This is a genomic window from Thiocapsa imhoffii, assembly GCF_016583985.1.
Classification (GTDB): Bacteria; Pseudomonadota; Gammaproteobacteria; order Chromatiales; family Chromatiaceae; genus Thiocapsa; species Thiocapsa imhoffii.
In genome coordinates this window covers 1-178,312 of sequence record NZ_NRSD01000007.1, presented here as the reverse complement: position 1 = coordinate 178,312, position 178,312 = coordinate 1, and the positions used below count along the sequence as shown (strand labels likewise).

The following is a 178,312-nucleotide window of genomic DNA, read 5'->3' as shown; positions in this document are numbered from 1 at the left end:
TCCTGTCCTCCCGGCCCCGTCACCGTCAACTGCACACTGTAGGTCCCAGGCGCCTGATAGGTGTGCTCCGGATTCACCGCACCACTGCTCCCACCATCCCCAAAACTCCACTGCCGCGTACTGATCGCCCCACTCGAACCATCCGTAAACCGTACCCGCAACGGCGCCGTCCCACTACTCACATCCACACTGAAACCCGCTACCGGCGGTGGCACGGGCTCCAGGACACGGATCTGCGTCGTCTGAGAATCACTCCCGCCCGGGCCACGAACCTCGAGCACCGCGGTGTATTGACCCGGTTGTTGATAGGTGTGTTGGGGGGAGGGCTGATCACTCGTTGCCCCATCTCCAAACCGCCAGAACCATGAATCGATGTCACCTTCGCTGCGGTCCGAGAAGATGACTCGCAGTGGTGCCTCGCCTTCATTCACGCTGGTCTGAAACAAAGCCTTTGGTGGATCGATGACCGGATCACCACCCGCACCCGGAACAACCCCATTTACCTCTTCGGAAAACCCGCTGTTAAGGGAACCGGCATAGGCCTGCAGCGCGAAGAAATATCGCGTTCCCGGGCTCAGATTCGTGACGGTGGCATTGGTTTGCACACCGACGTCGCGCACCTCCTGGTAAGAACGCGAAGACGTGCCATAGAAGACACGATACCCAGAAGCTCCTTCGACGCCGTTCCACGTGAGGGTCGCAGTCCCGGCAACGCTGGAGCTGACCACCCCGAACATCGCCAACAAGGCCACGCCCAGCATGATCGTCATCAATCGGACTCGTTGATTTTTCAGGGTCAATCGATCGGCGAACATGTGGACACCTATTGGGTCAAAGGAGCCGGATAAAGAGAAATCTGTCTGGCGGACTCTTCAGGGTTGTGAATGTCTCAACCATTGATGCGCGTCTCGTCGCTCGAGTTGGTTCCGTCGCATCGAATGGCGGCTGCACCCGGGCTGACGTCCTCACGACCGACTGTCGTACTCAGGTCAGCGGCCCATGATTGCTCGCCTTCACAGGCGTTCGAGTGAGGCCCAAGCCTGGAGCTCAAGTGAGGCACCAAGGAATCAGCCCGGTACATAAGCGACTTTTGCGCCATGATCCTTGGTGCGGGCCGGGCTGGACGGATCCCCTCTGCTGAACCGGCCGTACTGGCAATTTCGTCTCTGATTGGCGACGTTTTTTTCAATGCCGTAACCTAACCCTCTGCTTGAATTGTTTATTGGCTGTCTTCAATCAACGACAGAATCCATGAATCGATCTCACAATGCCTTCGCACAATACGTCCGGCAGTCAGTGCAATGACGTGACCTACATGGCGCATCCGTCTAAAGACGTCATTCGCTTCGGTAGTTGTACGGAATGTAGGTGGGCTGCTCGCAGGGAACCGTGAACAGCTTCCCAGTTCGGTCAGGCAGTCAGACGCAGCCGCTTGACTTGGCGAACTGTTTCTCAAAACAGCTCACCCTAAGCCGACCAGCTGTCACTTCAGATGTGGATTGCCATGCGTGAGGAAGAGGGAGAAAGCAGGACGATTCCAAGCCACGGCGGCCTGCAGCATCGGATGCAGGGCGATGTCGTGAACAGACCATCCGGATGGATCCAACCCTGGCAGGCTGGAGGCGCGAAAGAGGTTGCCTCGATGCGACAACATCTCCATCGAGAGCTGCTGGAGCGGGAGACACAAGCCGGTTCCATAGGCCTTGAGCAGCGCCTCCTTACGGGTCCAGAGCCGTAGGAAAGCCGCACTCTGCTCCGCGGAGGCGAGACCCATGAGGACTCGACGTTCGTCCTGCGAGCACTGAGTCGCGGCCAAGGACAGGACATCGGGCATCGTCTTCTTGACCTCGATATCGACCCCCAGAGCCCCATCTCGCGCAAGACCAATGAAGAGGTGCTGCTCGCTGTGGGAAACATTGAAGGAGGGACCAGCGGCGAGGAACGGCTTGCCAGCGGGGCTGTATTTCAGAGGGAGCTGCGCGGGATGACAACCAGCGATGTCGGATAACAACCCACGCAGCGCGGCGCGCCCAAGAATGAAGCGCCGTCGATGGAGGTCATGACGGAAGCGGTTGGCTCGCTCGACTTCGTCCGCGACGAGATCATCAAGGAGCCTGTCGCAGTCATCGCGGCTTGGCTGATCCATGTCGAGATGATAGAGGTCAACAATCCCAGGTTCGGGATCGCGTGCCATCCAAAACATGCTCTTAAGATTCTCTGTCTCGGCCCGCGCAAGCTCAGTGCCTCGTCAGGGTCCAGCCATCGACACCACGAGGTCGAGCAAATCAGTGCGGTGCAGTCTAGGCCATCGCTTCGGAACGGTGGTGTGACGTTGCTTCGATCTGTTCAAGCCAGCGCAGCAGATTTGTCGCCAGCGCGTGACGGTCCTCGGCCAACGCAAAGGTGTGCGTGGCCGCGGGGAAGTAAAGCAGCTCCACGCTCCCTTTCAGCCCAAGCCCTGGATACACATCGTAAAGTTGATTGCGATAATTGTAGAGTTCGGCCCAACCGCCCGTGAAGGCAAAACAGAGCGCAACGCCATCATCGCGCACCTCCCTCAAACAATCCTCGATCTCATCTCGGTTCTGTAACCCGATGTTGTAGAGCTCGGGCTCTTCGACGACCTGAACCGGATCGCGCGCCCCCCCGAGCAGGGTGAGGACGGGATCGAATGCCACACGAATCATGCGATGGCGCAGCGTAACCAAGCGAGTCCAGAAATCCGAAGACCCTAACCGATTGGCTATTTTGACAAGACGCCATTTCAAGGTCCGAAACACGGTGGGATCGATCATGGCCAGACCCACGACGCGCCGCGCCTCGACACGTGCGGCCCGCAGACCGTTATCCGCGCCGGAGCAGAGCCCAACGATGACAAACTGGCGCGCACCCACCAACGACTCCAACGCGTCGAGGGTCTCGGTCACGTCCTGCAGAACACCCTGTTTCAACGGCAGGGTATCCTGGCGGTTTGGACTATCACCGACACCAGCAAAGTCGAAGCGGAAGGTCCCGAAGCCCTGGTGCGCGAATTGTCGGGCCAGGAAGGCGTTGAGGTTATTAGGACCACTCTTGCGCACGACCCCGGCGTTCAAGACCACAACACACGGTGAGTCCGCGCGCAAATGCTCGGGGCTGTAGGTGAAGACACCCGTCAAGGGGGTACTGCGGCCATAGTTCAGGACACGCTCGCGAACGGTCCGGGAGGCTCCGGTTGAGCGCGGTGGGTGCTCTAGATCGAAGTCGTGAGCCATGTCTTGATTACTCTCGTCGCCTGAGCCGGGATTGGCGCCACACCGACTTCGCTATCCGCCTTCCAAGGAAGCGCATCCTCGACAATCTCGGATCTGCATGGCAAGGCACTTGACGCGAGCCAGGCTCCTAGTTGCTCAAACTCAGGGTTGTGCGGGGAGGCAATCAGGTCAACACGGCATTGAACACCCTGGATCGCGGCGGGAAGACTCAGCAGTTTGATCTGTTCGAAGTTCGCCTCCGCGATCACCAGCCCACCAACATCACAATAGCCCGTCCGCCATGGCGTCGCCGACTCCATCAACTCCGCATGATAGGCACAGCCGTCCATCACGGGTTCCCAGGCAATCACACTCACCACGTCGGAGCGTGCGCGCGCCACTTCCAGGGCAAAGAGGGCGCCGAGACGGATGCCGACCAAATGGACGGAGGTCACTCCACTCAACACCTTGAGTTCATTGATCGCGTAATCGATGTCGGCGGGATGACCGGAGAGCAACATCTCGTCGGAGTCCCCAGCCGAATCACCGGTTGCTCGATAGTCAAACCGCAAGGAATGGATCCGCTCACGCGCCAGGCTATCACCGAGCAATCGAAACGCCCACTGGGTCGCAATGGCTTCATGTGGAAGTGGGTTGCAGAACACCACCCCACGCCCCGCATGCCCCTCCGCAACGGCAGGATGATAGACCCCATAGAGCTCGTGTCCCGAGGCGCCGAAGAAGAGCGGCAGCGTCATGCCGCCTGCTCCAGCGCTGGAGCCTTCTTGGGTGCACGGGCCGCGACGCGTCGCAGTGATTGGAAAAAGAGCAGCCGTGGCTCGACCCGCCACCCGAGACGGGCCTCCATCCGCTGGATCACCCGGATGGCTTGCAGCGACGTGCCTCCAAGTTCAGCAAAACTATCATGCGCGCCAATCCGCTGAACCCCCAAGATTTCCGACCAAATCTCGGCCAAGACGCGCTCAGGACCTGGACTGGGCAATTCAAAGCCGGCGGCATGATGATCGGCAAAGGGGTCATCCAAGAGCTCGGCGATCAAGACTCCATCCACGCGTCGCGGCATGACGCCGACATCCACGATGGCGATGGGTGACGGCAACTCGACCAATGTCTCGTGCAACACGGCACGCAACTCCGTCGTCGTCCGTTCCGCGCCAAGGTCCTGTTGCACCCAGATCAGCCATCGTGCCTTCCCGGTCTGCGCACGTCGACGCTCGACATGATAGTCGCGGATGCCAGGTAACTCGGACAAGGCGGTCTCGATCCGTGCGAGACGGTCGGACTCCTTGAGTGGCTCCAGCCAGTCGCTGAGACGGATGCGCTGCTCCTCGATCCAACGCCCACGCGCATTCAAGTTCTCCCACTCCCCGATCGCACCGGGCGCGAGCGACCACACGACCAGGGCGCCATCGATCCCCGGGGGGCAATCACGATCCAGGCGGTCACGAACCCGAACCACCAAGCCCGGCACAGGCTCCAGCACCAGTGCATCGCCCGCCGGCGCGAGGCTACCGGCAAGCACCGGGGTGCGGGTCGATTCCCGCTCCAGCACCGGCAGAACAGACTGAAACGACTGGGCCAATCGATGCAGGACCGGCATGCTCGCCTGGGCTGGATAGGTGACCAGTGTCGTCTCGCCCAGTCGCGCGGATTCCAGGTCAAGCACACATAAGGCGGTGGCCATTGGGACCGAGGTGAGCAAGACACGCGGGCGCTCCCTGCACACCTCCTGATACAGATCCCGTTCATCACCGAGCGCCACATCCGGCGCTCGGATGAGCCGGGCACCAACCGGTCGCGCGGCCTGCTCCCAGTGTGGGCACTCGGTGATGCGTTCAGCATCCGCGAACAGGATGACATCGTCGTCCTTGAGCGACAGTCTCTTGATCAAGGCCGTGATCGCGTCCAGTACCGAGATTACCTGACCACTCCGGTCCGCGTCTTGTCCGTGTGGCCAGGCATCGGACTGATCGAGCGAGATCCGCGTCACAGGCTCTTGCGGACGCGCTAGCCCTTGTTCCAGAAGGTGTAGAAAACGGCGCACCAGCCTCGCGATCGACTCCTCCTCGAAAAGATCGGCCCGATAATCGATCCCCGCGGTTAGGGTGTCGTTCGCCTCGTCGATCCAGAAGCTCAGATCACCGTGAATCGCATTGGAGTTGCGAGACGGTCCCGGGAGCACCTCCAGAGGCCCCCACGCGCGGGGCTGTTGCTCCGCGCTGCGATAGATGTAATTGAGTTGGAACAGACTGCTCTGGCCAAGGTCGACATCCAACGCCTCGATCACAGCCTCCACAGCACAGTGTTGATAGGCCAAGGCATCGAGGGTGCGCTCCTTCACCATCCCGACCAGGGCGGTAAAGGACAGATCCTCATTGACCTGAAACGGGAGGAAGATGTGATTGGTAAAGGTTCCAATCATGCGCTCGAGTCGCGCATCGTTGCGTTCCTGCACGGCGGCGGTGATGACGACGGTCTCGCGATCGGCATAGCGCGAGAGCAGCAGCACATAGGCGGAGAGCAGCAGCATGAAGGGCGTAACGCCCGACGTCTTGCAGAAGGTGGAGACCGCCGCGGCAAGCGCGGCGGGGAAGGTAAAATGGAACCGTGCGCCCAGGGGTGTGGCCGAGCGTTCTGGCACGCGGTCGACCGGCAATGGGAGTGGCGCCAGGCTGGTCCCGGCCAACTGATCTTTCCAGTAGCGCAGGGCCGCCAGCATGGCCGGAGCCTGATGGCGCTCGCGCTGCCACCAGGCATAATCCTCGAAACGGATGGGGATCTCGGGTAGGGTTACGGAGGTTCCCGCGACGCTGTTCTGATAGAGGGTGCCCAGTTCCTCGATCAAAATCTCGAAACTTGGAGCATCCCAGATGATGGAGTGCGTCACGATGTAAAGGAGCGCGCGCTGTGCATCGAGTTCGAGCAGATAGGCGCGGACCAGCGTCTCCGCGGCCAGGTCGAATGGCACCCTAGCGAGTGCCTCCATGCGCACCTGGGCCACGGCCTCGACATGCTCCGGCGATTCATCCGACAGATCGATCCGCTCGAGCGTGAGGACACCGCATTCGGCGGTATCAAGCCGCACCGCACCCTCATCACCCGGCACAAAACGCGCGCGCATCAAACCATGACGATCGCACAGTGCCCGCAGTGCCTGTTCGAGGGCGCTCACATGACGCGGACCGCGCAGCCACCAGGCCTCGCTCAGCGCATAGTGAAGGGTTTCGGGATGGAGTTGACTGACCGTCCAAATCCGCTCCTGGCTCAACGAGACCGACCCGGCCGCCGCGGGGAGCGGAGCCTGTGGCAGAGCGAGGGATGATTCCGCATCTGCGATCTCGCGCAAAGCGGCCAGGATGTCCGCCTTATGGGCACGAATGCTCGCCGCCATCTCCTCGGTCATCACACCGGCGGGGGCGTTGACAACGAGTCGTTCGCCCTCGGCCCTGAGCCTGACCCCCTGTTCCAGAAGCGAGCTCAGAATCCCCGCGACACTCAAAAGGCCATCTCCTCTCGGTCGATGCCGTCACCTTCATCCGACGACGCATCACGCAATGCAAGCAAGGTCGCCACATGCCCCGCAAGCGATTCGAGGCGAGCATTCTCGAATAAGCGGCGCAGGGGAAGTTGGATGCCCAACTCATCGCGCAGCCTCGCCACCACCCGTGTCGCCAGGATCGAGTGCCCACCCAGCGCAAAGAAATCGTCGCCGACGCCCACCTCATCGACACCCAGGACCCCCTTCCAGATCGACGCGACCGCCCGCTCGGCCTCGGTGCGCGGTGCCACGATGGTCCGCCGCTCCGACAGCGTCGGCGCCGGCAAGGCCTGACGATCCGCCTTGCGATTCGGTGTCAAGGGGATGTGCTCAAGTCGCATCAGATGTTGCGGCAGCATGTAAGCGGGCAGCCGCGCGCCAAGTGCCTCACGCAAGGGCCCGAGCGGAATCTCCTCCTCTGCATCGGAGACATAGTAGGCGACCAAACGCGTGTCCCCGGGAGCGGGTTCATACACGCGCGCCACGGCCTCGCGCACGCCGGGATACGCCAACAACGCCGATTCGAGCTCACCGAGTTCGATGCGAAAGCCTCGGACCTTGACCTGCGTGTCCGAGCGACCGAGATAGTCCATGACACCATCCCGACGCCAGCGCGCGAGGTCGCCCGTTCGGTACAGCCGCTCGCCGGCACGGAAAGGCGACGCGACAAAACGTTCCTGCGTCAGCTCCGGTCGCTCGTGATAACCGGCCGCGACCCCCTGCCCCCCGATGTAGAGTTCGCCCGCGACCCCCACCGGAGCTATCCGCATGGCGTCGTTCAGGACATACAGCTGAGTGTTATGGATGGGGGTACCGATCGGCGTCATGGGCTCCGCGACCGTCACCGCATGCACCGCGGACCAGATCGTGGTCTCGGTGGGTCCGTACATGTTGAAGACCCGACTGGCGCGCTCGATCAGCCGCTGCGCCAACTCGCCTGGCAGGGCCTCGCCACCACACAAGGCCACGAAGGGGCGGCTGGGGTTCCAGTCCGACTCGATCAGCATCCGCCAGGTCGCAGGGGTTGCCTGCATCATGGTCGCACCCGACGTCTCCAGGAGTTCACACAGGGCTTGACCGTCACGGGTCTGCTCCTGGCTCGCAATCTGTGTGCAGGCGCCGGTCGTCAGCGGAAGGAACAGCTCCAACACCGAAATATCGAACGAGAGCGTGGTGACGGCAACGAGGAGATCGCCCGCCGCGATTCCGGGGCGGATCGCCATCGATCTCAGAAAGTTGACGACGTTGCGATGCAGCACCCGCACGCCCTTCGGCTTGCCGGTGGAGCCAGAGGTGTAGATCAGATAGGCCAGATCGTCGGGCAAGGAGCAGGACTGCATGACCGGCTCGGTGCCAGCGGAGTCCTGATCCAGTGCGTCGAGTCGCACGATTGCCACGTCGGTTAGCGCCAAGTCCTCCGCCACGGCCCGGCTCGAGATCACGTGTGCGAGGCGCGCGTCGAGGACCATGTCACGCAGCCGTTCCCGCGGAAAATCGGGATCGAGCGGGACATAAGCCGCCCCGAGCCGCCAGACCGCCAAGGCCGCAATAACCAAATCGAGATCCCGCTCGAGCGCGATCCCGACCAATGCGCCACGACCCACGCCCTGGGATCGCAGGACGCCCGCAAGGTGTGCAACACGTTCGTCCAAGCCCTGATAGCTGAGGCGCTCGGATAACCCGATCAGGGCGACAGCATCCGGCGTCCGTTCAGACTGAGCGGCAATCAATGCGTCCGTCCCCAGGTCGATGGCAAACTCGCCATCGGTCTGATTCCAGGTCTCCAGTAGGCGTTCGCGCCAGTCGTCCGGCACCAGCGGCAAGCGTCCGATGCATTCCTGGGAGTCGCTGACGACCCCTCGGAGCAGGCACTCGAACTCACGCAACCGGTCCTGGATGCTGACTTCATCGAAGAGATCCGCGTTGTATTGGCATTCGAGTCGAATCCCTTCCGGCACCTTGGTCAGGTTCAGGAACCATTCGAAATTCTCGAACTGGCGCGGGTTATTGAAGACCCGCACCACTAACCCGGTGAACCCCTGGGTGACGATGCCAGTTGGATCCAAGTTGAATTGAACGGGCACCAGTGGGATGCGACTGGGATCGCGTGGAATGGGCAGCGCCTGCAGCAGGCTGCCGAAGGTGTAGAGCTGATGCTCGACCGCATCCAGCACCTTGGCACGGACGACGCCCACCAGGGCCTCGAAGCTCATGGTGGGATCGACGGCGACGCGGATCGGTAACAGATTCACGCAATGACCGATCAATCCCTGCAGTCCCGAGGCATTCTGGCCGGCCGCGGGCATGCCGGTCACCAGGTCGGTCGCGCCGGTGATGCGATGCAAATAGGCCATCCAGGCCGCGAAGAGGGTCACCACCAGGCTCGCGCGACAGCGGCGTGCCGCGTGATTCAAGTCCGCGGTCAAGGCCTCATCGAAGAGATGATCGACGCGCCCGGCGCGGAAGGTCCGAAAGGCCGGTCGTGGTTTGTCGAGTGGCAGTTCGAAGGCCGGCAAGGTCCCGGAGAACTGCTCGATCCAGTAATCCGCATCCGCTTTCGGATCCTGCTGATCAAGGAAGGCCACATAATCAGAGAAGCGCGGCGGGCTTGGCAACGGTGTGTTGTTGATTCCGCACAACTCATCGTAAAGCACGCCGAGTTCACCGATCGCCACGGCACTGGACCAGCCATCGAACACGATGTGGTGGGCCGTCACGACCAAGACGTGGTGACCGGGTTCGAGACGCACCAGGTCGAATCGGAACAGTGGGCCATGCTCCAGATCGAACGGCTTGATGACGGCCTGTGCGCAAAATGCACGCAATGCGTCATCGGGGTCCGCCGACGCGGATAGATCGTGGCGAGTCACGGCGGGTCTAACCACTTCGAGGAGACACAGCAGATCACCGTCCGGGGTGAAGGTGGTCCGCATCGCCTCGTGGCGATGGACTAAGCGCTCGATCGCCAGCGCCAGGGCATCTAGGTCCAACTCGCCGCGCAGATGGATCGACACCGACTCGTTGAAGGCGCAGGAGGCATCCTCGCCAAGCTGTGTCGCCGCCCAGATCTCTTTCTGGGCTTCGGTGACCTTCAAGGTCTTCGCCAATGCCCCATCCGCAAAGGGGTCATAGTCGACCGGTGTGGCCTTCATAACAGGTACTCGATTCGAAAATTGAGTGTGGGGCTTCCCTGCCGCCCGACTCACGAAATTTGCACGTAGGCTCCTGGCCGATCGGGATCAGGCGCATACCAAGCCGGGTTGCCCCGGGGGTCCTTCCCGAGGCGTGCACCGGGAACCGGCGGGGCCAGAGACATGGTCGGGGACCCCGCATTCGCCCCGGACTGGCTGCGTGCCGAACGGGCATGCAACATCCCGTCGGCGATCATCCGCTCGACACTGAGGCGAAAACGCTCCACCAACTGATCGATCTCATCCGGCGTATGCGATGCCGTCAAGTAGGTCGGGAAACCCTCCAACGCGAAGACACCATAATGCCGCAGGTAATACCACAACAGCGAGCCCAAGTCGCTCTTGTCGCGGTTGCGCAGATACATGACGGAACTGAAGTGAGGAATCTCAAACGGCAGTTCATGATTCGCAAAGAGTGCATTGATCCGACTCGCGAACCCTTCCGTCATGGTGTTGACGCGTCGCTGTAGTTGCGGGCCTTCGCGCTTGAGAATGCTCAGTGTCGCATGACAGCCGGCAATCGCAAATGGTTGGCGGACGAAGGTCCCGGCGAAAAAGGTCACCCCCGCATCAGGCTTGGAGTCGTCACCATATGCCCAGGTCCCGCCATCGAAGGTATCCATGACCGCACGCCGGCCGGCAACGATGCCGAGCGGCATGTTCCCGCCGGCAACCTTACCGTAGGTCGCAAGATCGGCGCGCACGCCGAAATGGGCTTGGGCACCACCTGGATGGCACCGGAACCCAGTGACTACCTCATCGAAGATCAGCAGGGCCCCGTGCTGCTCCGTGATGGCACGCAGTCGATGTAAAAAGTCGCGCGGCTGCAGTTCGGGGCGGCGGCTTTGCACCGGTTCGACCATCACGGCGGCGACCTGATCGGCGATGTCTTCGATGATCTTCAGCGCGCTGTCGTGACCGTATTCCAGAACAATGACATTGCCAACGCTGCCAGGAGGAATCCCAGGCGCGCTCGGGAGCGTCTTCAAATGCCCCGCACTGGTCACGCCGCGCACCAGCACTTCGTCGAAATTGCCATGGTAATCGCCGCGAAACAGGACGATCTTATCGCGTTGTGTGTAGGTTCGGGCGCACCGTATCGCGGCTTGCACCGCCTCGGAACCCGTGCACATGAAACTGGCGCGATCCATCCCCGTGAGTTCGCACACCAGTTCCGCCGCCTCGCCCGCAAGGCGTTGCTGCGGGCCGATCTCAAAACCAAGCGACAGCTCACGGCGAATCGCGTCGACGACCTCAGGATGGGCATGGCCAAGAAAATTGGGCCCGAAGCCATTCAAGAGATCGATATATTCGTTGCCGTCTAGATCCCATAGACGCGCGCCGGACGAGCGCTCACAGACGATCGGGTAGACGATCTCTTTCCAGACTCGGCTGAAACCGGCCGCCGTACGGGGATCGGCATGATGGCCGCGAAAGCGGGCGATGTGCGCCTTGGAAGCGCCAGTGCGAGCGACATGCTCGGCCATGAAGGTCTGTAAGGCGGTACGGCGCCGCGCATCGAGATCGTCCCAACTGCCCACGCTCACCGGGCGGTCATCATCCGAACGCAGTGGGAGTTTGCCGGGAGTCTGACTCGCCGGATCGATCTGAGGAGCCGCAATCCGCGGTTGGGATGCATCTGGGTCCGGCTGCCGGGGCGCCACGAACGCCGCTGGCTCCGTCGTCTGGGTGCTCTGGGGCAGCGGCGGCGCACTCACGGTTAAGCTGCCCGATAACATCTCGAGTTGACGCCCCATCAGGCGTAACTGCTCGGCGATAACGGCACCGAGCGCGGAATCCGTCTGGATGGACGATGACCGGAGACTCTCGCTGGTCGCCGCCGCCAGCGCGTTTGCAGCGGGAGCGACCCCACCGCCAGGCGTGCCCTCCCGCGCGGCGGTCGGGTTGGTGGCGCCCTGCGGCTGTGGCGCATCCGCGGGCGTGGCACTGGCGGGCGACACGGACGGCGCAACCCGCTCGGCAAGGAATCGCGCGAGGGCCTCGGGCGAATCCAACTCGGCGCTGAGTTGACGGAAGGACAGCGGCACCGAGAATTCCCGCTTGAGCGCGGCGCTGGCTTGCGTCATGAACAGTGAATCAAAACCGAGCGTCACAAAGGATTGTCGTGGATCGATGTCTTGCAGCGACAAACCCGACACATCCTCGAACAGCGCAACCACGCGCGCGAGGATCTGCGCGTAGTGAGGATCGGTAGCATGCTTCTCTTGAGGACTTGTCATCTCGCACGACTCGACTGCTGCTGGGTGAATCACATCCGCTGACGTCCCTGCGGCGGCTTGCGGCATGCGCTCGTCCGGGGCGATGGGCACCGCCGGCGCGACCGGAGCCATTGGAACAGGATCGACCCAGTGCCGTTGTCGCTCGAACGGATAGGTCGGCAAACTGACACGCGCGCGTCGCTCATCCCCGAACATCTGTGACCACGGAATGTCAACGCCGTCGACCCACAATTGGGCGAGCGCGGACATCAGCGACTCTTGTTCAGTGAGATCGCGCGCGGCGAGTGCCGCGACGAACAGATGCTCGTCCTCGCTTTGACGCTTCGCCAAGGCCGTGAGGGTCGCGCCGGGGCCGAGCTCAATCATCGCACAGCGCCCCATGGCACAGAGTGTCCGCATGGCCTCGGCGAAACGGACCGGGACTCGTAAGTGTCGTTGCCAATAGTGGTGCGAGGTCGCCTCGGCATCGGTCAGTACGGCACCCGTCGCGGTGGAGACAATGGGGATTTGCGGGGCCCGAAGCACGATGTCAGCGAGGGCATCGGCGAAGGACTCCGCCGCCGGATCCATCATCGCGGAGTGAAAGGCATGCGAGGTGCGTAAGCGGGTGCCACGTAGACCACGGTCGGCGAGCGCTTGCTCCGCCGCGGCGATCTGCTCGAGCCGTCCCGAGAGCACTGTCAGATCAGGGGCGTTGACGGCGGCGATCGTGAGTTGATGCGCCTCTGCCAAGCGGCTCGCGGCGTCTTCGTCCAAATGCACCGCGAGCATCCCCCCCGCTGGCATTGCCTGCATCAAGCGTGCACGCTCAATGATCAGGTGCATGCCGTCCTCGAGGCTCATGACGCCAGCCAGGGTCGCAGCGACGAACTCGCCAACGCTATGTCCGACCATAACATCCGGTCGCACCCCGAATGCCATCAGCGCCTGTCCCAAGGCGTAACCCATAGCAAACAGGGCCGGCTGAGTGTAGCGGGTCTGCTCCAAGGCGTGCTGGATCGACTCATCGGACGACGGCGCGACCGTGAGCGTGCGCAAATCCAGATCGAGTCGCGCGTCGGCGATCTGGAGACACGCATCCATCGCGTCGCGGAATGCCGCGTTCTGGTGATAGAGGTCGGCTCCCATGCCGAGACGTTGCGCACCCTGCCCAGGAAAGGCGAAGACGAGACGATCGATCCCAGCCGTGGCCTGCCCACGCACCAAGCGCGGCCCCCGGCCGCGCCGCAGCGTCTCGGTCATGTCGCCGAGATCGCGCGCCACCACCGCGAGACGATGGGCTAAAACCTGTCGTCCGACCGCCAGCGAGTAGGTCACATCGCCTAGATTCAGATCCGGCTCCTCGGCCAATCGGTCGGCCAGCGCCTGCGCCAACTGGGTGGGTCCCTCGGCATGGCGAGCGCTCACCAGCGCTACTGGAACCGCCGTGTGGGGGTCACTCGGCTCTTGACGTGGAGCCTGCTCGATGATGACGTGCGCATTGGTTCCGCCCACGCCAAAGGAGCTGACAGCGCCCCGCCGCGGCCACTGACCAGGCTCCCAGGCTTCCGTGCATTGATTCACGCGAAACCGCGTCTGCTCGAGATGCAGGGCGGGATTCGGCTCATGGAAGTGCAAGGTCGCGGGAATGCGCCCTTGTTCCACGCAGAACGCGAGTTTAATGAGACCCGCCACACCGGCCGCGTGGGTCAGGTGTCCGACATTGCTCTTCAGCGCCCCGAGCACACAGCTCCCGGCACCCGCTTGCGCGGATGGGGCGTACACCTGATGCAGTGCCGCAACTTCGATCGGATCGCCCAGCGGCGTTGCCGTGCCATGGGTCTCGATATAGGTGATGCTCTCGGGTGCAAGATCCGCGGCAGCGAGGGCACTGGCGATGACGTCCGCCTGCCCGGCCACGCTTGGCGCCGTGAAGCTCATCTTTTCGCCGCCATCATTGTTGATGGCGGCGCCGCGGATGACCGCATAGATGTGATCGCGGTCCGCGAGCGCATCCTCCAGGCGCTTGAGCAGCAGTAAGGCCGCTCCTTCGTTGAAGGTTGTGCCACTGCTGGCCGCATCGAAGGTGCGGGTATGCCCGTCGCGCGAGAGCATGCCGCCGTCCTGGTACAGATAGCCTTGACGTTGTGGCAGGGTGATCGAGGCCCCACCAGCCAGAGCCATCTCACACTCGTAGTTCAGGAGACTCTTGACCGCTTCGGACACCGCGACCAAGCTGGTCGAGCAGGCTGTGAACAGACTGACGCTCGGCCCCGTGAGGTTCAACTTATAGGAAATCCGTGTGGCCGGAAAATCCGCCTCGTTCGCCAGGGCCGCATTGAACGCACCGTAGCGGCGCAGCAACTCCGGTTGCGTTGCGAGATTCAGCGTTTCGTAGCGGTTCCAGTTCGTCCCGGCATAGACCGCGATCTTATCGGTCCGCGTGGGGGAGCCATAGCCCGCGTCCTCGAGCGCCGCCCAAGCGAGTTCGAGCAGTACCCGCTGCTGTGGATCGAGCATGCGCGCCTCGGCCGGTGGAATACCGAATAAGGTCGCATCGAAACACTCGATGCCCTCCAAGATCCCCTTCGCCCGGATATAGAGCGGATCACCTGCCTCCTCGGCGACGGCTGGATCGAGTTCATCCTGCTCGAAAAAGGTGATGGACTCACGTCCTTGAAGCAAATTCCGCCAGAAGGCGCGCGCATCACCGGCACCTGGAAAACGACCAGACAGACCGATGATCGCAATGGCATCAGCCGGCACGGCATTGGGGTCATATTCAGACATGGATCACTGACGCCTGATCGCTAACGTGTACCGCGCCGACGTTCCCGCGCCTGCCGGGCACGCGCGGCACGGTCCTGAGCCGCATCGAGCGGACGGGACGCGTCCGCTCCGGACAGATAGGCCGCCAGACGCTCGATCGTCGGAAACTCAAACAACTTGATCACAGGAATGGGGCGATCGAGTTCGCGACTCAACCGAGCCGCGACCTGCAGCGTCCCCAGCGAGGTCCCGCCAACCTGAAAAAAACTATCCGTGTGCGAAAAGCCTTGCCCTGGCGGTAACACGAGACGCCAGAGGGCCTCGATCAGTTCGGGCACGCTCGCCCAGTTCAGCGACGCCTCGAGAATGGATCCCGTTCCCTCCACCTGATCGCTTGGATCCGTGTCGAATGGGTTGGGCAAACGTGATTCGTCGAGTTTGCCATTCTGATTGAGAGGGATATAGGCCAGGCGCACGATCTGAGATGGCACCATGGCGGCCGGCAGCTTCCGCGACAGCCAGTCACCAAGGTCTGTGAGATCGACGCCATCGGTCAGATAATAGGCGACCAAGTGCTTCTCACCGTGGCCGTCGTGCTTGAGGCGGACTTTTGCATCCGTCACCTGAGGATGGGAGAGGAGCACATTCTCGATCTCGCCTAACTCAATACGATGACCGCGAATCTTGACCTGGGTGTCATTGCGTCCGAGGTAATCCAAGCAACCGTCCCCGAGGTCACGCACCAGATCACCGGTTTTATACATCCGCAGCCCGGGCATTTCGATAAAGGGATCGGGCAAGAAACGCTCGGCGGTCAGTTCGGGTTTATTCAGATAACCGAGCGCCACCCCGTAGCCGCCGACGTAGAGTTCGCCGACCTGGCCGGCCGCAACCGGCGCACCCTGCTCATCGAGCACATAGGCGGTGCTGCCCGTGATCGGGCGGCCGATTGGAATCGACGCCCACTCCTGTGGCAGTGGATTCGGGATCTGGTAGCACGTACTGATATGGTTCTCGGTTGGGCCGTAGCCATTGATCAGTTGCAACTCGGGCAAGGCCCGTTGCGCCAGCCGAACATGGGGCGCGGAGAGTGCCTCGCCGCCGATCAAAATGGTGTGCAGCCCCTGCAAGACGCTCGGATCAAGGCTGACGATGCTGTTGAATAGGGACGTGGTCAGCCAGGTCGTGGTGACGCCATGATCACGCACCACGGCTCGCAACAACTCAAGGTCAGGCACCCCATGCGTGGGAAAGAGAACCGAGGTTCCACCGTGCACGAGCGCGCCGAAGATCTCGAGGATCGAGACGTCGAAGGTCAACGCGCTCAGTTGCAGGAAGACACGATCAGCGCCGAAATCATAGTAGTCCGCGCCCCACAGAAGGCGGACCAGACTGCGGTGCGGGAGCACGACGCCTTTGGGCGCGCCCGTCGAGCCCGAGGTATACATGATGCAGGCAGCGCGCTCTGGATCGTCCTCGGGGACCTTGAGCGGGCTTTGCTCGTGCATCTTGACCGCATCCGCCGCCGCGGCTGACTCGATCAGCGCTCGCGTCTCCAGCCCCGCAACGGCTCGCTCGGCCAGCACCAGGCGGGGCTCGGCATCACTAAGCATGTAGCGAATTCGATCGATTGGAAACCGTGGGTCGATCGGGAGATAGGCCGCGCCGAGCCGCATCGCCGCGAGATAGGCCGCGATGGTTTCGAGTTGCCGATCGGCGATCACGGCAACGATGTCCCCGGGTAAGACGCCCTCCCCCGCGAACCGCGCGGACGCTGCCTCCACGGCCTGGCGGAGCGCACGATAGGTCCAGCTTCGAGACGCCCCAGGGACGGCATGGACGAGGGCTATATGGTCCGCGGAGCGATCGACGGCGCTGTCAAAGAGGCTGTAGATCGTCTTCGCCGGGGGTGCTGTACAGTTGACGTGTCGTGCGTCCATACCGTTTGCGTTTATCCACAGGGCATTTGGCAAGGTGTCACGATCTCGATGGGTCTTAGACGGCTCGCCGAGGACAGCCGGAAGAAAGATGAAGTTGTGGCTCAAACGGCCTACGACAAGGTCGCGACACGGACACAACCGACCGCAACATCCTATAGCATCCTGTGCCTGACCCCTCGCGGTCAAGTGGGAAGTCAGCCGATTCGACTGATCGCGTACAGCATTGTCGTCCGGGTTGCGCGCGGCTCATGCTCCTCGCATGCCGGGGCCCGCCCGCGCGCAGCAGGCGAACGACTTGATACGGCCTTCCCCAGCCGCGCATACTCACCGAGCGAGGTGATGACCCCATGAGCGGAGGCTGTAGACCATGAATGCACGCATGACGATCGCCCTCGGGCAGTTGAACCTCGTTTGGGGTGATCCAGCCGCGAACCTCGCGCAGGTGCGGTCCTGGACCGCCGAGGCGGCTGAACAGGGCGCTGACCTGATTGTCTTCCCGGAACTCTGGTCAACCGGCTATGACCTGGCCCGCGCCGAGGATCATGCCACGGCGATCGATGCCGGCATCTTCAAAGCAACCGCATCACTCGCACGCGCCCACGGGATCGCCATCCTCGGCTCCTGCCTTGCCCGCTTGGAGCCTGGACGGATCGCCAACACCGCCGTCTATGTTGACGCCACCGGCCAGACGCGCGCCGCCTATAGCAAGACCCACTTATTTGGTCTGATGCAGGAGGATCGCTATCTCACCGCGGGCGAACGTCTCGAACTTGTCGACACGGGCTGGGGACTCTTTGGATTAGCGATCTGTTACGATTTGCGCTTTCCGGAATTGTTCCGCTCTTATGCCCTCGCCGGCGCCTGCGCCGTGGTGATCCCGGCTGAATGGCCAGAACCGCGTTGCGCGCACTGGCGCACACTCCTTCAGGCCCGAGCCATCGAAAACCAGATGTTCGTGATCGCCTGCAATCGTGCGGGAAGCGATGCAAACAACCGCTTTTGCGGGCAATCCTGCATCATCGACCCCATGGGAGACATGCTCGTCGAGGCCGACGATCAGCCCCAGCTGCTCATCGCTGAACTCGACCTGTCGCTCATCGCTCAGACGCGCGCCCGGATCCCGGTCTTCGACGATCGCAGACCCGAACTCTATTCTGGATCGAATTCAGGGTCTTGATCCACGGTCAGGATTCGTGACGGACCGCGGTGCGTCGTCCGGCGAGCACACGCCGGTCTTGGAGGCTGTCGATCCGGAGTCGTCAGAACCCCGGCGGCGCCTTCTCCCAGGGGTAGCCTTCTGCCGCCATGTCGTAGCCGGTCTGGTAGAGGGCTCGCATGAACTCGGTATCGAACTCCTCCCGATGCGGAACATTGAAGCTCGCAGGCACATAAGCCAGGTTGAAGTCCACGCCGTCGCGGTCGCTCGTGAGATAGATTCGGTACAGATCGCCGATGCCCTGGGTGTGGATGAGCGATGAGATCGCCCGGCCGGCGATGCTCATGGTCCGTCGCTCGACTTGAGCCCATTCCGGGTCGAGACGCGCATTGCGAATGATATAGGCCCGCCGCTCGCGCTGAGTCCCGAGCTTGCGGGAGAGCGCTTCGATGTCGAGTGACGGCGGATAGACGAAGACCTGCGACATGGTGCCGCCGTCGACATGCATCTCCTGGTAGGCCTGCCCGTTGGCCTCGACATCGATCATGACGGGCGGGAAGGCGCCGGGGATGGAGGCGGAGGCGATCATGAGTGATCGGAACAGGTCGAGCGCATTCGGATCCTTGCTTGCGGCGATCTTGGTCAGGTTCCAGAGCACCGTCTGACGTGCATCCAGGTCCACGGTGGCGACGAACAGCAAACGCCCTTTGTCGTATTCGCGGGCAATGGCGTCCAGCAACGACTGATCGACCTCCCTGCTGACCAATTTCCAGAGTGGGGCATTGTCCGCCAGGGCGTCGCTCGTCACTGCCGCCAACAAGGAACGTGGCCTGGCGATGTCCGTGGGACCGGTGGTCGTGTAGAAGCGTTTGAGCTGCTCGTCGTAGGCCGGGCCGAGAAAGGCAAAGGGCGCAATGAGGGCACCGGTGCTGACGCCGGTGACCAGTTTGAATTCCGGCCGATCGCCCGCCGCGGTCCAGCCGTTGAGCAGCCCGGCGCCGAAGGCGCCGTTGTCGCCGCCACCCGAGACGGCCAGGAAGGTTGCGGGGGGCAAGCCGCCGCGTTGGCCGGTTGAGGCAAGGAATGCCTGCTCGCGCCGCACCGAGGCGATGCCCTCGCGCTGGAGCGCCTCGGTGTCGATGCCGACACGGTAACGCACCTCGGCCATGCCGGGGATGACGGCTTGGTCGGTGAACGCGGCCGGAACGGCCTCCTTGCGCACCGGTCCTGCACAGCCTTGGGCGAGCAGAACGGCTGTCATCGCGATCAAGCATGCGATGTGCTTCAAGGTCATCTTGTTTTGCCTCCGAGGCTGGCGGATAGGGCTCATGGGGTTGAGCACGCGGGGGCATCGTAACCCCACCGCAAGACCAAGTCACATGATGTCCTCTCAGCGGACGAATCTGCGGTTCCCGGTCGCACCCGCTTGCCGGCCGGGTTCGATCGAGCCGTCCCTCACCGACTGGCGCAGGGCGGTCGCTGCGGCGGCTGGGCGCTCGATGTCGGCGATGCAGGCAAGTTAGGTCAAGCAGGGTTGCCGATCCAGCACGCGACCTACGGACGCGACTACAAAATAATTTTTCGGCCGATAACAAAAAACGGCGAGCCGGTTTCCCAGCTCACCGCTTGATTGTTTTGGTCGGGGCGAGAGGATTTGAACCTCCGACCACCTGAACCCCATTCAGGTGCGCTACCAGGCTGCGCTACGCCCCGGAAAGACTCATCATGTTAGGCCGAAGCAACGCTGTCGTCAACGACGAAGGAGCTGGAGAACCTCTTCAAGTTCCGCCCGCATCTGCCGGAGGATCTGATGGGCTTGGCTCTGATCCTGTTTGGCCCCTTCCCCACTCAGTTGCAATCTGGCACCACCGATGGTGAACCCCTGGTCGTAGAGGAGACTGCGAATCTGCCGGACCAAGAGCACGTCATGTCGTTGATAATAGCGACGATTGCCCCGTCTCTTGACCGGCTTGAGCTGCGGGAACTCCTGTTCCCAGTAACGCAACACATGAGGCTTGACCCCGCAGAGTTCACTCACTTCGCCGATGGTGAAATAACGCTTCCCTGGAATCGGCGGCAGATCACCCGGGCCGTTATCCTCGCTGTTATCGATCGGTTCCAGCATAAGCTTCAACCCGTTGTTTGAGTTTCTGCCCGGGACGGAACGTGACGACACGGCGGGCAGTGATCGGAATCTCCTCGCCCGTTTTGGGATTCCGGCCGGGACGCTCTTTCTTTTCCCGCAGATCGAAGTTGCCGAAGCCGGACAATTTCACTTGCTCGCCCCGCTCCAACGCCGCACGGATCTCCTCAAAAAACATCTCGACGATGTCTTTTGCCTCACGCTTGTTTAGGCCAAGTTCATCGAACAGATGCTCGGCCATGTCGGCCTTGGTCAATGCCATAGAGTCATTTCCTCAATGTCGCGCCAAAATCCACGGCGAGTCGGTCTAGGATCCGCCCCACCGTCTCATCAATGACACTGTCGGTCAGTGTCTGAGAACGAGCCTGTAAAATCAATCCAAGTGCGAGACTTTTTTGTCCCGATTCAATGTTTTGGCCGGTGTAGACGTCAAACAGTACCAGATCGCGCAGTAATTCAGTCTCAACGGCACGAATGCTGGATGCAATGGCCTCGTAGCTGACCGCTTCGTCGACCGTGATGGCGATGTCGCGACGAATACTCGGAAAGCGCGAGATGGGTGAAAACTTCGGCAGGACGCCGAGACTCATGGCGTCGAGATCCAACTCGAACAGATAGGCGTTCCCAATAAGATCGAGCGACGCCGCCAGGCTTGGATGCAACATTCCGAGCCACCCAACAGGCTCTCCCGCGCACTCGATGCGAGCAGCCTGCCCCGGGTGCAATGCCGGATGGGCATCCGGGTGGACACTGAAACGCTCTGGCGCCCCCGTGAGCACCAGCAGTGCCTCGACATCCGCCTTGAGATCGTAGAAGTCAGCGGCACGCCGCGGCAATCCCCACTGCTCGGGATCAGGCGGTCCAACGATGAGTCCGCCCAGCCCCGGAGTCTGAGTCAATCCTTCCGCGCCGAGCCGGAAGCGCAAACCTGACTCGAAGATCCGCACCCGCTCCAGCTGCCGTGCTTGATTGTAACGCGCCGTCTGCAGCAGTCCTGGCCAGAGACTGGTTCGCATGACGGAGAGTTCGGCACTCAGCGGATTGGCCAACCGCAAGACCTCCTGTTCCGGATCGACACGCTCCTGCAAGTCAGGACTGATGAAACTGTAGGTAATGACCTCCTGGAAGCCACGCGAGACCAGCGCCAACCGCGCCCGATCCAAGTCAAAATGGGCTTCCGCAGCGACACGGGTCACGGAGACCGAGCGATTGCGCGCGACCGGAATGCGCTCGTAACCATGAATACGTCCCAGATCGGCGATCAGGTCAACCTCCTCAACCAGATCGAAGCGGGAACTGGGCGCGGTAACGAGCCAACCCTCCTGATGCGGCGACACCATCATTCCTAGACGCTGCAGGATCTCGGTGACCCTGTCGTCGGGCATCACCACTCCAAGGATCTGCGCGATCCGCGCCCGGCGCAACAACTGCTGTCTACGCCGAGGCATATCCGCCTCCGTCTCCACCATCACGACGGGTCCGGGTTCGCCCCCAACGATCGTGAACAACAGGTGGGTGGCACGTTCGATCGCGCGCTCTTGCAGCAGCGGGTCGACACCCCGCTCGAAGCGGTGCGAGGAATCCGTGTGCAGTCCATAGGAGCGTGCCTGCCCACTGATCGCCTGCGGGCTGAAGAAGGCGCTCTCGAGCAACACATCCCGCGTCGCGTCGCCAACACCGGTCTCCGCTCCCCCCATGATGCCAGCCAGGGCCACCGGCCGGTGTCGATCGGCGATCACCAGGGTGTCGTCACGCAAGGTCAGGGTCTCGCCATTGAGCAGCCGCAAGGACTCTCCCGCCACCGCCTGTCGCACCTGGATCTCGCCGTCCAGCGTCGCGAGATCGAATCCATGCATGGGTTGACCCAGCTCGAGCATCACATAGTTCGTCACATCGACGACCGGGCTGATCGGACGCAGGCCACTGCGGCGCAGACGCTCGGTGATCCACCAGGGCGTGACGGCCGAGGAATCGATGTTGCGAATGATCCGGCAGGCATACCGCGGACAGGCCGCCGGCGCGAGCACGCGCACCGGGATTTGCGTCTCCCGCAGCGGCACCACCGGGTGGATGGCCGATGGCATCAAGGTCATGCCGTTGATGGCAGCAACCTCACGGGCAAGGCCACTGACACTCAAGCAATCGCCACGATCAGGGGTCAGGTCGACTTCAAGACACTGATCGTCGAGCGCCATCCAGGCCCGGATGTCCTCGCCGACAGGCGCGTCCGCCGGCAATGCCAGGATCCCGTCCGAGGACTCCGCGAGTCCGAGTTCCTTCGCCGAACAGATCATCCCGTGGGAGGCAACGCCGCGCAGCTTGGCGCGTTTGATCTTGAAGTCGCCCGGCAACACGGCACCGATGGTCGCAACCGGCACCTTCATGCCCGCGGCCACATTCGCGGCGCCGCAGATGATCTGCAGTGGTTCATCCTCACCGAGATCCACGCGACAGATCCGCAGCTTCGCGGCATCGGGATGCGCCTCGACGGACGTGACCCAGCCGATCCGCACCCCATCAAAAGCAGGCGCCGCGGGCTCGACGGCATCGACTTCGAGGCCAGCCATGCTCAGTTGATCGGCCAATTGCCGAGTGTCGACCGGGGGGCTCACCCACTCCCGTAACCACGCCTCACTGAATCGCATTTGCTGCTGCCCTATACGCTGATACGCTGTTGTCGTTCCGTTGCAGGATCAACGGATCCAGATTCGTCCCATCGCCTGCCGGCCGCACACCGCGGCGTGGCCAGACCGTCATTCGATACCTCGGCAACGCGCGCCACGCACCCGGGGCAACCGGCGCCGCATCCGTGCCGGGACGCGTTAGCGAAATTGTCTTAAATAGCGAAGATCGTTGTCGAAGTTCAATCGAATGTCATCAATGCCGTACCGCAGCATCGCGAGCCGCTCGACCCCCATGCCAAAGGCATAGCCGAGATGGCGGTCGGGATCGATCCCGACCTTGCGGAAGACCTCCGGGTACACCATGCCGCAGCCGAGCACCTCGAGCCAGCCGGTCTGCTTGCAGACACGGCAGCCGCTGCCGCTACAGATGACGCATTGAATGTCGACCTCCGCCGATGGCTCGGTGAAGGGAAAATACGACGGGCGAAAGCGCAGCGCGAGATCGCGTTCGAAAAAGCTCCGCAAGAAGTCATGAAGCACGCCTTTGAGGTCCGCGAAGGTGACTGCCTCGTCGACGAGCAGTCCTTCAACCTGATGGAACATCGGCGTATGGGTCAGATCCGAGTCACAACGGTACACACGACCCGGCGCGATGATCTTCAGTGGTGGCTTCTGCGTCTCCATCACCCGGATCTGAACCGGCGAGGTGTGGGTGCGCAGCAGCCGCTGTGTATCGAAATAAAAGGTGTCGTGCATCGCCCGCGCGGGATGATGCTCCGGAATGTTGAGGGCCTCGAAATTATGATAGGTATCCTCGACCTCCGGCCCCTCGACGACGGCAAAGCCCGCTTGCGCGAAGAGATGCTCGATGCGGCGCAGCGCGCGGGTGACCGGGTGCAGTCCGCCCATTTCACGCCCCCGGCCAGGCAGACTGACATCGATGCGCTCAGCCGCGAGACGGGCGGTGAGGGACGCTGCCTCCAGCATCGCTTTCCGCGCATCGATGGCCGCTTGCACCGCGGCCTTCGCGAGATTGATCTGCTGGCCCGCGGCGGGGCGTTCCGCGGCGGGCAAGGTTCCGAGTTGCTTCAGCAGCGCGGTCAACTCACCATTCTTACCGAGATAGCGCACGCGAGCCGCATCGAGGGCCGCGAGATCCTGCGCCTGCTCGATCGTCGTCAGCGCCGCCGCCTTGAGGGCCGCGAGACCGAGTTCGGTTTGTTCTGCCATATCCGCTTCTGCCTTGATGATCAGATCCGCCGCGTTCGGCGCCAAACGAAAAAGGGAAAGACCGGGGCCTTTCCCTCCTGGATCCGCGGCACGCCCGCGCCCGCTCGAGCGAGGGCATGCGCCCGCTCAGGCGAGTGCGGTCTTCGCCTGTTGCGCAATGGCCGCGAACGCGACCTGATCGTGGTAGGCGATGTCAGCGAGCACCTTGCGGTCAACCTCGACGCCCCCCTTCTTCAGACCGTCAATGAGACGGCTGTAGGAGAGCCCGTTTTCACGCGCCGCGGCATTGATGCGCGCGATCCAGAGCGCCCGGAATTGGCGCTTCTTCTGCCGGCGATCGCGATAGGCATATTGGCCGGCTTTGATGACCGCCTGCTTGGCGACACGAAAGACCTTGCTGCGGGCTCCTGAATAGCCCTTGGCTTGGTCGAGAATCTTTTTGTGACGAGCGTGGGCGGTAACACCCCGTTTGACGCGTGGCATAAGTGGACTCCTTGAGATTCGTTCGAGTGCGCGGCGATCAGCAGTAAGGGATCATCCGCAAAGCGGCCCGCACATCCGACGGTTGAAGGTACTTCGGAGAGCGCAATTGGCGCTTCCGCTTGGTCGACTTCTTGGTCAGGATGTGGCGCCGATGAGAGGCGTTGCACTTGATCGAACCGGAGGCCGTCCGCGTGAAGCGCTTGGCCGCACCGCGATTGGTCTTGATCTTGGGCATTGGGTTTCAACTCCGCGATTTGCCGAATAATTTGATTGCAACGCCCATCCAGCCGAGGAGCTGGCATCCGGTGCCGCATGGTCATCATGACCGTGGGGCACCGCACGCCCTCAGGGTGATTCGCCCCGGGACCTGTCCGTTGCGGCGTTGCTATTTTTTTTTGGGGCCCAGCACCATCACCATCTGGCGTCCTTCCATCTGGGGTTTTTGCTCGACGATGCTGAGTGCGGCCAGATCGCTTTCAATTCGCTTCAAAAGTTCCAAACCGAGTTCACGGTGGGCGTGTTCACGCCCGCGAAATCGCATGGTGACCTTGGCTTTGTCCCCGTCGTTTAGGAAACGGGTCAGGCTGCGTAGTTTAACCTGATAGTCTCCCTCATCCGTCCCTGGGCGAAACTTCACCTCCTTGATCTGAACCTGCTTCTGCTTTTTCTTGGCTTCGTTCTTCTTCTTCTTTTGATCGAAGAGGAAACGGCCGAAATCCATCAATCGACACACTGGGGGATCGGTATTCGGGACGATCTCGACCAGATCGAGACTGGCCTCGGCGGCCATCTCCAACGCCTCACGCGTACCCACGACTCCGACTTGGTTGCCGTCCGCGCCGATCAAGCGTACCTCGGGAACGTTGATCTCCTTGTTGACGCGGTTTCTCTTTGGTGCAGCGATAGCAGATTCCTCCAAATGCGCTGAAAAGGACGACGCAGGCGTCGACCGCGCGAGCTTAAAATGGGACTCGACGAATCAATGGGTCCGATTCGCGACCTCTGTGCCGAGACGGTCGATGAAGGCGTCGAGGTCGAGGATCCCCAGATCCTGGCCCGCACGATCACGGACCGCGACGGATCGTGATTCCACCTCCCGATTACCCACGACGAGTAGGTAGGGAACTCGTTGGAGGGTGTGCTCGCGGATTTTAAAGCCGATCTTCTCGTTTCTCAAGTCCGTTTCGGCACGGAAGCCCTTATCACGCAACGTCTTAGCCACCTCGCGCACATACTCGGCTTGCCGATCCGTGATGTTCATCACCACCGCCTGTCGCGGCGCGAGCCAGACCGGCAACTGGCCGGCGTAATGTTCGAGCAGGATGCCGATGAAGCGCTCGACCGAACCGAGAATGGCCCGATGGATCATCACCGGAACCTGCTTGCTGTTGTCCTCGGCGATGTAGTGCGCGCCGAGCCGGGCGGGCATGGAGAAATCCACTTGGATCGTGCCGCATTGCCAGGCACGTCCGATGCTGTCATAGAGGGTGAACTCGATCTTAGGGCCATAGAAGGCGCCTTCGCCGGGTTGCACCTTGAACACGAGGCCCTTGTTCCTGAGCGCCTGATCCAAGGCGTCCTCGGCCTTGTCCCAAAGCGCATCACTGCCGACGCGTTGCTCGGGGCGCAGCGATAGGGCGAGATCGACCTGATCGAAACCAAAGTCACGATAGGTCTCGAAGACCATGTCGATCAGGGTCGCCACCTCCTCCTGGAGCTGGGCCTCGGTGCAAAAAACATGGGCATCATCCTGGGTAAAACGTCGTGCCCGCATCAGGCCGTGCAGGGTGCCAGAGGGCTCGTTGCGATGCACCACGCCGAACTCAGCGATGCGTAACGGCAGATCACGATGACTTTTCAACCCTTGATTGAAGAGTTGGATGTGCCCCGGGCAGTTCATCGGCTTGATCGCGTAGTCGTGGTCGTCGAGATGCGTTGTAAACATCCCGCCGGCAAACTTGTCCCAGTGACCCGACCGTTCCCACAGCGAGCGATCGATGACCTGCGGGGTCTCGACCTCCTCATAACCATATTGGTCGAGTTTCTCGCGCATGTAGGACTCGGCCAAGCGGTAGATGACTCGCCCCTTGGCATGCCAGAAGGCCATGCCGGGCGCTTCGTCCTGGAAGTGGAACAGATCGAGTTGCTTGCCGAGCTTACGGTGATCGCGCCGCTCCGCCTCCTCGAGACGATGTAGATACGCCGCCAACTCCTTCTGGTCGCGCCAGGCGGTGCCATAGATACGCTGAAGCATGGGGTTGCGCGCGTCGCCGCGCCAATAGGCCCCCGCCAGCTTCATCAGCTTGAAACCCTGACCGAGCTTGCCGGTACTCGGCAGATGTGGCCCACGACAGACGTCGAACCAGTCGCCCTGACGGTAGACGGAGACCGCCTCACCCTCCGGGATGATGTCATCGATGATTTCGACCTTGTAGGTTTCACCGAGCGCGCCGAAGGCTTCCTTGGCCTGCTCACGGCCCCAGACCTCACGCACGATCGGCAGGTCGCGCTTGACGATCTCGCGCATGCGCGCCTCGATGCGCTCGAGATCGTCCGGCGTGAAGGGCTCGTCGCGAGCGAAGTCATAGTAGAAGCCGTTTTCGATCGCCGGCCCGATGGTGACCTGCGTGCCAGGATAAAGCTCCTGCACCGCCTGAGCCATGACATGCGCCGCGTCGTGACGCAGAAGTTCGAGCGCGATCGCCTCGTCCCTAGCCGTGATGATCGCCAGCTCGGCATCCTGCTCCAGCACGTGGGAGGTGTCGACCAAGACGCCATCGACACGCCCGGCGAGCGCCGCCTTGGCGAGACCACGACCGATCGCGGCGGCGACGTCCGCCACGGTCACGGGATGATCGAACTGTCGCTGTGAACCATCGGGCAGGGTAATGCGGGGCATGGCGAGACCTGGCGGTTTCAGTGGTGATCGATACCAAGGATCACATGAAAAACGCCAGCTCCAGCAGAGTGCCGCCCGAAGAGTCGGGACGGCCAACGGCCGGAGCTGGCGGCTGGCATGTGGTAGGCGCGATTGGACTCGAACCAACGACCCCCACCATGTCAAGGTGGTGCTCTAACCAACTGAGCTACGCGCCTGTCGTTGCGAGCAGGGGATGATACAGGCCTACCCTACCTTTGCCAAGCCCTATTTTTAGATCACCCCCAGGCCACCTTCCCCCTCCAAGGTTCCTTCTATTCCAATAGGCCGTTCCAGCAGGTAGGCCGTTCCAGCGGGGCCGCCACTCGGATCGATCCAACTCCCGGCGCCCCGACGCGGCAAGCCATCCTACGGACGCGCGGGAGGGGCTTCGCCGGTCGCCTCCCGGCTCCACGCCCGACCGAGCAACACCCGAATCAAGCCGCCCAATGCATTGTATTCACAAGTTCTTCCATGGATCGAGCAGGGTCGGTTCAGGTGTTGCGGCTATACTGTCGGGCGACAACCAGCAGAGGTGCGCGAACGCATGACCATCATCCGCGAACACGATTTCATCCAAAGCATCGCCGATGCGCTGCAATTCATCTCCTACTACCACCCCAGTGACTATCTCCAAGCCCTCGCGGCAGCCTACGAGCGCGAGGAGTCGCCCGCCGCGAAGGATGCGATGGCACAGATTCTGGTCAATTCGCGCCTGTGCGCGCAGGGGCATCGACCGATTTGCCAGGACACCGGAATGGTGGTGGTCTTCGTGAAGGTCGGCCTCGAGGTGCGCTGGGAAACGACACGGGATCTGCAGGCCATGGTCGATGCGGGCGTGCGCGCGGCTTACCGCCATCCCGACAATGTCCTGCGCGCATCGATGGTCTCGCCCCCCATCGGTGCACGCAAGAACACCGGTGACAATACGCCTGCCGTGGTGCATGTTGAACTGGTCGCGGGTGATCGCGTGGAGGTTCGTCTCGCCGCCAAGGGCGGCGGCTCGGAGAACAAGGCGAAGTTCACGGTGCTGAATCCAAGTGACAGTTTGGTCGACTGGGTGCTGCGAACGGTGCCAACCATGGGGGCAGGTTGGTGTCCACCCGGCATGCTCGGAATCGGCATCGGTGGCTCCGCGGAGAAGTCGATGTTGCTGGCCAAGGAGGCGTTGATGGGGCACATCGACATCCATGAGCTGAAGGCACGCGGTCCATCGAACCCCATCGAAGAATTGCGTCTAGAACTCTACGAACGCGTCAATGCGCTCGGCATCGGCGCACAGGGCCTCGGCGGCCTGACCACGGTCCTGGACGTGAAGATCCTGACGTACCCCACGCACGCCGCCTCGCTGCCGGTGGCCATGATCCCCAACTGCGCGGCCACCCGGCACCTCGACTTCACACTCGATGGCCGTGGCCCCGCCCAACTGACCCCGCCTCGACTCACCGACTGGCCCGAGATCACCTGGGATGCCGCCGCTAGCGCGCGTCGGGTTGATTTGAACACCCTGACCCGTGAGACGATCGCATCCTGGCAACCAGGTGAACGCCTCCTGCTCTCGGGCAAGCTCCTGACGGGGCGCGATGCCGCGCATCAGCGCATCGTCGAGATTCTGAATCGGGGAGAATCACTGCCCGCTGGCGTGGATCTCACCAACCGTTTCATCTACTACGTTGGCCCCGTTGATCCCGTGCGCGACGAGGTGGTGGGCCCAGCTGGCCCGACCACCGCCACGCGCATGGATAAGTTCACCGAACAGGTGCTCGCGCAGACCGGATTGATCGGCATGATCGGTAAGGCTGAGCGTGGGCCCGCGGCGATCGCCGCCATCAAACGACACGGCGCCGTCTATCTGATGGCCATCGGCGGCGCGGCCTATTTGGTGGCGCAAGCGATCAAATCCTCCCGCTTGATCGCCTTCGAGGATCTCGGCATGGAGGCGATCCGGGAATTCGAGGTCGAGGATATGCCGGTGACCGTCGCGGTGGATCATCGTGGCGAATCACTGCACGAAACAGGACCCGCGCTGTGGCGGGAGAAGATTGGGGGGATCCCGGTGCGGGTTGAATCCTCGAGTGAGGAGTGAAAAGGGATCAGGGAACGGTTATTTGGTGTTCATGCGTTGGGACATCGGTCCAGCGGCTACGCCTTGCGAGCAAGCGCCGAGACACCTCGGTGTTTGGTCTGGATCGAGGATCTTGGCCCCAATGTCTTGGATGACCCTGCGCAAAACAAGAGGAGACGATCTGAGTGGAGACCTATACCGCGTTTCGCATCCATCAGGACGAGGCCGGCCATCGCGCCGGCTTCGAACAGCTGCCCATACCGCGTCCCGGACCGGGAGAGGTGTTGGTTCGCGTCGCCTATTCCAGCGTCAACTATAAGGACGCCCTCGCCGGGACGGGGCGAGGCAAGATCCTTCGTACCTTTCCGCTGGTTGGCGGTATCGATGCCGCCGGAACGGTCGAGGCCTCCGAGGATCCTGCATTTCGTCCCGGTGATGCGGTGATCGCAACGGGCTGGGGACTGAGCTTCGATCATGATGGCGGGTATGCCGAGTTGCTCTGCGTCCCGGCATCCTGGCTCGTGCCCATGCCCGAAGGCCTGGATGCGCGCACCGCCATGATCCTTGGCACCGCGGGGTTCACGGCGGCGCTCGCGGTACACCGGATGCTAACCAACGGCCAGACGCCCGCGCTTGGGCCGATTTTGGTCACTGGCGCGAGCGGTGGGGTTGGCTGCGTGGCGATCGCGCTGTTCGCGCGGCTCGGCTACGAGGTGGTCGCACTCTCGGGAAAGGCCGCGTTGGCGGACTGGCTGCATCGCATCGGCGCGACGCGGATCCTGGGCCGTGATGCCCTAGCGGATGCCAAGCGTCCCCTGGAGCGCGCGCGCTGGGGAGGCGCGGTCGACAACGTTGGTGGGGAACTCCTTGCCCAGATCACCCGCACCCTGGCACCGCATGGCAATATCGCCAGCATTGGGCTCGCCGGAGGTCATCAGCTCGAAACCACTGTCATGCCCTTCATCCTGCGGGGTGTCAGCCTCCTCGGCTGTAACTCCGTGGATGTCCCACAACCGCTCCGACGGACCCTGTGGGAACACCTCGCAACCGATTGGCGTCCCGCCGATCTCGATGCACTCCTGAGCAAGACCCTCGACTTCGCCGACCTTCCTGAGGTTTTCGACGACATGCTGGCTGGACAGACACATGGTCGCGTGCTCGTCAAAATCGCGCCGTCCACGCAGCCGTGATGGATCAGATCGTGCGGTGATCAATAGGACAGCGCGGCGTGCCGGGCTTCAGATGGCCTGTCTCGCCGCGGTCAGCGCGAACAGCCTCGCTCAGCCCTGACCTTGATCGGCCCACTGCGTCGGGGTCAGGGTCTTGATCGAGAGGGCATGCAACTCACCACTCGCAATCTGCGGCTTGACCGTCTCCATCACGAGGCGCTGTTTCTTGATCGGTGTCAGACCTTCAAAGACCTCGCTGATAACCACGGCATCGAAGTGACTGCCGTCTCCCGAGACTTGCACGGTCGCGCCGGGTAGGCCGATCCGGATCAGTTCCGCAACTGCTTCGGTTTCCACTCTCGTCTACTCCTCATGTCTGAATCTGTGAGACCGCGCGGATGCGGTCTTCTCGTTTGTCATCTCGCGAACAACATGAGGTCAGCGAGGATGGCCGGCAAGACCTCCGGGGGATCCGCCTCGACGCCGGCGCGGAATCCCATTGAGGCTGGTTCAGGTGGGAACGATCGTTCGGAGCGCGCGGGGCGCGATGCTTGCCGGCGGCTCAGAGCTCCCGAGTGGCCAGGAAGCGGACATCCGGCCACCGTTCCTGGGCGAGATCGAGATTGACGCGGGTGGGGGCCAGATAGACGAGCTGGTCATCGCCGTCGAGCGCCAGATGCTCGTAATTCTTCTCCTTAAATTGCTCGAGGCGCTTCGGATCGTCGCAAACAATCCAGCGGGCGGTCTTCACGCTGGCCGGCTCGACCGTCGCCTCGACACCATACTCGTCCTTCAACCGATAGGCCGCCACATCGAATTGCAGGATACCGACCGCCCCAAGAATCATGTCGTTATTCTTGAGAGGACGAAACACTTGGGTCGCACCCTCCTCGGCGAGCTGCACCACCCCCTTCTGCAGCGCCTTCATGCGCAACGGATCCTTCAAGATCACGCGGCGGAACAATTCCGGCGCGAAATAGGGAATCCCGCCGTACTTGAGCTCCTCGCCCTCGGTGAAGGTGTCGCCAATCTGGATGGTGCCATGATTGTGCAGGCCGATGATGTCCCCCGGCCAGGCCTCCTCGACATGCCGACGCTCGTCGGCTTGAAAGGTGATCGCGTTGGAGATCTGTACCGTCTTGCCCGTGCGAACGTGCCGCATCTTCATCCCCTTGCGATAGCTCCCAGAGCACACCCGCAGGAAAGCGACCCGGTCACGATGGGCAGGATCCATATTCGCTTGAATCTTGAAAACGAAGCCGGTGAAAGCGGCCTCGCTCGGCTCGACCGCACGTTGCCCGGTCGCACGCGCGCGCGGCGGCGGGGCATACTCGACGAAGGCATCGAGTAACTCACGCACACCGAAATTGTTGATCGCGGAGCCGAAGAACACCGGCGTTTGGCGACCCGCTCGATAGGCGTCGAGATCGAGCGGATGACTCGCCCCCTCGACAAGCTCCATCTCAGCCCGCAGCTCATCCGCCTGATCACCGAGCATCTCGTCCATTCGCGGATGGTTGAGCCCCTCGATGATCTCGCCCTCGGCAATGCGCCCGCCATGCTGGGCGCTGAACAGATGGGTGCGCCCGGACCGCAGATCGTAGACACCCTTGAAGCGTTTGCCCATGCCGATCGGCCAAGTCACGGGCGCGCACTGGATCTTGAGCACCTGCTCGACCTCATCGAGCAACTCGATCGCGTCACGCCCCTCGCGGTCGAGCTTATTGATGAAGGTGAGAATCGGTGTATCACGCAGTCGACACACATCCATGAGTTTGATCGTGCGCTCCTCGACCCCCTTCGCGACGTCAATCACCATGAGTGCGGAGTCGACCGCCGTCAACGTCCGATAGGTGTCTTCGGAAAAATCTTGGTGCCCGGGGGTGTCCAGGAGGTTGACGATGCTGGCGCCATAGGGGAACTGCATCACCGAGGAGGTCACCGAGATCCCCCGCTCCTTTTCCAGTTCCATCCAGTCCGAAGTGGCATGGCGTGCGGCCTTGCGGCCCTTCACGGTGCCCGCGAGCTGAATCGCGCCGCCGAAGAGCAAGAGCTTCTCGGTCAGCGTGGTCTTGCCCGCGTCTGGATGCGAAATGATCGCAAAGGTTCGACGCCGTTGGAGTTCTTCTCGAAGTTCGCTCATGAGATCTTGATCGCTGAATGGAGGTCACCGCGTGGCCAATCCCTTTGCAAGGCACCCGAGTCTGCCAGCACCCCTTGCCCCCAGACGCGAGGAGCCTGCGGTTTCTCGGGTGTCTCCGCGACGACGAGGGAGTTTTGATCGCGGGTTGGACCAAACCTCGGGAGTATAACGGTGAACGCCAACGCGATCACCCGACGCCCCACATCTCGCCGTGCTCGCCTCAGGTCGCCTGATTGCCGCCGATCCAGTGCCCTCGGATATACTGCGCGGCGGCGAGCCTTGAGTGCGCCCGTGACGCCCACGCCGGCTCGCACCATCCGAACCACATCATCGGCAAGAAGAGACATCGGTTTGACACCCACCGCCCCATCACGGCCGCCCACGCACCACCAGGTCGCGGCCGATCTGACCCTGCGCGCGATGCGCGAGGGCGACGTGACACGGGTCTGCGCAATGGACCGCGAAAGTTATGATTTTCCCTGGACCGAAGGCATTTTTCGCGACTGTCTGCGGGTTGGTTATTCCTGCTGGATTGGAGAAATCGAGACCACGCCCGTCGCGCACGCCATCATGGCCGTGGCCGTGGGGGAGTGTCATATCCTGAACCTGTGCGTCTATCCCGACTGGCAAGGACGCGGATTCGGGCGGCGACTCCTGCGTCATCTGTTGACCTTCGCGCGAACCCGCAAAGCCGATAGCGCCTTCCTGGAGGTGAGGATATCGAACGCGCGCGCCCGCGCGCTGTACGCCTCGGAAGGCTTCTGTGAGGTCGGGGTCCGTCCAGGGTATTACCCCGCGCGCAAGGGGCGCGAGGACGCGGTCGTCCTCGCGCGCGCGCTCGATCCGGGCACGACGGAACGTCTCGCGGGGTGACGCCCGCGCGACCATCCGCACGTCAGGGCAGCAGCATCCCTCGGATGGTGAAAAACAGGATCGCGGACAGCACCGCCGAGGCCGGAACCGTGATCACCCAGGCCGCGACGATCTTCAGCACCTGGGAGCGCTTCACCAACTCACGGCGATAGACCTTGCGCAAACCTCGGCGCTCGCGCTTTGAGAAATTGGCCGGATCGGTTCGCAGCTTCGATCTGCGTTTCAGCTCGCGTAGCATCGAACCTTTTTCGTCGATCGAGGCCGCGGCGAAGCGCGCGATGAAGATCCGGATCGCGGCCTGATCCCCCTCGGGATGGTGGGACTTGATGTCGTCGAGCATCCGGTCGTACTGGCTCTTCAGATATTCACGCAGGAAGCCGACGCCGAACACGGCACCGACGGCAACATGCGTCGTGCTGACCGGGATGCCGAGCTGGCTCGCGATGATGACGGTGATGGTCGCCGCCATGGCGATGCAGTAGGCACGCATTTTATCCAGCTCAGTGATCTCGGAGCCCACGGTACGAATCACCTTCGGGCCGAACAGCCCCAATCCGATCGCGATTCCGATCGCACCCACGACCATGACCCAGAAGGGCACCGGCGCGGCGCGGACGATCTCGTCCGTGCCCGAATTCATGACATCGACAATGGCCGCGAGCGGACCCACGGCATTGGCGACGTCATTGGAACCGTGGGCGAAACTCAACAAGGCCGCCGCGAAGATCAAGGGAACCGTGAACAGCTGATTCACGCCTGCCTTGGTATTGGCGATGCGAACCGCCTTCCGATTGATCACGGGTTTCACCATGAACCAGACCGCCACCGCGGATACCGCCCCCACCGTCAGCGCCTGCCACGCGGCGACACTCCAGAGCCGATCGAAAGCCTTCAGCATCAAATAGGACACGAAGGCAAAAGCCATGGCCGCGATCAGATAGGGCACGGTGCGCCGGGATGCGGTGAGCAAATCCACCTGGTAGGTGATGGTCCGCTTGATGAGGTAGAGGAAGGCGGCCGCGATCACACCACCCATCAGCGGCGAGATCACCCAGCTCATGGCGATCGTTCCCACCGTGCCCCAGTTAGCAATCTGCAGACCACTCGAGGCAATTCCAGCGCCCAGCACCGCGCCCACGATGGAGTGCGTGGTCGAGACCGGGGCGCCCAGAATGGTTGCGATGTTCAGCCAGATCGCCGCCGCCAACAGCGCCGCCATCATCACCCAAACAAAGGTATCGGCGTCGGCGATCAGATTCGGGTCGATGATCCCGCTGCGAATCGTTCCCACCACCTCGCCGCCGGCAATGATGGCGCCCGCGGCCTCGAAGATAGCGGCGATCACCAGCGCCCCACCGAGCGTCAAGGCCTTCGAGCCGACCGCGGGGCCAACGTTGTTGGCCACATCGTTCGCGCCGATGTTCATGGCCATGTAGCCGCCGATCATGGCGGCAATCACGACAAAGAGACTCCCGTCCGCCTCGGCGCGCACGATCGCGTAGAACATCACGCCAATGATGAAGAGCAATCCGATACCAAGACGAAACAGTTCAAGACGACCCTTCTTCGTCGCCTTTTCCAACTCGTTGAGGTGGCTCAGCTCCATGGCAGGCTCGCGGCAGACATGATCGAACCTGGATTGTCCCAGAAATCGAACCGTCACCCAACTGTCACACTGTTGTCATAAACGTCCAAGACACAGAGCGTCGCACTGTCGTCGAGCACAACAGGTCCTTGACTCCGAGATCAAACCATGGGGACAGAATCACTCTGAACAGGCTGCCCCTTGCGAACACGAGCAACAAAAGGGAAGACAAACAGGGTTGGATTCGAGCTATAGTTGACCTCGTCACTCGGCTCCCGCCTCGCTGTGGGTCGCGCTTGCCGCCGAGTCGGAGTACAGCGCGACCGGCTCGGCGTTGCAGGCCTCCTTTCCCAAATCAGCTCGGGACCGCATCAGATGTCGCAAAAGATCATGGTAACCCTCGACGGCAACGAGGCCGTGGCCTACGTCGCCCACCTGACCAACGAGGTCATCGCCATCTATCCCATCACCCCATCGTCCAACATGGGTGAATGGGCGGACGAGTGGTCGTCTCTCGGAATCCCGAATCTTTGGGGCACGATTCCTGATGTCGTGGAGATGCAAAGCGAAGCCGGAGCCGCGGGCGCCATCCATGGCGCCTTGCAGGGTGGGTCACTCGCGACCACCTTCACCGCCTCGCAGGGATTGCTGTTGATGATCCCGAATATGTACAAGATCGCCGGCGAGCTGACCCCCACGGTGTTCCACGTCTCCGCCCGCTCACTCGCGGCGCAAGGGTTGTCGATCTTCGGCGATCATTCGGACGTCATGGCCTGTCGAGCCACGGGATTTAGCATGCTCTGCTCCGCCTCGGTGCAGGAGGCGATGGACTTTGCCCTGATCGCGCAAGCCCTGACCCTGGAGAGCCGGGTCCCGGTGCTGCACTTCTTCGATGGCTTCAGAACCTCGCACGAGGTTACAAAGATCGAACAGGTCTCGCACGAGACCGTCCGCGCCATGATCGACGAGGACCTCGTCAGCGCCTGCCGGGCGCGTGCCCTGAATCCGGATCGCCCGGTTGTGCGCGGTACCTCGCAAAACCCGGACGTCTATTTCCAAGGTCGTGAAACGGTCAACCCATACTATGCCGAGATCCCCGGCATCCTGCAGCGCACGATGGACCGCTTCGCCAGCCTGACCGGGCGTCAGTACCAACTGTTCGACTATGTCGGCGCACCCGACGCGGAACGCGTCATCCTGCTGATGGGCTCGGGGATCGGCGCGGCGCAAGAGGCGGTCGAACACCTCGTCGCGCAGGGCGAGCGGGTCGGCCTGATCAAGGTTCGACTCTTCCGCCCCTTGGCCGCCGACGCCCTCCTCGCGGCGCTGCCCCCAACGGTCGGCCACATCGCCGTGCTCGATCGCTGCAAAGAGCCCGGTGCCGACGGGGAACCACTCTACAAGGACGTGATCACGGCCCTCGCCCGCAGCCTCTCGCTAGGACAACGCACCAGCATGCCACGCGTGATCGGTGGTCGCTACGGCTTGTCCTCAAAGGAATTCACGCCGGCCATGGTCAAGAGCATCTTCGATGAATTGACCCAGCCCGCTCCTCACAACCCCTTCACCATCGGCATCCTCGACGATGTCACGCACACCAGCCTCGACTGGGATCCCACCTTTAAACCCGATGCGCTCGAGGGCGTGACCAACTGCGTCTTCTTCGGACTCGGCTCCGACGGGACGGTCTCGGCCAACAAGAACTCAATCAAGATCATCAGCGAAGAGACCCCCAACTACGGGCAAGGCTACTTCCAATATGATTCCAAGAAGGCCGGCGCTGTCACCATCAGCCACTTGCGCTTCGGTCCCAAGCCGATCCACAGCACCTATCTGATCGGCGAGAACGATGCGAGCTTCGTCGCCTGCCATCAGCCGACCTTCCTCACGCGCTATGACATGCTCGACTATGCGCGACCCGGCGCGGTGTTCCTGCTCAATTCCCATGTCCCGCCCGAGCGGATCTGGGACGAGTTGCCCCGCGCGATGCAGCAGACGATCATCGACAAGGGGATTTCCTTCTTCGTCGTCGATGCCTACGGGATCGCCAGCGCGGCCGGCATGGGACGTCGGATCAACACCATCATGCAGACCTGCTTCTTCGCCATCTCCGGCATCCTGCCGCGCGACACGGCGATCGCCCACATCAAGGATGCGGTCAAGAAGAGCTATGGGAAAAAGGGTCAGTCCCTCTTGGATCGAAACTATCACGCGATCGACGCCGCCATCGCTGGTCTGCACCAGGTCACGATTCCAGCACAGGTCAGTAGCGTCTTCGAGCGCCCACCCGCCGTACCGAGCACCGCGCCGGAATTCGTGCGCCAGGTCACGGCGACCTTGATCGCTGGGAGGGGCGACAGTCTACCGGTCAGCCTGATGCCCGCCGATGGAACCTGGCCAACTGGCACGACACGTTATGAAAAGCGCAATATCGCGCTGCAATTGCCGAAGTGGGAGGAAGACCTCTGCACCCATTGCGGCAAATGCCCCATGGTCTGTCCGCATGCGGCAATCCGGGCCAAGGTCTACCCAGCGGCACTCACCGGCGCGGCGCCACCGAGCTTTCAGCATGTCCAGATCAAGGGTAAGGATTTTCCGGCCGATCACCACATCACCTACCAGGTCGCACCGGATGATTGCACCGGCTGCGGACTCTGCGTCGAGGTCTGCCCGATTCGCGACCGCAAGGATCCCAATCGCAAGGCCCTCAATATGGTTCCCGCGGAGCAGACCCATGGCGTCGAGCAGACCAATTGGGACTTCTTCCTGACCTTGCCGGAGTACGATCGCACTCAACTTGATCGCTCCAAGATCAAACACGCCATGATGATGGAGCCGCTCTTCGAGTTTTCCGGTGCCTGCGTCGGTTGCGGAGAGACGCCCTACATCAAGCTGGCCTCGCAACTCTTCGGCGACCGCATGTTGATCGCCAATGCCACCGGTTGCTCGTCGATCTATGGTGGAAACCTCCCGACCACGCCCTACACCACCAATGCCGAGGGGCGTGGACCGGCTTGGAACAACTCCTTGTTCGAGGACAACGCCGAGTTCGGCCTCGGACTCCGCCTCGCGGTCGACAAGCAAGCCGAACATGCGCGCGAGATCATTCGCCGCCTCGCATCACAGATCGGTGAGAACCTCGCCGATGCCATCCTGAACGCCGATCAGTCCACCGAGGCCGGGATCTTCGAGCAACGCGAACGGGTCCTGTTGCTGAAGGAGAAGCTGAAGGGGATCGACTCCATCGATGCACAGGCGCTCATGGGCATCTGCGATCAAGTCGTGAAACGCAGCGTCTGGATCATTGGCGGCGACGGCTGGGCCTATGACATTGGCTACGGCGGCGTCGATCATGTGCTTGCCAGTGGCCGCAACGTGAACCTCCTGATTCTCGACACCGAGGTCTATTCGAACACGGGCGGTCAAACCTCCAAGGCCACCCCGATGGGGGCAGTCGCCAAGTTCGCGGCGTCCGGCAAAGCGACGTTTAAGAAGGATCTGGCCATGATGGCGATGGCCTATGAGAACGTCTATGTCGCGCAAGTCGCGTTCGGTGCGAAGGATGTCCAGACAGTGCGCGCCTTCCTGGAGGCCGAATCCTATGACGGCCCCTCGGTGCTCATCTGCTACTCGCCCTGCATCGCCCACGGCGTCGACATGTCAAAGAACCTGCGTCAACAGGACTTGGCCGTCAACTCCGGGCATTGGGGCCTGTTCCGCTTCGACCCACGTCGGCTCGATCGAGGCGAAAATCCGCTCATCGTCGATTCGAAGGCGCCGAGCATTCCCTACCGTGACTTCATCGACTCGGAAACGCGCTTCAGTGTCCTAACGAGAACGCACCCTGAGGCCGCGGAGCGGTTCCTCCAACTCGCGCAGAATCATGTCCAGACCCGCTTTACGCTCTACGAGCAATTGGCACAACTGGCGGTTCAGAAACACCCCGCGGCAGCCCCGCGCGAGACGGAGCCGAAATCGACCTGACGCACGATTCGACGAGCGGACCGTCCTCTCGATCCGCTCGGCGCGATGCCCTCATTGGAAGGCATCGTCGCCGAGCATCAGGAGTCCGCGCACACGCCTTTGCGGCATCCTCTCAACGGGCACCCTTATTCGACGTCGCACATCTTTTGCCGGAGCAATCGCTATGGATCTCACGACCAATTATCTCGGGCTCACCATCAAGAATCCGCTCGTGCCCTCGGCCTCGCCGCTGTCGAAGAGCATCGAGCTCTCGCGCGAGCTCGAGGACAACGGCGCCGCGGCCATCATCATGTGGTCCCTGTTCGAGGAGGCGGTCACGGCGGAGACCGAGAGCATGGTCCGATTCCTCCAAGATCAAGAGACCGGCTTCGCCGAGGCAGGCAATGGTTTCCTGCCGGATCATCAGGATTTCACGGGCGCGCTCGACCGCTATCTCGAGAACATCCGCAAACTGAAGGAGGCACTCGACATCCCGGTCATCGCCAGTCTGAATGGGGTGACCCCTAGCGGCTGGATCAGTCACGCGACCGCGCTGCAACAGGCCGGGGCCGACGCCCTCGAACTGAACGTCTACTATGTGGCCGGAGACATCAGTCAGACGGGACTCCAGGTGGAGGAGCGCTACCTGACGTTGCTGCGTGAGCTACGCCGTCATGTGCAGATCCCGATCAACATGAAGCTCTCATCGAGTTTCAGTTCCGTTGGTCATTTCGTCGGCCAGATCGGCGAGGCCGGCGCCAATGGTGTCGCGCTCTTCAATCGCTTCTACCAGCCCGATATCAACATCGACAGCCTTCGACTGCAGTCCAGTCTGCACCCCTCGACCTCCGCCGACGCACTCCTCGCCATGCGCTGGATCGCTCTCATCTACGGACGGTACGATGGACTCTCGCTCGGTGCCACCGGAGGCATCCACACCCCAACCGATGCCATCAAGCTCCTGCTCGCCGGTGCCGATGTCGTGCATTTGTGCAGCGCATTGCTCCGCAAGGGGCCGGGCCATCTCGCACTGGTCCTGCGCGGGATCACCAACTGGATGGAGGAACAGGGATTCGAGACGGTCGATGAATTTCGCGGTCGGGTCAGCGCCATCTCGGTTCCGAATCCTGCGGAGTTCGAACGCGCCAACTATGTCAACATCCTCGACAGCTACAGCTTCTCACCTGGCGTGATGGTCTAGCGCTGTCCCCCGCGCCCCGGTCTTCACCAGGGCGCGCGCCCGCCAGTGCGCTGGCTCACCAGAGTGTTACCCCCCCCGCACCGTGACGAGAGCGACCGCCGAGCGCGGCACCGATCCGCCCTACCGCTCGGTCGCGACAAAACGCTCAACGGGAATACAACGTGGGACCAGCCGGCCGCTCGGACCTGGCCGCATCAAAACCACCTGGCGACTCTGATCGGGACCATGGCTCACATGGATCGGCTGATCCTCGCCGTAAACATACAGCCGATCGAACGGAGTCTCGCTCGCTACCCAACGCGCCACCTCAAGCATGTCCTCGTCCTCGACGATGAAATCCACCGCCGCGCCGAGCCGCGAACAGATTGGATGGCCGAGCCGGTTGCGCTCATGGGCGGCGTGTTGATCGCGCTTCGGATCGATGCGACCCGGGATCGCCTTCGCCAAGGCGGCTGAGCAGAATCCATAGGTCAGGCGGATCATGCCGAAATACTCGATCACAGGATCCAGGACCTGGGTTGCGAGGTCGCAAAGAGCGGTGTAACTCTCCGGCTCCCGCGGACAATTCTCGAGCCCCGTGGCGGCCTGCGTCTCCCCACAGGCGATCAACTGCCGATAGGTCAGGAAGCGCCCACACGCCTCGTCGAGATCTGGAATCGTCCGCGCGCGCACCAGATTGCACCCCTCGACCACCCACCGCTGCCGTGCAAGCAGCGCATCAAAGCGCGCGGGTTCAGGACCATACCCACTGGACCAGTCCAGAAGACCGAGTTCCTCCAATGCGTCCTCGAACGCCACCTGCTCCGGGTAACCCTCGTACTCCTCGTTGAGATACCGCGACTTATGATAGAGATAGGGTGGTTCGAACCGCTCACCATAGGCGAAGTAATCAATGTCCTGCTCACGGAGTTTGATCTTCACCCGCTCGATCAGTCGCGGCAGTGCGTGACCATCGAAATCATCAAAACGCAGCAGGGTCAATTTACCCGAGCCGATATGGATCTTGACCAGATCAGCCTCGCGGATGTCGCCATAGAGCATGGCCGCCGCCCCCACATAGACGCGCAGCAAGGCCGGAAGCTGCTCCACCAGACGCGTATCCAGTTGCAATGAGCGGCCGGGGTCAAGCCAACCCAACCCGTGCTCGGCGGCCTCTTGACAGGCTGCCGCGATCGCCTCGGTGTCCGCGATCCGAAACAGCGCCTGTCGCCCCGTCTCGAGTGCCGCGGGATAGTCACCAAAGAACGCCTTGATGTCGCGTTGCAATCCCGCATCCAGATGTTTGTAAGGACGACGTCGACTGAATTGCTGTAACGCGAAATAGACCTCGAGGTCGGCGCTGCGCGCCTGCTCGGCCCGAGCCAGCGCCTCCGCGACCTCCGCTGCCCCCTTGTGCGTCTCCAGCAAGCGCAACGCCTTGTTCAGACTGCCAAACCCTTCGATCAGGTCCGCTAGATCCGCCACCTCGCTGGGGTCCGGCGTGCGCCCCAACTCCAACCAACAGGACCAGAGTCGCTCCAAAGGCTCGCGGTAGGCCGCGTAGCGTTCGGCGACACGATCGCGCCGCGGACGGGCTTGGCGTTCAGGGCGTTGCGCGGCACGCAGGATCGGTACCCGCAAGCGATTGCGCCGACTCGCGTAACGCTCCACCAGGAAACGCTGCTCGGCATCCTTGTCACGAAAGACATAGAGCACCCCCGGCGCGACCGGAATGGGCTCCTCGTCGAGCACCTGCTCCAGATAGGCCTTGATCTCGGCCTGGGTGAAATACTTCTGAAAGGTGCCGCGCTGCGTCATCACCCCGTCACGGAACCGCTCGCCACGCGGGTCGTTTTGATTGGCCAGCATCACCGACACCACCAACAACTGCTCGGCCAACGACCAGGCGCGCGTCAGGGCCGCGACCCGCTCATCGAAATCCTCAATGACGTTGATGACGAAACCGAGATTGACGATCTCCGCCGCGACGATCGGCTCATCCGGCGCGAAATACGGATCCCACCCCGATGCCATCAGGCCATTCTCGCGCAACCCCCGCACATCATCGCCACGACCACAGCCATAGTCGAACACGCGATAGCGCCCATCTAGGAAACCATGCCGTGCCAGCGTCTGCATCGGTGCCGAGAACCCATAGCGCACCATCGCCGTGCGCTGTCGTGCCGCCTCCCAGTCGAGCGGCCGATCCCAACCCACGTGTCCCGGCGCTCCAGACGCCTGCTCCAGATCCGGCGCCGGGCGGTCCGGGTCCGCACCCTGATCAGACACATCCTCGAGATTCCCCAGCGGCACCAACGTATGACCCGAGACGCGATATCCGGCCTCGGCCACGGAGGCATCCCATTGGCGTCGATAGCCAATGCGCTTTGGATCATCGAATAAACCAATGGATTCGGCCTGCTCGGTCAAGGCCGCAAACTCCGACCACTGGGGATGGTCAGGCGCCAGCATGAGTTCCTTGCGATGCAGGATCGGAGGGTTCAAGGAGTCGGCATAGGTGCGATAACCGACCTCACCCGTCGCGATCAGGACCCGCCAACTGTCACGCAGAGCCGGGAAGGGTTCCTCGAAGAACGCGGGATAGTGGAGAAAGGCAACTTCACCCGCTTCCAGATCGACGCGCACCAGATCGAACCGCTCGCACGCCTCGGCAGGCAACCGCTCGCGCGCCCGAGCGACCAGCTCGGCAATCGCCCCGCTGCTGCGCTCGAGGAGGGAGCGATGAAGATAATGTCGTCCGGCGACTGTCTTGCCTGTACTCATTCAATCATGATGCGAGATCGTGGTAAGTGATGAGCGGCCGGTGCCAGGTGCTGCAGGTTCACCGGTCACTGGAGGGTGCCGGGTCATCCTGCGCGCGTCCCGAGCGCACGCCCAGGGGGTTCGGCGCGGAACAGCACAGCAGCCAATAGCTCAGACCCGCGGCCAGCCCGCAGAATGCCATGCCGAACAACAGCGGCGCGGCGGTGCCGGTATGGAACAGACTGATCAGCGATCCCATCACCGCCCCCAACCCGAAGCGCGACGCCCCCGAGAAGGCCGAAGCCGTGCCCGCCATCCGCGCGAAGGACGCCATAAAACCCGCCATGGCATTGCCCAGCACCACCCCCGCCATACTGAGATACAGCAGGGTGGCGCCAATGATCGCCCACAAGGGCGGAACGCCCCAGAGACCGAGTCCAAGCAACAGGAGCGCGGCGATCATCTGCACCCCCAGCCCCATCCGCAGCAGCCGCTCGGCGCCGAAGCGCAGCACCAGCCGCGCGTTCTGCATCGTGACCAGCATCGCCACGGCGACGTTGGCTCCAAAATAGACCCCGAACCAAACCTCTTCCACCCCGTGCAGGTCGATGTAGACAAAGGCCGACGCCACGATATAGCTCATCATGCCGCCGAAGGAGAAGGCACCCGCCAAGAGATACCCCAGTCCGCTGCGATCCCTTAGGATCGTCCGATAATTGCGCAGCACGCGGCCCAATTCCGGCGCGTGCCGCTGCTCGATCCCCAGGGTCTCGGGCACCAGGATCAGAAAGAGTCCGCCCGCCAGCAACGCCAGGATCAGCAACGCCATGAAGATCCCGTGCCAACCCACCCAGACCAGGATCAGACCGCCCACCGATGGCGCCACCAACGGCGCCATCGCCGTGGTCAGCATCACCAGGCTCATGGTTTGCGCATAGCGATCCCGCTCGAACAGATCGCGCACCAAGGCCGGCACCGTCACCGCGATCGCCGCGCCCCCGAGCCCCTGCACCGCCCGCCCCGCCAGCAACACCTCCATCGTTGGCGCCAGCGCACAGATCAGTGCGCCCAGAGCGAACAGCAACAGCCCGCTGCCGATCGTCGCCCGCCGCCCCAGGACATCCGAGGCCGGACCCAGCACCAACTGGGCAAGCGCGAAGACGCCCAGGTAGAGGGTCACGCTGAGCTGCGCGATCTCGATGGTCGAATCCAGATCCCGCGCGATCGCCGGCAGACTCGGCAAATACAGATCGATGGCAAACGGCGTCAGCCCCGAGAGCAGCCCCAGGGTCAACAACATCGAAAGACGAATCTGCATGCAAGCTCCAAAGCACGCTGCTGCGACGCAGCGTTCTCTTCAAAACACGAGCGATTGAAAAGGGAATCCCAGATCCGCGTCGGCCTCGAACGGCCACCGGCTGGTTCGAACGCTGTCCACGAGGCACGCGACCCGATCGGAATAGGCCCACAGCGCGCACCCGTAGACGGCCATCCGACCGCCTCGGCGGCGCTGTCCTGCTCTCCAGGCGCAGCCGCCTAACCATCAGCAGGATGCGCACAGCTGCGCGAAGGACTCCAGATCATAGTCGTGGGCCCAGCGGGCGAGTGTCTCATGCAACAGGGGGTCAGTCTCCCGCAGTGCCTCAAGGTGCGAGGCGATCTGCTCGAAATCACCGATCGACACCGCCGCGGACACGGCCGTTCGCCAGGACTCGGGGTGCGCGGCCCAACGCTCGGCCAGTGCCGCCTGCGACAGGGCCGAGCTGGACGCGCCGTCCGCCGGCGCCGCCGCGTGGATGACCCGCAGCTCGGCGAACCGTGCGACCAGCTCGAGGATCTCGTCGACCTGAAACGGCTTATGGGCGAGCGCCACGAAACCAAGCGCCAGAGACTCTTCGGGTTGGACATCCAGGCCACTGGCGGTCAGGGCGATCACGCGCGTCTGGATCGCGTCCGGGCGTTCCCGCATCCGCGCCATGATCCGTCGGGTCGCCTCCTCACCCGACATCACCGGCATGCGCAGGTCCATGAAGATCAGATGCGGCTGCCAGCGCTCCCAGAGTTCGAGCGCTTCGCGCCCATCGGCGGCCTCGCGCAGCTCCAGCACGGGCGGCTGAGGATTGATCGATTCGAGCAAGACACGCAGCGGCGCGCGATTGTCGGCCAGGTCATCGACGATCAGCAGCCGCCGCGGCGGCTGACTCGGTGCTAGGCCAATGATGGGCATCGACTCGACGGGAAGGGCTTCCGCCTGCGCAGAGCCCACCACCGGCAACCGGAGACTGAACTCAAACCGACTGCCGTGCCCCACCCGACTCTCCACCGCAAGTTCACCACCCATGAGTCGCGTGTACTCACGGGACAAGGCCAAACCCAACCCGGTGCCATCCTGCTGCCGACGACCCGCCGCGGTCTGCACAAAGGGATTGAAGAGCTGGCCCAATTCCTCGGTGGTGATGCCGACGCCCGTGTCCGCAACACTGAAGCGAATCTCGTCCGCGCCGATCGCTCTCGCCATCAGGGTCACCCGTCCGCACGCGGGCGTGAATTTAATCGCATTGCTGATCAGATTGATCAGCACCTGCCGCAGCTTGGTTGCATCCCCAACGACCAACCGCGGCAGTTCATCGGTCACCCGCTCCAGGGTCAGCCTCCGTTCGCTCGCGCGCTGACGAAAGAAGGACTCGGTTTCGCACAGGAGCGCGGGCAGATCAAAGGGAGCGGTTTGGCACAACATCCGTCCAGCCTCGACCTTCGCCATCTCCAGAATGTTGTTGATGAGCGTCAGCAGATGCTCGCCACTGCGTGCGATCACATCCACGCTCTGGCGCTGCTCGGCGGGCAAATCTGGTGTGCGCGCCAAGATCTGGGCAAAGCCGAGAATGGCGTTCAGCGGCGTGCGGATCTCGTGGCTCATGTTGGCCAGAAAGACCGACTTGGCGCGATTGGCCGCCTCGGCCGCGTCGCGCGTCTGCTTCAGCTCCTGCTCCTGGCGCTTCCGCTCGCTGATATCCTGCACCTGAGAAATGAAATAGAGTGGCTGTCCGCTCGCATCGCGCACCAGCGCGGAGGCCACCAATCCATACACGACATGGCCTTCAGAGTGCCGATAGCGCTTTTCGAACACCGCATTGTTGACGCCCCCATGCTGAGCCCGCTCGATGAAGGTCGGACTCAGTGCAATGTCCTCCGGTTCGGTCAGATCATTGACCGTCATCCCTTCCAAGACCTCGCGAGGGTAACCGAAGATCTCGGTCATCTTGTCGTTGACCTGGAACAACCGACCTTGAAGGTCGACCAAACACATCCCGGTATTGGCATTGTCGAAAGCCAACCGAAATCGCGACTCGCTCTCGCGCAATGACTGTTCGCGTTGCCTGATGGCCTCGGACATGGCACGGAAGCGTCGTTGCAGGCTGGCGAGTTCCCGGAAACGCGACTCGACCACGGGCACGGAAACGGCGAATTGTCCCTGCTCGAGATCCCGCATCCGCTCGGCGAACGCGGACACGGGCTGAATGATCGACCGATAGAGCCATCGATTCTTGATCATGACCACGAGGATCAAACTGACCAGCATGCCGCACAGATAGAGCAGCATCGTCCAACGTTGCGTCTCGAGCAGGTCGGTCGGAATCAAGATGACGATCCGCGCCCCCAGGATGGCGGTGTCGCAGACATGGGGAATCCAGCGCCGCCCCGCGACCTCCAGGGTGTCTCCCGTGGTGGTTTGGGACAACAACGTACGCAGGTCAATCAGACCGATACCGTTCTCGGGGACGCCGGAGAGGAGCACAAAGCCATCCTCGGACACCAACAACAGGGGCGTGCCCGATGCCTGCGACAGATCGGTCAGTAGGCGTTTGACATAGTCGAGCGTCAAGCGCCCCAGAAACAGCTCTCCACCGAGACGCATGCTGTAATAGGTACTGGGTGTGTCGTCCTCGAAACCGCGCTGAATGGCGGAGTAATGCATCGTTTCGCCCTGTTCCTCGAGAGAGCGACCCAAGTTGCCGCCGGTAAAGCAGAACCCGGTGAACACGCGACTGGTCGGCGCTGCCTTGTAGATCGACTCGATGCACAATGCCTCATCAAGGCGATAGATATCGGAGAAGGTCTCGACGAGCATGGCCGATGCGCCCTGGCGTTCCGTTTCGGGTAGCGCAACGAATCGTTGGAAGGTCGTGCGGGCATCCTCAAGCTGGTTATCGAGCAATAGGTTGATCTTGGCCGCATCGGCCAGACGCAGATCCAGGTATTTCCGCCCCATGTCGTCCAGCACCAGCCAGACGGCCACGACCAGGATGGCCACGACAAACAATAATGCCGTCCCCTCCAAAAAGAGGGTGTGACGCCAGAAGGTCGTCGGGCGCGCGGCCCTCACCGTAACTCGCGCGCGAGGTCAGTCAGGAACACGAACGGCAGAGCCTCGAGATCACCAAACTCGTCGAAGAGGACCGGACCGAGGCTGGTGGCATGTGGTCCCTGCGACAGGAGATAGTGCTTGACCGTCGCGGGTGTGTCGTGTCCCGCGGCAAAGGCCTGATTCAGCAGCTCGAGCGCCCGCCGTGTGTTGATCGTCATGTCGTGTGGCTGATAACCGAAGCGGGCGGACAGCCGTTGGAAGTAGGCGTCGAGCAGCGGATCATCCTTCCGCGAGGGATGCTGACTCGGCAGGATGAGACGTGTGATGGCCGGCCCCGCGGTATCGAGAATCGCCGGCGAACGCGCCCACGGCGTCAAAAGAATGGGCGCCTCGGGATGATTGACATAGAAGAGTTGAGCGATGTTGCCAATGGCGGGCAGGTAGCTGCCCGCGAGGATATAGAGTGCGTCGAAGGGCTCGGCCATCAGCGGCCGATCCTCATCGGGCCTGAAGTCAGACACTTGCAACGGTCGATGGACGATGTCCCAGTCGCTCAATGCGGTCAACTCGGAGACGAAGGTCGCGAAGGCGGGATCGGTGTAGGCCCGGTTGCCCGTGTCCTGGAAGACCAGCAGGCGCCGGCCTGGCCATCGCGCGACCTCGCGCGCGATGGCGCGCTGCTCGTGATGGGCATCGGGCGTGAGGCGCAGAAAAAAATCATCGCGGCCGCTGAGCAGCGGGCTGGTCGAGGCGGCATTGAGCATCAGTGCACGACCGTCGGCGAACAGATGCAGACTCGCCTCCGCGCAGTTGGACGGATGCGTGGCGATAAAATAATGCATCCCTTCGGCCATGGCCTCTTCGATCGCCTGGGTGGTGCGCTCGGGCATCCATTGATCATCCACCGGGATGACTCGGATCGGGCCATCGGGATGGTCATCCATGAACAGCTCCGCCGCATGGATCTCGCTGGAGCCCACGATGGCCGCGGACGTCACCCAGGTGACCAACCCAACGTCGACCGAGTTTGGTCTGGATGAGGCCCACCAGCTCCACCAGACCAGCGACAGGAGCAGCACGAGCCCGAGCGACGCCACCCATAACCCCTGTTGTGTGCCAGCGACCCCTTGCGACATGTAAACCTCTGTTGCGCCTTGCACGATGCTTTGATCATAGCGCAAGACTCAGAGGACACGCGCACGCGGGCACGATACGCTTCACTCAGTTTCCGGACGCCGACAGCCGACTATTCAGCCAGGCCAAAAGCGACTGCTGACGCGCCGCCGGCAATCGCTCGATACGTGCCCTGATCTCATCCATGCACATCTGATCGAAGTGCGCCGCGAGGGCGTCGACGAGCGGGGCGAGGGCCGCGCGTTCGTCCGACGAGAGCGCGTCGGGCGGATTCCGCAGGCTCCGCAGCACGGTCTCGGTGCGATGCTGATCAAGCGCGGGAATGGCATCCAGATCAGGAAATCCCAGCCGCCAGGTCGCGATCCGTGCGTTACGGGCCTGCTGATCGAGCAAGGCGATCCGTTCGCGCAGTAACGACTGCAACCGCGCGACCGCCGCGCGGTCCTCCGCCGCGAGATAGCCAGGCGCCGCCTCCAATTCCTGGTGCCGGCACCAGCACTCATCGCGCTCCAGACTCGGGATCGTCTCCGCCAGCGTCATGCGGGCGCTGAGCCAGTCGGTTGAACGGCGGCGTGCCACCGCGATGCGTTCCGCCGCCAGCGCCTGATAGATCTCCATCAGCTCCCAAGCCGGTTCGATCTCCTGCTCGCTCAGCTCCGCCATCAGGGTCCGACACTGCTCCGCGGCTTGATGATCCAGGATCTCAGCCACCCGCTCGGGCGGCAGGGCGTCACTCTCCCAGGCCGCCACATCATCAGCGAGACGTCGCAGTTGCAGTCCCAATTCACTGACCTCGGCGGCATCGCGGGTGCCGACGAAGATGTCACGCAAACGGTTCACCGCAACCAGCATCTCACGCAACGCATCGATCGTACGTGGGGCCTGCTCGAACAGCGCTCCGAGTCCCGCGCGCTGACGCTCGAGCATCTCTCGCAGCCGCTGTTGACGGGTCTGAATCGCCTTCACCCGAGCCTGGACCTCGTCCTCCCGCAAGACCGAGCGCGCCACCTTCAGCGCCTCGATCAGGGCATCCGCCCGGGCGATCTCGTCATGCAGCTCCCGCACCGGCGTCGAATCCGTCGGGTCCGGCTGACGCGGATAGTCGTCGCTCTCATCGAGCGTCAACTTGAAGTTCTGGCGCTTCTCAACCTGCAGGATCGAACGCTGCGCCTGCTCATGCAGGACCCGTGATTCAGTCTCGAAACCAAGCCGCCTGAGCGTCCCGACCGCCTTGTCGATCCGCTGACGGAACGCCGCGACATCCGCCGGACTCTGACAGCCCTGGCGTGGAATCCAATCGGCAATCCGCGCACCGACCATCTCGCGCACGATCACAAGCGGCTTCTCACAGTCCTCCAGACAGGAGCTGGGCCACAGGAGTGCATCCTCGACCTCTTCGCGCCGCCGCAGCAAGTGTTTCGCATTGCGCAACAACTCGCCGACATTGTTCTGCCGTTCCGCCTTCTCGATGGCCTCCTCGTACTCCTTGAGATCCATGCGGAAGCGGTGCAACACCTCCGCCGCCTTGCTCGATTTGTCGCTCAGATAGCGATAGGTCCCATCCAATGACTCTGGCATCGGGTCGACCCGCTGCATCTGTTCGGCCTCCTGCGCCAGCAGGATCAACTTCTGATACTGTTGCTCGGCATCCCAGCGGCTGATCAGCTCGCGCCAGCGCCCCTCACTGTCGGCCGAGAGAAAGCGCACGGTCGTGCCCTTGAGCACGCTGGTCTCGAACTGATGTTTGCCGCGCTGCCCCGGAAAGGCGAGCCCGATCCAATCGGCCGCGGCCATCATGGTCCCGTGATGCTGCAGGCGCCGGGGCGGATGCTCCCCCGCGATCAACAAGGCCAACAGCAAACCCGCCGAGGCGGTATTCAGACCATAGGGCGGCGCCATCAAGGCCTCATAGGACGCCAGCAGGGTGCGCTGCGGATCCTCCTCATGCGCCCGTTGCACTGCCTCGAAGATCGCCTTCACGGCTGGGTTCAGCGGTTCGGTCAGCTTCCCATTGGGCGCGAGTGCGCGCCAACTCCTGGCCAAGACCTCGCTGACACGGTTCTGCATCCGCTTCGGCTGTGCCTGAACCCAGGCGCCATCGACCTGGCGGGCGATCAGACTGCGGGTGAGCTGCGCGGCATCCGCTGGACCGCCGCCCGCGGTGGTCGCAAAGCCATCGAACGGAAACGGGATCGCCTGCGGATAGACCTGCTCCAGAATCGCCTCACCGACCGTCTTTAGACGTCCCTCGGGAACCGACTCCATGCCCGCGACCCAGTAGTCACGGACCTTGATCGCCTCCTGCACGGCGGTCTTCAATGCGGCACCCGCGCGGGCGCGCTCCTCGGACACGAATCGCCTGAAGCGGTCCGCTTCCTCCGCGGTCATGCGCTCATCGAACAGATTGAGACGCTTCAAGGCATCGGCGATGACCTGTTTGGGATCGGCGATGGTGACAACCCAAATCGGGGCCACACGCACACCACAGCGCTTCAGCTCGGTTTGAAAGAGTTCGCTCAGGGTCTCGCCGAGGGCCGCTGCCTCGTCCTCGGCATGCCGATAGAGATAGATCACCTGACCGCGCGCATCACGCGGCGAGCTCGCCTGCCGCCAATCCTGAAAGGCGGTTTTGACCACATTTCCCAGGGTCTTGAGGTTCGCAAGCTGGGCGGCGAAGAACCATTCCGCCGTCGCAATCCCCCGTCGCTGGGCAAAATCGGTCGCGATGTCCCCGAGTTCGGCATCCTTTGCCGCACGCCCGATAAAGAGTTCGCGCACCGCATCCTCGGTGATCCCCTGCGTCCGTTGCCGCAGCCATTGCTGGAATTGACCCCGAGTAGAGGCGTCCGCGATGAGCTCGTATTGGCCGAGATCCGCGTTCCACTCCAAGGCCCCGAGTTCATCCTCGAGCCGCCGGATGCCTTGATGCAGACGCTCCCCATCCAGCGCCGTCGCCTCCCCGAGCAAGGCATTGGCGTCCTCGCGCGTCTGCTTACCAACCCGCACCTTCTCCAGGATCGCCACCCCGGCCAGGACCAATGACTCATCCGGAGCGAGATGCGTCGCGAACTTCTCGAGCAGCGCCTGCAAGGTCTCCGCCACGGTGGCGCCCTTCTCGCGCTCCGCCGCGATCACCTCCGAGAGCATGTTGCCCATGACCAATTCAGCGGCGCTCACCTGCCGCAGACGGGTCCCGACCTGAGCCTCCTCATCGGCGATCCGCTCGAGCACGTCCTTAATCACGGTCAGCGCCGAACGGGACTGCACCACATCACGCTGACGGGTCAGGAACCAGGTCGCCAGCGGGTGCAGTGGCCAGCATCCCTTCGCGATCACCTGCTCGAAGCGAGTCGGATCGTTCCAGACCGGCAGCGAGCCGAAGCCCGGGAGAGTGCGCGACATGCGCAGCCAGGTCGTGTGTTGCGCCGTCGCGGCCGCGCCCTGCTCCCAGACCTGCGCCAGCATGGCCTCGTCCTTGCCGATCATGTGCGCGAAGATGGTCTCGAGATTGGTCGAGAGATAGAGTTTCTCAGCGGTGTCGAAGCGGGTGATGTAGCGCTGCAGTTGGCGTAGATCCGCGCTGCCGAAGCGTTTCAAATAGGCCTTCAACTCATATTGAATCAGCCCGATGAAGCGCACCCGACCGGCATTGTCCTGCACACCTTGGAAGATCTGCTGCAAGGCGGCGTCGCCGGCGAGCTGAGGCTTCTCCGCCGCATACTCCAGATAGCGACCGAATTCATCGAACAAGATCAAGAGGCTCGCAAAGGGCCCGGCGGGGCCACAGTAGACCTCGCAGAGGGTGTTGATCAGCTCTTGCGCCGACTCCTGTCCCACCACCGGGATGGCTGCCCCATTGGCATCCAGATAGAGCGCGTCGACCTGCTCGTAGATCGCCTCGTCGTTCTGACGCAGGCGCGCGATGATCTCCTCGCCGCTCAGCCCGGGACAGTGGCGCGCGAAGGACTCGGCACGGATGTCAAAATTCCGCGCCACGAACTGCTCGGCGGTTTGGAAGCGTGGCGAGAGTTCACGGATCGCCGTGGCATCGACCCCATAGCGCTCCAATTGCGCAAACACCGCCTGGACCAGCGCGTTGCCAAGATGAAAACCCGCCATCCCATCGAGACAGAGCACCAGCACCGGCTTGTGCAGTTGCGCCATCGCCGTGGCGAGGCGGGCACCGATCTCGGCATCCGCCTGGATGAGGTTCGCGAGGATCTGGGCCGCGGTCGGCCCTCGGGGATCGCCCAGCAAACAGGCGATGGCGGTCGCCAGATGGGATTTGCCTGTCCCGTATCCAGCCACCGCCAGACCGTAGGGATTGTGCTCCTCGCCGTTCAGGCCACCGAGGATCGAATCCACTAGATCCGCGACCACGCTCGCGGTGTCCTTCAGCCGATAGCCCCGTCCGACCCCATCCTGCTCGGCATCGGCGGCGCCGTGATAGCGTGGACCGTGGAAGACGAAGGCCCCCGCCGCCTGTTGGGCCCGCGGCCAGCGCTCCTGCACCCAGCGCAACTGCACCGCACCCTCGAAGAATCGTTCTTCGTTGAACCTGACCAGGCTTCCGATCTTCAACCTTATCCTCCGGATTTCCCTGATAGCACACCATCACTCGAGATCGCTCGGGCGCGAGCGGCTCCGCCCAGACCGGGATCTCAGTGTGGATGGGACTAGATCAGTTCATGATAGAGCCGCCCGACGATCACCTCGGTCGAGACCAAGCGCAACACCATCACACTGCCGGTGTAGCGATCGAGTTGCGCCAACCGCTCGTCGGAGAGCCAATCGAGCCATGCCGCCGCGCGCGCCCCGTCCCAGCCCAAGAGTGTCAAAAACCGGGTCTCATGAACCATCTCATCAAAACTGAGCTGCGCGACATCCGGGTAGGATTCATCCCACAGCAACCACAAGAACACCGCGTAAGCGGGGAAGAATGGGACCTCGAAGGGCGCCGGTTCGCGCACGAATCGCTCCGCACCGTCCGCCCCCGTACGGCTCAAGATCCCCGCATCACCAAAGGCCGCGCGCTCGCGATACATGCGCAACACCAGCGCGGCCAGCCCCTTCAAATAGCCTTTCGCCCCATGGCGCTCGACCAACAAACGCGTGTAGGCCTCCTGATCCACCTGCTCGCCCAGGCGCAGACGCCCTTCGGCGAACAACTGGAACCAGGGATCGGCGAGACCGACGGCCGGCACCGCGCGACCGAGCCGGCGCGACAAGAGCAAATGCAGTAACCACAGGGTCAGGGGCTCGGCGAGAAAGGCATCTTCTTGCAAGACCATGCGTCCGAGCAACGACGCTTGGAGTTGCCAGACGCCATTCGCCTTCCAGGCCTGGACCAGCCCCATGCCCCGCGCGTAATGGATCATCGGCTCGACCTTCCCGGTCGACTGCCCGGTGGGGATGCCCGTTGCGTCTCCGATCGTCTCGATCGTCCCTGTGCCACCGCGCTCGGCGAACTCCAGCAACTGCCCAAGCAGGCGACGATCGGCGAGAAAGGTCTGTGGAAAATTCAGCGGCAGTGGGGATGGGAGTGACGTTGGCGTCATGCGAACCGCTCCATGGAGACGATCAGGTCAGACCGCGAGCGCGGCTGCGCACGCGAACCCGCGTCGGCGCACTCATCCGTGACCCAAGACCAGGGTTGAAGGCAGGTCGCGATCACCATCATGCTGGAATCATGCATGGCGTCCGAGCCGAGGACAAGCAGGGTCATCCACGGATTGCTGGGCATTGCCGGTGCCACGCCACCGGGCGCGAAACCCGGCTCCGTGTGGCCTGAATCCGTGTGGACTGAATAGGCGTTACCCGTCATGGCAGATCCCTCCCGTGGTCAGTGACACAGTCGCCGCGTGCGCAGCCATTGAATGAATGCATCGACCCCGAAGAGGTCCATGACCACCTCACGTTGGACCTGATCCGGTAACAAGGCATGCCAAGGTCCAGGTGCCATGACGGAACTGAGCGCACTCGTCATCTTTGCGATGACCCCGCGAATGAAGGCCTCGTCTTGCGCGAGACGCGCGAGTTGATCCGGCTCGGGCGGCTCGGTGAGCGCGAGGCCTTCCAACCCCTTGACCGCCCCCTGATCCGGCAACAATTGCAATAAGACCCGTTCATAGGCGCTGCCGCCACAGTGCCACCAGAGTGATCGCCCGCCACCCTTGATTACGGGCGCATCCTCGGGCGCATAACCAAGTCCGGCCAGGACATGGCACGCAAAGGCATGGCGTGTCGGCGCACGCCGCGAGCCATACCGCATGGTCTCGGCGGGACCACCGCCTTGGGTCGACTTGAGCAGGATTTCGCCCGACTCACTCACCACGGACCAGCGTTGTCCGCCAAGCTGGATCGTCCCAGAGGTACTCTCCGCGCCCTGGACATAGGCGAGTACCTCACCGGTCGAGACATCCACGACCGGACGCCCAACCCGATCCGCATCCAGGTTGCCATGAAAATCACCACCGCCCTCCCCCAATCGATCGCTCCAGTCCTCGCCAAGACTCAGATGATTGCCGGTAGCGACCAGATGATCCTCACGGCAGAGATGATCGAGAATGCGTTCGGCCGTGTCCCGATCCGGCCAGACCGCCTGCGCCAACGCCAGCAGGGACTTACGGCCGCGGCGTTTCCTCGGGGTCTGCGCGATATAGCTGGCGCTTTGCTGCACGAAGACCGACCAGCGGCGGGCATCGCGGGCCTCATCCAATCGGCCATCGCGCGCCTTCGCCAAAAGGCTCCCGAAGGCCGCGCGCTCGATGTGATCCCGCGCGATCGGCAGGATGCGGGTGATGCCGCTGCACCGGCCCGCACGCCCAACCCGTTGCAGCAGCGAGCTCGTATCCGGTGGTGGTCCAACCAGCACAACGGCATCGACGTCGCCGATGTCAACGCCCACCTCAAGGGTCGTCGTCGCGACCAGCACCGCGTCGCGTGCCGCGGCAAAACCGGCCTCGGCCTGCTCGCGCGCACTCCGTTCCAAACTTCCGTGGTGGCCGAAGACGCGCATCGCACGGCGCCGTGTCAGCACCTCGCGCAGCACCACGGACAATTGATCGCACAGCCGGCGGGTGGGTACGAACACGAGCAGCTTCCGGCAGATCCCCTGCTCCTCGGGGGAGGCGCGCAAGATCTGCCAGATGCGCTCAGCCATCGCGCTGGCATCCGTCCCGGCACCGATCACGGTGATCAGGTCGCGGATGTTGGTGGCGCTGAAACCCGGTTCGATCGCGAGCCACTGCTCCTGCTCCAGACAAAACATCTCCAACGGCCGAAACCCCGCCACGCATAGGGTCCGCGCCGTGGCCCCAAGGAGGCGTTGCGCGACCCGCTCGGGCGCGGCGACCGTCGCGCTGCCACCGCAGAGCTGGAGATCCGCGGTGGGGGTGAGTCCATTCTCATGGGCGAAACTTCGCAACAGCCGCAGCCGCTGCAGCAGCCACATGAGCTGATCGCCTCGTGATGATCCCGCAAAAAGGTGGACTTCATCGATGAAGACCGCCTCGACCCCAGCCAGCAAGTGATCCACCGTCCGCGCCTCTCGCACCACGCCATCGCGGACCAACATCGAATCTAGTGATTCTGGGGTTGTGACCAAGACCTCGGGGTGGCGCTTTTTGTCGCGATGATCACTCGTCTGCCGTCCGCAGGCCCAGCCGAGATCGGCGAGCGGTCCACTCAGACGTGCCGCGAGATCATTGACCAGCGCCCGGGTCGGCGCGATGACCAGCATCCGAATCCTTGGGGTCCGCGGGGCTGGCGACTGGCGCAGCCGCGCGATCAGCGGGGCACAGATCGCCTCGGTCTTCCCCGCTGCTGTCGCGGCCGTCACCAAAAGGCTGTGGCCCGCCAGGATGGGTTCGATCGCCTGACGCTGGATCTCGGTCAGCGCCTGGAACCGCTGTCCGAAAAAGACCCGGCCAACCGGCCCCAGTCGTTCGAGCAAGGCCCGATTGGAGGGCGTTCGCGAGGGGTCGTTCACGGGCGTCTCGGAAGTGCTGCTCCCGCATGGCTCAGACATCAGCCCTGCCTCAATCCGCGTGCGTCGTGAGCAGATCCAGCGACTCAAGCGTGCTGCGCACGAAATAGCGCGGCACGGGATTGCCCTGGCGTTGATACTGTGTGAGCAACCGATCCGTCAGTCCAGCCATCGCCTGTTGGCGAGTCCCCGCTACCGCCTCTGGATAGGCGATGCGGTAGAGCGCCAGGATCTTCTTCACGAGTTCCTGCAGATCGGCCTCACTCGGGACCGGGGCTACGACCGAGTCGTCCACCCCCCCGATGACGTCATGCAGGTTCCGCGAGGCATCATGTTCCGGATCGATCCCCGGCGCGGCAGGAGCGGAGGCGAATGCCAAGACTAAGGGAATACGTTGCGCACGCAAGCACCCAAGCTGCTCCAAGAGATCCTGACGGCGCTCACGAAGTCGCTGCGCCTGTGCCCCGCGTCGTGCCGTGCTCGCATAATCGACGTCCAACTCATCCAGGATGACGACCAGACCACGGGCACCCGCGACCGCGCACAGCCAGGTCCAGTTCGACAAGAGATCGCAGAACCGCCTGGCATACTCGGCAACAGCCCGCGCCCGCAGGGGTGGGAGATGGAGGTTTCTGAAGCCAAGCCCGGCAAGCCGATTCTTGGCGGCGCTCGGGGCCAGGAACAGACCCAGATAATCCTCGATGATCTGGAGCGCGTCGTACTCCTCGAACGCCGAGCGTGGAATCTGCTCGAACACCTCAGCGAGCATCGTGGCCCCCAGGTGGCCCAGTCGTTCCAGGTGACCTGAGCGCCGCGCGCGGGTCAGATTGACCGATAGCCCGCCCGGGAGCGCATCACCGGGAAAGCGGATCCCATTGGTGATCGCCTCGAACAGCTTCATCGGATCCGAGAGGGTGGTCGCGACCCCATCGAGAACCACGCTGGACACCGCGAACTCGTGTCGCACCGCCGCGGCCGTCAGCACCGTCAGCAGATGCGTCTTCCCCTGCCCCCAGGCGCCCTCGATCAACAGGGTCTGGGGTTGATGCTTGCCCGCCTGCCGCAGGGTCGCATCGAAGCGCTCCAGGATGCCGTTCAGACCCACGCTCAAATCATCAACATGCGACTCCAACACCTGCCCCAAACGCAGCGCGATGACCGCACGCCGGGCCTCGACGGTCTGCGCTGATAGGCTCGACCGGTCTGCCATTCTACCCATCGCCACCGCATCAGGGGGCGGATGCGCGATCCGTCCTGATCCCGGTTCCGCCACCGCGTCGCGCGATACCGCGCTTGGATGAGCGGCTGCCCGTCGCGACGTCCCGTTCACCCCGTAGCCCGGTGGACGCCGCGTCGCGGATGCCGCCGCGCCTGGGGAGGATGGGTTAACCGCGGCCGGCTCCTGCTCGACGTCAGCGCCCGGCAGCGAGGCATCATCCAATGCCGCGAGCAGCACGAGATCGGTCATGTAACCGAAATCCACCATCGCGGTCGGCCCCTCCGGATAGAGGTTCAGAATCCTGCCGCGCCCAAAGTCACGATGAAACACCTCATCGCCGATCTTCATGGCTCGTCATCCTCCTCCGCATCCGAGGACTTCACCGCATCGAAGAAGCCCTGATACCGCTGGGCGAGTTCCGCTTCGCCAAACGCCCGCTCGCCTTCATTCCGTTGCAGGTTCAGGAGATTGACCCAGGTCTTCACGAACAGCCGTCGCGCATCGACCTCCAGGTTCCGTTCCGCGGCCACATCGGCGAGTCGCAGCGCATTCGCCTGCTGCAGCTCCTGATCGAAGCGGATACCCAGCGCCTGCTCCCCCACTTCGATCAAGCGGATGCCGATCGCACCGAGCAGATGATCCTGGCGATCGAGCCGTTCGAGCAGCAACTGGGCCGCGAAATCATTGCCCTCGTCAAACGAGGCCCCCACCACCGCGAGCCGCTGCTGCAAGGCCGGGTACCGACTGAGCTCGTTGAGGACATCCGGCACCGCCGAGAAGACCCCGAACAGCGGCACGCCGCCTGGCACGCCGGTGGGCAGGTCGACGAGCACGCGCATGGCGGACAACACCCGCAGCAACGATTTACCGCGCGCCGTGAACAGGGTCTCCACCTCATCGAAGAGCAGCACGACCCCATGCACACCCGCCTCCCGCGTGAAGCGAACCAGCGACAGCAGGAGATTGCGACCGAAGTCCGCCCGGGCATTCGCCGCGATCTGTCCCAAACGCAAGATCTGACGCTCGTCTCGCGTCAGCGTCTCCAGGTCGCCTTGCAACCAGCGGATGGCCGCGTCACCCACCACATCGAGCTCTGGATTCCAGGCCGCCTTCAGCGCCTCGACCATCACGCGCCCAAACGCATTGTCCGGATGTGGTTCATCGCGCACGTGCCGCAGCCACTGATCGAATGCGGCCTCCTGATTGGGAACCTGATGCTCCTGCATCTGCTGGCGCTTGAAGCGCACGACCTCGCGGATCAGGGAGCGGATCCCGGGTGCGGTCTCCTCGCCCGGTAACCGCAGTTGCCGGACGAATTGGCGATAGAGATCGAGCGGCTGATCCAGACTGGCGCCCGGACCACAGGCGATGTAGGCCGCCGCGAAGCCCTCATCGAGCGCGCGAGTCCCGAGCGACATCAGAAAGTGCGTCTTGCCGCCGCCATAGGGCGCGATCACGACCTTGAAATGGGCATTCTTACGGCAGAGTTGGCGCAGATAGGTCTGAGCCAGCCGATCCAACCACGCCTCGACGCCCACCGAATAGGCGGGAATCGAGGAACGTGCGATCCCCAGATCGGTGGTGGCCTTTCCTTCGGATCCCAGCACCGCCCAGAGTTGCAGTGCATCCACTTGTGAGAGGGAGGATTCAGACATGGTGTTTCACCTGCTGGGCCACCGCCGTCGCGGCGAATTTCACGAATTCACGCACCACACCATCGAAGATCGACTCGGCAGAAGAGCGCGCCTCCTGCACGAATTGCGCCTCCAGGTGCGGGACGAGCGCTTCCGCCAAACCCGCTTGCCGCCCGATCTCGATGATCCCTGCCCCGAGTTGCACGAAGAATGTCGGGTCCTGTGGTGAGGGTTGTGTCAATTCGTCGAGACTGACCCACACCGCCCGCGGATTTCCGCGCCGAGCCGCGCTCGGCTCATCGAGCTCCACGCGGACCCGCTCGATCCGCTGACTCAGTGCCTCCAAACGTTCGCGGGCCAGTTCGATGAAATCCTCGACAACGGCATAATGAATCGAGACCCCGCGAAAGGCCCCCAGGGCCATGTGATCAACAAAATTGCGCAGATTCGCAAGATGCTGTTGTTGGGCGATCGAATAGCCGGTTCCGAATGAATGCCCGCGCTCGGTCTCATCGAACAACAGAACCAATCCGGGGTAGCCGAGCAACCGCGGGAGCGCCAGCAACGAGCGCAACCAGACGGCGGCATTGCGACGCCCCAGCTTGCCGATTGGGCGTGGCAAGCTGGGATGAGTGTGATAGAGCGAGCTCAGGGTCAAGCGATAGCTCGGATCCGCGTGCAAGAGTGCGATCAGTTCCTCCTCTGGGGAGGAGGACGTCTGCCCAGACCAACAGGTGGTGGCATAGGCCGACACCAGATTGCGGAACTCCGGGGAGAGCACCGCGCCATCACGAATCACCTGCAGTTGCGCGTTGATATCCCGCCCGGATGCCTGGAGGCTGTTTGCGATCACACTGGCCGCGCCCTGTCGCGGCGTTGGATCCTCGTCGCACCGCATCGCCTGCATCGCCCTGGCGATCATCTGGTAGGTCTCTTGCAACGACTTGAAAGGCGAATGGCCCATGCGGCAATCCACATAAGCCGTCACGAAACCTTGCCGTCGCGCCAATTCGGCAACAGTTTGCAGAAAATGCGTCTTGCCGCGTCCATATTGGCCGTAGACGAATTGCAGCACGCACCCACCGCCGGTCAGAAACGGCAGGGTTTCCCGTTCGAGATGGGCACGGTAATGATCCAGCCCGACCGCGAGATCGAAGGCCGTCGGGGCATCCGGTGGCGTGCCGAAACACGCCAGATGCGCCAGGATTTCGAGGGGTTCGGTCATCCTTCGCGCTTCTCGATCCAGAGCATGGCAATGCGATGGTTGCTGCCGTCCTGAGCCGCGAGCGCGGGCAACATCAGGGTCTTGCCCTGACTGATGGTCGCCATGTTCGGGGTTTGGGTACGCAGCAATTCCTCACCACAACGCCAGCCATCACGGCCGAACCGAGCCAGGTCATAGAGAAACTGGGGCAGCGGATAATCATCGAAGGACCGCTGCTCCGGCTTCTTCAAAAACGACTCGGAGCGGCTGTGACGGGCCAACACCACCAAGGGATAGAGGGTGCGGATGGGCACCTGACCGTTTTGATCTTGCCCCGTGCTCTTGGCGAAGCGAATGGCATCCTTGAGCGTTTGGAAAAACACCTCGCGCACGAAGGGGGCGTCATCCAGATCCTTGGCACGTTGGCGAATGAGTTTGAAGAGTGACGCGCCATCGGCCTCATCGATTCGATCGAAGCGCTCGCTGCCAACCTCGAGCAGCACCATGCGTCCCTTATAGGAGACCTTGAAGGGTCCGAGATAATCGTAATCCGTGAAGCGTTTGTGCGGAAACGACTGCTCTCGCGCGGCCTTCAACAGGGTTTCGCGACGCGATGACAACGCCTGCTCGAGTTCTTGAGCAACCCGCTCCTGCTCGTCATCCAGGACCTGGATCAAGGCCGCGAGATCGATGTTCGCGCACGCCTGACGGGCCTCCTTGAGTGCGTCGTCACGTTCGCCGAGCGTTAGGGATTGCTCCTGCCCAAAGGATTTCAGCGCCCGCGACAGGGCGTCGACCGACTTCTTGAAAGACGCGAGATTGCTCAATCGATGCCTCCTGGAGCAGGGTGACTGGGTTCTTGATGTGTCATGATTCGTCAGGACTCGGGTTCAGTCGCCGCGGCCGAAACCTCGGTCCTCCAATGCGGTGACCTGGACTCGGATTGCCTTGGTCTGCAGACCGCCGCTGGAGGTTGGAACAGCACCGAGTGACCAGCATTGTCCTTTGGAGAGCTTGGCGAGACGCTGGCTCCATTCCGCCTTGCTGTCGCCCGTGGATTGGCTCAAGAGGGTGGCGAAGCGGTCGATCTCGGTCTCGGCGGGTTTGAAGAAGAGCTTATGAGCGGCCATGAAGAGCCGGTCGCGTTGCTCTTGGTTGAATTGGCTGGTGGTCTGGGTCGCGAGGATCATCGAGAGGCCGAATTTCCGTCCCTCGCGCAGCATCTTGTCGATGGGTGAGTCGCTACGGTGATCGAGATTCTGGATCTCGTCGAGTACGACCGGGATTGGGCGACGTCGATTCCCAGTGGTCGTCGCATAGTCATACAGATCCCACAGCACGAACTCGGTGACAAGACGCTGGATCTCCTTACTCAATCCTTTGAGCTGGAGGATCTGAACGCGTGCATCAGGATCTGAAAGCATCTCTTCCCAAGCCGATTCGGACCCCTCGCGGAAGGGTTCGGATTTGCTGAAGGGTTCGATTTTATTCGCGAGTTGATCGCCATATTGACTATCTTCCCGCAGCGCCGCCAGGACTTTCTGGATGGTCAAGTCGTGATGAAAGCCAAGTTGACTCTCGATGACACGAATCAATGCCGAGAGCTGCTGATCGCCCATGGTTTCATAGACCGACTTGAAGATGCTCGCGATGCGTGTGGCAACGTCATAAGGGCTCTCCCGATACGGCGGAAGATCCGGGTCGATCTCCTGCTGCTGCCTTCGAAATGGATTCAGAGGGAGCTTGTCATGCACAACATAATGGCTTTTCGGCTTAGCGATCTCGGTAAAGCGCGTCTCAACCTGTTTTGGTAAAAACCCGTCCGTATAGTCGATGATGAGTGAATGCAGTCCCTGCACCGCCATTTCAGCGAGCAGGCACTGGATCCCATAAGTCTTACCCGACCCTGGCGAGCCAAACGCGAGCAGATGGCGGTTGAGCAGATCGGGATGACCATAATGCCAATAGACTGGCTCTCCATTGCTACGCGTCCCGATCAAGATGCGTTCGGGAACCGGTCGGGGCGTGATGATGGTCTCGGCCACAAGACGTTCCGGCTCCAGTCCCGTGTCACGCTCGTGACTGTGCTCATAAGCAGACCCTGCACCCGACGCGGCCCCAGACTCAGGATCAAGACGTGACTCGCGTTGGGAGTCACCCGGCGGGGACGACACCCGCTGCCCAGACCTGATGCTCACGACCTCGGCAGTCACCAGCTTGTCATGGCGAACCTCCGGCGCGACGTTATCATCGGCCTGGCTCGATTCGACCTGGCTTGAATCAGGACCGGTTTCAGGCTCAGGCACGATCTCGGTCTCGGTCTCGGTCTGGGTTACGCCCGGATCAGTGGGCCGCAGACGGATCTGCGTCTCGCCCAGGGCCACCCGGTCTGCTGGCTCCGTCTCGCCGAACAGCTTGGCGAGTCCCTCGTAGCCCAAGGCGATGTGCCAGACCACGAAGTCATCCGGCGCGACGAATGGCGGCTCCACGACTCCGAACGGCAACTTCATCCGGTTCAGTACCGGCTCAGCGCCCGGCTCGTTGGTCCAGAAGGTGAAAATGGCGCCCTGCCAGGCGATCTCGTAATACCCCTCCGAGAGCTTCTCCAAGGCAAGATCGAGTTTTCGCCACTCCACCTCGCTGAGATCGACGACCGCGCGCGACGTCACGGTGCGCTGCAGCTGCGCCCACCAGTAGCGCCGGTCGAAGCTCACACGACGCAGATCATTTCGATTGGGTGCCAGCAGCGGCATTAGGTGCGCCAGTCCCTCCTGAACCTGACCGCTCGCCTTCTCCAGATGCGTTGCGTTGTACTGTGCAAACTTGCACTCGATCACCACCGCCTGCACCAACGGCACATCCTGCTCACGCAGGATCAGCGACAACTGCAGCAGATCCGGCCGCTGCGAAACCTCGCTCCCGGCGAACCAATGCAAGAGCGAATCGACCGGCAGCAGTTGCGACATCGCCGCCGCAGGCACCGCCAGGGCACGACGAATCGCCGCAAAGCCCACCACCTCGCGGACCCGCTCACCATCGCCCACCACCGCCCGCAGTGCCGAGAGCCCGATCACCTCCTCGGCCTCACTCACCACCTGCGCCCCCATGACATCAAGCGCCTGGTCTTCCTGATACGGCATCAGCCCGCTCAATTGGCCGCGCACCAGCCGGGCGAGCTGCGCGAGGGTATCCTGCTCGGTGGAGATGGATAGATTCAGCTCGCCGTAGTCACCCAGCCCCGAGGTAAAGCCGACGATCTTGCGTCGATTGTGCGCGCCCTCGCCGGTGCGCAGCAGATGCTTATCGACGAAGGGATCGATGCAGGCCACCCATTGCGCCTTCGTATGCAGCGCCTCGACCACCGGTTGCCAGGGCTCATAATCGATGCGACCAAAAATCAGATGATCCTGATGCGTGGTCTGCGGATGGCAGAGCCGCGCCGTTAGATCAGCATGGCGCGTCTGCACCCCCAGGCGCCGATTGCTCAACAGACTCTGTCGCCGCCAGGGATCCCCACGCCGAATCGGACGGGGAAACTCGCAGATCGGAAATTGCCCGATGTTGCTGCCATTGAAATCGAACTCAAAAGGCTTGGCCGGCTCGGCCTCACCGGCCAGGTCACCGGCGAGAAAATGGAACAGGAAGGCGATGTCGTACAGCCGGCGCTCCTGTTTGAGCAGTTCGACCATACGCTCGCGATCAGGCGCGAACCGATGACCGACCGCCAGCACCAGCGGCCGTCCGCTCTCCCGGTTTGCCTCGGCGAGCCGATGGCGCCAGGCCGCCAGCCGACTTTCCATTGCCATGGGCGAGGCCGAGGTGGAATAGACCATCACCTCGCAATGAAACGCCGGCCAGTCCCGCGCGCTTCGCTTCAAATAGGCACGTAAAAAGCGATCGACCCCCGAGAGGATGGTGCCCAGTTCCTCGACATGCAGCGCCAAGATGCGCATCCCATCCTCGGCGAAGGGATAGAGCTGGAGATAATCCTCCAACACCCGCAGCACCACCTCGCTCTCCTCGGTCGGGCGCACCAAGTCGGCGACCTCATCATCGTCGTCGCTCTCCTCCTCGCGCAGCAGCGTCTGCACCGCCAGGCTCTTTTCCCCGTCGCGCTCGAGCCCGAGATGATGCAGCAACCCGAACGACTTAATCTCGGCACAGAGACGATGATTGGCATCCACCACCAGCCCGGCGAGCGGCCGATGGATCTCGGCCAGCTTCAGCAATTGCTCGAATGCGGACTGGCCATCGCGCCCGAACGCAAGTTCCGCGACCACCTCAGGGAAACCGTCGCAGAGAAATCGTTGGCGTGCCAGGGTCAGTTCCAGCACCGGTGGACTGATCGCCCAGACGATCGCCGAGCGCAGAAAGTCGTCATTCGGGACCATCGCCTCGTCGACCACCAGAAAGGCCTTATAGAGGCGGCGCAGCAACTCATGACTGCCACGTAAGTGGGGGTTGAGCACATCCTGGGCGAGCTGCCGATAGGCCCCGAGCAGCGGCAGCAGATCCTGCGCGTTGGCGGCATAATTGCCCTGCGCATCGGCGCGGCTCAGCCAGGCGCGATAGGCCGCCGCGAGGGCAATCACCCCATCCCAAAGTTGCCGATCGAAGAGGTCCGGCGTCAGCCCCGCTAGGAGATCCACCACCTCCAATTCGTTCAATGCCAGGCTGACCAGCCGGTTGGCCTCGTCCGTGTCAGCGGCGTAATAGAGCGCCGTCATCACCACCGCGGGGATCTGAAAGGCCGGCAAGACCCGTTCGGGATTGGGCAGCGCATTCCAGCGTTCGAGCACCGTGCGCGCGCATTGACGCCGCACCCGCTCCGGCTGGGTGGGGCCGAGTGACCAGTGATACGGACGAGTGAGCGCGACCCCGCCCTCCTCGTCGATCAAGACGACCTTAAAATGCAGATGTGGACGTCCGCGATTGGTGCCGTAGCTCAAGGCCTCGAGATCGAGATCCAAAGTCACCGGAATGGACTGCTCCCAGTCATCACGTGGATGCGCCATCTGGTCCGCATCGATCGGCAGGCGCCAATCGATCTGTTCGAGCACCTCCGGGAGTCCACCGAGACAGCCGTGGAGTAATTCCCGCGCCTGCGTGTCCCGGCCGAGTCCGGCCTCCTCGTCCGCCTGCAGATCGTGTTTGAAGTCGACCAGTTCGATGTGGACTTCGCGCAAGGACTCCATCAGCGCCCTGTTGCCATCGCGTTTGCGATAGGCCAGGAGCGTGAGCCAAATCGCCCGAAGTACGGACTCCAGACTCAGGCCCTGGAGACGAACCGGGGTCCGGGACACGCCCTTTTCCGTGTCCTTGGTTTTCAACTTCAGCAGACGCAACACCGGCGCGAGGTCGGTCTGTAAAAGTCGTGCCCGGGCCTGACTGTCGGCCTCCTGGATGAAGGCCCGCAAGGTCTCGGCATAGGCCTTGGGACTGTCGTAGAGGGGAAGGTCATCGAGCGTGTTGGGTAGGTCGAGTTGGTCCTGCTCGAGCGCCTGTTCGATCTTCTCCCACGCCTTCTTCTGCTCGCCTTTGGTCTTGAAGCGTTGGTGCGAGATGAAGGTCGCTGCTTCCTTGAGAAGACCTGCATTCTTGCGGTCTGGCCGAAGGCCGAAGAAGGGCGGGATCTCCCAAAACGACAGCTTGGCATAGAAGAGTTCGATCACATCGGAGAAGGCATCGATGCCATCCCCATCACCGAGCACCTGATGCTGCAGAAACCCGGACAGGCGTTCGAGCTGGAGGGGTCGGGTCTGAAAGAGGTCCTGCAAGATGGCGTCGAAGCGTTCTTTCTCCGTCGTGCTGGCCGAGAGCCCGTAGTGCTGATCGATGCGCTCGATCCAGCTTGCGAACCCCCGCTCCATGCGCTGCCACAAGCGCGACTCGTCCAGGATGTGAAAGTTGGCCAGCCCGCCCTGATCCGAGGCGTGATTGAGACCGAGCAGCACGATCACCAAGCCGTCGGCCTGGGGTGTGCGTGTGCGATTGCGGTACCAGGTGAGTTGATCCCCAAGGTCGATCCAGCCCTGCGGTTCGTCTAGTCGTGGGGCGCCGCGTGCGTTCATCTCGGCGAGCAGTTCGGCTTGGCTATGACCGCGGCGCCAGTCCTCCCAAAGATTGGTCGCGACCTTGAAATGACTTTCGATCCGCGCGCGAGCGCTCCAGGTCCCGCGATGGTTCTCGAGCGCCGCGAACAGGTCGAAGGCATTGAGGGGTGAGAGGCTTTGAATGATGAAGCGCGCTTCCTTTGGGCCATCCTGTTCGCCAAGCACCCGATCCCATTCGGTGACGAGATCATCCGCGAGACTCGCAACGAAGAGATTCATCAGCCACCTCCGCTATTGCCGTCGGGGTTGTGAACAATGGAGACCGCATCCGACAGTTCGATGAGGAAACCGCCTTGTTGGAGCGTTTCTTCGATCCAATCCGTACTGATATCCGCTGAATAATGTTTCTCATCACTCTGAGCACCATGCGCCGACCACTCACGAGCGATCACCATCGGTTCGCCACCAAGTGCTAACCCAAAATGTGAAAATGCACGTTGATAAAAATCAGATAATCGGACTCTTTCACCGGGTCGCAGGAGTGATGCGACCAATAACCGTACCAATTGTGCATTCAGTACAAAACGTTGCCCACGCCCATTTCGCGGGATGACCATTCCTATTTCCTTGCCAAATTTCCTAAACATTCGGAAGCAATTGTCATCACCATTCGATAAATCCCTTTCTTTCAGTGGCTTACCATTAACATAAAGTAGCGGAGAACGCAGTGCTCTAAACAGAATTGCCTCGATTTCGGAATAAGATTCTTCAGCTAATCGACGCCCAGGCTCACCGGGTGCCAACTCTGGGTCAGCCACAATCCAAGCATAATGACCAACAAAGCCAACCGTATTACTTGCAATCTTGTCAATTCGGCGAGCCTGAAAACAGAGACTCCGCATGACCTGAATTAGACAAAGCGTTCTGATCAAATCAAGCTTTTCGAGAGAGCTGAGCCGAGACTCACAGATGTTCAACATCTCCGAAGCAAACAAAAATGCTTCAGTTTCTGTTGCAACTGGAACCCATGCCAAATAAGATGGTTTTTTGATTTTATCTGTTTCGTAATGATCAAGTGTCGTTTCGATAAAGCTCGACAATTGATCTAACTGCGCAACAGCGTCCTCCAGAATAAATTTCAAAGCTGACTCTAATCGCTTACGCCGATCCTGCAACGTTATTTCCGCAAGGTGTTCATATTCATCACGCTCGAGTACTCTGCCTAGACTTGGACTGATCGGTCTTGAAAAAAGGCTTGCGAGCTGCAGATACAATAGCTCACCACCACGTCCTAGAAAATTTCTCGTATTGCTATCAAAATATTTTGATGCTGTATCCCAGTCCGTAATCGGCCCATGCTTTTCCTTGATCGCATAGGGATGCTGCCAGGTCACCTCTCGTGATAATAGTCCGGCTGCAGCAGGCAGAAATGTGCAGGTAACCCAAGTTCTATCTTTGGCAACACCGACAAAACCAGAAAAAAGACTCTGAATCAAGCGGACAGCTTCATCTTTTTGCTCTTGACTACCAATAATCTTGGACTTGAGTATATCAATTGCGTTCAGATACTCACTTCGGTGTATCTGGTGGCGCGTTTCCAGCTTAGACGTAGGAAAAAATGTAAAGAGCTTGAGTGCAATGCGATTTTCGGGCCAATAGCAAGGCTCTGAAACTTGGTCTAAATAAAGATTAAACTGGAATACGCCTTCACCATCTTCTGTTTTCGGTGACGCAAAGACCATCAGAAATTCAGATAAATACTCAACTGGCGTTTGGTCCTTGTAAAATCGCCGCCCGTACAAACGAATCGCAGGATTCTTGAGATCAGCTTTCTTTCCTGGATCTTGGGAAGAAGTGACTTCGGCTTCTTTTGGGTAGCGTTTGAATACTAAACGATCTTCGATCGTATCCATTTCAGATCCTGGCATTAATCTAACTCCAATGTCTGATGATGAGAGTCTAGATGGTATCTCCGCAGATAAACTTCGCCAGTGATGTTAGCCTTCAGCAGAGTGATCTCTGCCATACTCATATGGCCTTTATTCATTCGCAATAATTCTGCCCGGAACCACTCTAATTGAGCCAAATGAATTTCAGAGAGTTCAGAGCCAAGGTCACCAGAGTTACGCCGCTCGATAAAATCCAAGAGGGGTAACGTGAGGTTAAGAGCTATAGTTGAGTCACGATAGCGAAGAAGCGGCAATCGCTTTGATGCATCGTACTCTAAGTGGAAATCGTCAAAAGGCAGGTTAGCCATAACGAGTTGCGTTGGTTGTACAACTGCTCGATCAGGTCTCCTAAGCGTTAGGAATAGGCGATCATGATCCGCTTGAAACTGACCTGAGCTAAAACCGGAAAATACCTCGAGCAGCACTCGCAAACATGACTTGACCAATCGCCTCTGCTCGATTGGACTCAGTGACATAGAGCCCTGTATACTCCAGCTATCAAAATCCTGTAGTCTCGGTGACTGCAGAAACGCATCACAAAAAACTGATGCCGATGTGGTACCGGACACTGATGGCTTGCCAAATAGATAGAGCATCCGACGTTGGGCAAACCTCCATCGGGTTCCAGCCGCTTCGCTCGCTCGTTCAGCCCATCTTTGCGCGATGTGCTTCAAGGCTTCAGGCAAGACCATCCAGCAACTGCCTTCATTATTTGCAAGTTGACGCTCGAAATCGACACTGACAGGAGAACCAAATACCTGCCGCCGAACCAACTCTACAGCCCTGAGGTTTCCACCTATACTGCTGGGCACACCTGCTTGATAACCAAAAAATGCCTCACTAAAAATGATCCGCTCTAGTCCATCGGTTCCTCGATCGACGCCTTCTAAGGCAGAATCAGTAACTAGTTGTTTTGCCTCGGAACAGCTCATACCACCTGTAAGTGAATACGCCAGATGTGCGATCATTTGCCGCAAAGTCAGGCGCTGCTCATAGGCATTGAGAAGTTGATAGACCCAACGGACTCGCACTATCCCAATACTTCCTGACTCAGATAGCGCAAGTCGATTGAGTGCGATTGGACAGGCTGAAATGACTGGGCATCCGGCACATTGAGCCCAGCCACTATGATTGACCATTCGAGAGAAGACGCGCGCACCCAAGGCAACGTTATCGAGCCTTGTCATATTCAGGATCAATAGATTTTTCTCGAATAAATCCAGAGTGTGCGGCTTGAGATCACCTTCTGAATAGCTCAGATTGAGAAGTTCTAAAATCTTGCTGGAAATATTTCCTGGAACATGACGGTTCTTTGCATATTTCGAAAGACTGTTAAGAAGTGGACCTGTGTTACTGACGATGAGCCAAGAGCCGGTTCCAGAAAAGCTCTCTTCCAGCCATTGAAGGCGAAGATCCGCGTTCAGCTCACTCATGTCTTTGACAATCGAAATCGATCGCAAAGGGTCATGTGGGTGCGTGACTGACTCACGTTCATTCAGAGCCGTTTTCAAGATATCATTATTGGGAATTTGCTTGAGTCGTTTCAACAAATCCAAAGCGACTGTTGATTTCCCATCTCCCGCATGACCTGTCAGTATGACAATTTGATCTTTGTCGCCGATTAAGAAATCGTAGATCTGATCAACGATCGGGAATGGCTCGTAGAGTTCCCCAAAATAGCTGTTAAGCGCTTGACTCTCCGCCAAAGCATTCGCGCCTGAAGCACCCACATTGTGAAGAGAATTCAGATATGCGATGAACGAGTTCTGCTTTTCATGATCCATGTGACTTAACACTCGCGTTTTCGCTGATGGAGAGTTCTGACTTACGATGGCCTGTTTCCGAAAAAATTGAGTTTTTTGTTGCTCTTTGACTGACAGTTCGAAATCAAAGCCAAGGCTGTCAAAAATACCAGCTTGATATTGAATTGGCACGTAACGGATCGCGATATCTTTCGCCAACTCAGATAACAGATGTTTATCGATACGAAGCGTGTAGTCAATTTCTTTGATAAGACCGGCGCGAACAGCACGACCGTAAACTTCTTTCTTAGATAATTCACCGGAAGCGTTTTTCGTCAAAACATCTTCCTGCTCAAGCTCCCAGATCTCATCTTTCACGAGCCGGCCAAATGGATAAATTAAATTGATTCTTGGCGGCAACCCCTCAATCGTTTTTAGCATTTCCTCATATTCGCGCAAAAGCGCTAATCGTGGTTTATTATCCCGACAGCGAGCCAGCGCCATAAGCAACAAAATTGGCTTGTTGAGAGCCGTCGCATTGATAGAGCGACCTAGGCGTACCCGATTGAAGGCAGATCGAATCTCTGATCTATTCATTTTACTTAAAGCAAACTAGACAACCTTCGTCTAAATCATCATCTGATCCAAATTGATCCAATAGTTTCTTTTTCGGCCTAGCGGCCTCTTTCTCTTGCTGTAATGCCGCCTTAGCACGGATATCATCAGCCCGCGCGACCAGCTCCTCAAGATCTTCTCCAGGTGACCAAGTATGATCGCGACCAGCTTCGCGGTGAAACTGTTCGTAGGCTTTGGCTTTTTCAAATAATTCAGGGTGTTTTTCCGATAATCCCACCCATTCGTCTTTACGCTGAAAGAAGCAGAAATAGCACCCTGACCGACTTCTCCATTCGTAATATTTCGGAACACCCAAACCGGACGATTTTAGTATCTCAAATACATCCTCTTTCTTGATTCCATCCTCGATGAAAGGATAGCGAGCAGAGATATTCGGTTTTGTGGACAAATAACCTTTGCGGTGAGGTTCATCAGCACGGATTCCGACATAGGTGATCGCCTGATCGTCACCAACATACTGCTCAAATGGTCGGATCTTCAGCTCAGGTGTACACCAACGAGTGCGAGCTGTTGGAAGAAAATTGCCATTCAGCTTCAGGTAATACTCAAAACTTTTCGCCGCATTCAACCGCGCAATCGGCTTCCCCAGATAATCCTCCAGCAGATCGATATATTCGAGCGTCTCGGGCAACTCAGCGCCGGTATCGGCGAAGAAGTACTCCATCTCTGGAATCTTGTCGCGCAGATAGATGGCGAGTGCGGAGCTGTCCTTGCCACCGGACAGACCAAGCAGATGGCGCACGGGTTTGGGGGCGTGTTGATCAGTCAAGGTTGGATTCTCCTGTTGCGTCCGTCTGGGCGAAGCGCTCCCACAAGAGCGCGAGGACGGCAAGCCGGTCGACCTCGGGGACCTCGGTGAGGGTCGCGGCGATGCGCTCAGCGCGTTCATTGGCCGCGGCGCGTTGCGCCGTCGAGAGATGGATCACACGACTGATCTCGCCCCGCTGGCCATCCACCGTCTTCATCAGCACGGGCTCGCCATCGCGGGACGGCAGCGCGCCGTCTCCCTGCTCGACCGCCCCAAGACGCAATCGTTCGAGATCACGCATTTGTTCGGCGAGATCGCGCAGCCGCAGTTCAGCGAGTCGGCGGGTCTCCTCGCGCCACTTCGCTGGCGGCATCTTGCCCAGCAGGGTCGCGACCGATTCAAGCCAGGCCTCATCGCTGGCGTGGGCGGTGTCGCAGAGTCGCCGGATCAAAGCACCGAGCCCCATGCGGTCGGGAGTGAGACGATCGAGTCCCCGATAGCGCTCGCGCACGGCGAGACGTAGCGCGGCGAGATCGGCCAGCGGGGCGCCGAGCAGGGTGCGGGCGAGTTCGCCCTGCCAGTGGATGAGCAGGTTCGGGTAGGCGCTCTTCAACTCCTGCAGAGCGGTCCGCAGGCGTTGGACGAAGGTCTCGACCTGCGCCTCGTCGGCCGCCGTGAAGTCGTCGATCGGGGTCGAGCAGGCACGCGGCAGGGCATCGAAAAGTAAGGTGCCGGGGCTGCGCGCGCTGTGGAAGGCATCGCGCACCGCGCATGCCGGCGCGCTCAGTGCCTTGGTCTGCTGGGCGTACTCGGGCAATCCGGAGATGAAGCGCACCAACGGGCGGACCACGTCGAGCAAGGTGGCCTGGGCGCCGATCCGCCCGACGATGTCGGTGATGTAGCGTTCGAAGAGTGCCCCGCGCACCCCGCCGAGATCGAACCGCTCGAGGGCGAAGAGTTCCGGGCGACGGCACAGCAGTTCGGCCTGCTCGACGGTGAGCGCTTCGCAGAAGGCGCCTTCCTGATAGAGCGCCACCTCGCGGCGATGCGCTTGCAGATAGGCGACGATCAGCACCGGCAAGGGTCCGAGCTTGGCGCCGAAGGGCGGGCGCCGCAGCCGGGCGTAGAGTTCGGGCAGCGTGACCTGGCGATCGCCGGCCCCGCCGAGTGACTCAGTGATCGCGTCCCACAGGGGGCGCAGGCGGCAGGGGTCCGCGGCAGGCGGCGGCTGGATGGCGTAGAGCGCGGTGCCCTCGCGCGGCCGGTGCAGTCCGCTTTGTTGGAGCAGTGAGAGATAGAGGCTTTTCTCGGCTGGGGTCTTGTTGATCCCGAGTCCAGGCTGCGTGGGCGCCTCGAGCATGGCCACGAGCAGACGTTTGCGCCCGAGATTGGCACTGGGCGAGGGTTGGTCGCGGTTGATCAGTTCGTTGCGCAGGTGCGGCGCGTTCGGATAGCCAATGTGTTCGACCCAGGCCGAGAGTTTTTCTTGCAGGTCGCGACGATCGCGCACGGGGCGCTCCCGGGGCGATCGTTCCAGACTGGTCCAGTACCAGCGCAGCGCTTGGGGTTCTTCGAGCAGACCGCGAATGAGCGCGGTGGTCTCGAGTTCGGCGTTGGTGAGCCAGGCGCGATGCTCGCGTTGCGCGACCGGGTCGTGATGCAGCGCGGCGTGTCGATGGGGCAGCTCTTGCAGGGCCATCCATTCGGCGACGGCCTCGCGCAGACGTTCAGTGAAGTGACAAACCGCGATCACACTGCGCGGCGGCGCGCCCTCGAGGGTGGGCTGTTCCTCGGCCTCGGCGAGATAGATCCAGAGCTGCAGCGGTTGCGGCTCCTGCAGCGCCACCCCGGCACTGGTCAGGGTCGCGCCGGCAGCTTTGGGTGGCCAGCGCACGGCCGCGGTGAAGCGTGGATGGAAGGCGCGCAGGGTGCCGCTCTCGATGGTGACCCGTCGCGCGACCAGGGGTTTGAGCGGGGCGAGGGTTTCGAGGATCTCGACCAGGGCCCGTTGGGCCTGTTCGGCGGTGGCCTCGCGCAAGGCCGCGCTCAGATCGAAGTCGCTCCCCTGCCAGACACGCAGCTCTTTGCTGTAGCTGCGGAAATGAATGGTCGAGACGGCTTCGAGACGGGCGCGCAGGGCGTCGAGCTGATCGCCGAACAGCAGGCTCAGCAGCGGCTCGCTGGCCTTGAGTCCGCGCTGGGCACCGATCAGGTTGAGCAGACCAATGGTCTTGAGCAGATCGACCGCTGGGTCATCGGGCGCGCTGTCGAAGCGCTCGAGCGCGGTGATGACCTCGAACCAGCGATGATAGGTTAGGGGGTCGGAGACGCTGCCGGATTGGTTGAGGATGAAATAATCGTAAAGCTCCCAGGGACCGATCCACTCGCCCATGCGCAGCCGTGCCAGACGCTCGTGTAGCCCGAAGGGCTCGGCGCTGCCGAGATAGGAGAAGAGCGTGCGCTCATTCTGGGCGACCTTCTGGCAGAGGGTTGGAAGGATCAGCAGGGTGATGGGGTGGAGCGGATAGCAACGTTCGAAGAGCGCCCGTGCGGGTGCCTCCTCAAGCCCAACCGGCAATGCGCCGGCCGCCGCGAGCGCGGCGGTGAGCTGATCGAGTTGTGTCATGAGGCTGGCCGGCAAGGGGCCATCCCGCTCGAAGGCGGCCGCGACGACCCGCAAGGACTGCTCGGCGGGTTCGAGGAAGGCAAGCGACTCGAAGCGTCCCTGCACCTTGTGCCATTCGTCGCGTAACTGTTTGCCGAGCCGTTGGCTGTAATGCTCGAAGGCTTGGTGCAGCAAGACCAGCAGATGCACCGGGACGAGTCCGCGTTCGGTCTCGGCCTGTTGCGCATGTTCGGCGATCAGTTGCAGCAGGTGCAGCTCGCGGTGCTGGAGATGGTAGGACTCGTACTCGAGGAACTGGCCCAGTTCATCGATCTCGATCAACACCCCGGTCCCACCGGCATGCTTCCAGGCGCGTTGAGCCCGCTGCACCAGACAGAGCACCTGATCCATCGGCGTTCCGGGTTGCGCGGCGGCAAGGATCTCATCGACGAGCCCAGCGGGAAGCTCGGCCTGCTCGACGGCGATCGCCAGGGCGAGCATGAACTGACGGACGAGCGAGTCCGGGACCCCGTTCAGGGCGACGCGCAGGACCCCACGACCACTGCGCACGTTCTGGCGAAACCGTTCGGCCAGCGCCGGCGTGCTCGGTTTGAGCACCTCGAGCGCGGCCTGGTGCCGTGGGTCATCGGCGGCGCATAAGAGGGCCGCGGCAAAGAGCGCGAAGGTGGACTTGCCGGTGCCGTAGGGGCCGATGATCGCAAAGGCCCGCTGCTGAGAGCCGTCACCAAGGCCATCGGCAAGGCGTTCCAAGGCTTCCAGGGCGCGGGAGGTGGGGACGTAGGAGCGGATGAGGTCGGCCGCGTCGGCATCGCGGGTGAGGTTGATCGAGCGCGTGTAAACGGCGCGAATGCGAATGTCACGTTCGAGTGTACTCACGCGGCCGTCCGGCGATTCGCGAGCGTCGTGGAGGCAGTCCGCCCCCGATAGTGTGCGGCGAGGATGTCCACGGGATCAGGCGGCCCACCACGCAGATAGAGTTGATGCAGCCCGGCGGTGTCGCGCAGGACGTAGCGTTGGGGATCCTGTTCGATGAGACGCGCGAGGCCATGCATCAAGCCATCCTCGGTGAGACGGAATACGGCACCGGGCGCGGCCCAGCCGGCATCGCTGTAGAGGAGAACACGCACCGGCAGCGCGGTCGCTTGACCGGATTCGGCGTTCAGACGTTGAGCAATGGCAAACTGAAGCGCCACTGGTGGCAGGGTCGCGCGCGGGGTGCGCAGGCTGCGAAAACCGGCGCCTGGATCAGGCTCGATCAGCCCGAACTGCGCGAAGGGTGAGTCAAGATGCTCGTCGCCGCGGCCCGGTTCGGCGGCGTACATGCGCAGCAGCGTCGAGACGTCGGATTTCAACGTGCTCAGCGACCGGTTCGCCTTCAGCTCTTGCGCCGAAAATTCCTCCAGCGCGTGCAGCACCTCGGCATCGCGAAAGCGTGGCATGGCGAAGCGGTTGAAGAACCAGAAAAAGCCGGTCGCGGCTTCGGCATTGGAGGCGATCAGCCAATGCAGAATCCAGAGCGTGGCGTCGTCTTCGAGATAGGGGTCGGCCTGCGCGCCGAGAAGCGCGGTTCCGAGTGCGGTGGGTTGAGCTTGGCCAGCGTCGAAGGTGACCAGCCCGGTGACCTGCAGCCAATATTGAATCGCGTTGACCATGTTGCGACCAACGCCGAGGGTGATCATCGCCTCTTCCGGCTTGGTGAAGATCTCGGGGTCCTGCCCGATCGCCTCGAACCCCTTCGGCAGCCAGCCGTAGCGCAGAGGAAAAGTCTCATGGCGCCCGAAGGTCGCGCGCGCGCGATTGATCCTCATCTGTCGACACCCCCTCCGACGTCACCGCCCCACTCCACTCAATCCAGGTCAACCGGTCTGCCCATGTCAACAGGCTGGACCCGTGGGACTTGTCCAAAACGGCCGATGGTATACGAAGCGTCTGTCTTGACCAAGCATGCCGACTGAGGCGGATCAATGAAACGTGCAAGCATCGACGAAAAGCGACACCACCTCCGAGGCACGCAGCCCTGCGCCATAGGCCGCTAGTCCGCCGCCTTTTTGCTCCAAGATCCGATCCCCGCGCCCCTCCCGCGCGAGCGGTTTAGTCCTTCGGCTGCTTGCGAACATCGATCGCGGAAACAAGCCGAGGGCGTGCCGCCTTCCAACCGCTTGGAACAGCTTCGCGGCGATCGTGATGGTCAGTGGAGCCTTCGCATCAACAACCAATGGCGCATCTGTTTTCGATGGGAGGAGCACGACGCCTATGACGTCGAGGTGACCGACTCCCACTGAAGCCGGCTTATTTTCCAACATCGAGCGCACCCAAAGACCCGTGACGATCAAAAGAGAGCACTTGGACGAAATCGACTTCTCCGACGTGGCCGACGGCGCGGATTTGATGCGCCGGTTACCCCCGGCGAGATCCTGCGTGGAGACTTCATGGAGCTTGCGTATCCGAGAGATTTCCAGCGTATCCGCCCCAATGATTTGAGTGTCCGCTTTTTGTCCCAGCGACCTTCTGATTCTCACCGATACTTCTGTCCTATCCGACTTCATCGCGGTGGGACGGGTCGGTTTGCTCTCACAGTTGTTTCCCGACGGGATCTGGGTCGACGGGAACGTCATCAAGGCCAATCGTGTGAGGAGTCAATGCCGGAATCGACCCGCCACTCTGGATCAGGATCGCGATTGCAGGCGTCGGCCGCCTGCTCAACCATGAGGAACAAAGCATGAAACGCTGGCGCAATCGCTCTTGGCTGGCCCTGTGTTGCGCGCTCGGGCTGGTCTGTGCTAGCCCCGCCAGTGCCGGTCGAATTCTGGTGCTGGTGCATGGATATCTCGGAGATGCTGCATCCTGGCAGCACAGCGGGGTGTTGCCGGTGCTGGAGCAGGCCGGCTGGCGCTTCGCCGGCGACTGGCAGTCCACGCCTTCTGGTGTGCGGCTGGAGCCGGCAGGTCGTCCTGCCGGGGAATTTGCGATTTACCGGGTCAACCTGCCCTCCACCGCCCCGCTGATGGTGCAGTCGAGCTATCTCGGCGGGATGCTGAACGCCATCGCGCAACAGCATCCGAGCGATACGATTGACCTCATCGGACATTCGGCCGGAGGGGTCGTGGCCCGCCTCGCGCTGATCAACTACGGTGCGGGAACGGTCACCCGGCTGATCACGATCGCCGCCCCAAATCTGGGCACCGACCGCGCCGCGCAGGCGCTCGATGCCACCAACGACGGCGGGCTATTCGGCGGGATCAAACGCTGGGTCGTGAAACGCCAGGTGGGAGAGGACGTCTATCGGACCGTACAGTTATCGCGTGGCGTCCTCATGGACCTCTCGCCACCCGTGCCTGGCAATCTGCTGTACTGGCTGAACGGCAGCCAGCACCCAGAGATCGCTTACGTCGCCGTGGTGCGTGGAGCCGCGTTCGGGATGCCGGGAGACCAGGTCGTGCCAGCCCCCAGCCAGGACCTTCGCCTAGTACCCGCGCTGCGGGGTCGCGCCAGCGCCCAGGTGGTCCCAGGCGAGCACCAGCTCACTCAGCAGGACGGGCTGCTGTTGGCGCAACTCGTCTCCAAACCCGCCCAGACCGCTTCGACATCCGCGCAGTGATGGGTGATGGAGTCGTTTCTTGTCCTGATGAGAGCGCATCTTCCGCCAGGCTGGCGAACAACAAGAATTTTTGTGCATGCTCGCCGATTCGATGACAGGGTCTATGAGCGAAGCCGGGTGCGGTCTCTGATTCGCCAACGAGGAGCAGGCGCGGCTGAAACGGGGTGTTCCGATGGTGCGAATCGGCTCGCGCCCGGCGCGGATCAGGTGTTTGATTCCAACGCGCTGAGCGCCAGGATACGCGCCGCGGCGTCCATCAAGCGATCGGCGGCATGATCGATCTCCGCGTCGCGGTGGTCCCGGTCGAAGCTGATGCGCACCGCGCCATAGAGTCGATCGTCCTCGCCCCCCATGGCCCGCAGCACATGCGAGGGCTCGATGGTGCCGGAGGTGCAGGCTGAGCCAGAGCCGATGGCGAGATGATCGGACACTTGGTTGATCAGTGCGTCGCTCGCGACGCCATCGAAAGCCAGATTGAGGATATAGGGCGAGGTCCGGGCCGGATCGCCATTGATCTGATAGGACGGGCCGCGGCTCAAACGCGCGATGAAGCGTGCCTTGAGCGCGGACACCCGGGCGAGATCGGCATCACGCTGGGCGGCGCTCTTGGTCAGCGCGGTGCTCAGGCCGAGGATCTGATGGGTCGCTAGGGTGCCGGGGCGCAATCCGAACTCTTGGCTGCCACCGGACAGGATGGGGCGCAGTCGCAACCGTTTGCGGTCACGGACCAGGAGACAGCCGACGCCCTTGGGACCATGAAATTTGTGGGCCGACACCGAGAGGAGATCAATCGGGAGTGCGGCGAGATCGATCTTGAATTTACCGGCGCTCTGGGCCGCATCGACATGGAAGAGCACGCCCTGCTCGGCGAGCGCGGCGGCCACCTCGGCAATCGGCTGGATCACGCCGGTCTCATTGTTCACATGGATGAGGGAGACCAGCAGAGTGTCTGGGCGCAGGGCCGCGAGGATCGATTCGGGGGTCACCCAGCCCGCGCGCTGGGGGGCAACCAGGCTGATGTCGATGCCATCGCATTCGAGGTCATGGCAACAGGCGAGGACCGCCTTGTGTTCGATCGCGGAGGTCACCAGATGCCGGCCCTGATCAGGGTAGGCCCCAACGATGCCGCGCAAGGCGAGGTTATTCGACTCGGTCGCGCCCGCAGTGAAGATCACTTCGTCGGGCTCGCAGCCGAATTCCGTGGCGATGGCCGCACGTGCCTGCGCAACCCGCCGTGCGGCATCCTGCCCGAAAGCATGCGTCGTCGACGAGGCATTGCCAGGACACTCACGCAGCGCCTCGATCATGACCTCAATGACATCAGGATCAACGGACGTACTGGCAGCGGTGTCAAGATAGATGGGGGGCATCTCTGTTCGCTCGTTCGCGCGCGTCACCGCGGCAGGGTGAAGATCGCCGGGTTCCGGGGGCCCGCTCGCAGCGATCTCACGTCTGGAATCCATGCGGTTCGCCGGCGTTGCACACCTAGATCGGTGACGCATCGTGATAAAACAACCATCCCCGCGCGGGCGACCTGACGCTCACGGAGTGCGCGGGCGCGAACGCGCCCACGCCCCTTTCAGGTGGTGCGCCCGGTCTTGCAGCGCACCGGTCTCCTCACTCAGTGCGCAACCGCACCTTCGGCACCAATGCCCGTTTCGCAACGCACGCGCTGTGCGAAGTAGGCGGCGCGCTCCAGCTTCGCCCGCTCGGACTGATCCAGTACCGAGAACAGCCAGATGCAGAAGAAGGCGAAGGGGATGGAGATGATCGCCGGATTGTCGAGCGGGATGAGTCCAACCGGCACCACTTGGCCCTCGGCGTTGACCCCGGTGAAGCCCAGGACGTCACCCCAAACGGCCTTCGAGAGGATGGTCAGGACCACCGCGCTGATGAGTCCCGCGAAGCCGCCATAGAAGGCACCACGCGTGGTCATCTTCCCCCAGAAAATCGAAGCGGCCAGCACGGGGAAGTTCGCGCTCGCGGCAATCGCGAAGGCGAGACCGACCATGAAGGCGACGTTCTGACTCTCAAAGGCGATCCCGAGCGCGATCGCCACCATGCCTAGGACGAAGGTCGCGATGCGCGAGACCTTGATCTCGGTCGCCTCGTTGCTGCGTCCCTTGGCGATGACACTGGCATAAAGGTCATGCGAGATCGCCGAGGCGCCCGCCAGGGTGAGACCCGCGACGACAGCGAGGATGGTCGCGAAGGCGACGGCCGAGATGAAGCCAAGGAAGAGGTTTCCGCCCACCGCCTCGGCCAGATTGATGGCCACCATGTTGGTACCGCCCGCCAAACCAGAGACCAGTTGATCAAGCATCACCTTCCCGTCGGCATTGAGCGCCTCGGGCTTGTAGAACTGGGGATTCTGCGCAAGCAACACGATGGCCGAGAAGCCAATGATGAAGGTCAAAATGTAGAAATAACCGATGAATCCGGTGGCGTAGAAGACCGATTTACGCGCCTCCTTGGCATTCGGCACGGTAAAGAAGCGCATCAGGATATGCGGCAGACCGGCGGTGCCAAACATCAAGGCCAGACCCAGGGAGATGGCATTGATCGGGTCTTTCACCAGGGACCCCGGCTCCATGATGGCCGCGCCTCCGGGATGAATCTCGACCGCCTGTTGGAACATCTGTTCGGGCGAGAAATTAAAGTAGGAGAGCGCCGCGACGGCCATGAAGGTGGCGCCGGAGAGCAGGAGCACGGCCTTGATGATCTGCACCCAGGTCGTCGCGGTCATCCCACCGAAGATGACATAGGTCATCATCAAGAGCCCGACGGCAACCACGGCAAGCCAGTATTCGAGGCCGAACAGGAGCTGGATCAGCTTACCGGCACCCACCATCTGGGCAATCAAATAGAAGGCCACCACCACCAGGGAGGAAATGGCCGCGACGGTGCGGATCTGGGTTTGTCCGAAGCGATAGGAGGTGACATCGGCGAAGGTGAATTTCCCGAGGTTCCGAATCTGCTCGGCGATCAAGAACATGATGATCGGCCATCCGACCAGGAAGCCGATCGAGTAGATGAGCCCGTCATAACCCGAGGCGAAAACGAGACCGGAAATCCCGAGGAAGGAAGCGGCTGACATGAAGTCGCCCGCGATCGCAAGGCCATTCTGCATGCCGGTAATGCCACCGCCCGCGGTGTAGAAATCCTTGGTGGTACGGGTGCGTTTCGAGGCCCAGTAGGTGATGCCGAGGGTGGCGACCACGAAGACCAGGAACATGATGATGGCCGTCATATTGACGCTGCGCTGTTCGACCGCGCCGGTTAAGGCGGGGGCGGCCGCCAATCCGAACGGGACCAGGAGGGCGGCGAGAATGCCCCAACTCGACAAACGGTTCATTCGAATTCCTCCTGGATCTCTTTGGTCAGGCGGTCGAATTGACCGTTCGCCCGCGCCACGTAGATCCCCGTCAGGATGAAGGCGCTAAGGATGACGAGGATGCCGATCGGGATCCCAACCGTCATGGTCATGCCGGGCGCGACGGGTACGCCCAACCAGTCGGGGGCAAAGGCGATGACCAAGATCAGCCCGTAGTAAATCAACATCATGATGGCGGTCAGGAGCAGGGCGAAACGCTTGCGGGCGCGGATCAACTCCTGATAACGCGGATGTGCCGTGATGGCGTCGACCGAATCTTGGCGCATGAGGACTCTTTCTCGGTGGTGGTGGTGTGAATCGTTGGCTGTCGGACCGCGGTCGGTCAGGAGCCCCCGCCACTCGGAACGGACTCGAGCGCGCATGACGCCTCGGAGACGCCCGAAGGGCGCGCGATTGTGGGAACGCGACCTGCGGGACGTCAACGACAGCGCGGACTTATTTATCTATCAAAAGCATTAGGAAACGCCACGCCGCCCCAGCAGCGCGCCGGTCGGATCGGCGTTGGTGGGATTGCTGGGGAGTTTGACTGGCGCGATTCGGTGGCCGGGAATCGCTGAGGGTTGATGGCCAACCACCCAGCGATTCCCTGGTCTTTCACCCGACGACGCGGGCGGTGCGGCGAGGATTAGAGACCCGGATAGTCCGCGATCCCGGGATTGCCGGCGACGTTCTTCAGGATGGGGGTGTTGATCTTCTCGAGCTTGACCGTCTTCGCATCACGCAGATAAGTCGCGACGGTCTCCCAGATCGGCTCGCCGGGCGATTGGCTCCCAACCGTGGCCCAACCCGCGACCACATAGCTCTTGTCGGGTTCGATCTTGGTGCCGTCATCGAGCGCCATGTCGAGGATGCGATTGCCGATGGTGGCCGTCGGGTCACAAACATAGTCGAGGCCGCCGACCCGCACCATGTCTCCGCCCTGCTGGACATAGGGATCCGGGTTGAAAAGGTTGTCGCAGACGTCCTCGAGGATGAGCTTGAGTTCGGCACCGGTCATCTCGCGCCGGTAGGTTTCCGGGTAGGTGATGCAGGTCTGATCCATGACGTGGTCCATGGTGATCGCCTGCCCCGGCAGGACCGTGGTCCCCCACCGGAACCCCGGCGAGAGACTAATCTGGGCATCGTTCACCTTGCGCAGGGCGTCACAGATGACCTGGTCGAAGGTGCCGTTGAAGTTGCCGCGCCGAAAGAGGGTTTCCTCGGCGACCGCGAGTTCTTCCTCGAGTTGAGCCTGGTAGGGCGCGCGCACGCCATTGATGTAATCGACCATGGCCGGATCGGGTTCGATCAGGTTCGAGAAGACCGGCAACAAGCGGTAGCGGAAGTCCTGCAGCTTGCCGTCCTTCACCTCCATGTCCATGACGCCGAGGAATTTCCCATTGGATCCGGCATTGGTCACCAGGGTCTTGCCCGCGGCGTTCTCCACCACGCTCGGTTCGGGCACGCCGTCGTGCGTGTGGCCGCCGAAGATCACGTCGATGCCGGTGACGCGCGAGGCCATCTTCAAATCGACGTCCATGCCATTGTGCGAGATCACGACCACCAGATCGGGCTTTTCGTTCTCGCGGACCTCATCGACGATCTCCTGCATCCGCGCATCCTGGATGCCGAAGGTCCAGTCGGGGATGAAGCGCTGGGGGTTGGCGATTGGGGTGTAGGGGAAGGCTTGCCCAATCACCGCCACCTTCACACCGCCGAGTTCCTTGATCACATAGGGATCAAAGGCGAGACCCGTGTCCTCGTTGAAACCGGAGAAATCCTCAAAGCGGTAATCGAAGAGGGCCTCTTCGCGGACCCGGACATTCTGCGCGACGAAGTCGCCGTTGAACTCGCCGATGTTCTTGATGACCTCCTCGTCGAGATAGGTGAACTCCCAGTGACCGGTCATGACGTCGACGCCGAGTAGGTTCGAGGCGCCGACCATGTCCTGTCCGCGCGTCCAATAGGCCGTGCCCGAGCCTTGCCAGGTGTCACCGCCGTCGAGCAACAGGCTGTTGCCGTCACCGCGCTCGGCGCGGATACGATCGACCAGGGTCTTCAGATGGGCGTACCCGCCGACCGCTCCGTACTGGCGCGCGCCCTCATCGAAGTCGAGGAAGGTGAAGGCGTGTGCCTCGATGCCACCAGGTTCGATCCCGAAGTGTTTCAGCAGCGCCTCGCCGACGAGATGAGGCGCCTTGCCGAACATGGGCCCGATGCCGAGGTTGACGTTCGGTTCGCGGAAATAAATGGGGTTGAGCTGGGCGTGACTGTCGGTGATGTGCAACAGGGTCACGTTGCCGAATTTCGGCACCTCATAGAGATCGGCGGGCATCCGCTTCGCGGCGAAGATCGAGGCGGGGAACATCCCGGCGGCCCCAGCAATTCCCATGAGTCGCATGAACTCGCGTCTTGACAGAGACATTGGCGTCATCATCCTCCAGCTGTGTGGTCGAGAAAGCGCCGGCATCGAGGCCGACGTCATGGTGAAACCCGGCGGCGATCATCGTCTGACCCGTGTGAAGCCCTTCTTACGATTGCGGCACTCCGGCGATCAACGCAGGCGGGGCGCCCGCTCTTCCTGGCGGAGCGGACGACGATCAGGGCCAGAATCCCGATTAGTATGCCCGGATAAGCGGTCCGAATTCCAACAGGCGCGCTCCGCGGGATCGCATCAGGCGCGCCATGCGGCATCGGCCCCCTCCGCACCTGTTGCGGGTCGTGATCGGCGTGGCAATCCCTGCACGCTGCGCACGCGCGCGTGGCGGCGGATGAGGCGCCTCACGGGGCGACTTCACTGCTTGTACCGACACATTGATGATGCTACCGTTCCTGCTGATCCCGACCTAAAGAGTCGGGACTAGGGTCACTAGAACCAAATCACTCCAAAGGGGAAGACACTGATGCTGCGAACGCTTTTCGCCGCCATCCCGCTTGCCGCGGTCATGGCCAGCCCTGCTGTTTCCGGACCCTCCGGGGATCCCGCCGAGGTCCTCGAAGAGCTCATTGGGTCGACGAGTTCGTACTACCTCACGCAGAGTGAGCAGAACCTGATGATGATGCCGGATAACCCGGCACTCTGGACGATCGAAGAGGGCGAAGAACTCTTCAGAACACCACGCGGCCCGAACAATGTCTCGCTCGAGGAGTGCGACTTCGGCAAGGGGCCCGGCGTGGTGGAGGGGGTCTTTGTCGAACTGCCTCGCTACTTCGAGGACACGGGCGAGGTGATGGACCTCGGTAACCGTATAATCTACTGCATGACGACCCTGCAGGGCTTCACCGCCGATGATCCTGAGATCAAGGACATCCACGGTTCCAATACCGACCATATGAAGCTGCAGACCTTTATCGCTTCGCAATCCAACGGCATGCCCTGGAACAACCCACTCGATCACCCGCTGGAGATCGCGATGCGCGATGCGGGTGAGGCGGTCTTCTACCGTCGTGCCGGCCCCTTCGACTTCAACTGCGCCGCGTGCCACGGCGAAGCCGGCAAGCGCATTCGTGCCTCGGTTCTGCCCCATTCGAGCAACCCCAAGGAGTGGACCAAGGCCATTTCTTGGCCGGCCTTCCGCGTCGGACAGGACAATGCACGAAGCAGCCAGCACCGTGTGCGTGAGTGCATCTGGCAGATGCGTTATCCCCCGATCGTCGCCGGCTCTGACCTCTCGATCGCTCTCCTCTCGTACTGGACGGATCTGGCCCGTGGCCAGCCAGCCATCATCCCAGATATGAAGCGCTAAGCCAGTACGCGAATTAGGAGATTGTGAACCATGTTCGAGAATAAGTTCCGTGTTGCCGCCGCCGTTGCGGCCCTGACGCTCGCCGGTACCTACGCCATCGCAGCCGATGTCGACTACACCGCGATGACTCCGCAAGAACTCGCCGAGTATCTGATCTTCGAGGCGAATGGCTTCAAGCTCGATGCCCAGGTACAGGAAGAGAGCTCGGCTCGGGATCGGCTGGTGCAGGACGAACTGCAGATGGTCTGTACGGAAACGCGCAACAATCCCTCCACCGAGCAAGCCGAAGCAATCCGCCAAGCGGCGCGGGACACGATCGTCTACCCAGAGGGTGATATCGTGCTGGGAGACTGGGAGAAAGGGCGTGACCTCGCCTGGTCCGGCTTCGGTTACCGGCTCGAGCCTAACTTCGACAATCATGAGCGGTCCGGCCCGGGAGCGAACTGCTACAACTGTCACGAGTTCGCCGGTGACCGGCAGGGTGGGACCATCGGCCCGAGCCTGAGAAACTATGGCAAGCTGCGCGCATCCGAAGAGGAGGAGGTCTCACAGGCCATTTACCGGCTTGCCTACGGGATCATCTATAACGCGCACTCCATGTTCCCCTGCACGCGCATGCCCCGTCAGGGCGCCAAGGGGTTGCTGACTCAAGAGCAGATCCTGGACATCATGGCCTACCTCTTCGACCCTGAGTCGCCCGTCAACAACGAATAGGCGTTCGTGCCAGTCAGTCCCGCACCAGCGGGACTGACAGATCCAGTCTCGGGCCGAAGGGGCTTTTGCAACGCCTCTTCGGTTTTTTTTCCGGCGGAATTCACTGCGATCCTCACCCATTTTGGGTCAGGCATGAGAGCGCATAATGCCGCATGTCGGGACACACCTTGCCTATCAGGACCGTTCGCGGCTGCGATCCGGGCATCCGCGCCGTCCCTCTGAGGCGGATCGAGCGTTGCGTGAGAGCGTTCTCATTTTCGCGCTTTTTTCGCTCGCGGGCCTCTGGAGTCACGTGCAGCGATGCCAATTCGCTGTAGAATGAACGTACTCGCGCGGGTGGCGGAACTGGTAGACGCGCTGGATTTAGGTTCCAGTGGAGTAATCCGTGGGGGTTCGAGTCCCCCCTCGCGCACCACTCACGGTCGCTGCCATGACAGGTCGACGCCAGATCATCACAGGCTTTTCGCTTGTACAGCTGCTTCTCATCGGCTTCGTCGTGGTCACGCTACCGCTCGGTATGGCGCTCGCCACCGCCTGGGTCGCAGTCAACCACCTTTCGTCGAAAGGTCAAGAAGCCGCTCTCAATGCCGTTTACGCGACTCAGGCAAGCCGCAATCTCATCACTGAGATCATCGATGTCGAGCGCCACGCGCGTCAGTATCAGATCCTGTCAGACCCGATCATCTTCGAGTCCTATGAAAGCCAGCGTGAGCGATTCCTCGGCACGCTCGCGGCCATGGAGCGCTTGAGTCGTGATTCAACGGTGCTCGATCAACTGGACCAACTCGCGGTTGGGGCGCTAGAAAAATTTGAGACCCTCGAGCACGACCCCGAGGACAGCGACGCCATCCAGGAGGCGTTGGATGGCTTCCCGGAACTCGAAGCGATCGCGCGCGCGATCTTCCGAGAAACGGTGCGGGTCGTCGCAGAAGAGGTCGAGGCGATGCAAGAGGACGTGGCGCAGATCCGACAACAGCTCCTCTGGCAAGCGTCTGCGAGTATCCCCGCCGCCTTGGTCCTGACGTCGATCTTCACCCTCTTGATCGCTCGCCCGATGAGGCAACTCGATCAGGCAATCCGCGCACTCGGTGCCGGTCAATTCGACCGCCCGATCCAAGTCACGGGAATGCACGACCTCACGGATCTCGGTCGGCGACTGAATTGGCTGCGCGTCCGTTTGGTCGAACTCGAAGAACAGAAGACCTTCTTCCTACACCATATTTCACACGAACTTAAGACCCCCTTGAGCAACATCGTTGAAGGCGCCGAATTGCTCTCTCAGGAGATTGTCGGTCCGACCACGCCGGAACAACGTGAGATCCTCGACATCGTGCAGGGGAACAGTTTGCAGTTACAGGGGCTGATCGAAAATCTTCTGAAAGTCAGTGGCGGGATCGATGCGGATACCGAGATCGCGCGCAGGCGGGTCATGTTGGATCGCTTGATTGAGCGCATCGTCGAGCGTCACAAGCTGCCCGCGCGGGCCAAGGAGTTGTCCATCGAACTCGACCTCCAGGGTGAAACCTTGTGGTCAGATGAAGACAGGCTCGGTACCATTATTGACAACCTACTCTCGAATGCCATCAAGTTCAGCCCGGCATCCGGCACGGTTCGCATCAGCACTCAGCGGCACCGATCCGACCTCATTATCGAAGTCAGTGACATGGGGCCAGGCATCCGTTCCGAAGACCGCGAGCGGGTCTTCGAACGATTCTTCCAGGGCGCGACGCGGCGGCGGGGACGCGTGCGTGGGAGCGGGCTTGGACTCTTCATCGCGCGCGAATATGCCCGTGCTCTCGGGGGGCATCTGAAGGTGATCGAGTCCACACACGGGGCCTGCCTGCAATTGCGCTTGACCAGGCAACCCACGCCCTTCGATGCTCACAACCAGAGCTCCACCAAGCGCCTAAGCCGGGCCACATCATGAACCGCCCGACACGCCATCAGCGCGCTGCGCACGACGCGAAACATCTCATGGCGGTCGTGAGTCTGTTGCTTGCGCTGTCCGGGTGCGCCTCAACATCCTTCTGGTTTTCGGAGCGGTTGCAGCGGGACTGGGGTAGGCTGGAGACAGCCGATCTGAATCAGCTCTTCGCTTCGCTCGGAGCCCTGCGCGATGCGGATCAGCAGACCCTGCGCGAACGCGCCGCGAACCTCGAGGCCCATGATCCGTCAGAGCTATTGGGCTGGGGGCTCGTGATGGCTGATCTCGGTAGACCATCCGATCAGATTCGGGCGAAGACCCTGTTTCAAGAGTATCTCGACCAGCCGGACCAGACTCCGGGCGGAACAGCGCTCGCTTCCCTGATGACGAAACGCTTACAGAGTGAAGTGGGCCTGCGACAGAGATTGAGCCTGACCATCCGGCAGCGCGACGACCTTGAAACACGCTTGCGCGCCATCCAAAAGGATCAACGCGGTGACTCGAATCTCGCGCGACTCGACGCCATTGAACAGGAGCGTAACGAACTCCTAGCCGAACTCGAACGGATCCGGGCCCATCAAGGACAAGCTCGTGACCGCACCCTACGCGCGACCATTCGCGAGCGCGACGAACTCAATGCACAGCTTGAGGAACTCAAGGCCATCGAACTCGAGATCCGTGAGCGTAAACGTCAATCCGAACTCGAACTCCCATACGACAACAGCAAGTGACTCAAACCCTCAAAATTCTCCTTGTCGACGATGACGCCGATCTCCTAAAGCTGCTCTCGATTCGCCTCAGAGCGGCCCGTCATCAGGTGAAGACCGCAACCTGTGGTGAAGAGGCGCTCGCCCTCTTGCCGCATTTCCAGCCCAGTCTCGTGATCAGTGATCTGCGAATGGATGGCATGGATGGGCTCGCCCTCTTCGACTCCATCCGGCGTGACTATCCGGGTCTACCGGTCATCATCCTAACCGCCCACGGCAGTATTCCCGAGGCGGTCGACGCGACCCAGCGTGGCGTCTTCGGCTATCTGACCAAACCGTTCGATGGCTCGCAACTCTTGTCCTTGGTCGAGAAGGCCGGACGACTGGGCGCCACCACCAGCCAGGATAGTGCGTCACCCAGCGAGGAGTGGCGCAGCGAGTTGATCACCCGTAGCGCGGTTATGGAAGAGGCCCTGCGCCAAGCCTATCTGGCCGCCGAGACGGAAACCAACATCCTCATTCAAAGCGAGAGTGGAACCGGGAAGGAACTCCTCGCCCGCGCCATCCATCGCGCAAGCCCCCGCGCAGGTGGCCCCTTTGTGGCCGTCAACTGCAGTGCCATTCCAGAGACACTGCTGGAATCGGAACTCTTTGGCCACAGCAAGGGCTCGTTCACGGGTGCGACCCAGAATCGCAAGGGTCTCTTCGAGGAGGCGGACGGCGGAACCCTGTTTCTCGACGAGGTCGGCGACATGCCCCTGACCTTTCAAGCCAAGCTCTTGCGGGCCTTGCAGGAAGGCGAAGTGCGACCGGTGGGCGCGAATCGGTCTGTGAGCGTCGATGTTCGCGTCATTTCCGCGACACATCGTGATCTCGAACAAGCGATGGCAGAGGAGCAGTTCAGGGCCGACCTCTTCTATCGCCTCAACGTCGTGCGCATTGATCTCCCACCTTTACGTGACCGTCGCGAGGATATCCCGTTGCTGGCGAATCGGTTCCTGACCCAGGCCAACGCTCGCAATAAGCGACAGATCGAGGGGTTCGCCCCGGATGCAATCGAGTTCATGATGACCGCGCCCTGGCCCGGCAATGTTCGACAACTCCAGAATCTCGTCGAGCATGCCACCGCCATCTGCACCACCGCCATCGTTCCAGTCAGCTTGGTCCAGCGCGCCTTGCGTCATGATCTCACGATCATTCCGTCACTCGCCGATGTCCGCGAACGCCAGGATCGTGAGTACCTCGAGAATCTATTGCGCGTGACCGAAGGCAAGGTCAGTGCCGCGGCACGCCTGGCAGGACGTAATCGCACCGAGTTCTACAAACTCCTGCGCCGTCATCATCTCGACCCAATCTGGTTTCGTCCTTCCGCGCCCGATACCGACGACCGAGGGGCTGGAGCCTGAGCCGATCGGGGGGCAGCAGCCAACCGCGATGTCCTCGCTTGTGCATCAGCGAGGATGATGCAGGCGCGCGGCATCACGTCAGCCACTCTGCCTCACCTCCCGCCAGGCCGGATGGCGTTCAATGAGCGCGAGCGCCCGGATCAGGAGCGTCCGTCCTGGCTCCATCTTGAACCAGGTCGAGGCACCCGAGGGATGGGGCAGCGGAATGAGATCAGCGCTCAGCCCGGATGGGGATTGGTAGTCCCACTGGGTGCCGACGACATCATTCAAGCGGTTCAGCGACATGAATTGCGCGATCGCCAATTTCCCGACCGGGATGATAAGTCGCGGCCGCGACAACTCGAGTTCACCACGCCACCATCCCTCGCAGCGCTGCACCTCCAGGGCGTCCGGCACCCGATCGCCGCCTTTCGGGTTCTTGCCGGGGAAACAGCGGCACACCGCACTCATGAGAACCCGTTGCCGAAAAGTGGCCTCATCAATGCCGATCGACTCGAACCAGCGGAAGAGTGTCTTGCCCGCGGTCCAGCAAAAAGGCAGGCCACGTTCGATCTCGCGGGTGCCGGGCGCTTGTCCGACCATCATGACGGGTGAGAGCACGGGTTCGCCATGCACGGGGGGACCCTGCATCCCCTCACAGCGCCGACAGTCTTTGAGCTCCCGGAATAACCGCGTTAGGGCCTCGAGGTCCTGGGTTCGCGCTGTCATCTCCTCGCCTCTTCGTCCTGACCGGCAAGCCGGTTCGCGCATGGCTGCGCGCGCTGCTGTTCAGAGTCGCCGGATGATCTGTTCGATCTGTGCACGGTGTGTCCGGTTGTGGATGGCGGCTAGGGCATGCCACTGACGTGCGCTCAAGTCGCCAAACCAGGGATGGGGATGTCGTTCACGCGAGCGCAAGGTCCCGAGCCGTTCGACGAGATCGGAGTAGCGATCGACCGCGATCTCGAGTGCACGAATCCGATCCGGTCCGGCCTCGATATGGGGCACCACATCCTCGATACCGATCTCGGCGCCATGGTTATGGTCGGAACAGATCGCATGGATGAGCGCCATGATCGCGGTATTGACCATCACCAAATGGTCGATCGTCATATAGACCGACCAGTGTCGGCTCGAGGGTTCGATCCCCGGTAAGCGCGGGATCTGGATCTGACGCCGCCCCTGCTCCTCGGATAACCCGTGGGCAAGCGTCCGTGCCTGCAACGCATCGCGACGGAAGTCGCGCAGAATCGCCGCTGGGGAGGCGAACGAGGCGTAGAGCCGCAATCCGAGATCCGCTGCACGCCGCTCATACCATGGGATGGCACTGCCCTTGGCAAGGAGCTGATCGCCCGGCTCACGCCTCATGAGCGCCCCTTGCCCCAGGTGTCCCTGAGCCCAACGGTGAGGTTGAAAACAGGCCGTTCGGCGCTCGTGTCCGGGTCGACCACGAAGTAACCCTCCCGCTCGAACTGAAAGCGCTCACCCGGGAGCGCGTCGGCTAGGGCCGGTTCGACGAGTGCTTCGTTCAGAACGCGCAGCGAATCGGGATTGATGTCCGCGCGGAAATCTGCGTTGCCTGCGCCCGGCACCGGGGTTCTGAACAGACGATCGTAGAGCCGCACCTCGGCGCGGCGCGCATGGTCGGCCGAGACCCAGTGGATGACGCCCTTGACCTTGCGTCCCTGTGGATCGCGCCCAAGGGTGTCGTGATCGACCCAGGCATGCAGCGCGACGATGCGACCTTGCCCATCCTTGATGACTTCCTCGCAACGGATCACATAGGCGTTGCGCAATCGCACCTCGCCGCCCGGGACGAGACGTTTGAAGCCTTTCGGTGGGTTCTCCGCAAAATCCGTCTGGTCGATATAGAGTTCGCGCGAGAAGGGAATGCTGCGCACGCCAAGCCCGTCGTCCTTGGGATGATTGCGCGCCTCGATGGAGTCGACGAGCGACTCCGGATCATTGATTAGCACCACCTTCAGTGGCCGCAGCACGGCCATGCGACGCGGTGCGTGGGCGTCGAGATCGTCACGGATTGCGCTCTCGAGTAAGGCCATCTCAACGAGATTATCGGACTTGGTGATGCCGACCCGTTCACAGAAGTCGCGGATCGCAGCCGGGGTGTAGCCACGCCGACGCAGCCCCGCGAGGGTTGGCATCCGCGGATCTCCCCAGCCATCGACGTGTCCCTCAGCGACGAGTTCGGTGAGACGGCGCTTGCTCATGACCGTGTATTCGAGATTCAGCCGGCTGAATTCGATCTGTCGAGGTTGACAGGGGACCGAGACATGCTCGAGGCACCAATCGTAGAGCGGGCGATGATCCTCGAACTCGAGGGTGCAGAGCGAATGGGTGACACCTTCGAGCGCATCCGAGATTGGGTGCGTGTAATCGTAGGTGGGATAGAGACACCAGGCGGAACCGGTCTGGTGATGGACCACACCATGCTTGATCCGATAGAGCACCGGATCACGCAGGTTGATGTTTGGCGAGGCCATGTCAATACGCGCGCGCAAGGTCCGGGCGCCGTCCGGGAATTCCCCGGCCCGCATGCGCGTGAACAGATCGCGATTCTCCGCGATCGAGCGGTTGCGATAGGGACTGTCGCGCCCCGGCTCGGTCAAGGTGCCACGATGAAGGCGCGTCTCCTCGGCGGTCAAGTCACAGACATAGGCATGGCCCTGCTCGATCAACTCGATCGCAAAGGCATAGAGTTGCTCGAAATAGTCGGAGGCGAAATAGACGCGCTCGCCCCAGTCGAATCCGAGCCAGCGCACGTCCTGCTTGATCGCCTCGACAAACTCAAGGTTCTCCTTGTGCGGGTTGGTGTCATCGAAGCGAAGGTGGCATTCCCCCGTGAAGGCTTGCGCCAGACCGAAGTTCAACACGATCGACTTGGCGTGGCCGATGTGGAGGTAACCGTTCGGCTCGGGTGGGAAGCGCGTCACCAGACGCGCGTGCTTGCCTGACGCCAGATCGGATTCGATGATCTGTCGAATGAAATGGGTCCGCGGCGTCTCTTGGGTTTCGCTCATGGTACTCTGGGACGATTGAAGACAGGGAATGAACGCTCACGGCACCGGATGACCCTCACCCGCGAGGCCGCGCCCGTGACGTGACGGGGCCGACATCACAGCAGGCGAGGCACGGTCTGGCGGCAGCCGGCATCATCTTCGCGACCCGAACGGGCTTGCGCGCCCGCTCAGCGTTGTCATTCTATCGCCTGCCACGGCGATTGAAAGGGGTGGCGGACATCTCACCCCAAGCGCGTCTGAACGCGGGTTGGGATGTGAAGGAGAGCCGAGCCGGGTCGTGGTTTACCTGATCATGCGGCCCGTCCATCGTGTCTTCGAGACTGAACCGACATCTGAACTTGGGGTGCGACCTGCGTCTCCGGTTCGCCAAGCCCCAGAATCCATGCCCAATCCCCAGCCAGTGAGGTTGCTATGTTGGTGACATTTCGAACCCCAGCCTACGCGAGCATCACCATGTTCGGCGATGTCGCCGTGACGCTCCTGAAGTTGATGGGCCATAGCGGAACGGTCCCCGGGGCCATCATGGCGGCGGATATTCCGGCGGCGCTACAGCGCCTGAGGAAAGCGGTGGAGGCCCACGCGGAGGAACCACTCGGCCCCGTCTCCGAAACGCAAGCAACGCCAGCGCGCGCGACCGAGGAAGGTCAATATGTCAGCCTCGCGAACCGCGCCCTGCCACTGATCGAGTTACTGAACGCCGCGGCCGCGGACCAAGAAAACGTCCTCTGGGATTAGCGCGCGCCATGCGGTCTCGGCTGCGCCTGGAGCGCGGTTTCGAGCACCTGGATCGCACTTGAAGTACCAGCGATCGAAGCAGCCATTGGCTGCATCGATCGATCGATGCCCCCCACTCCGGCGAGATGGGGGGTATTTAGGCCATGCGTCCTGATTCTATTCTCTTAGAACCGCCTGCAGTTCCAACCCCAGCGCCTGGAGCTGCAATCCATCGACATCAGCAATCCTTTTGCGAGCCATGTCCAGCCTGAGCTTATTCATGAAGGCATTGACCAAGACGTTTGCTGGCATCATCCGGTTCCTGGCAATCAATGCGGGGGTTGGTTTGAGGATCGACACATAGATGATTTCCAACGGTCTAGGCAAGGACAGCGCGTAGATTCTGTCTATGAGTTCCACAGCAAGCTCTAACGGCGAATCGACGTAAGAGGAGATTACCTGCGCCCCCAATTCCTTGAATCGCAGGTTCTTGTTGAGCTTGACTTCGTTGCTGATCAAACGGATCGAGTCATGGTCCAGACTGACGAGATGCTGACTGGGACCGGTTAAATCCAGCAACGTCGGCACTGTCCCCTTGCCGTCTTCCTTATGCTTGATCTCCAGGAGGAGATCGCCGCGAACTGACGGCTCTATGTTGTCAAGCGCGCCGTGCAGTTGGGCCTTTTGATCCACTGTCACAGCCTCGAACTTCAACTCATATCGCGCAAACCGCGCGGGAACCGCATAGGCGTCCTGAACCGCGCTCAGTACCCGAATGGCTTCATCATGAAGCGCCATGTCGAGGTTCTTGAACTCGATCTTGGTTTCGTTGTCCTTAAAATCAGCCTTGATCTCTCCCTTGGGACTGCCAGGAATCTCCCACTCAACCTTTCTAGCCTCTTCCTTTTTCAGCACAGCCTCGGGCAAGAGTGCCCAAACCTCGTTCTGCAGCAGGCTCAGCGCTTCGAGAGGCAGCACCTCGGGGGCGGCATATCTTAATTCGAGCTTGGTGTCCTTAAGAAGCCTATCGACTTTCTCGAACTTGGGTTTGATCTCGCGTTTTGAAGGCGTCCGATCAAATTGATCCGCAATGGTGTTCAAGACTCCCATGGCGGTCGCTTCGTCTTGGGGCGAAAGTTTCTTAAACTCGATCTTGGTCTTATCGTTTTCCTTCCACTCGAAGTTGATCTCCGTCCTTCCGTCGCGCCATTCGAACTTTCGCTCCTTGGACTTCGTCTCGTCCTTGTGCACCGTTGCATTTGGAAATTCGGACTGGATCAAATTTTGCAACACACCGAGTGACCCATCCCGATCGAGTGGCGGTTTGGTGTATTCATCCTTGATGTCGAGCTCTACCATTTCGGGCGCCGAATCGTCGCCCAGAATGTCGGCCAGCGCGACTTGGAGTTGGAGATGCTCGGAAAGGTGACGAGCGTACCTTGTCCGGGCCTCTAGCTTTGCCTCAAGCTTTGTTTTTTCGGTCACTGGACCTGGAAAGTCGAAAACGCGATCCGCCAGCGCGGCCACGGCATGTCCTGGCAGCAGATCCGCTGGACGGGCATGCGAAAACCTCCCAGCCTCACCTAGGGTGTTCTGTTGGCCTCTTCCGGAAAGCGCTGCACTGACCTTCACATCACCGAGCTCCGGCAACCCGGCGAGGATCTGATCGAGATTCCCCAAGAGGGCCGGTGCGGTATCAATCATCTGTTCTGCCTTCGACAGCGCATTCCAACGTGCTAGAGAGACATACCCTTTTGCATAGAAGGGCATTTTTCCGGCCTTCTCCAGACTGTGGCAGCCCGAGCCAGCACAGCTCAGCGAGGGTGCAGCCTCATTGATCGACATCCCGTGACCAGCAAGCTTACCGGTCGTGTGACAGGTGTTGCAGGCAACTGCTGCTCGGGGATGCTGGCGGACCGTGTCGGCCCCGGAGTCTAGAAGGAAGGAGCGGATCCCCCTCATCGTCTCAATCACGGAATTGAAATCGTCATTCGATTTGGTTTTCGGTTCCTTGATCTCGAAGGTCAGCACCGCCAGGCTATCGTTCTGAACGATATCATGTGCCTTCGCAGCCCCCGTCCATGCCAAGATCGCGAGGATCGCGAGGATCTGGATGAGGAGCACATCCTTCAGTAGGCGATGCTGATGGGACGCATGAGCCGCACGGGCCCGCTCCCAAGGTGGATTCAGAACGCCCCTTTCGAGCGGGACATGCGGGGGGTGGCGCATCGAAGTGCGACCTACACGGGTCGCAGAAGACGCATAGGGTCTCGGTGAGGGTCGGATCACGGCACAGTCTCCAAGCGGGCTGGGGTCAATAGACTGGCTTGCTGGGGATCCGAGCGGATTCCACATGCTGGCTCGAAGGCCGACGCGCACTGCACACCGGCTGATCCGAACGCGGCATCGCCCCGGTCAGGGTGTCATCGCTGCGCTTGATCGATGCGAACGATATCCAATCGTATTTAGGAGCGCAACCTGTTTGAGGTCATGAAACCGCAGTCAGCCGCTCAGCCACCACATCAGTATCGTGGTCTGGCTGGCACCGGAATACTCCGATGATGCGCCGCTGAAGATCCGCGGCGAGATGGGCCTGGTGGTCTGGGCCGTGGTCGCCCATGCGGTGCATGCGTTTTGGCCGCGGACCCGCTTGGTCCGCTGTGATGCGTGCCGAGGGAAGCAAGGCGTTTCGGAGGCCCGGACCCTGCGGTTTGAATCAGATACCCGTTCCGACAGGGTGCAGAGGTCTCTGAGCCCTGATGGCCCTAAGCGTCTGGCCACCCACGGCCATACCCAACGTCCGGCCGACCATCGGCTCACCATCGACGGGCGGGAGCCGCACCGGCATCCGCTCATGCAGTGGATGGATTATGGCGCTGGCGGATGACCGGCCACCACTGCAGTGGCGCGGCGTGGTAGCGCGGATGGTGCTCGCTGATCTCAACGGTGGCCGCAAAGACCTACGACAGGACCTCGGGCGCGGTGAACTGGGCATAACGACCGCACACGAGACGACTTCGGGCCAGGTCTCAGGTCCGCACCATCTTCAGGGGCGCGGCTGGCTCCTCCGCACCCACAGGGGCCGGGACAGCATCCAACTCCACCGTCTTGCCCTTGAGGATCAGCTCCACCGTGCGGGCATGGCGTGCCAGATGCAGTGTCAGCTCCTCCAATTGCGTCTCGGGCAGGTCCGGCAGCACCGCCTCCGTGCGCAGCCATGCGGCCAAGTGCTCGGCGTTTTCCAGAATCCGGTCATAGGCATCGGCGGCCTTCTTATCAGCAGTGCGCAAGCGTTCGACTCCCCGGCGGTCTTTGACGATGTATTCGATCTCGATCATGGTCGGGTCCAGTGGCGGGATTCGGGATGAGTATAACCCTGTCGATTAGGGCAGTTGAATTGAGGAGCCGTTATGGACCTCGTGGGCACTGGCGCTTGAACCTGACAAGCCCCGTCGGGTTCGAAGAAGCAAGAGCAACCACGCGCTCTTCCTGGTTTTCGTCTCTTGAGACCATCCGGGGTTGGATCGATGTAGGTCTGGTTACCAGACCACCAAACGGAGCAAGCGATGGATTATTCAACCTTCAAGGCCCTGCAGATCCTACTCTTCTTCGGGAGCGCCATGGCCTTCTGCCTGTGGCAACTCGCGGTCATTCGACGCATGCGCCAGGAGGACGCTGAGAAGGCGAAAGCTGTGAAGTCCCAAGCGATTGACTCCACGCAGACCACATCCTCGGTCTAGTTCACGGTTGGGGGCAGCAAGGCCCGCTTCGCCTGCCACCCGGACCATGCGCCTGGGTCTCGGTCCGCCGCAGCAGTGGATTCAATCGAGGGCGTCACGGTCGATCAATTCGGGTGGATGCAACGCCAGGGCACGTCGGATCAAATCGACGTCGTCAACAGGGATGCTGAATTGAAATCGCCCCCCGGGACCCACGCGATAGGCTTGCCCAAACAGGTCGATCTTCATCCCGGGCGGCGCACATCCGTTGACGCGCAGCTCAGCCTCGATCAGCACCCGGTCGGTGCGCGGCACTGCTTGTCCATAGACCAGCGGCGCCGTGGGCGAGGCCACCGTTGCCCATACACGTTCATCCTGAGTAGACGGGGGTTGAAGGGAAGAGATCTGATCAGATCGAGCCGCTAACCACGCCTCGCCCTGCTCGTCTAGTTCGCCTAGTTCGTCTTGGAGAATGGATCCGAGGTCTTGATCTGATCCATCGAGGGATGATTTGACCCAACTCGTCCGAGTTTCCGCACTCTCGTCACCCTGCAGGGAACTTGCACAAGGCATTCCCGCCCGCTCTCGGTCGTGGTCGGCAAGCGGCGCGTCGGTCTGGATGGCCGTTGCGGATCCCAGCGGCTGACCAGATCTTGGTTCGAGGACGGTCTCGCGTGCGGAGCGCAGCGCAGCTGCCTGACCGCCACCTGCTTCTGTCGCGTGGACGGTTGACCTAGGCAAAGGCGACCCGTGCGCGGACACGGATGCCCTCACCGATCGCAACGCCAATCGCTCCAGGTCCACTTCGAGACGCGCGCCATATTCGAGCAGGTTCGAGCGCACCAGCATCAACCAGCCACCGGCGTGATCACTCAGACCGAGCTCCGCTCGGTAGCGCCCGGTGCACCCACCGATCTCGAATCGCTGTTCGCCCGCTCCGCTTGGACCGCTCAGCGACAGCGAAGCGGTTTCGATCAACTTCTCGCTGCTGGCCTCGCGCAGGCGGTAAACACGCAGCACTGGATTCGCTCGCAGACCGTCACGCAAGAAGGCCGCGGATGCCGGCATCCAGTCGTCGCTCGCGAGCGACCAGAATGCCATCAGCGCGCCGTTCGCGGCCTCGGCGATGACCACTCGGGTGCCCTGATCCAAGCACGGGAACTGTGGAAAGAGGCCGTGGTTCATCCGGTCATGCTCCGCACCCGAACGGTGCTGCAATGACAGTCAGCCGCGGCTTCGCTCATGCGACTGGGCCGCCCGTGCCCTGGTCACGAGACGCGGGGGCGTTCGCGAGCAGCGACTCGCTCGCGTCCAACGCGGCCGTGGCCTGCTGGGTTCGCGCGGACAAATGGGGGATCCAGGAATCGCCCCAAAACAGGAAACAACTGGTTTCGGCTTCGAGGATGAGACGTCGGGCCTGCCGCATCGACTCTGGTGTCTGAGCACCCGTCTGTTCGAACCGTTGGTGGAGATCCCAGAAGCGCGCGCTCAGTTGCTCAAGTTCCTGAACGGCGCCCCGTTGGCGAGGGCTGCCAGCCCACTGCGAGAGATCCTGGCCGGACGTGGCCCCGACATTCCAGGCACCGGTTTGGACCCGCGCACGTGCCGTCGGGAGGCGAGCGGCGAGTGCATCCGCAAGCTTCACGGGGAAGATCTCAGAGGTTCCGGCCCGCACCTGCTCCATATAGGGCACGAAGAAATGACCGAAGAAGCCTGATGGTTCATGGGTCTGGCGAAACCAACCACCGTTCTCGCCATCCGACCAGGTGGTCACCAGCCGAGGCTCATCGTGGCGTGGGGATGTGCTCACGCGCTCCATGACCTCATGGTGGAACCACTGGGGGTTTAGCCCGCTTTCCTGAGCATTGGACACGACCCGATCACGTGGAACCACGTTGATGCAGACCCCCTCCTCGCAGGCGACATAGGGGCGAAAGAGATCACTGATGCCATCCTCTGGCCGCACATGAACTCCATCAACCACCACATAATCGTAACCGGCCCGCACTAATGACGGGATCATCGCCATGGTGAAGGCCATCTCGGGTGGCCAGAACCCCCGTGGCGCACGTCCGAAGACCTCCTGCATGAGTGCCCGCCCGGCGTGCAACTGCTCGGCCCAGTCAGCGCGCGGGATCAAGGGGAAGATCGGATGGTAATAGCCCATGCCGATCAGCTCGATATTCTCGGCTTCCCGATAGCGGTCGAGCATGGCGGGAATATCCAGAATGTGGCGGTAGCGATCGATGATCACCGGGTCGCGCAACTGCTCCAAGAGCACGCCGGAGAACCCGACATGCAGACGGGCGACATCCTGATAGGCCAGGGCGTAACGGGGCACCCGGTCGTAGCAGCGCATGATCTCTTCCGCCTCCCAGGGAGCCGATTCGATCAAGAGTCGCAGATTGCCGGGCGGCTGATGCATGTGCAAGCCCAGTGCGTGATGGATGTCGGTGCGCATCATGAATCACCACGGTTCGGTCAAAGCCTGGATGAGTCTGCAATCAGGGTTCACAAGGCGACCGCCTGCCCCGCAACCGATCAGTCCATTGGCCCGGGGCTCGGTTCACCATCGTTGCGCCCGGGTTCTGGGTCAACGCCCTTCGAGCACCTGGATGCTCCGTGCCCGCACTAGCACCATGCCGCCTTGGATCGGGAGCTGGGCTTCCGGCCACACCAGATCGGTTGGACTCGCTCTCCCGGTGTCGAGCGCCGTGTGCCAGGCTTGCCCCTGCATGAGTGGGATCTCGAACCGATGTGCCTCGCTGTCCATGTTTACGAGCACATGCAGCATGTCCTCGTCCTGGCGCGCCGGCGCCAGTGTGAAAGCCAGCACCCGGGCTTCGGGGTCGTCCCAGGGCGGTTGATCTAAGCGAGTTCCATGCCAGACCACGTCAGGCCGGTTCGCCGTGCCGCGTGGCTGGCCGCTGAGGAAGTGGCGCCGGCGTAGACTGGCATGACGTTTCCGCAAGGCGATCAGACCACGCACGAACCGGAACATCTCGCGATTGCGCTCGACCAACCTCCAATCGAACCACCCCAAATCATTGTCCTGGCACCAGACATTGTTGTTTCCTTGCTGGGTCCGCAGCACCTCATCGCCCGCCGAGAGCATCGGGACGCCTTGACTCAGAAAGGTCAGTGTCAGGAGATTTTTGGCTTGACGACGACGCAGCAGGAGGATTTCGGGATCATCCGCCTCACCCTCGATGCCACAGTTCCAGCTCAGATTGTCATTGGTTCCGTCGCGGTTGTCCTCATGATTCGCCAGATTGTCCTTGCGCTCATAGGAGACCAGATCCCACAGGGTGAAGCCATCGTGACAGGTCACGAAGTTCACACTGTTAATCGGCTGGCGCAGATTGGCCTGGTAGAGGTCGCTGCTGCCCGACAGCCGGGTGGCGATCTCGGGCACCAGGCCGGAATCACCTCGCACGAAACGGCGCACGCTGTCGCGAAAACAGCCGTTCCATTCCATCCAACGATAACCCGGGAAGCTCCCGACCTGATAGAGTCCAGCGGCATCCCAGGCCTCGGCGATGATCTTCGAGGCGTTGAGCGTATCGGACAGCTCGATGCCCCAGAGCACGGGCGGATTCGCCATGGGTCGTCCATCGCCATCGCGCGCCATGGCGCTAGCGAGGTCGAACCGGAACCCATCGACGTGCATCTCGCGCACCCAGTACTCGAGCGCATCCAGGATGAACCGCGAGACCACCGGATGGTTGGCATTCACGGTATTGCCACAGCCCGAGAAATCCAGATAGAGACTGTGATCGAGGTGGTCGAGACAATAGAAGGTCTCATTACCCAGACCCTTGAAACTCATCGTCGGTCCGCCCGCCCCGCCCTCGCTGGTGTGGTTGAACACCACGTCGAGGATAACGCCGATACCCGCCTTGTGCAGGGCCTTGACCATGTCGCGGAACTCACGACGATGTGTCCCCTGCTGCGGGGTGACACAGTATCCGGGGTGCGGAGAGAAGAAACCGAAGGTGCTATAGCCCCAGAAATTGCGCAGTCCCGCATCCCAGACATTCGGTGGGACGTCCTGTTCGTCGAAGGCCATCACCGGCATCAACTCGATATGGGTGATACCGAGCTCGGTTAGATAGGGAATCTTCTCGATCAGCCCGAGAAAGGTCCCAGGATGCGCGACACCGGAGCTCTGGTGACGCGTGAAGCCGCCCACGTGCAACTCATAGATGATGGTCTGTTCGGTGGGCAGTCGAATGGGGGTATCCCCTTCCCAGTCATAATCCTCGGCCAACACCATGGCGCGGGGCGAATCGTGCGGTTGCACCCCGACGCGTAACCGTCGCCAGCGGTCCCAATCGCAGATGTTCACCGCCCGCGCCCAGGGATCGACGAGCTCGACCGCCGAGTTGAACCGCCAACCGTGACCGCGCGGATCGAAGGGACCGTCCATCCGCCAGGTGTAGTGTGTCCCGGGCGGGAGGTCGACGACCAGGACATGCCACGAAAAGAAGGTGTGGTTGACTTCGGGATCGAGCCGGATGATCTGAAAAGGTTCCGCGCTCGCCGCGTCTTCGTAGAGCAGCAGCTCGGCACCGCACGCATGACGGCTGAACACGGAGAAATTGACCCCGTCGTCTTCGACCGTTGCCCCATTGGGATAACGGCGACCGGGACGGAGCTGATAGGGACCTTGATCTGCTGGCATGGAGATGGGGTAAGACACAATCTGACACGAGGCCGCGCCATGGGAGTGGCATCCTGGATGCCACGCGAATGGGATTAGGATAACACGCGAGGCCGTGGCTCGGCGGTTGAGCGAATGCCCTTTCGATCGGATCACCCTGGCACAGTGGCGCGGGTGATCGGGGGCACTCAGTGGTCCGGGTCGGCGCTCTCGATGCGCTCAGCGGGCTCCACAACCCACCAATAGGCCGCGATCAGACCCAGCAGCGCGGCGGCCGCGGCGGTTGCGAAGGTGACCGCCGCACCCTGTGTCACCCACAGCAGTCCCCCGATCAGGCTGCCAGCGGCACCGCCCGCGCCGAAACTGAGGCTATTGTAGAGGGCCTGACCACGCCCCTGGGTGCGCCCGGTGAAATAGAGATGAACCAGATAGATCGCCCCGGCATGAAAGGTCCCGAACGTCGCCGCGTGCAGGAGTTGCGCCAATAGGGCCACGGCGAGAATCTCGACGAAGGCACCGATGAGTAACCAACGCACGACCGCTAGGCCCAGACTCCAGAGTAAAACGCGTCGTGCCCCGAACCGTTCCAGCAATCGGCGCATCACCAGGAAAATTAGGACCTCGGCAATCACGCCCAGCGCCCAGAGCCCCCCGATCGCCGCGCTCGTATAGCCCACCTCGCCGAGCCGGATGGAATAGAAGGCGTAATAGACCCCGTGGCTCAACTGCATCAGGAAGCAGGCGAGCAAAAAGGCCAAGACCTCGGGTCGTCTCAAGATCCCCCGCAGCCCGAGCTCGGCATGCGTCACGCGGACCGGCGCGCTGTCCGGCACCACCAGGGTGGCCAACCAGATCCCACCGAAGAGCACCAACACCCACAGGGGCACCACCGACAGCGCGGCGACTTCCAGTTGCAGTCCGAGGATCGCGACCACCAGAATGAATCCGACCGAGCCCCACACGCGCACCAGGGCATAACTGGCGGGGCGTTCACCCAAGTGATTGAAGGTGACCGCCTCCATCTGGGGCAAAGAGGCGTTCCAGAAAAAACTGAACAGGACCATGACCGCGGCGATGGCCCAAAAACCGTCGGCGAAAAAGATGCCAAGGAACGTCAGGGCCGCGGCGAGCGCGCTGAGCCGCACGATCGGCATGCGCTGTCCGGTCACATCGACGATCTGCCCCCACAGCATGGGGGCGACGATCTTGGTACCGACCAAGATCGCCATGAGCTGGCCGATGGCGAGGGCATCGAACCCCCGCGACTGGAGATAGGGCCCCCAGAAGGGCACCATCGCGCCCAGTGCCGCGAAATAGAAAAAGTAATAACCGGAGAGTTGCCAGTACGGCATGGCGGTGGATCCCCGGGCGGAGCGACGCTCCACGCCGCGGTTGTCGCCCTAGATCAACGCGCGGCGGCGGGGATGGGCATGACCGGCGGGGTGATGCCCGCGTTTTGGGCACGCTGGCGGAGGAAGTGATCCATCACGACCAAGGCCAGCATGGCCTCGGCGATGGGCGTCGCCCGGATGCCCACGCAGGGATCATGACGCCCCTTGGTGACGACCTCGGTCGCCTGTCCGTGCGTGTCGATGGTGCGACCGGCCAGCCGGATACTCGAAGTGGGCTTGAGGGCGATCCGGACACACAGATCCTGGCCCGAGGAGATCCCCCCGAGGATCCCGCCCGCGTTGTTCGAGAGGAAGCCCGCGGGCGTCATCTCATCACGGTGTTCGGTGCCTTTTTGTTCGATGCTGGCGAATCCCGCGCCGATCTCGACCCCCTTGACGGCATTGATGCTCATCATGGCATGGGCAATGTCGGCATCGAGCCGATCGAAGATGGGTTCGCCGAGCCCGGTGGGCATGCCACTGGCGGTCACCGTCACCGCCGCGCCGATCGAGTCACCCTCTTTGCGCAGCGCATCCATGTAGGCTTCCAGCCGGGGCACCGTCTCGGCACAGGGACAGAAGAAGGGGTTGCGCTCGACCTCGTCCCAATCGAATCCCACGGGGCGGATGGGGCCGAGTTGCGAGAGATAGCCCCGAATCAGGATCCCTGCATGGAGACGCAGATACTTCTTCGCGATCGCGCCCGCGGCAACCCGCACCGCGGTTTCGCGTGCCGAGGAGCGACCGCCGCCCCGGTAGTCGCGACGACCGTACTTCTGATCGTAGGTGTAATCGGCATGGCCGGGGCGATAGCGCGCGGCGATCTCCGAGTAGTCCTTGGAACGCTGATCCTCATTGCGAATCATGAGCGCGATGGGCGCTCCCGTGGTGTACCCCTCGAACACGCCCGAGAGGATCTCCACCTGGTCCGATTCGCGGCGCTGGGTGGTATGACGCGACTGACCCGGCTTGCGGCGGTCGAGGTCGCCTTGGAGATCGGCGGCGCTCAGGGCGAGTCCGGGTGGACAACCATCGACGATCCCGCCGATGGCCGGCCCGTGGCTCTCGCCAAAGCCCGTCAGGACGAAGAGGCGCCCGAAGCTATTGCCAGACATGGTTCAGTTCGCGGGCGGCGCGATGGTGTCGGAGGGATCGAGCCAGGCGTTCCCACGCGCGAGAATGTCGCGGTTGAGGGTGCTGGTCGCCTGGTGGAGCAGAATGCCGTTGATGATGTACTGATAGCGCGAGCTCAGATACTCGAACTCGGCCTGGAACAGTTGCCGTTGCGCGTTCAGGACATCGACCTGGGTCCGCGTTCCGACTTCCTGACCGGCCTCGGTCGATTCCAGCGAGGAGCGGGCCGAAACCACCGCTGCTTGGCGTGCCTTCACATCGGCGATGCTCGAGGTGATGCCGCGAAAGGCGTCCTTCACCTGTTGGTCGACCTGACGCCGCACGGCGTCGAGATTATCCTGACTCGCGCGGAAGTTATAGCCTGCCTGACGGGTCCGCGAGGTCACCGCGCCGCCTTGGTAGATGGGCACATTGACCTGCAATCCGATGAAACCCAGGTCGGCGTCGTTGCGTGAATCCGTCCCCGAACGCGCCATGTCATAGCCGGCTTGCAGATTCACCGAGGGATAGAAGCCCGAGCGCTCGATCTCGATCCCTTTTTTGGCGGCCCCGACTGCCTCGCTCGCGGCGATGATGCCGAAGTTTCCCCGCATCGCGCTCTCCGCCCAGACATTGATGTCGTTCGGTTCCGGCGGGGTCAACGGCAATGCATCCCCGAGGCGGGCGATCGGGGTCTGAATCGGTCCCACGATCCGCCGCAAGGCCTCCCAGGCATTGTCGAGCTGATTTTCAGCCGTGATGAGATCAGCGCGCGATTGGTCGAAGGCCGCCAGGTTGTCGTTGACATCGGTGATGGCGACCAGGCCAACCTCGAAGCGTTGTCGGGATTGCTCGAGTTGGCGTTCATTCGCCCGCACCAGCGAGGCCTGCACCGTGACCAGGTCGGCAGCGCGCAGCACGCCGAAGTAAGCCTCGGTGGTCGCTGCCATCAAGGCGATTTGTTGGTCGCGATATTGGGCTTCGGCTTGCGCCAGGATGTTGTCGGTCTGGCTGAGCGTCATCCAACTCGCTCGGTTATACACCGTCTGGCTGACAACGGCCTGGAGGCCTTGACTATCGAATGATTCGGAGCGACTGAAGCGACTCCCGTCGGGCGCAACCCCTCTGACATCGAGGCTTTGATAATCAACGGTCCCCTGGACCGCGAGATTCGGCAGCAAGAGTGCCCGCGCCTGCGGTTGCACCTCGCGGGTGGCAAAAAGCACTTGCTCCGCCTCCCGGATGCGTGGATCGTTCTGCACGGCCAGGTCATAGATCTCAAGTAGGTCAGCGGCCTGGGTCGTTGACGCCAATCCGCAGATCAACGCCACGGCCAGTGACAAAACGCGTCTTCGCATGGTGGGTTCCCTTCGGAGGTCGAGCAGGTGCGTTCGGTGGTACGCTGGTGCTCGGAGTATAGGGGACAACTGGGTCGGCTCTCAATCCACGCCGCCCCCTCACGGCGTCATCCGGGCGTTGCTCGCACGGGGGGTTGGCGCCCACTGTGACGCCAGCACCCACCCTATCGGGACGCGCGTGGGGCGCGCCGCGCGCAGGTCGATATCGGAATCATGAGCTGGGACTTCAACGATGGGTTCGATCACACCGAGCGGCTTCAAACCAGCCTGGTGGCTACCCGGCGGACACCTCCAGACCATCTGGCCGGCACTCTCACGACGCGCCCCGCCACGCAACCTCTACCGGCGCCGGATCGAGCTGGCGGATGGTGATTTCATCGATCTCGCCTGCGCGTCCAGCGTCGGTCCACGGGTGTTGGTGATCCACGGACTGGAAGGCGGTTTGGATTCGCACTATGCCGGCACCTTGGTCGAGCGGCTGATGCGCGAAGGCTTCCAACCACTCTTTCTTCATCTGCGTGGCTGCTCCGACGAACCCAACCGGCTCGACCGCGCCTATCATTCCGGGGCGAGCGACGACCTCGCGGAGGTGCTCGCGGTGCTTGCGGGTGACCCGCAAGGCCCGCCGCGGGCGGCTATCGGATTCTCCCTCGGCGGCAACCTGCTGCTGAAATATCTTGGGGAGACACAGGCGTCACCACTTGGCTTCGCCATTGCCGTTTCGGTCCCGTTCGTGCTGCGCGATGCCATGCTGCGGCTCAATCTCGGATTCTCGCGGATCTATCGGCGCCATCTGATCAGCAAGCTCAAGGAGAGCCTGCGCCGCAAGTTCCGCACCCGCCCCTTCCCGCTCGCGGTCGATCTCGATGAGATCTTCGATTTCAATGACTTCGATGATCGCATCACCGCGCCGCTGAACGGCTTCGCCGGCGTCTTCGACTATTACAGTCGGGCCAGTTGTCGGGGGTTCTTGCCGCGCATCCAGACACCAACCCTCATCATCCATGCCCGCGATGACCCCTTCCTCTATCCGACCACTATTCCCTACGCGCACGAACTCGGCCCCGGTGTGACCCTGGAGCTAGCCGATCATGGCGGACACGTCGGCTTCATTGCCGGTCGCTGGCCGGGCCGACCGCATTACTGGCTCGAGGATCGCATCATCGCGGCGCTGCGAGCCACACCTGTTCCGCTGACGTGATGGCGTTGGCCCGCACGTCGACCGCGGGACACCGAGCGGCTCATACGGTATGCCCCGCAAGCTCATGCAAGACCGCCAGACCAACCGCCTTGTCGGTGCAGCGCAGAACGGCCGCACGACCCGAGGTGAAGGGGTCGAGTTCCACGCGCACGCCACGGGCCGCCGCACGCACGCACTGCTCCGAGCTGATTGCGGCCTCACCGAAGACAGACAGCACATAGCCACCTGGAATCGGTGGGGGGGGTGCGCCCTGATCACCGTCGACGAGGGCCACCCACGCGGGAATGAAGCCGGGACCGTAAAAATCGAAGAAGCCATTGGAGCCGCGCAGATGGCCCTCGATCGGCTTCCCGCCGATCATCTCCAGATTGCACAGCCCGGTGTAGCCCGCCAGATGGCGACGCACCCAGTCGGTGATCGCGGGCTCGAGCGCGGTGAGATCCGCGCCGACCTCCCAATAGAGAGGACGCTCCTGATCCTTCTCATCCGCCCCACGGGTGTGGGCGAACCAGATGGGTTCGCCGTCGCGGACCAGACAGTCGCTGCTGGTATGGGGGCCGGTGAGGTGCTCACACCAGAAGCAACCCGGCTCGGACGGGACGGCATCGGCGGGGACAGCACGCGCATTGAGCGCCATGCCGGCCAGATTGACGATGGGTTTCACGAAGACGGATGCCCCCGGATCGATCCCCAGATCACGGGGATCGACTCCGCAGGGGGCCGCGCGCAATCCGGCACTCAAGGCCAGGGCGAGCTTGTCGTAGACGTTTCGGTGACGCGGATTGAGACGCCAGGCGGCGGCGTCGTTGACCGCTACCGCTGTCCGTGGCTGCGGCTGAAAGAGCGCCTCACGTCCGGGTCTTACACCAATGAAGGGCATGCGCGGTCTCCTCTGGAGTGCGGATTGAGGGTGCGCGCGCGAGTCGGCGCGCGAGTCGTGGCAATCCGGTCCGTTTTAGGCCGCGACACGCGAGCGCGCGCGCGTCTGACCCAGAACCTGCGTGCGATCATCCTCGTCCAGACGCTCGACCTGACATAACAGGGATTTGAAGGGCGGAAAACCGCTGATCGGGTCGAGATGACGATCATCGGTGAGTTCGTTCACGTTCGCGTCGTTGCGACCGTGCGTGCAATGAACCACGCCCGGTTTGATCCGATCCGTCACCTTCGCGACGAACCGCACGGCACCGCGCGGAGAGCGCACCATGACGGGGTCGCCGTCAGCGATCGCGCGCGGTGCGGCGTCCTCGGGATGGATCTCGACGAGCGGATTGGGGATGGCGCGGCGCATCCGCTCGATATAGTTGTGCTGCGAGTGCGTATCGAACTTGGTGCGAGCGCCGCTGGTGAGCACCAGCGGGAAGTCGCGGGCCAACTCGGGTGTCGAGACGGGGCTCTCTGGTGGCTCGCGATAGATGGGCAGCCCGTCGTGTCCCGCCTCGCGCAGTTCCACCGAGTCGAATTCGACCTTCCCGGTGCGGGTACGGAATCCGCGCAGACGGTAAAGACGGTCGGCGTCCAGATAGCCGTGTTCGACGAGGTCCTCGATCGCCTCGGCGTAGACGACCACGCCGTCCGGATTATCGTAGACCTCTTGGCGAATCTCCTCCGGGATGCCCTCCGCCGCCTCGGCCCAGGAGGCCTCTAAATCGCCATTCCAGAATTGCTCGCCCATCCCGAGCCGGACCCCAAGTTCCAGGAAGATCGCCCCGTCGGGACGGGCCTCGCCCTTCGGCGCGACGACGGGGCGGCGATAACGCAACTCCCCTTGATAGGCGCAGCCGGGATAGGCGATCAGTGCCGGGCGCTCCAGGCTGGTTGCCGCTGGCAGCACGAAATCGGCCATGCGGGTGGCCGGGTTATGGAAGAAGTCGGTGGCCACGAAGAAGTCGAGCGCGCCAAGCGCCTGTTCCATGCGCTTGGAATTCGGCCACATGGCGGTGTTGATCCCCATCGCCAGCAGGGCGCGGATGCGTTGCGGTTTGCCCTCGAGGATGCAATCAGGCATCAGCATGCTCTGCGCGGCGGGCCAATAGCGCGTCCAAATGGGGTAGACCTCGTCGCCGATGCGCGGGGGCAGATGATTGCGACAGTGATCGAAGAGTTCGATCGGCTTCGGGGTCACCTTGTCGTTGAAGAAGCGATTGCCACCCTCGCGATCGAGATTACCGGTGACGGCGGAGAGCAGGATCACCGCGCGATGGTTCTGGAACCCATTGGTGTGCTGGACCGTCGCGGTCGGCGAGAGCGTGATCTGCGCGGGTGGGGTGGTCGCGAATAACTCCGCGGCGCGGCGAAGATCCGCCTCGGGCACGCCGCAGATTGCCGCGACCCGCGCCGGCGTAAACGCGGCGACATAGTCTCGAAACGCCGCCACCCCGTTGCCCCACTCATCGAGAAAGGCTTGGTCCTGCCAACCATTGGCGAAGATCAAATGATGGAATCCGAGGGCCAATGCGCCATCGGTGCCGGGGCGGATCGCCAGATGCACATCGGCCTCCTCGGCCAATGGGGTGCGGCGAGGATCGACCACAATCAGGGTTCGACCAGGACGGCGTGTCACCAGGAGGTGGGTATCGAAGGGTGGGATGGACCCGCGTGGATTGGTCGACCAGATCAGATGGCAGCGCGTCTTCGGCGACACCACCGTGGAGGTCGTCTTGATCTTGTAGCCGAAGGTGACCTTTTCGGCAACCATGGTGGCGGAGAAGCAGCAACCGCTCTCGGTGAGATAGTTTGGTGAGCCGAAGGCATGGGCGAGTCGTTGCAGCTGCGGGCGCGCCTCTTTGGTGTAGCCGGCAAAGAAGGCCACGGCCGGTGCGCCATGTTCGGCCTTCACGGCGTTGAGACGCGTCGCGATGCTGTCGAGGGCCTCGTCCCAGCTCACGGGTTCGAACTGGCCACTGCCGCGTGCGCCGACCCGCTTGAGCGGGTGGAGAATGCGATCGGGATGGTTGCGCCGATCCAATTGCGCATAACAACGTGGGCAGTCCGGACCGGTCACCCGGACCGGCTCGCCGGTTGTGTCGAGCTCGACCTGAATGGCGCAATTTGCATCACATTCGTAACAGGTACTGGTTTTCCAAGTCATGCCTTGATCCCGTTCGTGGTCATCCGCTGCGATGGTGTCTCAATGCGCTTTCAGCGCGGTGAATTCAAGCCAACTCTGTCACGCGCAGGCTCGCCTCCATGGTATCAACCTCCAAGTCCATTCCTCTGGTCTCCACATCAAGGACCGCCGTCACATGTTGAACCGACCTTCCCTCGTCGTCTTCGCCTGGATCCTGACAAGCACGGCCCTATTGGGTTGTGGCCCGGTCTACCGGACCCAATACAGTTACCAGCCACCGACCGATGCAAACGGTCGACAGTGCATCACCCAATGCGCGGCGATCCGCGAGTTGTGCCGCGCCACGATGGAGAATCGCGCGGCGCAGGAGCGCGCCGTCTGCCAACAGACCGCGACCCTGCGCTATGCCACCTGCTTAGCCACGGCCAAGAGCGACGCGGAACGCAATGCCTGCACCAACCGCGACGCCTGCCGTGTCAGCGCGAATACGGATCGCTGCGATTCCGACTACAACCAGTGTTATCAGAACTGCGGCGGTCTCGTCGAGTCCACCCAGGTTTGTGTCTCCGGCTGCTGAAGGGCGCGTGATCCCAGGCCAGGACCTCGATCATTCGCCAAGGCACCCGGTCACCCCGCGTGGGCGCCGCGCGCATCGCAGGCACCCACGCGCTCGATCTGATTCCATCAAGCCGCTGCGGGAGGAGAAGTTCGTGCTGAGATTCGAGGGCGTCCACAAGACCTATGCCGAGGCGGTGGCCCTAGCGGGCGTCGATCTTGAGGTTGCGGAGGCGGAGACGACGGTGTTGATCGGCCCGAGCGGCTGTGGCAAGTCCACCTTACTGCGGCTGGCCGCGGGTTTGATCCAGCCCGAGCGGGGCGCGGTCCGGTTCGAGGGTGCCACCCTGGATCATCACCACCTGCGCGCGGCCCGCTTGCGTATGGGCTATATGATCCAGGACGGTGGCCTCTTTCCGCATCTGAGCGTGCGCGACAATGTGACCCTGATGGCGCGCGAACTGCATTGGCCAACGGCACGGCGTAAGCAACGTCTGGCCGAACTCGCCGAACTCGTGCATCTCCCCGAGCGGATGCTGGACCGCTACCCGATTGAACTCTCCGGTGGCCAACGCCAACGGGTCGCCCTGATGCGCGCACTCATGTTGGATCCAGATTTATTGTTGCTCGACGAACCGCTCGGGGCCCTCGATCCTATGATCCGCTTCGAACTGCAACGCGAACTCAAGGCAATCTTCGCCCGCCTGGGACAAACGGTGCTGTTGGTGACGCATGATCTCGCCGAGGCGGTCTTCTTTGGTCACCGACTGGTGCTGCTACGCGCGGGGCAAATCGTGCAACAGGGTCCGCCCCGCACGCTGCTCGATGCCCCCGCCGAGGACTTTGTCGCGCAGTTCGTCGCCGCGCAACGGGAGCCACAACGCCTGCTCCTGGGGCTGCCCGCATGAGCCCCGATACCAGGACACTGACCTCATCGCGCGCAACCGCGCGGCGTCGCCTGCCGTCGCGCCTACTCCCATTCCATCTGGGACTCCTCTGCTGCGTCCTGACCCTGCTCGGGTGCGTGAGCGCGGTGCTCGCCGAGGAGTCCGGCGCGCGACCCATCACCATCGGCTCGAAAAAATTCACCGAATCCGTGATCCTCGGTGAAACCCTCCGGTTGCTCGCGCTCGACGCGGGCCACCCAGCGCGTCATCGCGCCGAACTCGGAGGCACCCGGATTCTCTGGGGGGCGCTCCTGAGCGGTGAGATTGATGTCTATCCTGAGTACAGCGGAACCCTGATCCGCGAGATCCTCGCAACCACCAGGATCGAGTCACCAGCGGATCTGGAGGCGGCACTGGCTGCCCATGGGGTGCGCGCGACCGACTCGCTCGGATTCCAGAACACCTACGCCATCGCCGTGCCGGCGGCCTTGGCCGAGCGGCTCGAGCTGAGACGGATCTCCGATCTGCGCGCGCATCCGGACCTGCGACTGGGCTTCAGTAGCGAATTTCTCGATCGAGCCGACGGCTGGCCCGGGTTGCGACGCAGCTATGGCCTGCCGCACACCCGGGTACAGGGTCTCGATCATGACCTGGTATATCGCGGCATCGGCGCCGGGCATCTCGATGTCACCGTGGTCTACACCACGGACGCCGAGATCGCCCAATACGATCTGCGGATGCTCGAGGACGACTTGGGTTACTTCGAGGACTACCAGGCCATGCTCCTCTATCGGGAGGAATTGGACACCCTGGCCCCGGCGGTCATCGCCGCTTTTCGTGGCCTTGAAGGGACAATCGACGAAGCGACGATGGCGCGGATGAACGGCGCCGTGAAGCTCGCGGGCGCCTCCGAGCAGGCGGTCGCCGCGACCTTCCTGGACGATCGCTTGGGGGTTTCGGTCGCGATCAGCCACAGTGGCTTCTGGCACCGCTTGTGGCAACGCACGCTCGAGCACCTCGGGATGGTCAGCGTCTCGCTGATCGCCGCGATCCTCGTCGCCGTCCCACTGGGCGTGGCGGCCGCCAGCCATCCCAAGCTCGGCCATCTGGTGTTGGGGATCACGGGCATGATCCAGACCATTCCATCCCTCGCCTTGTTCGTGTTCCTGATCCCGTGGCTTGGGATCGGCTGGTGGCCAACGGTGGTGGCCCTCTTTCTCTACAGCCTGCTGCCGATCGTCCGCAACACCCATGCTGGTTTAATGGATATCCCGACACCGATGCGGGAGTCAGCGGACGTGCTTGGGCTCACTCGGGGTGCACGACTGCGGCTGGTGGAACTGCCACTCGCCGCCAACACCATCCTCGCCGGCATCAAGACCTCGGCGGTCCTCAATGTCGGCACGGCGACGGTGGCCGCACTCATCGGCGCGGGCGGCTATGGTCAACCGATCCTAACCGGAATCCGCCTCGACGATACCGGACTCATCATGCAAGGCGCGATCCCCGCCGCGCTCCTAGCGCTCGGCCTCCAGTGGTTTTTCGAGCTCGCCGAACGCTGGGTGGTACCACGTGGCCTGCGCTTGCGACCGCGCGGAGGAACGGAAGGCACGTGAGAGCGTGCGCGGTGCGGTACGGTGCGCGTCAGCAGAAGCCAAGCCTGGCTACCACGGCCGCATCCGGACTGCTGTCGCGGACCTCCGAGCCAACCCAGGTCCGCCCCGCCGCGCAGCGGTCCAGCAGAGGCATCGAACCCAGGCAGGACCGCATCGGGGCGCAGCGATAAGGCTCGCTTGCCCGGACGTGTTTCGTTAGAATCCGCTGATATTCCCGTTAAGCGTTCCGATTGAGGTCGCGCGCATGGATGACACCCTTCAACGACTGCTCGAAGCCGAGATGCGGGCTGAGACCATCGCTCAGCAAGCAGAGGCGGAGCAGGAGCGGATCATTCAGAAGGCGATGGCCGATGCCAAGGCTGAAAACGAACGTTTCACCGCCCGCATCCCGGATCTGCACCGTGCCTTCATCGCGAAGGCCCAGGAGCGGGCCGAGCAGAATGTCGCCGAATTACGACGGCGTTATGACGAACGGCACGTGCAATTACGCGATCAAGCGGAACGCCGCGAGGGTGAGGCACTCGATGCCGCCTTCAATGTGCTGATCGACCCTGAACTCTGAATCCCGACGCGCGCGTGAACCAATACGAGCCCGCCGCTGCCAACCCGCTCCCGGTGCCAGCGATCCCTTCATGCCCCTGATAGCCGACCACGCCTACCTGAACACGCGTGTCTCCGTCATGGCGACTCGCCTGTTCCGATCATCCGAGATCGCCACCCTCATGCGTTTGCCCTTGCCGGCCTTGGCCGAACGCTTTGGCCTGAACGCGATCCTGGATGAGCAACTGCCCATTCGCGTGCGCAGCCGTGCCGTCGAGCAAAGCCTGATTCAGGTCCTCCTGGCCGAACTCCTGATCCTGGTTCGGCCCATGAGCCCCGCCGAGCGCACGCTGGTGCTCGACTGGGGCAGCAAATATGCACTCTTCAACCTTAAGACCCTGATTCGCGGCAAACTCTACGCGCTCGACCAACAAGAGATCCTCGACAATCTCTATGAACTGCCCGAACAGATGCGGTTGTCGGATGAAACCAAGGCGGGTTTGTTTCGCGCCGAGAATGTGCTCGAACTGCTGCGTCAACTCGAGAGCGGATCACACCGCGCCCTCGCACGACAAGCGCGCGAGATCTATGAGAAGCAGCGGGAGCCCTTCGCCCTCGAGGCGGCCATCGATCAGCGCTACTATGCGGGTCTCCTGCGCCAGGTCATGGCCTTCAAGGATCATCATCTCGACCCCTTAAAACGCCTGATCGGCGCGGAACTCGATCGCATCAATCTGATGTGGTTGCTGCGATTTCGCTTCTCCTACCTCCTCTCGGCATCCGAGACCTTCTATCACCTGGTCCCCTCAAGGCGCCTGCTGACCCGCGAACGGCTGTTCCATCTGGTCAATCTGGAGACCTTTGCGGGGGTGCTCGCGGCCCTGCCCAGACCACTGGACCGGCTCATGTCCGAGAGCCCGAACCTGGTCGAGGTCCAGCGGCGAATCGGCAGTTACGCCGCCCAAGAAGCGCTCTGGGTGCTGAACCGGACCGACTCGGCGGTGGCGCGGGCACTGGCCTATCTGATGCTCCGTGAGCGCGACCTCCTGTTGCTGTTTGCCTTGGTTCAAGGCCAACTCCTTGCCCTCCCAGAGGCCGCGATCGAGATCGCGGTCGAACTGGCCGAGCCGAGTTGCCTCTGGTCCGGTTCACGAGCCGCTTGACGGGATCCCATGCTGCCTGATCCGCACCACCGAGGCTGAAAGATGTTGCGCTCGACACCGATGAAACATGTTCGTCTCCTGGTGCTGACCGAGGATCTTCCGCAGGCCTCGCTTGCCCTCGCGGACCTGGAGAGCTTCCACCCGGACCCGCGCCCGCCGCAGGAATCCCGACTCGTCGACGCGCCCGGGCAGGCCTATCGCGAGGCCTACACCCAGGCCCATACCCGGCTCGAGAAGATCCGCAAGCTGATCCCCATCACCCCGCGACGAGGCACCGAGCAGGTGCGGGTGGTCGAACTCCCAGAACTCGAGGCATTGAATGCCTGGCTCGGTGTCATCTGGAACGAGGCGTCGGAGTTCGAGGAGGAACTGCACCGACTTGACGAACAAGAGCGTCTGGTCCGGGAACAACAGGCGGCGCTGGCCAATTTCGCCCACCTGAATATCGACCTCGGCCTCTTGCGCAACAAGACGCGTTTTCTGAATTTCTATGTCGGTCTGGTGCCGCGTGAAAATCTGCGTCAATTGGAGGGCGCCGTCAGCCTTGCGGATCACATCCTGCATGTTTACATGCAAGAGGGCGAGCAGGCCCACGTTGTCATTGTGGGACCGACCGAGACCAAACAGGGCGAACTGTCCGCCGTGCTCGAGGCCGCGGGCTTTCAGAATCTGCCGATCCCGCGCGAACTCGACCGCGCTCCGGCCGACCTCCAACACGACCTCGCGGTGCAGCGCCAAGAGATCGAGCGCGCCCGCGCCGAACTCCAGAAACGGATCGCGCAATGGGGGACACCGCTCCTTGCACGCTTGCGCGATGCGCGCCAGACCCTGATCCTCACCGAACCGCTGGTCACACTTGATCCGTCCATCCGCAGCGCTGGGCACCTCGCGCATCTGGCCGGCTGGGTGCCGGCACGTTCGGTGATCCGACTGCGGGTCCGTCTGGAGAAAGCCCTGCGGCATCCGTTCGAGATGCGGGTCCGCCGGCCAAGTGCGGCGGAGCGACCGCTGGTCCCCACGGTCCCGGAAAAACATTGGCTCCTCGCGCCCTTTGCGTTGCTGGTGAAACAGTATGGCGTCCCCGAGTACGGAGAGGTGGATCCAACCCCACTGTTCGCCGTCACCTTCGTCCTGATGTTCGGTAGCATGTTTGGCGACTTCGGCCAAGGAGCGGTGATCGTCTTTGCCGCCTGGCAGTGGCGTCATAAGCTGGGCCGCTTCTGGCCCTTCGGACTCTTAGCCGGCTTCTCCTCGATGTTCTTCGGGATCCTCTATGGAAGCTTCTTTGGCGAGGAACACTTGATCCCGGCCTTATGGATGAATCCGCTCAGCGACCCACTGCTGATGTTGCGACTGGCGTTCGGCTGGGGCGTGCTCTTCCTGAGCCTCGCTTGCCTCTTGGCGATCTACAATCGCATGGCCATCGGCAACTGGTCCGGAGCCATCTTCGGTCATCATGGTGTCCTGAATTTGGTGTTCTACCTGGCACTGATCACCGGGGGCCTCAATGTCGTACAAGCCGATGGTGCCAGCGGGGACGCCACGGGGATGGCGGCCTTTGGCACCATGCCGTTGTACTTGCTCAGCGGCTCGCTTGCCGGTTTGGCCTGGGCGAGTTGGCGCAAGCAACAGGCTCCAGTTGGTGAAAAGATCCTGGTGGTCTTCATCGAGACCCTGGAAACCCTCATCGGCTATGTCTCCAACACCCTCTCCTTTCTGCGTGTCGCCGCCTTCAGTCTCAACCACGTCGCACTCTCGATCGCGATCTTTACGCTCGCGGGCATGATGGGCACCTTCGGGCATATCCTGACGATCATCCTGGGCAATTTGTTTGTCATCGTACTTGAGGGTGGCATCGTCGCGATCCAGGTGATGCGACTGCAGTACTACGAGGGCTTCTCACGCTATTTCTCGGGGAACGGTCATGAGTTCGCACCATTGCGCCTGCGCCGCGACCCCAAATGAGCGGTCTCGATGCTCATCTGAGCAGTGGCATCGGAGCGCTCGCACGTCAGCCCATCCCGAACACGATCACACACACCTAAACTTGGAGTTCCATCATGTATTGGCTCGCCGCCCTCATGTGTTTCGCCGTTCTCGGCTTGATCATCGCCGGTTTCGCACTTGAATTCCGTCCGCACCTCGTTACCCGTGCGCGGACCTGGTTTCGCCCCGTGATGGGCACACAGTTGATCCTCTTTTTTGGCGCTCAACTCGGCCTGCTCCTCGTTGGGCTCAACAGCGCCTTTGCCGACGTGACGCCGGACAGCATGGCGGCTGTCAATGAGGTCTCTCTCGGAATGGGACTCGCCATCATCGGCGCCGGGCTGCCGACCGCGCTCGCCTCGATCGGCGCAGCCATCGCGGTCGGACCGATCGGTGCCGCCTCGCTCGCGGCCATCACCGAGAAACCGGAGAATCTTGGTCGCACCCTTATCTATCTCGGTCTTGCCGAGGGGATCGCAATCTACGGGCTCGTGATTTCCATTCTGCTGATCAACAAGATCTGATCGCCGCCACGGTGGCGCTCGGCGAGCCTTCAGGAGCCTAGCGGTGGAGCCCGAACAAGACTACGCACGACCGACTCGCATGCTCTTCCTCGGTGAGGATCGGCTCGCCGATGGGTTTCGGCTGATCGGCTTCGAGACCTACCCAAATCCTGACCTAGAACAGGTCGATCGCTGTATCCGTGAGCTGATCCGCCTGCGTGAGAAGGCCTTCATCGTCGTTGATGATGACCTGATGAAACAGGACATCCCAAGCCTAAAGCGGGTCCGCCGTGAGGGTGGACGCATCGTCGTGATCGCCGTGCCACCGCTCGGCGAAGGCCCGACGCTGGGCGGGGATGTGGCCCGACGGCTCGCCGCGCTCTTTGGTCAGACCGTGCTCGACGAGCAAACACGCAGATGACGGGATGGCGGCCAGACCACGAGCCTGCAGCACAATCGCGCACCGAGCGGCCTGCCGGATCGGGCGGCCTCATCCTGCCGCGATCAGGGGCGCTTCGGCTCGAACCAAGACCAAACGCCGCGTGCTACGACTCGGCGCGCTTTACCGGGGATCGACCGTGAATCAAGTACAAGAGCTCGAACAGGCCATCCTGGCCCGTGCTGAACGGCTGGCCGGAGAGTATCGCGAGCGCGCGAACCGCAGTCGCGACAGTATCCTGCGCGAAGCGGCCGAACGGCTGAGACTGCGCGAAAACCGCGAGGAGGCCATCGCCAAGTCGCTAGGCGATCGCACCTTTCGTCAGCACGTGCAGGCTAACGAACTGAAGATGCAGACGCACCTCGACCAGATGCGCTGGAATCTGGTGCAGGATGTCGAGCGCGCGCTCGCGGGGCGGATGAAGGCATTCAGTGAAACGCTCAACACCTATGATCCCTGGCTGGATCAGCTCATCGTGCGCGCGGCACACCTGATCGAGCGCGATGCACTGATTGTCTCGGTCAATGCGCGGGACCACAAGCGACTCGCGGCGCGCTGGGAAACGATCCTCGACAGCCTCCCCGCACCGAAAACGGCGCGCCTTGCCGATGAGCCCATCGAGACCATCGCGGGCATCCTCGTCACCGATGCAGACCAGCGGATTCGGATCGACAACACCTATGAAGGACGGCTCGAGCGCCTGCGCCCGACCGTGCAACAGGTCATCCTCGAACGACTGCTGCCGAGCGGGTTCGACACCGCCAACCTCTTTAGCGGATGAGAGCATGAGCGAAGCAAAACGAATCGGTGTCATTCGCGACATCAATGGCCCCATCGTGACCGTCGAGTTACCGGGCGTGCGCAGTGGGGAGCAGGTGAAAATCGGTGAGTTGGGACTGTTCGGGGAGGTGATCTCGCTGCGCGGCCGTGAGGCCGTGGTCCAGACCTACGAATCAACCGAGGGCGTGCGACCGGGTGAACCGGCTGTCGGTCTCGGCTGGCCGCTCTCGGTCGAGTTGGGTCCCGGACTGATGGGGGGGATCTTCGACGGCGTGCAACGTCCATTGGAGAAAATTGCGCTTCAGTCGGGTGACTATATCCGGCGTGGGATTGCCGTGCCGGCGCTGGAGCGCGCACGCGAATGGGAGTTCGAGCCGAACCGCGAACTCACCCCCGGCAATCGGATCGGACCCGGAACCGTGTTGGGGACGGTTCAGGAGACCCCAACCGTCCTGCATCGGATCATGGTGCCGCCCGGGGTCGAAGGGGATCTGCTCGAGGTCGCGCCGGCGGGTGCCTATGACATCGAATCGACCATCGCGCGAGTGCGTGACCCACGCGGGCTGAGTCACCGCCTGAGCATGTATCAGCGTTGGCCGGTACGCAAACCGCGTCCCTACCTGCGCCGCGACGATGGGATCTCGCCGCTGATCACGGGGCAGCGTGTGATCGACACCTTCTTCCCGCAATTGAAGGGGGGCAAGGGGGCGGTGCCGGGACCGTTCGGCGCCGGGAAGACGGTGGTGCAGCAACAGATTGCGCGCTGGTCGAACGCCGACATCGTCATCTATGTCGGCTGCGGCGAACGCGGCAACGAACTGGTGGATGTGCTCGAGAGCTTCCCGGAACTCGACGACCCCTACAGCGGGCGCAAGCTCATGGAGCGGACCCTGTTGGTTGCGAACACCTCGAACATGCCGGTCGTCGCGCGCGAGGCCTCCGTCTATGTTGGCATCACCATGGCCGAGTATTACCGTGACATGGGGTACGACGTCGTGATGCTCGCCGACTCCACGAGCCGCTGGGCCGAGGCGCTGCGGGAGGTGTCGGGACGCTTGGGGCAGATGCCCGTCGAGGAGGGCTATCCGGCCTACCTCGCATCACGGCTCGCCGCCGTCTACGAACGCGCCGGGCGGGTCGAGACCTATGGGGCCGGGTCGGGTTCGGTCACCCTGATCGGCGCCGTCTCACCACCGGGTGGCGACTTCTCCGAACCCGTCACCAGCCATACGAAGGACATCATCGAGACCTTTTGGGCGCTGTCCAAGGAGCTCGCCGATGCGCGCCACTATCCCTCGATCGACTGGGTCACCAGCTTCTCGAAGCATGTCCACACCGCCGCGCAGTGGTGGCACCAGGAGATCGACCCGGACTGGGAGAAACGCCGCACCGCCGCGCTGGCCCTCCTGGCACGGGATGCCGAACTCTCGCGGATCGTCAATCTGGTCGGCCCCGAGGCACTCTCCGACGCGCAGCGCTGGGAACTCGAGGGGGCGTCGCTGGTGAAGGAGGGGGTGCTCCAACAGAGCGCTCTCGATGAGATCGACACCTTCTGCTCTCCGCACAAGCAATTCGCCCTGCTCGATCTCGCCATCACCATCTACAAGCGCGGCGCGGCCTTGATCAAGCTCGGTGTTCCCGTCTCCGAGCTGCAACATCTCCCGCTCATGGCGAAGATGCGACGGCTGAAGTCACTCTATGCCAGCGACCAGCTCGATCAGATCGTCGCCTTCCACGGCGAGGTCGAGCAGACCATGGAGTCCGTGCGACTCGAATACGCCAAACACGGCGAGGCGGTGTGATGCAGACCACCACCGCATCAGGACAGCAGACTCGTCGGCCGCGGCGGCGCGCCGGCATGGCAAGGGTACAGATTAGACGAGACGCGCTGCAATGAGCATCAAAGACTATCGCACGGCGATCGAGGCCCGGGGCGGCCTGCTGATCGTGAAGGATACCGCCAGTGTGGCGTTCGGCGACCGGGTTCACATCAGGGATCACGCGGGCCACAGCCGCAATGGCCAGGTCATTCGCAGTGCCGATAACGAGGTGTTGATCTTGGTGTTCGAGGGCACCGACGATCTGGATCTCGAAAACACCTGGGTCCGCTTTCTCGATGAACCCGTCGAGATCGCACTCTCGCCCGAGATTCTCGGCCGTGAGTTTAATGGTCTTGGCGAGCCACGCGACGGTCGTCCCCCGGTTCTCTCGAGTATCCGTCGACCGGTCGGTGGTTCCGCCATCAATCCCGCGGCACGCACTTATCCGCGCGAGTTCATTCAGACCGGCATCTCAACCATCGATGGCCTCAATAGCCTGGTGCGTGGTCAGAAGCTGCCGATTTTTTCCGGTTCCGGCCTCCCCCACAATCGCCTGGCCGCGCAGATCGGGCGTCAGGCCAAACTCGTCGACGAGGACACGAGCTTCTCGGTGGTCTTCGCGGCCATGGGCGTCTCCTATGCCGATGCCAAGTTCTTTCGCGACGAGTTCGCGACCTCTGGCGTCCTGCGCAACGTGGTGATGTTCATCAACCTCGCCGACGACCCACCCGTCGAACGTCTCACGCTGCCACGCACCGCGCTGACCGCCGCCGAGTACCTCGCCTACGATCTCGATCGCCATGTGTTGGTGATCCTCACCGACATGACCAACTACGCCGAGGCGCTGCGTGAGGTCGCGACCGCCAAGGGCGATGTGCCGGCCCGCAAAGGCTATCCTGGCTATCTCTATTCAGACCTCGCCGAGATCTACGAGCGCTGCGGACGCATCCATGAGCGGCATGGCTCCATCACCATGATGCCGGTGGTCTCCATGCCATCCGACGACATCACGCATCCCATCCCAGACCTCACCGGCTATATCACCGAGGGGCAGATCGTGCTGTCGCGCGAACTGCATAATCAGGGGATCTATCCGCCCGTACACATCTCACCGAGTCTGTCGCGTTTGATGAAGGACGGCATCGGCAAGGACGATACCCGCGAGGACCATCCGCGCGTCGCGGCCCAGATCTATGCCCTCTACGCCCGCGCACAGGAGACACGCAACCTCGCCTCCATCATCGGGGCGGACGAACTCTCCGAGCGTGATCGTCGCTATCTCAGCTTCGCCGACGCCTTCGACGAACGCTTCGTCGGTCAGGGCGAGGCCGAGGATCGTTCGATCGAGGCGACGCTCAATCTCGCGTGGGAACTCATCAGCATGTTCCCGCGCGACATGCTCACGCGCGTCAAGGAAACCGATCTTGCGAAGTTCTACCAGGGAAGCGATTAGCGGCCGACCGACGCCGAGCAGGGGAACGCGGCGAGTCGCCCTGTCGGGACCGAGGCTCCGAGCTCTGTCGTTCACAGGCCCAACGACGGTTGCATGGCCGGTCGCGCACGCCCTCATGGACGACAGCGCGCCGCGTGGATCACAGAGGGACAAGGGGGTGATGGGAGGAGACTCGCGGACCTAGATCGAATAACAGCCTGGCCTAGCGGGAAGAGGTTCGGGTGGATGATGCCCGGGACCTCGCCCGCCGCATCCAGCGATCGTGCTCGGGACTTTAGGTGTCGAGATCCAACAAGGGTCGAATGATCTGTGGTTCGACGAGTGCTTTGATCTTCGAGCGCGCGGTATCACCGATATCGGTGAATTCGATGCCGAGGACCCATTGTCCTTCCTTCTCGCCGGGCGCGCTCCAAACCACCGTGCCAATCGCCTGAAGCCCTACCGGGGCATCCGGGGTATCCATCTCCACCAGCAACCGCGCACGGATGACGAAGAGATGTTCGGCCCAGACCTGTAGCCCCCCTTCGCTGATGTCACAGCAGGCTGCTCGGGACATGCCCACGGGCGATGCCGTGCCCTCCCCCGATACCCTAACCGGTCCCGATGGGTCCGCGGGTATCGCGCTGAGTGGAAGCAGGCGCGCCTCATGATGCCAGGGCTTGCGCTCGAATCGACGTCGTTCATGCTCCGCGTCACTGGTTTCCATTGTTTTCCCTCATGACCGCAGCCGCACCCACGAGCGTCCGATACGCCCGGGTCGTTTCGGTCGGCTGTTAAAGTCCACTAGAGAGAATAGCCCGTCAGCGGGGAGGCTGTCGATCGAATCTGTGCGAAGGGCGAGAGAAGCGAGATCAGACGGAACATCAGGCAGGATCACCCGGAACGTCCGATCATCCGGGAAACTCTAGGGGGGCGGGGAACACCAAGCCACGTCAGCAAAGAGCGCAGCCCAATGCGAGCAGAGCATCAAGACCACTGCTCGCACTGGGCTGCGAAAAGACGGACGTCGTTCGCGTTCTGAACTGCTGTCGAACAGCTTCAGAGCACCGTCGGCGTCGCGGCTTTTAATACACGCCGATCAGGCCCAACCGAAGCCCATCTCGAACACGACAGCGTGCAGCACCAGGGCAATGATCAACACGGCGAACAGGATCGGCATCAGCCACTTGGCAGGATTGAGAACCAGCCAGACCTTCCAATCGTCTTCCGGGTTCTTCGGCTTGGTGATGTTCACGTCACTCATGAGTTTGATCTCGTATTGTCGTTAGAACCAGGGATTGGCGGCGAGCACAAACAGATGCACTAAGGCAGCGATCCCAACAAATGCGGTGTAGGTGATCTTGAACTGCTCGTGGAACTCTTTCGCTTGTTGTTCGGTGAGGCCGGATAGGGACTGTGACATCAGGGGTTCTCCTGTGGTGGATCCCGTGGGTCGCCGAACTGCCGGGTGGCGAGCGAGATCCGGATGTGAATCACTCGATTCAGGCCGCTTCAGGAGCGACGATGACTTCAACCGGGATCGGCTCTTCGACGGTCTCGGCGGCTGGCTCGGCATCAGCCGGGACGACCTCTTCGGCGGCCTCGGCCTCAACGGGCGCGGCCTCTTCGGACGCAGCCTCTTCGGCGACCGGAGCGGCTTCCTCGGCGACCGGAGCAGCCTCTTCAACCGGCGCAACTTCTTCGATCACGATGACTTCTTCAACCACGACGACTTCTTCGACGGGCACGACCTTGCCTGAATCCCAAGCCTTGCCAGGCAGCGAGAACGCATAGAGATGCACCGCGAGGGCAATGACGAGGACGGCGAACAAAATGGGGATCAGCCAGACAGCTGGATTGAGAACCAGCCAGATCCGATAGTCCTGCTCACTCGGCTTATAGTTGAGAACGTTCCGAAATGCGTCTTGTAACACGTTGATGCGCTCCTAGATTAGAACCAGGGGTTGCTCGCAATAACGAACAAATGAACCAGCGCCGCGATCCCCACGAACGCCGTGTAGGTCACCTTAAACTGCTCGTGAAACTCTTTTGCCTGCTCAGGCGTGAGTCCTGACAAGCTCTTGGGTGGCTCGACGACAGGTTTCACCTGTGAGCGGGCTTTGGTGCCGGTGGGTTGTGCGGCGGGAGATTGCTGCCCAGCCATTTGAGTTGGCCTCCATACGGGTTTTGCAGGAGTCGCCGCCCGGGATGCGTGCGACAGAGGAACATTTGGCAGATGGCCGACACAGCGCCTGCCCGTCGGTCCGCTGCAACCAAATACCACGGGATCACCATGTGATCCTGAGTGTCATATTAGCTTGACGTTCACTAATGTCAACAAAATTTGACACATCTTTGATTGGGGGACGATCGAGGCAGGCAGGCTGTGAACCACAGCGCCAGGCAAGGCGCACGACACGCGAGTTGGGACAGGCCGCCCGCGGCACGCTTGCAGCCACAAGCGCACCCGCCCCCAGGACGGGGATGGGGAGCGAACGGGACAGGGATGGTTTGCACGGCATGTGCGAGGGGGTTGAATCAGGTTCCAGCGCACATCCCCAGCGTTCGGAGTGCATCCAAACGCGCGTGGCCGTCAGGAGTGAATCCTAAGCAGTAGGGTGTGCGTCGACCTGCCGTTGAGCGATCTGACGGATGCGTTCGAGCAGCGACAACAGACCGTTACGGCGGGTCATGCTCAGATGCGCGTCGAGCCCGAGACTGGAAAAAAAGGTCTGGGCATCGAAGGCGAGGATGTCCTGGGCGGACTGACCCGAATAGAGCTGCTGGAGCAGCGCGATGAGACCCCGGACGATGCCCGCATCGCTATCGGCTAGGAACTCGATCACGGAATCGGTTCCTGGACGCACGCGCGCCGCGAGATGGACGCGGCTTTGGCAACCGGGAACGAAATGCGCCTCTGTCTTCAGTGCCGCCGGCATTGGCGGCAGACGTTCGCCGAAATCCATGATCTGCTGATGGCGCATCGGCCAATCTGGCAAGATGGCGAAAACCTCGGCGATCGTTTCAGCCGCCGCGGCCGGGCTCTCCGCAACCGCCGCGGGAAACTGGGGAAACTCCTCGCTCGGGGCCGCCATGCCGCCGTGATCAGCGGCTCGGTTCGGCGCGGTGGGCACAACGCGAGCCCGCACGGCAGTGATGATCTCTTCGAGCGCATCCGCCAGTCGCTCGACCTCGGCGAGTTGATTGTAGAGGGCAAAGGAGGCGCGCGCCGTCGAGGAAACCCCGAGGCGATCCATCAGCGGCTGACAGCAATGATGGCCGGTGCGAATGCAGATCGACCGCAGGTCCAGTTGCATCCCGATATCCAGCGTGCCCAGCGGTGGATCACTGATCACCCAAGAGATCACGCCAGCCTTGTTGCGGGCGGTCCCCTTGATGTCCAGGCCGCGAATGTTGCCCAGCCGCTCGGTGGCCCGTTTCAGCAGACCCTGCTCATGTTCAGCCACCCGTTCGAAACCGATTGCTTCGAGCCAATCGATCGCCGCCGCGAGCCCCACGGCCCCGGCGATGTGTGGGGTCCCCGCCTCAAACCGATTGGGGATCTGTGCGTAGCTGGTCTGCGCGAACGTGACCCGTTCGATCATGTCCCCGCCCCCTTGATAGGGCGGCATCGCCTCGAGCAGGGACCGCTTACCGTACAAGACGCCGATTCCAGTGGGGCCATAGAGTTTATGGCCAGAGAAGGCATAGAAATCCGCATCGAGCGCCTGGACGTCGGTCGGTCCGTGGGCCACCCATTGCGCGCCATCGATCAGCGCGAGCGCGCCCACGGCATGCGCATCCACGATCATCTCGCGAACCGGATTGACCGTGCCGAGCGCGTTGGAGACGTGATTGACCGCGACCAGCCTGGTGCGCGAGCAGAGTAGACGATGATAGGCGGCCAGATCGAGTTCGCCGTCATCGTTGATTGGGATCACCCGAATGCAGGCACCCGTTTCCGCGCAGACCATCTGCCAGGGAACGATGTTGGAGTGATGTTCGAGTTCGGTCAGGATGATCTCGTCGCCCGGACGCAGGTTCGCCCGCCCCCAGGTCGCCGCGACGAGGTTGATCGACTCGGTTGTCCCACGGGTAAAGAGACATTCGGCGGGCTCGGCGGCATGGAGGAAATGGGCGACCACCTCGCGGGCATAGTCATGCATGCGCGTGGCATTGCGCGAGAGTTCGTAGACACCACGATGGATGTTGGCATGGTACTGCTGATGATAGGCGCTGACCGCCTGGATCACCTCGCGGGGTTGCTGAGTGCTTGCCGCATTGTCCAAGTACGCCAAGGGCCGGCCGTGGAGCTGGGTTGCGAGGATCGGAAATTGATCGCGCAGTGCGCCATGGTCCAGAGGGACGGATAAGGCCGGAGTCGGTGAAAGTCGCGGAGTCATGGTCGTCGCTTGCGCCTCTGCCATCGCTGATGGAGCGACCCAGGGGTGGGTACCGGGTCAGTACGGACTGCTGTGCGAACAGATCCGATAGATGTCGAGATAACGCTGAGCGGGACGGTGCCAGGATCGTTCCTGACGCATGCCATTGCGCTGCAACTGGCGAAAGTAGTCCGGATGACGGGACCACAAGGCGAAGGCACGATCCAAGGCCGTGGCAACGGCATCCTCGGTCGGGTCATCGAACAGGTAACCGTTGCGCTCAGTGAAGGGTTGATCGGAAAAATTCGCATCATGAATGGTGTCGGCAAGCCCTCCAACCCGTCGTGCGATCGGTACCGTGCCATATTGCATCGCGATCATCTGCGTCAAGCCACAGGGCTCGTAGAGACTCGGAATCAAGATCATGTCCGCGCCACCATAGATGAGATGGGACAACTCCTCGTCATAGGCAAGCACCAGCCGACAATCCGCGCTACCCGCGCTCGCCGCTTGCACCCGTTCGAAGCGGGCCGCGATCCGCGGATCGAGCGCCGCGCCCAACAGCGCCACTTGAGCGCCCCGCCGCGGAGCGTAGCGAATTGCGAATTCCAGAAGATGGACGCCTTTCTGCTCGTCGAGCCGACTGACGATCGCCAAAATCGGTTTTGCCCCCGACCCCAGTCCAAGTCGCGCCCGCAAGGCATCCCGTGCCTGCGCCTTCCCCGCCAGGTGTTCTGGATCAAACGACGCCGGCAGATGAGGATCAGAGAGCGGGTTCCACACCCGCTCGTCGAGACCATTCAGGAGTCCACCGAACTTATCCTCGTGGATCCGCAGCAGATCCTGCAACCCCATACCCTGCGGGGTATTCTGAATCTCCCAGGCATAGCGTGGCGAAACCGTGGTGACGACATCGGCATAGACGATGCCGCCTTTCAGGAGATTCGCCGCATCCGCGTGCGTTGGATCACGCAGACGCTCGGCGGTCATGAGTGAGGCGGGGGCCAGACCGACTTGCGAGAGCAGACGCGGATCGACGACCCCCTGATAGCCTACATTGTGCAGACTGTAGCAAACCGGTGTGTGGCACAGCGCAGGCGCCACGTCGCTCTCGGCCAAGAGCACCGGCAGCAGGCCAGTGTGCCAGTCGTGGCAGTGGATGAGATCAGGTCGCCGATCCGATGCCTGCATGAGCGTCAGGACGGCGCGACAAAAGAAGGCGAAGCGCGTCGCATCGTCGGGTTCGCCATAGATCCGCCCACGCGCGAAGAAGCGGCGCGGCGCGGCGGCATCGATCAGGACACACGGAATCCCGTCGACCTCACTGCGATCGACGTGACAGTTGATCCACTCCTGTCCGAACAGCACGCGCAGATCCCGACACACCACGTGGCGCTCGCCCATGAGGTCCCGACGCAGCACGTCATGGTCGGGCATGAAGACTTCGACCTGCTGGCCGAGTGCGATGAGGGCGCGCGCGAGTCCATGCACGACATCACCGAGCCCGCCCGCCTTCGCGATGGGAGCACATTCCGCGCTGACCATGGCGATGTTCATCGCGCAGGGATCCCGATGCCGTCGCGCCTTGCCTGAGGTTGAGCCGAGCGCTCTGGGGTCATGCACCTTGGTCAGACCCAACCAGTCCGCGCGCCCTTCAGTCCCGCTCCGCGCGCGCCGCGATGAAAGCCAGCGCCCGATCGATGCGGCGCAGCGTTGCCTCCTTGCCGACCAACAAGAGCGTTTCGTCGATCCCCGGCGATGCCGCCCGGCCAACGATCGCGACCCGCAGCGGCTGCGCCACCTTCCCCAGGGCACAACCCAACTCCTCGGCGACCCCCTCGACCACATGCTTCAGGCCCGCGAGCGTCCAGTCCTCATAGGCCATGAGTTCAAAGGCCGCCCGTAAACGCTCGAGCCCGTCACGCGCCACTGGGCGCAAATGCTTCTTCGCCGCGGCCTCGTCGAAGGTCTCGAAGTCACGATAGAAAAAGGCGCTGATCTCGGCCAACTCGGTGAGGGTCTTGGCGCGCGCGGCCTGCGCCTGCACCACCGAGCTCAGATCTGGACCCGCGGCCGGATCGATCCCGAGACGGCCCATATGCGGGCTGAGGAGTCGAGCGATCCGCGCTGGATCGGCGTGTTGCAGATAATGCTGATTGAGCCAGTCCAGCTTGTCGGTGTTGAAGGAGGATGCCGCCCGGTTGACATCGCTGATCTCGAACGCCGCGATCATGTCCTCGAGCGAAAAGATCTCCTGGTCGCCATGCGACCATCCCAGACGCACCAGATAGTTCAGGAGCGCCTCGGGCAGATACCCCTGATCCCGATAGGCAATCACGCTCACCGCGCCATGACGTTTCGACATCCGCGCGCCATCGTCGCCAAGAATCATGGGGACATGGGCATAGCGGGGGGGCTCGTATCCAAGCGCGCGGAGGATGTTGATCTGACGCGGGGTATTGTTGATGTGATCATCCCCGCGAATGACGTGGGTGATGCCCATGTCGGCATCGTCGACGACCACGCTCAGGTTATAGGTCGGTGCCCCATCACTGCGCCGGATCACGAGGTCGTCCAGTTCGGCGTTGGCGAACACGATGCGCCCGCGAATCAGGTCATCCACCACCACGACCCCATCGACCGGATTCTTGAAGCGGATGACGTGGGGACGGTCAGGATCGATCGCTTGACCGCGACAATGGCCGTCGTAACGTGGCTTCAGCCGTTGCGCCATCTGCTGCTCGCGCAGCGTTTCCAAACGCTCTTTCGAACAGTCGCAGCGGTAGGCCAGACCCTTCTCCAACAGGGTCTCGATGATGGCGTTGTAACGCTCGAAACGGTGAGTCTGAAAGAAGGGCCCTTCGTCGTATTCGAGGCCCAGCCAGGTCATGGCCTCAAGGATGGCATTCACCGACTCCGCGGTGGAACGCTCCAAGTCGGTATCCTCGATCCGCAGCACGAACTGGCCACCATGCTTGCGCGCGAAGAGATAACTGAACAGCGCGGTGCGGGCGCCGCCGACATGCAGGTAACCGGTTGGTGACGGCGCGAATCGTGTGCGAACGGTCATGGTTTAGCGAATCCATCATGGCAATGATTGGATAATTCTAACAGAGCGCTCGCGCAGCGGTGATGCGATCCGGAAGAGCGGAATCCCGAGGGTTGTTTCTGGCTCAGCCTGTCGGTTATGGTTCGGACATGAAATTCTCCGAAATCCATGACAGCGCGGGCTATCTGGTCGAGTCCTACGGACCGGATGGGATTTGCATCGCGGGACGTTGGATCACCAGTGGGATGATGCTCGCGCCTGGGCGCGTGCAAGCCGATTGGGGGCCCATGGTGCCGGGCGACCTGCGCGTCGAGCACCTGGAGGAACTCCTCGCCTTTGATGGTCCCGCGCCACCTCAGGTCCTGGTGATCGGAACCGGAGCCACCCAGACGTTTCCCGCCCCCGAATTGTCCATGGTTGTCCTGTCCCGGGGCATCGGTTTGGAGGTGATGAGTACAGGCGCGGCCTGCCGCACCTACAACATCCTCGTCGGCGAGGGACGGCGGGTGGTCGCTGGGCTGATGCCCTGGGGAGCATGAGCCGACGCTGAACACCTGCGAGCCACCTACGAGCCACCGTCCACGCGTCTCGCGCGCTTGCCGCGCGGGGGGATGCGACGTAGGATCGAGCAGCCGTCGCCGGTCCGCGAGCGCCGGCTCATTTTCTGAATCACTCGGTGAGCACCCGCTAGGGGAGACCAGGCCGCCCATGGACCGACAAATCGTCCTCTCCATCCTCGCCGTGGCGGTGCTTGCCTTCCTGGGTGTCCTGCTCCTGATGCCTCCGATGATCGAGGATGAGACACCGCGTCTGCCCTGGCTCATCACCCTGGACGAGGCCGGTCGCACGCAGGTCTTCGGTTTTACGATCGGCGAATCAACGCTCGCCGAGGTCCGCGCCCTATTTGGTGAGGAGGGGAAGATCAACCTCTTCCAGGATCCCACGCGGGACGAACCCTATGTCGTCGAGAGCTACTTCGATCAAATCCACCTTCAGCGGCTGCGCGCCGATTTCGTCGTCACACTCGATGTCGACCAGGCTGAACTGGACGGCATGTACGAGCGGGGACTGCGCATCAGCCAAGTCGGGAGCGGGAGCCGCAAGGTCCGACTCGATCAGGACGATATCGACGCCCTCGCATCGCGTCCGATTCGCTCCATTAGCTACCTGCCCAAGGCACGCCTCGACGAGGAACTGATCGAGCAGCGCTTCGGTGTGCCGGCCTTGCTCTTGACTGAACCAACGACAGGCATCATCCATTGGCTATACCCGGAGCGCGGCCTGGACATCGGTCGCGATCCTAATGGTAACGTCATCATTCAATACGTGAACCCTGACGATTTCAACCGTCTCCTCGCACCGCTCCAGGACGCCCTCCCGACCGAGCCTCATCCCGCTGACCTTGAGTAGACTGCTGGCGAGCGGTGGAGGCGGCAGCGGAGCGCGTGCGTGAACGGTTGCCGAGCATTCTGACACAGGTCCTGGAGGTCACCATGTCGAACCGCATCGCTCTCCTGGCCTCGGCGCTGGCACTGAGTGCCCTGCTCCCCTGGATCCCTGCAATTGCTCAAGATCCCGCCGCCGCAAGCACCTCGGGTGCCCCGGCCGCCGCGGATCAGCCGTTGACCCGGGTGCGATTCGTCACGGACTGGAAGGCACAAGCCCCCCTCGGCGGCTTCTACCAAGCCATGGCGCGCGGATTCTACGCGGACGCCGGACTCGCTGTCGACCTCATCCAAGGCGGCCCCTCGGTCAATGTCCCGATCCTCCTCGGCGCCCATGAGGTGGACTTCGGGGTCGCCTCCAACAGCTTCATTCCATTGAACATGGTCCAGGCTGGGATCCAGGCGACGGCGGTTGCCGCGATCTTTCAGAAGGATCCCCAGGTGCTCATCACGCATCCGCGCGAGGATGTCCGCTCGATCGCCGACATGCGCGGTCTGCCGATCATGATCTCGGACGCGGGCGTTGCCAGTCACTGGGTCTGGCTGAAGGCGAAATTTGGCTTCTCCGATCGTCAAATCCGCAAATACACATTCAATCTTGCCCCCTTTCTGGCCGACCCACGCGCCATTCAACAGGGTTATGTCACGAGCGAACCCTATGAGATCGAACAAGCGAGCGGCGTGGCACCACAGGTGTTCCTGCTCGCCGATGACGATTACCCGTCCTATGGAACCCTCATCATGGCGACGGATCGTCTGATCCAAACGCGCCCCGAGGTCGTACAGGCCTTCGTCACCGCATCCATCGCGGGTTGGCACGACTATCTCAACGGCGATCCGGCACCCGGCAATGCCCTCATCCAGGCCGCGAATCCCGAGATGACCGATGCAGTGCTGGACGGCGCGATCGCCGCGATCAACCGCTACGAACTCGTGCACAGCGGTGATGCCCAAAGCGGCGGCATCGGCACCATGACCGATGTGCGTTGGCAGGCGTTCTTCACGACCATGGCTGGGTATGGCGTCTATCGCCCGGACTTGGATTGGCAACGTGCCTATCGACTGGACTTCATCCCGAGCGCACCGTGAGCACGGCACTGGAACTCGAGCGCCTGGCCAAGACCTTCCCCAACGGAACGGTGGCACTGGCGGAACTGAGCGCGGAAATCGAGGCCGGTGACTTCGTCTCGCTGCTCGGCCCATCGGGCTGCGGCAAGAGCACGGTGCTGCGCCTCATTGCCGGGCTCGAGCGACCGACCCAGGGTCAGGTGCGCTGGCCCGGGCCAGTTAAGTTGGGGTTCGTGTTTCAGGAACCGACCCTCATGGCCTGGGCCACCGCCACCGAGAATGTGGCGCTACCGCTCGAATTGGCTGGTGTCGCGAGGAACGAGGCGGGCGATCGAGCCAGACGGGCCCTCGAGCCCATGGGCCTGGCGAATTTTGCGAACGCCCTACCTCGTGAACTGTCCGGTGGCATGCGGATGCGCGTCTCGATCGCCCGTGCGCTGGTCGCCGAACCTGCTGTGCTGTTGATGGACGAGCCCTTCGCAGCGCTCGATGAATTCACTCGCAGTCAGCTCAACGACGATCTCCTGCGACTCTGGGGCGAACGGCGTTTCACCACGCTCTTCGTCACCCACTCGGTGTTCGAGGCCGTCTATCTGTCGCGACGGATTCTCATCCTCGGCGCACGGCCCGCGCGGTTGGTCGCCGACATCACGAACCCGACGCCCTATCCCCGCGATTCACTCTATCGGACCTCAACCGAGTTCAATGCCCTCGTGCGTCGGATCCTCGCCATCCTGCAGGATGTCATGACATGATTCGCAACGCCCTGAATCTCATACTTCCGCTTGCCCTCTTTGCGGGGCTGATCTGGTTCTGGGAGTGGTCCGTCGTCCACTGGGAGGTGCCCGCGTTCATCCTCCCACCCCCCTCGGCGATCCTGGCCGTCTTTCAGAGCGATGGGGCCTCCTTGTATGGATCGGCGGCAACCACCCTCGCGACCACGCTCGCCGCCTTTGCGCTGGCCGTGATCTCCGGGACCGCACTAGCGACCCTGTTTGCCGCCAGCCGTCTCGCCGAGGCCATGCTCTCCCCCTACGCGGTCATTCTTCAGGTCACCCCGGTGATCGCGATCGCCCCGCTGATCATGGTGTGGGTTGGGCTCGACAACGCCTGGCTCGCGGTCCTCATTCTGGCCTGGATCGTCGCCTTCTTCCCGGTATTGGCGAGCGCGACCGCTGGGCTGAAGGCGGTCGATCCCAACCTGCGCGATCTCTTTCGGCTCTATGACGCCACCTTCTGGGAGACCTTTCGGCGGCTGCTGGTGCCCTCCGCCCTGCCCTATCTCCTAGCCGGCATCAAGACCGCGGGCGGTCTAGCGCTCGCGGGTGCCGTCATCGCCGAATTTGCCGCGGCCTCGGGCAACACCAACGGACTCGCCTGGCGCATCCTCGAGGCCGGCAACCGTCTCCAAATCGCCAAGATGTTCGCCGCACTCGTGCTGCTCGCCCTCATCGGCGTCATTCTCTACGCGATCTTGAGCGTCATCGAATGGCTGCTGCTACATCGTTGGCATGGCACACAGCGCCCATGAGACACCCGCCGCGACAGCAGTCGGCTTGATTCAGCTCGGCCATGTCAGAGATCGCGCAACATGGCATGGGCCATGCGAAGATCATCCTCGACGCGGCGGATCGTGCCGAGGACGTCCGCGGTGTGCTCGATCATTCGTAGCCGATTCCCTCTCTCGCGAGTCGCTCGCACAGGGCCTGATAGGCCACGGACAGACCACCACGCCCCCGAAAGCCGAGGCGAATGTGCGCATCCGCTCCTAGGTGAGGCAAGCTGAAGAGATTCAAGTCAGGAAATTCTCGCCCAAGATCATGCATCAGCGGGATGAGACGGCTTTCCGGAACCGCGAGGACCCGCACGGCGATCTCCTGAATCTGCTCCGCCGTCCCGTAATGCTGATCCAACACCCACTCGGCCATCGGCCATGCCATCTCGGGAAATCCGGGGAGGAACCAATGCGCCTTCAGGGAGAAACCCGGGATCCGATTGATTGGATTCGGAATCAGCGTCGAGCCCGCGGGCAGATCCGCCATGAGGATGCGGTTTGGATACGCCGCTTGCCCAAACAGGTCTTCAAGCAGGGCTTGTGCCTCGGGATGGCGCGCTAGTGGCACACCAGCGGCCTGCGCGGCACACTGCCGGGTGTGATCATCGGGCGTGGCCCCAATGCCGCCGCATACGAAGACCGGCTCGTTGCGACTCATCGAAAAGCGCAGGTGTGCCGCCAACGTCAGTGGCTCGTCGGGCAAGAGATAATGCCAAGCCAGTTCATGCCCGCGCGTGCCCACCAGTTGCTTGAAGGCGGCAAAATGGGCGTCACTGCGCGTCCCCTTGAGAATTTCATCGCCGATCACGATCAGGCCGAATGAACGAGGCGCCCCGCTCGCGTCAGACATCTTCCAAACCCTCCCGATCGAATGCCGCACCCGGCGATCAATCCGAATGCGCGGCAGTGGAACCTAAACACGAAAAAGGGGGCGTCCGCCCCCTTCCTTCACCGTGGTCAATTCCGAGCGATCACTCGCCCGGGGCAACCGCCTTCATACTGAGCCGGATGCGGCCCTGCTTGTCCACCTCGAGGACTTTCACGCGAACTTGATCGCCCTCGGAGAGCTTGTCACTCACACTCTGGACGCGTTCCTCGCAAATCTGGGAGATATGGACCAAGCCGTCACGACCGGGGAGGATCGTCACGAAGGCGCCAAAATCCATCAGCCGCGCAACCCGCCCCTCGTAGACCTTACCCACCTCGACATCGGCGGTGATCAAGCGAATCCGGCGCTTGGCCTCCTCGCCGGCAGCCTTCTCGACCGAGAAGATCTTGACCACACCATCATCGTTGATATCGATCGTGGCTCCCGTCTCCTCCGTGATCGCACGGATGACCGAACCACCCTTCCCGATCACGTCGCGAATCTTCTCGGGGTGGATCTTCAACTCGATGATCCGCGGGGCATGTTCCGACATCTCCGCGCGGTGGGCGTCGATCACCTTGTTCATCTCGCCGAGGATATGCAAGCGCCCTGACTTCGCCTGTTCCAGGGCGGTGCGCATGATCTCGGCCGTGATGCCCTCGATCTTGATATCCATCTGCAGCGCATTGATACCCTCCGACGTACCAGCGACCTTGAAGTCCATGTCGCCCAGATGATCCTCGTCGCCCATGATGTCGGTCAAAACGGCAAAGGCATCGCCTTCCTTGATCAGACCCATGGCGACGCCGGCGACCGGACTCTTCACCGGCACGCCGGCATCCATCAACGACAAGCTGGTGCCACAGACGCTCGCCATCGAACTCGATCCGTTCGACTCGGTGATTTCGGAGACCACCCGCACCGAGTAGGGAAACTCCTCGATACTCGGCATGACTGCGAGCACGCCGCGCTTGGCCAACCGCCCGTGGCCCACCTCGCGCCGCTTCGGAGTCCCGACCCGCCCGGTCTCGCCGACACAGAAGGGGGGGAAGTTGTAATGCAGCATGAAGTGCTCACGACGCTCACCTTCCAAAGCGTCGATGATCTGCGAGTCGCGCTCGGTCCCCAGCGTCGTGATGACCAGTGCTTGCGTCTCACCACGGGTGAAGAGCGCCGAACCATGGGTGCGTGGCAAGACTCCGGTGCGGATGGTGATGGGTCGCACCGTGGTCTGATCACGGCCGTCGATCCGGGGTTGACCCGCGAGGATCGAGGCTCGCACCGTGGTCTTTTCGAGTGTCTCGATCGCTCCCACCACCTGGGGTTCGGTCCAGGTCGAGTCTTCGCCCGCGCAGAGCGCGGATACCACGGCGGTGCGCACCGCGTCGAGCGCGGCGTAGCGATCCTGCTTCTCCTTGATGCGATAGGCACTGGCGATCGGTTCCGCGCCAGCCTCGGCGACCGCCCGTGCGAGCGCCTCATCGGTCTCGGCGGGGGTCCAGGCGAAAGGTGGTTTGCCCGCTTCCGCTGCCAGCTCTCGAATCGCTTGAATCGCCGGCTGCATCTGCTCGTGGCCAAACAGGACCGCGCCGAGCATCACCTCTTCGCTCAGACCACGGGCCTCGGACTCGACCATCAAGACCGCCTTCTCGGTCCCTGCAACGATGAGATCGAGATCGGAGTCCGGTCCGAGCCCAACCACAGCGGGATTGAGCAGATACTCACCATTCTTGTAGCCGACCCGCGCGGCACCGATCGGGCCATTGAAGGGTGCGCCCGAGAGAGCGAGTGCCGCGGAGACGCCGAGCATCGCCGGAACCTCGGGATTGACCGCCGGATTCAGCGACTTCACCGTCGCGATGACCTGCACCTCCTGGCGGAATCCCTTCGCGAACAGGGGACGAATCGGACGATCGATCAGCCGCGAGGTCAGGACCTCGGACTCGCTCGGCCGGCCCTCGCGGCGGAAGAAGCCACCGGGGATCCGGCCCGCGGCATAGGTTTTTTCTTGATAGTCGACGGTCAGGGGTAAGAAGTCGCGCACCGCGCCGGGGCGCTTGTCGACGACCACTGTCACCAGGACGACCGTATCCTCGACATTGACCAACACCGCGCCGTCGGCTTGGCGCGCGATCTCGCCGGTTTCGATGGTGACCGTCTGGTCACCGAGTTTGAACTGCTTAACGATAGCTTTGGGAATCACGAGTAGATCCTCGCAGGATGTGGTCCGTCATGGTGTCGGGCCATGAGCCCCGGCAAGCGCCATGGTGATAGGGCCGTGTGCCGATACCCTCGGCAGATCCCGGAACGCGGCGCTCGGTGACCGTCAGGCCCCACGCGATGTTCGCCGCGCCCAGGAGAGAGTCGGTCAGCGCCGCAGGCCGAGCCGTGAGATCAGCTCGCGGTAGCGATCGAGATCCTTGCGTTTGAGGTAGTCGAGCAGCTTGCGTCGCGAATTGACCATGCGCACCAACCCGCGTCGTGAGTGGTGGTCGTGCTTGTGCGCCTTGAAGTGCTCCGTCAACTGCAGGATGCGCGCGGTGAGGAGCGCGACCTGGACCTCGGGAGATCCGGTATCAGACTCACTGCGACGATAGTCCTCGACGATTTGTTTTTTCTCAACGGCGGTCATTGTCATTGGGGATCTCCTGATACGGTGAGGGAGAAAGACGGCCGTTCACCAGCGCATCGAGAGGCGCTGGCGTGATCACCCCGACAATGACATCAGGGGATCCGACCATGGATGTATCGGTTCTAAATCAGTCGTTTCGGTTGGACCCGTCCATCCTCGAGGATGCAACCGACGCCAACGAAGTCATCCGATGGACCATAGAGGCGAACCAGCCCCTCGGTCGGCGCCTGGGGCACCAAGACGGCCTGACCCTGCTTCAGGTAAAAAGCGGCATCGGCGGACAGGCGCACGCGAGGACAATGCCCCAGCGCGCTATCGAGCGGTAACAAGAGAGCATCGAGGCCCGCCTGATCACCATCGCGGGCCAAGTTCTCGAGGGTCTCGAGCGCCACGAAGGAGGTCAGGGTCTCGTTGTAGGGACCGACCGCGCTGCGGCGCAGACCACTCACATGCGCACCGCAACCGATGGCCGCGCCGATCTCCTCGGCCAGGGTCCGCACGTAAGTCCCTTTCGAGCAGTGTACGTCGAGTTCAATCTCGGGCAACATCATCGCGAGCAAGTCGAGCGCAAAGATCTGGATTTCGCGCGGGGTCCGTTCAACCTCGACGCCTTTTCGGGCGAGTTCATAGAGTCGTTGCCCCTGATGCTTAACCGCTGAATGCATCGGTGGGCATTGCATGATGGTGCCGAGAAAACCGGCGAGTGCTTGGCGGACCCGAGCCTCATCGACTCCCTCCACGGGTTGCTGGGTCAGGATCTCGCCTTCGGCATCCGCCGTGGTCGTGGTGATCCCCAGGCGCACGCGGACACGATAGCGTTTGTCCGCATCGAGCAGGTAGGCCGAAAATTTCGTCGCATCGCCGAAACAACAGGGCAACAACCCCGTGGCCAGGGGATCGAGACTACCGGTATGGCCCGCTTTCGCCGCGCCAAAGAGCCGCTTGACACGTTGCAACGCATCGTTCGACGTCAAGCCCAGTGGTTTGTCCAGGAGCAGGATACCCGTGACGGCCCTGCCCGTGTTACGTCGGCGTCCCATCGACCTGCAGCTCCCAATCGTTCCGCTGTTGGTTGGACTCGTCATCCTGTTTTACGGCCGCTTCGATCAAGGCGGCGAGACGCTCGCCGTGGCCAATCGATTCGTCGAAGACGAAATGCAACTGGGGAATCGTGCGCAGCCTCACCCGCTGGGCAAGTGCGTGGCGCAGGAACCCAGCCAGCCGTCCGTTGAGGAGGCGCGCTTGCAGGGCGGGATCCTCATCGACAGGAAAGCAAGTAAAAAAGACCTTGGCATGCGCCAGATCCCGCGTCACCCGGATCTCATGAACCGTGATGTTGGCCAATCGCGGATCCTTGACCTCGTCACGAACCAGGGTCGCGAGGACGCGTTTGAGTTCCGCGCCAATGCGCTCGGTACGATCGAAGTCCTTCATCGCATCACAACTCGCGGGCGCGCTCGGTCCGCTCGAAGACCTCGATCTGATCGCCTGGCTGGACATCGTTGTAGTTCTTCACACCAACCCCGCACTCGACCCCGGCCTTCACCTCGCTCACGTCGTCCTTGAAGCGACGCAGTGATTCAAGTGCCCCCTCGTAGATGACCACATTGTTGCGCAGCACCCGGATTGGATTGTTGCGCTTGATCACCCCTTCGGTGACCATGCAGCCGGCAACCGCGCCGAACTTCGAGGAGCGGAACACGTCGCGCACCTGCGCTAGGCCCACGATCTCTTCCGTTACCAGCGGGCTGAGCAGACCGGATAGGGCCTTCTTCACGTCATCGATCAGTTCATAGATGATGCTGTAATAGCGCAGGTCGAGCCCTTTCTCCTCGATCACCCGACGGGCGGCGGCATCGGCGCGCACGTTGAACCCGAGCAGGATGGCATTGGAGGTCACGGCGAGATTGGCGTCGGATTCCGTGATGCCGCCCACGCCAGCCGCCACCAGAGCGACCTTCACCTCGTCGTTGCCGAGCTTCAGCAGACTGTCCTTGAGTGCCTCGAGGCTACCCTGGACATCGGCCTTGATGATGAGGTTGACGCTTTTCTGCTCACCCTCCTTCAATTGTGAGAAGAGCTGATCGAGACTCACGCCACGCTGTTCGTCAAAGCGATTCTGCCGGGTCCGGGCTGAGCGCAGATCGGCGACCTCTCGTGCACGACGCTCATCCGCGACCGTCATGACGTCATCGCCCGCGAACGGTGTCCCGGAGAGCCCCAAGACCTGGACGGGAATGGAGGGACCGGCCGCATCGACCTGAGTGCCCGATTCATCGAACATCGCCCTGACCCGACCGTATTCACCGCCACTGACGATGATGTCGCCACGCCGCAGGGTCCCGGACTGCACCAAGACAGTCGCGACCGGACCCCGGCCTTTGTCGAGGCTCGACTCCACGATCGTCCCGCGGGCCGGACCTTCAACGGCGGCCTTCAGCTCCAGCACTTCGGACTGCAGCAGGATGCCTTCGAGCAGCTCGTCGATCCCGTCACCGCTCTTGGCCGACACCTTCACCATCATGGTGTCGCCGCCCCACTCCTCCGCCACCACCTGATGCTGGGTCAATTCCTGCATCACCTTGTCCGGGTTGGCCTCGGGCTTATCGATCTTGTTGATCGCGACGATGAGGGGAACTCCGGACGCCCGTGCATGCTGGATCGCCTCGACGGTCTGTGGCATGACGCCATCATCGGCGGCCACAACCAGGATCACGATATCGGTGACCCGCGCTCCACGTGCCCGCATTGCCGAGAATGCGGCATGTCCGGGCGTATCCAGGAACGAGACGGTGCCTCTCGGGGTTTCGACATGGTATGCACCGATGTGCTGCGTGATCCCGCCCGCCTCTCCCGAGGCCACCCGAGTGCGCCGAATGTAATCGAGCAAGGAGGTCTTACCATGATCGACGTGACCCATGATCGTCACGACGGGCGGACGCGACACGAGATCCGCCAGCTCAACCTGCTCTTGCATCTCCTCGAGCAATACGCCTTCGGCGTCGCGTTCGTCGGCGATGATCGCCTTGTGCCCGAGCTCCTCGACGACGATCGTGGCCGTATCCCGATCGAGCGTCTGATTAATGGTCACCATCATGCCCTGTTTGAAGAGCTCGCGGATGACTTCCGAAGCCTTCACCGACATCCGACTCGCGAGTTCTCCCACCGAGATGACCTCTGGGATCTCGACTTCACGCACCATCGGCGCCGTGGGTTTTTGAAAGGCGTGCTTGTCTTGGAGCTGCGGCTTTGGCGATTTCTTCTTCTTCCGCAAGCCGCGACCGGCCGCGCCCGGCGCCGAATCGAGTTCTTCATAATCGGCACTTGGCGACACCGCGGCTTCACGACTGCGCACCCCGTCCTTCGTTCTGCTTGCCTTCTTGGCGGAGCGCTCCTTCTCAGGCGGCTCGGGCGAGCGCTTCACCGCCTTTTTCGGCTTGCTCGCCTCGCCCCGACGGGGCGTACTGACGGCAGCATCGGCCTCGTCGGCAACCACGTCCGACGGTGTGGCACTCGCTGGCTCCTGATCCACCGCCGGCTCGCTCGTTGCCATGCGCTCGCGCTCGACGGCACCGGCGGCTTCCGCAGCCAAGCGCTGGACCTCAGCCTCCTCGGCGAGACGCTTGGCCTCCGCCTCGGCAGCGCGTCGCGCCTGTTCCTCGAGCCGACGCTTCTCCTCCAGCTCGCGAGCATGACGCTCCTGTTCCTCTTGCTCGGCGAGGCGCCGCGCCTCCTGCTCGGCTCGCATCGCCTCAAGCTCAATCCGGCGCCGGCCGCCATCGTGCGGAATCGCGGAGAAGCCGGATCGATCACGGGCCGGGCGCGAACGCTCCGAGGATGGCCTCGACGCCGCGGCGGGCTTGCGTCCCACCGGTGGTGGTGGTGGTGGCGATGGGCGAGGTGTGGGTGTCGGCGTGGGCGTGGGCGTGGGCGTCGGTGTCGGTTGCGGAGCCGCCTCCGCGGGAGCCGCGGACGCCTCTTCGGGACGCTTGACGTAGGTGCGCTTGCGTCGAACCTCGACGCTCACGGTCTTGGAGCGACTCGCGGCCGTGGGGCGCGATGCCCCGGCGCCACGCGGCGTGGCCGCGGGCTGCCGAAGCTCACTGACTGATTTGCGTTTCAGGGTCACCTGGCCCGGTGCCGCACCGGCATCGGCGTCGGCCTTACCGTGGCTGCGCCGCAGATAACCGAGCAGCTGAACCTTCTCCTGCTCCGTCAAGGTGGTTTCAGCGTTCTCGGCGCTGATCCCCGCCTCGTGCAGCTGTGTCAGGAGACGCTCGACCGGAATCCCGACCGTGGAAGCGAGTTGCTTGACCGTGACTTCACTCATGAACTGACCTTTATTCTCTAACCCTTCGGGGCATCATCGAACCAAGGCTCGCGTGCCTTCATGATCAATCGGGCAGCCCGCTCACGATCCATCCCGTCGATACCAAGCAGGTCATCGACCGACTGCTCGGCGAGATCCTCGACCGTGGCCACACCGCGTTCTGCCAGCGCGTACGCGAGTGGCTCGTCAACCCCCTCCATCTCCAGGAGGTCGGTGGCGGGATCGGGTGTGCGATCCTCCTCGGACGCAATCTCACGCGTCAGAAGCACATCCTTGGCGCGCTCTCGCAATAACTCGATGGTGTCATCATCGAGATCATCGATCGCTTGCATCTCCACGAGCGGGACGTAAGCGACTTCGTCGACCGTGCTAAACCCTTCTTCCACCAGGACGGTCGCGAGACCCTCGTCGACTCCCAACTGGTCCATGAAGACCCGCACCGAACGCAACGCCTCCTGCTCGCCCTTGGCGGCCGCGGCCTCCTCGTTCATCACATTCAGCTCCCAGCCCGTGAGCTGGCTGGCCAGTCGCACATTTTGGCCATTGCGACCGATCGCTTGAGCGAGGTTTTCCTCCTTGACCGCCACGTCCATGCTACGCGCCTCTTCATCGATCACGATGGAGACCACATCGGCCGGCGACATGGCGTTGATGACGTACTGAGCCGGGTTCTCGTCCCAGAGGATGATGTCGACGCGCTCACCATTGAGCTCATTGGAGACGGCCTGTACCCGCGAGCCGCGCATCCCTACACAGGCGCCAACCGGGTCGATCCGAGTGTCCGCCGTGCGCACCGCGATTTTGGCGCGCGATCCCGGATCACGTGCCGCCCCGAGGATTTGGATGAGTCCCTCGCCGACCTCGGGCACCTCCAGTTTGAACAACTCGATCAGCAGCTCCGGCGCAGTCCGGCTGACGAAGAGCTGAGGCCCCTTCAACTCCGAGCGGACCTCGAACAGATACCCGCGCAACCGGTCACCGGGACGCACGGACTCGCGGGGAATCACATGATCGCGCGGCACAAGGGCCTCGGCATTGCTTCCGAGGTCAATCATAATGGTCCCGCGGTCGGCCTTCTTCACGATCCCGGTGACCAACTGCCCCTTCCGATCGGTGAAGGCCTCGACGATCTTCGCCCGCTCGGCCTCGCGGACCTTCTGCACGATGACTTGTTTCGCGGTCTGGGCCGCGATTCGTCCGAACAGGACGGATTCGATCTCCTCCTCGACGAAGTCTCCGAGCGAGAGCTCGGGTTCGAGCACTTGCGCGGCGGAACAGGTGATCTGGCGCCAGGGTGCATCGAGTGCGCCATGCTCTGGATCAGGCATGATTTCCCAGCGACGGAACGTCCGATAGTCACCCGTCTTGCGGTCGATTGCGACCCGCACGTCGATCTCGCCGCCATGTTTTTTGCGGGTTGCTGACGCCAGGGCGGCCTCGATCGCTTCGAAAATGACGTCCTCCGAGACGTCCTTCTCGTTCGAGACGGCCTCGACGACCATTAAGATCTCTTTGCTCATTCAACCTCATCCGACTCAAAAGACCCGACTTCCGTTGGCACTGCCGCGAGGATCGCCGACCTCGGTGCCGCAACCAGCACGCTCAATAAACCGGGACGAGTCGGGCGTTCTCGATTCGATCCAGGGGGATCGCCCAAGGGTGCCCATCGACCTCCAGGTTGACGACAGTGCCGTCACACCCGATCAAAACGCCCTCCAGCGTTCGTCGCCCAGCGATCTTCTCTGACAATCGCACCTTCGCACGCGACCCGGCAAAGCGCTCGAAGTGGGCCGGGAACACCAGGGGGCGGTCCAATCCCGGTGAGGAGATTTCCAAGTCGTACTGGCCCTGCAGCGGATCCTCGACATCGAGGACCGCACTGAGTTGCTCACTCACGGCGGCACAGTCATCCAAACCGATCCCGCGCTCGTGATCGATGTAGACGCGCAAGGTCACCTGACCTCCCCCTCGCTGTAGGTGTTCAACCCCGACGAGTTCGTAGCCAAGCGACGCCACGACGCCATGCGCGATGCGATTCAGACGACTTTCCGCTGGCTCCATCTCTCGTCCTCAGAAACAAAAATTGGGCCATCGGCCCAACGACTCACGACGATTGGTCGAGTTCGACCTTCGGTTGCCGATCGTAATGGCAACATTGATCTGCTCGGTTCTCGACGCCCACGGGGCGATCGAAGTCACGCGATCCGAACCATCTGCCCCTGCTCCTCTTGAGCCACACTGAGGCGTCACCCGCAGACGAACACGACTAGGTTAGGCAACACCACCCGGGGATGGCAGAGCAGTCGTGGCGCGAAGGATAAAAAAACCCCGTTGAAGGGGTTTGCATAAACAGGCCAACCTTCACGGCGCCTGTCGACTCATCACATCCGCCAAGCCTCTGGAGTGTATCTGCTTGACTGCACATTCGCAATAGAACCGCCTGACCCGATTGCGCCGAATGCGACACCGGCTTTCGCTCATTGCACGGATTGGCGAGCAGGCATCCTGATCTTGTGATGAGATACCGCGCCGCTCGACCGCACGACCCCGGTCACCTCATCCGAACCTCGGCATCAGAGCCTAAGATGGACGACACCACCACGACAGCCGCGCAACCGTCACTCAACGACCCTCTAGAAAGCGCCGCCGCACGCACCCGGCGACTCCTCTCGGTCGCCGAGGCCTGGCTTGCGCGGACCATGCCCGCAACCGAGGTCCGCTTCGATCTGCGCGGCACGGCAGCCGGGCAAGCCCGGGTGAGCGCGGATGGTCCGGCGGTGATCCGCTACAACCGCGAACTCCTGCTCCGCCACACCGAGCGTTTCATGCACGAGACCGTACCCCATGAGGTCGCCCATGTGGCCGCCTTCCACTGTCATGGTTTCGGCATCCGCCCCCACGGCGCGGAATGGCGCCATATCATGCGCCATTTCGGCGTCGAACCTGCACGCTGCCACAATTTCGATGTGTCCTGTTTGCGAACGCGCGTGGTGGCGCGCTTTCGATATCGCTGCGCCTGCACGACGCATGAACTCAGCAGCATTCGTCATCAGCGGATCAGGCGCCACGGCATCCGTTACCTCTGTCGCCGCTGCCGCCAGCCCTTGATTCCGATCTGAACGTGCTTCCAGCCTGAACGGCGCGCCCTGAGTCACGCATAAGATCCTGATCCCAAGGATCGGATCATTGCTGAGCTGAAAAGATCCGGGGGCGTGCAGAAAGCCAGGCGAGGGATGGGAGAGGGATGGGCTGCGTGCCGGGTCATTCGACCCTGGCCGCCGCGACGCATCACACCGCGAAGAGCCGAGCACATCGGCCCGGCTCTCGATTTCGCACATCGTCCAACAGGCCGCTCAAGTGATGACGACTCGAGCGGCAGGTGCGACGACTCAGCGCGGATAGGCTGGCGCCCCGTACATGGGTCCATAACCAGGTGCCCCATACAGGGGACCATAACCCGGCGGAATCATGGGTGCGGGCATGCCAACCGGGGCCGATTGCTGCATCCGCGCCCAATAATCGCGTGCCTGCTGCTCGGCGAAACGCCGTCTGTTCTCGTACTCGGCGCGCATGCGTGCGTGATATTGCGCGACCGCCTCGCGCTGACGTTCGACCCCACTCACGTCGTAGGCTGGCGGAGCCACGGGCGGCATAGGCTGGACGCCAGCAGGGGCCATCGGCCCTGGATCAGCCGGTGTCGCGGGTGCGGCTGCCGGAGCGGCCATCGTGGGCGCGGGCATCACACTCTCTGCCGGAACCTCGCCCTGCGCGTCGCCTGCAGCCGGAGCAACCGTCGCAGGCGCCTGCTCACGCATCAGTGACTCAGCGAAGACCGCCGCTTCGGCATCCACCGAAGACTCGGCAGCTGCTGAACCTGCGGCATCCGCGGCCTGAACCGGATCGCTAGAGGCCGGACTGGGACTGGGCTGGCTCGTCGATCGCACTGGTGGCGCGGGCAGCGGCGCAAAGTGGCGCTCGAATCCGGATGCTAGGGGACGATCAGCGCTCGGCGCCGGCGGGCTGACGGGCGCAACCTCGGCGACGACCTCGGCGGTCTCCTCCACCACCTCGGCGACCGGCATGGCGGGCACGGGCGCGGCCGCCGATGCAGTGACCGGATCAACGCCAGATTCCACGGTCTCCAGGTCGAGCGCGACCGCCTCGGGAGCCGGGCTCGCGACGGTCGGGTCATCGCCGATACCGGTCATGGATTTCACCTTATCAACCGTGTCATGGAAGAAGTCGACACTGGCACTTGTCGCATCCGAGAGCAGAACGCCGGCTGACGCGCTCAATTCCGACAGCTTCTCGACGACTTGCTGCGGGACGATGCCCGTCGTGGCCTCAGTGCCGCTGAGACTGGTGTCAGGTGACGACATCTCGGCCGTCGTGGAATCGGTCTTGCTCGTATCGTAGTAGAGGTAGCCGAATGCGACCACCACGGCGAGGATCGAGAGCTTTGGGACCCAGCCTAGGCCCTGGCGTTTCGGCTGATCGGCACCACTGCCGCTTGCTTGATCGTCGTCTTTGGTATCGTCTTTGGCCATGTCGAGAACTCCTGGTTTCAGAGTGGGTTGGGATGTCTCTCCCATTATATCAGGATTTTCTGATGGACTCAGCAGGATTGATCAAACGCAATCGGCGGCGCTGGCGACATGGGTGAGCACCTTCTGGACCCGCGCCACACAAGTCGCCAGATTCGCATTGATCTCATCCATGGTGATGACGCCCTCTCCGGTCCCCGCCGCGCGGTTCACCACGAACGCCAGGCTCGCGTAACAGAGGCCGAGTTCTCGCGCCAAACCGGCCTCTGGCATCCCCGTCATCCCGACGAGATCGCAGCCATCGCGTCGGAGACGCGCAATCTCGGCGGCCGTCTCCAGCCGGGGACCTTGGGTCGCACCGTAGACCGCCGTCGCTTGCGCGGGGCAATCGACCGCGGCACAGGCCGCGAGGAGAGCCTGACGCAGTTCCTCGCAATAGGGGGCGGTCATGTCGACATGGTCGACGCCACTGCGCTCACCATCGTAGAGGCTGTGCTCGCGCCCGTGGGTGTAATCGATGAGGTCATGCGGCACGGCCAGCGTCAGCGGCCCAAAACGCTCGCCGATCCCACCCACGGCGGCCAGACCGATGACCCGTTCGGCGCCGGCCGCGCGCAATGCCCAGAGATTGGCGCGGTAGTTAATCCGATGTGGCGGGAGGCGATGACCGGCGCCATGGCGCGGCAGGAATAAGACGGCTGCATCCGCAAGACGACCCTGGACCACGGGTGCGGACGTTTCCCCGAACGGGGTCTCGATCCGCGCCTCGGACACGACCGTCAAGGCCGGAAAATCCGAAAAACCAGAGCCACCGATAATTGCAAGTGAAGTCATGTAGATTCCGCGATCCGTCGAGTCGATGCCGCAGTCTAGCGGAGGAACCTAGCCATGCCAAAAAAAGGCGCCTCGCGGCGCCGCCTCGGATCCGAACGCGGCGGGCTCCGCCGACGCCGGGTTCATCAATGGTGCAGTGACCGCGCCCCTCGGGGCCGCGCAGGATCTTGAAAAAGGCCGATCTCGATCAATTTCGGGAACAGCACTTGCTCCTCGCGCTCGATGCGCTTATCGACCATTTCGAGGATCTCGTGCGTCTCGGCCAGGAAGTCCTCGGTGAAATTGAAATCGCAATTTTTTAGCCAGTGTTTGTGGTAATCATCGAAGGTCTTGCGCAATGGGCGCTCACCGCTGATGAACCCCCAGGCGATCGATTTGACCTTCGGGTCTTCGTGGATCAGGAGACTCGGATAGAGGCTGCGATCCTCCTCGGCGAGATGGTTGCGCACCGTGACGCCGAGATCGCACAGCAGTTCGTAGGCCGTTTTGGCATTGGGACGGATCTGTAACTGCTCCGGTTTAAGGAGGAGCCTAAGATCCTCGATCATCTGGCGCAGGGCGGTGTGTGTTTGACGATATTGCTCAAGGGTCGACATGGTGCATCCTCCTGATCATGGTGTTGGTCGCGTGCCGGGCGGCAGACCCGAGCTTGGCGTAGGGTCGGGCGGGACGACTCCACGCGAATCGCGACAGGCGCGCGTCTCCGGGATGGCGACACGGCGCTGATCAGGGTGTATAACAAAGCGGAAAGCGTGTCAAAAAGCCTTTACTTATATTGCCTTATCAGCAATTACCTATCAACGGGCAGGAATCTAGACATCATCATCGGCGACCGCGTAGATCCCGTCGGCGTTGCGAAAATACCCCTTGTAGTCGAGACCATAACCGTAGATGTATCGATCCTCGACCTCCAGGCCCACGACATCGGCCTCGCAGGCATGCGGACGTGTTTTGGCGACCAAAACGGCGCTCTGCACCACGCGCGCGCCGTCCGCGTGACAGGCCTCGACGATGTGCTTGAGCGTGAGGCCTTCGTCAAGGACGTCGTCGAGGATCAGGACATGCTGATCGCGGATCCGTTCGGAGGGGCGGTAGCGCCACTCGAGTTCACCGCCACGTGTCTGCCCTTGATAGCGGGTGACGTGGATGTAATCGACCCGCAACTGAAAATGCAGCCGCGGCAGCAGCAACCCTGCGACACAAACTGCCCCGGTCATGACGCAGAGCACCAGTGGATCCGTCCCGGCCAAACGGTGGGTGATCTCCTGCGCCATGCGATCGAGCGCCGTATCGACCTCTGCGGGTGTTACGAGCTGCTGCGCGCGAGCGGCAACGGCATCGTAACGCTGAGCTTCGAGCTTCATCCTAGTGCCTCCGGGTCGGTTGGATCGAGTAGATCAAGATCAAGGGTCTCGAGCCCTTCGAGCATGGCCACGTACTCAATCCCCCGCTGCCATGCAGGATCTTCGTGTAATCGCTCACGCGCCGTGCCACCGCGCCCATGCATCCGCAGCAATCGCAGTTCGACCGCCGGATCCTGATGATCGACGAAGGCGTCAAGGACTTCGATGGCCGATGCCCGATCATTGCAGACCAGGAGCATATCGCAGCCGGCCCGCACCGCGGCCTCGGCACGCTCGACGGGCGCGCCACTCGACGCCGCGGCGCCCATGCTGAGATCATCGCTGAAAATCACGCCCTGGAAACCCAAGCGGCCGCGCAGGATGTCACGCAGCCAGACCGGCGAGAATCCTGCCGGTCGCCCATCAACGCGGGGGTAGCAGACGTGCGCGGGCATGATGGCCTCCAGCGCATGCGCGATGAGACGCTCGAAGGGAATCAGGTCCTCGCTCAGGAGTTCGTGATCGGCACGCGGGTCGACGGGCAATGCCTGGTGCGAATCGACGGCGACGCCGCCGTGTCCCGGGAAGTGTTTGCCGACCGCGGCCATCCCGGCGCGGCGCACGCCGTCGAGCCAGGCGAGACCGAGTTCGGCGACGACACGCGGGCGTGATCCGAAGGCTCGATCACCGACCACCGCGTTCAGCCCTCGATCGAGATCGAGTACCGGCGCAAAGCTGAAGTCGATGCCGACCGCCCGCAACTCGGATGCCATGAGCCAAGCGACCGCCTCGCAGGCGGCACGCGCCTCCCGGGGGCGCGCGGCATGCAGGAGCGCGAACCGGCCGGCCGGCGGCAAACGCGTGAAGCCGTCGCGAAAGCGCTGCACTCGCCCACCTTCCTGATCGACACCGATCAGCAGACGCGGCTCACGCAGCGCGTGAATCTCAGCCGTGAGTCGCGCCAACTGAGCGGGCGACGCGTAATTACGCGCAAAGAGGATGACACCACCCACAGCCGGATGGCGCAGCACGTCGCGATCCTCGGCCGTGAGCACGGTCCCTGCGAGATCCAGCATCACCGAGCCAAGCGCCATCGGTCAACCTCGTGAAACCGGCCACGCCAGCGGGGGCCTAGGTAGGGACGTTGCGGTGGGTCTCGAGCGCTTTGGCGCCATCCCGCCGCCCGCAACCGCTTCGTTGGGTTTATACCACAGCGATCGCGTTGGCGTCATACTCCACCGCCACTTCGTCTGCGCCGGCTCGCTCGTTATGATCAAGCGTCGTCTCGCCCCTGGAGGAACTCATGCCCCGCTCTTTGCGCCATCTCATCCATCTGGTGATCGCCTTGGTGATCCTCGGCGCGATCACAAGCTGCGGAACGCGGTCTGGACGCTCGGAGTTTCGCGGCAGCATCGCCGAAAATGAACGCTATGATGGCCCGGTTGCGTTGGCGATCGCGCCGGTCGTCGACGGACGAGGCGCGGGTGAATCAGAGATATCACTCTGGTGGATCCAGCGGGTCATGTCACAAGAACTCGACCGCATGCCACTTTATGCGGTCGTGATCCCTCTGGAAACCCGCACGGAGGCCCATGAGGGCGAGTTGCTGATGCAGCCGGCCTTGACGAGCCTGAAATGGACTCAGCCCCCGGGGCCGGGCAGCGAGATCAGCATGCGCATTCGCGTCACCCATCCGGGGACAGGGCAGGTTCGTCTCGACCGTGTCTATCGCGGTGACTGTCGTCATTGCCGGTTTGAATCCGGCCAACCACCAATCGCCGGGCCATTAACGGCGCTGATGGCGGATCTCAACAAAGACCTCCAGCGCGACGCCGCCCGGTAACGTAGCCGGGCCGCCTTGCGCCCCCCCTTAGATCCCCACCCGGGCGCGTCCGCGAGCGGCACGCTCAGGGTCGCGGCAGGAAGCGCGCTGAGTCGAGGGTCACGCCCAGTGGCCCACGGGGAATCCAGGTGTCGATCACGGCACCATCGCGGCGTAGCCGCACGGCAACAAGTTCTCCTGCCTCGCCTTCGGTGGTCTTGCGGCGCAACTCGGAGAAATCGAACAAACGCTCATCGGCATAGGCCTCGATCAGATCGCCCGGTTGCAAGCCGGCAAACTCCGCGGCCGACCCGGGGATCACGGAATCCACGGCCACCCGATTATCCGCTCCGGTCGTGAAGAGATAGAGATCATAGGTGTCATCGCCGATCTCCTCGCGCAACGGGCGGGCATCCGCATTCAAGCGGGTCAATTGCTCGCGATACTCTTCCGTTCCAAACCAGCCCTCGCGAGTCGCTTGATCACGCAGGGCCAGTTGATCGAGCGAGCGCTGTGCATCGCGCAGTACGATCCGCTCCGCGACGGCGTGCTCGACCCCCGCGGCCACCAGCGCGGCCCGCCGTGCGCTGGTCGTGCGGGGCGGATCTGGTCGACGCGCCTCCGCGGAATGCGTCTGGCGCGCCGTGGTCGCGATCATCTGTGCCATGGATTGCTCGAGCGAGACCAAGCGAATCCGCAGATCCTGAACCTGTCGCTCCAGTTGGCGCATGCTGGTCTCACTGGTCTCAGCGCGCGCGCTCGGCGGGGGGGCCCCGACCGATAGGGGATCCGGGGGGGGCGAGATCACGGCCAGGGCCGCGTTCGCGATCGGTTCGGCTGCGTCCGGCGCAGCGGGTGGTCCCGACTCCGGCGGCGTGAGATCGGAGTCAGTCATCGCTTGAAAGCCAGCCATCGACGCGGCCCCGATCAGGACCCCGCCAATGAACCCCGCCAAGGACAAGGATTGTGTTGAGCGCATGGAAAAACCTGACTGGTTCGAAGCTGCTAGTGGAATGATACGGCGTTTGGAGCGTCAGAAGGCTCTGGGCGGACGCCATCCTAACCCTGTCAGGGACCACGACAGGACCGGTGGTGTTCCCGCTTCGCACTGCGGCATCAGCGCACACCAGCACGGCCCTCTGCGCGAGGGCCAAAGCTGATAAGCTGTCGTGACTTGGAATGGGCGATGTGGATTTGCAGAAGCGATTCTGTTGGTTTTCCGACCCCTGACCCGATGTTCCCAGCATGTCTCCATCGCCCGGAGCGATTGGGCTCCACCCCAGCGATGGTCAACGAGGACGTTCCACGATGAATGCAAAGAATCTTAACCTGCTGCTCTGGATCGCTGTCACCATTTGGCTGGTGATGCTGTTCAATAGCATGACCAATACCGACCCGATCGAGTCACGTCATCTGAGCTACAGCCAATTCCTGCAAGAACTCGACGATGGCTCCATCCGCGAGGTGACCATCCGTGACCAGCAGATCAAGGGCGTACGCACTGACGGATCCCGCTTCGAGACCTTTGACCCTGGTGACCCCGCCTTGGTCGGCGATCTCCTGAGAAACGCGGTCTCCATCCGTGCCGAGCCACCGGAACGCCCGAGCGTCTTATCCCAGATCCTGATCGCCTGGCTCCCCTTCATTTTGCTCATCGGGGTCTGGTTCTGGTTCATGCGCCGGAATATGGGCGGATCCGGGGGCGGCGGCATCTTCAACTTTGGCAAGAGCCGCGCTCGCCAACACGCCGAGGGCGAGGTGAAGGTCACCCTGCGCGATGTCGCGGGGGTCGAGGAGGCGAAGGAAGAGGTGGCCGAACTCGTTGACTTCTTGCGGAATCCCCAGAAGTTTTCGAACCTCGGTGGCCGCATCCCCCGCGGCGTCCTGATGGTTGGACCGCCCGGGACCGGTAAGACCTTGCTCGCGCGCGCCATTGCGGGTGAGGCCAAGGTGCCCTTCTATAGTATCTCGGGCTCTGACTTCGTTGAGATGTTCGTCGGCGTGGGTGCCTCCCGCGTGCGCGATCTGTTCGAGCAGGCGAAGAAGGCCGCGCCTTGCATTATCTTCATCGATGAGATCGACGCCGTCGGGCGCAAGCGCGGTGCGGGCCTCGGTGGCGGTCACGACGAGCGCGAGCAGACGCTGAATCAGTTGTTGGTCGAGATGGATGGATTCGCCGGTAATGAAGGCATCATCGTGATCGCCGCGACCAACCGCGCCGATGTGCTCGATCCGGCGCTCTTGCGCCCAGGGCGCTTTGATCGCCAAGTCGTCGTCGGTTTGCCCGATCTCGCCGGTCGGGCGGCGATCCTCGAGGTCCATATGCGTAAGGTGCCGATCGCTGATGATGTCGATGCGCGAACCATCGCGCGCGGCACGCCCGGCTTCTCCGGCGCCGATCTCGCCAACCTGGTGAATGAGGCGGCGCTGTTCGCGGCCCGCGCCGGGCATGTCGAGGTCAACATGCAGATGTTCGAGCGGGCCAAGGACAAGATCATGATGGGGGCGGAACGGCGCAGCATCGTGATGTCCGAGTCCGAACGCAAACTCACGGCCTTCCATGAGGCGGGGCACGCCATTGTTGGTCGCCTGGTTCCGGAACATGATCCGGTCCATAAGGTGAGCATCATTCCGCGTGGGCGGGCACTCGGCGTCACCCTCTTCCTGCCCGAACGGGACCGCTACAGCATGAGCAAGCGCCAACTCGAGAGCCAACTCTCGACCCTGTTCGGTGGACGTCTCGCTGAGGAGATGATCTTCGGACCGGAGCAGGTCACGACCGGGGCATCGAACGATATCGAGCGCGCGACCGATATCGCCCGCAACATGGTGACCCGCTTCGGGCTGTCCGACAATTTAGGTCCGCTCGCCTATGCCGAGGACGAGGGCGAGGTCTTCCTCGGCCGTTCGGTGACACAGCAACGGCAAGTCTCGCCCGAGACGGCCCAGGCGATCGACAAGGAAGTTCGTCACATCATCGACCGTAACTACCGCCGGGCGAAACAGATCCTGGAGGATAATCTCGGCAAACTGCATACGATGGCGGAGGCCTTGCTGAAATACGAAACCATCAGTAAGGAGCAGATCGACGACATCATGGAGGGGCGCCCAGTCCGTGAACCCGACGACGATGCCGGCAGTGACGCCAAGCCCAGTGCTGGGGGTGGTGGTGATGTCCCCGCGAGCCGGGGCGGCTCTTCCCACGGTGAGGACCCGCCCGTTGTCGGAGGCGCCGTCGGCGGCGTCTAGGCGACACGGAGCGCCGCCATCACGGCGCTCCGTCATGCGATCATGAAGATGAGCCTTCGCAACCTGTTGCGAAGGCTTTTTTGTTTTATACTTGAGTGAAATTGGTCCGAGGTTGGGTGGCAACCTGGCAGTTCGCCAGGCCCTGGCCTGATGGTGACCTGAGTCTTTTGGCCTCATCACAGGTGCCGCGCCGCGTGCTTGTCCTCGCGTCCACATCGCCGTATCGCCGTGCCCTGTTGGAGCGTTTGGGCATTCCGTTCCATACGGCTGCTCCTGCCGTTGACGAAGGGGCGCGTCCCGGGGAACCACCACAAGTCCTGGTGCTGCGCCTCGCCGAAGCCAAGGCGCGGGCTGTCGCGGGGCAGTATCCCGATGCCTTAATCATCGGATCCGATCAAGTCGCCTGTCTCGATGGAGAGATCCTTGGGAAACCGGGCACGCGCGCGCGTGCGATCGCGCAATTGGAGCGCGCATCCGGGCGGACACTCCTCTTTCAAACCGGGCTGTGTCTCTTGAACACCAAGACGGATGTGGCACAAACCCTTGTCGAACCGGTCGGTGTCCACATGCGCCGGCTCACGCGAGCGCAGATCGACGGCTATCTCGATCGCGAGCAACCCTTCGACTGTGCCGGAAGCTTCAAGTCGGAGAGCCTCGGGATCGCGCTCTTCGAGCGCATCGAATGCGATGATCCAAACGCCCTGATTGGCTTGCCTCTGATCCGCTTAACGCGCTTGCTCGAGGCCGCTGGGATCACTCCGCTCGGGGCGTGAGCAGCACCGAGGGGCTCGTCCAGGCCACGCTCGGGATCATCGCGCACTGGCCGCCGTCTCGGTTCGCCGGTCTCGATCACGGCGCACGCGTGTGTCGCGCGGATCCAAGCCGCGACGCCCCCGTTGCGACACACACTCAACACAATGATTGACCCTGATGCCTCACGAGGACCCGCGGACCATGCGAAACCACTGCCACCCATCACTGCTGCTGCCTGTCATTCTGCTCCTGATCACCCTCATTGGACTCGCCGGATGCAGCAGTCAGGGCGACTCGCGCGACGGTACGAGCCACTCGTCCACTCGCCTGGGGAGCTATCAGATCTCCAGTTCGGAGTTTTTCCCGGTCCCAGCGGAAATCCAACCCAACGTCGACTTCTGGCGCCATGTCTATGGGATCTGGGGCCGGGGAGAGGTGGCAATCCACGACAATGAACACATGGGCGTGGTCTATGAGGTCGTGAAACTCCCGGATCCGATTCTGGAGGGCTACACGGATTCACAGCGGCAGTTGATTCGGTCGCGGACCAGTGCTTACAAGGACCAGCTGAGTGCCGTCGAAGCACGTGTACGGGCCGGCCAGACCTTGACGAGCACGGATCGGGCCCTACTCGAGAAGCTCGAGCGCGCGGGCGGTAGTGGTGCGATTTATGGTGCCTCCGATCGTGTTCGGAGCCAGCGGGGGCTGCGCGAACGCTTCCGTCGTGGCGTGGAGATCAGCGGGCGCTATGACCCCCATTTTCGGGAGATCATGCGCCAACACGGTGTTCCTGAAGACCTCGCCTACCTTCCCCATGTGGAGTCTTCCTTCCAGACCAACGCCCGTTCGAGTGTCGGCGCCGCTGGGGTCTGGCAGTTCATGCCCGCGACCGGGCGCATGTTCATGAGCGTCAACGACACCATCGACGAACGGTTCGATCCCATCATCGCCGCCGATGCCGCCGCCCGTTATCTTGCGCAGGCGCACCGACGGCTCGGCAGCTGGCCGCTTGCCATCACCTCCTACAATCACGGACAAGGAGGGATGGCCAACGCCAAGGCCCAATTCGGCGACGACATCGGACGCATCGTGCAACAGTACAAAGGGCCCTATTTCGGCTTCGCGTCCCGTAACTTCTATGCCGAATTCATCGCCGCGCGCGAGGTCACACGCAATGCAAAGCGCTACTTTCCTGAAGGAATCAGTCCGGAGCAACCCTGGGCACATGACCGCTTGGTCCTGCAACACGGCATGCCAGTGACCCACCTCGCCAGCCACTACGGAGTCTCCTCGCGGCAACTCGCCGAGTTGAACCTACATTGGCGCGATCGTGTCCGCGAGGGACGTGCCAACTTGCCATCCGGAACGACGATCTGGCTGCCCGCGGGCACCAAGCAACGCGTTGCCAGCCATCCCCCACCCGTCTCGCATAGCATGATCGCGCGGGCCACGCCGCAAGCGGCACCGGCTCCCGCCCGCCCTGCGGTTACACAGGCGAAGCAGTCGACGGTGAAGGCGACCACCACAACCAAGACCACGTCCAATGTGGCGCGTGCAACGACGGCATCAACGGCCAAGCCAGCAGCGTCCAAGCCGCGCTATCACGTTGTGAAACCACAGGAAACCCTGTATCGCGTTGCCGTCGAAAACGGTCTCACGGTCGATGAATTGCGTCGTTTGAACAAGATCAGCCCAACCGATAACAACATCCGGCCGGGCCAAAAGCTCAAGGTGAGCAGTTAGTACCGCAGTGGCGTCAAGGAACCGCGACGCCAGTGTCGCGGTTCCCCCAGTCGTGCGAGGATCATTGCCGCCCCAGGCACCGAACCCGCACCGGCTCGCGCCACCGGCCCCTCGGGCATCGATCTAGAGCACCTTCGTCACCCATTTGATCGCCATGTCGTGGGGATCACTCTCGATGCGAAAGCCGAGTGATTTCACTAAAGCCAGCATCCGGTTGTTCGCGGTCAAGACCTCTCCGTCCATCACGCGAAATCCACGTGAACGGGCGTTTTGCATCAACGAGCGCATGAGACGTGCCCCGATTCCGAGATTACGCCAGGTATCGGAGACGACGATGGCGAACTCACAGGCCTCGCCGCCGGGGCGGGCCATATAGCGGGCAACCCCAACTTCGATCTCGCGGCCCTCGAGTTCGACCACGCCGATCAACGCCATTTCACGGTCATAGTCGATCTGCGTGAACCGCACCAGCATCTCGGGGGTTAACTCCTTGATGGCCTGCATGAAGCGAAAATATTTCGTCTGTTCGGAGAGACCGCGCACAAAATTCTGCTCCATCTCCGCATCCTCGGGGCGGATCGGCCGGATCACCAAATCCTTGCCATCGGGTAATTGCACGCGCTCGATCAGGTGGCTGGGATAGGGGTGGATGGCCATGTGTCCATAGGTGGTCTGCTGGGGTGGACGGTAATCAACCATGATGCGGGCGTCGACGGCCGTGACGTCCCGATCGGTCCCGATCAAGGGATTGATGTCCATCGAGATGATCTCAGGCAACTCGCACACCATCTCCGAGACGCGCTGGAGAATCCGTGCCAAGGCAGCGCGATTCATGGGCGGCATGTGTTGAAAGGCACCCATCAGGCGCACCACCCGCGTATGGTCGATCATGGTGCGGATGATGAACGCATTGAGGGGCGGCAGCCCCAGCGCGCGATCCTCCAGCATTTCGACCTTGGTGCCACCAGCACCGAAGCTGATCACGGGGCCGAAAATCGGATCGCGCGAGACACTGATCATGAGTTCGCGCGCCGCGCGCATTGAGGCCATGTGCTCGACGGTGATGCCTTCCAGGCGCGCCTCGGGACGCAAGCGAGCCGCCCGCTCGATGATCTCGGTGTAGGTGCGCCGCACCGATTGGGCATCGTTGATGTTCAACCGCACGCCATCGACATCCGACTTGTGCTGGAGGTCGGGTGAGTTGATCTTCATCACCACCGGAAAGCCGAGCGCTTGCGCGGCCATCAATGCCTCATTAGGCGTGCGCGTTAGCACCGCTTGCGTGGTCGGAATGCGAAAGGCCGAGAGGATGGCCTTCGCCTCAATCGTGCCGAGGACCTTGCGACCTTCCCCCATCACGCCTTCGATGATGAGCCGCGCGCCCTCGATGTCGGGAGCGTCCTCGTGCGACAAAGGGCCGGGCGACTGCATCAGAAGTTTCTGATTTCGCTGATAGTTAGCGAGATAGGAGAAGGCATCGACCGCCACCTCCGGACTGTCGAAATGGGGAACGTCGAACGCAGCCAACAGTTCCTGCGCCTCGGCAACCCGTTTCCCCCCCATCCAACAGGCCAGCACCGGCTTGCGACTCTCCTTGGCGGCGGCCACGACCTGTTCAGCGGTCGCGACCGGATCACCGAAGACCAAGGGCGCCAGGACACAGAGCACGCCGTCGACCTGCGGATCGGCGAGACAGGCATCGAGTACGGCCCGATAGCGCTCGGGCGGGGCATCACCGATGATGTCGATCGGATTGCCGTGTGACCAATAATCAGGCAGTGCCTGCTCCAGGGTCTTGCGGGTGCTGTCGCTGATCTCCGCTAATTGCAACCCGAGCGCAAGCGCGCGATCGGCCGCGAGCACACCGGGGCCGCCGCCGTTGGTGATAATGGCGATGCGATCACCGGCCAAGCGCCGCTCGGTTCCGAACACCTGCGCGGCCGCGAACAACTGATCCAACTGACCGACCTGCACGACTCCGGCACGCTCGGTGACGGCACGAAAGACATCAGCCGACCCGACATAGGCACCGGTGTGTGACTTCAGACTGCGCGAGCGGGCGGCATAGCGGCCCGCCTTCACCACGACTACGGGCTTCAAGCGTGCCGCCGCTCGCAAGCCGCTCATGAAATGGCGCGCATTGCGGATCCCCTCGACGTAGAGGAGGATGCATTTGGTCTGCGGATCCAAGGCCAAATAATCGAGCACATCGCCGAAATCGACATCCGCCGCGGCCCCGAGCGACACCACGGCCGAGAACCCGATCCCGCGGCGCTCGGACCAATCGATCATTGCCGTGCAAATCGCGCCGGATTGGGAGACCAAGGCAATGTTGCCTGGACGTGGCAGGTCCTGACCCACGCTCGCGTTCAGACGGTGTTGAGGACGCATGGCGCCGATGCAGTTGGGACCCAGCACCCGGATGCGATTGGTGCGCGCGGCCTCGACCATCCGTTCCTGCAGCGTGAATCCACGTTCGCCGTATTCACCGAATCCAGCGGAGTGCACCACGGCGACCTTTACCCCATAACCTCCACATTGCTCAAGAATTCCCGCAACGCGATCCGCCGGGGTCGCGATCAAGGCCAGGTCGACGTGCTTATCCAGATGTGAGAGGTCGCGATAGCAGGGTTGGCCGGCAACCTCGTCGTATTTCGGATTGATGGGATAGGCATTGCCCTGAAACTGCCCTTCGAGCAGATTGCGAAACACCATGCCGCCGATGGAGCCCTGGCTGTCGCTGGCACCAAAGACGGCGACGGTGCTGGGGGTGAAGAGCTGTTCGATATCGGATACACGCATCGGATGATGCCCTCCCGGGCGGCAAATGGGATTAAGCTAAGCGCGGACCGCTCGCCTTCGTCGAGCCAGCACCATGCGGTGAACGCGCATGCTTGTGATGGCCACCTGCATCGCGACGGTCGGGTGGATCAGGATTGGATTCGCAAACCATCTGATCGCGCCCCAACTGGCGCATATCGACAACAAGAATCGCCCGGGATGACCTGACGGCGCCTGTGTGTGATCGAGACTCGAGGACTCTCTCATGAACCTTGCGTTCATTTCTCACCCGATCTGCCAACAACATCGGATGGGGGCACACCACCCCGAGTGCCCGGAACGGCTCTTCGCGATCCAGGACCGGTTGATTGCCTCGGGGATGGAGATGCTGGTGACCCACTACGACGCCCCGGAGGCCAGCCTCGAGCAGTTACTGCGGGTCCATGATGCGGATTATGTTCGAGACATCATGGCGGCCGCGCCGGAGGTCGACGATGTCATGGTGTGGATCGACGGAGACACCGCCATGAACAACCACACCCTGCCTGCCGCCCTGCGCGCTGCGGGGGCCGCGATCCTGGGCGTCGACCTGGTGATGAGCGAAAAACACCACGCCGCCTTCTCCAGTGTACGCCCACCCGGGCACCACGCGGGTCGACGCACCCCCGGTGGCTTTTGTCTCTTCAACAATGTTGCGATCGGCGCCACGCATGCCATGGAGCACCATGGCCTCAAGCGCATCCTGATCGTCGATTTCGATGTCCACCATGGTAACGGCACCGAGGAGATCTTCATCGGTGACGAGCGCGTCCTCTTCTGCTCGAGTTTTCAACACCCCTTCTACCCTGGCAGCGGGGCCGACACCAAGGCGGCGAATATCCTCAACCTGCCGCTGCCAAAACTGACCGACGGCGCAGCTTACAGGGCCGCGGTCGAGTCGGCCTGGTTACCGAGGATCGATGCCTTCGCGCCGCAACTGATCATGATCTCGGCCGGATTCGACGGCCATGCCGAGGATGACATGGCGCATTTCAACTTGCGCGAACCCGATTACGCCTGGATCACGCGAGAACTCCACCTGATCGCCCGGCGTCATGCCGAAGAGCGCATCGTCTCGTGTCTTGAGGGGGGCTATAGCCTCTCGGCGCTCGGACGATCCGTCAGCGTCCATATCGACGAACTGATCGGTCACGCCTGATCCGAGAGACCCGGACCGCCGGCCGCCCTGCTGCATCGCAGCATCAGGATAGGAGAGTCCGCCACCAGCCGCAAGGCGTAATCCGGCCTTAGCCTCGCTCGCGCGCGTCTCTTTCACCACCTGCTCCAACACGGCCAACCGACGACGGAAGGATGTGACATGCCGAACACCGCAATCCTGTGGTTCAGACGCGACCTGCGACTCGATGACAATCCAGCCCTGCATGGCTGTCTGAGCGATTGCGATCACTTACTTCCTCTCTACATCCATGAACCGGAGGAAGAAGCGCCGTGGGTGCCCGGGGCCGCCAGCCGCTGGTGGCTCCACGGCAGTCTCGCACAACTCGCCCACGACCTGCGGTCACGCGGCAGCCAGCTCTTGGTCACGCGCGGCGACAGCCTCGACACGCTGACACGGATTGCTTCCGCCACGGGAGCCCGAACCCTGCACTGGAATCGGCTGTATGATCCAGCCACACGCGAGCGTGACACCCGGGTGAAGCAGGCCCTGCGTGCCGCCGGGATCAAGGTGGTGAGCCACCCGGGATCGGTCCTCTTCGAGCCCTGGGAGATCGCGAGTGGAAGCGGAGAACCCTATCGGGTCTTCAGCGCCTTTTGGCGTCGCTGCGGCACACGCCTAGGCGAGTGCACAACACTCGACGCGCCCGTGTCGCTGCCCCCGGCTCCGCCTTTGGTGAGCGGACTGGCGCTTGATGAGCTGATGCTGAGGCCACGCATCCCGTGGGACAGCGGTCTACAGGCCACCTGGACGCCTGGCGAAGCCGCGGCACACGCACGCGCACGAACCTTTCTCCACACCCATGCCGCGGACTACCGGCAGCAACGTGATCGCCCCGATCGCACGGGCACCTCCGCGCTCTCGCCGGCGCTGCATTTTGGCGAACTGAGCCCGCGGCGCCTGTTGCGGATGGTCACGGAGATCTGGGAGGACCCCAGCGCGGAGCCGATCGAGCCGTTTGTCCGTGAACTCGGCTGGCGCGAGTTCGCCCATCACCTCCTCTATCATTATCCTCATACCACTGACGCGCCGCTGGACCCGCGTTTCGCCGCGCTACCCTGGCGTGAAACCGATGCCGAGCGCCTGCTCGAAGCCTGGCAGCGCGGTGCGACCGGCATCCCCTTGGTTGATGCTGGCATGCGTGAACTCTGGGAGCTTGGCTGGATGCACAATCGCACGCGCATGGTCGTCGCCTCCTTTCTGACCAAGAACCTGCGCTTGCCTTGGCAACTGGGTGCTCGCTGGTTTTGGGACACACTGGTGGACGCCGACCTCGCCGCCAACACCCTCGGCTGGCAATGGAGTGCCGGATGCGGCGCGGACGCCGCGCCCTATTTTCGGATTTTCAACCCAGTCCTGCAGGGCGAGCGGTTCGACCCGCGGGGAGACTATGTGCGACGCTGGTGTCCAGAACTCGGCCGCCTCCCCGTCAAGTTCATTCACCGTCCCTGGATGGCGCCCCCCGCGGTTCTGGATCATGCCGGACTGCGCCTTGGACGCGAGTACCCCGCGCCCATCGTTGATTTGCAAGACTCGCGCGCGGCGGCACTCGCCGCGTATGAGACGATCAAAGGGCGCGCGCGCTGAACGCAGCCGCTATCGGGCGCTGAGTGGATTGCGCAGTGGGCAGGTCTCGCGGTCATAGCCTTCGCCAAGCCGATCCCATGCGAAATCCAGCGCATAGGTGACGCGCGAGAAGAAATGATCGTCACCAATGACGCGAATCAGACCGGTGCGCCGAATGGTGTCCATGAATTGCTTCTTCATGCGCGCGACCAGGATCTCGATGCCCTGATCACGTAACCGTTCGGCCAGGTGATGCAGGACTTCCTCCCCGGTCGCATCGATCTGATTGATGCCCTCTCCATCGATGATGATGAATTCGAGTTCCGGGTTGTCCGCGACGACCTCCAGCACCTTGGTCTCGAAGTACCCGGCATTGGCGAAGTAGAGTGAGCCATCGAAGCGCACGATTGAGATCTTCGGACTCGTTGGCAACTGATGCACCGCGATGTCGCGCATGGTGCCATCCTCAAAGCGCGACAGCACCGCGAAACGCGGACGCATGGTCCGGAACAGATAGAGGATCAGCGCAAGCCCGACGCCGGCCAGGATGCCCTTGTCGAGATGCGGAGCCCACAACAGGGTCAAGACGAAGGTCACCACGGCGACCACGCCATCGGAGCGTTCCGCTTTCCAGGCGTGAATGACCGGCTCGATTTTGATCAGATTGGTCACGGCCATGATGATGACCGCGGCGAGTGTCGCCTGTGGGAGATGATAGAGGAGCGGCGTCAACCACAGCAGGGTCACCGCGACCACCAAACCCGTGATCACGGAAGCAAATCCCGTGATGCCGCCGGAGTTGATGTTGAGCGCGGAACGGGAGAAGGATCCTGACACCGGATAGCCCGAAAAGGCCCCCGAGACCAAATTGGACAGGCCCTGTCCGACCAATTCCTGATTCGCGTCGAGCCGTTGGCGGGTCCGGGCGGCCATCGCCTTGGCGATCGACATCGCCTCCATGAAGCCGATCAGCGAAATGGTCACGGCGGCCGTGATCAGATTGACCATGATGGTCCAATCAAACACCGGGATCGAGAAGCTGGGCAGACCCACGGGAATAGCGCCCACAACCTGGCCGCCATTCGCTTGGAATCCGGTCGTATAGGATGCCAGGGTGGTCAGCACGACAGCGATCAGGATCGCGGGCAGACGCGGCACCGCCGCGCGAACCCCAAACATGATGGCGAAGGCCATCACCGCCATCGCGACGGTCGGCAGATGCACCGACGTGACGACGGCCTGGAGGGTGTACCACACCGTCTCGTAATGATGCTCGAATCCCGACACGCTGACGCCAAAGAGCTTGCCGATCTGCGAGGTCGCGATAATCAAGGCGCCCGCGTTCGTAAAGCCGACCACGACCGGGTGCGACAGAAAATCCATGAGCACGCCGAGCCGCAAGACCCCCAGCATCAGTTGGAAGAGCCCCACCATCAGGGCCAGGAGGACCGCATAGACCGCGAAGCCCTCCGGGTTGGTCGCCACCAATGGGCCGATCGCCGCCGCGGTCAATAGGGACACGACCGCGACCGGACCGGTCGCCAATTGCCGCGAAGAGCCAAACAAGGCCCCAACCATCGGCGGGAGGAAGGACGCATAGAGCCCATATTGGACCGGTAGTCCGGCCAACTGCGCATAGGCCATGGATTGGGGAACGAGGATCAAGGCCACCGTCACGCCAGCGAGGAGATCCGCCCGCAGAACGCGTGGATGCCTCAACTCACCGATCCAGGCGAGGAAGGGGAAGAGCCTATTCAACGGATTCTGTTTTCGCGACAATGTCCGAGGCACGGCGATGACTCCTCAATGACGATGATCCGAGAACAGGCGACCGGATCGGTCGCGCTCACTCCCAGGACCCGATGGGCAAGATCCGAGCGGCGTGCGCGGGCTGACCGTGTGGCGGAGGATCATGGGCCGCGCACGGACTCGAGTCGAGTGCGGCATGATGACGATTCACACGGACGCCGTCCATCCGCTCACCTAGGCAGGACAAGCGGCATGGAGACCTGAACGGACCGCAAGCCGACAGACCGGGCACGCCCAGCTGGTTGGTCGCGGCAGCGGATGCAGGCTACAATTCCGCAGCGCGGCGGGGACGCTTGAGGTGGCGCTGCGGTTGCGATCGCCATTTCCGAGAAACCGGTGAGGCCATCGGCAGCGTCACCGACGACCTCACCCAAGGGGGGCGCGCACGAGCAGGCCTCACCTTGGGTCACCTCGTGGTCGCGCCCTGAAGGACACGACATGGGACCCGCGATGCTCGTGGACGCGCAAGGCCCAAGCGCCTGTCTGTTCTCCACGGCGGGGGGCCATCAGGCATGCCTACCAGAGCACACCGCCCTGTCGATCCGTGTTGCGTCGATCCGCCGCTCCACGTCGACTAGGGCTCGGCTATCACGACCGAGTGGAATCGAACCAGATCGAGATGGAACGTCTACGCGCCTTTTTCCCATTCCTGCGTTGGTTCCCGATGTCGCGCGAGAGCCTGCGTGGGGATGCGCTCGCTGGGATCACGGTCGCACTCGTGCTGATCCCCCAGGGCATGGCCTATGCCCAACTCGCGGGACTGCCGGTGGTCTATGGCCTCTATGCCTCCTTCATCCCGGTCATCATCGCGTCGATGTGGGGCTCCTCGAGCCAGTTGCACACGGGACCAGTGGCGATGCTTTCGCTCATGTCAGCGGCGGCCGTCATCCCCTTCGCGAGTCCGGGAAGCACGACCTTCATCGAACTCTCCGTGATGCTGGCCATGATGGTTGGGGTGCTGCGCCTGGCGTTGGGGCTCTTCCGGCTGGGGGCCATCGTCAATCTGCTCTCGAGCCCGGTGGTGGTCGGTTTCACCAATGCCGCGGCGCTCATCATCGGCCTCTCGCAGCTCAGCAAGCTCATCGGGGTTCCCTTCCCACGCTCCGACTTCTATCTCGCCGACCTCTGGCGGGTCGTCTTGCAGATCGGCGAGACCCATTGGCCAACCCTCATCTTCGCGGTCGCGGCCTTTTTGATCATGGATGTCCTCAAGCGCTTCTACCCACGCTTGCCGGGCGTCCTGATCGCGGTCCTAGCCACGACCGTCTGCTCGGCGCTGATCGGATACGAGAACAAGACCACGGTCGGCATCGAACAGATCCAGGATGCCCGCACGGCCGAAACGATCGAGATCTTCACCCAGACCGAGATGCGGATTCGGGCGCTCACCGCGCTCATTTCCGAGCGCAATCGCGAGGCGGCGCGGCTCGAGCAAGTCGGCGGCATGGATGCAATCAAGCAGGCCGCGGAACTCTCCGCCTCGGCGCGTCTGTTCCAATACGAACTCGATCAATCGCGCTCGCAGAACAATGCGCGCCGGATTGATCTGCACGCGATTCGCTTGGAGGGCTCCCCCATCCCGGACGGCCCCATGCTCTTGTTCGCCAAGGGCTCGGTCCCGGAGGGGCTCGCACATGATGGCCGGGTCTGGCATTTCGTCGACGCCCGGGACGGCAAGGTCATGCTCTCATCCGGTGGCGCGGTCGTCGGCGACATTCCTCAGGGACTGCCACAATTCGCAGTCCCCGAAATCCATTGGAGCTTGCTGCTCGCCCTGCTCCCGGCGGCGATCGTGATGGCCTTGATCGGCTTCATGGAGGCCACCTCGATCTCCAAGGCCATCGCCACGACCACGGGCGAGCGCATCAACGCCGGGCGCGAACTCATCGGACAGGGGCTTGCCAATATTGCGGGGAGCTTCTTCAGCTCTTACACAGTGAGCGGATCCTTCTCGCGCTCCGCCGTGGCCGCCAAGACCGGTGCGCAAACCGGACTCTTCGCCGTTATCAGTGCCCTGGCAGTGATGCTCGTGCTCCTCTTCTTCACCTCTTATCTCTACAGCCTGCCGCAATCGGTGCTGGCCGTCATCGTGATGATGGCGGTCTTCGGATTGATCCGCATTCAACCTCTCGTGCACGCCTGGAAGGTCGATCGGGGCGGGGCCATCGTCGGGATCATCACCTTCCTGGCAACCCTCGCCATGGCCCCAGCGATCGCCAACGGCATCCTCCTCGGCATCGGACTGACGGTGGCGCTCTATCTGATCAAGAGTATGCGCCCACGCGCCGAGATCGTGGCACGCAAAACCGATGGAACCCTCGGCGGAATCACGGCGCATGGGCTCACCTCGATCAGCGATCGCGTCGTCCCAGTGCGTTTCGATGGATCACTGATCTTCGCCACCGTGGCCTATTTTGAGGATATCGTCCTCGAAGCCCTGGCGGACTTTCCGCAGGCCCAGGCCATCCTGATCATCGGCAGTGGCATCAATGAGATCGATGCCTCGGGCGAAGAGAAGGTCAACGAGGTGGCGAAGCAACTGCGCGCGGCGGGTGTGGAACTCTATTTCAGTGGACTCAAGCATCAGGTGAAGTCCGTTCTTGAGCGCACTGGGATCGTCGAGTCACTGGGACGGGATCACTTCTTCCCGCACAAGGAGAAGGCGTTGCAGGCGTTGCTTGAGCGCCATGACCCAGCTTACACCGCCGCCCAGGACGCCACTCGCTAACCGGTCGTTCCGGCCACGGCGTCGTGCCTCGGCTAGGCCCGCGCGACGCCCTCCTCGCGCGTCACCGCACGGGCTCAATCGGGCATCGCCGCGAGCCCGAGCACAGTGCGCGCATTGCGGCTGGTGATGGCCGCAAGTTGTTCAACAGACTCCTCACGCACCTCGGCCAGCGCCGCTAGGATCTGCGGAAGATACTCTGGACTGTTGCGCTCGCCCCGATGCGCCGCCACGGTCATGTCTGGCGCGTCGGTCTCGAGCACGATTGCCGTGCTCGGCAGTTGCGCGGCAAGCCGTCTTAGGCGCGTCGAGCGCGGAAACGTCAGCATGCCGCCAAAACCAAGCCGAAAACCCAGTTCCAGATAGCGTTGCGCCTGTTGCAGGCTGCCGTTGAAGGCATGCACGATGCCGCCCGGGACCCGGACCCGCTGCAGGATCTCCAACATCGCGTCATGGGCCTTGCGCACATGGAGCAGGACCGGCAGGTTCGCCTCACGCGCCACCGCCAGTTGTGCCCTGAGCAACGGGCGCTGCGCGGCCCGGTCGAGTCCGACCACCGCGTCGTCCAGGCCGATCTCACCCACCGCGAGCGGTCGATGCGCGGCAATGGCCCGCTCCAGGGCCGTGATGTCGGAGTCCTTGTGACGATTCAGAAAGACGGGGTGCAGACCCAGCGCCGGATAGAGATCATCCTCTCCTGCGCACAGTTCAAGTAAGCCTGGCCAACCCTCGGCATGAATGGCTGGAACCACGATCCCCAGTACCCCAAGTGCCCGCGCTCGGGCGATGACCGCGTGCCGATCCGGATCAAATGCGGCGACATCGAGGTGACAATGGGTGTCGATCAAGGTCATGCGATCATGGCACTCCAGCCGGGAGATCGAGGCGCTTCCAACAGGTTTTGAGGTGGTCGCAATCGCGTTGGCACTGGCGGCGGCACCCTCGACCCTCCCTCAAGAGGACGCCCGTTGATCCCGCACGAACAATCCCTTATGCGGTCCGCGACCGACCTGACGCTCCTCCATCTCGAACAACTGGATCGCCTTGAGCAAACCACTCAGCCTGGCATAGCCATAGTTGCGTGAATCGAACTCCGGGCTGCGCTTGGCAATCGCCGATCCCACGGCGCCGAGACCCGCCCAGCCCGTATCGTCCGCCGCGCCATCGACCGCGGCACGCAGCAACCCCACCAGCTTGGCGTCGCGCCGCAAATCCTTCCCACTCTGACGGGTGGTCGCGTCCTCATCAACCGACTCGCGCAGCACCTCGGTGTACACGAATTTGTCACAGGCCGCGACGAAGGGCTCCGGCGTTTTCTGTTCACCGAAGCCATAGACCGTCATGCCGGATTCACGCAGTCGCGAGGCCAGGCGGGTGAAATCGCTGTCACTGGAGACGATGCAGAAACCGTCAAAGTGACGTGAATAGAGCAGATCCATGGCGTCGATCATCATGGCGCCATCGGTTGCGTTTTTGCCCTTGGTGTAACGAAATTGTTGAATCGGCTGGATCGAATGACGCAACAGGGTCTCCTTCCAAGACCCGAGATTGGGCAGCGTCCAATCCCCGTAAATGCGTTTGACGTGGGCGGTTCCGTACTTTGCGATCTCCGCCAGCAGGCCATCGACGATGGCGGCCTGGGCATTGTCGGCATCAATGAGCACGGCGAGTTTCAGGTTGGAAATATCGGACATCCATGCGCTCCATCGGCATCATCACCGATCAGTCGAGGGGGGCTGCGTCGGGAGGACTCGGGCGCTCATCACCACATGAGATCATCCGGGACCTGGTACTCGGCATAGGGATCATCGGGATGCGTCTCGTCCGCCCCCTTGTTGTGGACCAGGATCAGACCAGGATCGCGCGCCAGGATGCGCTCGGCGATCGCCGCGGGAACCACCTCATAGAAGGTATCCTGCCGGACGATGGCGAGCCCGCCCGCCACCAGTTGGGCATGCTGCTCCTGATTGACATAGATGCGCTTCAAGGTTGTGCCGTCGGAGAAGTTGAAGGCGAGATCGCCGCGTTCGCGCACCACGCGATGCGCATGGATCAGTTGACGCACCTCGTTCTCGGCCGCGCGCAACGCGGCCTCCTCCTGGCGCTGACGGTTCAGCTCCCGATCGCGCTCCAGCTTTTCAAGACGCTGTCGTTCGGCTGCCTGCCGCGCCTCGTTCTCCAGCTTCGCGCGGCGTGCGCCACCATCCTGCTTGACCTGTTTGCGTTTCGAGGAACGCGACTGTTTGAGCTTGTGCTCATCGACCAAGCCGACTTTGAGCAGTTGCTCCTGCAACGAATTGCCCACGCTGTGCATCTCCGAAAAAGGTGTCTAGACTGTTGCTGGCGATGCTCGATCGCCAGCACCCGCTGGCATCAGCGGGGCGACGAACCGCGCAACACGGCCACGTTGCGACAGCATCCGACAGCGCCGCGCGCGACGCAAGGCCACGAGCGGATTCCCCCTGGACGCTGGTAGCGTTAGAATCGCCCGCGTCGCAGCATTGCGCAACCGGCCAACACGATCGCGCCGCACCGCGCCACAGTCATCACTGCCCAGCGCAGAGTCCCCATTCCGTCGCAGCCCCTCGGAGCTTGAGATCATGACCCGTTCGTCCCTTGCACTCGCCCTGCTCGTCTCGAGCATCCTGCCCCTTGAGGTCGTCGCCACCACCGTCGGCTACGTCGATATGCAACAGGTTCTCGAAGAGAGCAAGGTCGGCAAACGCGTTCAGGAACAGTTGCGCGCCGAATTCGAGCCACGCGGCCAGGCACTCGGTGAGGAGGAGCAGGCGATCCGACAGTTGCAGATGAATCTCGAACGCGACGGTCCCCTGATGAGCGCCGATCAAGTCAGCGCGCAGGAGGCCGAGATCCAGACGCGCATCGAGGCCTTCCAGGAACAGGCCAACGCCATCCAACTCGAAGTCGCCAAGGCGCAGCAGGAGAAAAGTCGCGAGATCATCATCCCCGCGCGCGATTCGATCAATGCCGTCGCGAAGAAGAAGAAGGTCGGCGTCGTCCTCGAACCCGGCATGTCCGGTCTGCTCTATGTCGACGAGGCACTCGACCTCACCGGGGACGTGATCAAAGACCTCGACGCGAAGACGCCATAGGTCGCGCGCCGGATCGTCGAGCCGCATGGAATCGCGGGCGGGACCGGCCGGCTTCCATCAAGGTGCCAACCACCGAAACCCATGCGGTCAGTCGGGCTACCTCAAGAGCTGTGCGGTGGAGTATCATTTTGACCGATCGGGCCGTCACGAGCGAGCTTCCATACGCCTCTCGCGACCCGCTCAAGACCGTTCCGAAACGGCACCATGACCCTCCGCGCGGCCCCGAGAGGTCGCCTCACACTGAAGGATACGAATCACCATGCTTGGCGAATCGCATGACCTCCTCCATGAGTTCCCAAACTTGCAGGAAAAGATCGCAAACCTGCGTGACCAGGACGCCGAATTCGCGCGTCTCATGGACGATTACGATGCCCTTGATGCGCGTGTTCGCGACCTCGAGGAGCTTGGCACGCCCGTTGCCGATGAAACGATCGAAGAACTCAAGAAAGAACGTCTTCATCTGAAAGACACCCTCTACGCCATCCTGCGGTCCTGACCGCTGAACCCGAGCGCCGTGAACTTCCGAATCATCCCTGTCACACCGTTTCAGCAGAACACGACGCTCCTCTGGTGCGAGCGGACCGCGGTCGCGGCCATCATCGACCCGGGAGGCGAAGCAGACCGCATCCTCGAACACGTCAGTGCCCTTGAACTGCAACCCCACTGCATCCTGCTGACGCACGGTCATCTCGATCATGTCGGAGCCAGCGTGGAGATCGCCGCGCGCTTGAGCATCCCCATTTGGGGACCGCATCAGGAGGACCGTTTCTGGCTCGAGGCCCTAGACGAGCAATGCACGATGTTTGGATTCCCCCCAATCGCGCCCTTCGAACCCGATCGATGGCTGCAAGCCGGCGAGCAGATTCCGCTTGGTGAGGCGAGCCTCGAGGTGCTCCACTGCCCCGGCCACACCCCGGGACACCTGGTGTTCTTCAGCGCCGCCGACCAGCTGGCTCAGGTCGGCGATGTCCTTTTCAAGGGCTCGATCGGGCGAACCGACTTTCCCCGCGGGAACCATGCGCAACTCTTGAACTCGATCCACGAACGGCTCTTCCCGCTTGGGGATGATGTCCGCTTCATTCCGGGGCACGGCCCCATGTCAACGCTTGGAGAGGAACGACGACACAACCCATTTGTGCGACCTTGATCCAAGTCTGTCGCCAGCAGGAGGAGCGCGGACATGCGAAAGACCGGCACCAGAATGCCCCCCATGCGGCGCGGGACCACGCTACAGCAACCCTATCTCGCGCACGACCCCGAGTCGCCGGCGGCTCCCCAAAAGGCCCTCAAGCGCAAGAAAGCCGGGCATTTTCTGTCCCCGTTTCGCCTCTCGGAGCAGACGCGAACACAACTTCTCGCAGAATTAGAGGCGCGCGCGATCGGCGATGTCGGGAGTCGCGATCTCTTCGCGGCCGCGCTCGAGTATGGTGTCGCGCGCTGCCGCTCCAGGACGCAACCGCCCGTGCCCCTCACCGGCGAACCCGCTGAGTCGGCCGACACCAGCGCACCGCCCCCGGCGTGCTGGGTTCCAACCGAGACGAGCAGTGTCCAGGGCCTCATCGAGCACGCCCAGGCGCTCGCCCAACGGCTGAGCGAACTCGATCCCGCGACCCGTGCGGCGCTGTGCGACTCACTCACGGCCTCCGACCCCTGCGGACGGACCCACGATCTCATCTTTCTCGACGCCCTCGCCGTTGAGGCCAAACGTCTTGCGCGTGCCGCCTCGTCACTACCCTGTCCGCCCGTGCAACAGCACGCCCTGACCTTGAGTGCGGCACCGGCGATCGCGTCGCGTTCGGCCCCGCCACAAACGGACCGCGGCAGGGGCCTCGATCCCGCTGGCCGCTGCCTGATCGATGAGGTTCGCGCTGCCTTCGAGGCCTGCTTCGACACGCGACTCGACGCCGCGCGGGCGGCCATCCTTCTGCCCCTGCTACGCCTGATTGGCGCTGACGCCGCCATCCGCTTCAAGGTGGACGACACATTCATCCTCGCTGCCTGCCAGGACGCGCCATCGCCGCCGCAACCGGATTGAAGCCTCGCGGCACGCGTGCCCGCGGCGCTTGGCGGCGCCGAGACCCAGGGCGCGGGTCTGAGCGCGTCCATCAAATCGCCCATCCGTCTTCAGGGCGGTGCAAGACGCTCACGCCACCGGAGCCGGCACCTGATCACGCCAGGCCAGGCGCGCGAGCCCATCCGGACCACACCGAGAGCTGGGTATACTATAGGGAGTCCGGGGAGCCATTTGTCTGGGTATCACATGTTATTCGAGCGCTTTCTCAAGAAAAAACGACCGCTTATCGTCGAGGTCGAGGATCAGCACGTCCTCGTCGACCGCGCATTGCACCACGATGACCCAGCCATGCGGCGCGAGGCGACCCGCCAGCTCCTGGGATTCGGGAGTCTCCGTGAAATCCTGACCACGGATCCGGATGTGGGTGTCCGGGAGGTTGCCACCGCGCGTTACCGCCATCTACTCTGTGCCGAGCCCAGCGCGGACCTCAGCGTGTCCGACCTCGTTGCCGAAGTGACGCAACTGCAAGACGCGCACATGATCGAGCAGATCTCGGTGCAAGCCGTCGCGCCCGAAGTCCGTCGAAGCGCGATTGAGCGGCTCGAGTCTCCCGAGGCGCTCGTCGTTTGCGCCGTCCAGGACCCACGCGCCGCCAATCGCAGCGCCGCCGTCGAGCGCCTCCACGGCAAAGCGGCCTTGGAGCAGGTCGTGCGTCAGATCGGCAAGCGCGATAAAAACGTCTACCGCGCCGCCCGTGAGCGACTCCGTCTGATCGCCGAGCAAGAAGAGCGTCCCCGACGCATCCAGGCCCTTTGCGAGGAACTCTGTCAGAAGGTCGAACGTCTTGGCCGACTGGAGCATTGGACGCAAGATCGCGCCTTGCTCGATCATCTCGACCGCCAATGGAGCGACATCAGCGCCGAGGCCGAACCGCACTGGCAGACCCGCTATACAGAGGCCCGCGATCGCTTCATGCAGGCCTATGGCGGACATACCCGTGAGACCGCTGCACGCATCGCCGCTGAGGAGGCACACGAATCGCTCCAGGCCGAACGGCTGCAATTGCTCGACCGCTTGGCGCAGGCCCCGGGCCATGACACGGACGAGGCCATCACGACGCTCTGCGAAGAGGTGAAACAGGCCTGGGATCGCCTCGAGGCCCTGCCGCCACACCGCCAACGACCACTGGATCAGCGCTATACACAATTGCTGGAGGCCGCGGAAGGCGCCCGGGACACCCTGATCGCCAAACGCAAACGGGTCGGCCAACTGCACAGGCTCTCGAACAAGCTCACAACGCTCTGCAACGAACCTCGGCCACTCGATCGCCGTGCCAGCACCAGCCTCATTGGGCAGTCCAGGACGCTCATTGAGGAGCTCGGTCACGTCGCCGAGACGGCAGCCTTCGCCAGCCTGTTGGAGCGGCTCGAATCCCGTTTGAAGACGCAGCACAAGCATGCCGAACAGCGCTTGAAGCAGTTGCCCGCTAAACTCGATGAGTTGGAGGAAGCCCTCTGCGCGGGTGAGTTACGCAAAGCGGATCCGCTGTTTCAGAGTGCGCGTGCCGGTCTCGAGTTGATCGAGCTGAGTGGTCTTCCCAAAGAGACCTATCAGGCGATCGCCACGCGCCTCCAGCACCTCGCGCCGCGCTTGCGCGAGCTACAGAACTGGCGACGCTGGGGGGCCGACCAGCACCGCGACGCACTGTGCGAGGACATGGAACAACTCGCGGCATCCGAGTTGTCGCCCGCGACCCGTTATGAACAACTGATCCGTCTGCGCTCGGACTGGAAGGAGCTCGACAAGACCGGCCCGCGCGCAAACCAGGCCGTCTGGGAGCGTTTTCAACAGGCCAGCAACCGGGTCCAGGACGACTGCCGTCCCTTTATCGAGGAACAAGCCGCGGCGCGCGAGTCCAACCGACTGGCACGCGAATCCGTCTGTGATCAGATCGAGGACTTCCTCGCCAAGATCGATTGGGAACGCGTTGACTGGAAGCGAGTCCTGCGTGCCGAGCGTGAAACGCGCCAGATCTGGGCCGCGATCGGCCCCGTCGAACCACGGCATGTCAAAGCACTCGAGGGGCGCTTTCGTCATGCCCTCAAGCAGCTCGACCGTCGCCTTGATGCCGAGCGCAAACGCAACCAGGCGATGAAGCAGGCGCTGGTCCAGCAGATCGAGGCCTTGCGCGAGGAGCCCGATCTGGACGCCGCCATCGAACGCACGAAGGTCCTGCAACGCCAATGGCAAACGACGGTCCCGGCTCGCCACAAAGAAGAGAATAAACTCTGGCAGAGCTTTCGTGCCGCTTGCGACAGCGTCTTCGAGCGACGAGCGGCGCTCAACCAGGCGCATGCCGATGAACTCAAGGCACATCTGGCGACGCGTGAGGCCATCTGTACCGACGCACTCGCGCAGGCGGAACAGCAGACCGATCCACGGCAGCTCGACGCAGCTCTCAAGGGACTCGAGCGACGTTGGGAAGAGGCCCAATCGTTGCCGATCCCACGCCAACACGCGGGAGCCCTCAACGAGCAGTGGCGCAATGCCCGCGCAACGCTCAAACAGCGGATCCAGGCCGGCGAGGAGCAGCAGCGTCGTGCTGCATTCGACCTGCTGGAGCGTCAGGCAACGATTTGCGAGCGTCTCGAACGCACCCTGCTCGATGAAACCTGCGCGGCCCCCATCAGCGCGGAGGAGGCCGAGCAGGCCTGGGCGCAACTGCCACGGCACCCTGAACCCGAGATTCAAGAGGCCATCTCAGCGCGCTTCACCACCGCCCTCACGGCGGCTCACGATCTCCAAGCGCGCCACACCCTGCACCAGCGCCAACTGGAAAATGCCGAGCGCCGCGGTCAGCTTTGTCTGCAATTGGAGATCCTTGCCGGTGTCGAGACACCTCGGGAACTTGCGCAACAACGAATGGAATTTCAGGTTGCACGCCTGACCGAGCGCATGGTCGACGGCGAGGACGACCCCTTGCAAGGCAGCGCTCGCTTATTGAGGGAGTGGTATCTCTGTGGGCCCGCGCCATTGAGCGATGGGATGGATGCCCGGTTCGCCCGGGTCCGCACGGCCCTCGCCGAGACCCCCTAGACAACCTCGAGCCTTGAGGCTCGCCGGCGGTCCGGGAGCCCATTTCGAGACCCGGAGCCGGCGGTGACGTGAAAGACGTCGAGACGTGCCGCGGCGTCACGATCACTTAGCGTCTCGCCCTTCGGATGCTAGATCTCGAGCAAACTGGCCATCGCTTGCTAGAAACCGTCCAGCCAAGGTTCGGGCGTGTCATACTGCCAAGACAGCGGCCGCGCACCATCGGTTTCGCGCGCGCTGACATACAGGAGACGCCCATCCCAAGTCTCCTGGACCTCAAAGACTCTCGTGCCCGCGGGGATCCGCAGCATCAGCCCGAAGGGCGCTTCATCCCCGCCAAGATAGGCGATCACCAGGCCATGCGCTCGATCAGGACGGCGGTCGTAATCCGTCGGCCAGATGCGCTTGAGGACATCGATCTTCACGAAATGATCTTGAATCTCGGCGAATGCCTGCAACAAGGGCCATGCCGCCTGATGGCGTCGGCGCACCGACGCCAGCGAGGCATCCTGTTCGAGCGCGACCGATGATTGCGTCCGCGACGCACGTTCCTTGATCTTGCGTAAGGTGTCATTCATGGGGTGAACCCATCGCGCGATTCAGCATCATCTTCCAGCAGATCCCGCAGGAGCCACGCGGGATCGATCACCACACTCGACCCATCGGGTGTCGGACACACCGCGACCAGCCGGCCATCCTTGCTCATGCCAGGCAGCCAACGCGAGATCAAGGCATCCAGACTCACCGATTCCGGTTGGCAGTCCGACCAATCACCGGTCGCCGAGGCCCGGGCCGTGGCCGCATCGGGCCAAAACGGGAAGCACACGTGGCCTTCATCATCCGAGAGGGAGATGAATCCTCCCCGCCCCCGCAAGGCCCACACACATCCCGTGCGCATCGCCCAGGACAAGAACTCCACATAACGTTCTTCGGCGGGCAGCTCGAGCAGTTCCAATCGATCGCCATCTGACGTTGAGTCAGTCATGTCCTTGATCAACCGAAATCTTGGTCAAGAATGGCATTCAGGCGACGACAGATCTCGCGCCCATAGTCGGTCCAGAGGCCCTGCCCCCAATACCGATAGCAGCTCGTCTGCGAGGCCATCAGATGGAAGAGTGCATTGCGGTAGGCCGGATCAGAGGAACTGATGCCGGGGGCCAGAACCTTCTGGTGGAACTTCACGCTGGCCTCCTCCATCGGCCCCAACACATCGTCATAGCCCTTCACCCATGAAAGATCGGAAGTCCAACTGCCACCCTCCATGTGAAATCGCCCATCTTCCTGCTTCAAGTCAGCAATCACCTGCTCCAACTTCTGCGGGCCGTCGCCGGGTTGCAACCGTGCCCAAATCCGGTCATGGAACAGCGGCTGGACCTCGGGGAGATCCGTTTCCTGGATCCCGAGCGCAAAGAGATGCTCCAGGTACTCACTCACATTCATCAAGGGCGTGTCCGAGTGGCTCGCCGCACCCACGACCTCCATGAACTTGCCGGGGAACTCGTTCATCATCACGCCGCCATTCTCGCCATCGGCGATCTGGGTGACCAAAGGCGGAATCGACTGCCCGGCCAGCGTGACACGCTGCAGGCCCTGAGCCTCGAACCAGGGCTGCATCTGAGCGACCAGCTTGGTGTCAGAGCCCTGGGTTTTGATGATGGCGATCAGACTCACCGTCTCACCGTGCGAGTTGGTGCACACCAGACGATGCGGGATGTGGGGGCGCTCGGGATGACGTCCGTTCTCCACCTGCTGCACCGTATGCTCCTGCACCAGAACCCATTGGAAGCCGCAGTCCACAAGGGTCTTCACGAACGCATAGGCGACGTCCGGATGGTTCGGTAAGGCCATTTCCGACGGCGAGAAGCCGCGCATCCGCTCCAGGGCCTCCCAGCCGAAGATGGCGGCGAAATGATGCTGAAACGCCTTCACGTGAAGCCGAAAATCCTGCGCGGGTGTCGAGGGTGCCACGGCATGACCCCAAGGCATTCCCAGCCATTCGATCGCGGATTGATACTCCGGGTTGCAGGTGATGCCCTTGAGTGCATCGATGACATGGTGCTCACCCATCTTGCGCAAGCCATGCAGCAGCGTCCCCGAGTACTCCAACATGCAGCGTGGTGCTTTGCCTTCGTTCATCAACTGTGGAATGAATTCGCCCATCCGCTTGTAACACCAAACGAAGGCCGGGGCATTGTAATTGTCACCAATATGCTGATTTTCCATCATATATTGGAGATTACTGATGAGTGCCGCGGTGCTCAGATCAGCCCCACCCGCGGGAATGAGAGGCTGATGCTGATGCAGGGCAATCGCACTCGCTGCACGGATGGAGCCGAAGTCGATCCCGCCGCGCTCGGCGAACAGCGGCTGCGTCCGCGCCTTGGCAACGACCGCCTCGACGTCGGCCTCCTGGCCGCAAATATTGGGAAGATCGTTCTCGTATTCAGGTAGCGCATTCACAGCACGTTCCTCGGGGTTGAGATGAGTGACTCCTCGGAGCGGGTCTCGCTACCGGGGATCTGCTGATTGATCGAGCGACCGAGACCCGCGACGAGCGGCCAGAATGACAACCCATCGGCTGCGTGTCGCAGCCGATGGGATTGGACGACGAGCCCCGTGTCGAACCCCTCGTGGTTGTCGCGAAAGATGCGCTACTCATGCTCGCTGCCAGCGGGCTTTGTGGCGTCGCCTGGGGGCGCATCCTCTGCTGGTCCCGCCCCCTCCTGGAGCATCGCGTCGTCATGCGGCAGTGCCTCCAATGGGGCTCGCTCGCCATGGTCCACCACCGGGGGGCTGGCGACTGGATCAGCGTCGCGGGTCACGTCATCCGCACTGGTGTCGGCAAGTCGGATCCCTCCCGCCGCCAGTGCCGCGCGGCTCGCCGCCAGATCAGCCTCGGCCCGCGGCACCCAGGCCTCGCCCCAGTAGAGGTTGCAACTCGTCTCGGCCCGCAGCAAGTGCCACATCGCCAGCGCGATCGCCTCGGCCTCGGGCCCTTCGCTCACGCCACGTTCCGCCGCGTACCAGCGTGCATCATGGACCTGCCGACTCTGCTGGACGAAGTCCGCGAGCGCTTGCCGCTGGCGTTCCGAACCGGTCCACTGAGTGAAATCCCGTCCATGATGCCACCCGGTATTCCAAGCCCCCGTGCGTACCCGCACCTCGCCGTGGGCACCGTGGGTGTCGAGGTAATGACTGATGAAGGTGGGCCGGATCGCCGCCTGGTCAGCCGCGATCCGTTCAAGCAGCGGCAGGTAGAAGGCGCTCCAGAAATTCGCGCCGTCCGTCACATTGCGAAACCAACCCCCGTTTTCACCGTCTGTGCAGGTCGTCACCAATGGAGGGAAATCACACCATTTCGTCCGCTCGGCAACCTCGGCGAGGAACCAGTCCAGATCCATGCCAGACTCCTGCGCGTCGGACAGGTCACGATCGCGGACGATCACCGTGATCGCCTCGCCACCGAAGCGTGCGATATGAGGTCGATAGCGCAGCTCTTGCCAGCTCATGTCAGAGACCGGCTCGACATGCTCGCTATCGACGAGCACGTAGCGGTAGCCAAAGGCCCGCAGCAAGGGGATCAGCTCCATCGAGAAGCCCATCTCGGGAGGCCAAAACCCTTGAAAGCGTGGACGCCACAGCAGGTGGTGCGCGATGCCAAGCCACCGCCGCAGATGTTCTTCGCGATCCGCCTCTGGGATCAGCGGCAGGACCGGGTGATAGTATCCCGATCCCAGCACCTCGAAGAGGCGCTCGTTCTGGAAGTGCCAGAGCAGTGAACCGCAGTCGACGGTCCCATAGACACGCTGTTGGAAGTCGGCATTCGAGAGCGTCTCAAGCAGGGTTCCCGACAGGGCAAGATGGACACGAGCGAGATCCTCATGCCCCCAGAGACTCCGAGGAATCCGGTCTAGCGCAAAGAGGATCTCTCTGGCCTCCCAGCTCCCCTGGTCAAGCAGTTCTTCGAGATTCCCAGCAGGCTGGTGGAGGTTCAAAACGAGGGCATGCTGAGCAATCACGGTCCGTCTCTCCGAGATGGCATGAACCTGTGGTGTCACGGACGATCGGCCCGGTCGCGCGGGGGGAGTGCAATCAGTGCTCTCACGCATGCCGCTCCGGCCGCGCCCGCGAGAGACCTCGCCGGCCCCATCACCGTCGCGATGAGCCGAGGCAGAGCAGACGCGCCCCGAGCGCAGGCCAACTGACAGTGGGTGTCGATCCAGGTTGAGAGGATAACAGCCAGACTGAGAGGATAACAGAAGGTGTGGCACAGCCCCAAAAGGCCCTTGCCGAGTTCGTCCATGCACCCCCGCGCCGGAGCAATCACGACGCGCACCTTGCTTCAGGATGCGGCATGCACCATATCCAAAAGCGTCTCACCGACGTGCCAGCCGCGGGAGCTGCGCGCCGGGCCCACTCCCCCCGGCCCCGCTCCGCCCC

The 178,312-nt window shown here is 62.4% G+C and carries 132 protein-coding genes and 3 tRNA genes; 46 read left to right on the top strand and 89 right to left on the bottom strand.

The features are described 5' to 3' along the window. From CKO25_RS09300 to CKO25_RS09275, 6 genes are all read right to left on the bottom strand, one after another. Window positions 1–770, bottom strand: a 770-nt coding sequence (locus tag CKO25_RS09300) for a PKD domain-containing protein (RefSeq protein ID WP_200387652.1), incomplete at its 3' end; no start/stop codon positions are given. Window positions 771–1,483: 713 nt separating this feature from the next. Beyond that, entirely contained in the window at window positions 1,484–2,194 is a 711-nt protein-coding gene (locus CKO25_RS09295; RefSeq protein ID WP_200387651.1) for a 4'-phosphopantetheinyl transferase family protein, read from the bottom strand. Between the two features lie 106 nt (window positions 2,195–2,300). Continuing rightward, on the bottom strand, window positions 2,301–3,254 hold the full coding sequence (locus tag CKO25_RS09290; protein ID WP_200387650.1) for an alpha/beta fold hydrolase: 954 nt from the start codon (window positions 3,252–3,254) through the stop codon (window positions 2,301–2,303). Then, window positions 3,233–3,991: an alpha/beta hydrolase family protein gene (locus CKO25_RS09285; RefSeq protein ID WP_200387649.1), complete on the bottom strand. Its 759-nt coding sequence runs from the start codon at window positions 3,989–3,991 to the stop codon at window positions 3,233–3,235. The genes CKO25_RS09290 and CKO25_RS09285 overlap by 22 nt, the downstream gene beginning before the upstream one ends. Further along, complete coding sequence (locus CKO25_RS09280) at window positions 3,988–6,753, bottom strand: condensation domain-containing protein (RefSeq protein WP_200387648.1); 2,766 nt, start codon at window positions 6,751–6,753, stop codon at window positions 3,988–3,990. Before CKO25_RS09280 ends, CKO25_RS09285 begins: the two co-directional genes overlap by 4 nt. Next, window positions 6,750–9,944 (bottom strand): non-ribosomal peptide synthetase, encoded by a 3,195-nt coding sequence (locus CKO25_RS09275; protein ID WP_242467524.1) that lies wholly within the window; start codon window positions 9,942–9,944, stop codon window positions 6,750–6,752. The genes CKO25_RS09280 and CKO25_RS09275 overlap by 4 nt, the downstream gene beginning before the upstream one ends. Between CKO25_RS09275 and CKO25_RS21935 the strand changes: the two genes are divergently transcribed. Continuing rightward, window positions 9,906–10,013: a YSIRK-type signal peptide-containing protein gene (locus tag CKO25_RS21935; protein ID WP_371829710.1), complete on the top strand. Its 108-nt coding sequence runs from the start codon at window positions 9,906–9,908 to the stop codon at window positions 10,011–10,013. The genes CKO25_RS09275 and CKO25_RS21935 overlap by 39 nt on opposite strands. On the opposite strand, the gene CKO25_RS09265 is transcribed toward CKO25_RS21935, so the two are convergent. Further along, complete coding sequence (locus CKO25_RS09265; RefSeq protein ID WP_200387645.1) at window positions 9,995–14,992, bottom strand: type I polyketide synthase; 4,998 nt, start codon at window positions 14,990–14,992, stop codon at window positions 9,995–9,997. The two genes, CKO25_RS21935 and CKO25_RS09265, sit on opposite strands and share 19 nt — an antisense overlap. Window positions 14,993–15,012: 20 nt before the next feature. Continuing rightward, a complete protein-coding gene (locus CKO25_RS09260; RefSeq protein WP_200387644.1) occupies window positions 15,013–16,911 on the bottom strand; it encodes a non-ribosomal peptide synthetase in 1,899 nt (632 codons plus the stop codon). Between the two features lie 367 nt (window positions 16,912–17,278). Between CKO25_RS09260 and CKO25_RS09255 the strand changes: the two genes are divergently transcribed. Continuing rightward, entirely contained in the window at window positions 17,279–18,088 is an 810-nt protein-coding gene (locus CKO25_RS09255) for a carbon-nitrogen family hydrolase (protein WP_200387643.1), read from the top strand. Window positions 18,089–18,170: 82 nt separating this feature from the next. Here the strand turns inward: CKO25_RS09255 and CKO25_RS09250 are convergent, their stop codons facing one another. The 11 genes from CKO25_RS09250 to CKO25_RS09200 form a co-directional block, all read right to left on the bottom strand. After that, complete coding sequence (locus CKO25_RS09250; RefSeq protein WP_200387642.1) at window positions 18,171–19,361, bottom strand: patatin-like phospholipase family protein; 1,191 nt, start codon at window positions 19,359–19,361, stop codon at window positions 18,171–18,173. Between the two features lie 342 nt (window positions 19,362–19,703). Continuing rightward, window positions 19,704–19,780 (bottom strand) — tRNA-Pro (locus CKO25_RS09245). Window positions 19,781–19,817: 37 nt separating this feature from the next. Then, window positions 19,818–20,192, bottom strand: coding sequence for a MerR family transcriptional regulator (locus CKO25_RS09240; RefSeq protein ID WP_200387641.1), 375 nt, complete (start codon window positions 20,190–20,192; stop codon window positions 19,818–19,820). After that, window positions 20,173–20,472 carry an integration host factor subunit alpha gene (gene ihfA, locus CKO25_RS09235; RefSeq protein WP_007194180.1) on the bottom strand — a complete coding sequence of 100 codons (300 nt, stop codon included), beginning with the start codon at window positions 20,470–20,472 and terminating at the stop codon, window positions 20,173–20,175. The genes CKO25_RS09240 and ihfA overlap by 20 nt, the downstream gene beginning before the upstream one ends. Before the next feature lie 4 nt (window positions 20,473–20,476). Further along, complete coding sequence (gene pheT, locus CKO25_RS09230) at window positions 20,477–22,855, bottom strand: phenylalanine--tRNA ligase subunit beta (RefSeq protein WP_200387640.1); 2,379 nt, start codon at window positions 22,853–22,855, stop codon at window positions 20,477–20,479. A gap of 177 nt (window positions 22,856–23,032) precedes the next feature. After that, complete coding sequence (pheS, locus tag CKO25_RS09225; protein ID WP_200387639.1) at window positions 23,033–24,064, bottom strand: phenylalanine--tRNA ligase subunit alpha; 1,032 nt, start codon at window positions 24,062–24,064, stop codon at window positions 23,033–23,035. Between the two features lie 126 nt (window positions 24,065–24,190). After that, complete coding sequence (gene rplT / locus CKO25_RS09220; protein WP_200387638.1) at window positions 24,191–24,547, bottom strand: 50S ribosomal protein L20; 357 nt, start codon at window positions 24,545–24,547, stop codon at window positions 24,191–24,193. A gap of 37 nt (window positions 24,548–24,584) precedes the next feature. Further along, window positions 24,585–24,782 carry a 50S ribosomal protein L35 gene (gene rpmI, locus CKO25_RS09215; RefSeq protein ID WP_200387637.1) on the bottom strand — a complete coding sequence of 66 codons (198 nt, stop codon included), beginning with the start codon at window positions 24,780–24,782 and terminating at the stop codon, window positions 24,585–24,587. Window positions 24,783–24,932: 150 nt separating this feature from the next. Then, window positions 24,933–25,466 (bottom strand): translation initiation factor IF-3, encoded by a 534-nt coding sequence (gene infC / locus CKO25_RS09210; RefSeq protein ID WP_200387636.1) that lies wholly within the window; start codon window positions 25,464–25,466, stop codon window positions 24,933–24,935. A 60-nt stretch (window positions 25,467–25,526) separates the two neighbouring features. Further along, window positions 25,527–27,446, bottom strand: coding sequence for a threonine--tRNA ligase (thrS, locus tag CKO25_RS09205; protein WP_200387635.1), 1,920 nt, complete (start codon window positions 27,444–27,446; stop codon window positions 25,527–25,529). A 120-nt stretch (window positions 27,447–27,566) separates the two neighbouring features. Next, a tRNA-Val gene (locus tag CKO25_RS09200) sits at window positions 27,567–27,643 on the bottom strand. 368 nt (window positions 27,644–28,011) lie between these two features. On the opposite strand from CKO25_RS09200, the gene CKO25_RS09195 reads away from it, so the two are divergent. Next, window positions 28,012–29,550: a fumarate hydratase gene (locus CKO25_RS09195; protein ID WP_200387634.1), complete on the top strand. Its 1,539-nt coding sequence runs from the start codon at window positions 28,012–28,014 to the stop codon at window positions 29,548–29,550. Window positions 29,551–29,714: 164 nt separating this feature from the next. Beyond that, a complete protein-coding gene (locus CKO25_RS09190) occupies window positions 29,715–30,719 on the top strand; it encodes an acrylyl-CoA reductase family protein (RefSeq protein WP_200387633.1) in 1,005 nt (334 codons plus the stop codon). A gap of 90 nt (window positions 30,720–30,809) precedes the next feature. On the opposite strand, the gene CKO25_RS09185 is transcribed toward CKO25_RS09190, so the two are convergent. Next, on the bottom strand, window positions 30,810–31,055 hold the full coding sequence (locus tag CKO25_RS09185; RefSeq protein WP_200387632.1) for a BolA/IbaG family iron-sulfur metabolism protein: 246 nt from the start codon (window positions 31,053–31,055) through the stop codon (window positions 30,810–30,812). A 205-nt stretch (window positions 31,056–31,260) separates the two neighbouring features. After that, the gene (locus tag CKO25_RS09180) at window positions 31,261–32,841 is read right to left on the bottom strand and encodes a peptide chain release factor 3 (protein ID WP_200387631.1); all 1,581 of its coding nucleotides are present in this window, start codon (window positions 32,839–32,841) and stop codon (window positions 31,261–31,263) included. A gap of 420 nt (window positions 32,842–33,261) precedes the next feature. Here CKO25_RS09180 and rimI point away from each other — a divergent pair, with 420 nt between their 5' ends. Next, a complete protein-coding gene (gene rimI, locus CKO25_RS09175; protein ID WP_200387660.1) occupies window positions 33,262–33,714 on the top strand; it encodes a ribosomal protein S18-alanine N-acetyltransferase in 453 nt (150 codons plus the stop codon). Between the two features lie 22 nt (window positions 33,715–33,736). Here the strand turns inward: rimI and CKO25_RS09170 are convergent, their stop codons facing one another. Then, window positions 33,737–35,320, bottom strand: coding sequence for an inorganic phosphate transporter (locus CKO25_RS09170; RefSeq protein WP_200387630.1), 1,584 nt, complete (start codon window positions 35,318–35,320; stop codon window positions 33,737–33,739). Window positions 35,321–35,674: 354 nt separating this feature from the next. Between CKO25_RS09170 and nifJ the strand changes: the two genes are divergently transcribed. Next, window positions 35,675–39,283 (top strand): pyruvate:ferredoxin (flavodoxin) oxidoreductase, encoded by a 3,609-nt coding sequence (gene nifJ / locus CKO25_RS09165; protein WP_200387629.1) that lies wholly within the window; start codon window positions 35,675–35,677, stop codon window positions 39,281–39,283. Between the two features lie 163 nt (window positions 39,284–39,446). After that, window positions 39,447–40,463 carry a dihydroorotate dehydrogenase-like protein gene (locus CKO25_RS09160; protein WP_200387628.1) on the top strand — a complete coding sequence of 339 codons (1,017 nt, stop codon included), beginning with the start codon at window positions 39,447–39,449 and terminating at the stop codon, window positions 40,461–40,463. Window positions 40,464–40,583: 120 nt separating this feature from the next. Here CKO25_RS09160 and CKO25_RS09155 read toward each other — a convergent pair whose 3' ends face one another. The 19 genes from CKO25_RS09155 to CKO25_RS22135 form a co-directional block, all read right to left on the bottom strand. Then, window positions 40,584–43,226, bottom strand: a complete 2,643-nt coding sequence (locus CKO25_RS09155) for a DNA phosphorothioation-associated putative methyltransferase (protein WP_200387627.1) — start codon at window positions 43,224–43,226, stop codon at window positions 40,584–40,586. 58 nt (window positions 43,227–43,284) lie between these two features. Further along, complete coding sequence (locus CKO25_RS09150) at window positions 43,285–44,523, bottom strand: Bcr/CflA family multidrug efflux MFS transporter (RefSeq protein ID WP_200387626.1); 1,239 nt, start codon at window positions 44,521–44,523, stop codon at window positions 43,285–43,287. Between the two features lie 225 nt (window positions 44,524–44,748). Then, window positions 44,749–47,589, bottom strand: coding sequence for a PAS domain S-box protein (locus CKO25_RS21140; protein WP_200387625.1), 2,841 nt, complete (start codon window positions 47,587–47,589; stop codon window positions 44,749–44,751). After that, complete coding sequence (locus CKO25_RS09140; RefSeq protein WP_200387624.1) at window positions 47,586–48,707, bottom strand: ABC transporter substrate-binding protein; 1,122 nt, start codon at window positions 48,705–48,707, stop codon at window positions 47,586–47,588. The genes CKO25_RS21140 and CKO25_RS09140 overlap by 4 nt, the downstream gene beginning before the upstream one ends. 85 nt (window positions 48,708–48,792) lie before the next feature. Then, entirely contained in the window at window positions 48,793–53,286 is a 4,494-nt protein-coding gene (locus tag CKO25_RS09135) for a coiled-coil domain-containing protein (RefSeq protein ID WP_200387623.1), read from the bottom strand. A 95-nt stretch (window positions 53,287–53,381) separates the two neighbouring features. Beyond that, window positions 53,382–54,263, bottom strand: a complete 882-nt coding sequence (locus CKO25_RS09130; RefSeq protein WP_200387622.1) for a hypothetical protein — start codon at window positions 54,261–54,263, stop codon at window positions 53,382–53,384. Beyond that, window positions 54,260–54,529: a hypothetical protein gene (locus tag CKO25_RS09125; protein ID WP_200387621.1), complete on the bottom strand. Its 270-nt coding sequence runs from the start codon at window positions 54,527–54,529 to the stop codon at window positions 54,260–54,262. The genes CKO25_RS09130 and CKO25_RS09125 overlap by 4 nt, the downstream gene beginning before the upstream one ends. 18 nt (window positions 54,530–54,547) lie before the next feature. After that, window positions 54,548–56,734, bottom strand: a complete 2,187-nt coding sequence (locus CKO25_RS09120) for a DEAD/DEAH box helicase (protein WP_200387620.1) — start codon at window positions 56,732–56,734, stop codon at window positions 54,548–54,550. Window positions 56,735–56,744: 10 nt separating this feature from the next. Beyond that, window positions 56,745–58,259, bottom strand: a complete 1,515-nt coding sequence (locus tag CKO25_RS09115; RefSeq protein ID WP_200387619.1) for a BREX system ATP-binding domain-containing protein — start codon at window positions 58,257–58,259, stop codon at window positions 56,745–56,747. Next, a complete protein-coding gene (locus CKO25_RS09110) occupies window positions 58,256–59,566 on the bottom strand; it encodes a BREX system ATP-binding domain-containing protein (protein ID WP_200387618.1) in 1,311 nt (436 codons plus the stop codon). The genes CKO25_RS09115 and CKO25_RS09110 overlap by 4 nt, the downstream gene beginning before the upstream one ends. Continuing rightward, window positions 59,559–60,770, bottom strand: a complete 1,212-nt coding sequence (locus CKO25_RS09105) for a BREX system ATP-binding domain-containing protein (RefSeq protein ID WP_200387617.1) — start codon at window positions 60,768–60,770, stop codon at window positions 59,559–59,561. The genes CKO25_RS09110 and CKO25_RS09105 overlap by 8 nt, the downstream gene beginning before the upstream one ends. Then, on the bottom strand, window positions 60,767–61,576 hold the full coding sequence (locus tag CKO25_RS09100) for a hypothetical protein (protein WP_200387616.1): 810 nt from the start codon (window positions 61,574–61,576) through the stop codon (window positions 60,767–60,769). The genes CKO25_RS09105 and CKO25_RS09100 overlap by 4 nt, the downstream gene beginning before the upstream one ends. A gap of 63 nt (window positions 61,577–61,639) precedes the next feature. Then, complete coding sequence (locus CKO25_RS21135) at window positions 61,640–67,081, bottom strand: ATP-binding protein (RefSeq protein WP_242467523.1); 5,442 nt, start codon at window positions 67,079–67,081, stop codon at window positions 61,640–61,642. Then, window positions 67,081–68,715: a hypothetical protein gene (locus tag CKO25_RS09090; protein WP_200387615.1), complete on the bottom strand. Its 1,635-nt coding sequence runs from the start codon at window positions 68,713–68,715 to the stop codon at window positions 67,081–67,083. The genes CKO25_RS21135 and CKO25_RS09090 overlap by 1 nt, the downstream gene beginning before the upstream one ends. A 14-nt stretch (window positions 68,716–68,729) precedes the next feature. After that, window positions 68,730–71,090 (bottom strand): phosphorothioated DNA-binding restriction endonuclease family protein, encoded by a 2,361-nt coding sequence (locus tag CKO25_RS09085; RefSeq protein WP_503663879.1) that lies wholly within the window; start codon window positions 71,088–71,090, stop codon window positions 68,730–68,732. 1 nt (window position 71,091) lies between these two features. Next, complete coding sequence (locus tag CKO25_RS09080) at window positions 71,092–71,898, bottom strand: phosphoadenosine phosphosulfate reductase family protein (RefSeq protein WP_200387613.1); 807 nt, start codon at window positions 71,896–71,898, stop codon at window positions 71,092–71,094. Continuing rightward, entirely contained in the window at window positions 71,891–75,379 is a 3,489-nt protein-coding gene (locus CKO25_RS09075) for a hypothetical protein (protein ID WP_200387612.1), read from the bottom strand. The genes CKO25_RS09080 and CKO25_RS09075 overlap by 8 nt, the downstream gene beginning before the upstream one ends. Beyond that, window positions 75,376–76,311, bottom strand: coding sequence for a DUF4007 family protein (locus CKO25_RS09070; RefSeq protein WP_200387611.1), 936 nt, complete (start codon window positions 76,309–76,311; stop codon window positions 75,376–75,378). Before CKO25_RS09070 ends, CKO25_RS09075 begins: the two co-directional genes overlap by 4 nt. A gap of 153 nt (window positions 76,312–76,464) precedes the next feature. Beyond that, window positions 76,465–77,118, bottom strand: coding sequence for a hypothetical protein (locus CKO25_RS22135; protein WP_443080743.1), 654 nt, complete (start codon window positions 77,116–77,118; stop codon window positions 76,465–76,467). Window positions 77,119–77,222: 104 nt separating this feature from the next. On the opposite strand from CKO25_RS22135, the gene CKO25_RS09060 reads away from it, so the two are divergent. After that, window positions 77,223–78,101, top strand: coding sequence for an esterase/lipase family protein (locus CKO25_RS09060; RefSeq protein ID WP_200387609.1), 879 nt, complete (start codon window positions 77,223–77,225; stop codon window positions 78,099–78,101). Window positions 78,102–78,304: 203 nt separating this feature from the next. Here CKO25_RS09060 and CKO25_RS09055 read toward each other — a convergent pair whose 3' ends face one another. From CKO25_RS09055 to soxB, 4 genes are all read right to left on the bottom strand, one after another. Continuing rightward, a complete protein-coding gene (locus tag CKO25_RS09055) occupies window positions 78,305–79,471 on the bottom strand; it encodes a cysteine desulfurase family protein (RefSeq protein WP_200387608.1) in 1,167 nt (388 codons plus the stop codon). Between the two features lie 251 nt (window positions 79,472–79,722). Next, the gene (locus tag CKO25_RS09050) at window positions 79,723–81,456 is read right to left on the bottom strand and encodes a cation acetate symporter (protein WP_200387607.1); all 1,734 of its coding nucleotides are present in this window, start codon (window positions 81,454–81,456) and stop codon (window positions 79,723–79,725) included. Continuing rightward, on the bottom strand, window positions 81,453–81,761 hold the full coding sequence (locus tag CKO25_RS09045; protein WP_200387606.1) for a DUF485 domain-containing protein: 309 nt from the start codon (window positions 81,759–81,761) through the stop codon (window positions 81,453–81,455). Before CKO25_RS09045 ends, CKO25_RS09050 begins: the two co-directional genes overlap by 4 nt. A gap of 359 nt (window positions 81,762–82,120) precedes the next feature. Beyond that, window positions 82,121–83,899 (bottom strand): thiosulfohydrolase SoxB, encoded by a 1,779-nt coding sequence (gene soxB / locus CKO25_RS09040; RefSeq protein WP_200387605.1) that lies wholly within the window; start codon window positions 83,897–83,899, stop codon window positions 82,121–82,123. A gap of 478 nt (window positions 83,900–84,377) precedes the next feature. Between soxB and soxA the strand changes: the two genes are divergently transcribed. From soxA to CKO25_RS09010, 6 genes are all read left to right on the top strand, one after another. Continuing rightward, window positions 84,378–85,220, top strand: coding sequence for a sulfur oxidation c-type cytochrome SoxA (gene soxA, locus CKO25_RS09035; RefSeq protein ID WP_200387604.1), 843 nt, complete (start codon window positions 84,378–84,380; stop codon window positions 85,218–85,220). A 30-nt stretch (window positions 85,221–85,250) separates the two neighbouring features. Continuing rightward, window positions 85,251–85,934, top strand: coding sequence for a sulfur oxidation c-type cytochrome SoxX (soxX, locus tag CKO25_RS09030; protein WP_200387603.1), 684 nt, complete (start codon window positions 85,251–85,253; stop codon window positions 85,932–85,934). A gap of 330 nt (window positions 85,935–86,264) precedes the next feature. Next, window positions 86,265–86,349 (top strand) — tRNA-Leu (locus CKO25_RS09025). 15 nt (window positions 86,350–86,364) lie between these two features. Next, window positions 86,365–87,861 (top strand): sensor histidine kinase, encoded by a 1,497-nt coding sequence (locus CKO25_RS09020; protein ID WP_200387602.1) that lies wholly within the window; start codon window positions 86,365–86,367, stop codon window positions 87,859–87,861. Further along, window positions 87,858–88,589, top strand: coding sequence for a hypothetical protein (locus CKO25_RS09015; protein WP_200387601.1), 732 nt, complete (start codon window positions 87,858–87,860; stop codon window positions 88,587–88,589). The genes CKO25_RS09020 and CKO25_RS09015 overlap by 4 nt, the downstream gene beginning before the upstream one ends. Beyond that, entirely contained in the window at window positions 88,586–89,971 is a 1,386-nt protein-coding gene (locus CKO25_RS09010; RefSeq protein ID WP_200387600.1) for a sigma 54-interacting transcriptional regulator, read from the top strand. Before CKO25_RS09015 ends, CKO25_RS09010 begins: the two co-directional genes overlap by 4 nt. Before the next feature lie 78 nt (window positions 89,972–90,049). Here CKO25_RS09010 and CKO25_RS09005 read toward each other — a convergent pair whose 3' ends face one another. From CKO25_RS09005 to CKO25_RS08995, 3 genes are read right to left on the bottom strand one after another with little or no spacing between them, the layout of a single operon-like run. Beyond that, the gene (locus CKO25_RS09005; protein WP_200387599.1) at window positions 90,050–90,679 is read right to left on the bottom strand and encodes a uracil-DNA glycosylase family protein; all 630 of its coding nucleotides are present in this window, start codon (window positions 90,677–90,679) and stop codon (window positions 90,050–90,052) included. 60 nt (window positions 90,680–90,739) lie between these two features. After that, entirely contained in the window at window positions 90,740–91,318 is a 579-nt protein-coding gene (locus tag CKO25_RS09000; protein ID WP_200387598.1) for a DinB family protein, read from the bottom strand. Beyond that, window positions 91,315–92,988: a glutamine--tRNA ligase/YqeY domain fusion protein gene (locus tag CKO25_RS08995; protein ID WP_200387597.1), complete on the bottom strand. Its 1,674-nt coding sequence runs from the start codon at window positions 92,986–92,988 to the stop codon at window positions 91,315–91,317. The genes CKO25_RS09000 and CKO25_RS08995 overlap by 4 nt, the downstream gene beginning before the upstream one ends. A 411-nt stretch (window positions 92,989–93,399) precedes the next feature. On the opposite strand from CKO25_RS08995, the gene CKO25_RS08990 reads away from it, so the two are divergent. Then, window positions 93,400–93,723 carry a DUF1840 domain-containing protein gene (locus CKO25_RS08990; protein ID WP_200387596.1) on the top strand — a complete coding sequence of 108 codons (324 nt, stop codon included), beginning with the start codon at window positions 93,400–93,402 and terminating at the stop codon, window positions 93,721–93,723. 156 nt (window positions 93,724–93,879) lie between these two features. Here CKO25_RS08990 and CKO25_RS08985 read toward each other — a convergent pair whose 3' ends face one another. Then, window positions 93,880–95,931, bottom strand: coding sequence for a hypothetical protein (locus CKO25_RS08985; RefSeq protein ID WP_200387595.1), 2,052 nt, complete (start codon window positions 95,929–95,931; stop codon window positions 93,880–93,882). Between the two features lie 800 nt (window positions 95,932–96,731). Next, window positions 96,732–97,040: a YebG family protein gene (locus CKO25_RS08980; protein ID WP_200387594.1), complete on the bottom strand. Its 309-nt coding sequence runs from the start codon at window positions 97,038–97,040 to the stop codon at window positions 96,732–96,734. A gap of 228 nt (window positions 97,041–97,268) precedes the next feature. Between CKO25_RS08980 and CKO25_RS08975 the strand changes: the two genes are divergently transcribed. Next, window positions 97,269–97,442, top strand: coding sequence for a hypothetical protein (locus CKO25_RS08975; protein WP_200387593.1), 174 nt, complete (start codon window positions 97,269–97,271; stop codon window positions 97,440–97,442). Window positions 97,443–97,523: 81 nt separating this feature from the next. Here the strand turns inward: CKO25_RS08975 and CKO25_RS08970 are convergent, their stop codons facing one another. From CKO25_RS08970 to CKO25_RS08945, 6 genes are all read right to left on the bottom strand, one after another. Next, window positions 97,524–98,606 (bottom strand): hypothetical protein, encoded by a 1,083-nt coding sequence (locus CKO25_RS08970; protein WP_200387592.1) that lies wholly within the window; start codon window positions 98,604–98,606, stop codon window positions 97,524–97,526. Between the two features lie 55 nt (window positions 98,607–98,661). Beyond that, the gene (locus tag CKO25_RS08965; protein ID WP_200387591.1) at window positions 98,662–99,885 is read right to left on the bottom strand and encodes a polysaccharide deacetylase family protein; all 1,224 of its coding nucleotides are present in this window, start codon (window positions 99,883–99,885) and stop codon (window positions 98,662–98,664) included. 129 nt (window positions 99,886–100,014) lie between these two features. Then, the gene (gene glgX, locus CKO25_RS08960) at window positions 100,015–102,105 is read right to left on the bottom strand and encodes a glycogen debranching protein GlgX (RefSeq protein ID WP_200387658.1); all 2,091 of its coding nucleotides are present in this window, start codon (window positions 102,103–102,105) and stop codon (window positions 100,015–100,017) included. Window positions 102,106–102,272: 167 nt separating this feature from the next. Then, window positions 102,273–103,436: an MFS transporter gene (locus CKO25_RS08955; RefSeq protein ID WP_200387590.1), complete on the bottom strand. Its 1,164-nt coding sequence runs from the start codon at window positions 103,434–103,436 to the stop codon at window positions 102,273–102,275. Window positions 103,437–103,489: 53 nt separating this feature from the next. After that, complete coding sequence (gene aroC, locus CKO25_RS08950; protein ID WP_200387589.1) at window positions 103,490–104,590, bottom strand: chorismate synthase; 1,101 nt, start codon at window positions 104,588–104,590, stop codon at window positions 103,490–103,492. Window positions 104,591–104,593: 3 nt separating this feature from the next. Continuing rightward, window positions 104,594–105,946 carry a TolC family outer membrane protein gene (locus CKO25_RS08945; RefSeq protein WP_200387588.1) on the bottom strand — a complete coding sequence of 451 codons (1,353 nt, stop codon included), beginning with the start codon at window positions 105,944–105,946 and terminating at the stop codon, window positions 104,594–104,596. 232 nt (window positions 105,947–106,178) lie between these two features. Between CKO25_RS08945 and CKO25_RS08940 the strand changes: the two genes are divergently transcribed. Beyond that, on the top strand, window positions 106,179–107,147 hold the full coding sequence (locus tag CKO25_RS08940) for a hydrolase (protein WP_200387587.1): 969 nt from the start codon (window positions 106,179–106,181) through the stop codon (window positions 107,145–107,147). A gap of 40 nt (window positions 107,148–107,187) precedes the next feature. Here CKO25_RS08940 and CKO25_RS08935 read toward each other — a convergent pair whose 3' ends face one another. Beyond that, window positions 107,188–108,027 (bottom strand): hypothetical protein, encoded by an 840-nt coding sequence (locus CKO25_RS08935; protein ID WP_200387586.1) that lies wholly within the window; start codon window positions 108,025–108,027, stop codon window positions 107,188–107,190. 75 nt (window positions 108,028–108,102) lie between these two features. Then, the gene (locus CKO25_RS08930; RefSeq protein ID WP_200387585.1) at window positions 108,103–110,238 is read right to left on the bottom strand and encodes a molybdopterin-containing oxidoreductase family protein; all 2,136 of its coding nucleotides are present in this window, start codon (window positions 110,236–110,238) and stop codon (window positions 108,103–108,105) included. Between the two features lie 154 nt (window positions 110,239–110,392). Here CKO25_RS08930 and CKO25_RS08925 point away from each other — a divergent pair, with 154 nt between their 5' ends. From CKO25_RS08925 to CKO25_RS08875, 11 genes are all read left to right on the top strand, one after another. Next, complete coding sequence (locus CKO25_RS08925) at window positions 110,393–110,794, top strand: Aq_678 family protein (RefSeq protein ID WP_200387584.1); 402 nt, start codon at window positions 110,393–110,395, stop codon at window positions 110,792–110,794. A 133-nt stretch (window positions 110,795–110,927) separates the two neighbouring features. After that, window positions 110,928–111,680, top strand: a complete 753-nt coding sequence (locus CKO25_RS08920; protein WP_200387583.1) for an ATP-binding cassette domain-containing protein — start codon at window positions 110,928–110,930, stop codon at window positions 111,678–111,680. Then, complete coding sequence (locus CKO25_RS08915; protein WP_200387582.1) at window positions 111,677–113,275, top strand: ABC transporter permease/substrate-binding protein; 1,599 nt, start codon at window positions 111,677–111,679, stop codon at window positions 113,273–113,275. The genes CKO25_RS08920 and CKO25_RS08915 overlap by 4 nt, the downstream gene beginning before the upstream one ends. A gap of 244 nt (window positions 113,276–113,519) precedes the next feature. Further along, window positions 113,520–113,837 (top strand): ATPase, encoded by a 318-nt coding sequence (locus CKO25_RS08910; RefSeq protein WP_200387581.1) that lies wholly within the window; start codon window positions 113,520–113,522, stop codon window positions 113,835–113,837. Between the two features lie 70 nt (window positions 113,838–113,907). After that, a complete protein-coding gene (locus CKO25_RS08905) occupies window positions 113,908–114,978 on the top strand; it encodes a V0D/AC39 family V-type ATPase subunit (RefSeq protein ID WP_200387580.1) in 1,071 nt (356 codons plus the stop codon). Between the two features lie 42 nt (window positions 114,979–115,020). Then, window positions 115,021–116,943, top strand: a complete 1,923-nt coding sequence (locus CKO25_RS08900; RefSeq protein WP_200387579.1) for a V-type ATP synthase subunit I — start codon at window positions 115,021–115,023, stop codon at window positions 116,941–116,943. Window positions 116,944–117,038: 95 nt separating this feature from the next. Then, window positions 117,039–117,488, top strand: coding sequence for an ATP synthase subunit C (locus CKO25_RS08895; protein WP_200387578.1), 450 nt, complete (start codon window positions 117,039–117,041; stop codon window positions 117,486–117,488). Between the two features lie 79 nt (window positions 117,489–117,567). Further along, window positions 117,568–117,888, top strand: coding sequence for a V-type ATP synthase subunit F (locus tag CKO25_RS08890; protein ID WP_200387657.1), 321 nt, complete (start codon window positions 117,568–117,570; stop codon window positions 117,886–117,888). A gap of 157 nt (window positions 117,889–118,045) precedes the next feature. Then, window positions 118,046–118,687 carry a V-type ATP synthase subunit E family protein gene (locus CKO25_RS08885; protein ID WP_200387577.1) on the top strand — a complete coding sequence of 214 codons (642 nt, stop codon included), beginning with the start codon at window positions 118,046–118,048 and terminating at the stop codon, window positions 118,685–118,687. A gap of 4 nt (window positions 118,688–118,691) precedes the next feature. Continuing rightward, a complete protein-coding gene (locus tag CKO25_RS08880) occupies window positions 118,692–120,488 on the top strand; it encodes a V-type ATP synthase subunit A (RefSeq protein WP_200387576.1) in 1,797 nt (598 codons plus the stop codon). A gap of 91 nt (window positions 120,489–120,579) precedes the next feature. Beyond that, the gene (locus tag CKO25_RS08875; RefSeq protein WP_200387575.1) at window positions 120,580–121,959 is read left to right on the top strand and encodes a V-type ATP synthase subunit B; all 1,380 of its coding nucleotides are present in this window, start codon (window positions 120,580–120,582) and stop codon (window positions 121,957–121,959) included. A 274-nt stretch (window positions 121,960–122,233) separates the two neighbouring features. On the opposite strand, the gene CKO25_RS08870 is transcribed toward CKO25_RS08875, so the two are convergent. From CKO25_RS08870 to gltX, 8 genes are all read right to left on the bottom strand, one after another. Next, on the bottom strand, window positions 122,234–122,665 hold the full coding sequence (locus CKO25_RS08870) for a PilZ domain-containing protein (protein ID WP_200387574.1): 432 nt from the start codon (window positions 122,663–122,665) through the stop codon (window positions 122,234–122,236). A gap of 372 nt (window positions 122,666–123,037) precedes the next feature. Next, window positions 123,038–123,202: a light-harvesting antenna LH1, alpha subunit gene (gene pufA, locus CKO25_RS08865; RefSeq protein ID WP_200387573.1), complete on the bottom strand. Its 165-nt coding sequence runs from the start codon at window positions 123,200–123,202 to the stop codon at window positions 123,038–123,040. A gap of 21 nt (window positions 123,203–123,223) precedes the next feature. Further along, window positions 123,224–123,364: a light-harvesting antenna LH1, beta subunit gene (gene pufB / locus CKO25_RS08860; protein ID WP_200387656.1), complete on the bottom strand. Its 141-nt coding sequence runs from the start codon at window positions 123,362–123,364 to the stop codon at window positions 123,224–123,226. Window positions 123,365–123,440: 76 nt separating this feature from the next. Then, complete coding sequence (gene pufA, locus CKO25_RS21800) at window positions 123,441–123,872, bottom strand: light-harvesting antenna LH1, alpha subunit (protein ID WP_200387572.1); 432 nt, start codon at window positions 123,870–123,872, stop codon at window positions 123,441–123,443. 17 nt (window positions 123,873–123,889) lie between these two features. After that, entirely contained in the window at window positions 123,890–124,045 is a 156-nt protein-coding gene (gene pufB, locus CKO25_RS21120; protein ID WP_338115098.1) for a light-harvesting antenna LH1, beta subunit, read from the bottom strand. Between the two features lie 499 nt (window positions 124,046–124,544). Next, complete coding sequence (locus CKO25_RS08845) at window positions 124,545–126,341, bottom strand: SufS family cysteine desulfurase (RefSeq protein WP_200387570.1); 1,797 nt, start codon at window positions 126,339–126,341, stop codon at window positions 124,545–124,547. A 57-nt stretch (window positions 126,342–126,398) separates the two neighbouring features. Further along, a complete protein-coding gene (locus CKO25_RS08840) occupies window positions 126,399–127,877 on the bottom strand; it encodes a glycogen synthase (RefSeq protein WP_200387569.1) in 1,479 nt (492 codons plus the stop codon). A 97-nt stretch (window positions 127,878–127,974) separates the two neighbouring features. Then, the gene (gene gltX / locus CKO25_RS08835; RefSeq protein ID WP_200387568.1) at window positions 127,975–129,390 is read right to left on the bottom strand and encodes a glutamate--tRNA ligase; all 1,416 of its coding nucleotides are present in this window, start codon (window positions 129,388–129,390) and stop codon (window positions 127,975–127,977) included. A 128-nt stretch (window positions 129,391–129,518) separates the two neighbouring features. Between gltX and CKO25_RS08830 the strand changes: the two genes are divergently transcribed. From CKO25_RS08830 to CKO25_RS08810, 5 genes are all read left to right on the top strand, one after another. Then, complete coding sequence (locus CKO25_RS08830) at window positions 129,519–129,908, top strand: Mth938-like domain-containing protein (protein WP_200387567.1); 390 nt, start codon at window positions 129,519–129,521, stop codon at window positions 129,906–129,908. Between the two features lie 169 nt (window positions 129,909–130,077). After that, complete coding sequence (locus CKO25_RS08825) at window positions 130,078–130,779, top strand: hypothetical protein (RefSeq protein WP_200387566.1); 702 nt, start codon at window positions 130,078–130,080, stop codon at window positions 130,777–130,779. Window positions 130,780–130,814: 35 nt separating this feature from the next. Then, a complete protein-coding gene (locus CKO25_RS08820; RefSeq protein WP_338115097.1) occupies window positions 130,815–131,903 on the top strand; it encodes an ABC transporter substrate-binding protein in 1,089 nt (362 codons plus the stop codon). Then, entirely contained in the window at window positions 131,900–132,637 is a 738-nt protein-coding gene (locus CKO25_RS08815) for an ATP-binding cassette domain-containing protein (RefSeq protein ID WP_200387565.1), read from the top strand. The genes CKO25_RS08820 and CKO25_RS08815 overlap by 4 nt, the downstream gene beginning before the upstream one ends. Continuing rightward, entirely contained in the window at window positions 132,634–133,413 is a 780-nt protein-coding gene (locus tag CKO25_RS08810) for an ABC transporter permease (RefSeq protein WP_200387564.1), read from the top strand. The genes CKO25_RS08815 and CKO25_RS08810 overlap by 4 nt, the downstream gene beginning before the upstream one ends. A gap of 130 nt (window positions 133,414–133,543) precedes the next feature. Here the strand turns inward: CKO25_RS08810 and CKO25_RS08805 are convergent, their stop codons facing one another. From CKO25_RS08805 to rimP, 8 genes are all read right to left on the bottom strand, one after another. Further along, complete coding sequence (locus tag CKO25_RS08805) at window positions 133,544–134,287, bottom strand: competence/damage-inducible protein A (RefSeq protein WP_200387563.1); 744 nt, start codon at window positions 134,285–134,287, stop codon at window positions 133,544–133,546. Window positions 134,288–134,408: 121 nt separating this feature from the next. After that, window positions 134,409–136,508, bottom strand: a complete 2,100-nt coding sequence (gene pnp, locus CKO25_RS08800) for a polyribonucleotide nucleotidyltransferase (RefSeq protein WP_200387562.1) — start codon at window positions 136,506–136,508, stop codon at window positions 134,409–134,411. A 165-nt stretch (window positions 136,509–136,673) separates the two neighbouring features. Beyond that, a complete protein-coding gene (rpsO, locus tag CKO25_RS08795) occupies window positions 136,674–136,943 on the bottom strand; it encodes a 30S ribosomal protein S15 (protein ID WP_200387561.1) in 270 nt (89 codons plus the stop codon). A 116-nt stretch (window positions 136,944–137,059) separates the two neighbouring features. Continuing rightward, window positions 137,060–137,977 (bottom strand): tRNA pseudouridine(55) synthase TruB, encoded by a 918-nt coding sequence (gene truB / locus CKO25_RS08790; RefSeq protein WP_200387560.1) that lies wholly within the window; start codon window positions 137,975–137,977, stop codon window positions 137,060–137,062. Beyond that, the gene (rbfA, locus tag CKO25_RS08785) at window positions 137,961–138,371 is read right to left on the bottom strand and encodes a 30S ribosome-binding factor RbfA (protein ID WP_200387559.1); all 411 of its coding nucleotides are present in this window, start codon (window positions 138,369–138,371) and stop codon (window positions 137,961–137,963) included. Before rbfA ends, truB begins: the two co-directional genes overlap by 17 nt. Before the next feature lie 4 nt (window positions 138,372–138,375). Then, the gene (gene infB / locus CKO25_RS08780) at window positions 138,376–141,267 is read right to left on the bottom strand and encodes a translation initiation factor IF-2 (RefSeq protein WP_200387558.1); all 2,892 of its coding nucleotides are present in this window, start codon (window positions 141,265–141,267) and stop codon (window positions 138,376–138,378) included. 17 nt (window positions 141,268–141,284) lie between these two features. Further along, on the bottom strand, window positions 141,285–142,787 hold the full coding sequence (gene nusA / locus CKO25_RS08775) for a transcription termination factor NusA (protein WP_200387557.1): 1,503 nt from the start codon (window positions 142,785–142,787) through the stop codon (window positions 141,285–141,287). Window positions 142,788–142,869: 82 nt separating this feature from the next. Then, the gene (gene rimP, locus CKO25_RS08770) at window positions 142,870–143,328 is read right to left on the bottom strand and encodes a ribosome maturation factor RimP (RefSeq protein WP_200387556.1); all 459 of its coding nucleotides are present in this window, start codon (window positions 143,326–143,328) and stop codon (window positions 142,870–142,872) included. Window positions 143,329–143,852: 524 nt separating this feature from the next. On the opposite strand from rimP, the gene CKO25_RS08765 reads away from it, so the two are divergent. Then, the gene (locus CKO25_RS08765; RefSeq protein WP_200387555.1) at window positions 143,853–144,386 is read left to right on the top strand and encodes a SprT family zinc-dependent metalloprotease; all 534 of its coding nucleotides are present in this window, start codon (window positions 143,853–143,855) and stop codon (window positions 144,384–144,386) included. 270 nt (window positions 144,387–144,656) lie between these two features. On the opposite strand, the gene CKO25_RS08760 is transcribed toward CKO25_RS08765, so the two are convergent. From CKO25_RS08760 to nagZ, 5 genes are all read right to left on the bottom strand, one after another. Next, entirely contained in the window at window positions 144,657–145,814 is a 1,158-nt protein-coding gene (locus CKO25_RS08760) for a hypothetical protein (protein WP_200387554.1), read from the bottom strand. A gap of 81 nt (window positions 145,815–145,895) precedes the next feature. Then, window positions 145,896–146,645: an S-methyl-5'-thioinosine phosphorylase gene (locus CKO25_RS08755; RefSeq protein WP_200387553.1), complete on the bottom strand. Its 750-nt coding sequence runs from the start codon at window positions 146,643–146,645 to the stop codon at window positions 145,896–145,898. 125 nt (window positions 146,646–146,770) lie between these two features. Beyond that, window positions 146,771–147,241, bottom strand: a complete 471-nt coding sequence (locus CKO25_RS08750) for a hemerythrin domain-containing protein (protein WP_200387552.1) — start codon at window positions 147,239–147,241, stop codon at window positions 146,771–146,773. A gap of 216 nt (window positions 147,242–147,457) precedes the next feature. Next, entirely contained in the window at window positions 147,458–148,009 is a 552-nt protein-coding gene (locus CKO25_RS08745; RefSeq protein ID WP_200387551.1) for a hypoxanthine-guanine phosphoribosyltransferase, read from the bottom strand. Continuing rightward, the gene (gene nagZ, locus CKO25_RS08740; protein WP_200387550.1) at window positions 148,006–149,082 is read right to left on the bottom strand and encodes a beta-N-acetylhexosaminidase; all 1,077 of its coding nucleotides are present in this window, start codon (window positions 149,080–149,082) and stop codon (window positions 148,006–148,008) included. Before nagZ ends, CKO25_RS08745 begins: the two co-directional genes overlap by 4 nt. A gap of 209 nt (window positions 149,083–149,291) precedes the next feature. Between nagZ and CKO25_RS08735 the strand changes: the two genes are divergently transcribed. After that, on the top strand, window positions 149,292–149,831 hold the full coding sequence (locus CKO25_RS08735; RefSeq protein ID WP_200387549.1) for a hypothetical protein: 540 nt from the start codon (window positions 149,292–149,294) through the stop codon (window positions 149,829–149,831). Window positions 149,832–149,895: 64 nt separating this feature from the next. Here CKO25_RS08735 and CKO25_RS08730 read toward each other — a convergent pair whose 3' ends face one another. Beyond that, the gene (locus tag CKO25_RS08730) at window positions 149,896–150,789 is read right to left on the bottom strand and encodes a PDZ domain-containing protein (protein ID WP_200387548.1); all 894 of its coding nucleotides are present in this window, start codon (window positions 150,787–150,789) and stop codon (window positions 149,896–149,898) included. Between the two features lie 329 nt (window positions 150,790–151,118). On the opposite strand from CKO25_RS08730, the gene ftsH reads away from it, so the two are divergent. From ftsH to CKO25_RS08715, 3 genes are all read left to right on the top strand, one after another. Continuing rightward, on the top strand, window positions 151,119–153,059 hold the full coding sequence (gene ftsH / locus CKO25_RS08725; RefSeq protein WP_200387547.1) for an ATP-dependent zinc metalloprotease FtsH: 1,941 nt from the start codon (window positions 151,119–151,121) through the stop codon (window positions 153,057–153,059). A gap of 194 nt (window positions 153,060–153,253) precedes the next feature. Next, a complete protein-coding gene (locus CKO25_RS08720; protein WP_338115096.1) occupies window positions 153,254–153,832 on the top strand; it encodes a Maf family protein in 579 nt (192 codons plus the stop codon). Window positions 153,833–154,013: 181 nt separating this feature from the next. Then, on the top strand, window positions 154,014–155,555 hold the full coding sequence (locus CKO25_RS08715; protein ID WP_200387546.1) for a LysM peptidoglycan-binding domain-containing protein: 1,542 nt from the start codon (window positions 154,014–154,016) through the stop codon (window positions 155,553–155,555). A 123-nt stretch (window positions 155,556–155,678) separates the two neighbouring features. On the opposite strand, the gene CKO25_RS08710 is transcribed toward CKO25_RS08715, so the two are convergent. Further along, entirely contained in the window at window positions 155,679–158,357 is a 2,679-nt protein-coding gene (locus CKO25_RS08710) for a bifunctional acetate--CoA ligase family protein/GNAT family N-acetyltransferase (protein WP_200387545.1), read from the bottom strand. Window positions 158,358–158,601: 244 nt separating this feature from the next. Between CKO25_RS08710 and CKO25_RS08705 the strand changes: the two genes are divergently transcribed. After that, the gene (locus CKO25_RS08705; protein ID WP_200387544.1) at window positions 158,602–159,534 is read left to right on the top strand and encodes a histone deacetylase family protein; all 933 of its coding nucleotides are present in this window, start codon (window positions 158,602–158,604) and stop codon (window positions 159,532–159,534) included. 159 nt (window positions 159,535–159,693) lie between these two features. Next, a complete protein-coding gene (locus CKO25_RS08700) occupies window positions 159,694–161,139 on the top strand; it encodes a cryptochrome/photolyase family protein (RefSeq protein WP_200387543.1) in 1,446 nt (481 codons plus the stop codon). Between the two features lie 9 nt (window positions 161,140–161,148). Here the strand turns inward: CKO25_RS08700 and CKO25_RS08695 are convergent, their stop codons facing one another. Next, complete coding sequence (locus CKO25_RS08695) at window positions 161,149–162,909, bottom strand: SulP family inorganic anion transporter (RefSeq protein ID WP_338115095.1); 1,761 nt, start codon at window positions 162,907–162,909, stop codon at window positions 161,149–161,151. Window positions 162,910–163,546: 637 nt separating this feature from the next. Between CKO25_RS08695 and CKO25_RS08690 the strand changes: the two genes are divergently transcribed. Then, window positions 163,547–165,655: a SulP family inorganic anion transporter gene (locus CKO25_RS08690; RefSeq protein WP_200387542.1), complete on the top strand. Its 2,109-nt coding sequence runs from the start codon at window positions 163,547–163,549 to the stop codon at window positions 165,653–165,655. A 74-nt stretch (window positions 165,656–165,729) separates the two neighbouring features. On the opposite strand, the gene CKO25_RS08685 is transcribed toward CKO25_RS08690, so the two are convergent. The 3 genes from CKO25_RS08685 to CKO25_RS08675 form a co-directional block, all read right to left on the bottom strand. After that, entirely contained in the window at window positions 165,730–166,506 is a 777-nt protein-coding gene (locus tag CKO25_RS08685) for a TatD family hydrolase (protein ID WP_200387541.1), read from the bottom strand. A 99-nt stretch (window positions 166,507–166,605) separates the two neighbouring features. Beyond that, window positions 166,606–167,346, bottom strand: a complete 741-nt coding sequence (locus CKO25_RS08680; RefSeq protein ID WP_200387540.1) for an NYN domain-containing protein — start codon at window positions 167,344–167,346, stop codon at window positions 166,606–166,608. 68 nt (window positions 167,347–167,414) lie between these two features. Then, window positions 167,415–167,957, bottom strand: coding sequence for a DUF2058 family protein (locus tag CKO25_RS08675; RefSeq protein ID WP_200387539.1), 543 nt, complete (start codon window positions 167,955–167,957; stop codon window positions 167,415–167,417). A gap of 295 nt (window positions 167,958–168,252) precedes the next feature. On the opposite strand from CKO25_RS08675, the gene CKO25_RS08670 reads away from it, so the two are divergent. From CKO25_RS08670 to CKO25_RS08650, 5 genes are all read left to right on the top strand, one after another. After that, window positions 168,253–168,765, top strand: coding sequence for an OmpH/Skp family outer membrane protein (locus tag CKO25_RS08670; RefSeq protein WP_200387538.1), 513 nt, complete (start codon window positions 168,253–168,255; stop codon window positions 168,763–168,765). Window positions 168,766–169,024: 259 nt separating this feature from the next. Continuing rightward, window positions 169,025–169,261 (top strand): HP1242/YdcH family protein, encoded by a 237-nt coding sequence (locus tag CKO25_RS08665; RefSeq protein ID WP_200387537.1) that lies wholly within the window; start codon window positions 169,025–169,027, stop codon window positions 169,259–169,261. 18 nt (window positions 169,262–169,279) lie between these two features. Then, a complete protein-coding gene (locus tag CKO25_RS08660) occupies window positions 169,280–169,912 on the top strand; it encodes an MBL fold metallo-hydrolase (protein WP_200387536.1) in 633 nt (210 codons plus the stop codon). Between the two features lie 33 nt (window positions 169,913–169,945). Continuing rightward, window positions 169,946–170,800, top strand: a complete 855-nt coding sequence (locus tag CKO25_RS08655) for a hypothetical protein (protein WP_200387535.1) — start codon at window positions 169,946–169,948, stop codon at window positions 170,798–170,800. A 225-nt stretch (window positions 170,801–171,025) separates the two neighbouring features. Further along, window positions 171,026–173,875: a DUF349 domain-containing protein gene (locus CKO25_RS08650; RefSeq protein ID WP_200387534.1), complete on the top strand. Its 2,850-nt coding sequence runs from the start codon at window positions 171,026–171,028 to the stop codon at window positions 173,873–173,875. Window positions 173,876–174,033: 158 nt separating this feature from the next. Here the strand turns inward: CKO25_RS08650 and CKO25_RS08645 are convergent, their stop codons facing one another. The 4 genes from CKO25_RS08645 to CKO25_RS08630 all read right to left on the bottom strand — a co-directional run bounded on the left by CKO25_RS08645 (window position 174,034) and on the right by CKO25_RS08630 (window position 177,891). After that, entirely contained in the window at window positions 174,034–174,450 is a 417-nt protein-coding gene (locus CKO25_RS08645) for a hypothetical protein (RefSeq protein ID WP_200387533.1), read from the bottom strand. Further along, window positions 174,447–174,857: a DUF2750 domain-containing protein gene (locus CKO25_RS08640; protein ID WP_200387532.1), complete on the bottom strand. Its 411-nt coding sequence runs from the start codon at window positions 174,855–174,857 to the stop codon at window positions 174,447–174,449. Before CKO25_RS08640 ends, CKO25_RS08645 begins: the two co-directional genes overlap by 4 nt. Window positions 174,858–174,865: 8 nt before the next feature. Next, window positions 174,866–176,332 carry a polysaccharide deacetylase family protein gene (locus CKO25_RS08635; RefSeq protein WP_200387531.1) on the bottom strand — a complete coding sequence of 489 codons (1,467 nt, stop codon included), beginning with the start codon at window positions 176,330–176,332 and terminating at the stop codon, window positions 174,866–174,868. A 191-nt stretch (window positions 176,333–176,523) separates the two neighbouring features. Further along, complete coding sequence (locus CKO25_RS08630) at window positions 176,524–177,891, bottom strand: polysaccharide deacetylase family protein (RefSeq protein ID WP_200387530.1); 1,368 nt, start codon at window positions 177,889–177,891, stop codon at window positions 176,524–176,526. Window positions 177,892–178,312 lie beyond the last annotated feature (421 nt).

Excerpts from the sequence above, each read along its gene's own strand:
- CKO25_RS09125 (WP_200387621.1), bottom strand. The coding sequence starts at position 54,529 with ATGACGGGTAACGCCTATTCAGTCCACACGGATTCAGGCCACACGGAG.
- thrS (WP_200387635.1), bottom strand. The coding sequence starts at position 27,446 with ATGCCCCGCATTACCCTGCCCGATGGTTCACAGCGACAGTTCGATCAT.
- CKO25_RS09120 (WP_200387620.1), bottom strand. The coding sequence starts at position 56,734 with ATGTCTGAGCCATGCGGGAGCAGCACTTCCGAGACGCCCGTGAACGAC.
- CKO25_RS08925 (WP_200387584.1), top strand. The coding sequence starts at position 110,393 with ATGTTGAACCGACCTTCCCTCGTCGTCTTCGCCTGGATCCTGACAAGC.
- CKO25_RS08965 (WP_200387591.1), bottom strand. The coding sequence starts at position 99,885 with ATGATGCGCACCGACATCCATCACGCACTGGGCTTGCACATGCATCAG.
- pheS (WP_200387639.1), bottom strand. The coding sequence starts at position 24,064 with ATGGCAGAACAAACCGAACTCGGTCTCGCGGCCCTCAAGGCGGCGGCG.
- pheT (WP_200387640.1), bottom strand. The coding sequence starts at position 22,855 with ATGCGATTCAGTGAGGCGTGGTTACGGGAGTGGGTGAGCCCCCCGGTC.
- truB (WP_200387560.1), bottom strand. The coding sequence starts at position 137,977 with ATGGGACGCCGACGTAACACGGGCAGGGCCGTCACGGGTATCCTGCTC.
- rbfA (WP_200387559.1), bottom strand. The coding sequence starts at position 138,371 with ATGAAGGACTTCGATCGTACCGAGCGCATTGGCGCGGAACTCAAACGC.
- CKO25_RS08700 (WP_200387543.1), top strand. The coding sequence starts at position 159,694 with ATGCCGAACACCGCAATCCTGTGGTTCAGACGCGACCTGCGACTCGAT.
- CKO25_RS08910 (WP_200387581.1), top strand. The coding sequence starts at position 113,520 with ATGGATGACACCCTTCAACGACTGCTCGAAGCCGAGATGCGGGCTGAG.
- soxA (WP_200387604.1), top strand. The coding sequence starts at position 84,378 with ATGCTGCGAACGCTTTTCGCCGCCATCCCGCTTGCCGCGGTCATGGCC.
- aroC (WP_200387589.1), bottom strand. The coding sequence starts at position 104,590 with ATGTCTGGCAATAGCTTCGGGCGCCTCTTCGTCCTGACGGGCTTTGGC.
- CKO25_RS22135 (WP_443080743.1), bottom strand. The coding sequence starts at position 77,118 with ATGACGTTCCCGTCGACCCAGATCCCGTCGGGAAACAACTGTGAGAGC.
- CKO25_RS09250 (WP_200387642.1), bottom strand. The coding sequence starts at position 19,361 with ATGACCTTGAAGCACATCGCATGCTTGATCGCGATGACAGCCGTTCTG.
- CKO25_RS09115 (WP_200387619.1), bottom strand. The coding sequence starts at position 58,259 with ATGAAGATCGGCGATGAGGTGTTTCATCGTGACTTTGGGCGCGGCAGG.
- CKO25_RS09060 (WP_200387609.1), top strand. The coding sequence starts at position 77,223 with ATGAAACGCTGGCGCAATCGCTCTTGGCTGGCCCTGTGTTGCGCGCTC.
- soxB (WP_200387605.1), bottom strand. The coding sequence starts at position 83,899 with ATGTCTCTGTCAAGACGCGAGTTCATGCGACTCATGGGAATTGCTGGG.
- CKO25_RS08705 (WP_200387544.1), top strand. The coding sequence starts at position 158,602 with ATGAACCTTGCGTTCATTTCTCACCCGATCTGCCAACAACATCGGATG.
- CKO25_RS09055 (WP_200387608.1), bottom strand. The coding sequence starts at position 79,471 with ATGCCCCCCATCTATCTTGACACCGCTGCCAGTACGTCCGTTGATCCT.
- CKO25_RS09195 (WP_200387634.1), top strand. The coding sequence starts at position 28,012 with ATGACCATCATCCGCGAACACGATTTCATCCAAAGCATCGCCGATGCG.
- CKO25_RS08840 (WP_200387569.1), bottom strand. The coding sequence starts at position 127,877 with ATGAACATCGCCATGGTCAGCGCGGAATGTGCTCCCATCGCGAAGGCG.
- CKO25_RS09105 (WP_200387617.1), bottom strand. The coding sequence starts at position 60,770 with ATGACCGAACCCCTCGAAATCCTGGCGCATCTGGCGTGTTTCGGCACG.
- CKO25_RS08685 (WP_200387541.1), bottom strand. The coding sequence starts at position 166,506 with ATGACCTTGATCGACACCCATTGTCACCTCGATGTCGCCGCATTTGAT.
- CKO25_RS08995 (WP_200387597.1), bottom strand. The coding sequence starts at position 92,988 with ATGAGCGAAACCCAAGAGACGCCGCGGACCCATTTCATTCGACAGATC.
- CKO25_RS08735 (WP_200387549.1), top strand. The coding sequence starts at position 149,292 with ATGCCCCGCTCTTTGCGCCATCTCATCCATCTGGTGATCGCCTTGGTG.
- CKO25_RS08830 (WP_200387567.1), top strand. The coding sequence starts at position 129,519 with ATGAAATTCTCCGAAATCCATGACAGCGCGGGCTATCTGGTCGAGTCC.
- CKO25_RS08655 (WP_200387535.1), top strand. The coding sequence starts at position 169,946 with ATGCGAAAGACCGGCACCAGAATGCCCCCCATGCGGCGCGGGACCACG.
- ihfA (WP_007194180.1), bottom strand. The coding sequence starts at position 20,472 with ATGGCATTGACCAAGGCCGACATGGCCGAGCATCTGTTCGATGAACTT.
- CKO25_RS09050 (WP_200387607.1), bottom strand. The coding sequence starts at position 81,456 with ATGAACCGTTTGTCGAGTTGGGGCATTCTCGCCGCCCTCCTGGTCCCG.
- CKO25_RS09110 (WP_200387618.1), bottom strand. The coding sequence starts at position 59,566 with ATGTCTGAATCCTCCCTCTCACAAGTGGATGCACTGCAACTCTGGGCG.
- CKO25_RS08955 (WP_200387590.1), bottom strand. The coding sequence starts at position 103,436 with ATGCCGTACTGGCAACTCTCCGGTTATTACTTTTTCTATTTCGCGGCA.
- CKO25_RS08805 (WP_200387563.1), bottom strand. The coding sequence starts at position 134,287 with ATGTCTGACGCGAGCGGGGCGCCTCGTTCATTCGGCCTGATCGTGATC.
- CKO25_RS08875 (WP_200387575.1), top strand. The coding sequence starts at position 120,580 with ATGAGCATCAAAGACTATCGCACGGCGATCGAGGCCCGGGGCGGCCTG.
- CKO25_RS21135 (WP_242467523.1), bottom strand. The coding sequence starts at position 67,081 with ATGAATCTCTTCGTTGCGAGTCTCGCGGATGATCTCGTCACCGAATGG.
- CKO25_RS08670 (WP_200387538.1), top strand. The coding sequence starts at position 168,253 with ATGACCCGTTCGTCCCTTGCACTCGCCCTGCTCGTCTCGAGCATCCTG.
- CKO25_RS08990 (WP_200387596.1), top strand. The coding sequence starts at position 93,400 with ATGTTGGTGACATTTCGAACCCCAGCCTACGCGAGCATCACCATGTTC.
- CKO25_RS08640 (WP_200387532.1), bottom strand. The coding sequence starts at position 174,857 with ATGACTGACTCAACGTCAGATGGCGATCGATTGGAACTGCTCGAGCTG.
- rpmI (WP_200387637.1), bottom strand. The coding sequence starts at position 24,782 with ATGCCCAAGATCAAGACCAATCGCGGTGCGGCCAAGCGCTTCACGCGG.
- CKO25_RS09155 (WP_200387627.1), bottom strand. The coding sequence starts at position 43,226 with ATGAGTACAGGCAAGACAGTCGCCGGACGACATTATCTTCATCGCTCC.
- CKO25_RS08970 (WP_200387592.1), bottom strand. The coding sequence starts at position 98,606 with ATGAACCACGGCCTCTTTCCACAGTTCCCGTGCTTGGATCAGGGCACC.
- CKO25_RS09085 (WP_503663879.1), bottom strand. The coding sequence starts at position 71,090 with ATGAATAGATCAGAGATTCGATCTGCCTTCAATCGGGTACGCCTAGGT.
- pufA (WP_200387573.1), bottom strand. The coding sequence starts at position 123,202 with ATGAGTGACGTGAACATCACCAAGCCGAAGAACCCGGAAGACGATTGG.
- CKO25_RS09160 (WP_200387628.1), top strand. The coding sequence starts at position 39,447 with ATGGATCTCACGACCAATTATCTCGGGCTCACCATCAAGAATCCGCTC.
- nifJ (WP_200387629.1), top strand. The coding sequence starts at position 35,675 with ATGTCGCAAAAGATCATGGTAACCCTCGACGGCAACGAGGCCGTGGCC.
- CKO25_RS09255 (WP_200387643.1), top strand. The coding sequence starts at position 17,279 with ATGAATGCACGCATGACGATCGCCCTCGGGCAGTTGAACCTCGTTTGG.
- CKO25_RS09150 (WP_200387626.1), bottom strand. The coding sequence starts at position 44,523 with ATGCAGATTCGTCTTTCGATGTTGTTGACCCTGGGGCTGCTCTCGGGG.
- CKO25_RS08730 (WP_200387548.1), bottom strand. The coding sequence starts at position 150,789 with ATGCGCTCAACACAATCCTTGTCCTTGGCGGGGTTCATTGGCGGGGTC.
- CKO25_RS08890 (WP_200387657.1), top strand. The coding sequence starts at position 117,568 with ATGCTCTTCCTCGGTGAGGATCGGCTCGCCGATGGGTTTCGGCTGATC.
- CKO25_RS08665 (WP_200387537.1), top strand. The coding sequence starts at position 169,025 with ATGCTTGGCGAATCGCATGACCTCCTCCATGAGTTCCCAAACTTGCAG.
- CKO25_RS08900 (WP_200387579.1), top strand. The coding sequence starts at position 115,021 with ATGTTGCGCTCGACACCGATGAAACATGTTCGTCTCCTGGTGCTGACC.
- CKO25_RS09140 (WP_200387624.1), bottom strand. The coding sequence starts at position 48,707 with ATGTCGCAAGGGGTCGCTGGCACACAACAGGGGTTATGGGTGGCGTCG.
- glgX (WP_200387658.1), bottom strand. The coding sequence starts at position 102,105 with ATGCCAGCAGATCAAGGTCCCTATCAGCTCCGTCCCGGTCGCCGTTAT.
- CKO25_RS09275 (WP_242467524.1), bottom strand. The coding sequence starts at position 9,944 with ATGAAGGCCACACCGGTCGACTATGACCCCTTTGCGGATGGGGCATTG.
- CKO25_RS09045 (WP_200387606.1), bottom strand. The coding sequence starts at position 81,761 with ATGCGCCAAGATTCGGTCGACGCCATCACGGCACATCCGCGTTATCAG.
- soxX (WP_200387603.1), top strand. The coding sequence starts at position 85,251 with ATGTTCGAGAATAAGTTCCGTGTTGCCGCCGCCGTTGCGGCCCTGACG.
- CKO25_RS08645 (WP_200387533.1), bottom strand. The coding sequence starts at position 174,450 with ATGAATGACACCTTACGCAAGATCAAGGAACGTGCGTCGCGGACGCAA.
- CKO25_RS08870 (WP_200387574.1), bottom strand. The coding sequence starts at position 122,665 with ATGGAAACCAGTGACGCGGAGCATGAACGACGTCGATTCGAGCGCAAG.
- nagZ (WP_200387550.1), bottom strand. The coding sequence starts at position 149,082 with ATGGCGCTTGGCTCGGTGATGCTGGATCTCGCAGGGACCGTGCTCACG.
- CKO25_RS08880 (WP_200387576.1), top strand. The coding sequence starts at position 118,692 with ATGAGCGAAGCAAAACGAATCGGTGTCATTCGCGACATCAATGGCCCC.
- CKO25_RS08945 (WP_200387588.1), bottom strand. The coding sequence starts at position 105,946 with ATGCGAAGACGCGTTTTGTCACTGGCCGTGGCGTTGATCTGCGGATTG.
- CKO25_RS08690 (WP_200387542.1), top strand. The coding sequence starts at position 163,547 with ATGGAACGTCTACGCGCCTTTTTCCCATTCCTGCGTTGGTTCCCGATG.
- rimI (WP_200387660.1), top strand. The coding sequence starts at position 33,262 with ATGCGCGAGGGCGACGTGACACGGGTCTGCGCAATGGACCGCGAAAGT.
- CKO25_RS08810 (WP_200387564.1), top strand. The coding sequence starts at position 132,634 with ATGATTCGCAACGCCCTGAATCTCATACTTCCGCTTGCCCTCTTTGCG.
- CKO25_RS09290 (WP_200387650.1), bottom strand. The coding sequence starts at position 3,254 with ATGGCTCACGACTTCGATCTAGAGCACCCACCGCGCTCAACCGGAGCC.
- CKO25_RS08985 (WP_200387595.1), bottom strand. The coding sequence starts at position 95,931 with ATGCGCCACCCCCCGCATGTCCCGCTCGAAAGGGGCGTTCTGAATCCA.
- CKO25_RS09170 (WP_200387630.1), bottom strand. The coding sequence starts at position 35,320 with ATGGAGCTGAGCCACCTCAACGAGTTGGAAAAGGCGACGAAGAAGGGT.
- CKO25_RS08930 (WP_200387585.1), bottom strand. The coding sequence starts at position 110,238 with ATGACTTGGAAAACCAGTACCTGTTACGAATGTGATGCAAATTGCGCC.
- CKO25_RS08940 (WP_200387587.1), top strand. The coding sequence starts at position 106,179 with ATGGGTTCGATCACACCGAGCGGCTTCAAACCAGCCTGGTGGCTACCC.
- CKO25_RS08715 (WP_200387546.1), top strand. The coding sequence starts at position 154,014 with ATGCGAAACCACTGCCACCCATCACTGCTGCTGCCTGTCATTCTGCTC.
- infB (WP_200387558.1), bottom strand. The coding sequence starts at position 141,267 with ATGAGTGAAGTCACGGTCAAGCAACTCGCTTCCACGGTCGGGATTCCG.
- CKO25_RS08765 (WP_200387555.1), top strand. The coding sequence starts at position 143,853 with ATGGACGACACCACCACGACAGCCGCGCAACCGTCACTCAACGACCCT.
- CKO25_RS08825 (WP_200387566.1), top strand. The coding sequence starts at position 130,078 with ATGGACCGACAAATCGTCCTCTCCATCCTCGCCGTGGCGGTGCTTGCC.
- CKO25_RS09285 (WP_200387649.1), bottom strand. The coding sequence starts at position 3,991 with ATGACGCTGCCGCTCTTCTTCGGCGCCTCGGGACACGAGCTCTATGGG.
- CKO25_RS09295 (WP_200387651.1), bottom strand. The coding sequence starts at position 2,194 with ATGGCACGCGATCCCGAACCTGGGATTGTTGACCTCTATCATCTCGAC.
- CKO25_RS09260 (WP_200387644.1), bottom strand. The coding sequence starts at position 16,911 with ATGGACGCACGACACGTCAACTGTACAGCACCCCCGGCGAAGACGATC.
- rimP (WP_200387556.1), bottom strand. The coding sequence starts at position 143,328 with ATGGAGCCAGCGGAAAGTCGTCTGAATCGCATCGCGCATGGCGTCGTG.
- CKO25_RS08760 (WP_200387554.1), bottom strand. The coding sequence starts at position 145,814 with ATGGCCAAAGACGATACCAAAGACGACGATCAAGCAAGCGGCAGTGGT.
- CKO25_RS08650 (WP_200387534.1), top strand. The coding sequence starts at position 171,026 with ATGTTATTCGAGCGCTTTCTCAAGAAAAAACGACCGCTTATCGTCGAG.
- CKO25_RS08975 (WP_200387593.1), top strand. The coding sequence starts at position 97,269 with ATGGATTATTCAACCTTCAAGGCCCTGCAGATCCTACTCTTCTTCGGG.
- CKO25_RS09130 (WP_200387622.1), bottom strand. The coding sequence starts at position 54,263 with ATGACGCCAACGTCACTCCCATCCCCACTGCCGCTGAATTTTCCACAG.
- ftsH (WP_200387547.1), top strand. The coding sequence starts at position 151,119 with ATGAATGCAAAGAATCTTAACCTGCTGCTCTGGATCGCTGTCACCATT.
- CKO25_RS09070 (WP_200387611.1), bottom strand. The coding sequence starts at position 76,311 with ATGAGGATCAATCGCGCGCGCGCGACCTTCGGGCGCCATGAGACTTTT.
- CKO25_RS08915 (WP_200387582.1), top strand. The coding sequence starts at position 111,677 with ATGAGCCCCGATACCAGGACACTGACCTCATCGCGCGCAACCGCGCGG.
- CKO25_RS08935 (WP_200387586.1), bottom strand. The coding sequence starts at position 108,027 with ATGCCCTTCATTGGTGTAAGACCCGGACGTGAGGCGCTCTTTCAGCCG.
- CKO25_RS09265 (WP_200387645.1), bottom strand. The coding sequence starts at position 14,992 with ATGTCTGAATATGACCCCAATGCCGTGCCGGCTGATGCCATTGCGATC.
- CKO25_RS09020 (WP_200387602.1), top strand. The coding sequence starts at position 86,365 with ATGACAGGTCGACGCCAGATCATCACAGGCTTTTCGCTTGTACAGCTG.
- CKO25_RS08755 (WP_200387553.1), bottom strand. The coding sequence starts at position 146,645 with ATGACTTCACTTGCAATTATCGGTGGCTCTGGTTTTTCGGATTTTCCG.
- CKO25_RS08680 (WP_200387540.1), bottom strand. The coding sequence starts at position 167,346 with ATGTCCGATATTTCCAACCTGAAACTCGCCGTGCTCATTGATGCCGAC.
- gltX (WP_200387568.1), bottom strand. The coding sequence starts at position 129,390 with ATGACCGTTCGCACACGATTCGCGCCGTCACCAACCGGTTACCTGCAT.
- rpsO (WP_200387561.1), bottom strand. The coding sequence starts at position 136,943 with ATGACAATGACCGCCGTTGAGAAAAAACAAATCGTCGAGGACTATCGT.
- CKO25_RS09090 (WP_200387615.1), bottom strand. The coding sequence starts at position 68,715 with ATGGATACGATCGAAGATCGTTTAGTATTCAAACGCTACCCAAAAGAA.
- CKO25_RS09180 (WP_200387631.1), bottom strand. The coding sequence starts at position 32,841 with ATGAGCGAACTTCGAGAAGAACTCCAACGGCGTCGAACCTTTGCGATC.
- CKO25_RS08710 (WP_200387545.1), bottom strand. The coding sequence starts at position 158,357 with ATGCGTGTATCCGATATCGAACAGCTCTTCACCCCCAGCACCGTCGCC.
- rplT (WP_200387638.1), bottom strand. The coding sequence starts at position 24,547 with ATGCCACGCGTCAAACGGGGTGTTACCGCCCACGCTCGTCACAAAAAG.
- CKO25_RS08895 (WP_200387578.1), top strand. The coding sequence starts at position 117,039 with ATGTATTGGCTCGCCGCCCTCATGTGTTTCGCCGTTCTCGGCTTGATC.
- CKO25_RS08845 (WP_200387570.1), bottom strand. The coding sequence starts at position 126,341 with ATGACTCCGCGACTTTCACCGACTCCGGCCTTATCCGTCCCTCTGGAC.
- CKO25_RS09000 (WP_200387598.1), bottom strand. The coding sequence starts at position 91,318 with ATGAGGCGTGAGCCGGGCGATCAGCTCCTTGCCAAGGGCAGTGCCATC.
- CKO25_RS09005 (WP_200387599.1), bottom strand. The coding sequence starts at position 90,679 with ATGACAGCGCGAACCCAGGACCTCGAGGCCCTAACGCGGTTATTCCGG.
- CKO25_RS08980 (WP_200387594.1), bottom strand. The coding sequence starts at position 97,040 with ATGATCGAGATCGAATACATCGTCAAAGACCGCCGGGGAGTCGAACGC.
- CKO25_RS09015 (WP_200387601.1), top strand. The coding sequence starts at position 87,858 with ATGAACCGCCCGACACGCCATCAGCGCGCTGCGCACGACGCGAAACAT.
- CKO25_RS08905 (WP_200387580.1), top strand. The coding sequence starts at position 113,908 with ATGCCCCTGATAGCCGACCACGCCTACCTGAACACGCGTGTCTCCGTC.
- CKO25_RS08750 (WP_200387552.1), bottom strand. The coding sequence starts at position 147,241 with ATGTCGACCCTTGAGCAATATCGTCAAACACACACCGCCCTGCGCCAG.
- CKO25_RS08745 (WP_200387551.1), bottom strand. The coding sequence starts at position 148,009 with ATGAAGCTCGAAGCTCAGCGTTACGATGCCGTTGCCGCTCGCGCGCAG.
- nusA (WP_200387557.1), bottom strand. The coding sequence starts at position 142,787 with ATGAGCAAAGAGATCTTAATGGTCGTCGAGGCCGTCTCGAACGAGAAG.
- CKO25_RS09240 (WP_200387641.1), bottom strand. The coding sequence starts at position 20,192 with ATGCTGGAACCGATCGATAACAGCGAGGATAACGGCCCGGGTGATCTG.